This is a genomic window from Neobacillus cucumis (assembly GCF_023715505.1).
Window position 1 is genome coordinate 115,343 of record NZ_JAMBOH010000006.1, and the last position, 163,390, is coordinate 278,732.

Here is a 163,390-nt window from a genome sequence, read left to right on the forward strand (position 1 = left end):
CCACAAAGCAATTGCAAGCTTTAGGTATTAAAGAGGGAACTAATGTCTTATTAAACTTTCAAAGCGGGGTTACAGTGGAAGGCCTTGTTAAAAATATATTATTCTATGACGAGAAACCGATTTTGATTAGTTTTAGTAATTGTCAAGTGACGTACAAGAATATTGTTCTTTTCGAACCTTCATGGGGAATATTTGATATGGCTGTCGGTGCAAGGGTTACGTCGGTTTTTGCGGGAGCAGCTGACCCGAACCATTATTATGATTCCCCTTCAACAAACGATGAAAGCATGGAAGAGGTTGAACAGCAATGTTTGACTGAACTAGAAAACATGTATGCAGAAATCCGAGACTTACGAGAGGGACAGTGGAAGCAAACTAATTTAATGCACGTAGATCGGGTTTTAGCCATTCTCGATCAAAAATATCCAAATGAATGGCTATTACGGATTGAAATATTAGAGCTATATAAAATAAATCAGGATATTCATCAAAATGTAAGCGCTATTCTGAATAAGCTAAAAAAAACGAACTGGGATCCATCAATTAAACAAATGATTGATAGAGGCATAACATTGATCGAACAGATATAAAAAAACAGGAGCTTGGCATTTGCCAAACTCCTGTTTTTTAGTCTTTACTTGAAAGGATTCCAAGAATCCGAAGAATGCTGATAAATAAGTTAACAAAATCGAGGTACAAGTTTAATGCCATCAGCGGAACATCTTCTGGTCTTACTCCGTAGTGCTTCATACGGCTGATATCGAAAAGAACGTATCCGCTAAATACTAAAACACCGATAAAGGAGTATGCAAGCATTCCTGTTGAGCTTAATGGTAAGAAAATATTATAAATCGAAATGGCCACTAATGCTAAGATAGCTGCCAGTAAAAATCCGCCTAAGAAAGAAAAATTATGTTTGGACTTTGCGGCGTAAATGGCAATTCCAGTAAAGACAACCGTTGTGCTGGCAAATGCCATGCCGACTACATTTGCTCCAGATGTTGACAGATAATAAGCTACGATTGGATATAAAGTAATCCCTGAAATAAAAGTAAAAATATACAAAAATGCATAGGAAACAGCTTTTCTCCTTCTAAAGAAAAAGGCGCTAATCAGCATAACAAATTCTAAAATCATTAACGGCATAAACAGCCCTGGCGGTACGACAAAGGCCCCAGCCATCGTTCCTAAGAAAGCGATCGCTAATGAAAGAGCAAACGTCCTTAGAACGGATGGCATAAATTCAGTCGATGTTTGTGTATACAAAGCTCTTCACCTCAAATAGAATTAGATAGAAAGTCCTTATTTCTGACTTCCCTTATTAAGATATACGTAGAAGTGGTCAAGATGTTTCATTTTTTCTTAAAAATTCTTGGTTTTCTTTTAAAAGGTCACGAATCTCCGCTAACAGCTCTTCTTGTCGCTCTACTTTGACGACGACCTCTGCAGGTGCTTCCTTCTTTTTAAAACGGGTTATTAATTTCACAAATAAGAAAACGGAAAATGAAATGATAAAGAAATCAACAACCGATTGAATAAATTTCCCGTATGCTAAGCTATGATAGGAAAGTTCAGCAAAAGAGTTTACTTTTCCTAATAATAATCCAACCAATGGCATGATAATATCTGCGACAAGAGAAGAGACAATTTTTCCAAATGCTCCTCCAATGATGACCCCAACTGCTAAATCAATGACATTACCTTTCATGGCAAACTGTTTAAATTCATTCCACACTAAGTAGCCCCCTTTTTGCTTTTTCCTAATTGTTCATTTTATCTTGACCCATCAAGAAAGGCAACAAATTGCTTTGGGTATGTCTATCAGTTTATGAAATTAAATTCATCTTTATTGCTTTTACGGCGGCATCCGTGCGGTTTTTGGCAGCTAATTTTTGAATAATGGATGATACATAGTCTCGGACTGTGTAACTGCTAAGGTGTAACTCTGCTGCTGCTTCACTAATGGAAGCCCCATCAGCAATTAATTGAAGAACTTCCTTTTCCCGTAGTGTTAAAATCGTCTGCGGACCACCGAATTGCTGGAGGGCCTCATCCCAAATGGAATACAATAGTTCTCCAGAATATTGACCGAATCTTATTAATGTCGTTAGCGTCTCGGGTAATACCGAGAAATGAGCATCCGCCCCTTGGTCTAACAAGGCAACCCCTAGCAGTTTGCTATTGGTTGGAACGAAAATAGGAAGGATAACTAGTGACTTCAGCTGATATTCCTGCACATATCTTTTTGGCAAAATATCTAGGGCATTTGAAAAATAGAGTGGTTGTGAATGGGTCAGAGAATAAAAGTATTTATCTATCAAGGGCAGTGTGAAAATTTCCTCTTTTATTTGCTGAACCGCAGAAGCGCTTACATTATAACCTGAAACTCCTATACCTTTATCCACAAAGTGGTTATATAAAAATAGGGCACAACGCTTAAATGGCATAAGATCCACTAGACCTCTTGATATTGTGTTAACAGCATCGTCAACACTCTTGGTGCGAATCAGGCGTTGTAGAAATAAAAGGGAAGCATCCTTCCATTCCATTTTACTTTCGAGTTGAAGCAGCTTTAATTTCCGTATATACATCCCTTTAAAAAACATTATCTGTTCATCTGTCAACAGATCTTCAGGACATATAAGGAGATAATCATTTATACATGGTATTTGAACGATGTCTTGTTCGTCGGTACTTCTACCCACTAATTTCTGAATCGCTAACGATAGATGATCGATTTCCCCTGCTTTTAGACTCGAGCAGATATCAAGTAAATGGCGGTCAACAGAATACAAATCGGAACAGACCACTGTTTCTACTTGATAATCTGGCTGATTCTTTTTCACAACAGCTATCCATTTCACCGGAACGATATTGGTTGTGATAATGGATTTTAACCATTTTTGACTCTGACTTTCAACATTCTGCGTTAAAAAGGTTTGGTCAAGGATTCTTGAAAAAATGGACTGCACGGCTTGATGGTCAAAAAATGTCGTTGAAGGTTTGAGCGCTAAGAGCTGATGAAAGAGATGTTCAATGGTAGTAAGTAGAAAAATACATTCATCTTCTTCTTCTTTCTTAGAAAATCGGGCCTGCCACTCCGAAAAAAGTGAAAAGATAAAAGCATCAACATTAAGTTTTTTATCTTCGGAAGCTTTCAATAAGGCAAGCTCAATAATCGTTTCAAACTTAGATACTAAGTGATCGTTTTGATAATTTAATTTATTAAGTTGATATTTCCATTTTTTTAAAAAAGGCTCTCGATGCTCAAATAAAAGAGAAAGCCCTTTCATTAATAACTGTTCTATTTTATGTTTCATCCATACTCCATCCTCATACTTTACTTTTTAAATATTTCGTAAAATATCTTTCTAATATGTCCGTAGTGAAATAACGACCCCGACATTTGACGGGGGGGTAAAAATATCACGATATTTTCCGTGATTGCTGGAATAAAAGAAGGATTGTATTCTAGGGGAAAGAGCAATTGTATAAATATTTTGAAAAATAGGAGGGGTATGATGGAAGGTTCTATTCAACTTGTTAAGGGTACTACGAGTAAAAAGGTGTTTTGGTCGGCGCTAGCGACAGGTGTATTGACGTTAGCCTTACTACTGATTTCCTTTGGGATATCGGGGGTTGCCTTTGCAGTTCCTATTGCAGGTGTGGGGGATTTTTATGTAGAGTTTGATAAGTTAGTAGGGAATAATTATACTTTCTATCCAAAAATGGGTGAAACAAGCTCATCAGATTCTACACCGCAAGGAACCAATTTAATTGAAACACTGACAATAGATAATCTTCAATTATACAAGGATTTTAAAGTAGGCGGGGAATGGATTCGTGTCAAAATAACCGCCTCCAGGCCTGTTCAAATTACCGGCTTGCAGCAAGATGCTGGGTTGATTGAGGCGGACGCCAAATTTCAGAATTTAGTCCTCCAAGAAAAGCATAGTGATGACTGGCAGAAACAATTTAAGCAGACGTCATCAACTATTACGCTTGAGCATGCAAAATTAAAAACTCACTATCTCTTTCAAAAGTCGATTAATATGAGCGGTATGCGCTTAACAGTTGAAAAAATCAAAAAGAATTAGGTAGGGGGCTAAGGATAATGCTGTTTAAAGTGTGGGGCAAAAGCCGGCCGCTGTGGGGATCATTCATCACGATTCTAAGTGGACTAACGATATTATGGGTACCGTTAAATCTGTATCTAAGCACCTTTTTACCAGGTTCGATTGCAACCATCGGTTTATTATTCGGAGGTGCTATTACCTTAATTGGCATAGTCGCAATCTTTTTTCCAAATGCTTCTAAGATACTTGGAATCTTTACGATTTTCCTTTCAATTCTCTCGGTAATAGGTGCTCTGGGAGGATTCTTATTTGGAACACTATTTGGAATAATTGGAGGATCCTTATTAATGGCATGGCGCCTTGAACCTGTAGAAGTGAAGACTGAACCACCAAGTGGACTTGAGAATACACACTCAATTTAAAGGGGATAAACTATGTGGTGGAAACGAAAACGCATTCTCTTATCCTTTTGTATTCAGTTGCTGATACTAATATTATGCTCTCTCGACAATCCTGTTTTCGCAGCAGAAAAAACCAACGATGAGGGGTTTATTATCGAAGCAGACCGAGTGGTAGGCTCCGGTATGTTTGCGACCATTGTCAAACAAGAGACCTCCGAGAACAATGGAAAGCCAATGCTCCGAATCCAGTATCAATCAGCAACCATTTATGGGATGAAATTAACCAAACAAATTGACACACCCAACGGGGCAGTAACCATCAGCTTAAAAGCAAATGGCCCGGTTACTGTGAAAAATATGACCGTTGACACAACGGCCATTTCCTTTAAAGGTGCCTGTATTAACGCGGAAGAGACGATACCTGAGCTTGGCATGGAAAATGTGGTGATGGCTGCACATTATATGAAATCAAACGATAGTTTGATAGAACGATTGAGTCTGAGCACGCTATCTGGAAAAACAAATCCACAAAAGCCCGGTACTATTAAAGTATTACAAGATTTAAGCTTACTTCCGGTGAGGGAAATGGATAAACAAATTGAAAAAATAACGACAGGTCATCTGCCATTATTGTGTGAGGATCTTTCAAAGACAGGAGCGGTTACAGATTCTGCTGGTACTATTCTTGATCCGATGGAAGTGGTAACAAAACCATTGGAGCCAGTAACGGAAGCGCTAAAGCCAGTAATGGATCCGCTGGAGCCAGTAATATCTCCTTTAGAGCCAGTGACGAAGCCACTGGAGCCCGTGCTAAAACCGTTGGAACCGGTGACGAAGCCACTGGAGCCTGTGTTGAAGTCATTGGAACCGGTCGCGAAGCCGCTGGAGCCTGTGTTAAAGCCGTTGGAACCGGTGACGAAGCCGCTGGAGCCCGTGCTGAAACCGTTGAAACCGGTGACGAAGCCGCTGGAGCCCGTGCTGAACCCGTTGGAACCGGTGACGAAGCGGCTGGAACCAGTGTCGAAGTCGTTAGAACCGGTGACGAAGCCGCTGGAGCCTGTGTTGAAACCATTGGAACCAGTGAAGAAGCCGCTGGAGCCCGTTCCAAAGCCGTTGGAACCAGTGTTGAAACCGGTGACTGAGCCCGTAAAGCAAGTATTGAAATCGCTTGAACTAATTAATAAACCGCTCGAACCCGTAACTAAAGGGGATTCGGCGATGCTAACGGTGTGTGAACGCTTAAAAGAAAGCAAAGGAGTTGTGGATAAGCAGCTCGCACTGGATTTAATCCACGAAGGAATAGAAAAGAAATTGCCTATAAGCAAAGTATGTCAGAAGGATACCACGCTAACGGATCAGCTTCAAAAAATGGAAACAGGTTTATTAAAATCACTTGGACTTTTTGATTTATTGGGTAGAATCAAACTCGAGGATCCAATCCAACAACTAACTAAAATCCGTGACAGAGTGGTAAAGGAAAAGGATGGAGCGATAATTATTAAACCATAAAAAAGGAGCGGAATTTTCTTAACGGGTTCCGTTACCTATCGCAAAACATTAAAAATGAGTGCCAAATTGTATTTGAATTTGGCACTCATTTTTATTGATGAGCTAAATTGAAGGGGTACCCAGCCTGTTGTACCCCTTCAATTTAACTTGCGCTTTACTATACAGGTGGTCAAACAAAAAAATGATAAATGTACTTAATTTAACAGGAAGGTTAGCTTATAAGTATTATGAATTGAGGGAAATCTCTTACTAAGCTCTTAATTTTACTTTTATAAAGAGGGTTAAAATGAAAAAGAAACATAGAATTAGAAATAGGCATATCGTTTTGATACTAAGCGTTATATTATTAACCATCTTCAGTAAATCTTGGCGTGAGATTCCTAAGTATTATAAAAATATGGTATATGTAAGTTCATTTAATGCAATTTATTATTTACTATGTAGAAGACATCTTGTTTGGGAGTTTATTCCAAATGGGATAAACTGGTGGCTTATTAGGGTAGTCCATACAATAATAATAACTCCATTATTAGTACTCGTATTCTTAAACAAAATGCCAAATACACTGTTTAAGCAATTTATTTACTTCTTACGGTGGATTATCATAAGTACCGCTGTTGAATATTTGATTCACAAGAAGCACTTAATTCTGTATGCTCACGGTTGGAATGTTTTATGGTCAGGAATATTATACGTTAAGATGTTTGTGTACAGTCATTTATTTACTAGACGCCCTATACTTACGTTATTCCTATCACTATGTTCATCTGTTTTTTTTATTTTCAAATTCAATGTTCCATTGAAAATTAAGCACTTTTCAAGGTACTTTGAGCCATTACTTGATATATATTACCATACATATTTGGTTGATTTATTTACAAGGAAAAAAATATTATAAATTGGGTTAATTCTCTAAACGGTGGAGGCACCTTGCCCAGGATGCAGTATGTTCACTTCGGTTTATAACCCCCGAACAGCATAATATGGAGAGGATTCAGGGGTTAAGAACCGCTCTTATCCCCTGAAATTCTCTGGGTGGTGGAGTTACGGGGGTTAAGAACTGCTCTTATCCCCTGAAAACCTCAGGGTGGTGGAGTTACGGGGGTTAAGAACTGCTCTTATCCCCTGAAAACCTCAGGGTGGTGGAGTTACGGGGGTTAAGAACCGCTCTTATCCCCTGAAAACCTCAGGGTGGTGGAGTTACGGGGGTTAAGAACACCGCTTATCCCCTGAAAACCTCAGGGTGGTGCAGCTTCGGGGGGTAAGAACATGTTTTTGTAATTAAAAATAGGAAGGGCTCAGTTATATTGAACTGAGCCCTTCTTAATATCCGTTTCGTTAACTTGTTGAACTAACAGCTTTTGTTATTAAAATGCCCAGTTTCCAGCTCTGAAGATAGGTTCTGTCTTTCCATCTTCAGTAATCCCATCAATGTCCATTTCAGCTGAACCAATCATGAAATCCACATGGGTAATACTTTCATTAAGTCCGTTTTGTGCTAACTCCTCAGAGGACATTTGCTTTCCACCTTCAATACAGAAAGCGTAGGCACTGCCGATCGCTAAATGGTTCGAAGCATTTTCATCAAAAAGCGTATTAAAGAAAAGGACATTGGATTTTGAAATAGGAGAGTCATAAGGAACAAGCGCTACCTCTCCTAGATAATGCGAACCTTCATCTGTATCAACAAGACGCTTTAAGATTTCTTCGCCTTCTTCGGCCTTCACACCCACAATTTTTCCATTTTCAAATGTGATCGAGAAGCGGTCAATGATATTGCCGCCGTAGCTTAAAGGTTTCGTGCTGGCAACTGTACCATTAACACCAGTTTTCAATGGTACAGTAAAAACTTCTTCAGTCGGCATGTTGGCCATGAACTCAAAACCTTTTTGATTAACACTTCCTGCACCTACCCAAAGATGCTTCTCCGGAAGTTCAATCGTTAAATCAGTTCCCGGAGCAGTATAATGAAGTTTTTTGTATCTTTTTCCGTTTAAATAGTGGACCTTTTCATGAAGTGTTTCATCATGCTTTTTCCAAGCTTCCACCGGATTTTCTGTATCAACTCGAACAGATTTAAAAATAGCCTCCCAAAGCTTATTCACTTGATTTTCACTAGGCTCATCCGGGAATACTTTTACAGCCCAATCGCTAGACGCTGCAGCAATCACTGTCCAGCTGACTTTGTCAGATTGTGCAGCTTTCCGATAATTAGCAAGCGCCTTTCCGGCTGCTTTTTGGAAGTTAGCAATTCGTTCAGGATTTACACCTTTTAACAAGTCAGGGCTTGAAGAAATAATCGACATAAAGGCAGCACCGTTTTCTGCTAGATCCTCCATTTCCTTTGCACGCCAAACCGGATACTCTAAAAAGGCCTCATCTGGTGCCAAATCATATTTTGTTCTTGTTACGATATCATCGTTCCAATTCACAATGACATTTAAAGCCCCTGTTTCGTATGCCTTTTTGACAACAAGACGGACAAATTCAACTGCTTCTAAAGTGGCGTTGACCACGAGGGTTTGGCCTTTTTGAATATTAACCCCAACCTTGACAGCAAGCTCTGCATACTTCTCAAGACTTTTTTTAAAATCACTCATGATATGTATCTCCTTTTATCGGAATCTGCTTTTATTGTAACGTGTTTAAATGGAAAAATAAACCGTAAAACATAGTAGTCGAGCGGTTAAGCGGTGATTCTCTTTCTTTGTTTTTCAAACACATAAAACATCAACCAATATAATCCCGCACTTGCAAGTGCCAGTAGACAAAGAATATAGAAAGTCCAGTCATAACCTGCCCAAACAGTCATTGGAATGGCAAGGGGGGCAATTGTCCGGCTGATAGTAAATCGCAAGCTCGCCGCCGCGAAATACTGACCTCTCATATGCTCTGGTGCCAGTTTGGAAACGAAACCTTGCTGCAGTCCGGCTCCCATTAATTCTGCAAACGTAAAAATGGCCATCGCCAAAATTAAACCCCAAATCCAATGTGTCTGGCTAAAAATAACGATCGATACCGCATAAACAACGGAAGAGAGGGCGAAGACATTTCTTTCGTAATATCTCCCCATCCATCTAGTTACATAGACAGTCAGCAGGGCTACGAGAAAGCCATTTTCAGCCAGCACAATTCCAAAAACCTGCTCCCCTTTTATACGAAACGACCAATCCCCAATGATAAACAAACTCTGATCTTTTACAAAATCCTTTATATAGACAGGAATTAATAAGTCCAATTGCATAAAGGTCTGACCTGCTAAGATTCCAGCGATAATAAACAGGAGGAAGGTTTTATCCTTCACAATTAAAGTGTAATCTCTCATTTGATTTCCTAAAAAGTAATACCACTTTCCTTCACTAGAAAGTGAAGCCCTTCTTTGCAGTGGTACCGTCTCGCGGGTCCATTTTGTCAGAATCAAGCCGACTAAAATACAAACCATCGCGGCAAAAAGTAACAGCTGAAAGCGATATTGGACATAAAAAATGGAACCTAAAATGGGTCCGGCTACTACAGCTATATTAATCGATGTATAAAAGATAGCAAACACATCGCTGCGATCTTTCTCCTTAACCACGTCTGCAACCATGGCCTGGCTCGCTGGCCAGTAGAAGGAACCAAACACACCTGCTATTGTAAAAGCTACAAAGCCTAACCACGGCGACGTTAGCCATGGTGAGCTGGCTAAGGCGAAGCATAAGTATGAAAGCCCCTGCCCGATGGATGCAAGGACCATCATCCGTTTTCGCCCAAAGCGATCGGCGAAATAACCTCCCATCAGGTTAGCCAATACTGAAAAAATCTGGGAAAACACTAATAATAAACCTGCTTTACTCTTGCCAAACTCTTCAGCAAAGTAAATCGACAAGAACGGAAAAAACATCCAATAGGTGATATTCAACAAGGCTTCCGAACCTAATCGAACCTTTAAATTTGCATCCCAGTCCCTTATCCTCATAAAAAACCTCGTTTCTCTTTTGCATGCCACTCCATCATACTATCCCATTGGAAGTGGTTTCAAGAAAAAATGGGCAGGTAGGCCTGTCTTTTATAAGAATTGTCTACCTTTATTTTCACCTTTTAAAAGTTTTAGAAATTAAGTATGTAACTGATTGCTTGTCAATTGTTCATTGAGTATTTTGAAGCATCAAACATGGACAAGCTTTTCTGCAATTCAAGGGATTGTATGCTATATTAAAGTTCAATGGCTTTCCGAAAGGGTGTTTAGAAAAAGTGAAAAAAAGTGTTGTAATAGCTGAAAAACCTTCAGTCGCTCGAGATATTGCGCGTGTATTGAATTGTCATAAAAAAGGTAATGGTTTTTTAGAAGGAGATAAATATATTGTAACATGGGCGTTAGGACATTTAGTTACGCTTGCAGACCCTGAAGTGTATGACGATAAATATAAAACGTGGAAATTAGAAGATTTACCTATGTTGCCGAATGAATTAAAGCTGGTCGTTATTAAGCAAACGAGTAAGCAGTTTCATTCAGTGAAGAGCCAACTACAGCGTTCTGATGTAGAAGAGATTGTAATAGCAACAGATAGTGCTCGTGAGGGGGAACTAGTTGCACGGTGGATTCTTGCTAAGGCAAAGGTAAATAAACCCACAAAACGGTTATGGATTTCATCCGTTACAGACAAGGCAATTAAAGAAGGATTTCAAAAGCTGAGAAATGGGAAGGAGTATGAAAATCTATATCTTTCTGCAGTAGCGCGCTCTGAAGCTGACTGGTATATCGGTCTTAATGCTACCCGGGCACTAACGACAAAGTTTAATGCGCAATTAAATTGCGGGCGTGTGCAAACTCCGGTTGTAGCAATTGTTGCAGCACGTGAAGATGAGATTAAAAATTTCAAATCTCAAGACTTTTATGGAATCGAAGCACAAACGGTTGATGGCTTAAAACTAACCTGGCAAAATGCTAAAGGCGATAGTCGCAGCTTTGATAAGGAAAAGATCGATGAGATTGTGAGAAAACTTGGCAGGAAAAATGCTATTGTAACTGAGATTGAGAAAAAGCCGAAGAAGTCATTCTCTCCGGGTCTTTATGATTTAACAGAATTACAGCGTGATGCCAATAAAATCTTTGGCTACTCTGCTAAAGAAACGCTAAATATTATGCAGAAGCTTTACGAACAACATAAAGTATTAACGTATCCTCGTACGGATTCACGCTTTATCTCATCAGATATTGTTCCAACGCTTTCAGAACGTCTTAAAGCATGTTCAATAGGAGATTATCGTCCGTTAGTAAATAAAGTATTAAAGAAACCAATAAAGGCTTCTAAATTATTTGTAGATGATAGCAAAGTAAGTGATCACCATGCGATTATTCCAACTGAAGGGTATGTGAATTTCTCAGCATTTACCGATAAAGAACGCAAAATATATGATTTAGTTATTAAACGCTTCCTAGCAGTATTATTTCCTGCATTTGAGTACGAACAATTAACGTTACGTGCAAAAATTGGTGATGAAAATTTCATTGCACGTGGAAAAACCATTCTGAACTCCGGATGGAAAGAAGTATATGAAAACCGCTATGAAGATGATGATAATCCAGACGACTTAAAGGAGCAGATTTTACCCCGAATAGAAAAAGGTGATACATTAAATGTTACATTAATCGCCCAAACGTCAGGTCAAACTAAACCGGCTCCACGCTTTACAGAAGCGAGCATTTTATCAGCAATGGAAAATCCAGCGAAGTATATGGAGAATCAGAATAAACAACTTGCAGACACATTGAAATCTACCGGTGGTCTCGGTACAGTTGCAACACGTGCTGATATTATTGACAAACTATTTAATTCGTTCTTAATTGAAAAACGCGGAAAAGATATTCATATTACTTCTAAAGGTCGTCAACTGCTAGATTTAGTTCCAGAAGAACTAAAATCTCCTGCAACTACGGCAGAATGGGAACAAAAGCTTGAGTTAATTGCAAAAGGTAAACTTAAAAAAGAAACATTTATCAATGAGATGAAGCAGCATACAAAAGAAATCGTTAGAGAAATTAAATCAAGTAATAAAAAGTATAAGCACGACAATATTTCAACAAAATCATGTCCTGACTGCGGGAAACCAATGCTTGAGGTAAACGGCAAAAAAGGGAAAATGCTTGTATGTCAGGATCGTGAATGTGGGCATCGCAAAAACGTCTCACGCATTACAAATGCGCGCTGCCCACAATGCCGTAAAAAGCTTGAATTACGTGGTGAGGGAGAAGGACAAATCTTTGCATGTCAATGTGGATATCGTGAAAAGCTATCTGCTTTCGAAGCACGACGCAAAAAGGAATCTCGTGGAAAAGTATCCAAAGGCGACGTCCAAAAGTATTTAAAACAGCAGCAAAAACAAGAAGAGCCAATCAATTCAGCTCTGGCTGATGCTTTAAGAAAGTTAAACCTAGAGTAGGCATATACTCGCATCGGTGGCAGTGATACATTCCTTAATATCTGTTCTCTTAGCTCAAGCTTCGATTGCCCGGATGAGAAATTGTTTTTTCTCCGGTTAAATTGGATTGACAGCCAATCTTTTCCTAACATACAATAAAATTACCGGAATAGTTATAGATTGGAATGAAGAGACATGCGGCATTCCCTGAAATATAAACGTCAAATAAGAAAGAGGCTGGATCCCTAATCTAAAAGGTTGAGGAATCCAGCCTCTTTCTTTATTCTTCTAAATTGGTAGAGGAGAGAGACAAATGATTACGTTAACAGGTAATGATTTATCCTTAGAGCAAATAAAAGAGGTGTTATACGCTAAGAAAAAGGTCGTCGCCTCAACGAGAAGTATGGAGGCTGTCCAAAAAAGCAGGGAGGCAGTTGAAAAAATTGTTTCAGAATCTCGAGTCGTCTATGGAATCACAACAGGGTTTGGAAAATTTAGCGACGTCTTAATTGATAAAGCCTATGTTCAGGACCTTCAGCTAAATTTAATCCGCTCCCATGCGTGCGGGTTAGGAGAACCCTTTCCAGAAGTAGTCTCTAAAGCGATGGTTCTACTTCGAGCCAATGCATTGTTAAAAGGGTATTCGGGGATCAGACCTGTTATTATTGAAAAATTATTAGCGTTAGTAAATTTAGACATTATTCCTGTCATTCCTCAGCAAGGGTCGCTCGGAGCAAGCGGGGACCTCGCTCCACTTTCTCACCTTGCCCTGGTATTAATTGGCGAAGGGGAGGTATTTTACAAAGGAAAACGGATGGATTCACTTGCAGCCCTTCAGCAGGAAGGGATTAGACCTGTGACATTAGAAGCTAAAGAAGGTCTCGCCCTCATAAATGGTACACAAGCTACGACGGCAATGGGGGTGGTAGGATACCTAGAAGCAGAAAAGCTTAGCTTTGAAAGTGAATTAATAGCCGCTATGACGATAGAAGCTTTAAATGGGATCATGGATGCCTTCACAGAGGAGGTCCAGATTGCAAGAGGTTACAAACAACAAATTGAAACAGCTGCGAGAATCCGTCATTACTTAAGTGATAGTCTGTTAACAACAAGACAGGGGGAGTTAAGGGTTCAGGATGCTTATTCGTTACGATGTATCCCGCAGGTTCATGGTGCCACATGGCAGGCTCTAGATTATGTAAAAGAAAAATTAGAAATCGAGATGAACGCGGCAACGGATAACCCGCTAATCTTTAATGAAGGGGAAAAAGTAATCTCAGGTGGTAACTTCCATGGACAGCCGATTGCTTTTGCAATGGACTTTATGAAACTTGCGGTTGCAGAACTGGCAAATATTTCAGAAAGAAGGATTGAACGATTAGTCAATCCGCAACTAAACGATTTGCCCCCGTTCTTGAGTCCTGAGCCTGGTTTGCAATCTGGTGCCATGATTATGCAATATGCAGCGGCGTCACTTGTCTCAGAAAACAAAACACTGGCACATCCTGCAAGTGTCGACTCGATTCCATCTTCTGCTAACCAAGAGGACCATGTCAGCATGGGGACGATTGCCGCTAGGCATGCGTATCAAATTATCCAAAATGTCAGAAGAGTCCTTGCGATTGAATTGATTTGTGCTATGCAGGCAGTTGAAATTCGTGGAATTAATAAACTGGCAATATATACAAAAGCGTTATATGAAGAAGGGCGTAAACAAGTACCTTCCATTGCAAGAGATCGGGTATTTTCAAAGGATATCGAAAAGGCGGCTGAATGGTTAAAGCTGCTTGAATTTCATCACTTTATAAAAGAAAATGCAAAAAAGGCGTGAAAAACTCACGCCTTTTACTTCATATGATTTGGGAGCCAGCGGCCAGTATCTACCCGCCGTTCATCCTCATCCTCGATTCTATTTTTAAAAGCTTCCTGGGTTACAATTAATTCCTCATCCCCAATAGCTTCCTTTACATGCTTTTCTGTAAGGCTGTCCTTTGGGAAATTACCTGGATGATTCTTCTTTTTGTGATCAAAATGTTCTCCACGTGCCAATGTTAACACTCCTTTCGTCTTCGCAAGTAGTTTCCCCAAACATTCCTGAAAATAAATTGGAATGATTTTTCCAATTTATCTATGGTACATGAGTTGTTATAATTAGAATAGTGTTTTTGTGAAAGGAGGCAGTGAACATGGATTTTTTTCAGATTCTTTCAGAAGATAGAATAAAAAAAGCCTATCAAGAAGGTGAATTTGATGCATTACCTGGATTTGGAAAACCCATGCAGCTTGAGGATTTATCTGGTATTCCTGAGGAACTGCGCATGGCCTATAAAATAATGAAAAATGCCGGTTATACAGAAGAAGAAGAACACTTACGACAGGAAATGATAGGTATAGAAGACCTGCTCAAAAAATGCGATGAAAATGAAAGAGAAAACCTTCAAAGAAAATTAAATGAAAAACTGTTAAGATTTAATCAGTTAATGGCAAAACGAGGAGTTAAAACAAATTCATCCTTTTTTAAAAACTATGAGTTAAAGGTGCAGCGTAAAATAAATAAGTAAAAGCTGGTTTGATGAAGCGGGGGCTATTCATCACCAGCTTTTTTTCTTGTTGAAAAGGTTTGCACATTCTGTCCAATAAAAAGCCAGCAATAACAATAAAGGCGATAGGGATGGAAAAATTTAAAACATGAATCAACGTCAATACATGACACATCCTTCATTTAATATTTTAAATATTTATTTTATTTAATATTGTTTATATTATATGCCTATTGTCACAAAATAGACAAATTTAACATTCAGGGATAATTAGGATACTTTTTGTTAATAAAATGGGGATTTTTGTAGAAATACCGGGGAATTTGTTTGAAAAAGTTGTAAGGAAATTAGTAAAAACTGACAAATTACTACACACTCTAAGAATTCTAATCGATATAATGAACATATCGCTAATTAAATAAGCAAAAGGACCTAGATATAAAACATTGGAAAAATGACGATGTATTACTTAAGTAGGGAAATCAGAAAAGGGCAAACCTGTTGAAAAGCAGGGACGCAAAGCCGAGGATCTAAGGCGATTATGAATTTGCTATGATGGCCGGGTTACCTGGAATACAGTGTATTTTGGGGAGTGAGTAAAATGTTAATTACTGAAAAAGACGTGGATGTTGTGGATCAGGAATGGATGGACCTTATTTTAGAGGCAAGAAAACTTGGACTCTCCATTGAGGATGTGCGGAATTTTCTTACTCATGATGATTTGGAGTCATCAGGTACATATTAAAAAAAGCATTCTACAAAATAATCGCTTTTGTAGAATGCTTTTTTTATTCATGATTATTTTGATTAATCCGCCATTTATTAAATTCGAGAAAATCCCGGAATTGCTCTTTCGAAACACCAGAATTCATGGCTTCTTTAACAAGGTTCATCCAATCATTATCTAAGTCGTCCTTATCGATTTGTTCGTGAATTAGATGTTCAACAGGAAGATTTAAAACGCCAGCTATTTTTTCAAGAAATTGAATAGATGGATTCTTTTGCAGATTTCTTTCTAGTGAACTTAAATAAGATTTAGCAACTCCCGCTTGTTCAGCAAGTTCGGATAGTGACATCTTCTTTTCTAAGCGAAATTTTTTTACGCGGTCACCAATCATTGAGTCTCACACACCTACATTTTAATTTTTTCCGATTAATAATGTAATTACGTTTTAATCGGTTAGACTTCTTTATATATATTCTATCAAAAAGGATGTGAAAGTACCATATTAAGAACGGACTATTATTACAATATCATGAACTATGTGAATATCTTCCTAGACCTGTGACTTAAGGAAGGTATGTTTTGAAAAAATCACTAGATAGCGTTAATATTAATGTATGAAGGTATATTTTCTAATCCACACTTCAACGAACAATACATAATGAATGTACATAAATATAATCAAAAAGGCAGGGAAACAGATGATTGTCTTAAAATCACAACGTGAGATTGAAGCAATGAAAAAGGCTGGAGAAATACTTGCAGCTTGTCATAAGGAAATTGCTAAATTAATAAAACCAGGTGTCACCACGTGGGAAATAGAAGAATTTGTGGATGAATTTTTAAAGAAAAATGGAGCAACACCTGAACAAAAAGGGTATAAAGGTTATGAGTATGCAACTTGTGCAAGTATTAATGACGAGGTATGCCATGGTTTCCCTAGGAAAGAGCCATTAAAAGATGGTGATATTGTCACGATTGATATGGTTGTTAATTATAATGGTGCATTGGCAGATTCAGCTTGGTCTTACGGTGTTGGCCAGATTTCGGAGGAAGCAACCCATTTATTAATGGTAACAAAGGAAGCTTTATACAAAGGGATTGAGCAGGCTGTTGTCGGCAATCGAATTGGAGATATTGGCCATGCGATTCAAACGTATGTAGAAGGTGAAGGTTTTTCTGTTGTTCGTGATTTTATTGGTCACGGTATCGGCGCAGTTATGCACGAGAAACCAGATGTTCCGCATTATGGACTCCCAGGTAAGGGGGCACGAATTAAAGAGGGGATGGTATTTACCATTGAGCCAATGGTAAACATCGGCCGCTACCAGACCAAAATGGATTTGAACGGCTGGACTGCTAGAACCATTGATGGAAAATATTCTGCTCAATATGAGCACACCCTTGCCATTACAAAGGATGGTCCAATCATTTTAACTGAACAGAAATAAACAAAAGACCCGTTATTTTAAAAAACAAAATAACGGGTCTTTTAATTATCAGATAAAAATTTTTTAACTCTAAGTATTGTCTAGTTCCTGCGCCTAGCCCCTCGATGGTCACAAGCTTATCCAGTTGCAGCTCCTTGGGACGCAAGTGCAAGTCTAGCCATCCCCTGAAGAAGGAAAAAAGCGCCTTCTGTGCAGGGTACGTCTTAGCCTAGAGTCCCAGAACAGTCGCCTCCACATTTAGGACATTCCGTCCAAAAGGTTAAAAAGCAACCTTTCGGCCGGCTAGTCGACGAGTCGCCCTATATCGGGGCTGACCAAGGCGCTTGCGCTTTTCTTATTTTTTCCTTAGACTACCAAGTTCTTCGACTAATGCCTGCATTTCATTTGGACTAAATGATTTCTTTTTCAAAACCATATCATAAATTTCCTTTAATTCTTCATACATTTCCTCATCGAAATGAGAGGGTTTGATGGCCCCAAGGTTCAGTACCTTTAATTTTTCTTTTATTTGTTCAATCATGAATTCGACATTTTCGACAGACTTTTCTGATAAATTCATCATGGTCACCCTTTTCTTAATTTTTAATCCCATCTTTTCATGATAAAAAGTTTCTGTCAATACTCATTTCTATTGTAGTTTGTCCAAAGAAAAATCTTGAATGACAACGACACTGATTGGATTGGAAGGTTTGATATCGTAAAATAAATGGTAAGATATACAATGGTATCATTTTCAATTATAAGAGTGATAATTATGATGCTTGAAGGAGAGGTTAAGATGACAAAAAAAAATCAGTTCTGGAAAGGTATGCTGCTAGGGGCAATTGCAGGCGGAGCACTAAGCTTATTAGATAAAGATACACGTGAGGCTATGAAGGAAAATGTAAAAAGAACTTCTGGTATGGTGGGCTATATTGTTCGACATCCTGATGAACTATCAGAAAAAGTAAAGGGGACAGCTGCAAAACTTAAATCCACCTTTGAAACTGTTAGTGAAGATATTTCCTTTATTACAGAAAAAGTTGAGGAGTTAAGAGAACTGACACCACAGGTGACGGAAATACTTAAGGAAACCAAGGAAACCTTTATTGAACAAGATGAAGATGAAAATTTAAATATTGTATTAGGAAAGGAAAAATAAATCACAAATAAGAAGGAGGATCTGTATGGAAAGGAAAGTAAATGTACGCTCATCATTGCTAAGATTACTTTGGCATCGGATAGAAGAAGATGATCTTCCCGGCTTGAGTGCGCAATTGGCCTATTTTTTTCTTCTTTCCTTATTTCCACTCTTAATTGTATTATTTACGCTCCTACCTTATTTCCCGATTCCACATGAGGATATGCTCGGCATGATTCGCGATTTTGCCCCTGCTGAAGCTATGAAGCTTATTGAAAAAAATGTTAAGGAAATTATGAGCCAACGTAATGGCGGCTTACTATCATTCGGAATCATTGGGACGATTTGGTCGGCATCTAACGGAATTAACGCTATCGTAAGGGCATTTAATAAGGCATATAACGTGAAGGAGAGCCGCTCCTTCATTGTTGCAAGAGGAATGGCGGTTCTATTAACATTTGGTATGATTTTCGTCTTTTTGCTCGCCATTATCGTCCCTGTTTTTGGAAAGGAAATAGGTCTTTTTTTATTCTCGCACTTAGGCTATACTGAACAATTTATTAAGGTATGGAATACGTTAAGCTGGCTGGGAAGTGCCATCATTTTATTTCTTATTTTTACAGGGCTTTATTGGATTGCACCCAATGTAAAGCTTAAATGCAGAAGTGCTTTTCCAGGGGCTATTTTTGCCACGATAGGCTGGATTCTATCATCAATGGGTTTATCCTTCTACGTTGGCAATATTAGTAATTATTCCCTTACATATGGAGGAATTGGGGCAATCATTGTGTTAATGATCTGGTTATACCTATCCGCCTTTATTATTATTCTTGGAGGCGAAGTAAATGCCTTCTACAGTGACAAAAAACGGACAAACTGCTAACACTTACCTTAATCAAAATAACTTATCCGTCCAAACTATGATTAGGGCTTAGTCCCTGAACATTAAGGGAGGCTTAAAAAAATGACAAAACATACAAAAAAAGATGGCAGCACAAAGCAAAAGGGTAAAGGCAGTAAGGGGAATAAAACTTCAGGTTCTGCGAACGGTTCTAATGGCTATCACTAGGCCGTAATATAAAAAAGGCCAGGTGGATGAAGGTTCCACCAGGCCTTTCTTTCTTTGTTATGCCTTTAACAGCCGGAGGCTATTTAAAATAACAAGGATGGTACTACCTTCATGGCCAATAACTCCGAATGGCAAATCTAGCAGTTGAAAGAAATTGGAGCATATTAGCAGCATAATGACAGCAATGGAGAAAACTACATTTTGTTTAATGATTTTGTTCATTCTCTGTGAGAGCCGGACCGCTTCGGCAATTTTAGGAAGATCGTTTTTCATTAAGACAATATCAGCAGTTTCCAGGGCCACATCTGTGCCTCCACCCATCGCGATTCCTACATTAGCAATGGCTAATGCTGGGGCATCATTAATACCATCGCCAACCATTGCCACTGTTTTATATTTCTCCTTGAGTTGTTTTAACTGCTCCACCTTTTCTTCTGGGAGACATTCTGCGTAAAATTCATCCACATGGCTCTCGGCCGCAATGGCTCGGGCTGTTTTTTCACTATCACCTGTCAGCATAATTGTCCTTATGTTTTGCTTCTTTAAATCCTCAATTGCATGCTTTGTTTCTTCACGAACCACATCTTTCATCGCAATCATTGCACTAAGCATGCCATCTATCTCAATAAAGACTAAAGTATTACCTAAACCAGCTAATTCTAAGGCCTTTCCTTCAGCAAATTCATCAACCTGATCATTTCCAACAAATGCAGCTTTACCGATTTTCCATTGTTCCCCGTTTATTGCTGCTTTAACTCCCCAGCCAGGAATATCCTCTAAGCTTTCAGGCTGTAATAAATCCTTCTGCAGTGTTTGTTTTGCATGTTTAACAATGGCTTGTGCTAGTGGATGGTTGGATAGGTTCTCGATCGAAGCCGCTTTTAAAATAAGTTCTTCTTTATCGATGCCATCTTTCACTAATATTTCTGTAACTTCGGGTTTTCCTTTTGTCAGGGTACCTGTTTTATCAAAGGCAATTGCTTCTAAATGACCTAAGTTTTCTAAATGGACGCCGCCTTTTACTAAAATGCCGTGTTTCGCCCCATTTGAAATGGCTGAAAGGGTAGCAGGCATAATTGAGGCAACTAATGCACAAGGTGATGCAACTACAAGTAAAATCATGGCCCGATAGAAAGATTCATGCCAGCTCCAGCCAAGTAGGAAGTAAGGTAAAAAGAACATGCTTATAACGACAAGCAGGACCACTTTAACATAAGTTCCTTCAAAACGCTCAATAAATAGCTGTGAAGGAGATTTTTCACTTTGAGCCGATTGAACGAGCTGAATTATTTTTTGAAAAAGTGTATCTGTACTTTCCTTTGTTATTTGAACTGTGATCGAACCCGTCAAATTGACGGTGCCGGCAAAAACTTCTGCTTGCTCACTTTTTGAAACAGGCATTGATTCCCCGGTAATTGCCGCTTCGTCGATATTGGTTAGCCCTTTGATAATAACCCCATCAGATGGTACTCTCTCCCCCGGTTTAATCAGGATTTGGTCCCCTACCACTAGTTCAGAAACTGCCACCCGCTTTTCATAACCATTAGTAATTCTTAAAGCCTCCTGTGGCTGCAGCTCCATTAAAGAGGAGATCTCCTTGTGGCTTTTATTCATGGTGTAAGTTTCCAACGCACCGCTGACGGCAAAGATAAAGATTAATACAGCCCCTTCTGTCCAATAACCAATGACGGCCGATCCGACTGCAGCAAAAATCATCAGCATTTCGACGTTTAATTCTTTATTTTCATAGGTGGCCTCGATTCCTTCTTTTGCTTTGGCAAAGCCCCCAATCACAAAGGCTAATAAATAAGAAATAATGGACTCGACCTCAATACCACTTTTATCAAACAGCCAGCCTGCTGCGATTAAGACCCCGCTTAACGCCGCCGCTATCAATTCGAAATGTGGTTTTATTTTTTCGAACAAACTGTCTTCCTGAACCCCATTTGATAGAACTTTTGCTTCAGAACTCATTGATTCTCCCCCCTCATTATTTTTGATTCGGCCAGCTTCAGCGCCTAGGGGCTCGGGGTCATAAGCCAATCCGTCAAGAAGGTTAAAGAACAACCTTCTCGCCGGCTCGTCTTATGCCTGTCGCCCCTGGTCAAGGCGCTTACGCTTTTGAGTCTGACTGAGAAAAATAATCATATTCAATACCCTTAAAAAACACGAAAGCTGTCATCAAGTGATGACAGCGCGAATCTCAACTGATATTCTTTTTATTTATTCTACCATATATCGTATGTTTTAAGATATGTATTTGCCTACAAAAATTTTTAGGATTTGTTTTTACTATTCCAGCCTTTTCTGTATCCTTTTTGCAAAGGTAAATAAAATGAAGGAGACAGCCAGGAGTATGGTACTTATAATATAAAAGAAACTTACATTTTGAAAAAACTTAATAAATAATCCGCCGATTATTGGTCCACTAATAAGGCTGCCAATGCTATAGGAAATACCGCATAATAAATTACCGGTCGGTAACAGATACCTTGGCACCAAATCAGTCATAAAGCTAATCCCCAGTGAGAAGGTTGATCCGACAAGCATACCTGAAAAAAGAAACGCGATGAAAAGTCCAATAAATGAGTGTTCCACAAAACTGGCCATTGTAAAACTTAAAAACCCGAGCATCAGAACGGTCATTAAGACATTTCTTCTCCCGTATTGATCACTTAACATTCCTAAAGGGAGCTGTGTAATAATGCTTCCAACGGCAAATACAGATAGGACAACAGAGACACTCGATACATTAATGTTGGTCCGAAGAGCGTAAACCGGAAAACTTCCATTTAGGCAAGACTCTAAGAACCCATATGTAAAGGGAAGTAAGAATGCAACCCATCCAAATTTAAAAGCCTGTTTAAATTGTTTAATCGTCGCTAAAAAAGAATTGATGTTGGCATTTTGTTCGGGAAATTCATTATTCAAAGTAAACACAAAACCCCATCCAATTAAACATAAAATAGAAGAAACGATAAAAGGTAAGGATTGATTAATAGTAACCAGCGGGGTCATTAGCGGGCCTGCAGCAAAACCTATTCCAAAAAATAACCCATATAAGGAAATATTGCGGCCACGCTTCTCAGCTGGAGATGATGAAGTTATCCACGTTTGTGTTGCAAAGTGGAGGGAGTGATCACCAATCCCGATCAGCAGCCGTAACAAAAACCAAAACCAATATGTCTTCCAAAGTGGAAATAAGGCAAGTGATATAACAACTAGGCCTCCGCCCCAAATAATTACAGGTTTGTACCCATACTTTCTTAACGGCATTTCCATAAACGGGGATACCAAAAGTATTCCAATATATAAGGCGGTTGCATTAAAACCATTTAAGGAAGATGATACCCCGCTTTTTTCAAAAATAACAGCAATGAGAGGGAGGAGCATGCCTTGAGAGAATCCAGAAATTGCCACAATACTGACAAGGATCCAGAAACGTACATTTATTTTTTTCATAAACCATCCTCACATTAATTTAAAGTAAGTTTAATAGTACCTCCATGATGGTATCTAGAAAGTGAGCCATTTGCAAGGGAATTGCGACCTAGACATTTTATTCATTTTTAGGTAAATTAAGGTACAAGTGAAAATTATAAAAGAAAAAGGACGAGCAAACTGGAGGGAACACGTTGACGAATAAAGTTTTTATGCTAATGACATTCATTGGGGTACCGGTGTCTGTAATTGGTACAATGATGCATTGGTCGAACATAATCTTATTTATCCTGTATTGTTTAACAATCATTTCCTTATCAAGCTTTATGGGCAGGGCAACGGAGAGCCTTGCCATTGTGGCCGGTCCTCGGATTGGCGGACTATTAAATGCAACCTTCGGAAATGCAGTTGAGCTGATTATTTCCATCTTTGCCTTAAAGGCTGGACTGGTGGAAGTGGTTCTGGCCTCGTTAACCGGGTCGGTTTTAGGGAACTTACTCCTTGTTGCGGGACTTTCATTCTTCGTTGGCGGATTAAAATTTAAGCGCCAGGAATTCAATGTATATGATGCCAGACATAACTCCGGATTGCTAATGTTCGCGGTCATGATTGCATTTGTAATTCCGGAAGTGTTTTCTATCAACATGAAGGAGTCCAGTACGTTAACATTAAGCATAGGGACATCTGTGATTTTAATTCTCCTTTATTTATCTGCCCTATTCTTTAAGCTGGTTACCCATCGCGGAGTATATCAATCAGCAGCCCCTAAAGATGCCCACGAGGAAGAGATTCCAGAATGGGGCAAAGGGAAAGCAATCGCCGTTCTCCTTATCGCGACAATTGCTGTCGCTTATATATCTGAGCATCTTGTTCATACCTTTGAATATGTTGGGGAGAGATTTGGCTGGTCAGATTTATTTATTGGGGTAATCATTGTCGCTATAGTCGGTAACGCCGCAGAACACGCTTCAGCCGTGTTAATGGCCTATAAAAATAAAATGGATATCTCTGTTGAAATCGCGATTGGCTCTACGCTGCAAGTTGCGATGTTTGTTTTGCCGGTGTTAGTACTAATTTCACTCTTGTTTGAAACTTCGATGCCGCTTATTTTTAGCTGGCAGGAATTAATCGCCATGGTTTCATCTGTCTTATTGATGGTAGTTATTTCAAACGATGGAGAATCCAACTGGTTTGAAGGATTAACGTTACTAGCTGCCTATGTCATTATGGGGATTGGATTTTTTTTGCTATAAAAATAGAAAAGACTCTATGCCAAATGGTATAGAGTCTCCTTTTTCATCAACTTTTTCAATGTACGGTAAATCTTCATTCATATGCTATAATGATACAGCACTATTTTTTTAGGGTTCTAAATCAATCGTTTTCATTTCGTGGGGCCATCAATCACCAACCTTCATGTTTAGTGGAAATCATTAGAAAAACACGAGTGTTGAATTTCATATAAGACGGGTATCCCAACCTCCTTAGTCAAAGTAAATTGTAAGCCGATTGATTACTGCCCTCCTTTTTAAAAGGTTAAGTTTATTATAAATCCTAGTTAAAGTTTTGTAAATAATCAGATTATTACAATTGTGTTACTTCTGAACCAGAACATAAGGAGCTGAGAAATGAAATTTACTATAAGGTTGCTATTTTTTATGATTGGGTTAACAATCATGACCTTTGGGGTATGTATGACAATCAAGGTTGCTGATATTGGAGTGGGGTCATGGGATGCTTTAAATGTCGCCCTGACAGAAAGAGTGGGGCTATCAGTAGGAAAGTGGGTTATGATAGATGGCGCCATTTTAGTCCTTGTTAATGCCTTTTTAGTCAAAAGAAGGCCGGACATTCTATCGCTTCTGACGATTATTGTCATTGGTTTGTTAGTGGATTTTTGGCTTGATACTGTTTTTAATTTATTTGATGTAGAGCAGTTACTTGCTAAACTGGCAATGTTATTGGTGGGGATCTTAATTATCGGATTTGGGGCCTCCATTTATTTGCAGGCTAAGTTTCCGCAAAGCCCGATTGATAATTTTATGTTAGCGATTAAAGAACGGTTCCGTGTGAATTTAATGCTGGCAAAAACAATAGGCGAGATTACCGCTTTAATCCCGGCCTTTTTCCTAAATGGACCTATTTCATACGGAACGATTATCATCACGTTTACAGTAGGACCGGCAATCCAATTGTTTTTTCCCTTTTTTGAAAAATTTATGCAGCGTTTGCAAACGAAATATTCATAGGTTAGGTAAAAAAGTCTTAGAGGGAAATGGATAATATGAGGGAACTCCGAAAAAACTATTAGCAGACTGATTAATGTTCTTAGTGAAAGGAGTTCCAACCCGTGAAGAAAAATGTTTCTTTACTTATGACATTTCTATTAATGTTATCCTTTATCCCGTCAGCTTTTGCTCAAAAAGCCCCGGTAAAACAAAACACAGTAAAATATCAAGTTCCACCGTCTGTACGTAATATTTCAAAAGAAAATACGTATCCAAATTCAACCCAGGATTTACCGTTATTGCAGCCAAGTGATTTGACCAAAAAGCTCATTAATTCATCAAGAGTTAAAATTCAAAATCCGGATCTCATTCGGATGCTTAATGAGTCAAGCATTAACAGCACTCCGTTTGCTCTCGGATATCGAGCCGTTATTTATCTTGGCCAGTGGCCATTAAACTACGAATCATCTGAAACCTCCCCTAACTGGGAGTATCAAAAAATTAACACCAATTACTTCGATAATCGCGGCGGCAAGACGCCGTACCAAATCAAATACGTGCAGGAATCCCAAAAGGTAATTCGAGGCGGTCTGACGTCCAAAATCCCAAATGCCGAAGAAGTGAAAAAGATGATGCTGTTAAAGGCTATGGAAAAGACTAATCTTCCTCTTGCTTTTGAAACGATAATTGGAACAGGTACAAAGAACGACCATATTTACAACATTCCTCCAAATCGCTTAGGGTACTTATATGCCTATGCCCCAGGGGTGAATGAAAAAGGAAAGGTAACCTACGGGGAAGTCTATTTGATGCTAAAAGGAAGTAAGAAGTTTATTGTCATCAAGAACGTTACTTCTCAGGGCATTGGTGCGTGGATCCCTGTTCAGGATTATGTATCCTTTGGCTTTGCCGCTTCGGAACGGCCAAGATAACAAAATTTTTAAAGGACTCCTCAAAACTGAGGGGTTCTTTTTTCAATAATAATGGGCAAAATAGAATTAACCCATTGCCAAAGTTCCTATATTTCGATAGGATGGAACGGTAATGAAAGGAGTGAGTCATTTGGGCAGCCAAATTCAAAATAAAAATACGCAAGTGGATTTTTTAAAACACCGTTTAAACATGTTTATTGATGTTCTTGATGCGATCGATCCTGAAGATGCTGATTTAGAGGATATTGACCGTTTAATCGCGATGCTGGATGATATGGAATCTAAGTGCCGTGAATTTAATAATCGTGAAGTAAGTGAGTCTGTTTAAATAACAGGCTCTTTTTTGGGACTTGTACATGTTGCCAATAGCAAGCTTTTCCTTTAATTTGAGTGATTATAGGAGTATAATGTAAGCGTGCAAATAGTTGTAAAATTGAAAATAGATGAAAATTGGGGAACAAAGGGAAAGGAGTACTCGAATTGAATATTGAAAAACTTCAAGAAAGCATGTACGAGCTAATTGTTGAAACATCAACTAAACTTCCGAAAGACGTTCGCCGTGCTGTGTTAGCTGCAAAGCAAAAAGAAAATGCAGGAACAAGTGCTGCCATGAGTCTTGCCACGATCACCAATAATATTAAAATGGCTGACGATCAGGTATCGCCCATCTGTCAAGATACGGGCCTGCCGACCTTTAAAATTAAGACACCTGTGGGCGTTAACCAATTAGAAATTAAAGAGGCCATTAGAAATGCCATTGTTCTTGCGACAAAAGAAGGTAAATTGCGTCCGAACTCGGTTGATTCTTTAACAGGTGAAAATAGCGGCGATAACCTTGGCGCTGGCGTACCGGTCATCAAATTTGAACAATGGGAAAAAGACTATATTGACGTGCGTCTGATTTTAAAAGGCGGCGGTTGTGAAAACAAAAACATTCAATACAGCCTTCCATGTGAATTAGAAGGGCTTGGCCGAGCTGGACGTGACCTTGATGGTATCCGCAAATGCATCATGCATTCCGTTTACCAAGCACAGGGACAAGGCTGCAGCGCCGGTTTTATTGGTGTAGGAATTGGCGGTGACCGTTCATCAGGGTATGATTTAGCAAAAGAGCAATTATTCCGTTCAGTGGAGGATGTCAATCCAAACGAGGATCTTCGCAAGCTAGAAGAATATGTAATGGAAAATGCGAATAAATTAGGAATTGGGACGATGGGATTCGGCGGGGAAGCGACCCTTTTAGGTTGTAAAGTAGGCGTCATGAATCGTATTCCAGCGAGCTTCTACGTCTCCGTTGCATATAACTGCTGGGCATTCCGCCGTTTAGGTGTAAGTGTGGACGCTGAGACGGGTGAAATTAAAGAATGGGCATACCAAGAAGGTGAGTTCATTGATTTTGCAGAAACGGAAGCTGAAAAGGAAACAGCGGCTGCTTCATCATCCTCTGATGTGATTAAGTTAGAGGCACCGATTACAGAAGAAAAGATTCGTTCGTTAAAGGTTGGCGACGTTGTCCAAATTAATGGATTAATGTACACCGGACGTGATGCGATTCATAAGTATTTAAGTGACCATGATGCACCGGTTGATTTGAATGGTCAGGTGATTTATCATTGCGGTCCAGTCATGTTGAAGGACGAAAATGGCGAGTGGCATGTGAAAGCAGCCGGTCCGACAACGAGTATTCGTGAGGAGCCTTATCAAGGCGATATCATGAAGAAGTTCGGTATCCGGGCTGTGATTGGTAAGGGCGGAATGGGTCCGAAAACATTGGCAGCCTTGAAAGAACATGGCGGAGTTTATTTGAACGCGATCGGCGGGGCTGCTCAGTATTATGCTGATTGTATAAAAGGCGTAGAGGGCGTTGATTTAATGCAATTTGGTATTCCTGAAGCGATGTGGCACTTGCGTGTTGAAGGCTTTACTGCCGTTGTAACGATGGATTCGCATGGTAACAGTCTGCATGCTGATGTTGATAAGTCTTCATTGGAGAAATTAGCTCAGTTTAAGGAGCCAGTTTTTAAATAAGAGGTTGGGGGATAGGCGTGTGTGGTGCGCCTGTCTCTTTTTTATTGGAGACAAGTTGGTAAAAAAATACAATTTTTGTTGTATTAGTATTGGATTTTGTAGAATTACCCTGGTCTTTTGTAGAATGAAGGGCATTATATTTAATGGTAATTAATTTCCAAATTATGTAGAATTGAAGCCTTGATTTGTAGAATAAATTAAATTAATGTAGAATTCCTTCTCTATTTTGTAGAAATCAGCTTCAACTTTGTAGAATTCCTATAACAAGTTACCCTATTTTATTCAATTCATAAACAGTTCACGTAATTATTAAAGGATATTGCCTTAAATAAATCGAAAATACTCCTCATTATGAAAGGAGGAATGAATTTTGTTTGTTAAAAACTTAAAAGTACCTATTATTTTACAAAAAGCGGAAGTTCTTGAGAAAAGAATCCCTCAAAATCATCCTAGTATTTCCGATTTAAAGTCTTTTATCAAAAATTTACGGTCAGGATATAATGGTGAACGGAAAATAAATTATTATTTAAACCAACTACCGCCGGAAAGGTTCTATATTTACCACGATCTTCGCCTTCCATATGGAGAGAATGCCTACTTCCAAATCGATGCCCTGCTTCTCTGCTCGAGAGGTATATTTATGTTAGATGGTAAAAATCACTCAGGTAAGCTAACTATCGAACCTAATCAAATGACCCAAGAGTACGATGAAAAAAGAGTTATTTTTGAAAATCCCATTTCCCAGGCCAACAGACACAAACTGTTGTTATCTTATTTTTTGGAAAAATATAAGATACCATCTGTCCCAATAGAATCCCTTGTGGTGATTTGTAGTACCTCAACTGAATTAGTTATAAGTCCTGGGTATGCGGAAGGTACAAAGAAAGTCTGCCGGTTAAGTGACTTACTAAAAAACTTAGATGGTCTTTATCATCATTACAATCGGGAACTGCTAGATAACAAAACATTGGAAAAAATAAAAAGGCTGCTTCTAAAGAAACATACACCATTAAATACAGACCTTTAGAGAAATTCAAAATTTTAAAATCAGAAGTAATAACAGGAGTCCAATGTCCAAAATGCGCATTTTTTTCAATGTATTATCAGAGAAAGATTTGGCAGTGTCCTGCCTGTCAATTTATTTATCGAGACGCCTTTCTAAATGCAGTAAAAGATTACTTTTTGTTAGGAAATCGTCGTTTACAAACTTAGAATTGCGGTTATTCCTTCACTTGCCATCTTCACGGGTCACCACCTATACCATGTCGTTATTAGATTTTCCTTATACAGGTACAACCAAGAGCCGCGTCTACCACCCCCCTAAAGATTTCCTATAAATTACTAATTATCCTTTTCCCTTCTATAACAAACACTAAGATAAATAAAAAATAGGGGGGAACACGGATGAAACGCTTAATCACTTTCCTTGCCATCATGTGCTTACTGCTCCCAACAAGTACATATGCAGCAGTATCCAACCAGCCAATAAACTGGGGGTTTAAAAAAGCCCAAAATGAGGTTCCGCCGGAAGCAGGAGCCCGGTATGACCAGATCCTAGCCAAATACGGTGCCTTTTATAAAGGCGACCCCAAATCCAAAGTCTTATATTTGACCTTTGACAGTGGTTATGAAAATGGATACATGCCCAAAATCCTTGAAGTGTTGAAAAAGGAAAAAGTGCCTGCAGCCTTTTTTGTAACAGGCCACTTTTTAAATTCTCAGCCCGAGCTGTCAAAACAAATGGTAGAAGAAGGACATATCATCGGCAATCATTCCTGGAGCCATCCAGATTTTACAGCTGTCAGTGATGCCAAAATAAGGGAAGAGCTTCAAAAAGTAAAGGTCAAAGCAAAAGAAGTAACCGGGCAAAAAGAAATGAAGTACCTTCGTCCGCCGCGTGGTGTCTTCAGTGAAAGAACGCTGCAAATTGCCAAGGAAGAGGGCTACACCCACGTGTTTTGGTCGCTTGCCTTTGTAGACTGGAACGTAAATCAGCAAAAAGGCTGGCAATATTCCTACAACAATATCATGAATCAAATCCATCCGGGATGTGTAATCCTGCTTCATTCTATCTCAAAAGATAACGCTGATGCACTTGAGCAAGCGATTAAGGATTTGAAAAAGAGAGGCTATAAATTCAAGAGTCTCGATGATTTTCCAAAACTTAAGTAAATCAACAGAGCCGGATTCAACAGAATCCGGCCTTTCGTATTGAATCATGCATGATCTTCCCAGGAAAGGGTGTTTACGGGTTTAAGCTATAGTGTTCCATCTCCCTTTATAAAAATGTTTCAAAAGTTAAACCTTACTAGTTCAAATTTGCGACATCTAAAATCTGGTTCAGCATTTTTAGTAGATTGATATGTTGGCACGATTTTTGCATATTACATTAGTGAAGATTGATTTTAATTAAAAATTTTGCTGTACCTTGATGGAATATGCACAAAGACTTAGGAGGTTTTTATGGTTGGTCCACTAGAAGGGATAAAAGTTTTAGAACTTTCAAGGACGCTCGCAGGCCCGTTTTGTAGTATGCAATTGGCTGATATGGGAGCGGAAGTAATTAAGGTTGAACAGCCGGGGATTGGCGATGAAACACGAAGCTATATTCCGCCAGAAATAAATGGAGAATCTACTTATTTTATGAGCCTAAATAAAAATAAAAAAGGCATTACGTTGAATCTCAAAACGGAAGAGGGTCAAAGGATCGTAAAACAGCTGGTAAAGGATTCCGATGTATTAATTGAAAACTTTCGAAACGGAACAATGGAGAAGTTTGGCTTAGGGTATGATGTGCTCAAAGAAATCAACCCCCGTCTCGTCTATTGCGCTGTCAGCGGATTTGGCCGGACAGGTCCGATGAAAGATGAACCAGCTTATGATTTATTGATGCAAGGTTTCGGAGGATTGATGAGTGTTACGGGTGAGGAAGGAAGGGCCCCTGTTAAGGTAGGGTATTCAATCGTTGATTTGGCAACAGGACTTTATGCATCGCTTGGGGTTGTCCTTGCCTTGCTGGCCAGGGAAAGGTCGGGAAAAGGCCAATATGTGGAATCTTCTTTGTTGGAAACCAGCGTCTCATTGACCAACTACCTTGGGCAAGGTGTTTTAGCAACAGGAAAAGTTCCCCGACGTTTAGGTTCATCACATCCAAACCTTGTGCCGTACCAGGTGTTTGAGACGAAAGATGGTTATGTCATCATTGCGGTACCCAATGATTGGCTTTGGAGAAAAATGTGTGTTGCCCTTGAACTTGACCATTTAAAGGATCATCCGAAATTTGCCGTAAACGTGAACCGTGTAGCAAACAGGGAAGAACTTGTTGCGATTCTTACGGAATATACGAAGAGTAAAGAATCATCGGAAATTATCGAAAGGTTAAAAAAGGCAGGTATACCAAGTGGTCCGATCAATGACATTGCCCAACTACTAGAGCATCCCCAGGTTCAATATCGGGAAATGATTCAAGAGGTAGAGCATCCGACCATTGGTACGCTGAAAATGCTTGGAATCCCGCTTAAATTATCAGATACGCCGGGGTCCGTACGGAAAGCACCACCTTTATTAGGTGAAAATACAGATGATGTGTTAACTGCCCTCGGTTACAGTCCTGGAGACATTGCAGATTTTAAAGAAAAGGGGATTATTTAGAATGATCAATCATATTGCTGTCATTGGCGGCGGTACAATGGGGCGTGGAATTGCCTATACCGCTGCATTAGTTGGATTTAAAGTAACGTTACAGGACATATCTGAGCAGGCTCTTGAAAAAGCAAGAGAATACATTGAAAACTTGTTAAATAGAAGTGCAGCAAAAGGATACATCCAGGCCGAACAGGAAGCAGAGGCAAAGAAAAATCTATTTTACACAACGCAGCTGCAAGAAGCTGTAAGTAAAACGGACTTGGTCATCGAAGCAGCCTTAGAAATAATGGAGTTAAAAATAAGTATCTTTAAGCAATTAGATGAATTGGCGCCCGCTCATGCAATCCTTGCAACTAATACATCCACAATGAGCCCGACGGAGATTGCGGCTGCAACGGGAAGGCCTGAACAATGTATCGCGATGCACTTCTTTAACCCCGTTCATCGCATGAAATTAATCGAGATTATTCGAGGCTTGGATACATCTGATGCTACGGTAGAGGTGGTCAAACAAGTGGCGGAAAAGCTTGGTAAAGTATCGGTCGAAGTCAATGAATTTCCTGGTTTTGTAACAAGTCGGATGAATTGTCTAATTGGAAATGAAGCCATGAACATGCTAATGGAAGGAGTGGCTTCAGCCGAAGACATTGATAAGGCTCTTAAATATGGTTTAAATCATCCGATGGGTCCACTTGAATTGGCGGACCTTGTAGGCTTGGATAGCCGTTTGCGAAATATGGAATATTTGTATCAGCAATTAGGTGAAAAGTACCGTCCATCTCCCTTACTAGTGAAATATGTGAAGGCAGGACGTTTGGGAAAAAAATCAGGCCGAGGATTTTACCAATATTAATAAGAAGGAACGTGGAAAAAGTGGATTTTCAATTATCAGAAGATATTAAATTTTTAAAGCGAAGCATTCGGTAATTTATTGACAGCGAAGTCGATCCCCTTGCAATGGAAATTGAGGAGAAGGACGAGATTCCTGATAAGATCATGGACATGTCGAAGGAAATGGGATTGTTTGGGCTAAGTATCCCGGAAGAATACGGTGGCACAGGTATTGGAATGGTCGGTAAGTGTGCCATCTATGAGGAATTAGGCAGGACTCATAATGGATATACCACGGTGATCGGTGCCCATACAGGGATCGGTTCTGTTGGAATCGTCGAGATGGGGAATGAAGAGCAAAAGCGAAAATACTTGCCGCCAATGGCTCGTGGGGAAATGATTGGATCTTTTGCATTGACTGAACCTAGTGCAGGTTCACATGCAACGAACCTGAAAACAACGGCAGTGAGAAAAGGCGATAAATATGTCTTAAATGGAAGCAAACATTACATTACCAATGCACCGATTGCGGATGTCTTTACGGTTATGGCCGTAACTGATCCATCGAAAGGGGCAAAAGGGATTACCTCCTTTATTGTTGAGAAAGACTTTCCTGGGTTCACAGTAGGGAAAAATGAAAAGAAAATGGGTCTTCGTGGATCCCATTCCGCAGAAATTTTCTTTGAAGATTGTGAAGTTCCTGTAGAAAGTGTGCTTGGACTTGAAGGGCAAGGCTATGTTAACGCTTTGAAAATTCTTGCCAACGGCCGGTCGGGGCTTGCAGCAAGAAACCTGGGCAGTTGCGAAAAGCTGTTAGAGATGTCTCTCCAGCACGCAAATAATAGAATTCAGTTTGGCAACCCCATTTTTGAACAACAAATTATCCAACATTATTTAGCAGAAATGGCGCTGGATATTGAAACATTGAGGAGCATGACCTACCGTGTGGCTTGGATGACAGACCAAGGGATGAAGGTCATTAAGGAAGCGGCAATGGTAAAGCTCCTTGGATCCGAGGTCTATAATCGTGTGGCAGATAAGGCGGTACAGATTCACGGAGGGATTGGATATATTGCTGAATTCCCTGTCGAGCGCTTTTACCGGGATGCCAGAATCACCAAGATTTATGAAGGAACATCTGAAATCCAAAAAAATATTATTGCCGCGCAGTTAAAGCGGGAATACCTGTAGATCCATAAATAAGTGTAGAAGAATAGGAGGATACCAGAAAATGAATATTTTAGTTTTAGTGAAACATACCTTTGATACTGAAGAGAAGATCGTTATTCAAAACGGAGAGATTAGCGAGGAGGGGGTAGAGTTTATCCTTAATCCGTATGATGAATATGCAGTGGAAGAGGCTGTCAAAATCAAGGAAGAGTCTGGGGCAGAAGTAACGGTATTGACGGTCGGACCGACTCGATCTGAGAGTGTTTTAAGAACAGCGCTCGCAATGGGTGCAGACAAAGGGATCATCGTTGAACTAGAGGAAGAGGCAGACGAGTATGCCATCGCCAAGATCATCAAAGCAGCCCTTAAAGGGCAGGAGTACGATTTAGTCTTGGCTGGAAATATGGCGGTAGATTCCGGATCCGGCCAAGTTGCCATTCGGGTGGCCGAAGAATTAGGGATCGCTCAAGTCTCTACGATTACGAAACTCTCTCTTGATGGCACGAAGGCAATCGTCGAACGCGATATTGAGGGAGACGTGGAAATCACTGAAGTGAATCTTCCGTTTTTGGCAACCGCTCAACAAGGATTAAACGAGCCGCGTTATCCATCTCTTCCGGGGATTATGAAAGCGAAAAAGAAGCCTCTTGAACGTTTCACAGTAGAAGATCTGGAGTTATCAGAAGACGACTTGGATCCTCGAACTTCCATACAAGATCAATATTTGCCGCCAAAGAAACAAGCAGGGAAAGTTTTAGAAGGCGAAATCGGCCAACAGGTTCAGGACCTTGTGAATCTGCTTCGCACGGAAGCAAAAGTAGTCTAATTACGAACTTAGGAGGATGATCCAAATGGGTAAAAAAGTACTTGTTTTTGTAGAAAGCAAAGATGGAAAGCTGCGGAATGTCTCTTTTGAAGCCTTGACAACAGCCAATAGGTTGGCTGATGGAGGGGAAGTCAATGCGGCGTTATTTGGTCCCGGAGCAACTGAATTAGTGCAGGAAGTAAGTATGTACGGGCCAAATAAAGTTTATGTCCTGGAAGATGAAGCCCTGAAAACCTATACAACTGATGCCTATACGCAGGCATTGTGTCAGCTAATTGAGGAAGTGCAAGCGGAAGTCATTCTGATGGGGCATACAGCGATTGGAAAAGACGTGGCCCCGAGAGTGGCTGGGAAATTAGGGGCTGGACTGGTTTCGGACTGCACAGGGGCAGAGTTAGAGGATGGCGCCATTGTCTTTACCCGGCCGATTTATGCAGGGAAAGCATTCCAAAAGAAGGTCTTTACCCAAGGGAAAGTGTTTGCGACCTTAAGACCGAATAATTTTGAGCTAAAAGAAAATCCTGTGCAGGCTGAGATTGTTCCATTCCATCCGGTCATAAAGGATTTAAGAACCATTGTGAAAGAAATCGTTCGGAAAGCCACAACTGGAGTGGATCTGAGTGAAGCAAAAGTGATAGTTTCCGGCGGCCGCGGTGTGAAAAGTAAAGATGGATTCAATCCTCTTCAGGAGCTGGCAGAAGTATTGGGCGGTGCAGTCGGAGCTTCACGCGGGGCCTGTGATGCAGATTTTTGTGACTATTCACTGCAAATTGGACAAACAGGAAAAGTGGTAACACCTGATTTGTATATCGCTTGCGGGATTTCCGGTGCCATTCAGCATTTGGCCGGTATGTCGAATTCTAAAGTGATTGTGGCCATCAACAAGGATCCGGAAGCACCGATTTTCCAAGTAGCCGACTACGGAATTGTAGGCGATTTGTTTGAGGTTGTTCCTCTTTTAACAGAAGAATTTAACAAACTATTGGTCACCGTTTAAATTTCTAGAAACGGGTTTAATATGGTGCCATTTTAGTCCCCCTTTTTTAAAACAGAGGGGACTATTTTTACACACTGGAATATTTAAGCGTTTTAGCACAATCCACAATGTAACGAAAATAACTAAATCCGACAATAGGGGAGGACAAAATGTTATTACTGCTGAATTTACTTGCTTTCCTAGCGGTGACAGGATATGCCGTTTATTTATTTGCCCAACTTGTATACAGCCGGTATTTGTTCATAAAGCTTGGTAAGAAAGTTGATTATAAACAGGACCTCAAAGAACGAATCAATGCTGTGTTAGTGAATGGGTTCGGCCAGCGAAAATTGTTTAAAGACAAGAAAAGCGGTCTCATGCACTTAATCTTGTTTTATGGCTTTTTTATCATCCAGGTTGGACTCATCGAAATCATTATAAAGGGATTTTTCAGAGGGTATGAATTCCCTTTCGGCAGTGCGCACAAATATTTTAGTCTCTTGCAGGAATGGACGGTTTTCCTCATGCTGTGCGCAATGATCTATGCCTTTTATCGCCGCTATATCGAGAAGCTGAAGCGGCTGCAATTAAAGCGGGATAAGAAAGCTGCATTTGTCATTATTGCTTTAATTACACTGACCCTGTCCATCCTGTTTACACTGGGATTTGAACAGGTCATGCTGGGACATCATCCCGATTTCTCCCACACTCCATTCTCAGGAGTCATAGCACAAGCCTTCTTTGGTATTGGAAAGACAGCGGGAACCGTGCTGTTTTACGTATTTTGGTGGCTGCATCTCTTGACCGTGGTATCCTTCATGGTATTCGTACCGCAGTCAAAGCAGGCACATGAGGTATTTGCCATGTTCAACCTCTTTTTCAAAAGGAGCGGTCCTGTTGGAAAATTGAGAAAGATTGATTTCGAGGATGAAGCAATTGAGGAATTTGGCGTCGGGAAAATTGAGGATTTTACCCGGCAGCAGTTGATTGATCTCTATGCGTGCGCGGAATGCGGACGATGCACGAATATGTGTCCGGCTTCTGTAACGGGAAAGACCTTATCTCCGATGCAATTAATTGTGAAAATGAGGGATCATTTGACAGAAAAAGGAGCAGCTGTAACCTCCCGCAGTCCATGGATGCCCAGTCTGGTTGTTGGCTCTTCTGCCTTATCACTGGGACCCGCTGCACAGGAAGCTGCAGCATCGGTGGAAATGCCTAATTTAATTGGCGATGTGATTACCGAGGAAGAATTATGGGCGTGCACGACCTGCCGGAATTGCGAAGATCAATGTCCAGTGGCGAACGAACATGTCGACAAAATCATTGATTTAAGGCGTTATTTGGTGATGACGGAAGGCAGTATGCCTCACGAAGCAACCCGTTATTTTCAAAATATTGAGCGGCAAAGCAATCCATGGGGGATGAACCGGAAGGAGCGCATCAAGTGGCGTGAGGAATGCAAGGATATCCAAGTTCCGACGGTAAAGGAAGTAGAAGAATTTGACTTTCTGTTCTGGGTGGGGTCAATGGGGTCCTATGATAAACGAAGCCAAAAGATTGTACAATCCTTTGCTGAAATTATGAATACGGCCGGTATCCGCTTTGCCATTCTTGGTAACGAAGAGCGTAATTCCGGTGATACGGCACGCAGAATGGGGAACGAATTTTTATTTCAACAATTATGTGAAGAGAATATTGCCAATTTTCAGGCTCATGGGGTGAAGAAAATTGTGACCATCGATCCCCATGCTTTCAACACTTTTAAACATGAATATCCTGAGTTTGGTTTGGAAGCAGAGGTCTATCATCATACGGAACTGATTTGGAAGTGGATCCAAGAAGGCCGGATTAAGCCGAAGAACGAAGTCAAGGAATCGATTGCCTATCATGATTCCTGTTATATTGGCCGCTATAACAATATCTATGATACCCCGCGCCAAATTCTTAAATCGATTCCTGGAGTAAAAGTCTTAGAGATGGAACGGAATAAAGAAAATGCCATGTGCTGCGGGGCTGGCGGCGGCAGGATGTGGATCGAGGAAACGCAGGGAAAACGGATCAACGTGGAACGTGTCGAACAGGCGCTCAAGCTTAGTCCAACGATGATCGGAAGTAATTGTCCGTACTGTTTGACCATGTTATCCGATGGGACGAAGGCGAAGGAAGCAGAAGAACAGGTCCAAACCATGGATATTGCCGAGATTGTGGCGCGTTCATTATCAGCCAAGGAGTGATGGAGATGGAATATCAAAATATTTTAGTGGAACAAGAAGGAAGCATCGGGATCATTAAGATGAATCGGCCGGATGTCAGAAATGCGTTAGATAGCCAAACCTTAACCGAAATAAGCCATGCACTGGAAACCCTCGAGAATGATGATGGAGTGGGAGTAATCGTCTTTACCGGAGCGGGGGAAAAATCATTTGCAGCGGGCGCAGACATTCGTCAGTTAAGGGAAAAGCAGCCCCTCGATGCGCTCTTTCCGGGAATGTCTGGCACATATCGCAGGATTGAAAATTGTACGAAAGCAACGATTGCAGCTGTTAATGGCTTTGCATTGGGCGGCGGGTGTGAGCTGGCAATGGCCTGCGATATTCGAATCGCAGCACAACACGCCAAATTCGGTCTGCCGGAGCTCAATTTGTCGATCATTCCGGGTGCAGGCGGAACCCAGCGTTTAGCCCGAATCATTGGAAAGGGCAGAGCGATCGATATGATTTTGACTGGAGAAATCATAACAGCAAAGCGGGCAGAAGAAATCGGCTTAGTCTCCGAGGTGGTACCTATGGAAGATTTGTGGCATGCCGCAAAAGCGAAAGCGGAAAAGATTTTAGCAAAAGGCCCGTTTGCGGTTCGAATGGCCAAACTTGTGATTAACCGTGGATTTGATACGGATATGGATACGGCACTGTTAATCGAAAAACTGTCCCAAGCCGTTTTGTTTGGATCCCATGATAAGAATGAAGGGACACAGGCCTTTCTTGAAAAAAGGCAGGCAGCCTTTACCGGTCAATAGGTGGAAACACTAATTGTTTCATTTTTGAGATACGCAGGTTTCACTTTTAAAACCATTCAGAATATTGAGAAACGTAAAGATCTGAATTCATTTCAATAAATAATAAAAGATTGATAGATTCTGCAATATTCGACGGATTAAACACCCATATTTTTTAAATGTTGGCACGATAATTGCAAATATACTAAGTAAATAGATTTGAAAGGAGAAAGGTATGAGTAACAACTTGAGATATTTGTTTGACCCGGACAGTATAGCGATCATCGGCTGTTCTCCGGACGCCAAAAAGATAGGCGGCAGACCTTTAGATTACTTAATTAAATATGGTTATCAAGGAAACATCTATCCAATCAATCCAAACTATCCAGAAATTCGTGGGTTACAATGCTACGAAAATATTATAAGTGTTCAGGGGGAGATTGACTTAGCGATTATCGCCTTACCCCAAAAATTAGTGTTGAACACTTTTAAGTCCTGCATAGAAAAAAAAGTACGGTCTGTGGTCATTTTTAGCGCTGGGTTCTCTGAATTAGGGAAGGAAGGCAAAAAAGAACAAGAAGAGCTTTCTAGGCTGGCTAAGGAAAACAATATTCGTGTCTTAGGTCCAAACTGCTTAGGTTTATTCAATGTAAGTAAAGGGATGTATGCGACCTTTTCAACCATCTTAGAAGAAGAGGAACCGATTCAGGGCGGTAATATCGGTTTTGTCAGTCAAAGTGGAGCGTTCGGGTCCCATGTCTTTACATTAGCCAGGCAGCATCATATTGGGTTTAGCCATTTTGTTGCGACTGGAAATGAGAGTGATATTGATGTAGCAGACTGTATTCAATATTTGGCTGAGGACGAACAAACCGATGTGATTGCCTGCTACATTGAAGGGGCGAAAGATGGGAAGAAATTGACCCAAGCTTTAAAACTGGCTAAACAAAAGAATAAGCCGGTTGTCGTTTTAAAAGTAGGCAAATCGGATGCCGGGATGAAAGCAGCGATGTCCCATACCGGGTCCATGGTTGGCTCTGATGCGGTATATGATACCATTTTTAGTCAATATGGGGCTTACCGGTCAAATACCATTGATGAGTTTATTGATCTTGCCCAGGCCTTTTCGAAATTGCCGGTAGTCGACGGTAACCGAGTGGCGATTTTCACGATTTCAGGCGGAGTGGGCATCATGCTTGCGGATCAAGCTATGGAAAATGGCCTGGTGTTACCAGAAACACCAGTGGATGTCCAAAAGAGATTAAAAGAAATGCTTCCAATCGCAAGTGTTAAAAATCCACTGGATACAACGGCACAAATCTCCTATATGCCGACATTGCTGGAAGACTTTATGGAGGCGGTCCTAAAAAGTGGTCACTATGATTCTGCCATTGTATTTTTGGGTTTTGCCGGCTTAAAGACGGACTCATTAAACGCGAGAATTAAATCACTTCTCAAAGTAAAGGCGAAGTTCCCGCAGATTCCTCTCGTTACCGTGACGTTAAATAATCCAAGCTCCAAGAAATTACTTTCTGATTTTGGATTAGTCGTCAACGAAGACCCGACGAGGGCGGTAAAAATGTTGTCCGCATTAGTTCAATTAGGTAAGACCATGAAAAGGGAAGCAGTAGAGAGTCCAAGAGAAAACAGGGAAGTAAGCCTGAAAAGCTTTATTTTGAACGATTCAAAGGAATTAACTGAATATACAAGTAAGAAAGTGATTGCCCAATATGATCTGCCGGTTACGCAGGAAAAACTGGCAAATAATGCAGAGGAAGCGGTCGAATTCGCAGTGCGGATCGGTTATCCGGTTGTTTTAAAAGGGATGTCCCCTCAGATTTTACATAAAACCGAAAAAGGCTTAGTTCTCTTACATCTAAAAGATTCCAAAGAAGTAGAAGAAGGTTTTAACCGATTGAAACAAATCATTGATGAAACCGAAAATGCAACATTTGAAGGTGTCTTAATTCAAGAAATGGTAACAGAAAAATCAGTTGAGATGTACGTAGGATCTAAAAAGGATCCGGTTTTTGGACAAATGATCCTTGTGGGCTTAGGCGGGATTTATATAGAAGTATTCAAAGATGTTGCAATGAGAAAAGCACCTGTATCTGTGGAAATGGCTGCAGAAATGATAGAGGAATTAAAATCGAGTGCCATGCTCAAGGAGTTTAGAGGAAATTCTGCGTATGATGTAACCGCTTTAAGTGAGTTTATATCAAAATTCAGTTATTTTATCGATGCATTCGAAGATGAGATTGAAGAAATTGACCTTAATCCTACACTGGTTTTTAAGAACGACAAAGGGGTTAAGGTAGTAGATGCATTGATGAAGTTGGTCTAAAAACGAACGAACATTCTAAGGTAGACGGAGGGGTTAAAGTGGGGAGATTGGCAGAAGAGATTGCAGTGGTAACAGGGTCTGCTGGAGGAATCGGTTTTGGAATCGCACAGGCTTTTCTTCAAGAGGGAGCGAAGGTTTGCTTGAACGATGTCAATGAAACACTGCTAAAACAATCGTTTGAAACGTTGGCTGCTGAATTCGGCAGTGAAAATGTTACCTATTATACAGGCAGTGTTGGGAGCAGCGAGGATGCTTTCGGCATGGTGGAACATACCGTAAAAACGTTCGGCACTTTGACGATTGCGGTAAATAATGCAGGCGGAGCGCTCGGAACACCGCTAGATTTTGAACAATTGACAGCGGAAGACTGGGACAAGGTGATGGGTGTCAACTTAAGGGGAACCTTCCTTGTGTCCCAGGCGGCTGTTGCCGTCATGAAAGAGAACAAACGCGGAAGTATTGTCAACATGTCGTCCGTGACGGCGAAAAAAGGAATGAAGACCGCCAATGCCGCATATGCCACTTCGAAGGGCGGGATTGCCACCTTCACACGCAAGCTTGCCTACGATGTGGGTCAATACGGCATCCGTGTGAACGCGATTGCACCCGGAAGTATCGTTAGCGGTGAAAAGATGAGGGAGCTTCATGAAGATAATGCAGAAGCGGTCAAACGATTCCGCGAAGAACTGCTCGTGAATTTCGTAGGAGAGCCGATTGACATTGCAAACGCGGCAGTGTTCTTAGCCTCGAATGAGTCCCGATACATAACGGGCGAAGTAATGGAAATTAATGGCGGAGTTTACATGGGGTAATGATTAGTTGAAACACGAAACAAAGCGTGTTGTATAAAAGGAAAAAACATCAATCAATTGGAGGAAGCAATCATGTTGAATTTTAATCCATCAGAAGAAACAGTCGAAATTATTAATGGACTAAAACGATTTATTGATAAAGTAGTCATCCCATTGGAGGAAGAAAATTCAGAGTTACTCTATAATGAGCGAAATTATTATCTGGAAAATGGAAAGCGCCACCCAAAGGTAGAGGAATTAAGAAAAAAAGTAAGAATGGAATCGGCAAAAGCTGGATTTTACAACATGTTTGGAGCCCAGGAACTTGGGGGAGAAGAACTTGGCCCGGTTACATCCTTATTAGTTCAAGAGGCCATCGGTAAGAACTATCCAAATCGAAAATTGATCGAAACAGTCGTCATCCCTTCTCCCTTTACAAATGGTTTAACACCAGTATTAAACGGTTTGAAACAAGAACTGAAAGATCAATACCTGGATGGAATTCGAACCGGTGAGAAAACCCTTTGTTTTGGTTTAACAGAACCGGATGCAGGATCAGACGTATGGGGAATTAAAACAAAAGCAGTGAAAGACGGAAACGAATGGGTCATAAATGGTACAAAACAATGGATTACAAATTCTCCATATGCAGATTATTGTATGTTATTTGCCGTGACAAATCCAGATATGCAAGCGAGCAGAAAAGGCGGAATCACCTGTTTCTTTGTTGATACCAAAAGCGCGGGGTTTGACGTAGACTCCGTCGTTCCTGTCATGGGAGAAATCGGTGGGGACGCCGGGATTATCAGCATTGAAAATTTACGCGTGCCTGAAGAGAATATCATTGGGGAATTAGATAACGGATTTTCACGGGCTATGAATGGGATCAACAATGGACGGCTTGGAATGAGTGGGAAATGTATTGGCTATGCTCAATGGGCTCTAAAGCAAGCGGTGGACTATGCCAATATCCGCCAGACGTTCGGAAAGAAAATTGGTGAGCACCAAACGATTCAAAATATGCTGGCGGATTGTGCAATGGATATTTATGCTGCTCGAAATATGGCGCTGCATTGTGCCTGGAAAATTGAAAACTCCAAAAAACAACCGACTAAAGAGATTTCAATGGTTAAAGCTTACTGTACCGAAATGATGGGACGAGTGTATGACAAAGCCATCCAGATTCATGGAGGAATGGGTCTTTCAAATGAACTGAAATTAGAAGCAGGTTACCGCCTGGCAAGAACACTCCGAATCCCAGACGGAACCTCTGAAATTCACCGACGCACCATTGCCAGACGTTTATTAAAAGGAGATTTAAATTTCAACTAAAAAATTTCTTGAATTGTGAGGAGGATAAAAATGGAACAACCATGTGTTTTGGTCGAAAAAAAGGGGCGTATTGCTTATGTTATTTTGAATCGTCCCGATAAATTAAATGCCTTGAATCAGCAGCTGTTCACAGAACTTGATGGTGCTTTAGAGGATATCGAAAAGGATGATAGCATCAGCGTCGTGATTTTGAAGGGAAGTGGACGTGCATTTAGTGTAGGGTATGATGTCGGCAAGTACGCTCATCCTACAGTGATGCAAGACCGGGATAAATTGGAGGAATTTACAAAAAGATGGCTGCGAGTATGGGAATATCCAAAGCCAATCATTGCGCAAGTCCATGGATTTGCTCTCGCTGGCGGGACACAGCTGCTAGCCTCATGTGACTTCGTCATTACCGCAGAAGATGCACAATTTGGGTTTCCATCCTTGCCTCTTGGCGGCGGATTTGTCGGGATTTACTGGGGATGGCATGTAGGACACCAGCGCGCGAAATTATTGGATTTAACTGCGGGAAGCAGGATTACAGGGAAAGAGGCCACAGAGTATGGCATTGCTGCCCGCTGCTTTAAAGCAGAAGAATTAGAGGGAAAAACGCTCGAGATCGCCCGTGGAATTGCCAAAACCCCGCTGGATATCTTGAAATTGAAGAAAAAGGCGCATAACAGAATGATGGAATTACAAGGTTTTCGGACGGGGGTACTATTCGGACCGGAGCAAGATGCCATCATTCATACCGCAGACGGGATTCAACTAGTCCGAGATAAGATTGGCGAATTAGGTCTAAAAGGTGCGATTCAGTGGTTCAATGACCAAGAGGTGTAAATTGGCAGGGAGGGCCGCTCATGGAGATGTTTGAAGGGAAGGTTGCCATTGTTACAGGCGGGGCAAGAGGGATTGGTCTAGCCACTGTAAGGCAATTACTTTTGCAAGGAGCAAGAGTCGCAATTTTTGATTTATTAGAAGGTGTAAAAGAAAAATTTGAGGATTATGAAGATCGTATTTTAGAGATTCCAGTAGATATTAAAAATTATGGTGATGTAAAAAAGGCTGTAGAACTTGTAGAAGAAAAGTTTAATAGAATTGATATCTTAATTAATAATGCTGGGATTCTACAAGATAACTTTATTGAAGAGATGACGGAGGAACAATGGGACCAAGTCATCGATATCAATCTCAAAGGCAGTTTTAACTGCTGTAAAGCCGTTACTCCCTATATGAAGAGACAACAATATGGAAAAATGGTATTGGTTTCTTCCCTTGCGGCATTAGGTACCAAAGGTAGGGTAAACTATGCTGCATCAAAAGCTGGAATTCAAGGAATGACCAGAGCCTTAGCGGTGGAACTTGGCCATTCTGGGATTCTGGTGAATGCTGTCGCTCCAGGATTCATCGAAACCGACATGAGCAGGGTATCTGAAAAGTCTGCGGGGAAAAGAGGGATTACTGACTTCGACCTATTTAAGAAAGCGGTGATCACAAAAAATCCTGTGAAGCGTGTGGGCAAGCCAGAAGATGTTGCGAATGTAATCGAATTTTTAGCTTCCGATAAGGCGGCCTATGTAACAGGTCAGATCATTTATGTATCGGGATCGCCTGGTATGTAAATAGAAAATAGGGGAGGGGTGTAAAAATGAATAAGTCAGGCTATTGGAATTCCACCTTAGATTATTTGTTGGAGGAGGATCCCGAGTTTTTTGAAGTATACAAAAGGTTCGTTTCCTCTCCATATAAAAATAACGTACTTGACGCAAAATCGAGAGAATTAATCAATGTTGCCTTAAGCGCCTCACCCACTTGTCTTTGTAAAGAAACACTAAAAATTCATATGGAAAATGCCGTTACCCATGGAGCCACAGAAAAGGAAATTTTAGAAGTTTTAAAACTTGTAAGTGTTCTAGGAATGCATACTTGTTCAGTGGGGGTTCCAATTCTAAGTGAAGAAAGTGAACAATATAGGAACCGGCCGATCGAACCTGACTTGAATGACAACCAGAAAAAATTAAAGGGAAACTTTATCGAAAAGATGGGCTATTGGAATACATTTCGAGATATTCTCTTAGCTAATGATGAGGACTTTTTTGAAAGTTATTCTGACTATCTGACCAATCCTTGGGAAACGGAAGTATTAAGTTCAAAATTAAAAGAGTTTATTTATATTGCAATTGATAGTTCAACCACCCATTTATTTGATGTAGGAATAAGAGTTCATATCCGTAATGCCTTAAAGTTTGGTGCAACCTTTGAAGAGATCATGGACGTTTTGAAACTAACCAGTGCACAAGGTGTAAATACTTTTTATGTGAGTATCCCCATCTTAAAAGAAATTCTATCTTCAAAGGGTGAATGAAAAAAAGAATCCGATGATGGATTGCTTAAAACCATGTCTCAGTGATGAATTTCGAAATTGAAACATAGATGTTTCAAAAATGCAACGTTTTATATTAGTGAAATTTCAGTTAAAATAGTTAGAAACAGTCGAAATAGTGCGAATTTAGGAAGGAATCGATCGAACGATTACCTTCATAATTTTTGGAACGATTCTTGCATCAAATTTTTATGAAAATAAACTTTTAATATAAAGGGGATTTTTTAAATGGCGATTTTAGGAAAAGATATGACATTTGGACTGTTTTTTTTAAATTCTGTGGCTCCTTGGAAAACGGACGCAGAAGAATTGCGAGATGGCTTAGAGCAAATTAAGGTAGCAGATAAATTGGGATTTCATTCGGCTTGGATCGCAGAGCATAATGCCCGTGCATATGGCGTTGTCAGCTCAACTGCCGTCTACTTAGCAGCGGCTGCGGCTCAAACTTCTACTATTATGTTAGGTTCAGCCGTATCTCGTTTACCTATACATCATCCATTACAAGTAGCAGAAGATATGGCATTAGTAGATGTCATTAGTAATGGGAGATTGTATTTGGGAGTTGGGAAAGGATACGATCCTTTAGAATTTGAGGCCTATAATTTTAATTTTGAAGACCGCCATGAAAGATATTTAGAGTCGTTAGATATTCTAACAACCGCATTAAAGAATCATAAAGTTACCTATTCCGGAAAGTTTTTTGATATAAAAGATATTCCCGTTTACCCTAGACCTGTTCAACCATCAGGACCACCGATCTTTGTAATGGTATCAGGCAATGATGCTTCCATGATCAATGCAGCAAAGCAGGGGCATTCCTTTGTACTGGGCGGAATCACAAATGAAGATACAAAACATAAAATTGATTTATATAAAACGGTAGCTCTGGAATCAGGCTTATCACAAGAATATGTGACCGATGCTGTAGCAAGATCAGGCAAATTACTATTCTGTTACGTAGCAGAAACCACTGAGCAAGCCCAGGAAGAGTATAGACAAGGTCTGGAATGGTATATGAGCGAACGTGATAATCGCCCTACATTCGGAGTCATTGACCGGGAACGAAATATCGATTACGACCGCTTTTTAAACATGGACAATACATTAGTGGGGTCACCGGAAAAAGTCATCGAAGATATTAAACGTTACAAGGAAGTAACCGGTCTGAATAATATCATTTTATGGATGAATATCGGTGGACAACCACAGAAACAAGTATTAAAGTCAATGGAACTGTTTTCTGAAAAAGTAATGCCGCATTTTGTTGAAAATGAGCAGTTAGCAGTGAAATAAAAGCGGTTACAATCTCCGGATATTTATGAAAAGAGCCACTTTTTAATATCTTTCTTAAAGTAACTTTTTCTTGAATTCATGCTTTTTAGGAAAAATTTAGGGAGATATTAGAAAGTGGACAATTTACGTTGATTCAATTTTTTAGAGAGGCTGTGTTAAAGAACATTGTTGATTATTTAACCTGTTGATTGAAGCGCCTGGAGCGGAAATCAACAGCCTAATTTAACACAGCCAAGAGAAAAAGTGATTATTCCTTTTATCGAAATCGCTAGAATGCTAATTTTGGAGGAAATTATGAAGCAAATTAATTCAGTTACTGGTCCGATTGAAATCGATCGATTAGGAAAAACGTTGGTACATGAACATTTAAGAACGAGAGCTGAGAGCGTAGCCGTTCAGTTTCCCCATTTATACGATAGTGATGAGGAATATCGATTAGCCATGGATCAAGTTACGGCTGTTCGAGACAGGGGGATCAAAACTATTTTTGACCCAAGTGTAATGGGACTTGATCGTGATGTCAGATTTATGAAAAGGGTTTCGGAGGATTCCGGCGTCCAAATTATTGCAGCTACTGGAATTTATACCTTCCATTATTTACCGTCCAGATTTATGGCAAATGATATCGATTTTATGGCTGATCAATTTGTGAGGGACATCGAAGTGGGAGTTCAAAATAGTGAAATAAAAGCAGGGTTTTTAAAATGTGCAACCGGTAATCAAGGAATTACTCCGGATGTTGAAAAGGTCATAAGAGCCGTAGCCCGTGCGCACCTTCGTACAGGTGTACCGATCATGACCCACTCGGTTCCTGAAAAGGAGAATGGATTATTACAGATTCAGATTTTCGAAGAAGAAGGTGTGGATCTAAGTAAAGTATTAATCGGACATTGCGGTGATACGGATCATTTGGATTATTTGGAAAGAGTCCTCGAAAAAGGCGTCTATATCGGAATGGACCGTTATGGATTAACCTCTGTTATATCTACTGAACAAAGAAATGCTACCCTGCTAGCTTTGATTGAAAGAGGCTATGTGAATCGAATGTTTTTATCCCAAGACTATTGTTGTACATCTGACCTGCTGAAACCCGAAAGTTATAAAAAATCTAAGTACCCTGATTGGTCGATGACATTCCTGTTAGATAAAGTCATTCCAACCCTATTAGCTCAAGGAGTGACCGAAGAAGATATTAATATCTTGATGATCGAGAACGTAAAAAGTTGGCTAAGTTAAAGTATTGATCCATTGCCCTTTATATCGTTAGATCATCCCGTATAGAATCATCCAAAGGAGGGTAACCATGAAGCTTTTTGTAAGTGGATTTTCACCTTTAGATCAATATGTCGAAGAAGCGATAAAAATTAGAAAAGCAAATTTTCAGGAACTAGTCGTTCAAAGATTAGAGTCTCGTGATATCCTGAAAAACCCAACCTATATTCAGAATGATGACGTGTTAATTTGTGGTTCTACCATTTATGAAGTTTTTAAAAAGATAAATGTTAGAGGCCAGTTAGTTCCGATGAGAGTTCAAACATCGGACTTTTTCAAAGCCCTTAACCAGGCGGCCATGGTAGGAAACGAATTAAATATCATCAATTATAAAGAAGTATTTTTGAAAAATGATACAGAAGAGCTAGAAAGAATTTTTAATATAAAGATTCATCAATATTACTATACAGATACAGAAGCAACGGATAGATTAATCGATAAACTGATCGAAAAAAACCAAAGTATTGTGATAGGTTCCGGTTTAATTGTCTCGAAGGCGATAAAAAAAGGGTTGAAAGGGTTTATTTGGTATGGCGAAGAGAGTATAAAGGTGGCCGTTGACATTGCCTTTAATCTGTTATTGGCTCGTTTTGAAGAGCAAAGCATCTATAAAAGGCAGGAATATATACTTGATCATTTCAATGAAGGGGTCCTTAGCTTAAATGTTACAGGAAGGATCATCCAGGTAAATCCTAAGGCCGTTGAGTTGTTAGGACTTCAAAAATATCGGGATTTAAGAGGAGTCAGTATAAAGGAAATTGATGAACTTGACGGTATATATGAACACCTTATAAATTCTGATTATTCCGGCGGTAAATTACTAGAGTACGAGAATAAAAATCTATATCTGCAATCATTTCCTATTTATGTAAAGGATGTTAATGATGGCTCCTTAATCATTATTTCCGATGCCGTAGAAATTCAGAAACATGAGAAAAAAATACGAAGAAAACTATATGATGATTCAAACAGAGCGATTTATGAATTTGAAGATATTATTGGCAAGAGTGAGGTCATCAAAAAGGTAAAAGATAAAGCGAAAAAGATTGCTAAATCGGATGCAAATGTGCTGATTATCGGCGAATCAGGAACGGGGAAAGAATTATTTGCACAAAGTATTCATAATGCAAGTTTACGATCGAACGAATCATTTATTGCGGTAAACTGTGCAGCCATTCCAGAGAATCTGCTTGAATCAGAATTCTTCGGATATAGTGAAGGAGCTTTTACAGGGGCAATAAAGGGAGGAAAGCCGGGACTATTCGAACTTGCTCATAAAGGAACGTTATTTTTAGATGAATTGGGAGAAATTCCATTAAGTATGCAATCCAAGTTACTCCGGATTCTCCAAGAAAAGATGGTAAGAAGGGTAGGTAGTGCAAAGTCCATTCCTGTTGATGTGAGAATCATCGCTGCCACCAATGTAAATCTTCCAGAACAAGTAGAACAGGGAAAGTTTCGCTTAGATCTATTTTATCGTATAGGAGTTCTGAAGCTAAATTTACCATCCTTAAATCAGCGTATAGAGGACCTGGAGGATTTGGTCTTATCTTATACAGCCCGCAGGCATCCGAATTTTATAAATGTTATAGAGAGATGGATCCAAGAAATTAGCCAACTGCTGGCAAAATGCCAATGGAAAGGTAATATCAGGGAATTGGAAAATAACCTAGAGAGGTTCTTCGCCTATCTGGAGTCTCCAGTAAATATAACGAAACGGGATGTTTTAAATAACTTAATCGAGAGCTTAGAGGACAATCATTTTTCATTTAAGAATGAGGTTACGGAAAATGAGACCTATCAAACACTTATAAAAGAAGCTGAGATTAATACCATCAAAGGGGTCTTGCAAAAGACAAATGGCAATAAAAAAGATGCAGCAAAATTATTGGGGATGAGCAGAAGTACTTTATGGAGAAAATTAAATGAAATCAATTAAACGAAATTTTCTCCAGGTAAAAAGTGTTTCATAAAACCTAAAGTGTTTCAATTATAAGACAATTGCGACGATATTTATGAAAGCGGTTTACTCTTAAAGCCACTTAAATCAACCTTTCGCACTAGAAAGCTACTCTGGCATAAATCTTGCATATTCCTTTTATAAGGATCTCCCGTTCGTTATGGGATGGATTCAGTTTGTTAAATTTTCCTAGGAGAGGGGGATGAAAGGAGAATTTTCCAGAGTAGTAGAATTTGAAAATGGTTATGATTTTCAATTCAAAAACTCTACTCGATTTAGTATAAGAAGGGAGTGAAATGGGCTGTAAACCATTTGACGTTAATAGTGGATAAGCCGATACTTTAGGGCAATCCAGCATAATATAGAGTCACTAAGTCAACAGCAAGGGTATTCCGCAGAAATTCTAAAAAAGGAATAGGTCAGGTAAAAGAACTGGTTCCTATTTAAGATTATTAATCATTCGAAGGGATTGAAACTATGCGTTGGATCACTCTAGGTTTTTTATTTGTACTGTTTACAATCAATTATGCGGATAAATCCATTGCAGGCTTTGCGTCTGTCCACATTTCAAAAGAATTTGGTCTTTCACCTATACAATGGGGATTGGTAGGGAGCAGTTTCTTTTGGTCTTTTATTATTTCAAGTATCTTCGGCAGCTCCCTATCCGAACGCTTCGGAACCAAAAAAATGCTTACGTTTATGGCATTAATCTGGTCGATTCTACAGTTAGGCGCTTTCTTCATACATAATTTAGAAGCGCTTATCATCTATCGGATTTTATTGGGTGTTTTTGAAGGTCCGTTCTTTGCAATCGTTCTCACTCATTTATACAAATGGTTTGCCCCTGAATCGCGGGGAGCGGCTACTGCCATCATTAACTTTGGAAGCCCGGTTGGATCGCTTGTCAGTGCGCCTATATTAGTGTACTTTATTAATCATTTCGGCTGGAGAATGGCCTTTGCTTCACTAGGGATATTGAGTTTAGTGTGGCTTGTCCTGTGGGTATTCATCGGGAAAGAACATCCGGAGAACAGCGTGGTAGAAGAAAAAATCAAAAAGGGAACCGTACCTGTCAAGCCAAAAGTGAGATTTTCAGAAGTTTCTTCGGCTTTGGCCTCCCGTAACTTCATTCTTACCATCCTTCTTGCCTTTACAGCTTATTGGCTTCTAACTTGGATTCAGGTGTGGATGCCATCTTATCTAATAAAAGTTGTAAAAGTGTCATCAACAGAGATGGGGAACCTTTTAGCTATTACAGGTTTGGGTGCAGGATTGTTTACGATTGGTATTGCGACGATCTCGCGCTATATACACAAGAAAACCTCAAGTTATAAAATGTCCCATGTGGTCGTTATTGGGGTATCGATTTTGATCGGTGCGTGCCTTTTTTACTCCATCACACAGGTGCACTCCGTCGCTTGGGTAATTTTCTGCTTCTGTGCAGGAAAAGGACTTTACTCCATCGTAATGTCACTTGGACCGCACATGATTAGCCGATTAGTGCCAGAACGCAGTACGTTCATGATTGGGACGTATACAGCATGCACAACGCTTGCTGGGGTAATCGGGCCGATTGTTACCGGAAGTCTGGTACAGAAAGCCGGTAACAATGTCGTGCAAGGATATAATTCCTCGATTCTACTGTTTGCCGTACTTGGGGGCGTCTTTGCGATATTGTATATACTCATTGCGAATCCTGATAAATTTTTCCGAAAAAAAGAATTATCTGTTGAGAAAGAACCCGAAAATTTAATTGTATAGGATCAAAACTTGAGAAGCAGGTTCCATCACTGCTTCTCTTTTGTTGTTCCTGAAATTCATTCTATCAAAAGAAAAAAGTGGTGTTTCAAAAATAGAACCTGACCAGTTTAAATTTGAGACACCTGCATGAATCATCCGCTATTTCAATAGAGTTAAAAAGTTGGTACGAAACTTGCAAGATATATAAATAGAACTTGATACTTACTAAATTAAAAAATGGGGGTAGAAAGGGAGATGTTTCTGTCCAAATCATTAAAGTTAAGGAGAGAAATTAAGTTATATCGAATTCAATTGTATAAAAAATCTAAAAATCAAAAATTGACCGATCCCGTTTTAGTAGATATTAGTAAAAAATTAGAACAAAAAATTGCAGAATTACAAAAAATCATTCATATCATGATGGCCTAGCCTTTCAGAAAAGATGCATTTTTCAATTCAAATTTATGGAGGAGGAATTAGAAAATGAAGTTACTAGGGATATCAGGAACCATTACAGGATCAAAAACAAAAATAGTTGTTGAAAAAGTTTTAGAGGAAGTGAAGAAAAATCATCCTGAGGTTGAAGTAGAATTACTTGATTTAAAGCAGTTTGATATCCAATTCTGTGATGGACGTAATCCATCCACATATACGGGAGATACAAGAAAAGTAATTGATCTTGTTTCCTCGGCTGATTTTTATATTATCGGGACTCCAATCTTTCAAGGGTCAATTACAGGTGCGCTTAAAAATTTATTTGATCTTATTCCTCCAAAGGATTTCCGTAATAAAGTCATGGGGTTTGTAGCGAATGGAGGAACTTATCAACATTATCTAGTCATTGAAAATCAGTTAAAACCAATCGCAAGTTATTTCCGTGCTTATGTAGCACCTGGATTTGTTTATGCTCACAATGACCATTTCAACTCTCAGAATGAACTAGTTGACCAAGAAGTGTTAGAACGTATTTTAGCATTAAGTGAAGAAGTCGTATTGATGCAAAAAGCACTTAAAATGACAAATAAAGTGCACCAGTTTAATTAAAGTTTTATACATGATTTCAAAACGAAAATGGGTTACGGCTTTGGATTGAACATAGACGATGAAAGAGGGGTATTGATGTTAGCAGATGACAAAGGAACCATTCATTTAACAGATCTCTCTTTTGCACATGTATGTGCAGATAAGTATGGAATCAATAGAGGAGTCTATAACACCATTGATGAATGGTTTTACAGGCAAGGATTACTAAATATTTTAGAAAGACGAAAGAATGTCCTCTCTTTTCTTGAATTTATAAAGGGGAAATCTGAATTTAAAAATAGTCGGTGCAAATTTGGACATGGGGGATTGACGGTAAAATTACAAGAATTCTATTCTAATAGATTTGTATCAATTTTAACAAAAAATGCCTCTAATTTTTAAAAAGGGAAAATGCGCTGAACTTTTGGTGGTTATTATAAATGGCCCTTACTAGGCAAAAAATTCTAGGGGGAATAAAGGTTGAGAAACGTTGTAATAATTGACGCAGTACGAACCGCAATAGGTCGAATTGGCGGGAGCCTTAAGGATGTAGAAGCAGACTTCACAGCCGCGAAAGAGATTAATGAGATTTTGCTCCGAACAGGAATTGAAAAAAACAACGTAGATGAGGTAATCATGGGACAGACGAAACAGAGTTCCGATTCACCCAATCTTGCCCGCTTAAGCTTATTGCGTGCAGGACTTCCGGTGAAGGTACCTGGTTATACCGTTCATAGACAATGTGGATCAGGACTTCAAGCCATTAATAGTGCTGCATTGCAGATTATGAGTGGATTATCTGATGTCGTTATAGCTGGTGGTGCCGAGTCTATGAGTACAGCACCCTATTACCTCCGACAAGCACGCTATGGACTAGGGGCAGGAAATGGAGAAATCATCGACCCTAATACAGAAAGTCAGCCTCGTTCACAGCCAATAGAAATCTACGGAAATCTTACAATGGGATATACAGCTGAAAATTTGGCAGAACGGTACAAGATTTCAAGAGAGGAACAAGATCAATTTGCCCTCCGTAGTCAGGAGCTTGCCCAGCAGGCAATTAAGGAGGGGCGTTTCCAAAAGGAAATTGTGCCTTATCCTATAAAACTGCGAAAAGAAGAGAAGATTTTTGAAGTTGATGAACATCCACGGTCAACCACTTTGGATAAGCTGGCAAGCCTGAATCCGGTGTTTAAAGAAAACGGTACCGTAACGGCAGGAAACAGCAGCGGGCGTAACGATGGGGCATCCGCGATTTTAATGATGTCTGAGGAGGCTGCACAAAAACAAGGGCATAAACCAAAAGCAAAAATTATTGCTCAAGCTGTTTCAGGAGTTTCACCCGAAATTATGGGGATTGGCCCGGTACAGGCTACGAAGAAAGCGCTCTCTATGGCTGGGCTAGCTTTAGAGGATATCGGTTTAATAGAATTAAATGAAGCCTTTGCTGCCCAAGCTCTAGCAGTGATAAAGGAACTGAATTTGGATTTGGAAAAAGTAAATGTAAATGGTGGAGCCATTGCACTTGGTCATCCGCTAGGGGCTACAGGTGCGATTTTAATGACGAAATTACTGTCCGAAATGGAACGAAGAGGAGAGAGGTATGGATTGGTCACTCTTTGTATCGGCGGGGGTCAAGGAATTACAACGATCGTGGAAAATATGCAAGTATAGGATCAATTTTAATAAAAACAGGCAGGAATCAGCCTGCATTGCTTCAGTCTATGCACGTTAATAAAACAAAATAAGTAAGAAACTTACTGGAGGTAAGATATGTATATAAATGGGGAATGGGTAAAATCTGATAAAGTGATAGAAGTAGTAAATCCAGCTAATGGCGAATATGTTGATCAAGTTTATAAGGTAGGAAAAGAGGAAACTCAAAAGGCGATAGATGCAGCTAAAAAGGCGTTCCCCGTATGGTCAGCTCTTGCAGGGGAACAACGGGCTGAATATCTGCACAAGGTTGTGGAAAAACTAGTTGAAAAGAAGGAATATTTAGCCCAAACCATCACAAAAGAAATGGGGAAAGCCGTTCAAAATGCACGGTATGAGGTAGACAGTACGATTTCTTATTTTAAATGGTATGCGGAAGAAGCACGTAGAGTGTATGGTGATATCATTCCAGCCTCTGTTCCTAATAAAAGAATATCCGTTATTAAGCAGCCAGTTGGTATTATTGCAGCTATTACTCCATGGAATTTTCCTTTATCAATGGGTGCAAGGAAACTTGGGCCTGCATTAGCAGTTGGATGTACAGCCATTTTAAGGCCTTCCCGTGAGGCACCTTTATCTTCATTAGAACTTTTTAAAATTTTTGATGAAGTTGGATTTCCAAAAGGGGTTGTAAACTTACTAATCGGTGATTCTAGTGAGATTGTTGGAGAACTAATGAGCAACAAAGAAGTGAGAAAAATATCATTTACAGGATCAACCGAGGTTGGGAAAATCCTTATCAAACAGTCCGCGGATACAGTGAAGCGTATCTCAATGGAGTTAGGAGGGCATGCTCCTTTTATTGTGTTTGAAGATGCCGATTTAGAGTTAGCAGTCGATGGAGCTATAAAGAGTAAATTCGCATCAACAGGACAGCAATGTGTCTGTGCGAATAGAATTTATGTTCATGACTCTATTTATCAGGAATTTTCGGAGCTTTTTGCTAAAAGGGTATCATCAATGGTCATTGGAAATGGTTTGGACGAAAAGACCGAAATTGGCCCTCTAATAAATAAAGATGCAATGGATAAAGTAATGGATCAAATCGGAGATGCCCAAATGAAGGGGGCAAAAATTCTTTGTGGCGGTAGTCCCTCAACGGGTGAAGAATATAAAAAGGGTACCTTCTTTCCTCCTACAGTATTACTTGATGTAAATGATGATATGAAAATTACGTTTGAGGAAACATTTGGACCCGTAGCACCTTTATTACGGTTTTCATCTGAAGAGGAAGTTATCAAGAAAGCAAACAGTGTTGAATATGGCCTTGCTTCTTATTTTTATACAAATGATTTATCAAGAATGTATCGTGTTGCTGAAAAATTAGAGTACGGGATGGTTGGTGTTAATGATCCGGCACCATTCGCCGCACAAGCTCCATTTGGTGGAATTAAAGAAAGTGGATTAGGGACAGAAGGAAGTAAGTATGGCTTAGACGAATATTTGGAATTAAAAACGATTTCTTTATCGATTAAGATTTAGGTAATTACAATTGAATTTTATTTTTAAATTCTTTCTTCAAAAGGAGAAAGTCTAAAGAGGCAGCACTTAAGGGCGTCACCTCTTTAGATTGAATCCAAGTGAATCATTTTTATAGTAATTTTATCCCTGTTTTTTTATCAATTATTTAATCCATTCCAAGCCGGATTCAACTGAATTCGGTTTTTTGCAATGAAACATGATATAATACATCTCAAGCTTTTGAAAAATTTTGGAGTGAGCAAAAATGAAAACCGAACAAGGTATTAAAATACAATTGAAACAAACCTTTCCGTTAACTATCAAAAGGCTCGGGATTAATGGGGAAGGCGTGGGTTATTTTAAAAAGCAGGTCGTCTTTGTTCCTGGGGCTCTGCCTGGTGAAGAGGTAGTAGTTGAGGCAACTAAAATCAATCCCAAATTTGCTGAGGCGAAAATTAAAAAAATTCGGGTTAAATCACCGCACCGAGTCCAGCCTCCATGTCCGTTTTACGAGCAATGCGGCGGCTGTCAGCTTCAGCACTTACAATATGGCCAGCAATTGAAAGAAAAACGGGATATCATTATTCAATCCCTAGAACGGCATACAAAATTGAAGGTGGAAAATCTTGATATCCGACAAACGATCGGGATGGAGAATCCTTGGGGCTATCGAAATAAAAGCAGTTTTCAGGTAGCACAAAAAAATGGCAAGGTCTTGGCGGGATTATATGGGATGAATTCCCACCAGCTCATTGATATTGAACATTGTGCCGTCCAGCACTCCCGGACGAATGAAGCTGTTACAACCGTAAAGTCAATCTTACAAGACCTACAAATCCCAATTTATAATGAAAAGACGCTAAAGGGAATCGTCAGGACGATTGTGGCGCGTGTAGGAGTGGAGACCGGTGAGTTGCAAGTAGTTTTGATAACCACTCAAAAAGAACTTCCTAAAAAGGAGTCTATTATTGAAGAGATTCAAAAGAGACTGCCGAAAGTGAAATCAATTGTTCAAAATATAAATGGTGAAAAGACCTCATTAATTTTTGGAGAGGAAACTCTCGCACTGGCCGGCGAAGAATTCATTCAGGAAACGTTAGGTGATTTACAATTTGAGTTATCAGCGAGAACGTTTTTTCAGCTGAATCCGATTCAAACCGTCAAGTTATATGATGAGGTGAAAAAAGCCGCAGACCTGACAGGCAACGAGAAGGTCCTTGATGCTTACTGTGGGGTAGGTACGATTGGATTATGGCTTGCTGACCAGGCTGCAGAGGTCCGCGGAATGGATGTTATCCCAGAATCCATTGATGATGCCAAGAAAAATGCCAAACGTCACGGGTTTACCAATACAAAATATGTCCCGGGTAAAGCGGAAGAGGTATTGCCAAAATGGGTTAAAAAAGGATGGAAACCGGATGTAATTATTGTTGATCCACCTAGGACAGGATTAGATAACCAGCTCCTTCAAACCATTTTGCAGGTGAAACCAGAGAAACTGATTTATGTTTCATGTAATCCCTCTACTTTAGCAAAGGATATTCAAACTTTAAGTTCAAAATATGATGTGAAATATATTCAACCTGTGGATATGTTCCCGCACACGGCGCACGTGGAGTGTGTATCGCAACTTATTATTAAGATGTAACCTAACCCAAAAATGAACTCTTATGAACCAAAACATACCATTTCCCTTAGAATAAACATTTCGATTTCTAGTTCTGATTTAATGTCATCCCGGGTTTGAACCAATACGAATCCGGGCTTTTTTCGGCCAAATTCAATATTAGCCAACCGGAATACCACCTCTTATTTGGACACACCTGCATCTTATGTGTTGCTAAATTACACTCTGCACATGTCGAAACTGTTGTAAAATTAATATTGAAATAGATATAAGCTCATTCTAACTTTAGTTAGGATGAGCTTTTTTAAGATATTTTTATTAAAATTTTGAATGGTTTATAAAAAGGGGCACCCAAGTGAATTTTTATTCACTTGGGTACCCCTTAATCTTTATTTAAAACACTTTCGTAGTCCAATCCTCACAATTCCAAATATCGGTCGCAATTTCACGATAGAAATCAGGTTCATGGGATACCATTAAGATACTTCCGCGATATGCCTTTAAAGCACGCTTCAATTCTTCTTTTGCATCCACATCCAAGTGATTGGTAGGTTCGTCTAGAATTAATATATTCGTTTCTGTGTTGATAATTTTACACAATCGAACTTTGGCTTTTTCGCCACCAGAAAGGACTTCGACTTTACTTTCAATATGTTTCGTCGTTAATCCACATTTTGCAAGAGCAGCACGGACTTCAGCCTGATTCATACTTGGGAACTCGCTCCAAATTTCTTCAATACAAGTATTGTAGTTGGACTGTTTCACTTCCTGCTCGAAGTAACCAATGTGTTGATACTCACCACGCTCCACTTTACCCGAAATTGGATCAATCAGCCCAAGAATACTTTTTAAAAGAGTAGACTTACCAATACCATTTGCACCTACGAATGCAATTTTTTGTCCGCGTTCCATTTTCAAATTCAGAGGGCGAGAAAGTGGTTCATTGTAACCAATAACAAGATCTTCAGCCGTGAAAATATAACGACTAGCTGCACGAGCTTCTTTGAAGTTAAACTCTGGTTTCGGCTTCTCTTTCCCTAATTCAATTACTTCCATTTTGTCCAGCTTCTTCTGACGAGACATCGCCATATTACGAGTTGCAACACTTGCCTTGTTACGAGCAACGAAATCTTTCAAATCAGCTATTTCTTGTTGTTGACGCTTGTAAGCGGACTCTAGCTGTTGCTTCTTCATTTCATATATTTTTAAGAAGTTATCATAGTCACCAACATAGCGATTCAACTCTTGGTTTTCCATATGATAGATTAAGTTTACAACATTGTTCAAGAATGGAATATCATGTGAAATCAAGATAAATGCATTCTCATATTCCTGTAAATAGCGCTTCAACCATTCGATATGCTGTTCATCCAAATAGTTCGTTGGCTCGTCAAGTAATAGGATTTCAGGCTTTTCTAGCAAAAGCTTAGCTAACAAGACCTTCGTACGCTGCCCGCCGCTAAGATCATCTACATCTCGATCGAGCCCAACATCGTCTAATCCTAAACCACGAGCAACTTCCTCAACTTTTGCATTAATTCGATAGAAATCATTACTATCTAAAGTTTCTTGTAGCTCGCCAACCTCTGCAAGTAATGCATCGATATCAGCACCTTCATCACCCATTTTTGCGTAGAGTTCATTGATCTCTGATTCAGCATCAAAAAGATATTGAAAAGCAGAACTTAAAGCTTCACGCATTGTAGTACCTTTTTGAAGTACAGCATGCTGATCTAAATAACCAACACGAACTTTTCGTGACCACTCAACTTTCCCCTCATCGGGCTGCAACTTCCCAGTCACAATATTCATGAAAGTAGACTTACCCTCACCATTTGCCCCAACTAGTCCAACGTGCTCTCCTTTTAAAAGTCGAAAAGACACATTATTAAAAATCGCACGATCACCGAAACCGTGGCTTAAATTTTGTACGTTTAACACGCTCATTTTTTTAACTCCTTATCTAATGTCACATGTGAATATCATAATAGAATTTGGCTTCTTTTTCTATCTTGGAGTGATTTTCGTGGAAATTGCAGTCCGCCCCATCTTAATAAAATAAGATTATTGATTGGACGTATAACAATTGGTTAAGAGTCTATTATACAACCAAACCTGAGGTAAGATAAGAGTTATTCCCATTTGGGAATAAATATAGAAAAAATGAAAGAATTGGTTAAGTTCTAAACTAAATTTTTATAAAACAAGTGTAAACTCATCAACACCCCATGTGTTGTCACATACACTCTACACATGTGGATTGTGTGGCGCAAGTCTTTTAAAGAAGGCAACAAACCACTTGGCCGTTGTCTTTTTCAGTTTCCTGACAATAGATTTTTTTCTTGTTGATAATCAGAATGTATTTTCTGCAGAGTACTTTTATTAATTTCCTATAACATCATTTTTTTCCCCGCTAGCTGATGTTCATTTTCATGATCAAATCTTCGAAATCTAATAAGTGAGTAAACCAGTACAAGCATCACTCCAGCGCCAAATAAGGAAGGTAAGGAGAATGAATCGACTGGACAAACAGGTACAACACTAGATATATTATCGAACGGCCAAGTGTGATTAAAAATTCACGTTTCAAAAGAATTACGATTTGATCTTCTTTTTTCATTCCGTTTAAATATCTGAAAAAAGTATTGTCCATTGTGTAACCGTACACGTAAACCGAAATCACAAGTCCGACCATTGCCACAAAATAAAGTGGTTTTAACTGTGCGAAACCGTTGAGCAGAATGAACACGATACTGATTAAGGTATAAATCACAAACTGAGTTTCCATTTTCAATTTTTTCAATCTCGCTATATACACAATGCCAATGGTTAAAACCACAATATTTAACACATTCAAATACGATACATAAAGCGCATTTTTGGATAAAACCACCATTAAAATGACTTGAAGGCACGCCATGCATTCTAGTACGCCTGCAGTAATGATTCCAAATGGTACCATTTGTTTAGACACTTTAACAGTCCTATAATCGTGGACGAAGTTTGATTTAAATTCAGCTTCAATTGAGGGAATTTTGGTGACTGCAGCAAAATAAAAAATTGAAATCAAGAGCATAAAACAAAATGAAACCGCGAAATTAAAATAATAAATGAAAAAAGAGTTAATGAGTGGAAGTATAATCATTAAGATATTTTTCACCAATTCGCGAATTAAAGATATCGAGTTCTGTTCGAGTTGATAGAACACTTAACGCGTAATTAGAAGACGAATAAAAGAAACCAAAAACACAACCAAAACAAGCTGCTGAAATGACAAGAAGAACTATATGGTTTAAGTAAGAACTTAAAAGCAGGACAATAAAAAGGATGATGGCTGACAAAGCGCTTAAAAAATAGCTTGTTTTTAATTTATTTTTAAATAGATAATACGTTCCGATTGTATATGCAAAGCAAGACAAAAAATAACTTAAGCCATTAAAGGCAATCAGTGGTCCGCGTGTGGTGCTGTTTTTCCAAAAATAGTAACTGATAAAAATGGTGCTGTACCCGGTTATGCTCAAAAAAACCGATTGAAGAAGGAACAGCTTTTTCAGATCTGAATTCATTAAGAACATCTTTTTTCTCGTTGAATTAAAGCATTTGTATACTTAGTTTAAAGGGGAAACAAAGTCTTGTAAAGGAGAAATAATTAACACTCATGATGGATATTAAGTCCCGGCTCTCATATATGGTGAAAGCCTTTTTTATTTATTTCTTAACACTTCCATCATAAAACAACGCTGTACCACAGAGAGGTGAAAGTGTACATGATTTTTAAAGAGAATAAAAGATTCCTAATGATGGGGCTGCTTTGGCAGTGACAAAGTATTGGTGGGAAACTCTTGTTTCAACCAACTTTGAAGGGGGTATTAAAAAAGAAAACCTTTTAGAGGGGGTGGCACACTATGAAATTGGATGTGAAATGTAATGTTAAAAACTGCAAGTATTGGGCTGATGGCGACCAATGTGTGGCTGACTCCATTTATGTTATAGGTTCACACGGCAGCAGAAAGGCTGATACTGTGGAAGAAACAGCTTGCAAAACTTTCGAGCATCGTGAATGAAAACATGGGGACTGCACTTCTACTTCAGAAGTAGAAGTGCAGTCCTTTTCAAGTAACGGTATAACTTGAACGAGAGAGGAGAAAATCAAGCATGGAAAAACGATACATAATTATACTATCGTGCTTGTTTCTGATGGGGATGCTGACTGGCTGTATCCAAAAGGACCAGCTCGCAGATGGAACAAAGCTGATAGATAAGCAGAAATTTATTTTTGCAGCTTCAGGAGAATTTAAGCCTTTTAGCTATGTTAACAATGATGATTTATCGATGACAGGTTTCGATATTGAGGTAGGAAACGCAGTCGGAAAAGAACTAGGCCTTGAACCAGTACAGAAGAGGATGAAATTCAAAGGCCTCATCGAGGGCATTAAAACGGGACGGGCAGACGCCGCCGTTGCCAGCCACACCATTAACCCCCAACGCGCCAAACAAGTTGATTTTTCCACACCCTACTATTACTCAGGTCCACAGATCTTCACAAGACCTGACAGCGAGATTAAAACAGTAGATGACTTAAAAGGAAAAGAAGTTGCCGTCGCAAAGGGCTCCACCTATGCGGATATAGCCAAAAGGTATACCAGCAATATTAAAATGTATGACAGTGATATTACGGCGTTAAAAGCGCTAAGTATTGGCCGGCATGACGCCGTTATTACCGATTTTGTCACTGGTAAAAGTGCAAAAAAGGAAGGATTCAAGATTCAGGGGCAGCAGTTAATCGAGCGAAGTGAGCAGGCTATTGTTATTCCGAAGGATAATCCAATTCTGCTCAAGCGGATTAATGGCGCACTTCAAAGACTTCGTAACGATGGAACACTATCCCGAATCAGTCAAAAGTATTTTGGTGAGGATATTACGAAAAAACCAGAATAATAGATTGATCATTAGAAAGAAAGGATGTTGTTATTTTGCCTAGTTTTTCTCACTTTTTACATACATTTATCAGTAGTAAAAACCTTTTCATAGATGCAGCGCTGTTGACGTTAAAGCTTACGGTTGTCTCCATTTTAATTGGGATTTTATTCGGATTATTTTTTGCTCTATTAAAAATTTCAAGGATTAAAGTATTGGGCTATATTTCAAATGCGTATGTATTCCTTGTAAGGGGAACCCCGCTCATTGTCCAGATTTTCATTCTGTATTTTGGCTTTAGTGGAATTTTTCTCATTCCTGACTTTTGGGCAGCAGCTCTTGCACTCGCCTTCCATAACGGTGCCTATATTGCAGAAATTTTCAGGGGGACGATTCAGTCCATTGATAAAGGGCAAATGGAAGCGGCACGCTCTCTCGGCATGACCAGAATACTAGCAATGCGCCGTATCATTCTTCCACAGGCTTTCAGGAGGGCGCTGCCTCCCCTTGGAAACCAATTTATTATTGGACTTAAGGATTCATCTCTGGCTGCCTTTATTTCCATGAATGAACTGTTCAATGTTTCGACGACACTGGGTTCAAATAATTTTGATGAAATGACCTATTTGTTAATAGTAGCCGTTTATTATCTAGTACTTGTTGCAGTATTAACTATCATGGTGAGCCTGTTCGAAAAGAGATTGGCAGTTAGTGACCGATAGGAGGACAATAACGTGAATGAACGAGAAATGATAAAAATAGAAAACTTACATAAATCTTATGGCAGCTTACATGTATTAAAAGATATAAACATGTCCGTGTATGAAAGTGAAGTTGTCTGCTTGGTCGGAGCATCTGGCTCTGGTAAAAGTACTCTGCTGCGTTGCCTTAACTTTTTAGAAAAGAGGGAAGGTGGGAGAATTTCAATCCGCGGGGAAGAGATTAGCCCGGAAACCCACAATATTAACAATGTTCGCCAAACGGTGGGTATGGTTTTCCAGCATTTTAATCTATTTCCGCATAAAACCGTCCTTGAAAATGTCATTGAAGCACCCATCATGGTTAAGAAAATCCCAAAAGACCAAGCCATTGCTGAAGCAAAGGAGTTGCTTCAAAAGGTGGGTCTTGAGGATAAGGCGAATGTTTATCCTAGCAAATTATCAGGCGGTCAAAAGCAGCGTGTGGCAATTGCCAGGTCGCTGGCCATGAAGCCGGATATCATGCTTTTTGATGAACCGACATCTGCCCTTGATCCGCAGCTTGTTGGTGAGGTATTGGCAACCATGAAGGAGTTAGCCGATGAAGGAATGACCATGGTAGTGGTTACTCATGAAATGGGCTTCGCTCGTGAGGTTGCTGATTGGATTGTCCTCATGGACGATGGTAGAATTATCGAAAGAAATCGGCCAAATGAATTCTTTGATCATCCAAAAGAGCAACGTACAAAAGAATTCCTTCAAGCAACCATGTTTAAATAAAGGCTGCGTTAAAGGTCATTGTTGATTTTTGAAACGATGTTGATTGGAGTGGAAGGCGCTCGACTCCTGCGGGAGTACGGGGCCGAGGAGGCTCCCCGGCACGCCCGCGGAAAGCGGGCGCCTGAAGCGAAAATCAACATCCAAGATTAACACTGCCAAAATAAAAAAGCTAAAAGCTCCGATAGCAAAGACTGAGCTTAATCAAAATGAATAAATGTAAACACCCTAAATATTTGGAAAAAAACGAAGGGGGCTGTCCACGAAGTATTGAAAAATAACCATTGTGAACATACCTCTACACTTATTACAGCAAGATATAAGAATCCGTACCTAAACAGCCGAGACAAACTAAAAAATAAAATAGTATTATTTTTGTTGCATAATAAAATAACATGTGTTAATCTACTTGTGTAATCGGTTACATACTAGAGGTGAAATGAAATGGCTACAATACGGGATGTTGCCAAAAAAGCTGGAGTATCTGTAGCAACAGTTTCCAGAGCCTTAAATGATAAAGGATATGTTCATGAAGATACCAGAAAACTTATAAATAAAGCGATTCAAGAGTTAAACTATAAGCCAAATGAAGTAGCAAGGTCGTTATATAAGAAAAAATCAAGGTTAATTGGTTTATTGCTTCCGGATATTCGAAATCCATTTTTTCCTGAGTTAGCACGGGGCATTGAAGACAAGATGCAGGAGCATGGTCTTCGGCTGATCATTGGAAATGCGGATGAGAATCCAGCAAAAGAAATTGATTATATTGAAACATTTAAACAAAATAATGTAATCGGTCTCATCACAGCCACCAATCAAACTGAAACAAGCTACTATGAAAACCTAACCTTCCCCGTTGTATTTCTAGACCGGACATCCAATCAACATCCCTCTGTTTATGCAGATGGGTTAGCTGGTGGAAAAATGGCGGCAAAAGAAATCGTTAAAAAGGGAAGTAAGCGGATAACTCTGCTTAAAGGACCAATGGAATTGAAGACAGCTCAGGATCGATTTAAAGGGGCAATTGATGAGCTTTGTAATTCCAATGTAAATTTTAATGTAATGACCACTGCGTCGTTTACTTTTGCTGATGCTGAAAAAACAGCTAAGGAACTATTTGAAAAATTTCCTGAAACAGATGGAGTGATTGCGGGCAATGACCTTGGTGCTGCAGCCATTCTGCATGAGGCATTAAGAAGAGGCATCTCAATTCCTGATGAACTGCAAATAATCGGTTACGATGATATCCCGCTTAGCAGTTTGCTTTTCCCGCCTTTGTCGACGATTAGGCAGCCGGCATATGATATGGGAAAAGAAGCAGCAACACTATTAATTAAACTTATGGATAATGAGTTGATAGAGCATAAAAATATCCAATTGCCTGTTACATTTATTGATAGGCAAACAACTAGAAAGGTTGAGGACAATGGCTAAAATAACAGTTATCGGAAGTTCATCGATGGATTTAGTTGTTACCGCCCCAAAAAGACCAAGTAAAGGTGAAACCATTTTGGGAGAATCGTTTAAAACTGTTCCTGGCGGTAAAGGAGCAAACCAGGCTGTTGCCGCTGCTAGATTGGGTGCAGAGGTATATATGGTTGGGTGTATCGGGGACGATGCATTCGGAAAAGCTATACTTGAAAATTTCAATAAAAATCACGTTGTATCGACATATGTGGAACCGGTTACAGGTGTGGAGAGTGGCACGGCACATATTACCTTGGCAGAAGGTGATAATAGCATCATTGTGGTAAAAGGTGCGAATAATTATGTGACACCTGGATTTGTGGAAAAGGCTCTAGATGTTATTCGTGAATCAGATATGGTCCTTATTCAGCAGGAAATCCCTGAAGAAACGGTGGAATATGTCAGCGAAAAATGCCACCAATTCGGGGTACCACTATTATTAAACCCTGCGCCGGCACGTCCAATCCGTAAGGAAGTAATTGAAAAGGCAGCCTATCTCACACCAAATGAGCTGGAAGCATCAATCCTCTTTAACAATACTAATCTGCACAAGGAGTTAATGAAATACCCAAACAAAGTATTTATCACTGAAGGGAAAAACGGTGTCCGTTTCCATAATGGAGAAAAAGAGGTAGTTGTTCCTACTTATCGGGTTGAGGCCGTTGATACTACAGGTGCGGGGGATACTTTTAACGCAGCCTTTGCTGTTGCCCTTGCTGAGGGAAAAAGCTTTGAAGAAAGTATTCGATTTGCCAATCGTGCCGCCTCACTATCGGTTACAAAGTTTGGTGCACAAGGCGGTATGCCAACACGAGAAGAAGTAGAGGAGAGTATGTAAAATGAAACGCCATGGAATATTAAACAGTCATATTACAAAAGTGTTAGCGGACCTTGGCCATACAGATTATATTGTCATCGCGGATGCGGGATTACCAATTCCGGAAGGAGTTCTTAGAATCGATCTAGCTCTCCAACCGGGAAAACCTTCCTTTAAGGAGGTTTTGGACGCTGTTGCAGAAGATATGGTAATTGAGAAGTGTATAATTGCATCTGAAATAGAAGCGGGAAATCCCCAAATAGAAGAATATTTAATAAATAAATTTGTCGATATCGATGTGGAACGGGTTACACATAAGGATTTTAAGGAGTTAACAGAAAAAGCTAAAACTGTTATTCGGACAGGTGAAACTACACCATATGCAAACTGTATTTTACAATCAGGTGTGTTTTTTTAATAGATTGAGGTGAAAAAAATGCGAGTTTCGATGCAGAACATCTATAAAGCCTTTGGATCCAATCAGGTGTTAACAGGAGTTAATTTTGAACTGCTGGATGGAGAAGTTCACGCATTAATGGGGGAAAATGGTGCTGGGAAATCAACGATGATGAATGTACTGACAGGGCTTCATTCTCGGGATAAGGGCACAATCACGATTGATGGAAAGGAGACCTATTTTAAAAATCCGAAAGAAGCCGAGCAAAAAGGAATCACATTTATCCATCAGGAATTAAACATATGGCCGGATATGACGGTGTTAGAAAATTTATTTATTGGGAAAGAGCTGAAGAGCCCACTTGGTCTGCTTAAAATGAAGGAAATGAAGGCTCTTGCAAGGAAACAGTTTGACCGGTTGATGGTTAAAATTCCTCTAGATAAAGAGGCTGGCAGCTGCTCTGTTGGGGAACAGCAGATGATTGAGATTGCCAAGGCATTGATGACGGATGCCAAGGTTATTATCATGGATGAGCCTACAGCAGCTTTGACTGAAAGAGAAATCAATAAGCTTTTTGATATCATTTCTTCATTGAAAAAGGAAGGGGTATCCATTGTTTACATATCACACCGAATGGAAGAAATTTTTACAATCTGTGACCGAATTACGGTTATGCGTGATGGGAAGACGGTGGATACGAAGGCCATTCGCGATACGAACTTTGATGAGGTCGTAAAGAAAATGGTAGGACGGGAAATAACGGAAAGATTCCCTAAACGGGATTTTAAGCCGGGTGAGATGGTTCTGGAAGTAAAAGGATTAACAAAACGCGGTGTATTCAAGGATATAAATTTTTCGGTTCGTTCAGGGGAAATTGTTGGTGTCTCTGGACTAATGGGAGCTGGAAGAACGGAAATTATGCGTGCCATCTTCGGACTCGATTCATTTGACAGTGGTGAGGTTTGGCTAAGTGGGAAGAAAATAGTAATAAAAACGCCTGACCAGGCTGTAAAGGCCGGAATTGGATTTATCACCGAAGATCGAAAAGATGAAGGATTGATTTTGGACTTTTCAATCAAGAACAATATTGTATTGCCATCTTTAGCTAGTTTTGCGCCTAAAGGGATTATTAACCAAAAAAGCGAAAATGATTTTGTGAATTTGCTGATAAAGCGCCTGACAGTAAAAACGGAATCTGCGGATATTGCTGTTGGTAATCTTTCAGGGGGAAATCAACAAAAAGTGGTAATAGCCAAATGGATTGGAATTAGTCCGAAAGTGCTTATCTTAGATGAACCGACAAGAGGGGTAGACGTTGGAGCGAAAAGAGAAATCTATCAACTAATGAATGAACTTACCGATCGAGGGGTGGCTATCATTATGGTTTCATCAGAGTTACCGGAAGTTTTGGGAATGAGCGACCGGATCCTGGTTATTCATGAAGGGAAAATTAGTGGTGAATTGGAAAAAAGTAAAGCAACCCAGGAAAAAATTATGACATTGGCAACGGGAGGTCAATGAGATGAATGCAATCAATGAAACTACTAAAGCAGTCAAGGGTAATTTTTTGAATACGATGACGCAAAAGCTTGGACCGCTGCTAGGACTTATCATCTTATTTGTAATTATTTCAGTATTAAATCCTAGTTTCCTAGAACCTTTAAATATATTAAACTTATTGCGCCAGGTAGCCATCAATGCTCTTATTGCTTTCGGGATGACATTTGTTATTTTAACAGGGGGAATTGATTTATCTGTGGGGGCAATTCTTGCATTAGCAAGTGCTTTAACAGCAGGTATCATTGTCTCTGGTCTTGATCCAATTCTAGCGATTATTATCGGTTGTATACTCGGTGGAATCATGGGAACGGTCAATGGGCTCCTCATTACAAAAGGAAAAATGGCTCCATTCATTGCCACATTGGCAACGATGACTGTTTTTAGAGGACTGACACTTGTTTATACAAAAGGGAATCCAATCACAGGGCTTGGTGATAATTATTTGTTCCAATTATTTGGCCGAGGTTATTTTCTAGGAATACCTGTTCCGGCTATAACCATGATTATCATGTTTGTACTATTGTATATTATTCTCCATAAAACACCATTCGGCCGAAAAACCTATGCGATTGGCGGAAATGAAAAAGCGGCTATCATTTCCGGTATTAAGGTGCCAAGTGTTAAGGTATTGATTTACGGTCTGTCTGGTTTGCTGTCCGCCTTAGCGGGTGCCATTTTAACATCACGACTGAATTCCGCACAGCCAACTGCAGGTACATCTTATGAACTAGATGCCATTGCAGCAGTAGTATTAGGCGGGACAAGTTTATCCGGCGGAAAGGGTAGAATTTTTGGAACGCTGATTGGTGCCTTAATTATTGGCACATTAAACAACGGATTGAATCTTCTCGGTGTATCTTCATTCTATCAAATGGTAGTAAAAGGAATTGTTATTGCCATTGCTGTATTACTTGACCGGAAGAAATCAGCATAAGGAGCGAATTTTTTATGAAAAAATTAGCTGTAGTATTCATTTCACTGTCACTATTATTATTTTTGGGCGCCTGCTCGATGCAGCCTCCTGAATGGGCAAAGCCGGCGAAAAAAGAAGATTTAAAAGATATTAAGATTGGTTTATCCGTTTCAACCTTAAATAACCCATTCTTTGTTTCATTAAAGGATGGTGTTCAAAAAGAGGCAAAAACAATGGGAGTCCAAGTGAAAATAGTCGATGCGCAAAATGACTCCGCAAAACAAATAAATGATGTGGAGGATTTAATTCAGCAGGGTGTTGACCTCCTCTTAATTAACCCTACCGATTCTGCAGCTATCTCCACAGCCGTTCAATCAGCTAACAACATTGGAATCCCTGTGGTTACGCTGGACCGCTCGGCGGAAAAAGGGAAAGTTGCGACATTAGTGGCTTCAGATAATATAAAGGGCGGGGAAATGGCAGCAGAATATATCGTAAAGAAGCTTGGAGAAAATGTTCAGGTGGCTGAACTTGAAGGTGTTCCAGGTGCCTCTGCAACACGTGAAAGGGGAAAAGGTTTTCATAATATCGCGGATAAGAAATTAAAGGTAACGGATAAACAATCTGCTGATTTCGATCGTACCAAGGGATTAACCGTTATGGAAAACCTTCTTCAAGCAAACCCTGATATTAAGGCTGTTTTTGCCCATAATGATGAGATGGCACTTGGGGCTATTGAGGCAATCAATAGTTCTGGGAAAAATATCATGGTCATTGGTTTTGATGGTAATGACGATGCACTCAATGCAATTAAAGCTGGAAAAATGGAAGCTACCGTTGCGCAGCAGCCAGATCTAATCGGAAAACTTGCTGTTGAAGCTGGTATAGACGTTCTCCAAGGGAAAAAGGTTTCAAAAAACATTCCTGCTCCACTTAAGCTTGTGGTAAAAGAATAGTAAGGTTCCTTAAAAAGCTTAAAAAGGGATTTATCAGTATTGCTTTGGAGGAACATCGTTAAATTTAAAAACTTACCAGCATCCCATGTGTTGCCACATACGCCACACATGTGGAGTGGTCTCGCATCTCATTTAAAAAGAAAGGCAACTAACCCTTCGGGGGCGTTGCCTTTTTGTGTTTCTTGTATCGGATTAACAACCATTGTACTATTGAACTTCCAGTGGAGAATGAATAAACCCGCCAGCATCTCGTGTCCAATCTGTTTGATAAAAGGTGCTTAAGCATGGTATAAGTGTAAAAGAAGCAGGGTTACTTTGCTTTTTAATTTTGGGATAAGGGGTTGGCCTGGTACCCCATAATGAAAGGATTTGAAATTGAAAATGATAGATAATTTTTGGCGTGATTTACCACGGCCTTTTTTTATACTGGCACCAATGGAAGATGTGACGGATGTTGTTTTCCGCCATGTAGTAAGCGCGGCAGCTAGACCTGATGTGTTTTTCACAGAGTTTACAAACACGGAGAGTTATTGTCACCCACAGGGGATTCAGAGTGTGCGTGGGCGTTTGACTTTTACAGAGGATGAACAGCCCATTGTAGCCCATATATGGGGGGATAAGCCTGAATACTTTCGGCAAATGAGTATTGGTATGGCGGAACTAGGCTTTCGGGGTATCGATATTAATATGGGCTGCCCTGTACCTAATGTGGCACAGCATGGGAAGGGAAGCGGCCTTATCCGTCGTCCAGAAGTTGCAGCAGAGTTAATACAAGCAGCAAAAGCAGGAGGATTGCCCGTAAGTGTAAAAACAAGGCTTGGTTACACTGAGATAGACGAATGGCAGGAATGGCTGACACACATATTGAAACAAGACATTGTCAATCTTTCCATTCATCTGCGTACAAGGAAGGAAATGAGCAAAGTAGATGCTCATTGGGAGCTGATCCCGGAGATTAAGAAACTTCGTGACAAGACGGCACCAGATACACTTTTGACGATCAATGGGGATATTCCTGACCGTCAAACTGGCTTGAAGCTCGTAGATCAATATGGTGTGGATGGGGTTATGATTGGGCGTGGTATTTTCAGTAATCCATTTGCCTTTGAAAAAGAACCGAAAGATCATAGCAGTGAGGAATTACTTGATCTCTTAAGAATGCATCTGGATCTCCATGATAAATACTCAAAATTAGAGCTGCGTCCGTTCAAGGCTCTTCATCGCTTTTTTAAGATATATGTCAAAGGATTTCGAGGGGCGAGTGAATTAAGAAATCAATTAATGAGCACTGAGTCAACAGATGAAGTACGTGTGGTGCTAGATAACTTTTCAAAGAATCTTGATGGAATGGGGAACAGTAAAACTGAACCAACTCAAGGTAAAAGCGAAGTAGGACGTTAAACTGGTGTGCCCCCCAAAAAGGTTATAGTTTAAACGTCCATATTTGTTTTTCTGAAACCAGACCCCTGATAGACAAAGGATTTGTTTATCAGGGGTCTGGTTTATTTCTATATTTTATTTTCTTCTTTTTTGCCTGTTGTTTATTTGATTTTAAAGCGAACTTTACTTTATTCTTCAAGTGTAAAGTTTTCTATCTTAGTAAAATTTAAAACACAAAACGTAATACCATTATAGATACGATTCCTGCTAAAACAGTACCTAATAAACTGCGTGTGACAATCGCAATAAGAAAAGCAGGCAACGCGGCGATTAGTTCAAGGTTTTTTTGCAAAGGTTCTAATTTTCCGTTTGGCATTAGCAACTCTTGCCCCACTAAGGCTGCCATAACGGCAATGGGAACGTAGTTCAACCATCGCATGGCCCATTCTGGCAGTTCAACACGACTTAGAACCGCAATTGGAAGCACTCTTGGAATGAATGTTACAAGGGCTGAGCCTAAAATAATTAAAAAGATTGACCATCTTACTTCCATTTTTCCACCGCCATTCCAACGCTAGAGGCAATGATTGTTGCCACAATAACACCTACGCTTCCAGATGCCACTAAACTTACCCCTACAACAATGGCAACAGCACTTAGTGCAACAAAAACATCTTTCATCCATCTTCTTCGGCTGACCACTTGCAGGACAAGTAGGCCAATAAACATACCAGGCAATGCAAAATCAAGACCGAATTTTTCCGGATTTGAAATCCATTCTCCGAAAATTGCTCCTGCAATATTGGCAATGAACCAATTTAAATAAGCAGTTATATTTAACCCATACATCCATTTTTCGCTAAGCCATTTCTTACTTGCTGCTTCATTCATTGCTACACCAAATGTTTCGTCTGTGAGTAAAGAACCGATTAATATATTCTTGAAGGGTGAAAGGTGACGGAAATATGGCGATATAGCCGCGCTCATTAACAGATGACGGAGGTTAATAAAGAAAATAGTAAAGATAATCGCTAGAGTCGGACTATTAGCCCCAATCATCGCGGCGGCAATAAATTGACCAGAACCAGCGTATAAAAGTAAGGATATTAGTCCAATTTCAACAATCGAAAGTCCTGCTGTTTTTTCCACAACACCTGCCGCAAAGCCAATACTTAAGTAACCAAGTACAGTGGGCAGACAATCCCGTACCCCGGCAAAGAAGCTGTTTTCTTCCTGCAAAAAAGTGTTATCACTTATGTTCAAAATCTATCACCCACTTATAAAGAAAATTTGTATGTGAATTAACTTTATCATCCTCATTGTATGGCTTCAATGATATAATTGTATGCAATACAATTTTTTCGAGGAGGGTGTTGTATGCCAGTTAATTCATTTGAAAATTATCCTATGTCGTGGAAGCCGGATAAAAAACAGCTTGTCCCTCCACTGTATCGATCGATTGCCAGTTTGCTGGAATATGATATTCTCAATGGCTATCTCGCGCCCAATACGAAACTTCCTCCTCAACGAGAATTAGCAGATTATCTTGATATTAACCTCAGCACGGTCACAAGGGCATTTAAAATATGCGAAGTGAAAGGATTAATCTATGCCGTTACCGGAAGGGGAACCTTTGTTACTTCCAATATAAAAAGTGCTATTTTCATGGCAGACAGTGATGAGAATAAGAATTATATAGAGATGGGGATCATCAAGCCCTTTGACAGTACAAACTCATTCGTCACACAAGCGATTAAAAGCATTGCCACCAAAGATTATCTGGAAAATTTATTAGATTACAGACACCCGTTGGGAATGCCTTATCATCGAATGGCAGCCAAAAAGTGGATGCAGCGCTTTAACATGGAAGTACCCATAGAAAATATTGCAATCACTTCGGGAGGGCAAAATTCGTTTTCGCTGATTCTGATGGCCTTGTTTCATCCGGGAGATAAAATAGCGGTAGATATATATACTTATCCTAATTTTATTGAACTGGCCAAAATATTGAATATCCAATTAATCCCTATTGACGGGGATGAGTTAGGCATGAAGCCGGAGAGATTAGATGCCGTCTGCCGAACAAATCCATTACAGGGAATTTATTTGAGTCCTTCCTGCAATAATCCTACTGCTGTAACAATGAATATGAATCGCAGAAAGGAAATAGCAGAGGTCATCAATAAACACGGGCTTATTTTAATAGAGGATGACGAATACTCTTTCCTGGCTCCGCATGGCTATGTTCCTATTTCACATTTTGCACCGGAAAGATTTGTTTATATCCTGAGTATTGCCAAATCACTCAGCGCTGGTATTCGAGTTGCATTTATCGCTTACGCCACTCAGTTTGTTGAAAAAATTACGTATGGAATTTTCAATCTCAATGTAAAAACATCTGCCTTAAATGCAGAAATTGTAACAGAATTAATTAATACAGGGACTGCTGAACAAATCATTATGAAAAAGCGGGAAATTTCACAAGAACGGAATCAGATTTACCAGAAATATTTTCAAATCAATCATCCGAGCGAAAACCCTATTAGTTTTTTTCGCTGGTTACCATTGCATAAAGAATGGCAGCTTAACCAGTTTGAGAATATTGCTTTAACCCGGGGAATCCATGTCTTTCATTCTCATCGTTTCTTGGTCAAAAAAGAGGAATCTCCCCAATTTATTCGTATTTCCCTAACATCTCCTAAGGACTCCGATGAATTGGAGGAAGGGCTATCCATCCTAGAAAGATTTTTGCTAGAGTCGTAAATATCTGGTCACCAACATCTCATGTGTTGCCACATACACTCTGGACATGTGGAGTGTGTGGAGCAACTCATTTTAAAAGAAGGCAAATAACCCTTTGGGTGTTGACTTTTAAAGATACTTTAATGATTTGCTAATATGTTCACATAATTGTAGAAAAGCCCTTGAAAAGACTAAATTTATATGAATTATAATGTGATATTATTCTATCTATAGGAGGTGGCAAAATGGAAACATGACCATAATTACTTTTTAAATTTTAGCGTTTTTGTCCACCAGCATTTTCCCCATCAAAACAATGATTTTATCAAAACCTTGAAGCATAGATACAACTTTTACATTATGAAAACTTATACGAACAACCTTCATATTGAATCTTCACATTTTTCCACTTTTACACCCATTCAATCCATGTTATTTCAAAAAAATTGTTTAATAAAAAAAGACCTGAAAGGATAGGTATTATCATTTTAAGTTTCCTAAGACAAATTTTTCTGGTAAGTAAATTTTATATCTGAAGGAGAATGATTAATGGGTCACGATATATCAGGATACAATAAAGCAGGAGAAGAAATTGCTTATGCTCGTTTTAGCATGGGGAATTATAATGCTACCATACTGTATAATTTACTTGATGCAAATAATTACTATGCAGGAGTTAGTGGATCAGGCGGCAGTTCTACTTTCTCGCTACAACAAATTGAAAAGGCTTTGAATGCCTTTAAACAATTTTATAAAAATAGTGATTCCCTGTCAGAAAGTGCTTCCTTGCCTTGGGATCAAAAACAAATCTTGAATTTTATACAAAATTGTTTAGCAACAGCAAAAATGGAAGGGGGTGTAAGAGTATATTTTGGCTAATGTATTAAGACTAGCAATTACCTTCATATGTAACTACTAGCATTCCATCTCCAGATAATCTTATGAATTTCTTTTATCCCCCAAAAAACACCTGTTAAAAAAAACAGCCTTCATTGATGAAATCAAATGAACTATTAATTAACTAGCTTCCTATGTATTACGGCATATACCCGGACATGTGGTGTGACGTTCACTCTAATTTGGAAGGCTTAATAACAGATGCAACAGTGAGTAAAGGTACCATACAAAAGGGCACTGCAAAAGACCAATAATAAATGAAAAAGGGTGAACACCTACTACTGGTAGTGTTTCACCCTTTTTCTTTCCTTCTATAATATTTGTATTTTGTAGTAGTCTCATTCAATGGGGCCTTTTTTGTGCGACAGGCAGTCGACACTCTAGCTGACTATAAACGGTCTTTCTATTAACTGTCTATTTTATGGGTTACAGCTCATCCCTTTTGGCTGATATAATTTAGCGGACCAATAATTACCGGCAATCTTAATAAAGTCTCTAGCAGGATTACTTAAGTAAGTACCTTTCTTATATGATGCACATACTTCCCAAACAGGTTTTTGTTTGATTAAGAAGTAAGCGACGTTAGAGTTTTGTTTGGCATAAGCAATTGGAATGATGGAACAGCATATTCCTTCAGCAACCATATTATATAAGTTATGGCAGCTCCTTGTTTCTAACAATATATATGGATTAAAATCTTCGGAGGTAGTGAAATTATCATAAATTTCTCGCAGAGTTGATCCTTTTTGCATAAGGGCAAAAGTATCGTTCTTAAAACGGTCTAAGCTTATTTCAGGAAGTGAATCGCCGAGTTTTCCTCCGATATGGGCAAGGGGATGCTCTTTGGGAACTGCTAAAATAATTTCTTCCAAACCGATTTGAATATATTCATCATTTGTTTTTTGGTAATCTTGCAAAGTTACAAACCCAATATCGAGATTCCCAATTGATATTTCATGTTGTTGTTGTTTCACAGGTAGTTCAATGGGTTCAACTTTTATATTTGGATACTTTTTGTAAAAAGCAGGATAGATAGATGCAAACATTTCAGGACCGCGTTCAGGAGTTAAGCCAATACTAAGCTTTCCTTTTTTTATATCCAATAAATCATTAATTTGATTGTAGGTATTCTTTTTAATACGTACCATTTTTTTAGCATTCTCAATATAAATTTCTCCTGCTTGTGTCGGATGCCAATTGGTTCTTGAACGAACAAAAAGTTGAGTTCCCAGCTCTTTTTCTAATTTTAAGAGCTGCTGATTTAATGCTGATTGAGTGATAAAAAGTTTTTCGGCAGCTTTTGTAATATTGTTTTCCTCAGCGATTTTAATCATATATTCCAACTGTTTTAGATCCATTTAAATTCTCCCTATTACTCTTAGTTTTTCTAATAGAATTCTAAAAATAATCACTTTTACTTTATATATGATCTAAGCTTACAATGGTTTTAAGAATAGAACAAGAGTTTAGGAGGTAACGCAATGGAAAACCATTATATTAAAATCAATGAAAATGATAACGTTGCCATTACAGTAAATGCGATTTCAGCAGGTACCATTGTCATGGATGATATTCTAGCCAACCAGGATATTCCCCAAGGGCATAAAATTGCATTATGCAATATCGGCGAAGGCGAACCAATAATCCGATATGGCGTCACTTTAGGATATGCATTACATTTTATTAATAAGGGCGATTGGATCAATGAACATATGTTGAAACTTCCAATTCCTCCATCATTGGATGAAATGGAGTTTGCAACAAAGTTGATTACAGATCTGCCAGAACCACCAGTTAGGACGTTTATGGGTTATCCAAACAAAAACGGAGGATATGCTGGAACAAGAAATATATTGGGAATTGTCACAACTGTTCAATGTGTAACAGGTGTTTTAAATAATGCAGTAAAGAGAATTAAACAAGAACTCCTCCCAAAATATCGAAATGTAGATGATGTTGTAGTGATAAATCATGCATATGGATGCGGTGTCGCCATCAATGCCCCTGAAGCAAAAATCCCGATTCGAATGTTGCAAAACATGGTCAAACATCCGAATTTCGGTGGCGAGACTATGATTATCTCTTTGGGATGTGAAAAACTAACATTAGAAATGTTATTGGATGCGGAATATAACACACCAGATAATGTGGTAACGTTTCAAAACGAAAAGGGCCATGATGCGATCATGGCGGAAATTATGAAAATGGCTGAAAACAAATTAAAAAAATTGAATGAAAGAGCCCGCGTTGAACTGCCTCTCTCTCAGTTATGCATTGGATTACAATGCGGTGGAAGTGATGCTTTTTCAGGTGTAACAGCTAATCCATCTGCGGGTTATGCTGCCGATATGTTAGTCAATGCGGGTGCAACCGTCATGTTTTCTGAAGTAACCGAGGTCCGTGATGGTGTCCATATCATTGCAGAGCGTTGTGTGAATGAAGAAGTTGGGAAAAAGCTAGCTGATGAGATGAAATGGTATGATCAATACCTAAATAATGGTCAAGTGGACCGTTCAGCGAATCCAACTCCTGGAAATAAAAAGGGGGGGCTATCGAATATTGTTGAAAAGGCGATGGGTTCGATTGCTAAATCTGGTACATCTCCAATTGTAGAAGTACTTTCACCAGGAGAAAGACCAACGAAAAAGGGGATGATTTTTGCAGCAACTCCGGCCAGTGACTTTGTATGTGGTTCATGCCAGTTATCGAGTGGAATGACGCTCCAAGTTTTTATGACAGGACGAGGAACTCCTTATGGATTAGAAGCTGCACCCGTAATTAAAGTATGTTCAAGAAATGATATGAAAGATATGTGGCAAGATTTAATCGATGTAAATGCAGGGCCAATTGCAACAGGTGAAGCAACCATTCAAGAAATTGGAACTCTATTATTCAACGAAATTATCGATGTTGCCAGCGGAAGAAAACAAACTTATGCAGAAAAATACGAAATTTATAATGATTTTACCCTGTTTAATCCAGCACCAATAACCTGATTAAAGGATGAATCCATTTTGTATGGCGGAACAACATATGCATTCCCCTTTTGAAAAGAGGTATTGAAAATGGAGAAATTATTCACAGGTATAAATATCCCAAGAATGATTAAAATCAGACAGCGTTTCCCAAGAGAAACGATTGCAGATGTAACTAGTGTTATAAAAGAAGAACTCAGTAAGGAAGAAATTATAGGGAGAATCAAGAATGGTGACCGGGTTGCTATCGCTGTGGGCAGTAGAGGAATTGCTAATATGCCTTGTATAGTAAGAGAAATTGTAATGCGGTCAAAGAAAGAGGAGCTCACCCGTTTATCGTGCCGACGATGGGGAGCCATGGCGGTGCAACAGGAGAAGGACAGGTAGAAATACTTGCCGAGCTCGGCATAACCGAAGAATCTACAGGTGCTCCCATTGTTTCTAGTATGGAGGTGGTTCAGGTAGGTGTTTCCAAAAATGGACTCCCAGTCAATATCGATAAAAATGCTCATACGAAAGCGGATGCTATTATTATTACTGGCCGCATAAAGCCTCATACATCCTTTAGGGCTTCCTATGAAAGCGGCTTGGCCAAAATGATCGCGGTTGGGCTTGGTAAACAAGTGGGTGCTGAAATCATTCATTCCGCCGGTGTAGAAAACATTCCGTTCAGAGTGTAAGAGATCGCAAGAGAGGCGTTGGAAAAATCAAACATCATATTTGCGGTTGGAATGATAGAAAACGCCTATGATGAAACTTATAAAATTGTGGCCATACCAAAGGAAAGGATTATGGATGAGGAACCAGGATTACTGCAAGAAGCACACGAACTTATGCCAAGCATCATGTTTGAAAAATGTGATGTTCTTATCGTGGATGAAATGGGGAAAAACATCTCAGGCAGCGGCATGGATCCTAATATCATTAGAAGGAATTACTCGGGTTCCTTAAAATATAATCCGCTGGCACAAAGACTAGCCGTACTGGATCTTACAAGAGAATCCCATGGTAATGCAAACGGTATGGCTAATGCTGATATTTGCTCTAGAAGACTCTTTGATAAGATATCATTTGAGTCCACTTACCCTAACCCCTTGACAAACAGACTGGCGCAAAGTGTTAAAATTCCTATGGTTATGGAAAATGACAGCCTGGCTATAAGAGCTGCCATGAAAACATGTTTTGACGTTGACTTAACCATATGAGGATTTTTCGAATTAAAAATACGCTGGAGCTTGAACATATGTTCATCTCTGAATGCCTGATGGATGAAGCAAAGATTAATCCAAATATTGAAATAGTAAGTGAACCAGAATATATGAGTTTTAACGAAAATGGCAATCTCTTTTAAATTTTCTAAGTGTCTTTATAATAAATATAGACAACTTAAAATGAAAAGAGTGTTTAAAGTAATGAGAATCTTAACAAATGACTGGGCTCCTTTATTAGAAGGAGAATTCGCTAAACCGTATTATTTGCGTTTGCGACAGATTTTAAAAGAGGAATATCAAAATAAAGTGATTTATCCTGATATGCATGATGTATACAATGCACTCCGTTTTACTTCCTTTGAGGATACAAAAGTGGTCATAATCGGACAGGACCCATATCATGGACCAGGACAGGCTCATGGACTTAGTTTCTCGGTCAAGCCGGGGGTAGGCATTCCGCCCTCCTTGAAAAATATTTATAAAGAGTTACATGCTGATATAGGCTGCGAGATACCAAATCATGGATCTCTAACCGAATGGACGGAGCAGCAGGGGGTGCTGCTGCTTAATACGGTGCTGACTGTACAGGCGGGGAACCCTAACTCGCATAAAGGGCTTGGCTGGGAGAAGTTTACTGATAGAATCATAGAAATCTTGAATGATAGGGAGACACCCGTCGTCTTTATCTTATGGGGGAGATTTGCTCAGCAAAAGCAAGAGCTAATCACTTCACAAAGGCACTTTATTATAAAATCGCCTCATCCGAGTCCGTTTTCTGCCAACAGTGGCTTCTTTGGCAGCAGGCCATTTTCCCGGACCAATGAGTTTCTGCGGAAAATCGGGCAAAAGGAGATTGACTGGACAATCTCAAACATCAAATAAGATGGAGCGGCTCAAAGATTAATTTTCGTATAGCAAGTTAACTAAGAATATTTTATTTAACAAAAAGCACCCTGAATGATGCACATTCAGGGTATTTCGCAATTCAAATTTTATTTAGATTGGTCATGTGGAACAGTGACGTTAACGCTCTTAGTTGTCACATTACCTGCTTTATCTGCAGCTGTAAAAATAATGATGTATACACGTCCATTACCGTTTCCTAATCTATCTGCACGAAGTTCAAAGGAAGCAGTTGAACCAGTAATAGGAGTATTCAGCTTGGCATTCTGAATATCATCAGCTACTATCTGCTCATTACTAGTAATGGAAGTTAACACAACTGAGTCGATTCCTGATGCGGCATCAGACTTACTAATAGTAGCTGTAACTGGCACCATCTTGTGATTTGCAGGCCAGATTGTCGTTTTATCTAGAGTAATATTTAAGGTTGGTTCTGTCTTATCCAGTTTAACTGTTCTTGTCTTTGACTGCTCGACATTTCCAGCGTTGTCTACACTCCAATAACTTATAGTGTGGACGCCCTCATCAGTAATAGTGAAGGAATTTCCGGTTTGTTGGGTCCCGTTATCGATTTTGTAATACGTATCTTTAATACCGGAACCATTATCACTAGCAGTAAGATTAACCGTAATATCTTTATTAACCCAATCTGTTGGTGCGTTATCATTTGTCACAGGTGCAGTTGTGTCAGTAAGTGTTAGGACGCCAAAAACAGATGTATCTTGATATCCATTACCAGTTGTGTCGTTCCATGTAGCAGCGCTTTGACGGGCACCGTCTTTACCGTCATTGATCTGAACGTCAAAACCGATCTTCGAGTTATATTGTGGAGTAATTGTTTTGAACGGGATCTTCAATTCAACGGTGTAACTATTACCCGACACACTTGTCGCAGATTTGAAACCATTGGCATTGCTACCAGGGTTGAAGGAAGTCTCATTGTCAAAGTTTACTCGATATTGCCCATCTCCGTTTTCATAAGAAGATGTCTTTGCATTGTTCTCGTCCACGAAAACTTCGACCGAGTCCTGCTCCCATGGATTTGGACTTGATTTGTCAAGCTGGGAGTCGCTCACCTGTGTTAATACATACAGGTTTTCCTTATCCCAAAGGACTTTGGATACTCCGTTTGCTCCTTGCCAAGCCTGCAGATAGTGGTTAACAGGAAGTTCAGGTGCGTCTTTCCAAATATCATCTGCCGTTCCATCAATGGCAGGTGTACCGTATACAGCCGTGGATTGTTTAGCGACTTTCACTTCAGGCGCATGTTCTGCGATAAATTTATCCGGATTGATGACGCCATAGTAAGCTGGTTTCGCTTGCAAGTTTTTATCAAAAATAAGCGGAGATTGGGCAGCTCTCCAGCTCGTCGCATCATTAAGTCCCCAGAAGGTCACGCGTCCGATGTGACTAGCGTGATCTTTGTAGAGCTTAAACAATTGCGCGTATAGATAAGCCTGATCATATGCTTGCTTCTCGGTAAGTTGGTTGTTGCTGCCAGCTGCAATGTCAAGTTCGGTCACGCTGACTTGCACTCCCAAGGAAATAAATTTCTCCATGGATGCTTTCACATTAGCAGGGTTTGTATTTAAATTATAGTGTGACTGCATACCAACGCCGTCGATGAGCCGTTTTCCAGGGTGTGACTGTGCATATCTATCGTTGAGTTCTTTTACCATCTGATAAATTGCTTCAGCTTTGTTCTGATTATCTTCATTGTAATCGTTGTAATATAGCTTAATATTCCAGCCATTTTCGTCGACGACTTTTCTTGCTGCCAGGAAGGCCTGCTCCACGTAGTCAGGTCCAATCGCTTTATACCAACCGGATTGACGCAGTGATGCTTTCCAATCAGTCGGATTCGACAAGCCGTCATTTATCGCTTCATTGACCACGTCCCAAGAAATTACCTTGTCACCGTAATGTTCCATGACAGTTTTAATATGGTTTTGTAAATTTGCGAGTGCCTCGTCTCGACTTAACGGCTGGCCATTATCAGCAGTAAACAACCATGTTGGTGTCTGCTGGTGCCACACAAGGACGTGACCGTGCAATTTTAGGCCTGCTGCTGATATTTTGTTGACGAGCGCATCCTCATCGGTAAAGTCAAATTGTTGATTAGCATTATACGCTTGATCTGGTTTCATAGCGTTTTCTGCTGTGACAATATTGAAATGCTTTTTGAGGAGATCAAGTCTAACACCATCCAGATCTGCCAATGATACTGCGTTTCCGATTAAGAAATCATTTTTATAGACGTCTTTTATCTTAGTTAAATCTTGGATTGTAATCGGACCTGAACCAGTAGGTTCAAAGGTGATGTCGTCAATATAGAAAGATGCGGTAGCGTTATTTGAACTTTCTACATAAATCGTCAAATATTCGCCGCCAGCATTGGTATAACGGTAAGTTCCTTCTAGCTTAACCCAGCCGTCTGTCTTGTTAATAGTTTTACCTTGAAGGTTATTGTAACTGGCAGCTCCGCCATTTCCTACTTGTGTGGAAAGCTGAAGCTGTGAGCTTTCAGGTGAAATCAACTTGACCCAAGCCGAAATTTTATATTCTTGTCCAAGGTTAACGTATTTCTCCACATGTAAGGATGGGCCATTCCAAGCTTGTGTTCTGCCATCAACTTTTAGAGCATAAGAACCGCCAGAAGTATGGTTATCCTCATTGGATACAGTAAGCGTTTCAGTACCAGCTCTACCCTCGAAGTCACCTTTTGTTTGATCTTCAAACGTAATTGGGTTGAAGGTTTGCGCAGATGGTCTTTGATCCACGGAATCACTGTTGCCGCCGGAAGTTCCCTTTTCCGTGATCAGGATATCTCCGATGTAGAACGGAACTGTTTTTCCTGTTTCGTTAGATTGAATCCGAAGTGCTCTATCTTTGGTCGTGTCAACAGTGTATTCACCGGTTAAAGTAAAAGCTTGTCCCGCCTGATAATTTGCTGCTACATACAAGCCATTATAGCTGTCCACATTCTGAAGGAGAGCTTGTGCACCTGCTGGCACACTTACACTATCGTCCACATAACCTTTGACGGTAATTGTATATGTTTTACCATTTACCATGCCGACTTTGCTGAATGGGATATCAACGCTATCCCAGTTATTTCCTCGACCGCTTACATAGATCGCTTTTCCATCATCATTGCCAGTAAAAACTTTTCCGGAAACCGCTTCTATTTGCGGGTTGCCCGCTTTTGTTACAACACCCAGGCCACTGTCAAAGGTTTCATGATAAGTTGTTTGCATTGAGGCCTGGTCTCCAGTTACGGGAGTCGTTGTCGGAGCCGGTCCGCCAACCCAATTTGCAATTGTAGCAAGGTCTGCGTCTAATACGTAATATCTGCCCATGGCATACTCGTCACCATTAGGGTATCCTACTTTAAATGCGTACATGATGCCGTTCTTTTGAGCAACATCTTTTACAGTATCATTAAAAGAACCATAAGGATAGGCCAAAAGGACAGGGTCTTTACCAGTCAAAGCTTTTAAGTAACTATTTGCTGTTACAATTTCATCTGTAGCTTGCTGAGTGGTCATTCTGCTCGTGCCTGCTGCACCATTTCCCCAAATATTTTGATCGTGAGTTTTGGAATGATTCTCTATACTGACACTAGGTTCATTCAACAAACTTTGCAACTGTGCAACTGACATACTATAACCGCCACCGATCCAGCTGCTGACAACAAATAATACAGACTTCATGTTGTGTTGCTTCAATACGGGTAGAGCGGTGGTAACAAAGTCAGGAGTCGCATCGTCAAAAGTTAATAGTACCGGCTTTGCAGGAGCCGTTGCTCTTCCTTTCATGATGTCTACATACTCTTCTGCAGACAATGTGGTGTAACCATTGTCATCAAGATACTGCATAGCCTGTTTAAAATGGTCAGTACTAGTATCCGTCCATTGACTGGTAGGAGTTTGGACAATTCGATGATACAAAAGAACTGGAATATCCGAGTTCGCTGCTGCCTTTGGAACATGTGTAATCCAGCCTAACGGAATAACCAACAAGGCTACAAGAAGTAATGAAATCAACCTTTTCAACTTTCTTTTCATTTATTGCATTCCCCCATAAAAGATTTTTTTACAAAAGGTGAAACGCTTACAATAAAATTGAAAATAACCTCCTCCCAATCTATTCTTCTTTTATTCTAGCTTGGCAACTAAAAACTTTAACCCGTAAAAACTAAAGGAAATACTTAACAAACTAAATATTCTTAAAATTACTAATAGAAATTAGTGGATAAAAACCTTGATGAATTACTAAAAATAAATACTGCCATATCGCTCATACCAATATAAGAAACACCTACAAGTAAACTATTGAAATGGAATGATATATCCTGTTTCTTTTTTTTTGCTTTATTGTTACAAAAGCTTCAAAAAAAAGAGACATGTGTCGAATTCTTTTCATATTTTTCTACATAAAATTACATTTATATTACATTATCGACTGATTCGTTGTTTTTCCTTCTTTAAATATATAAACTAGAAACATATTAAGAATTTATTAAGTAATGATAGGTTACAAGAGGAGATCTTATAATGCTAAAAAAATTAATAAAATATACCGTATCCGCTTCCATTATCGCCACTATGATTTCAGCTACACCCGCTTTTGCAAATCCAGTCACACAAGTACAAATCAATCAAACACAAAATCAAATTGATGACTTTGAAACAAAGGTTCAACAATTAGACAATCGAATATCGATTGCAATGGAGAAAAGTCAAAAACTTAGTGATCAAATTAAAACACAACAAGGGAAAATTGAAGAAACAAAGGTTGAAATCACAGCAGCCCAAAAGTCCCTAGATGCTCATAAGGAAGTCTACGCTGAAAGGCTAAAAACCATTCAATTAGAAGGAAAACAATCCGTGGCTGCTTACGCAGAGCTTTTGTTGTCTTCTGATAACATTTCTGAGTTTTTAACTCGTTTTACTGCCATTTCAAGTATTATGCAAAGTGATACAGACTTGCTTAATGGTCTAAATGAAAAAGAACAAGCATTAAAAAATGCTGAGGAAAAATTACATAATGAATTTGCTCAATTGCAAGAGAGCCAAACTGAATTAGCTTCTGAACAACAAAAGATTGAACAAGATAAAACAGAAATTGAAAAAGAATTAGCTGATGCTAAAGATACATTACATACCCAACAAGCACAATATGCTGAACAACTAGCAGAAGAAGCGCGCCAGCGTGCAATTGCACAACAACAGGCTGAACAGGCTCGCCAGCGTGCACAACAACAGGCACAACAAGCACAACAACAAACTCAGCAAACTACTCAAACTCAACAGGCTCAAAAGCCGGCGCAGCCAGTTAAACAGCCAGTTAAACAGCCAGTTAAAGAGCAAACACCAGTAAGTAGCACACCTTCTAAGCCTACACCACCGACAGTTGCAGCCCCTCCGGCTAATTCTGGATCGGCAAGTGCAATTATTGCCTATGCAAAGCAATTTTTAGGTGTTCCATACGTTTGGGGCGGGTCTACGCCAAGTGGATTTGATTGTTCGGGATTCACTTCATACGTGTTTAGAAATGCAGCTGGAATCAATCTTCCAAGGGTGTCACGCGATCAGCAGAATGTTGGAACCAGAATTTCTCCGAGTCAAGTTCAGCCAGGAGATTTGGTATTCAGAGGTAACCCTGCTTATCATGTCGGCATCTATATTGGAGGCGGACAATATATCCACGCACCACAAACAGGTGACGTTGTGAAAATTGCTGCTTATAATCCGTCTAAGTTTTCAAGTGCGGCTCGAGTTTTACGTTAGGGTCTAACCATTTTCGATATATATATAGCTATAATCCTAGAAAACATCCTATTTACGAGAATAGGATGTTTTTTTTTTGAGCAGTAAAAGTTTGTTACTGGATTTGGTAACTAGAAAATTAGAAAAGTATAACTTTGTTCTTGTTAAAGAAATTATAAAATTTTCGCTTGTGGATAACTATTAAAAAACGGACTATCGTCGTCCAGCTCCAGCGCCTAGCCTCTCGATGGTCTACAGCCACTCAGGGAAGGAAGGCAAAGAGCGCCTCCTTCCCTGAGCGTCTTATGCTTTTCGGGGCTGTTCAAGGCGCTTGCGCTTTTGTTCTTAAGGGATATCAAAATTCTCCAATTGTATATTTACTCGTGAACATATAGAATACACTCCATTATAAATACCGTGTCAGAAAAAGTGACAATAATGTTCAAAATGTGTCAATTATACTTTATTATCAATTTATTAAGTTAACAATATTGTTTAAATTAAAAATATATAGACAAAAGTGTTAAAGTAATATTAAAATTGTGTAAGAGCTTACATAAATTTTTTAAGGAGGATTGAATGATTTGGAATTAATAATGAGAAACATGTTTCAATCACTTGGGAAAAACACTTCAGCCAATAAATTCGCAAAGAAATATGGATTGCGTTTTGGGGCAAGCCGTTTTGTAGCAGGTGAATCTATTAAGTCTGCAATTGAGGTTGTTAAAAGACTAAATAGCGAGGGCAAAGTTGTCACCTTAGACCATTTAGGTGAATTTGTATATACCGAAGAAGAGGCACTTGAATCGGCTGCCATGTGTATTCAAACTTTGGATGCTATTAATAAGGCTGGCGTTAATTCAAATCTTTCCCTTAAAATGACATCTCTTGGACTTGACATTAGCAAAGATCTTTGCATGAAGAATATGCGTAAAATTCTTGATCGTGCTAAACTCTATAATAATTTTGTGCGAATTGATATGGAGGATTATGCGCACTGTCAACTATCAATCGATATTTACAAAGAGCTTCGCAAGGAATATGACAATGTCGGCCTGGTTATTCAAGCTTATCTCTACAGGACCGAGCAGGATATTGCCGATTTAAATCAACTAAAAGCTAACTTGCGCCTTGTAAAAGGGGCATATAAAGAATCAACATCTGTTGCCTTTCCTGAGAAAAAAGATGTGGATGAGAACTACAAAAAAATCATTAAGCAGCATCTTTTGAACGGCAGCTATACCGCGATAGCTACCCATGATGAAACAATGATTGAATATACAAAGTTAGTCGTGAGTGAGCATCAACTACCGAAAAATCAATTTGAATTCCAAATGCTTTATGGTATTTGTGAAGATATCCAAGCAAGATTGGTAAAAGAAGGGTTTAAAGTCCGTGTATATGTACCATATGGCGTCGATTGGTTTGGCTATTTCATGAGACGTTTAGCAGAAAGACCTGCAAATGTATGGTTTGTACTTAAAAATCTATTAAAATAAAAAATTGATATAAAGAGGAGTCGAATTAATATGACAACAACAGTTCAAATAACAACATTTAAAAATGAACCTTTTACTAATTTTTCAATTGAGGAAAATAAGCAATCCATGTATGCAGCCCTTGCAAAAGTGAAAAAAGAACTTGGCAAAAAGTATCCGATAGTAATAGGAAACGAAAATGTGTTTACCGAAGAGCAAACCGTTTCTATTAATCCAGGAAATCTCGATGAAATTATTGGAACCGTAAGTAAAGGTAATCAGGAGTTAGCTGAAAAAGCTATGCAGGAAGCTTTGAAAACATTTGATACATGGAAAAAGGTTGACCCTCCAGCACGAGCAGAGTATTTATTCAAAGCAGCTGACCTAATGAGGCAGCGCAAGCATGAGTTTTCTTCCTATCTTGTATATGAGTCAGGTAAAAACTGGGCTGAAGCGGATGCAGATACAGCAGAAGCAATAGATTTTATGGAATTTTATGCAAGGGAAATGATTCGGCTGAGTGAGACAAGCATTCATCAGCCGCTTACTAAAATCGAAGGGGAAGACAATCAAATTTCTTACATCCCGCTGGGTGTTGGTATTGTCATATCTCCATTCAACTTTCCATTGGCCATCATGGCAGGGACGACAGTGGCAGCGATTGTATCTGGTAATACAGTTATTTTAAAGCCTGCAGATTCAACTCCTGTGATTGCAGCTAAATTTGTGGAATTAATGGTAGAGGTTGGACTTCCTTCAGGTGTACTTAACTTTTTGCCTGGGGATGGAATCGAAGTCGGTGAGTATCTGGTTGAACATCCAAAAACACGATTCATCTCGTTTACAGGCTCGCGTGCTGTAGGATGCCGGATTTATGAGCGGGCATCAAAGGTACAGCCAGGCCAGTTATGGTTAAAGCGAGTTATTGCTGAAATGGGTGGGAAAGATGGTGTTGTCGTTGATGAAACAGCTGACTTGGATGCAGCGGCGGGTGCAATCGTGGCTTCAGCTTATGGTTTTCAGGGACAAAAATGCTCGGCTGGATCTAGAGCAATTATCGTAGAATCAGTCTTTGACCAAGTAGTGGAAAAAGTAGTAGAATTGACGAAGAACCTATCCATTGGTTTGCCTGAAGAAAACTGTTCAATTGGTCCAGTAATCGATCAGAAATCGGTCGACAAAATTATGGACTATATTGAAATTGGTAAAACGGAAGGCAGACTGCTTACTGGCGGTTCAAGAGCGGAAGGGAACGGCTTCTATATTGAACCAACAATTTTTGCTGATGTTAATCCGAAAGCCCGCATCATGCAGGAGGAAATCTTTGGGCCGGTTCTTGCCATTGCAAAAGCTGCTGACTGGAAGGAAGCAATTGAGATTTATAATGATACTGAATATGGCTTGACAGGTGCCTACCATTCTAAGAATGAGGAACGCATCAACTATGCACTTGAGAATATGCATTGTGGAAACCTGTATATTAATAAAAAGTGTACCGGTGCGTTAGTTGGGGCACATCCGTTTGGCGGTTTTAATATGTCTGGCACAGATTCTAAAGCAGGCGGATACGATTACTTACTGTTATTTACTCAAGCTAAATTAAAATCTAAAAAACTCTAATAACAAAAAGGGAGCTCTATGGGAGGGGGCTCTTCCGAAAATTTAAACCAAGGGGATTTTCTATGGATGCAAACGTGTTATTATAGGGAAATACGGAGAACGGGGGATGACGATTGAATACACAGATACTTATCTCGATCGGTATTTACATGGTGGGAATGCTGTTAATTGGTTATTTTGCTTACAAACGAACTTCTAATCTGTCCGATTATATGATTGGCGGAAGAGGACTTGGAGCTGCGGTCACCGCTTTAAGTGCAGGGGCATCCGATATGAGCGGATGGCTGCTAATGGGCCTTCCTGGTGCGATGTTTACCCAAGGTTTGAGTGCATCTTGGATTGCCATCGGTCTGACGATAGGTGCATATTTAAACTGGCTGTATGTCGCTCCAAGACTGCGGATTTATACGGAAACTGCCAATAATTCAATGACGATTCCGGCCTATTTGGAAAATCGTTTTGGGGATCACTCGTCAATGCTACGGTTAACTTCCGGCCTTGTTATTATTGTATTCTTTACTTTCTATGTCTCTTCTGGAATGGTATCAGGCGGGGTTCTGTTTGAGTCAACGTTCAATCTTAACTATCAGGCAGGTCTTTGGATAATCGCTGCTGTTGTCATTGGCTATACTTTATTTGGCGGATTTTTAGCGGTTAGTTGGACCGACTTTGTCCAAGGAATAATCATGGTGATCGCTCTAGTACTTGTTCCCGCTGTAACTATTATGCAAGTAGGCGGGTTTGACTCCTCAATTGGTGAGATCAAAGGGATTGATCCTAAATTATTTGATATTTTTAAAGGGACTTCTTTACTCGGGATTATTTCGTTAATGGCATGGGGGTTAGGTTACTTTGGACAGCCTCATATTATCGTTCGTTTTATGGCAATTTCATCCGTTAAAGAGATTAAGAAAGCTCGGAGAATAGGAATGGGCTGGATGATTTTCTCTGTCGGTGGTGCGATGTTTACTGGTTTTATAGGCTTAGCCTATTATTCAAAGCAAGGACTCAATCTTTCAGATCCAGAAACCATTTTTATTAAATTAAGTGAAATTCTTTTCCATCCACTCATTACTGGTTTTTTGTTGGCGGCATTGTTAGCTGCTGTCATGAGTACGATTTCTTCTCAACTTTTGGTTACCGCAAGCTCCTTGACAGAAGATGTCTATAAGACTTTTTTCCGCAGGTCAGCAACAGACAAAGAGCTGTTGCTTGTAAGCAGACTTTCTGTCCTTGTTGTTTCCTTTATAGCTGTTTTTCTCGCTTTCAATAAAAATGGCACTATTCTCTCCCTTGTTGCTTATGCATGGGCAGGCTTTGGAGCAGCTTTTGGGCCTGTTATTCTGTTGAGCCTATACTGGAAACGGATGAATCGATGGGGGGCTCTTGCTGGTATGATTGGCGGGGCAGTTACTGTAATTGTTTGGGCGAATGTTCCTGTATTGGCAAAAAGTGTTTACGAGATTATTCCAGGGTTCATTATCGGGTTAGTGGCAATATGGTTTGTCAGCCTGGTTACACCGGAACCGAGTGACCAGTTAAAGAAAGAATTTGATCAATACAAACAATCAGCATAATCGTTCTGTCCCAAGAGATATTCCTGATTATGATTGATTAGTCAAAATTCTAGATTAAGTTGATACGTAAGTATTCAGTAATTCCATTTAAAAAGCTGATACCCGTTCCATACGGGTTCAGCTTTTTTATACTTAATCTGTGCTTTTGTATTGACAATCAGGCGCATTAAAATATCTAACAAAGATTAACTCACTTTTAAGAATTTAGACAATATCAGTGATTATAATAATGATTTTGCTTTTATGGCGTTGAAGCAATCTTTGATGCGATTAAGTGGATAAAGCGTTTTATTTTGTGTTAAAGTGAAGGAAAAGCGAGAAAGGATTTTAGTATGTTCAAAAGTGCACAATGTCAATTGGATTACTCCTTTACAATTGTAAATGATCGTACACCATTAACTGAAATTAAAAACAAACTGAACGAGTATAATTTTGTCATTGTCGCAGGTGGAACATACTTTATCATTAATAACTATGAATATAACCTGATGGCTTTAGGGAACGATTCTATGCCTATTATTGACTGGCTTCGGCATCTCAAATGGCTCCCTTCAACAGTAGTTTTAGCTGATAAAGGTCTCCCGTCGGAAGTGGACTGGAGAAGGCCGGTCCTTTTTAAAAATGAAGGGGAATACATGGGAATCCTAACATCAGGAAAGGAAATTAAAAAACTTAATGAAGAGAATAACAAGATTTCAGCTTATTTTGAAACCTTGGCTGAGACCATAAGTGATTCTGTTACGGCTGTGGATGAATCAGGAAATGTTGTTTACTGGAATACAACGGCAGAAGAGACATACAAGATTAAAAAGGAATTTATCCTGGGTAAGAAGATTGGTGAGCACTTTAATGATGACTCGGTTATTCTTCATCGAATTCTGAATGAAGGACGGTTTGTAAGAGGAGAGTACCATCGTCCAAATAAAGATACGCATGTTCTAATAAATGCCTTACCGATTATAATTGAAAACAAAATTATCGGAGGTGTCGCTACAGAACATAATATTACCAATATTATACGGCTTAATGAAGAATTGGACTCAAACTCATCTTTACTCGTCCCTAAAACAAATCCATTTTCTACGATGGTAACGGGAAGCCCGAAATTTCAAGAGTCGTTGAAAATTGCGCAAAAAGTAGCGCATGCCGACATACCGGTCCATATAACAGGGGAAACTGGTTCAGGCAAGGAAATGTTAGCACAAGCGATTCACTATGGTGGAGCAAAAGCAGATGGAGCTTTTATCACTTTAAATTGCTCGGTTATTCCTGCGGCATTATTAGAAATTGAACTTTTTGGCTTTCAAAAGAATACTGAAACCTCCGAACCGCAAACTTTGCAAATTGGAAGGATTGAGCAGGCTTCTAATGGTACGTTATTTATTGAAGATGTTGATAAAATGCCGCTATCCATCCAAGGCAAGTTGCTGGAATACTTAGTCGACCATAGTTTCTACAGGGTTGGAGGGGTAGAGAAGATTGCATCTACTACCCGGATTATAACGTCCACCTCCGAACCCATTGATTTGCTGCTAAGGGAAGGGAGTTTAAATGAGAAGCTCTACTTCCATCTATCAGTGATATCAATCGATATCCCTCCGCTTCGGACCAGAAAAGAGGATATTGTCACATTGGTTGATAAATTTATCAATGAATTTAGTGCTAAGTATAAAAAAGTAGTTCCAGAGGTTCATCCCGAAACGATGCTCCACATAGTGAACTATGATTGGCCCGGGAATGTGCGTGAAATGAGGAATACCATCGAACGAATCGTCCTACTGAATGACAGGCCATCTATTACAAGTGAACAATTGCCTGAGAACATAAAGAGCAAAATTATAATCAATAATAACGAGGGAAAAGGTGTGGAAAGTACCCTGGCAGAGATTCCCTCAAAGAATGCGGAAGCGTTGCAAATAGAAGAGGCATTAAGAAAAACATATGGAAATAAAAGTGCCGCGGCTAGTTTACTCGGTATTTCACGGGGGACTCTTTATAACAAAATAAAAGAATATGGTTTAGGTTGAGCTATTCTATTAAACACCAACATGTGTCTTTTTAGACCTCACGCTTGATAAAAGAGGGGGAAAAAATTCATGGGGCTACCCATAAATTTGATACCGATAAGAGCAGTAGTTTTAGCTGCAGGTGTTTCCTCAAGAATGGGAAAATTTAAGCCTTTGCTTCCGATTGATGGAAAACCTATGCTTGAGATTGTTTTAACAAAAGTTTTATCGTTTCCATTTCAAGAAGTCATCGCAGTTGTTGGGTATAAAGGACAGGAACTAAAAGAGGCTATAAATCTTGAAGACGATCGGTTCAATTGGATCACTAATGAACAATTCTTAGAAGGGTTAAGTAGTTCGATAAAAGCAGCAATCCGTTTCGGTAATAATGAAACAAAAGGTGTTTTAATTTTCTTGGGTGACCAGCCCCTTCTAAGGCCATCGACAATCGACCAAATCCTCGAAGTTATTATACGAAAAGGACTCGCTCAATCCAAATGTATTGTTCAACCAACCTTCAATGGAACACCAGGACATCCTGTTTTTATTTCTGCCTCAATGATCCCTTATCTAAAAACAATCACAGGTGACCAGGGGGCGAAACCGATTTTTAAATTTGCTGATCATCATATTTATGTGCCGATAGATGATGAATGGACGATTTTGGATGTGGATACGAAACAGGATTATCAAAATTTAGTTAACCATTCTATATGAGGCTGCTCTCTTCAGGGAGCTGCTTTTTTTATAACTGTTCAATGCATACTTCACATTACCTTGAAGGAGAAAAGGTATAATAACTATGCGAAGGCAAAAATTAAAAAGGGCTATAACCATTTTACGAAGAATAACAATAAAATGAGCATTATATGTAGAAAAGGAGCCGCCATGACAAAAACAGGATGGAATTTTGATAACAGTTACTCCCATCTTCCTGAATCATTTTTCACAAGACAAAACCCAGGCCCTGTAAATTCACCAAAGCTAGTGATTTTAAATGAACCATTGGCAGAGGAGTTAGGCCTTGAAATCTCGGCACTTCAAAGTAAAGACGGTACAGCGGTGTTTGCAGGAAACCAGATACCTGAAGGTGCTTTACCACTTGCACAAGCCTATGCCGGCCATCAATTTGGTCATTTTACCATGTTAGGAGACGGGCGGGCCGTATTGATTGGGGAGCAAATAACACCCCAAGGGGAACGAGTAGATATCCAGCTCAAAGGTTCAGGCAGAACCCCATACTCGCGGGGAGGAGATGGCCGTGCCGCACTTGGACCTATGCTGCGTGAATACATCATTAGTGAAGCTATGCATGCATTAGGAATCCCAACCACCCGCAGCCTGGCCGTGGTTACAACTGGCGAGACCATTATCCGCGAAACCCTGCTGCCTGGAGCCATTCTTACAAGAGTGGCTGCTAGTCATATTCGTGTTGGAACCTTCCAATACGCTGCAGGAAGAGGGGAAATAGATGATCTGCGGGCATTGGCTGACTATACCATAAAGCGCCATTATCCAAACATTAAAGATAATGAATACAAGTATGTATCACTGCTTCAAGAAGTCATCAAACGTCAAGCTGCACTAATTGCCAAATGGCAGTTGGTTGGTTTTATCCACGGAGTGATGAACACTGATAACATGACAATTAGTGGTGAAACCATTGATTATGGACCTTGCGCCTTTATGGATCAGTATGATCCGTCAACTGTTTTCAGTTCCATTGACAGAGAAGGGCGCTACGCCTATGCTAATCAGCCGTATATTGGCGGATGGAATCTGGCTAGATTTGCGGAAACCTTATTACCGCTTCTTCATGAAAATCAAGAGCAAGCTGTCCAATTAGCGCAGGAGGCAATCTCTGGATTCACAAAGTTATATCAAACGAATTGGATTGCTGGAATGAGGGGTAAACTGGGGATTTTTAATGCAGAAGAACAGGATGAATCATTATTTGAAGAGCTGCTTAATCTGATGCATAAGAATCAGGCCGACTATACCAACACTTTTAAAGCCTTAACCTTTGCTCAATATGATCATGGCAAGTTATTTGCGACACCTGAATTTTCACAATGGAAGGAGCGGTGGCAGGCGAGACTAGGAAGGCAGAAGGAAACGAAAGAGGAATCAAATCAGTTAATGCAAAACAGTAACCCTTCGGTAATCCCTCGGAACCACCGTGTTGAGGAAGCACTTAAAGCCGCAGTTACTCAAGAAGATTACAGTGTTATGAACAAACTCTTACAGGTTCTCTCAAACCCATACGCACACAGTCCAGAGCAGGCGGAATATTGTAAACTGCCTGAGCCGTCAACTCGTCCCTACCAAACCTTTTGCGGTACATGAGAAACTGGAAAAATTTTAGTGGGAGCAGATTCAAGAAAATACTGATAATTTATTGCTAAAAATGGAAAAATATAATATAGTTAAGATGGATATAGAGTAAATGCTCTATTCTACTCGGAGAATAAAGGTAAAATAGTTAAAACATAAAATGGTAACGATTTCTAGAAATTAATGCTAGAACTTAAAGCCACAGTAGGATGTAGGGAATCCCCTGCTCTTATTGTGGCTTTTTTATTTGAAAAATTAAGAAAGGAGGGTCCTGCATTATGGTAATGCATGGAATCGACCGAAAGGGTGTTCTTTTAAAAGTATATAGAGATACGAATATGGATAAGGACTTTTCGATCCTATCTAAAAATCGTGATGCATTTATATTAGTTGACCTGGAAGGGAAAATTCAATATTCTAGCCATGCTTGTGAACCCTTATTAGGTTACTCGAGGGATACTTTGCATCAGATAACATTAAATAAATTGTTTGTTTCAGAATTTTTAAATCAAGAGCAAACCTTCTTTAAAGGGAGAGATCAAGAAAAACTTGATAACTTTGATGCCCAGGTTCAAGTCATTGAAGGAAGTATCTTAGATGTAAACGTTACTTCGATTCCTATTTATTTTGAACAGGATTACCTTGGCACGTATCTAGTCATTAAGGATATAACATCTATAAAACAGAACAGGTTAACAATGGAACGTGAAAAAGAGTATAATGCCTTAATTAATAATTTATCTCGCTTATCGGAAAAACAAGCTACCGCGGGTCAGCTGGCTGCCGGGATTGCCCATGAAATCCGTAACCCCATTACCGCTATCAAGGGCTTTTTACAATTACTAATGGGAGAAAACGTTGGTAATAGAATCTATTTTGAAATCATTAATTCCGAAATTGACCGGATTGAAGAAATTCTAAAAGAATTAATGGTCCTCGCAAAGCCAAACAAGCAAAAGTATGAGCGGATAAATCTTCACAGTTTATTAGAGCAGGTTATTACCTTAATGGCTTCACAGGCCCTCTTAAATGATATTCAAATTGAAACACAGTTTGATTTCACCAATACGTGGATCATTGGTGATAATAATCAATTAAAACAAGTTTTTATTAATTATATAAAAAATGCAATCGAAGCAATGCCCGAGGGAGGGATGCTGCGAATAAATGCAAGCCCTCTTGTTGGCGGTCAGGTTCGAGTTAGTATAACCGACCAAGGCAGCGGAATTCCTGAAGACATTCTTAATCAAATAGGCCAGCCTTTTTTTACAACAAAAGAAAATGGAACTGGGCTAGGGTTGCTGGTTAGCCGGCAAATAATAAAAGAACATAAAGGGGATTTATTTATAGAAAGTAGTAATAATGGAACAACTATTCATGTGGAATTTCCTTTATCTTCAGAACAATAATTTCTCTTTTATTGTAATTTTCCACATAATTTGGTTGTGAACCTATTGATTTAATGTTATTATGAATTTTGTCTAATGTCTTGCTGTCATTAGTTTGAAAAAGTTGATTTAAAGTCTATTTAAATATCAATATATTCTAATTGTGATGGTAAATGGTAGAAACTAATTTCTTAAAAGTCGTCTTAACCGTGGCCTAACTTCCTTTTTGCGGAGTTAGGCCTTTTTATATTGTATCAAGGGGGATTTGAATGGTTGCAACGAAAGAAGATTTGCTGTCTCTGAGCAGTTCTTTTAGTAAAATCATAAAGAGGGGGTTTGGTAAAGGTCCTGAAACCTGTTACACGGTCTTAAGAGCAAACAGGTTATACGTTTATATCCGTAACTTTATGACACCTGCCGAGGAAATTTTAGCGGAAAAGCAAGAATATAATTTGTTGATGAACTTTCGCTCATCAGTCCTAACAGCCTTGTCCCAAGATTTAGTGCAAGAGGCATCGCTTGTTTTAGGGATTTCTTTCGATTCCTTTTATCAAGATTGGAACTATAATTCGAACTCAGGTATATTGCTATTAGTGAATAATAGTTTCAATCCTGATGTGAAGATAGATGAGAGTTTTGAGAGAAAGTTATTTCAATTAGTTCGAATGGTGGGTTCCGAGCTTCATAAAATCCCAAACGAGTTAAAGGTTGTTAAATACACTCAGAATATCTGTGCGATTGAATCAAAAGGGGTCATGCTGCCTCTAGATTACTTGATGGTAGAACAGGGGAATTCTGACTTGTTATTTACCTATGCTAGAGAAATTAAAAAGGGGTATTATCAGCATAGGGAATTATTTGAAGAACTGTTTAATCGTTCGATTGAGGATTTATTTATGATGTGGGACTTTAAAAACAATAAATGTTATTTGATCTTTAGTTTCAACAAAGTATATACCTGAATAAAACGATAAAAATTTTACTGCCTGGGTATGATAATGTCAGGCAGTATTTTTTTGCGCTTTTCGAAAGTGAGGTCAAAATTCTGATGTCATCGCCATTGCAACAAAAGTTAATGGATATTAGCAGCTTAACTAGTAAATTGTTAAGAAAAAATTTTGGACGTGGACCGGAAACCTGCCACGCTTATGCAAAAGGGCGTTTTTTAGTTTTTTACATACGGGGGTTCCTGTCGCCATTGGAATCTACTTTATTGGAGAACGGCAATTCCGATACTATTGAAATTTCAAGAAATATAGTGATGAAAACTGTCCAAAATCAGTTGAAAGGTATTCTTGAGCTGGAATTTTCTCAAGACATCGAATCCTTTTACCATGATTGGAACTATCCGCAAAATACAGGAATGATAACTGTCCAGTTTGAAGGGGACATTATAGAGGAAGTTGGCCGTAAGCTTAGTGATCCTATGGACCTCAAACCTTTAATTGATGAGGTGGAAAGGATCAGTATATTGGTACAAAAAAGACCTGAAAAAACCGAAGCATATTTTATTTCGCCAAAAATTTATTTGATAAAACGAGATGGAATTTTAGTTCAGATTGAAAAGGCATTAATTGAAAAGGGATATGAGCAAACGCTTATCGTCACCAAAGATGAACTGGAAAAGTCTTATTTGCATCGAGATGGGCGCTTTGAAGAGATTTTTAGCAAGCCTGTTGCAGATATTTTTGTGGATTGGGACTTGAGTAAGGATAGAAGCATCACGTGCTTTGTTCTGAAGGATTAATAAGTAAAAGCATGATGATTGAAACAGCACCTTGGCAGATTTTAAAATAGGATGCTTAAATTATTGTCCATGACAGGCATCCGTAAATCTGCCATAATCATCCTAGGTACGAACGGAAACGGGGTGATTTTATGTTTATTGTTACAGAAGCAGCGAATCAAGAGCTGCAAAATAGGTTAAAGCAATTTGGTCATAAACAGTTTATTCGAATGCAAATGCGGAAAAGTTGTTTTATGAAAGTGAAGGTAACAGTAGAAGACGCCATTCAAGCAAGTGATACAGAAGTCATAAAAGATGGGCTGCACTTCATTATTGATGCAGGAGAATGCCATTATTTCAATCATAAAACATTAGATTATATTCCGGATCAAACTGGTTTTAAACAATTTGAGATTATTTAGTTCGATCGTTTTTAAAAAAGCCGTATTTTCCAATAGGAAAATTCGGCTTTTTATATCGAAAATATTACAAATGAAAACGTTGACAGAATTATGACCGAAGAGTACTATAAAAGTGTAATTAATATTTACGAACGTTATTCGATAATGTCGAACGATGAGGAGGAACAAGTGACGGAACGACTAATTCAATCCATCGAAAGAGCTGCAGATGTCCTCGAACTTTTTTTGACTTCACATCCTGAACAAAGTATTAAGGAAATTAGCAACAGTTTGAACCTATCCAAGAGTACTGTCCATGGCATTATTAAAACCTTGGAACATCGAGGTTACCTGGAGCAAAATTCAGACAATCTGAAATATCGACTGGGAATTAAACTCTTTGAACTAGGTAATTACGTAGGAAAAAATCTTGATATAGGAAGAATTGCCAGACCTATCATAAAAGATCTGGTTGAAGAACTAAATGAAACCGTTCACCTAGTAACGCTGCAGCGTGATGAACTAATTTACATTGAAAAGGTAGAAGGTCCAAGTGCCTTAACGATTTATTCACATATTGGCAAAAGAGCCCCATTTCATTGTACAGGTGTTGGCAAAGCCATCCTTTCCCAATTAAGTGAAGAAGAGGTTGATCGTATTTTATCATCCGTCAGCATGGAAGCATTCACGGAATTTACGATGACAAATATCGAGGAGATCAAAAGTATTTTGCCATCAATCAGGGAGCAAGGTTATGCCTTTGATGATGAAGAGATTGAACTGGGATTAAAATGTATAGCTGCACCGATCTTTAATCATCAAGGGAATGTTATCGCTTCGATAAGCTGTGCTGCTCCTAAAATGAGGTTAGATGAAGAACGTCTGCCTAAAGTAATAGAGGGTATTAAACAAGCAGCAGCTGAGATTTCAAGACAGTTAGGTTATAAGGGGAAAAATGCATCTTAATAGAGAAGGCACCGAATAAATTAATAAATTTAGGTATTGGAGGAGAATTATTTTGTCAAAAGTAAAAGTTGCCGTTCTTGGATCAGGGAACATTGGTACAGATTTGATGATCAAACTAGGCCGTTCTGAACTATTAGAGTTAACTGCCGTTATTGGGATCGACCCACAATCAGATGGACTCCGTCGTGCGAGAGAATTAGGTTATGCCGGGGTTGATACAGGGATTGATGGATTTCTTGCAGATCCAACTTTAGAAGCTGACATCGTTTTTGATGCCACATCTGCAAAAGCGCATTTATATAATGCAAAAGTATTAAAAGAAGCCGGCATAAAAGTAATTGATATGACCCCAGCTGCAGTAGGACCATATGTATGTGCGGCCGTTAATATTGAAGACCATTTAGATAAAGATAATATCAATCTGATTACCTGCGGCGGTCAAGCAACCATCCCAATGGTACATGCCGTAAACCGTGTTGCACCAGTTGAGTATGCAGAAATCGTTGCTACCATTGCAAGTAAGAGTGCTGGACCTGGAACACGCGCCAATATTGATGAATTTACGGAAACCACTTCCAGAGCAATTGAAGTAGTCGGAGGAGCGAAAAAAGGGAAAGCCATTATGATTTTAAACCCAGCTGAACCGCCAATTATGATGCGTGATACAGTTTATGCACTTGTGGAAGATGGAAAAATGGATGAAGCATCCATAAGACAATCGATCGCTGAAATGGAGAAAGTAGTCCAATCCTATGTGCCAGGCTACCGTCTACGTACTGAAGCCATTTTCGATGGCAATAAAGTGACCATCTTCCTTGAAGTAGAAGGTGCTGGTGATTACTTGCCGGTGTATGCAGGGAACCTTGATATCATGACTTCTGCTGGTGTAAGAATTGCTGAAGCATTTGCAAAAAAACTATTAACGAAAGAAACAGTTTAAGCTATTTGAAAGGGGTAAAGAAAAATGACAAATGAGAGAGATATTCTGATTACCGAGGTAGCCTTACGAGACGGAAGTCATGCGATTAATCATCAATATACAGTGGAACAAGTACTTAAAATTACCAAAGCATTGAATGATGCGGGCGTACCATTTATTGAAGTATCCCATGGAGACGGGCTAGCAGGATCTTCTTTGCAGTACGGTCTTTCCCGTACAAATGAAATGGAATTAATTGAAGCCGCGGTATCCGTTGCTGATAAGTCTAAAATTGCTGTTCTTCTATTACCAGGAATCGGTACTTTGCATGAGTTGAAAGAAGCCGCTAATTTAGGCGCTAAAATGGCCCGTATTGCCACTCATGTGACAGAGGCAGACGTAGCTCCCCAGCATATTGCTTACGCAAAGGAATTAGGGATGGAAACAGTTGGATTCCTCATGATGAATCATATGGCTCCCGTTAACAAATTAGTTGAACAAGCTAAATTAATGGAAAGCTATGGTGCTGATACGGTTTATGTTGTGGATTCTGCAGGGTATTTACTGCCTAACCAAGTACGTGAAAGAATTCATGCGTTGAAAGAATCAGTTGGCATCAATGTTGGTTTCCATGGTCATAACAACTTATCACTCGCAATGGCCAATACTCTTGCAGCGATTGAAGAAGGGGCAACGCGAATTGACGGAAGTGTACGCTGCTTGGGAGCGGGTGCAGGTAACACACAAACAGAAGTATTGGTTGCCGTTTGTGAACGGATGGGAATTAAAACAGGGGTAGATTTATATAAAATAATGGACTTAGCAGAGGACATTGTTGCTCCTATCTTACAAGTACCACAGGAAATTACAAAAGACAGTTTAACATTAGGATATGCGGGCGTATACTCAAGCTTTGCCCTTCACGCTAAACGTGCCGCTGAAAAGTTTGGCGTTGATTCACGTGATATTTTAGTAGAATTAGGAAAACGTAAAGTGGTTGGCGGCCAAGAGGATATGATTGTCGAAGTGGCGGCCGAGATTGCTAAAAATAATAGTAAAGTAGCATTAAGCTAACTATATAATGATTCGTAACTTCTAAGAATTGGTGGAAAGGGGAACCTTCACCCCTTCCGCCAGCATACTGAGCAAGGATATATATTTTTTCGAATGACTGCAGCACTTAATGAAAGCGGTTTTAATGTTTTGTGATCATTATCCTCAGTTGCTTAAATATATCTCGCTGCAACTTCTTAGATCAAACTCGTGAATTAGAGGAGAGATTTTATGGAACTGGTTATTATCCTATTAGCACTCGGAATGTTAATGTTTATTGCTTACCGGGGATTTTCAGTTATTATGTTTGCGCCTATATGTGCATTATTTGCCGTATTCCTTACAAATCCTGATTTCGTTTTACCGTTTTTCTCAAATGTATTTATGGGGAAAATGGTTGAATATATTAAATTATATTTTCCGATTTTCTTATTAGGAGCTGTTTTTGGTAAGGTTGTTGAAATGTCGGGATTAGCACGTTCTATTGCAACAACGCTTATACAATTAGTAGGGCGTAAACGTGCTATGCTGGTCATAGTATTATTATGTGCGATTCTTACCTATAGTGGTATCAGTTTGGTAGTGGTTGCTTTTGCTGTCTATCCTTTTGCAGCAAACCTGTTTAGACAATCTAACATTCCTAAACGTTTAATTCCGGGTACCATTGCGCTAGGTTCATTCACCTTTACAATGGATTCACTTCCAGGGTCTCCACAGGTACAAAACGTAATCCCGACCACATTCTTCAAAACAGATCTTTATGCAGCACCAACCCTTGGAATTATAGGTGCGATTTTTATTTTCACACTTGGTATGCTTTATTTAAATTCACGCAGGAAAAGGGCTGAAAAAGCCGGTGAAGGATACGATTGCTTCGGAACGATTAAAGAAAAACAAATTGAGGTTAACCTTGATTTACAAGAAAGTTTGGCACGTAAAATATTGGCCTTTGTACCGGTTGTACTTGTCGGTGTATTAAATAAAGTGTTAACTACCCTAATTCCTAAGTGGTATCCGAATGGATTTGATTTTTCAAAGATTGGTTTAAATTTTCCTAATATTGAAACTTCACAGGTTGTGGGCATATGGTCGGTTGAAATTGCACTTATTGTTGGTATTCTTACTACTATTTTATATAATCGAAAACCAATTGTTCTTAACTTTAAAGATGGTATGAATGTAGGGATTGCCGGAGCCTTGTTAGCAATAATGAACTCAGCTACTGAATACGGTTTTGGTGCTGTTATTTCATCATTGCCTGGTTTTACGCTTGCTAGAGATGGCATTTCTAAATTATTTGTTAATCCATTATTAAATGGTGCGGTGACCACAAACGTTCTTTCGGCTATTTCTGGTTCTGCTTCAGCGGGGATAGCCATTTCATTAGGAATTATGGCTGACAAGTATATTGAATTGGCCAACCAATTTGGAGTTCCGCTTGAAGTTATGCACCGGGTTATTTCAATGGCCTCAGGCGGTATGGATACACTGCCGCATAATGGTGCGGTCATCACGTTACTTGCGATTACAGGTTTAACACACAAACAGTCCTACCGTGATATTTTTGCAGTCACCATTATTAAAACAATCGCTGCTTTCTTTATTATTGGCGTTTATTTAGTAACAGGACTAGTTTAATAGAAGAAATAGGAGTAGACTAGGCGAGTAAACATTGTCTTTAATATGACAAGTTTACTTGCTTTTTCTTTGCCAAAAAGTGACATTCCTATTTTTATTAGATACTATCAAATTTAACCCTATTATTCGAAAAATATGTTAAAATAATCAAAATAGTATTAAAATTATGTAACTATATCTTTTATAGAAAGTTTATAGAGACTAAAGATGGGAGCTTATAACATGAAGGAGTTAAAAATTGACGTTACTTTAAGTACAGAAAAGAAACAAAAACCATCATTTGATAACTTGGAGTTTGGAAAAAGCTTCACTGATCACATGTTTGTTTGGAATTACACAGAAGGAAAAGGCTGGCATGACGCACGAATTATTCCGTATCAGCCCATTACGTTAGACCCTGCTGCTACTGTATTTCATTATGGGCAAACGGTTTTTGAAGGACTTAAAGCCTATTTAACAAAAGATGAACAGATTTTATTGTTTAGACCTGATGAAAATATGAAAAGGTTTAACCGGTCAAATGACCGATTATGTATGCCTAAGCTGGATGAAGAAGGTGCATTAAGCGCTTTGAAGCAATTGATTCAAATTGACCGTGAATGGATTCCTTCTGGAGAAGGAACATCCCTCTATATTCGTCCTTTTATGATTGCGACTGAAGCATTTCTGGGAGTACATCCTGCTAACAGCTATCAATTTATGATTATTCTTTCTCCTGTAGGAGCTTATTATAAAGAGGGAATTAATCCTGTTAAAATTGCTGTGGAAAGTGAATATGTTCGTGCCGTTGCCGGCGGAACAGGTAATGCAAAGACAGCAGGAAACTATGCAGCAAGCTTAAAGGCATCTGAAATTGCCAGCGAAAATGGTTATTCACAGGTGTTATGGCTTGATGGCAGGGAAAATCAATATATTGAAGAGGTTGGCAGTATGAACGTCTTCTTTAAAATCAATGGAGAGGTTATTACCCCAGAGTTAAATGGAAGTATTCTAGAAGGAATTACACGTAAATCGATTATCGAACTATTAAATTATATGAATATTCCAGTCGTTGAACGAAGAATTTCAATTCATGAAATTGAGCAGGCCTATCGCGATGGTTTGCTGGAAGAAGCATTCGGGACAGGAACCGCTGCAGTTATCTCACCAATTGGTGAATTCTTATGGAAAAATGAGAAAATGGTGGTTAATAACGGAGAGATTGGCCCATTATCCCAGAAGTTATATGATACATTAACAGGAATCCAAAATGGCACTAAAGAAGATCCTTTTGGATGGTCAGTACAGATTTAAGGTGAAGTGAGATGTTCATAAAAAAAGTTTCTATTATCGGTCTTGGGGCATTAGGGATTCTATTTGGGAACCAATTTTCCAAGAGATTCCCCCGTGCTGATTTAAGAATAATAGCTGATGAAGACCGCATTCAACGCTATAAAGAGGACGGGGTTTTTTGTAATAATGAGCTCTGTGATTTCAACTATGTGAGGCCTCATGAAGCGTGCGAGCCTGCAGATCTACTGATTATTGCGGTGAAATTTAATGGCTTAGCTGATGCGATTCAGGCGGTCAAACACCATGTTGGAGAGAGAACGATTATTTTATCGCTCCTGAATGGTATCACTAGTGAAGAAATTATTGGTGAGGCCTATGGTATGGATAAAGTATTATATTGTGTAGCCCAAGGCATGGATGCTGTTAAAGTGGAGAACCAACTGACATACCACCATATGGGGATGATCTGCTTTGGGGGAAATGAAACAGAAAAGGTGAATAGCCTGGCAGAGTTTTTTGAACAAATGGAGATTCCCTATGAGGTTGACCCTGATATGTTAAGAAGGCTGTGGGGAAAATTTATGCTTAATGTAGGGGTAAATCAAACTGTTGCCGTTTTTGAAAGTAATTATGGAGAGGTTCAGCATGAGGGACCTGCCAGAACGATGATGATTTCGGCTATGAGAGAGGTAATGGCACTCTCTGAAAAAGTTGGGGTACCTTTAACAGAAGAAGATTTAGATTATTGGTTAAGGGTATTAGGCAAATTAAGTCCAGATGGAAAACCCTCAATGGCCCAGGATGTTGAGGCAAGACGATTTAGTGAAGTAGAGTTATTCTCCGGTACCGTAGTAAAATTGGGGAAAAGGTATGATGTGCCAACACCGGTTAATAAAGAGTTGTATCATAGGATAAAGTCGGTTGAGAATCAGTACACAAAGGCATAAGGAAATGACTTAAGGCAACTCCCCGTTTTGGGGAGTTGTCTTTTTGTATAGATTAATAATACTAAGTAGATACAACTACGTCATTTAATAAATAAAAAATTCACTATATTACAAACACACATAAATATAAAAAAGGTCTATTTCTACATAGAGAGAGACTTTTTTCATTTTAGTAGAAAAATGATTGTGTTTTAAAATATGATAATGTTATAATGTCTTAGTATGATAATATGGTAACGTACTAAAGTGTTTATTGAAATTATCTTGTAAAAGGTGGAATACATGATGAAACGTATAGCAACAATAATGCTGACAATTGCAGCTGTTTTTTCTCTTCTTACAGCCTGCTCAGGTAAAACATCTGGTGCTAAAGATGACACGCTAATAATTGGAATTGACGATAAATTCGCTCCGATGGGATTCAGAGATGAAAACAATAAAATTGTCGGCTTTGATATTGACCTCGCAAAAGCTGCTGCTAAAAAGATGGGGAAAAAGGTAGAGTTCCAGCCAATCGATTGGAAGACAAAAGAGTCTGAACTTAGCAGCGGTCGTATTGACCTAATTTGGAATGGCTATACTATTACTGATGATCGAAAGAAAAAAGTGCTTTTCACAAAGCCCTACTTAAAAAATGCACAAGTGGTTGTAACTCGAACTGATTCTAAAGTTACTAAACTATCGGATTTAGAAGGTAAAGTTGTCGGTCTTCAATCGCTTTCATCTGCGTCAGATGCCTTAGATGCAAATCCAATTAAATCAAAAATTAAAACTGTAACAGAATTCAAAGACAATGTGTTAGCATTAAACGATTTAAAAAGCGGGCGTTTGGATGCAGTGGTCATTGATGAAGTCGTTATTAATTATTATATGACTAAAGAAAAAGGTACTTTTAAAATATTGGATGAATCACTTGCCCCTGAGGAGTACGGAGTAGGTGTAAAAAAAGGTAACGAAGAATTGCTTAAAAATCTACAAAAAGCCCTTGATGATATGAATGCAGATGGTACGGCATCTAGTATTTCAACTAAGTGGTTTGGCGAAAATAAAGTATTGAAGTAAAATTTATAAGAAAGCAAAACAGGATTTCCTCCGGAAAGCCTGTTTTGTTTGTTAATTGCAATGCTGCTTACGCTTTTCTAATTGGAGGAAAATTAAGAATGTCGATTAATTACATTATTTCAATCTTGAAGCCAATGCTTGAAGGGGCCCAGATGACGATACTTTTATTCATTATTGCCATTTTAGTCTCCATTCCATTGGGCTTTCTTTTAACATTGGCTGTAAGAAGTCAAATCAAACCATTGTCATGGCTTGCTCAAGCTTATATTTATGCGATGCGGGGAACACCACTGTTATTGCAATTATTATTTATTTGTTTTGGTCTGCCGATGATTCCTGTCATTGGTGAATATTTAGTCTTAGATCGTTTTGTGGCAGCCTGTTTAGGGTTTATATTAAATTATGCTGCATACTTTGCTGAGATTTTTCGTGGAGGTCTGCTGGCAATTGATAAGGGACAATACGAGGCGTCTCAAGTGCTTGGGTTGAATAAATGGCAAATGACAACCAGAATTATCATGCCGCAAATGTTTCGAATCGCCCTGCCGGCTGTCGCAAATGAATCGGTAACGCTAGTAAAAGATACTGCCCTCCTCTACGCAGTTGCAGTACCGGAATTATTGCACTTTGCTGAAACTGCAGTAAATCGTGATTTTACAATCGTACCATTCGTTGTTGCCGGGATAATTTATCTCTTGATGACACTGGTACTAACGCTTGTATTTAAATGGGTTGAAAATAGATTTAGATTTGAATAGAAGGTATGGGTGAATATGGCGATCATTGAAGTTTCAAACCTCAAAAAGTCTTATGGGAAATTGGATGTATTAAAAAAGATTACCTTTGATGTAAATATAAATGATGTTGTAGCGGTTATTGGTCCCTCGGGTTCCGGAAAGAGCACGATGCTGCGCAGTCTTGTCCATCTTGAGCAAATAGATGCCGGCAGTATCTGTGTTACAGATCAATTTTTGGTGAAGGATGGAGTTTATCCAAAGCTTCCTGTGATTAAGCAGATTACCGCTAAGATGGGGATGGTCTTTCAGCACTTTAATCTTTTCCCGCATCTAACAGTTCAGGAAAATCTGATGATTGCGCCTAAATTGGTGAAAAAAGAAACGTCTGTTGAACTTCAACAGCGAAGCTCAGAGCTATTGGACAAAATAGGTCTCCTCAATCGTGCCAAGGCTTATCCAGCGAATTTATCCGGCGGACAAAAACAGCGGGTTGCCATTGCACGGGCTCTTATGATGAGTCCTGAAATTCTGCTTTTTGATGAGCCTACATCAGCTCTTGATCCGGAGCTAACAGGTGAGGTGCTTCAAGTAATGAAGGATTTAGCTCAAGAACACATGACAATGATTGTGGTTACTCATGAGATGGGGTTTGCTAAAGAAGTAGCCAATAAAGTGATTTTTATGGACAATGGAGAGATAATCGAATCCGGCGATCCGTCTGAGATATTTACTAATCCACAGTTCGAACGGACTAAGATTTTTTTAAACCGCAGTTTATAATATTTATATATCACAGAAAAAAGCTTATCTTAGTTAACCCTAAGATGAGTTTTTTTATTTAAGCTATGTTAAAGGTTATGGTTGATTTTTAGCATGATGAGCAAAAGAAATAACATAATAATAGTTAGGTTAGAGAAGGATAAAGGTAAAAAGGGGGTCTTCTCAATGAATTTAAATCCGTTTAACAGTAAGGATCATGAAGAAAAGGAAAGCCTTGCTTCCGTTTTAGAAAACTCAAAAGAAATTGAAGAAGATTTGATGCGGACTTATTTAATTACAGCAGAACGGGTACATGATAATGATGAATTAAAAGAACGCCTTGAAAACTTTGCCCAAGGAAACGCCAAACGGACGAAACAGTTAGTAGATGAATTAAATGATCTAACAGATCAATAAAAAAGGTGAAAGGTCTTTTTAAATTAAAGAGACCTTTCACCTTAAAAGTTTTTGACTTTGAGAATTGTCTAGCTCCAGCGCCTAGCCCTCGATGGTCTACAACCTCTCAGGGAATGAAGGCAAAGAACCCCTTCTTTCCCTGAGCCTCTTATGCTTGTCGGGGCTGACCAAGGCGCTTGCGCTTTTCTTATTATCGAATACCCTTCATTAATACCTGAATTTTTGGTGCAAGCATTAATAGAATAAAACCAAGGACGATGGAAGCACCGCCAATTACACCAAAATAGGTCATTTCTGTTGCAGGTGTATAGAATTTAACTACTTGTGCATTTAATGCCTGAGCAGCTGCACTTGATAAGAACCATAAACTCATGGTTTGCGCTGAGAAAGCTGCCGGAGCTAATTTTGTAGTTGCTGATAGACCTACAGGTGATAAACATAACTCCCCTAGTACAACAATTAAATAACTAAGAACTAGCCATAATGGATTTACTAAAGAATCTGTTCCTCCGAAATAGGCTGGAACAAGAATAACCATAAATGATAAACCTGCAAATAATAAGCCTAATGAGAATTTTTGCGGAATGGAAGGCTCACGCTTGCCTAATTTTACCCATATTGCAGCAAATACAGGAGCTAAAACAATAATAAATAATGGGTTTAATGATTGGAACCAAGCGGGAGAAATCTGTATACCAGCAAAATCTAATTGTGTCCGCTTATCCGCATAATTGGCAAGGATGGTCGAACCCTGCTCTTGAATCGCCCAGAACATAACGGACGCAATAAACAATGGAATATACGCGACAACACGTGATTTCTCAACTGATGTAGTTTTAGGGCTTGTGTACATGCGAATAAAGTAAATAGCCGGAATGAGAATTCCAAGAATACTTACAATGTTAATAAACCCTTCAAATGTTAATAACCCATTTGGAATTGTAATAAAACCAATAATAGCAATAACAATTATCGCAACTGCAAAATAAGTATATACTTTTTTCTTCTCAGAAGATGTAAGCGGATTTGATACGGTGGTTCCTGCAAGACCAAGATTTTTCTTTTTTGTTATTAAGAAGACAACTAATCCTAAGAACATACCCACTGCAGCAATACCGAAACCTAAGTGGAAGCTGGTATTCATGATCGTTTTGGAGCCAACGATTAATGGTGATAAGAAGGCACCTGCGTTAATCCCCATATAAAAAATACTAAATCCAGCATCACGGCGATTATCATTTTCAGCATACATTTCCCCAACAACGGTTGAAACGTTTGGTTTTAATAACCCTGTCCCCAAGACAATCAATACCATGGAAACAAAGAAAAAGGCGATACTTCCAGGGATTGCGAGGGCAATATGACCAAGCATTATGAGGATGCCCCCAATGAACACTGCTCTTGACGTACCGAAGATTCGGTCAGCGAACCAGCCGCCAATAATCCCTGACATATACACGAGGGAACCGTATATCGACATAATCGATAAGGCCAAGGTTTGGTCCATACCTAAACCGCCCTTGGTTACACTATAATACATATAGTAAACGAGAATAGCTCTCATTCCGTAATAAGAGAATCTTTCCCAGAATTCGGTGAAGAAAAGGGTGAATAGACCTTTAGGATGTCCGAAGAATCCTTTCTGAGGTACACTATCCACAATTTTCTGCCTATTTAGATTTGACATTATACAACCTCCTCTTTATTATTCTATAATACTTTTCACATATTTGAATTGTCAAAAACTTTTTTTGGCAATAAAGTGAAGCTCAACTAAAAACCTTGATAATTCAATATATTTATAAATACCAAGGAAAAAAGAAAGTTTTTTTGAAATAATTAATTATTTCTGACTAGAAAAATTTTTCACTCTACTACATTAAAAGAAGCTCTTAAATTAGTTAGGATTATTAAAACTAAATGGAATTACAGAACTTCCAATTGCAAATCAAAAGGTATTGATTAAATTTGGGCATTCCGTTGATTGACTTTGACGCAGCGTAAAGGTGTATTGTTTAAACAAGAGGAGGTGAACGAAATGGAGTATACAGTACAAAAGTTGGCGAGTTTAGCGGGGATAAGTACTAGGACACTAAGATATTATGATGAAATCGGGATCCTTAAGCCGGCAAGAATCAATTCGTCAGGTTATCGAATCTATAGCAAGAAGGAAGTCGATCGGCTGCAGCAAATTCTATTTTACAGGGAATTAGATGTCAGCTTAGAGAGAATCAAAGAAATTGTCACTGATCCGTCCTTTGATGGTGCGGCCGCACTTAGAGAACATCGTGAAAAACTCCTTGAGAAAAAGAAACAATTAGACTTATTAATTGCTAATGTCGATAAAACCATTGCGTTAACAGAAGGGAGAATGAAGATGGCCGATAAAGAAAAGTTTGATGGCTTTAAGAAAAAGATGATTGAGGAAAACGAGAAAAAGTATGGGAAAGAAATTCGCCAAAAATATGGGAACGATAGAGTAGACCAATCAAATGAAAAGGTAATGAATATGACAGAGGAGCAGCATGATGAGGTCACTGAATTAGCTAAGAATATCACTATGACCTTAGCTGAGGCGTTTAAAACAGGCGATCCAGGTGGGGAACTAGCCCAAAAGGCTGCCGAACTGCACAAACAATGGTTATGCTATTATTGGACTGAATATAGCAAAGAGGCCCATGCCGGTCTTGCTCAAATGTATGTAGATGATGAGAGATTCACTGCCTACTATGATAAAGAGCAGCCAGGGACAGCTGAATTTTTAAGAGATGCCATTTATATTTACACGGGTAAAAAATTATAATATTAATATAAAAATAAGCCAAAAATCAGAAAATAAGAGGCCTTATACTAGTCTGCAATAACGCTTTAATGCAGTGTGGTGTAAGGCTTTTTTTTATAATTTTTTATTTTATTGACAAATTTTGATAAAAATAGGCAGGTGATATATGTCATAATAGTTTTAAAATTTGTTATATTATAATATTTCAAACGTAATTTAAAAACCATAGATTAAGAGGTAGGTGTAATTGTGGGTCATATTTTACAGATAAAGAACTTAAAAATATCGTTTCAGTCTGGGAAAACACTCTTACCTGCTGTTGATGGCATCAGTTTTAATCTGAGAGAGGGGGAAATTCTTGGAATCGTAGGGGAATCAGGGAGTGGCAAAAGTGTAACTTCGTTAGCCACAATGGGGTTAATTCCATCACCGCCCGGTAAAATTGAGGACGGTCAAATTATTTTTGAAGGAAGAGATTTAATAAACCTCTCCGAAAAAGAGTGGCGTAAAGTTCGTGGGAATCAAATTTCAATGATCTTCCAAGAACCTATGACTTCACTAAATCCTTTGTTCACCATTGGAAATCAGGTGATGGAAGCCATCAAACTACATACTAATCTCTCAAAGAGAGAAGCACTAGTTCGAGGCATTGAATTATTAAGACTAGTAGGAATCCCAAGGGCTGAGGGAATTTTGAGAGAGTATCCCCACCAATTATCGGGTGGGATGAGACAACGGATCATGATCGCTATGGCAATGGCGTGCAATCCTAAGGTGCTGATTGCGGATGAACCTACAACTGCACTTGACGTAACCATACAAGCTCAGATTCTTGCATTAATGAAGGATTTAAATAAAAAAACCAATACATCCATTATCCTCATTACACATGATTTAGGTGTGGTAGCGGAAATTTGTGAGCGGGTAATCGTGATGTACTCTGGACAAATTGTAGAACAAGGTGATGTCAGAACCATACTTAAAAATCCTCAGCATCCTTATACTAGAGGGCTATTAAAATCCGTCCCTGAATTAAGAGGGAAAAAGGAGCGTCTCTATAGCATACCTGGAACCGTCCCTGCGCCGGGAACTATTCAAAATGGCTGCCGGTTTGCGCCACGGTGCGCGGAGGCATTTGGTAAGTGCCATGAAGAAGAACCTCAATTATTGAACTTGGAAAAAGAGGAACATGAAGTTCGCTGTTTCCTACATATATTGAAGGAGGGGAGTGACAAGCATGTCAGAGTTACTTCTTGAGGTAAATGGGTTGAAAAAGTACTTTCCAATTACTGGGGGACTTTTTGGAAGGAAGCAAGGTGAAGTGAAAGCCGTTGACGATGTTTCTTTTTATGTTAAGAAGGGAGAGACTTTGGGCATTGTTGGGGAAAGCGGCTGTGGGAAATCGACTACTGGCCGTCTGTTAATGCGTTTACTTGAAGCAAGTGAAGGAAAGATTGTGTTTGAAGATAAAGAGATTACTAGTATGTCAAAAAATGAATTAAGAAAAACCCGCCGTGATATCCAGATGGTATTTCAAGATCCCTATGCATCCTTAAACCCGAGACATTCGATTGAACAAATTCTTGAAGAGCCGCTCATTGTTCATGGGATTGGCACTAAAGAAGAGCGAAAAAAACAAGTGCGAGAAATGCTCGAGGTGGTCGGCTTAAGCAGCTACCATGCCAAACGATATCCGCACCAATTCTCGGGCGGTCAGCGTCAACGGATTGGGATTGCTAAAGCATTGATGACGAAACCGAAGCTGATAATAGCAGATGAACCTGTGTCAGCATTGGACGTTTCAATCCAAGCCCAGGTTCTTAACTTAATGAAGGATATCCAAAATGAATTTCAGCTTACCTACATATTTATCGCACATGATTTAGGTGTGGTACGACATATTAGTGATCGTGTAGGCGTGATGTATTTAGGAAGATTAATAGAGTTAGCCGATAGCGAGCAGCTATATCAAAATCCCTCCCATCCTTACACAAAGGCACTACTCTCGGCGGTGCCGATTCCAGACCCTGATCTAAAGAAGGAAACTATTTTAATTGACGGTGAGATTCCAAGCCCTGCAAACCCTCCATCAGGATGTGCCTTCCATACCCGGTGTTCACAGGTGATGGATATTTGTAAAACAACTAGACCTAAAGAACATGATTGGAACGGTCATTTTGTTGCATGTCATTTATATAACGAGTGATTTGCTGCATTTATGATAAAAAATAAAATGTACAGGGGGTAACAAACTCTTATGAAGAAAAAACCTTTTATACTGTTGTTGATTTCTCTACTAGCTATCAGCATGTTTTTGGCTGGCTGCAACAGTAAAACAAATGAAGCAACAGGAGGCAAGAAAGATCCTGTTTCTGGAAGTGCCGCGAAAAAAGACACACTAGTCTATGGCCGTGGAGGAGATTCTACATCACTAGACCCCATCACCTCAACGGAAGGTGAAACGTTTAAAGTAACGGAAAACATTTTTGAAACCTTAATCCAATATGGCGACCAGGATACCACCATCAATCCTGGACTTGCTGAATCATGGAAAGTTACTCCTGATGGGTTAACTTATACCTTTAAACTTCGGCAAGGAGTTAAATTTCATGATGGGACCGATTTTAATGCAGAGGCAGTAGTTTTTAACTTTGACCGCTGGATGAATGGAAATGCAGACAGCTTTCCTTACTATACGATGTTTGGAGGCTATAAAGGGGAAAAAGGACATGTAATTAAAGAAGTTAAAGCGGTTGATGACCATACTGTACAATTTGTATTAACAAGACCTCAAGCACCATTTTTAAAGAACCTAGCTATGTCTCCGTTTGGAATTGCCAGCCCTGAGGCAGTTAAAAAATACGGTGATAAATTTAGACAGCATCCTGTTGGTACAGGACCATTCAAATTCGTGGAGTGGAAAGAAAACGATACAATTACGCTTGAGAAAAACCCAGACTACTGGCAAAAAGGCTACCCTAAGTTAAACAAAGTGATTTTCCGTGTCATTCCTGAAAATACAGCACGGCTTAATGCTCTTGCCAATGGAGAAATTGATGTAATGGATGGCCTAAACAACTCAGACGAGGCCACTGTTAAAGCAAATGCTAATCTTCAAGTGATTGAAAGACCGTCAATGAACGTGGGTTATATTGGTTTAACGACCACTCGTAAACCATTCGATAACAAGCTCGTTCGTCAAGCCATCAATTATGCCATTGATAAAAAATCAATCATCGATGCATTTTATGGAGGAAAGGCACTTGAAGCTGTTAATCCAATGCCACCTTCGATTGAGGGCTATAATAAGTCTGTTGAGCCATACCCATATGATTTGGAAAAAGCAAAACAATTGTTAAAAGAAGCAGGTTACGAAAAAGGATTTGAAACTGACCTTTGGGCTATGCCTGTAGCTCGTCCATACATGCCGGAAGCTCAAAAGGTGGCAGAAGTGATTCAAGAAAGCTTAAGTAAAATAGGCGTCAAAGCGAAAATCCAGTCTGTTGACTGGGCAACTTATTTAGATAAAGCAGCCAAAGGTGAGTTTGATATGTTCATGCTTGGCTGGACGGGCGACAATGGAGATCCTGATAACTTCTTATACACCTTGCTTGATAAAGACAGCATCGGAAGCAATAACTATTCTTATTATAGCAATGACCAATTGCACAATATCTTAATTAAAGCGCAGACAGAAACGGATCAAGCTAAGCGCAATGCCCTTTACGAGCAGGCACAGGTAATCATCCATGATGATGCTCCATGGGTTCCGCTTGTACACTCAACACCATTGTTAGCAGCCGGGAAAGACGTAGTTCATTACCTGCCGCATCCAACAGGTTCAGAAGCACTTACCAAGGTTGAGTTTAAATAATAAGAAAAGAGCGAGCGCCCGTTTAGCGAAGTACACTAGTCACTGGGCCCTGGAGCTGGACCATTTTCAAAGTAATGTAATCATTTCTTATCTTGGAACAGAGGGGAGGGACTTTCCCTCCCTTTGGTAACTTAAGGTTCATTCTCAAAAGAGGTGAAAAACTTGTTTACGTACACAGTCCGTCGTGTGTTTTCTCTAATACCTGTTTTAATTGGAATGACACTAGTCGTTTTTGCTATTATCCATGCCATTCCCGGTAATCCAGCACAAGTCATTCTTGGTCAAAGGGCAACTGCAGAATCGATTGCTACTCTAACAAAGGAATTAGGATTAGACCGCCCATGGTACATACAATACGTAGATTATATTAATGCATTGATTCATGGAGATCTGGGGGTCTCGCTGAGGACAAGAGGTCCTATTAATGAAGAAATTTGGTCTTACCTTGCAGCCACAGCGGAATTAACGATTGTTGCAATGTTTATAGCCGTTATTATTGGAGTAAATGCAGGAATTGTTAGTGCCTGGTTCTCGAGATCATGGTTTGATTATGTGGCAATGGTACTTGCCCTGATTGGGGTATCACTGCCAATATTTTGGCTTGGTTTAATGGAACAATGGGTATTCTCTATACATTTAGGCTGGCTTCCAACCACAGGTAGAGAGAATGTTAGAGATCCCGTATCAGCCATTACCAATCTATATTTAATAGATACGTTATTACAAGGAAGATTTGACCAATTTATCGTTGTTCTCAAACATTTGGTACTGCCTAGCTTGGCACTGGCCACCATTCCCATGGCAATAATTGCAAGAATGACACGTGCCACGATGCTAGAAGTGATGAAATCAGATTATATCCGTACTGCAAGAGCAAAGGGGCTAAGTATGTTTTGGGTGGTTTATAAGCATTCTTTAAAAAATGCGATTATTCCAGTACTGACCATTATCGGATTGCAAACAGGCCTGCTATTGGGGGGAGCCATCCTAACAGAAACAATCTTCGGCTGGCCGGGAATTGGCCGATATTTATATGATGCAATCGGCTATCGTGATTATCCAGTGATTCAGTCAGGCATTTTATTAATTGCTGCCATTTTTGTCCTTATTAATTTAATTGTGGATTTATTGTACGTCTTTGTTGATCCAAGAATTAAATATACGAAATAAAGGAGGGAGATTGTTAAGTGGCGGAACTTGTAAAAAAAACAGCTAATATCGAGACTGTATTTGTTGAAGAAAAGCTGACACCTCCTTGGAAGGAAGCCTGGATATCATTTTATAAAAACCGTTTAGCCCTGGCGGGACTGGGGATTGTAGTTTTTTTTATCATGATTGCCATTTTAGCACCAATCATTGCACCCTATAGTTTTAAGGAGCAAGTGCTAACAGATCGAATGCTCCCTCCCTCAAGTGATCATTGGTTCGGCACAGATGATTTTGGCCGTGACATTTTCTCCCGAATTGTTTACGGGGCAAGAATATCCTTATGGGTGGGATTTTTTTCAGTCCTAGGATCTGTCGTATTTGGGACCATTTTAGGAATTGTCGCGGGATATTATGGCCGCTGGATTGATTCGCTTATCTCGCGTATTTTTGATATCATGCTCGCCTTCCCTAGTATTCTATTAGCTATAGCGGTTGTCGCAATCCTTGGACCATCTTTACAAAACGCATTAATTGCCATTGCTGTTATTAATATTCCGAACTTTGGCCGGCTTGTCCGATCTAAGGTGTTAAGTGTTAAGCAAGAAGAATACATTATGGCAGCCCGAGCAGTGGGGATGAAGGACACACGAATTCTCTTTCGTCATATTCTCCCTAACAGTATTTCACCAGTCATTGTCCAAGCAACTTTAGCGATTGCCACATCTATAATCGAAGCGGCAGCCCTGGGTTTTCTCGGAATGGGGGCACAGGCGCCGACACCAGAGTGGGGAAAGATGCTGGCAGATTCAAAAAATTATATTACCCAGGCTCCATGGACATTGTTTTTTCCGGGAATCGCTATTATGCTGACAGTGCTGGGATTTAATCTAATGGGTGATGGACTAAGGGATGTCCTTGACCCGAAGATGAAGAACTAAGGTTTTGAATTGAGACTCCAGCTGGGGTCTTTTTTTTTAATTCTTTTAAGGTTTAATATGCTCAAATACTCACATAAACATTGTTTTTCAATAGAGGGAACTATTATAATTATGACAAGATAATGCCTTATTTCAGATAAGATGTTTATACAATCCATATCCTTGAGGGGGAATAATAAATTGGTTTATCGGGGAGTTTCTTTAAAAGAAATGAGTATAGTTTTTATAGGGTTTATGGGGGTAGGAAAAACTACTATCGGTAAAGCTGTAGCGAAAAAACTGTATCGAGATTTTATCGATATTGATGCCGAGATAGAAAAAGAATACGGCATGCCAACGTCCCAAATCTTTAATAAGATTGGAGAAAAAGCATTTCGTGAAAAAGAAAAAAGTGTAATTACAGATTTATGCAAAAGGAAAATGAAGGTTATTTCTCTTGGTGGCGGGGCATTTTTACAAGAAGAGATCAAACAGATTTGTTTAGATAATTGCCTGGTCATTTTTCTAGATTTATCCTGGGAAAATTGGAAGGAGCGAATAAGCCTTATTATCGACAGCCGGCCTGTTTTAAAAGGAAAGTCCTTAAAAGAAATTGAAGAACTGTTCTATAAGCGTCAGGAGATCTACGCTGATCACCATTCTGTAGTATCAACTGATAATCAAGATGTAGAAGAAATAGCTGATTATATTGTAGAATCATTAAAATTAGCTTGGGAATTACATGGTGAAAAGTAAGCGTAATACCTCATGAACTTTTGTATAAAAAATAGTAAAGGACTGGGGAAAATGAAGAAAACAATTACAGTCAGAGGTATTACAATTGGGGAAGGTGCTCCTAAAATTTGTGTTCCGATGGTAGGGACTAGTTTAGCTCAACTAATAGAGGAGGCAAACTATTTAAACACACTTGATTTGGATGTAGTAGAGTGGCGTGTCGATTTCTTTGAGGATGTCGAACAAATTGAAAAGGTAATAGAGGCTTTAAATGAGATTCGAGGAATCCTCACAGAGACCCCTCTTGTTTTTACTTTTCGTAGTGCTAAAGAGGGTGGAGAAAAAGAGGTTAGCACCGCATACTATTTTGAACTAAATAAAGCGATCGCTGAAACTGGCCTAGCCGATATCGTCGATGTTGAGTTATTTAATGAAGAAAATGATGTTAAGGCGTTAATAGAAGCAGCTCATGCACAAAATGTTTTTGTGATTATTTCTAATCATGATTTTCAGACGACTCCTGCAAAAGAGGAGATTATCTCACGTTTATGTAAAGCACAAGAACTAGGGGGAGATCTCCCGAAGATCGCTGTAATGCCAACTAGTACGGCTGATGTACTTACATTGTTGGATGCAACCACTACTATGAATGAACAGTTCGCAGATAGACCGATTATTACTATGTCAATGGCAGGAAAGGGAGTTATCAGCCGCTTAGCTGGAGAATTATTCGGCTCGGCCGTTACTTTTGGAGCTGCTAAGAAGGCTTCCGCACCCGGGCAGGTAGCGGTTAAGGAACTGCGAAGCGTATTGAATTTGCTCCATACAAGCCTATAAATTACTATTTGGTAGTTAATCTAATGAAGTTCCTGCACATCTCAGGAGCTTTTTTTTTGCATATAAAATGTATAATCTTACAAAGAATATTGTAAGCGTTTCCAAAAATAAATAGGATAATTTTCAGTAAAAATAAAAAATTAGGCTAATTAACTATTGAATAATTATATAATGGTATGTATAATAATTCATTATAAAAGCGACTTGGGAGTGGAAGAAATGAAAGCTGCAATTATCGGTGGAACAGGTTATGGATCAATTGAGTTAGTCAGGTTAATTAATAAGCACCCATACTTGGAGATTGGTTCAGTTGTATCCAACTCCCAAGCTGGAGTTAGTTTTAGTGATGTGTATCCACATCTTTCCCACGTTGTTGATCAAACACTTGAAACATTTAATGCTGATAGATTAAGTGAAGAAAATGACATTGTTTTTCTCGCTACCCCTTCAGGTGTGAGCAGCAAACTTGTACCACAGCTGCTTGAAAAAAGAATCAAGTGTATTGACCTATCCGGAGATTTCCGGTTGAGGTCTGCTGAAGAGTACGAGAATTGGTATAAACACGCATCACCGGAAGAGATGTACTTAAAACAGGCAGTCTACGGTTTGAGTGAAATCTATAAAGAGAAAATCAGGCAGTCAACTTTAATTGCTAATCCCGGCTGCTATCCAACAGCAACAAATCTTGGTCTTTTACCCATACTTAAATCAAAATTAGCAGATGAAAAATCGATTATTATTGATGCTAAATCAGGAGTATCTGGTGCGGGAAGAAGCTTGTCATTAACTTCCCATTACTCAGAGATTAATGAAAATATTAAAGCTTATAAACTAGGAAAACATCAGCATATCCCTGAAATAGAACAAGTTTTGTCAGATGAGAGTGGTAATCCTATTACCGTTACCTTTACTACACATCTTGTTCCAATGACAAGGGGAATCATGTGCACGATGTATGTGAATCTAAAAGAAAAAATTTCAACCAAAAAAGTTATTGATTTATATAAACAATTTTATCAAGAATCTCATTTTATAAGAGTACGCCAGGAAGGAAATATACCCGCAACAAAAGAAGTTATGGGATCAAACTTTTGTGATATTGGCTTGCATGTGGATGAGCGAACTAATCGGTTAACTGTCATCTCAGTTATCGACAATTTAGTTAAAGGGGCTGCAGGTCAAGCGATTCAAAACGCCAATCTAATGAATGGCTGGGATGATCAAACTGGGCTCACTGATTTACCAATATATCCATAAGTTAAAACTAATAAATTACTAGTTAAATAGCCCGGTTAAATGCCAAGGGAATCTTAAGGGGGAAAAGGAAATTGACACAAGCCACATCAACCAACAAAATCGTTATACTTGGAAATGAGAGTGTAACCTTACCAAAAGGGTATAAGGCCGGTGGTATGCATTGCGGAATTAAGAAGAAGCGCCTTGATTTAGGATATATCGTATCGGATGTCCCAGCCGCAGTTGCGGGAGTTTATACAACTAATATTTTTCAGGCTGCACCACTTATCGTAACCCAAGAAAGTATAGCAAAAGAAAATAAAATCCAAGCAATACTTGTAAACTCCGGAAATGCTAATGCCTGTACAGGCGAGCAGGGTTTACTTGATGCAGCAGAGATGCAAAAAAAATTCGCAGACGAGTTAGGCGTACAACAGCATCTTGTGGCAGTTACTTCAACGGGAGTAATCGGTGAATTGCTACCAATGGATTGTATTAATACTGGAATAAAACAAATCCTCCAATCGGAATATGAACAAGAGGAAAATTTTAAACAAGCTATTTTAACAACTGATACTTGTATCAAACAAATTGGTGTTCAATTAACAATAGATGGAAAGACCATTTCAATCGGCGGTGCTGCAAAAGGCTCCGGGATGATTCATCCGAATATGGCCACCATGCTCGGCTTTGTAACAACCGATGCAAACATAGCTCAAGAGGACTTATTAGCAGCTCTTAAGGATGTAACAAATCAAACTTTTAATATGATTACGGTCGATGGCGATACAAGTACCAATGATATGGTGCTGGTTATGGCAAACGGTTTAGCGGGCAATGAACAGCTAACAAAAGAACATCCAGACTGGGACTGTTTTGTGGATGGCTTAGGTATTGTCTGTAAGGAACTTGCCAAAAAGATTGCTAGAGACGGTGAAGGTGCAACAAAGCTTGTTGAAATCCAAGTAAGTGGGGCTTTCAGCACAAATGCAGCTAAAACGGTCGGCAAATCAATTATTTCTTCTAATCTCGTTAAAACAGCAATCTATGGAACAGACCCTAACTGGGGAAGAATTGTCACAGCTGCTGGATACAGCGGTGTACCAATTGAACCAAATTTATTAGAAGTTTCAATCGGTCAATATAAAGTGTTTGAAAAGGGCTTACCGTGTCCAATCGTTGAAGAAGAGGTAAAAAGCTACTTAGAACAAGAGAACGTTGTTATATATGTTAACTTAAATCAGGGTGACTACAGTGCAACGGCCTGGGGATGCGATCTTACTTATGATTATGTAAAAATTAATGCATCCTACCGCACTTAAGGGAGGACAAAAATGAAATATTTAGTCATTAAGTGTGGCGGAAGTGTGTTAGAAAATCTGCCAAGATCCTTTTATGAGGATATCGTAAAAATGCATACATCTAGTGAGTGGACGCCCATTATTGTTCATGGCGGGGGCCCATTAATTACGTCTTTACTAAAAAGCTTAAACGTTGAAACCAAATTTGTGAATGGATTAAGAGTAACTGACCATCAAGTGTTAGACGTAGTCGAAATGGTTTTAAGCGGATCGGTCAATAAACAAGTGGTTAGAAACCTTGTAGAAGTAGGTGGAAACGCGATAGGAATTAGCGGCGTTGACGGTGGATTACTAAAGGCTGTGCCAACAGCTGATGCAAAAACCTTAGGTTTTGTTGGAGAAGTGGTAGAAGTCAATCACAGCATCATCGAAGGCATTATAAACCAAGGATTTATCCCGGTTATATCTCCTGTAGGAATTGATGCAGGTGGGCAGCGTTACAATATAAATGGTGATATTGCTGCCTCAGCCATTGCCAAGGCATTAGAAGCAAACCTATGCTTCATCAGTGATATTCCGGGAATCTTAGTTGACAAGAATGGGGTAAAAACAAAGCTTGATAAGGTCTCAAAGACCATAATTGAACAAATGATCCTAGAACAAACCATTTATGGAGGGATGATTCCAAAGGTCAAAGCCGCGATTGACGGTCTTGTTCACAACATCCCTGAAGTAGGAATCATTAATGGGTTTGAGAAAAATAGTCTGTTAGACTACTCAAACGGCAAATGCGTCGGTACAAAAATTGTCTTAGAAGAGGAGATAGCCTAATGGTTAACAATACATCCGTCTCCCTAACCACACCAGTAATGGCCACATACAGTCGCTTTCCTGTCACATTAGTAAAGGGAAAAGGTAGTTACGTGTGGGACGACGAGGAGAATCAATTCTTAGATTTCACTTCAGGCATAGCCACATGTAACTTAGGGCATGTTCCCGATCCAGTTAAGGAAAAGCTAGAGGAACAATTGCAAAACCTGTGGCATTGTTCAAATTTATATAACATTCCTAATCAAGAGCAGCTTGCTGCATTACTAACAGCTAATAGCTGTGGCGATCAGGTTTTTTTCTGTAATAGTGGTGCAGAAGCAAACGAAGCTGCTATTAAACTGGCAAGACGATACGCTAATAAAATAAAAGGAAGCAATTCTTCAGAAGTGGTTACCTTTCAACAATCCTTCCACGGAAGAACCTTAGCTACGTTAACTGCAACAGGACAGGAAAAAATCCAACAGGGCTTTGCACCGCTAATGCCCGGATTCAGCTACCTGCCATTTAATGACGAGGAAGCGTTAGATCAGCTTATCACCCTTAAACCTGCAGCAGTTTTACTGGAATTGGTTCAAGGTGAAGGCGGAGTTATTCCGGCAAATCAGGAATGGGTGACAAAACTAGCACATATCTGTAAGGAAAATGAGATCCTCCTGATGGTGGATGAAATCCAAACAGGAATCGGCAGAACGGGAACATTATTTGCCTATGAGCAATATTCGATCGAACCAGATGTGATAAGTATCGCAAAAGGGTTGGGTTCTGGTTTTCCAATTGGAGCGATTATTGCTAAAGAAGAGGCAGCAAAAGGGTTTGAACCCGGCAGCCACGGCAGTACTTTTGGCGGAAACCCCTTAGCAACAGCAGCGGGGCTTGCCACAGTGACCCATATTATGGAGAGTAATCTGTTGGAAGATGTTAAGGATACGGTAAATTATCTCGACCAGCAGCTTCTACAATTAAAAGAGAAGCATTCTTTTATAAAGGAAATTCGCGGTAAAGGTTTCCTAAAAGGATTAGTGGTAGAGATTAATGCTTTGGAAATCGTGCAAAAGGCGATTGCCAACCATCTCTTAATCTTAACTGCCGGACCAAATGTGGTTCGAATCTTACCGCCATTAACGGTAACAAAAGCGGAGATTGATGAATTTACTGTAGCGTTGGAAGAAACATTCCAAAGTATAGAGAAAGGCGTGTGAATATTTTGGAAAAGGGTTATCTTACTTTGGAAACAGGAGAAGTTTTTGAAGGTATACTAATAGGTGCAGAGAAGGACTCTCTCGGAGAGGTCGTTTTTAATACAAGTATGACCGGATATCAGGAGATCATCTCAGACCCATCTTATGCCGGACAGATTATCACTTTCTGTTATCCAATCATTGGAAACTATGGGATTAATGCATTAGATGATGAAAGTATTTCTCCCGCCTTAGCAGGAGTAGTAATAGGTGATTTATGTGAAACACCAAGTCATTATCAATCCATCAATAATTTTTCAGAAAAGCTGAAAATTGCCGGGGTGGCCGGGATTGCCGATGTAGATACAAGACGACTTGTCAAAACTATTCGCAGCCGTGGAACGGTAAAAGCCTATCTAGGTAAAGAAAAGGGAATCAAATTGCCTAGCGATCAAAAAGCAACAATGTGGGTGGAAAAAGTATCTACCAATAAGATTCAATATTTCAAGAATAATGGGCCTCACGTCGTGTTAATGGATTTCGGATATAAAAAGTCTATCCTTCATGCGCTTTTAGAGGAAAACTGTTCGGTAACGATTGTCCCTTACACAACTACATTTGAGAAAATAAAATCCTTAAATCCAGATGGTATTTTATTAAGTAATGGGCCTGGGGACCCCATGCAGTTAAAAGCGTGGTTCCCGGAAATTAAAAAAATCACCCAGGCCTTCCCAACACTTGGAATATGCCTTGGCCATCAGCTGATTGCATTGTCATATGGGGCAAAAACTACAAAACTTGCATATGGACACAGGGGCGGAAACCATCCTGTTAAGGAATTGACAACGGGTAAGGTGAAAATTACCGCACAAAATCATAGCTATGTTGTTCTGGATGAGAGCATTGATCAAAAGGTATTTAATGTTACCTACCGAAATATCAATGACCAATCGATTGAAGGATTGCAACATAAATTGTATCCAATTCAAACCGTTCAATTTCATCCGGAAGCACATCCCGGACCAAGCGACACGGATTATATTTTTAAAGATTTTGTGAGTCAGATCGCATCATTGGGAGAGAACATTTATGCCGTTAAATAAAAATCTAAAAAAAGTACTCGTCATTGGTTCAGGCCCGATTGTAATAGGGCAGGCAGCAGAATTTGACTATGCCGGCACACAGGCGTGTATCGCCCTAAGGGAAGAGGGACTTGAGGTTGTTCTCGTCAATAACAACCCAGCTACAATTATGACTGACGAAGCAGTTGCAGATAAAGTTTATATCGAGCCGCTGAATGTAGAAACAATTGAAAAAATTATCCAAAAAGAAAAACCAGATGGGGTAATCGGTACACTTGGCGGTCAAACTGGATTAAATTTAACCGTTGAGCTATTTGAACAAAAAGTTTTAGAGAAATACAGTGTTGAACTTTTAGGGACATCGGTAGCATCCATTAAAAATGGAGAAGACCGTGAGAGGTTTCGTAACTTAATGTTAAAAATTGGTGAACCAATCCCAGAATCTGAAATCATTCACACCTATGAAGAAGGAGTTCAGTTTGTTCAAAAAATCGGTTTTCCTGTCATCATCCGCCCTGCCTATACGCTTGGAGGAGAGGGTGGAGGATTCGCCTATAACGAAGAGGAACTTGAACTTGTGCTAAAAAAAGGTTTAGCCGCAAGCCCTATTCACCAAGTGTTAGTTGAAAAAAGCATTAAAGGCTGGAAAGAAATTGAATATGAGGTCATGAGAGACGCAAATGATACGTGCATCATCGTTTGTAATATGGAAAATATGGATCCTGTTGGAGTTCATACTGGAGATTCCATTGTTGTCGCCCCATCACAAACATTAACAGATGTTCAATATCAAATGCTGCGTGACGTTTCGATTAAAGTAATAAGAGAGTTAAAGATTATCGGTGGATGTAATATTCAATTTGCACTTCACCCGGAATCCAATCAATACTATATTATCGAGGTTAATCCAAGGGTAAGCCGTTCATCGGCGCTTGCTTCAAAGGCCACAGGATACCCGATCGCAAGGATGGCGGCAAAGTGTGCGGTTGGTTATCATCTTGATGAGATTGTGAACCCGATAACAGGTAATACGTTTGCTTCTTTTGAGCCAGCGATTGATTATATTGTGGTGAAACTGCCTCGCTTTCCATTTGACAAGTTCCCTGAAGCAGACCGGACATTGGGGACACAAATGAAAGCAACAGGGGAAGTTATGGCAATCGACCGAACATTTGAAGGAGCTTTAAACAAAGCGATTCGTTCTATGGAAATGAATGTTTATGGTCTATGTCAAACAGCTTATGAGTCATTAGAAGAATCCTCTTTAATTGAATTGCTTCATATAGCAAATGATAAGCGCTTATTTGTCATCGCGGAAGCGTTTAGAAGAGAGTTCACTCTTCAAAAAGTACAACAGCTGACAGAGATTGACCCGTGGTTTTTACACAAAATTAGCTCAATCGTTGCGTTAGAAAAGGAACTTGCATCCTTTGAATGGAGTACCGTTCCAGTCGACCTGCTTAAAAGAGCCAAAAGAAATAATGTGGCCGATAAGTTATTAGCGCAAATTTATGAGATCCCGGAAAAACAAGTAAGACACAAGTGGAAAGAACTACAGTGGAAGCCGGGGTACAAAATGGTTGATACTTGTTCTGCTGAATTTGATGCCATTACACCTTACTATTATTCTACATGGCATGGCAGTGATGAGGTCGAAATTACAGATAGGAAAAAAATTCTTGTCATTGGTTCTGGTCCAATTCGTATTGGTCAAGGAATCGAATTTGACTATTGTTCTGTTCACGCGGCTAAAGCTCTCAAGAAAAAAGGGTTTGAAGCTGTTGTAATTAATAACAACCCTGAAACTGTAAGTACGGACTATTCGGTTGCCGACAGTTTGTATTTTGAACCGCTCGCTGCTGAAGATGTCTTACATGTAATTGAAAAAGAAAAAGTGGATGGCGTGTTAATCCAGTTTGGCGGCCAAACAGCGATTAATCTTGCGCATGATTTAGAAGAAGAAGGAATTAAGATTTTAGGAACAACGGTTAAAAATGTTGACCGCTTAGAGGATCGTAAGAGATTTTATCAACTCTTGGATGAATTAGAGATTCCTCACATTGAAGGAAAAACAGTTTCGCAGCCGGATGAATTGATAGAAGCAGCTAACTCCTTGGGCTACCCAGTGCTTGTTCGTCCATCCTATGTAATTGGCGGCCAGTCCATGTTTACGATTTTTTCTGAACAAGAGCTAGTACAGTATATTAACCAGCTCGAAGAAAATTCACATGCTGAAATGTGGCCTCTATTAGTTGATAAGTTCTTACCAGGACTGGAATGTGAAATTGATGTCATCTGTGATGGGGAAAATATCGTCGTACCTGGTATCTTTGAACATATTGAAAAAGCAGGGGTTCATTCCGGTGATAGTATTACAGTTTTCCCTCCAATCTCTTTATCTAGCAATATTAAAGGAACATTAATTGATTATGCAGGCAGAATCGCAAAATCTGCTCCTGTTATTGGTATCATGAATATCCAATTTGTTATCTATGATGAAACTGTTTATGTTCTGGAGGTAAATCCGCGTTCATCACGTACAGTGCCGATTATTAGTAAAGTCACCGGCGTTCCGATGATTGAGTGGGCAACACGTGTTCAATTAGGTGAATCGTTAACGGAGTTAAGTCAAGATTTAGGATTACTTGCTGAACCTGATTACTTTTCAGTAAAAGCTCCTGTGTTTTCTTCTAGTAAGCTTAAAGGAGTCGATCATGTACTCGGACCGGAAATGAAGTCCACTGGAGAAGTACTCGGAATCGGCACTACCTATCAGGCAGCACTTCAAAAATCTGTCCCTTTAATCAATGGAAGCAAGGGAGAAGGTTATCTGCTATGTTCAATTTCTGACAGAGAAAAAACCGATAGTCTTGCTATTTTAAAGGAACTAGTAAAAGAAGATTACAAGCTTGCGGCTACAGAAGGAACGGCTGAATTTCTAAAGTCCAATGGTCTTTCTGTAGAAATAGTGGTTCAAGACGAAAAAGATTTAAATAATATCTTCCGAAATAAGCCAATTCTGGCCGTTTTTAATATACCAAATCAAGGTCGAAATAAAAATAAATTTGGTTTCCATTTACGTGAGTATGCAGTCCGCTATAAAGTACCGGTGTTCACACATCTAGATACAATTGAAACCACATTAGGCGTACAAAAGAAGTTTGGGGCTGAATATGAAGTAAGGACCGTTAGTGAGTATTACAAATATGAGAAAGAAGGTGCCGTTCATGTTAGAAGCAATTAATACGGACGGAAAAAGCATCAGCAATAAACAAACATTTAAAGGTAAAGATTTTTTACAGCTAGCTGATTACAGTACCGATCAAGTCCTTTATTTGCTAGATGAAGCGGTAGAATTAAAAAGAATGCAAAAACAAGGTAAACCCCATCCATTCTTAAGCGGGAAGGTATTGGGTATGATTTTTGAAAAATCCTCGACTCGTACAAGGGTTTCCTTTGAAGTAGGGATGCTGCAGTTAGGAGGACATGCAATTTTTTTAAGTTCAAGGGATATTCAGCTCGGCCGCGGTGAGAGCATTTCTGATACTGCGAAAGTATTGTCCCGTTATATTGATGGAATTATGATTCGAACATTTTCGCATGAGTCTGTTGAAGAGTTGGCCTCTCATGCCACAGTACCTGTCATTAATGGATTAACAGATCTGCAGCACCCAACCCAGGTGCTTGCAGATTTGTTAACTATCCTTGAGCATAAAGGGAAGTTGGCAGGATTAAAGCTTTGCTATATTGGTGATGGAAATAATAATATGGCTCATTCTCTAATGGAAGGTGCCGTTAAAGTCGGGATGAATATCAGTATTGCAAGTCCTGCGGGCTACTTGCCTAATGAGGAAATTACTGAAAGAGCCATTCAAGCAGGCAAAGAAACGGGGAGTACGGTTACGATCACAAATAATCCTAATGAAGCAATAAAGGATGCCGATGTGGTTGTCACGGATGTTTGGACCAGTATGGGGCAGGAAGAAGAAACCGCCATCCGTTTAAAAGCATTCCAGGGTTTTCAAGTCAATGAAGAATTATGCAGCCATGCAAATAAAGATTTTATCTTTTTACATTGTTTACCGGCACACCGTGGTGAAGAAGTTACGAGTGAGATTATCGATGGACCACATTCAGTTGTATTCGATGAGGCTGAAAACCGTTTACATGCTCAAAAAGCAATTTTAAAACTTTTACTATCATAATGGGTTCCTTTTTTATGAGATGTGTTGTATAATCATTCTATCGAATGAATAAAAATCCATAAAGTATTCAAGGAGAGTTAGAATAAAAATGACTAAGGAAAAGATTGTATTAGCATACTCAGGCGGTTTAGATACATCTGTATCAGTGAAATGGATCCAAGAAAAGTACGGTTATGATGTAATTGCCTTGGGCTTAGATGTCGGTGAAGGTAAAGACTTAGAAGCTATTAAAAATAAAGCATTAAAAGTTGGCGCTTCGAAAGCGTATATGATAGATGCAAAAGAATTGTTAGCAAAAGAATATATTTTACCAGCTTTAAAGGCTAATTGTTTATATGAAGGTAAATATCCGTTATCGTCAGCTCTATCAAGACCGCTTATTTCTAAATTATTGGTAGAAGTAGCGGAAAAAGAAGGAGCAACAGCTGTTGCCCACGGTTGTACAGGTAAAGGGAATGACCAAGTTCGCTTTGAGGTATCCATCCAAGCATTAAATCCTAGTTTAAAAGTGGTTGCACCTGTTCGTGAGTGGGGAATGACCCGTGATGAGGAAATTAAATATGCGGAAGAAAACGGGATACCTATTCCAGTAAATTTAGACAATCCGTTTTCCATTGATGCTAATATCTGGGGGCGTGCCTGTGAGGCCGGAGTTCTCGAAGATCCATGGGCAGAGGCTCCAGAAGCAGCATTTGACTGGACTAATCCAATTGAATTAACACCAGATGCACCTGAATATATTGAAATCGAATTTGAACAAGGGGTTCCAGTTGCATTAAATGGCGAAAAACTTCCACTTGTTCAGCTTATTGAAACACTTAATACGCTTGGTGGTAAGCATGGAGTAGGCCGTATCGACCATATTGAAAATAGATTAGTAGGGATTAAATCTAGAGAAGTGTATGAAAACCCTGCTGCGTTAATTTTAATTAATGCTCACAAGGAATTAGAGTTTTTAACACTAACTCGTGAGGTTACCCAATTTAAGACACAGGTTGAACAGCAAATGGCGAAGATTATTTATGAAGGTCTTTGGTACTCACCAATAAAACCTGCTCTTGATGCTTTTATCGATGAGACACAAAAGGTCGTTTCTGGAACGATTCGTGTTAAATTGTTTAAAGGAACTCATACAGTGGTTGGACGCAAATCACCGCACAGCCTTTACAACGAAGAGTTAGCAACCTATGCTAAAGGCGATGCTTTTGATCATAATGCTGCTGTCGGCTTTATTAAGCTATGGGGGCTGCCAACCAAGGTTTATTCTGAAGTAAATAACAAAGAAACGATTTTAAAATAATCCGGATTGCCCTCGAATCCATTTTCGGGGGCACTCTTCTTTATTCTTAGATAGTATAGAAATTGACTTTAAGAATTTTCTAGCTCCAGCGCCTAGCCCTCGAGGTCACAAGTTGATCCGTCAAAAGGTTAAAAAGCAGCCTTTCGGCCTGCTTGTCGGGATTGACCAAGGCGCTTACGCTTTTCTTATTTAAGGAGGAACAGTAATGTCGAAGTTATGGGGCGGCCGTTTTACGAAAGAAACCAATAAGCTCGTTGAAGAATTTACAGCATCAATTTCCTTTGATCAAAAGTTAGCGAAAGAAGATATTGCCGGAAGTATGGCGCATGTTCAAATGTTGGGAGAATGCGGGATTATTCCGATGGAGGATGCTGGTAAAATAAAGGACGGCCTTCTTGCAATAAAGAAAATGGTGGATGCTAACGAAGTTGAGTTTTTAGTTGAAGATGAAGATATTCATATGAATATTGAAAAGCTCTTAATTGAAAAAATCGGCCCTGTAGGCGGCAAGCTTCATACAGGACGCAGCCGTAATGACCAGGTAGCTACTGATATGCATCTTTACTTAAGAACTAAAACCACTGAACTAATTAAGTTAATTGAAGATGTCCAACAGGCATTAATTGGGCAGGCAAAGGAGAACATTCACACATTAATTCCAGGGTACACACACTTGCAGCGGGCCCAGCCTGTTTCCTTTGCACATCACCTGATGGCCTATTTTTGGATGTTTGAACGGGATAAAGAGAGACTTATTGATTCACTTAAACGAGTGAATTGGCTGCCGCTTGGTTCGGGAGCATTAGCAGGAACAACATTTCCAATCAACCGTGAACAAGTGGCAGAAATATTAGGCTTTGAAACCATTTATCCAAATAGTATGGATGCAGTGAGTGACCGCGATTTTATTTTGGAATTCTTATCAATCGGATCGATTATTATGACACATATTTCTCGATTTTCAGAGGAATTGGTCATCTGGTCCAGTCAAGAATTCCAGTTTGTTGAACTTGATGATTCATTCTGTACAGGTTCAAGTATCATGCCTCAAAAGAAAAACCCGGATGTACCAGAATTACTTCGTGGAAAAACAGGAAGGACTTATGGGAACTTAATTGGATTGTTAACCGTACTTAAAGGCTTGCCGCTTGCTTATAATAAAGATTTACAAGAAGATAAAGAAGGCATGTTTGATACGGTAGAGACTCTTGAAGGGTCATTAAAGCTTTTGGCTCCAATGATTGAGACGATGACTGTTAACAAAGATGTGATGCGAAAGGCGATTAATAATGATTTTTCCAATGCAACCGATATTGCTGACTATTTAGTTAGAAAGGGCTTGCCATTCCGTGAGGCACACGAAGTGATTGGAAAAATAGTCTTATATGCAATTCAAGCAAATAAGTTTTTATTAGATTTAAGTTTTGAAGAATATCAAAGCTTTAGTCCTTTATTTGAAGAAGATATATACAAGGTGTTGGCTCCTGAGCATGTAGTCGCGGTTAGAAACAGCTTTGGCGGCACCGCCCCAGAACAAGTGGAAAATCAAATACGACTTGCACAGGGGAAACTTCAAAGATAACAATGGTAATTTTAAAGCTCGCCAAACGGCGAGTTTTTATTTATCAGAAAAGATTTTAACTTTGAGAATTGTCTAGCTCGAGCGCCTAGCCCCTCGATGGTCTACAGCTTATCCAGTTGCGGCTCCTTGGGACGCAAGTCTAGCCATCCCCTGAAGAAGGCAAAAAGCGCCTTCTTACAGGGTACGTTTTAGCCTAGAGTCCCAGGACAGTCGCCTCCTCATTTAGGACAATCCGTCCAAAAGGTTAAAAAGAAACCTTTCGGCCGGCTCGTTTGGCTACAGAAAGCTATCGCTTTCAGTACGCATATAGGGCGAATAGTCTTTGACCCTGCTTTCGCCGGCCAGTCGACAAGTCGCCCTATATCGGGGCTGCCCAAGGCGCTTGCGCTTTTCTTATAAAATAATCGAATTAAAAGAATATATTGACATTTAATAATAATTAAACTAGAATACTTTTTATAACTTAACTTGGTAATTTAAATGAAAATAAAATATAACTCTTATCCAGAGAGGCGGAGGGACTAGGCCCGATGAAGCCCGGCAACCATCAAGGTATTCCTTGAAAAGGTGCTAATTCCTGCAGGTTATTTAGCCTGAAAGATAAGAGGAGGAATTGGCCCTCTTCTTATTAAGAGGGCTTTTCTTCATTTATTAGAAAAACTGACATAGATCATGCAAATATAATAAGGAAGGGTGGATCAACATGTCTGTAATTAAAGTGGCAATCCTCGGGTTTGGGACTGTTGGTGAAGGGTTTTATCAAACGATTCAATCACATGCGGAAGAACTGACGGCGGTTTTAGGCAAGAAGGTAGAGGTGGCAGCCATTCTAATCAAGAACAAGCAAAAGGAGCGGGACATTGACAAAGATGTATTAGTTACAACAGAATTTGCGGATATACTAAATTTGCCACAACTTGATGTTGTTGTCGAAGCCATAGTTGGTAAAGACCCAACCTACATATTTTTAAAGAAAGCCATTGAGCGTGGCTGTCATATTATTACAGCAAATAAGGAAATGTTCGCCCACTATGGACAAGAGCTGCTTGAACTTGCAAAAGTGCATCATGTCTCTGTTGGATATGAAGCCACTGTGGCTGGAGGAATTCCGGTTATTCAAACATTAAGACAATTATTAAATGTAAATCGTGTTCAGCAAGTTCAAGGTATTTTAAATGGAACATCGAACTTCATTTTAACGGAAATGCGAGAGAAGAAGCTCTCTTTTGACCAAGCTTTACTAGCAGCACAAGAAAACGGCTTTGCAGAGGCTGACCCGACAAATGATATTGAAGGCTATGATGCCTTTTATAAAGCCATGATTTTAAGTAGACTTGCCTTTGGCGAAGAACCAAATTGGCATGCAGTTGAAAGGTTAGGGATTACTTCCATCACAAAAGAATTGATTGACACAACCGAAAGGCTTGGACTAAGGTTTAAACATATTGCCAGTATAAGCAAATCAAGTCATCAACTAAAGGCATCTGTTAAACCAGTCCTTGTTGGAAATGAGCATCCTTTATATCATGTCGAAGGAGTTCAGAATGCAGTAAACATTTCTTCGGATATTGTTGGTCAAATAACACTACAAGGACCAGGTGCAGGGATGTTTCCAACAGCAAGTGCGGTTATTGAAGATTTAGTCTACGTCTGTCAGAACCGGCCTGAAAGCCAAGGATTCTTATCAACAACTGAAGCCAATATTGCCATTCAGGGCCAGGCGCAAAAAGAAGAAACTTGGTTATTAGCTGGATTGTTTAATAATGTGATTGATCCTTCAATTAAATTGATTGAACATGTTGAAGATGGAACATGGATTGCAAAAGGGAAAAAGGAAGAAATTGAGGAGCTCTCGACACAAAATAATGAACTTATCTTTTTTCCGATAATAGGAGAATATGAAAAAGAGCAAATATCGGCAAGAGTAGCTTTATAGAATAATTAAACATTATCACCTTTATACAAAAAGAGCCTACGGCTCTTTTTTTTTTTACTTTTTACATTCACTTCCAATAAAAAGTGCACAGAAACCATTAATTTAGGTATTAGTTTAGTCAGATACGATTGTCCCTCATATCCTATAAAGACTAAATGGACTAGTATAATCTAAAAGGAAGTGAAGAGGTCCGTATGACATCAAAGTCTATAACCAATAGAAGTAATCCATTGTTCTCTGATTCCTTGGAACAGGAAAGATTCAGTGACGGCACTGGTGAAAAAAGCTGGGGCGGCGAATTTAAGTGGTCAAAAAGTATAAGAAAACGAAAAAACGATACTGAGCAAATATCAGAAAAAGGTGTAAGTAAAATCTCACAGGATGATACGAATCACGAGATTGAAGTCAGTATTATCATTCCATCACAAAATAAGTATCCACTAAATTTATTTACCCTTTACTCCCTCGAGTATCAAACCTTTAACACTAAAAAGATGGAAGTAATCTTTATTAACGATGCATCCACTGATCAAACAGAAGAAGCATTAAAAGGATACCATCCTCCATTTCAGTTTCATTATATTCACAACACACAAAGACTCGGCAGAGCAAGGGTTAGAAATTTAGGCATTCAAGCTGCAAGGGGGAGTATTATTATTTTCCTTGATGCAGAAATGATTACTGAACCTGACTTTGTCGCGAATCACTTTAACTATCACCAAAATTACCAAAATCTTATTGTAACAGGGGCAATGTATGCAAAAGCGTTATATTCTTGTATTTTCCCTGAATTCTCCGACCAAATGATGAAAAAGCTCGAAAACTTAGCAAAAAAGAATCAAAAAATATATGAGAGAATCCAAGATTGTAAATTTCCTATTGAAAAGTCATATCCACTGATCGAAAAAGACGATATCGTTCAGGGAACCTTCAAAGAAATATCGTATAGTGCATACCCATGGTATCAAGGAATCATCAGTAATTTCAACAAAGAATTAGAAGGGTTCATGTTTCCATGGATGGCATTTCTAACAGGGAATATGTCCATACGGAAGGAGCTTATAACTCAGGCTGGGATGTTTGATGAAGAGTTTTACCATTATGGTTATGAGGATTGGGAATTAGGATACAGATTACATCAAATGGGTGCAAAATATATAGTAAGCAATAAATTGACCACATACCATCAAGAGCATCCTGTTGGGGAAGGAAAGTGGAAAGAAGCCGTAGGAAACTTTGGTTTATTCTGTTTAAAACACCATGAAGTAGATGTGTTAATTTTAGCGTTAGAGCTTGCTAGAATGACAGATATACTAACCATGAATAATGTTTTAAAGGAATATAAACTGCTTCTGAAAACAAATCCAGAACAATTTCAACGCTTCTCAGAAAAATTCATTGCTATTCTTGAGACCATTATTCTTATGCTTGAAGTCGACATTCGTCATTTTAATATCTTAGGTGCTGCGGGCTTTAGTTCAAAGGCTAGAGAAAGTCTTATAAATGATATGAAACAAATTGAAACCCTTAAAAGCTATCCGAATTTAACCAAGTTTTTGGCGATGGTAATAAACTCATAAACCAAATGAGAGGAGTGGAAAAAGTGGTTTCCATTATTACTTGTACAATAAGAGATGAATGCATGAATAATATTTTTAATAACTATCAGCAACAGACATGGAAAGAAAAGGAATTAATTATTGTTTTGAATAAAGATTCAATGGACATTGATCGATGGATTGAAAAGGCAAAGAACTATCCGAATGTCCAAGTGTTTCAATTGTATGAAAATGCCACTTTAGGCGACTGTTTAAATTTTGGGGTTTTGAACTCCAGCTATGATATTATAGCTAAATTTGACGATGATGATTATTACGGACCTGATTATATTACAAATGCAATGTTGATCTTTGAGGATCCGAATATCTCGATTGTTGGTAAAAACTCGATTTATATATATTTTAAAAATAAAAAAGCACTTATTCATGTTCAGGGAGCGGAAAATGCTATGTCTGATACAGTAGCAGGTGCAACCCTGATGTTTAGAAAAAATGTATTTTATTATATCCGTTTTGAAAAAGTAAATCGTGCTGAGGATTACTTTTTTATTGAGCAATGTAAAAAAGTAGATTTTAACATCTTTTCAACCGATCGTTTTGATTTTGCAGTTATACGGCAGGACTCAGAAAAACATACTTGGAAGATTGATGATGACGACCTAATGGGGTGGGGGGACCTAGTTGGGTATATGGATGATTTTCAATCGGTAGTATCCAATAAGCAATCAGCTTTAATTTAAGAAGCAGGGCAGCCCTGCTTCTCTATTTTTTAATTAAAGAAGTTATTTACTTTCGATTTTTCACACGTTGATTAGCAGCATTAGCACGTGCCTGTGCCTCAAGATCAGCGTGATCCGCTAACTCTTCAGAATACTCGACATCTTTTCCATCTGTTTTTAAGTTTTTAGGAACTTGTGGAAGTGACCCCTTATTGTGCTTTTGTCCTTGTGCGCGACCCATGAAAAAAACCCCTTTCAAATTAAACTAAAGAGAGCAGCAAATGCTCTCAAAGATAGTTTTTACAGTCTGAAAGGAGTCCATTAATGGAAAAATTTTATTTTTAATTTTTGAATGTTTTCCTAGATGCGAGTCTTTTTGTCTGTAAAACCAGCCGCACGGTCAGCCATCTTAAAATCTCGCTGATAGCGGACCTCTTGCATGCTTGTTAAAGAAAATTTTCCTCCGTCTCTACTGTCCTTCTTTTTCTTTCCACCCATTATCCTCATTCCTTTCAACCTTTTTGTAAAACTGAATGCCTAAGTGCAAATCATAAAACCAAATATGTACTTATTTCCATTTTTACCTTTTAGAAAAAAAAGATACGGTTTTTTTCAATATATTTTAAAAAAATACTTCTTCCGTATGGTAAAGTAATTTTGAGGTGAAGGATATGGCCATTATTACAAAAATCACCGCACAGCAGAAGAACCCAGACCGGTTTAACGTATTTATGGATTATGGCAAAGGTAAAGGTGAGGAATTTGCTTTTAGTGTCGACAGTGATGTATTAATTAAATTTAAACTTAAAAAGGGAATGGAACTCGATGACTTTTCCTTTTTAGAAATACAGTTCCAAGATGACATCCGCAAGGCTTATAGTCTGGCTATAAATTATTTGGCTAGAAGAATGAGGGCGGAAAAGGAAATCGTGGATTACCTTGTTCAAAAAGAAGTGGACGAGCCTATTATTAAAGAGGTTATTCATAAGTTAACCACTCAACATTATATTAATGATCAAGATTATGCTGTAGCTTACGTCAGGACGCAAGCAAATACAACAGATAAAGGTCCTAATGTAATTAAAAAGGACTTAAAGGAAAAAGGAGTGGCAGATGGAATTCTTATCCAGGCGCTTGAGGAATTTACGCTCGAGCAGCAGATGGAAAAGGCAATTAAAATTTCTGAAAAATTTTATCAAAAAAATGCTAAGGTCTCTCTTAAGGTCCAACAACAAAAGCTTGAACAGCTCCTGTTAAGAAAAGGGTACTCTTATGAAGTGATAAACTTTGCTCTTAATGAGATAGAGGTCCCGAAACAGGATGAAGATGAAGAAATGGAAGCTGTCAGATTTCAAGGGGAGAAGGTCCATAGGAAGTATTCTCATCTTGAGGGGTTTGAGTATCAGCAAAAAATAAAACAAGCACTATACCGTAAAGGCTTTACAATGGATTTAATTGAGCGTTTTATAGCTGAGAAAGACGAAAAATAAAGAGTTAAGGGAAGTGGATTATCATGCAACAAGATAAACGCTACAGTGATATGACTGAGTTTGAACTACGACAAGAAATTGCAGAGCTTAAGGAAAAGGCAAGAAAGGCTGAGCAAATGGGAATGGTGAATGAGTTTGCTGTCCTAGAAAGAAAAGTCCAAATGGCACGAGCTTATATGATGGACCCTGATTCGTTTAAACCAGGTGAAATTTATCAAATTGAAGGAGATCCTGGACAATATTTTAAAATTGATTATATGAACGGGGTTTTTGCTTGGGGCTACCGCTTAAAAAGCGGCGGTAAGGAAGAGGCATTGCCCATCTCGGTTTTAACACCGTTAAAATAAAAAACATGTGGCAAGAAAATTATAGACAAACCAGAGGCATATCTCTGGTTTGTCTACTGTTCTTTGAAGATTTGTCAAGTTACAGCGCCATTTAAAGGTGCTTAACTTTTCCTTATTTCCAGACAGCCTGCGGTGATTCGTCATCGCGCTCACCGGAAGCCCGCATGCGTTCTTGCGGGTGAGTATTGATGCTGCCGTCTGCTCTTGTGGAAGCATATTCTGCTTTAGCGCGCGGTTCTCCCTCAAGTTTGTTATCATTTTGATTTGGAAAATTAGTGGCCTTATTTCTCATGCTATACCTCCAGTTAGGGAATGAGAAAAACGTGAAAAGCATCATATTTAAAGTGCTAACCACGTACTGTTAGTATTTGCTTATTGATTGCAGGTTATTTTATAAGAAATTGGTAAAAGAGGTGTGTTTATGAATGAATACCATGAAAGATTAATTAAGTTGTTAATGGTTAAAAACGGACAGCTAAGCTACGAACAAGCGCGTACATGGGTGGAGTTATTATGGGATGATTTTGAAACCTCCTATGCAAGAGCTGGCAGGGAATACAAAGGCAGTGAAATGGCAGAACGGATTGTTACTCAGTGGATTGAAAATTATGGAGACAAACTTCACGAGTTTGTCGCAACAAATCCAAAATATAAAAAATACTTGATTCAATAAGAAAAGCGCAAGCGCCTTGGTCAGCCCCGATATAGGGCGACTTGGCGACTGACCGGCGAAAGCAGGGTCAAAGACTGGTAGCCCTTCTTATCTCATTAGAAAGAAGGGCTACCTGAGTTAGCCCTTCTCAACTGGGTATAATACTTAACTTCTTCCGTAATTTCTTCTCACTAAATACCCATCCCGTATAAGAACTGATTGGCTTAAGATCACAATCTAATTGAACAACAGCTACAAAAGGATAGTGGCCATTACTACGATAACGTAAATCAATAAACCGGACTTCATAAAAGTCAGTATATTCATCAACTTCCCATCGATAGACGGGGGAGAATGACAAGAATGCTGACAGATTTTTATCCTTTTTAGCAGCTTCGATTACAGGCGTATTTGGAACAGGGACTCGGATAAACCGGTCTAAGATTTCTACCTGCTTATTAACAGATCTCCCTACAAAAAATTGCTCCTTATTCATGGCGGCAATTCTCCATTGATGAAACCGCATTGTTGGTGCTATTATCACTTCTGTGGCGTCTGGAATTAGTTTTTTTACTTCATGCAAGACACTATTTTTCGCCACGTATCTCCAAACGTAGTATAGGATGATTACAGCATACATAATTAAAAAGGTTACTCCTGGCTTTGCCCCGAGCATCCAAATAAATATGCCGACAATATGAATAGCGAAAATAATTGGATCAAACGTATTTATGACGCCGAGCGCTACCCATTTAGAAGAGAAGGGTCTAAGGGCTTGTGTCCCATAGGCATTAAAAATATCGACAAAAACATGGATAAACACTGCAGCAAATGTCCAAGCCCATAAATGCAAAAGGTTTGCACCTGAGAAAAACGGATAGATAACCGCTATAATAAGGAGCGGCCATAAAATGACCGCTGGAATGGAATGGGTCACTCCACGATGATTTCGGATATATATCGCATTATTTCTAAGTTTTAACACAGTGTCAATATCTGGTATTTGTGAACCTGCGATCGTTCCAATTAAGACACTTACAGCGGTAGCATGACTGCCGGCCACTATCGGATCCAGCGTAGCAAGACCACCTAAAGCAATACCCATTACCACATGAGTTCCAGTATCCAAAAGGATTTTCCCCCTTTAATAAATTCTTGTCAAAAAAGCGATTTTAGCTTATCGTAAATGAATGGATGTTGATAATTGTCCAGCTGCAGCGCCTAGGTACTCGGGGGGGCATAAGCCCCTAATCAAGGCGCTTTTGCTTTTCTTATTTATTTTCCCTTTTTTCGTGGTGTTTAACAATCTGGAGGATCAAAAGTTATGATTATTGAACATGAAAATTCTGAAAAAATCAATATAAATGCATTTCAAAACGATTTAATTTCCTGGTTTAAAAGGGAACAGCGTGACCTGCCATGGCGGAAGGACCAGGATCCTTACAAGGTCTGGGTTTCAGAAATCATGCTTCAGCAGACCAGAGTAGATACGGTTATCCCGTATTTTAATCGATTTATTGAATGGTTCCCGACAATTGATGACTTGGCTGAAGCTAATGAAGATAAAGTACTTAAAGCTTGGGAAGGTCTTGGCTACTATTCTCGCGTGCGAAATCTTCAATCCGCAGTGAAGGAAGTAAGGGAGAAGTATAACGGAGAAGTGCCAAATACACCGAAGGAAATCTCTGAACTAAAGGGAGTAGGACCTTACACAGCTGGGGCGATTTTAAGTATTGCCTATGGGATTCCTGAACCCGCTGTAGATGGAAATGTGATGAGAGTACTCTCTCGAATACTTTCAATTTGGGATGATATAGCTAAATCATCCTCAAGGAAAATTTTTGAACAAGCAGTCCGTGATTTAATCTCGCATGATGATCCATCAGCATTTAATCAAGCCTTAATGGAGCTGGGTGCCTTAATTTGCACACCTACATCACCTTCTTGCTTATTATGCCCTGTACGGGAGCACTGTCAGGCCTTTTTTGAAGGGGTACAAGAAGAGCTTCCTGTTAAAACCAAAAAAACGAAAACACGGAATGTTCAACTTGCTGCTGCTGTACTAACAAATTCCGAAGGTAAATTTCTTATTCATAAGCGTCCAGCTAGCGGCTTGCTTGCAAATTTATGGGAATTACCAAATGTTGAGCTACATCACAATTTACAAAATGAGCGGGAAGAGGTAGTATCTTTATTTACCCAAGAGTTGCAGTTAAATTCCCATCTTGAAAGGATTATTGGTCAAATAGAACACGCATTTTCCCATTTGATATGGAATATTAAGGTCTATACAGGGACACTTCCTGATGATTTTCTAGAAAAAGAGGATTGGAAGCTTGTCTCATTTGATGAGATGGATGAATATGCTTTCCCTGTTTCCTATCAAAAAATCTTCCAAATGTATAAGAATTCCCAAGAGGAATAGACGCTGCCAATAAACGTTTATTCCTCTTTCTGGAAATATCCAGCTCCAGCCCCTGTTCAAGGCGCTTCCGCTCTTCTCATTATATTAGTCATACACAGTTTTGGTTCCATGAGTATAATCGGCTTCTTGACGTTTCATCCCGCCGCGCTGTTCAATTTCCTCAATAATTTCTCGATGAATCGTCTGACCTTCACTATTTAAATACGGAGCAATTTGTTGAAACGAATGGTGAAAAAAGGCTAATTCACTATTCTTCCAATCCGTTTTTGCCATCATTGAAAGCTCTGTCATATCCCGTCCTACATACATATCCCTAAACTCCCCCTCATTTGTATTTGATTTTAGTGTTTTATATTAATTGTCTTCTATTCATGGAAAAGATAAAATGAATAGAAAAGTGAAACGTTTTGCGACTTATCTTAAAATAAAATACATAGAAGGGAAATAAAAATATGACACAAAAAGTAGCACTGATTACAGGAAGCAGTAGAGGAATTGGCAAGGCAACCGCCCTGCGCTTAGCAGAAGCAGGGTATGATATTGTTATTAACTATGCACGAAGTAAAAGAGCGGCCCTAGAGGTTGCGGAACAAATTGAAACAAAGGGTCGGAAAGTTTTAGTTATAAAGGCTAATGTAGGCGACGTGGCAAAAATAAAAGATATGTTTGCCCAAATTGACGAAGAATTTGGCCGGTTGGATATTTTCGTTAATAATGCGGCTTCTGGTGTACAACGTCCAGTGATGGAATTAGAAGAATCGCACTGGGATTGGACGTTAAATATCAATAGTAAAGCTCTTTTATTTTGTGCCCAAGAAGCAGCAAAACTTATGGAAAGAAACGGCGGCGGAAAAATAGTCAGCATCAGTTCCCTTGGTTCAATTCGCTATTTAGAAAATTATACCGTAGTAGGTGTTTCAAAGGCAGCTCTTGAAGCGTTAACAAGGTATTTAGCAGTTGAGTTAGCACAAAAGAATATTATTGTTAATGCTGTTTCCGGCGGTGCTGTGGATACCGAGGCATTGAAGCATTTTCCAAATAGGGAAGAACTTTTGCAAGAAGCCAGGGAAAAAACCCCGGCTGGACGAATGGTGGAAATTGATGACATCGTTAATAGTGTTATGTTTCTTTTATCAGATCAATCCAGCATGATTAGAGGACAAACGATTATTGTTGATGGCGGAATTTCTTTACTGGTTTAAAATATATTTAAATTATTTTTAAATAATTTTTTTGGATATTCTCCACGCAACCGGGACATATTAATTTCGTGGAGGTGATATCAATGGCAAACTTCAATCAACAGCCAAACAAAACTTCTGCTGGAACTAACATCCAGGAAGTTAGACAACAAAATGCTCAATCTGCACAAGGCGGTTCTTCTTTTGGAACTGAATTTGCAAGCGAAACTAATGCTGCAGAAGTAAGAAAGCAAAATGCTCAATCTGCAGGTGCTGGTTCTGCAGGAGCAGGCGCTACTGGAGCATCTGCTGGCCAATTTGGAACTGAATTCGCTAGCGAAACTAATGCTCAAGAAGTAAGACAACAAAACCAACAATCTCAAGCTCGTAAGAACCAAGGCAGCGGTCAATTCGGCCAAAGCTAATACAAATACTTAAAAGAAGGCACTCTTTATTCGTAAGAGTGCCTTCTTCCTTTCTTTATAGAACTTAGATTAATGTCTAGCTCTTGTGCCCTAGCACTAGAGTGCTTCCCTCATTTCCCTTCAGTCAACATCGAATCACTTCGCTCTTCGTGTCCTTTATCTTGACCGGATCAGTCCAGCCCTTACGTCGCTGAAAAGGGCGCTTCTGCTTTTCTTAAAAGATAAGAAAGTATAAATGTTTTTGACTTCGAAAATTGTCCAGCTCCAGCGCCTAGCCCCTCGAGGTCACAAGCCAATCCGTCCAAAAGGTTAAAGAGCAACCTTTCGGCCGGCTCGTCTTGTGCTTGTCGGGGCTAACCAAGGCGCTTGCGCTTTTCTAACTGTCCAGCTCCATCGCCTAGGGGCTCGGGGTCATCAGCTTATCCGGTTGCGCCTCCTTGGGACTCGAGCCATAAGCCACCCCCTAAAGAAGGTAAAAAACACCTTCTTGCAGTGTGCGTCTTAGTCTAGAGTCTTAGGGCAGTCGCCTCCGCTATTCTATTTCGACAAAACTTCCTGTATGTCTACAGAAAAAGTCAAAGGGAAAATGCTGTTGTTCGAGAATACATATAGTAGCTAAAAAATAAGGCGGTGAGGGAAATGGATCATTTTAACCGATTAGTTTCCGAGCAAATGGTGACAATGGAAAAATTACTATATCTGCAAGCTGAGCTTGAACGATGCCAGCAAATTGAGGAAGAGCTCCAGACATTACAAAATGCAACCAATCTAGAGAGCATTCAAACCGATATTCAGGCCATGAAGCAAGAACTAAAAGAGATACAATTAATTTTTGAAAAGCAAACAGAAGAGGTTATTAATTCTTATCGCGAAATGAATTTAACCCCTTCACTGTAATTTTTGAACGAAAAACAAGGAAAAAATACACAATTTTTTACAAAGAGCCAGTGAATTCTGGCTCTTTTGTTTTAAATTCTTGTCTTAACCGTTATAATAATAAAAAATAGGAATTTTACTTTGTTACCTTTTGTCGTTATTTATCTTGTTATGAAATAGGTTTCAAAGCGTTCAAATGAAGGTAGGGGAGAAAATGGTCGTACCCATCGAAGGTGAACCAATGCAAATACATAGCTATAAACACAATGGGCACATCCATCGCGTCTGGGAAGAAACAACTGTTTTAAAAGGCTCTCAGAATTTAGTGATTGGCGGTAATGACCGGACACTTGTAACTGAGTCAGATGGGAGAACATGGATTACAAGAGAACCGGCAATCTGTTATTTCCACTCACAATACTGGTTCAACGTAATTGGAATGATCCGGGAAGACGGTATTTACTATTACTGTAATATTAGTTCGCCGTTTATATTCGATGGTGAAGCACTAAAGTATATTGATTACGATCTCGATATTAAAGTGTATCCTGATATGACCTTTAACTTACTAGACGAAGATGAATATGAACGACATCGTCGTGAAATGAACTATCCCGATGTCATCGATAAAATTTTAAAGAGAAATGTTGATAAATTAATTCAATGGATTCGTCAACGTAACGGTCCTTTTGCACCTGATTTTATCGATATTTGGTATGAACGTTATTTAACTTACAGACGTTAAAAATACTTGGTTGTTAAAAGAACCTGTTGTTCGGAAAGCAACAGGTTCTTATCTGTTCTATTTTTAATTTTAGATGAAGGGGAGGGGATTGCTTGAGCAGTATTCGCAGATACCTGCAATTTGTGAGGCCATATCGGTTACAAATTATATGGACGATTATCATTGGTATTATTAAATTTTCCATCCCGCTGATTATACCTATGCTGATAAAGTATGTGGTTGATGATATTGTTGGAAATCATGGCCTGTCCCATGGTGAAAAGGTTCATAAACTTATGCTTATTATGGGTATTATGGTTGTGGTGTTTGTTTTCCTAAGACCGCCGATTGAATATTACCGACAGTACTACGCTCAATGGACTTCAAGTAAAATTCTATATGATATACGTGACCAGATGTATACCCATATTCAAAAGCTCAGCTTTCGGTATTTTTCAAATAACCGTGCTGGAGAAATCATTTCCCGTATGATTAATGATGTTGAGCAGACGAAGACATTCGTTATTTCCGGATTAATGAATCTATGGCTTGATATTGCCACTATCGTTATAGCTATTATTTTTATGTTTTATATGAATGTTAAATTAACCGTGGTATCAATCTTGTTATTTCCGCTTTATGCTATTTCGGTACGGTACTTTTTTGGTAACCTTCGAAAATTAACAAGGAATCGTTCACAAGCACTAGCGGAGGTACAGAGTTATTTGCACGAAAGAGTGCAGGGAATGTCAGTGATTAAAAGCTTTGCAATAGAGAAATATGAACAAACACAGTTTGATAAACAAAATAAAAATTTTTTAGAAAAGGCCTTGCAGCATACCAGCTGGAACGCTAAATCATTTGCTGTTGTTAACACGATTACGGATATCGCCCCATTAATTGTGATAGGATACTCAGCCTACCTAGTGATTGAGCATCAATTGTCACTTGGAACGATGGTCGCTTTTTTTGCCTATATCGATAAACTTTATAATCCCTTAAGAAGACTTGTGAATTCATCGACGACCATTACACAATCATTTGCATCAATGGACCGGGTATTTGAATTTTTAGACGAAAAATATGACATTGTTGACAAGCCAAGTGCTCGAGACTGCAGTAAGGTAAAGGGCGATATATCATTTGATCATGTTTCCTTTTCTTATGATCAAGCAGAAGAGATGGTACTAAAAGACATCCATTTAGATGTTAAAAAGGGAGAAACAATTGCACTCGTCGGGATGAGTGGAGGAGGAAAGTCAACTCTCGTTAGTCTCATCCCCCGCTTCTATGATGTAACAAAAGGGAAAATTACTTTAGATGGCGTGGATATACGTGAATTTAAGGTTCAAACTCTAAGAGACAAAATTGGCGTTGTTTTTCAAGACAATATCTTATTTAGTGAATCTGTTAAAGATAACATTTTATTAGGGAAGCCGGATGCGGCTGAAGAAGAAGTGTATCTAGCAGCCAAAGCGGCAAACGCCCATGAGTTTATCTTAAACCTTTCAGATGGATACAACACCAAGGTCGGAGAACGAGGAGTAAAACTTTCTGGTGGTCAGAAGCAGCGTGTTGCAATTGCCAGGGTATTTCTAAAAAATCCTCCTATTTTAATTCTAGACGAAGCCACTTCAGCCTTAGACTTAGAAAGTGAGCATCTTATTCAGGAATCGCTGGAAGTGCTGGCAAAAGATAGGACCACCTTTATTGTTGCCCATCGCTTATCGACCATTACCCATGCCAATCGGATTGTCCTGATTGAACATGGTCAAATTGTTGAGATGGGGACTCATGAGGAACTAATGGCTAAACAAGGGAATTATTATAAATTATTTCAGGTCCAGCAGCTTGAAAGTAAGAATGAGCAGGTATCTATTTAAGGATACAAATAGAAGAACCCCAGTAAAATGATACTTGGGGTTCTTTTCATTTATTCATTTACTTCTTCGACGGATACTTCGTTATGATGGTAGGAATGAAAGCTGATAATTAAGGTATCAAGATGTTCAACCTGTTCTCCATAATCGATAATTGTGGCAATAATTTGCATGGAATGATATAAATGCGGATTATCATGATCGTTGTTTTCTCTTACGTGCTTTAAATAGAAATCGAACAACTCTTTTTTATTAATGTAGTTTAATTCTTTATCACCTGAGGACGGAGTTGGGACTTTTCCAATAAAGCGGAGTAAAACCTGTTCATGATGATAGATTAAGCTATCTAATTGATCTTGGATGGACTGTTTAAAGCTATCGGAAAGCTGTAAAAGTTCGTTTTCAAAGCGGTGCAGCCTTTTTAAAGTATCCAAGGCTTTTTTAGCGGTTAAATTTAATTGTCGGTAAATAACCAGTTTTCGTGATTTTTCTAGCTTATTTTTTTTAAAATAACTGCGTTCTTCTTTATACATCGTATACAACTGCTCCATTGAATGAATGCTCTCTTTAAAAGTCCTGATATCTGCTTTAAGCAATTGGTGATCATAGTCATGTCTGGTGCTTAAACGAATCCATTTAATGATTTCTTCCGTTGTATTGACAATTTTAAAGTAAAGTTTATTTTCATACTTAGGCGGCATAAAGATGAGATTGACTAAAAAAGCGGAGAATACACCAATCATAATGGTTGAGAAACGAATACCAGCAAACTGAATAAAATTACCGCTTTGCATCTCCATGATGGAAATTAACGTTACGAGTGATAATCCGATTGTATTTTCTAGTTTAAGCTTAAGATTTAGAAGAATGACAATAATGGCGGCCAATCCGATGACAATAATGTGATTCCCTAAAAGAAGAACAAAAATTACCGCAAACAATGCGCCAATAATATTTCCTTGAATCTGTTCAATAATAGTCAAATAAGAACGGTATATGGTCGGTTGAATTGCAAAAATTGCTGCAATTCCGGCAAAGACAGGGGATGGGGAATGCACCAGCTGGCCAATAAAGAGGGATAATGCAATGGCTATTCCGGTTTTTAAAATGCGGGCACCTAACTTCATTTAATTAAATTCCTTTCAAAAATACGTTTGTCTGTATGAATGAATAACAAATATGTACTATACAATGTTTACCCCATTTTATCAAGAGATATTATATCAATTTATATATTCGATTTATATTAAAAAATGTTAAAAAAAGTCCGCTGGAAGCAGCGGACTTTTCATAACCCTTTTTTTGGGGATTAATGCCTAGGCAAAGTGATCACTCTGTTGATACAGATGGATCTGCCTGCTCTTTAACAGGGACAATTTGCATAAAGTGATTTTCTGGATTTTCTAAAAGGCTACTAAGCCGTTCTGCCTCTTCAGTTTGACCATTTTGCGCGAGTAAAGCAGTATATTTACCTAATAATTCATTAATATCTATTTTGCCTTTTTCATCTAAATTGACAACAGATACTTTGGCACCTTTTGCAACACGGCGCTGAATGGCATCTTTGGTTAGACCCAATTCAGGCTGATGACGGACATAAACAACACCACCGGTCATACCTGCGCAAATCCATGGACCTGGGTCACCCAGAACAAGGCCGCGGCCATTTGTCATATATTCAAAAGCAAAACCTTTGATATTTGCGTTTGCTCCAATATTTCCAGCTTCTTTTTCTGGGAGAGGCTTCTTTACGGCACCGCCAATAATTAAATCAGCGCCGGAGAGACGGATTCCCGCACGGGCGTCAGCATTTCCTTGAGCAACGAGAAGACCTTTTTGTGCACCGTAACCAAAACCTTTACCAACAGAACCATTGAGATAACGGCCATTTTTACCTTTAGACTTAAGAACATGAATATTGCCGCCGAAGGAAGTTTTTCCGACTCCGTCTTGTCCGCCGCCATTGACAGTAATTTCAATTCCTTCACTATTATAGGCACCTAAGCCGTTACCAGGGATAGAGCCTTCCTTATATTTGAGCTGAACAGGAGCCAGCTGCTTATAGGAACCATCAAGTCTGCCGCGAACGCGGTGGCAGGATACCCTGCTTCCTAGTACCCTTTGTTCGGATGTTACACTTAAGAACTCGCGTGAAGAATGAAGCTGATCTACACTTGCATCAAGATATTCTGCACCGGCAGCCACCTGCATTTGAACTTCATCCATTGATTTTGAAGCATCAGCTTTTGCAAATTGGCTAATTTCAAGCGTTTTTAACAGATAAGAAAGGCTAAGTTGGTTTTCACCCTTAATCTGCTCAAGCAGTTCAGAATGACCAACTGCATCTTGTAAATTTTTAATACCTAATGAAGCAGCAAGAGCCTTTAATTCGGTTCCAAATGCAGTAAATAGATTCATAATTCCTTGAACTGCTAAATCTAGTTGTCTAGGAACAAAACGACGAAGGCCATGTTCTTTCGCCTGTACTTCTGATTCAATTTGGGTTGCGATTCCAACATGGCAAGTATCCAAATGACAGCCACGGCATGTTGTACAACCAATTGAAAGCATTGCTAATGTACCAAACCCAACACGGTTAGCACCTAAAAGCATAATTTTAATAACGTCCATGGCGCTCTTCATGCCGCCATCTGCCCAAATTTCTACCTTATGGCGAAGCCCGCTTTCTAATAGGGCATTGTGAGCTGCTTTAACCCCAATTTCTACTGGCAAGCCAACATATTGAAGGGCATGGATTCTAGCCGCACCTGTACCGCCATCAAAGCCGCTTAGCGTGATGATATCTGCACCAGCTTTGGCAATACCAACTGCGATTGTACCGATATTTGGTACAACTGGTACTTTAACCGCAATTTTAGCTTGGTCATTGGCTGTTTTTAATTCTAAAATCATTTGTGCCAAATCTTCTATTGAATAGATATCATGGTTATTAGATGGTGAAATTAAATCGGAACCAAGTGTTGCGTTACGAGCAGCAGCAACCTTTGCCGTAACCTTTGAACCAGGTAAGTGTCCGCCTTCACCAGGCTTTGCACCCTGACCAATCTTAATTTCTAATAGGTTTGATGAATTTAACAGTTCAGCATTTACACCGAAACGGCCCGATGCAATTTGCTGACCCCTTGTTCTTGGATATTTTCCAAGCATATCCTTAATTTCTCCGCCCTCACCATTTAAACTTACCATGTTCAAACGATCAGCACCTTCGGCATAGGCTCTAAACGCAATTTCGTTTTGAGAACCAAATGACATAGAAGAAATTAAGAATGGTAAATCATGTTCGCCGACACGAAGATCCACTTCTTCTGGTGATACTTGTTTGTTACCCTTTTTAAGTGAGACCAAATGACGAATTGTAGTCGGATTTTGCTCTTCCTGCTCAGTAATTTTATCGCGATATACGTTATAGTCACCGGTAGAAGCAACCTCACCAATAGCTTTCCAAATACGTGGGAAGAGGTGGAATGTTTTGCCGACTCTTTCTTTATCATTCTGGTAATCTGCTGCTCTTTTGATAGAATCCTGCTTCATTGCTTCAAAATCCATCTTGATTTCATTCGAACCAAAGAAGTTTACGATGTTTAATACTTTGGCAACTTCATCATGCAGCCCAATGCTAGAGTACAGTCTGCCATATCCACGCAGCTCGTGAATTCCAATCGTAGAAATTACCTTTTCTAACCCTTTTGTTAAAGCACTATATAGGTTTGTTAACGGCTTAGTTGTTTCATCTTGAACGGTTAAGAACATGTAATATGGACTAATCAAATCTGCTCCTAAACCGAATACTGTAATTACATCATGAAGCGAACGGATTGATGCTGAACGTAGTAGTAATGAACAGTCTCTTCTTAACTCCGCTTTTACTAATGCTTGATCAATCGCAGAAGTCGCTAAATGTGAATCAATCCAGTAGGAATCTTCTTGGTGTGCTTTCGCATCATCAAGAATCAGTAGAGTGTTACCAGCTTGAACGGCTTGAACCGCTTCATTTGCCAGTCTTTCTAGGGCCTCATCCAAATTTTCGCTGCTTGCAAAGGTTGTTGAAATGAAGGCAGCTAATTTAAGCTCTTGGAAATGTTGGACTACCTGATCAAAACTAGGCTGTCCTACCTCTTCTGCACACAAGAATCCAGCTTTTCCTTCCAGTAAAAGAGGAGTGGTAAGCTCAATGACTCCATTTGCTTTTTCAGCCGCAAATAAGCCTGGACGTTTACCAACAATGACACGCGTAGAGAAGTGTTCTGTTTCACGGTCGCGGTCAATAGCAGGGTTTGTTACAACGGCAACACTTTCTTTAATATAGTCAGCAATATTCACGCGCTCTGGATTAAGGGCTGCAAGTGGGGCATCATGTCCAAGTGAACGAATCGGCTCGACACCTTTTTCGGCCATTTGTTCAATTAATTGGATATGGTCACGTTCCCAGCCAAATGCCTTATATTGTCCGTTGTGTATTTTATCTGGATAACTCATTGTAACAATTTTATTAAATGTTGGGGGTTGAAGCCTAACTCTTGATTCACTAATTGCTAAGCGGTCATTAAAACGGCTGTATACTTCGTTCTGGTAACGGCTATGCTCGAAAACCTCTAATGTGTCACCGTTCCATTTAAAACCGACCTTCTCACCAGGTGCTAATGGCTTTGGATCATTCACATATTCACTTGAAGGAATAATCCCTGGTTCAGAAGAGAAAAGATAAGAGCTTTCAGTCTCAAGCATCCATAGTGGACGTAATCCTAAAGCATCTACGCTAAAAACTGCTTCATCACCATAGCGGGAGATAATACCGGCAGGTCCTTGAGCAAAATGTCCCCATGCTTCACGAAGATACGTATATAAATCCTGAAGATGTTCAGGGTATGCTTTGATTTCATTTATGATTGGCGGGAACAATAAATCCATTGTTTCAAATAAAGTGTAACCTTCACGGCAGATTAATGTTTCCATTGTGCGGCTTAAATCCTGTGAGTCACTACCGTCTTTTACTAGCGGAACCCCAATCATTCTTGCTTCGTCACGAAGCTTGGCAATGGTATTAATTTCACCGTTGTGACCTAGGACACTAAATGGTTGAACCCGGAAAAAACTTGATAACGTATTGGTGGAATAACGATTATGGCCTAAAGTCATGGTTGAAGCGACCAGTGGATTCGCTAAGTCATGATAGTAACGAGGCAAAATATCTCCAGCACCCATAACTTTATAAACTACATGATTTTGGCTAAGTGATGCTACATGTACATTCTCGTTGGTCTCAAAGTCAATAAGCGCGTCAAACAAATTCTTTGTCAGTTCCTTGCCTTTCTTAGTTGAAACACAGGCAAATTGCCAGAACACAGGATTTTCTTGGATGGCAATTGGACCTAGTGCGGCAGAGTCTGTCACTTCATCTGTCTCAAAAACTAATGTAAGTTCGTATTTTTCTAGCTTTTTTTGTAGTTCTTGTTTGGTTGATTGCCAGTTTACTTTTTGGCTGATAAATACATGACCGACAGCAAAGTCCTCTTGGTCTGCAAGATTTGCATCAATGCCGGCAGCAGTTAGTTTGTCTTTCCAAAGCTTTGTTGGTATGTCCATATGGATTCCAACACCATCTCCTTCGCCGTTAATAAAACCAGCGCGATGGTTCATGGTAACAAGTGCCTCTATACAGTCAAAAATATTTTTTCTAGTTGGAATTTTACTTTTTTCTAGACAAGCGACAATTCCGCAGGCATCATGTTCCTGCTTATGGAAATCTTTAAATAGGGAAGGGGTCCAGTTTTGTGACATTATTCTTGGCTTTATCGGTTCACCGTTAAAGCCGTTTCACCTCCTATGATACTATTGGTTTATAAATCTACTTTTTAAAAATGAAATTTTAAACTTTTTATTAAGGTATAAGATAAAGATTCAAAAAAAGAAATAATAAGCTAATATTATCACAAGAATTTTCAGAAATCAAATAAATATACATTATTTTGGATAAAAAAGTGCACTAAAAAACATGCAAATTCAGGAAGAAATGGGTTAGTGTAAACGTTTTCATTCGCGTTTTAAAAATAAAAGGGGAGTGTTTTCCACTCCCACTTGTGCATAAAAAATGAATAATTATTCGTCTTTAAGTGAAGAAAATGCATTTCTTACCGCGTGTAATGTCGCTTCGATATCTTCTTCTGTATGAGCAATGGTTAAGAACCAAGCTTCATATTTTGACGGGGCAAGATTAATTCCTTGATGAAGCATCAGTTTAAAGAACTTTCCAAACATTTGACCATCAGTATTTTCTGCCTGCTCATAGTTTTCTATTTTTTCATTCGTAAAATAAACAGTTAAAGCGCCCTTTAAACGGTTAATGGTTATTTCAATACCATTCTCCTTGGCAGCTTCCAAAATTCCTTCTTCGAGCATAGCCCCTAATCGATCTAAATACTCATACACTCCATCTTGCTTTAAGACTTCAAGGCAGGCAATTCCTGAGAGCATTGATGCCGGGTTTCCAGCCATCGTGCCCGCTTGGTAGGCAGTGCCGAGCGGTGCGACCTTCTCCATAATTTCTTTACGACCGCCGTATGCTCCAATTGGAAGACCGCCGCCGATAATTTTTCCTAATGCGGTTAGATCAGGCTGCACTCCTAATAAATCCTGTGCTCCTCCATACATAAAACGAAAGGCTGTTATGACTTCATCATAGATAACCAGTGCCCCTGCTTGATGGGTGAGGTCATTGACTTGTTGCAGGAAGCCAGGCTTCGGTTCAACAATCCCAAAGTTTCCGACGATTGGTTCAACTAATACAGCAGCAACCTGATCGCCCCATTTTTCTAATGCTTGTTTAAATGGTTCAATATCATTGAAAGGAACCGTGATTACTTCTTGGGCAATGCTCTTTGGCACACCAGCTGAATCCGGTGTCCCGAGTGTAGATGGACCTGAACCAGCTGCAACGAGCACAAGGTCTGAATGCCCATGATAACAGCCGGCAAATTTAATAATTTTATCACGTCCGGTGTGGGCGCGGGCAACACGAATGGTAGACATAACAGCCTCTGTCCCCGAGTTAACAAATCTAACTTTATCTAAGGATGGTATGGCTTCCTTTAACATTTTGGCAAATTTCACCTCATGAGGGGTTGGAGTTCCATAGAGGACTCCCGTCTCTGCGGCACGTTTAATGGCTTCTGTAATATGTGGGTGGGCATGGCCTGTAATAATTGGGCCATAAGCCGCGAGAAAATCGATATATTGGTTGCCGTCGACGTCCCAAAAATAAGCGCCTTGACCTCTTTCCATGACCACCGGGGAACCTCCGCCAACTGCTTTGTAAGACCTTGAAGGGCTGTTAACTCCGCCGACAATGTGTTCTAACGCTTCATTATGTAATCTTTCTGAATTTGAAAATTGCACAATTTTTCCTCCTTCATTTACGTATCTCTCTATTTTATCACTTTTTATGTTGAGTTCTATCTGTTTTATATTTTAGAAAATTTGTTGAAATACAGGATTGTTGTCTTATCAATATTATTTGGATAAACTAATTCTCTAGGGCAATGTATCAGGAGGATTCAAAATGGAAAATGTAATTCAAGTTAATAATTTACGAAAAGAGTTTAAAGCCTATTCTAGCCGTTCCGGTTTAAAGGGCGCATTTCGGGATTTATTTACCCGTAATTATAAAGTTTTACCAGCTGTGAATGATATTAATTTTTCAGTCAAAAAAGGGGAGATGGTGGGCTACATTGGTGAAAATGGGGCAGGTAAATCGACCACTATTAAAATGCTGACAGGGATATTAACCCCGACATCCGGTGAAATCATGGTTAACGGGATGAATCCACATAAGGAACGGGAACGATTTGTGCAGACAATTGGCGTTGTTTTTGGTCAGCGTTCGCAATTATGGTGGGATATTGCTGTGCAGGAGTCATTCCGCTTGTTGAAAAAAGTTTATAAGGTATCTGACGAGCAGTACGACCAGCATATGAGCCATGTCATTAGGACATTGGATATTGAACCACTTTTGGACAAGCCAGTAAGAAAGTTATCACTCGGTCAAAGAATGCGTTGTGAACTTGCTGCCGCTTTAATTCACAACCCCCCGCTGCTTTTCTTAGATGAACCAACCATCGGTTTAGATGTCCTGGTAAAGTTGAAAATTCGTGAGTTCTTGAAAGAAATTAATGAAAAATATAACACTACGATTCTACTGACCACTCATGACCTCTCTGATATTGAGGCGTTGTGTGAGCGTGTTGTGATGCTAGATGAAGGAAACATCATTTATGACGGAGGATTAAGGGAGCTAAAAGAAAAATGGGGCGACCAGAAAGAATTGCAATTCCAATTTCTTGAGGCAGTGGATATTCGTGCAGTACAAAAAATAACCAGTGGACTTCCGGTGGTGTGGGAGATAGACGAGAAGGACCAGATTTTTACTGCGACAGTAGAGGATCGTGATGAATTAATTTCACAGGTTATTGCCCAAGTGGTTGCAGCATTCAAAATTAAAGATGTAAAAATAAATGAAACTTCGACAGAAGAAATCATTCGAAATATCTATGAAAAGGGTGCTGTGGAAGTTGGATAAATATTTAGAAATGATTAGAATTCGTTTTTTAATGATGCTGGCATACCGGACTAATTATTATACAGGCATTCTCATTTATAGTATTAATATTGGTGCTTATTATTTTCTTTGGACAGCTATTTATGGTGGTAAAGAACAGATACAAGGGCTTTCGGTTATTCAAATGACTACGTATGTAGCGGTTTCCTGGATGGCAAGAGCCTTTTATTTTAATAATCTTGACCGCGAGATGGCTCAAGAAATTATGGAAGGAAAAGTCGCAATTGAACTAATCAGACCCTACAATTATTTAGGAATGAAAACAATGCAGGGTTTGGGGGAGGGGATTTTTAGACTATTCTTCTTTTCAGCTCCTGGACTTATTATCGTGTATTTTATTTTCCCGATTCAATTCACTTGGGATTTAAGTGTATGGGGGTTATTTGCCATTTCTATTATGTTGAGTTTTTTTATTAATACTGAGCTGAATTTATTAACGGGTATTACCACTTTCTTCTTATATAATAATGCTGGATTAATTCGTGCAAAACGAGTTGTGATTGACTTGTTTTCAGGACTTCTGCTGCCGATTAGTTTTTTTCCTGGATGGGCGCAATTTATAATGGGTTTTCTGCCTTTTCAAGGAATTAGTTATACGCCTAGTATGATTTTTACCAAAGGATTTTCACATGATCAGGCGATAGCCGCTATCGGCCAGCAATTTATTTGGGTAATCATCTTAATGCTGCCAATTTATTTACTTTGGTATCTAGCGAAAAAACAGTTGATTATTCAGGGGGGGTAATCTGTGTTCTATTTATCGATGTTTTTTCAATATTTATCACAGTATTTAAAAACGAGATTCCAATACCGTGCTGATGTGTTAGTTGAGTTTTTCTCAGACTTGCTCTCGCAAGCCATTAACCTTATTTTTATTTTAGTTGTATTTGGGCACACTCATTTACTGCATGGCTGGAACAGGGACGAAATTATTTTTATCTATGGATTTTTCTTAGTCCCATATGCGGTTTTTTCAGCCTTTTTTAATATTTGGGATTTTAACGAGCGTTACATTGTAAAGGGAGAATTGGACCGAATTTTAACACGGCCCATCCACAGTTTATTTCAAATCATTTTAGAAAGACTTGAACTTGAATCACTGTTAGGGGCTATTACAGGACTTGCAGTTATGTTCTATGCCGGCACCAGGCTTCATTTAGACATAGATTGGTATGACCCGATATTGTTTATAGTTTTTGTGGTAGGTGGAGCACTAGTATATGGCGGTATCTTTATTTTGCTTGCTTGTATTAGCTTTTGGGCCGATGCACGGACGTCGCTTATGCCGATGATGTATAATATCAGCAATTACGGCAGATACCCGGTGAATATTTATAATCAATTGATTCGTTTTGTTTTAACATGGATCTTACCGTTTGCTTTTGTGGGTATTTATCCTGCAGCCTTCTTCCTTGAAAAACAAGAATGGTACTGGTATTCATTTTTAACGCCGTTTATTGGAGTTATTTTCTTTATTTTATCAGTGATTGTATGGAATCAAGGTGTTAAAAAATATCGAGGTGCAGGGAATTAAATTAAAAAGCACAATCATATATTTTTAAAAAAAAAGCCGGGCTAACGTCCGGTTTTTGCTATTTAATCGTCCAAGCCTGCATAGGAATAGAGTAGCGCGTATTCTAATAGGGGGGGTTCTGTGTTCTATTTCTTACTCCCAGTGGTCATATTTTGTATTTTTATGAGTCTGCGAACATTATTTATTCCTAACACGCTTAGAGGGAAATTTGCTTCGGTTGAGAATTTTTTATATTTAGGAGCTGTCTATTTAACAATCATCCTAGGTTTTGGCATGATCTACATTCTGTTTAATTTAATCGGTATGCCTCTGCTGCGTGATGTAAATCATCCCCATCATAATATTTTTGAATCAAGCTTTTATTTTAGTGCGATGACGCTTTTTTCAGTAGGCAACGGTGATGTCCTTCCGCAAGGATTAGGGAGAATGGTTGCCGTTATTGAGGCATTAATTGGCTATACATTGCCGGCAGCGTTTGTTGCTAGAGTAGTGCTAAACAATGAAAAGTAACCTCATATATTGTGATATAGTTGTGTAATTAGGTGAGTTTGGTTACGCTTAGGTTAAATAAAAGTACCAAACAGTACTTAAACAATGATTACTAAGCGAAGGAAGAGGTTAAAAATGACAATTGAAATTGGCGCACAGGCACCTGATTTTGAATTAAGGGCAACAAATGGAGAAAATGTCAGCTTAGCAGATTTTAGAGGGAAGAATATTGTGTTATATTTCTATCCGAAAGACATGACTCCTGGGTGCACCACACAGGCATGTGATTTCCGTGATTACCATCAAAGCTTTACTGAGTTAGATTGCGTGATTTTAGGAGTCAGCCCAGATCCTCAAGAGAAGCATGAAAAATTTATCGAAAAGTACAATCTGCCTTTCTTGCTGTTAGTTGATGAAGAACATAAAGTGTCAAAAACGTATGAGGTTTGGAAGCTGAAGAAAAACTTTGGAAAAGAATATATGGGAATTGAACGGTCGACGTTTGTGATTGATAAGGAAGGTAAGCTAGTAAAAGAGTGGCGTAAGGTAAAAGTACAAGGGCATGTTGAAGAAGCGTTGAAGTATGTAAAAGAGAATTTAGTCTAAAAGTTAGTTACCCCCCGTCAAAGGTATGATTTGTTTCTGTTGGTTTCACAAATATTAAATGTCTGATTAATAGGCAAATATTTGGAAATGCTAAGCAAGTATTCGAATCTACATTGGGGGGTTTTTATTTTGTATTTTTATAAAGAAGATTTAATTAACATCATCGTACCGGATAAACCAGATCCATCCGCAGCAAAGGTTCTTCAAGAAACTTTGGGCGGAAGATTTGGGGAGATGCGGACTATGATGCAATTCTTTTTCCAAAGTTCAAACTTCCGTGGGAATCAAAAGCAATATCGTGATTTAATTAGAGGTGTTTTTTTAGAGGAAATCAGCCATGTCGAGCTTGTCCAAACAACGATTAATCAGCTCTTAAATGGATCGGGAGAAGAAGCGGTGGGGGCAGGTGGAAGTACAGGAGCTCCGCTTGAGGAAGCTATTAAGCATGCGAACCCACATCACTTTATTATGGGGGCACAAAGCTCGCTGCCAGTAGATGCAGCAGGTATTCCCTGGAATGGAAGTTATGTTTACAGTCATGGAAACCTTGTTAGTGATTTATTGGACAATCTGGTGTTAGAGTCTACAGGGGTCCTGCAAAAGTCACGTATTTATGAAATGAGTTCTAACAAGACATTTAGAGAAACATTAGCTTTCTTGATTGTCAGAGATAACGCCCATCAAAATGCGTTTGCCAAGGCCTTAGAAACACTAGGGGTCGATTGGGCAAAAATCTTCCCAGTGCCAAATTATGATATTAATAAATATCCTGAATGCCGTAAATATGTTGAAATGGGCTTCCACAATGCTCAATTCAATTTTAGATTGGATGATACCCTCATTGGCCAAATATTCCAAGGAGAGTCTCCTAGTAGGAATGATGGTACACTTCAGGTTGTTCCGCCGCCAACTGGATATCCAGTTCCGGTGCTGCCAGAAATGCCGAACGAACATAGCCCGGGTTTATATGATTTAAATAATTAAATTAGAAAAGGATGTGTCACGGATTATGTGCACATCCTTTATTTATTAAATTTCTATAATAATCGGGAGAATCATGGGCTTACGCTTGGTTTGAGTAAATAAATATTGCCCAACTGACTTTTTAATGTTTTGTTTCATAACATTCCATTGGCGAATATTTTCCGCTTGCAAATCATTGACAGTCTTTTTAACGAGGCGGTTAACTTCTTTGAGCAGTTCATCCGAGTCTCGTGCATAAACAAATCCTCGAGTAATCGTATCTGGCCCTGAAATAATTTTCCGATCGCCCTTGCTAATGGTAATGACAATAACGAGCATTCCATCTTCAGACAGCTGCTTTCTATCACGCAGTACAATGTCACCGACATCGCCTACACCAATACCATCTACATATGTATCCCCAGCGGGAACGGAACGGGTCTGACGGGCAACGCCATTTTTGATATCGACGACGTCTCCATTTTTAATAATAAATGTATTTCCTTTTTCTACCCCAACGGATTCACCTAACATCCGGTGATGGTGCAGCATGCGGTATTCACCATGGATCGGGATGAAAATGGTAGGTTTCATTAATGTCAGCATAAGCTTTAGGTCTTCCTGATAGCCATGTCCGGAAACATGCATGCCTGTTGTACTGCCGGAACCGTAAATTACCTTAGCTCCTAGTTGAAATAAATTGTCGATGATCTTAGAAACATCCTTTTCGTTTCCGGGGATTGGAGATGCTGCTAAGATCACTGTATCTCCAGGGTAAATCGCAACATCACGGAAGTTTCCGCTAGCTAATCGGGATAAGGCGGCCATTGGTTCCCCTTGACTGCCTGTACAGAGGATTGCAACCCTTTCAGCAGGCAGTTTGTCCACCTCGCTGGCATCGATTAACATACCTTCGGGAACATTTAAATAACCGCGTTCGATGGCGACATTAACAACGTTCACCATACTGCGGCCAAGCAAGGCTAGTTTCCGATTAGTCCTTAACGCGGACTCAACCACTTGTTGAACCCGATTGACATTGGATGCAAATGTCGAGATAAAAATTTTGCCTCTAGCTTTTATAAAGGCTTCGTCCATATGGGAACCTACCATTTGCTCAGAAGGTGTGAGTCCTTTTCGTTCCGCGTTAGTACTTTCAGATATTAAAACTAAGACGCCTTGCTGGCCAATTTCTGCCATTTTATGTATATCGGCATATTGGTTATTGGCCGGTGTTAAATCAAATTTGAAATCACCTGTGTGAACCACATTCCCTTCAGGTGTGTGAAAGACAATTCCGAGGCAGTCGGGTATGCTATGGCTTACTTTAAAAAAGGATATATTGACCTTTCCGAATTCCAATTTTGAATTGGAGTCGATCGTAATGAGTTTGGAATCTCCTCTTAATCTATGTTCATCGATTTTCAATTCAATTAATCCTAGCGTAAATCGGGTTGCATAAATCGGTACTTTTAATTTTCTTAAGAAATAGGGAATACCGCCAATATGATCCTCATGACCATGGGTGACAATTAAGGCCCTAATTTTGTCCTGATTCTCCTCTAGATAAGTAATGTCAGGAATAATTAAATCAATTCCCAATAAGCTTTCATCTGGGAATTTCCCGCCACAGTCGATGATAAAAATATCGTCCTCATACTGAACAACATACATGTTTTTTCCGATTTCATTAATACCGCCAAGTGCGAATATCGATAAGGCGTTTTCTGTGTTTTTCATCTTTTTCCTCCCAACTAACTATATATTTCTTATTATTCCTTCTTGTAACACTTTGATGCAAAAGAAGAGGTAATAATCTTAACGTTTTCACGCTTTTTGGGACATGTGTTATGAATTCTTTCATAAAATGTACAAGTAGGGATACAAGAGAGTGGGGTGGTGTCATTTGAGCATAAATATTCTAATCAGTTATATTATACTAGGGTTTACATTGGCGGCTCCAATCGGTCCGGTTAATTCAGCACGCTTGGATAAGGGGATAAAAAATGGATTTTGGCATGCATGGATTGTTGGAGTTGGATCGATGATGGCAGATGGGGTTTTCATGCTATTGGTATACTTAGGAATGGTTCATTTTCTTGGGATTCCTATCGTCCAAATATTCCTTTGGCTGTTTGGGGGATTTATTCTTATTTATTCAGGGCTTGAAAGTATAAAAAATGCCAATACGATAACACTGTCGTATAGTAGGAATAAGGAGCCGCTCTATAAGTGTTTCTTGACTGGATTTATGTTGTCGATCACAAGTCCTTTATCAATCCTTTTTTGGCTCGGGATTTATGGATCGGTTCTTGCCAAAACAGCCCAAACAAATGGAACGGAATCACTCTTAATTTATAGCAGTATGATCTTTCTAGGCTTGACCTTTTGGGATTTATTTGTGGCGGCCCTTACAACTGGGTTCCGAAAACTTCTAAATGCTAAAAGCTTAATTGCTATATCCATTATTTCAGGTGCATCCCTTGTTGTTTTTGGCCTATATTTTGGATACCAAGGAATTAATGCTCTTTGGAGTTAGAAATCTACATACTTTAAAGCCTATTTTCACAAGAAAAGGCATTTGTCCAATGCAAGAAAGCATAATTTGAATATCATTTTATTAGGGCATACCTCCTCAGATAAAATCATTTGGGTCCATAGTGACCCTTTTTTTATGAAAATGAATATCATGATTACAACTTTTCTAAATATAAGCATAGGTGTTAAGATGAAGAAAACAGCCCGACCAAAAATACATAAGATATTAGTTAATAAATATTGCTAATGGAGGTAAGTAAATGAAAATCTATACCAAAACAGGTGATAAAGGTACGACTTCCCTAATTTATGGCCAAAGGGTAGCTAAAAATGATATAAGGGTCGAGGCATATGGAACCTGCGATGAAACAAACTCTATGATTGGTCTCGCCTTAAGTTACTTAAAAAATGAAAATTTTCAAGGGAAAGAAATAATTGAAAATGTATATCATAAAATACAAACAACCCTTTTTCATGTCGGAGCGGAATTGGCTACACCTACAGGGAAGGAAGTTAAGTGGAAGCTTGCGTCTTCAGATATCGAACTATTAGAACAACAGATTGATGACTGGGATACTACCTTGCCGGGACTAAGTAATTTCATCCTGCCTGGAGGACATCCGGCGGGAGCTGCTTTCCATATGGCCCGCACAATTGTACGGAGAGCTGAACGTTGTGCCGTTTCATTAGGGGAAGAAGTCAATCCATTAGTCTTGGCCTATTTGAATCGGCTTTCCGACCTTTTGTTTGTAACAGCTAGATATGTCAATTATCAATTAGGGCAGAATGAACAAACCTTACATGGTAATAGTTAGTAACAAATAGTGTTTATTAGATTACAATATTGACAAAAGTACAAAAGACCTAGTAAAATTAATTATAACAATTACAATCTAATAATATTTTTTAGAAAGAAGGTGCATGGCGATGAATCAGTTAAAAGAAGCGTTGGATACCCTGAAGGATACGGGTGTACGAATTACTCCACAACGTCATGCGATACTTGAATATTTAATAAACTCGATGTCACATCCTACAGCAGATGAAATTTATAAAGCCCTTGAAGGAAAATTTCCTAATATGAGTGTGGCGACAGTTTACAATAATTTACGGGTATTTCGTGAAGTTGGACTTGTTAAGGAATTAACCTATGGGGATGCATCCGCACGCTTTGATTTTGTAACCTCACATCATTACCATGTAATTTGTCAAAACTGTGGTAAAATTGTTGATTTCCATTATCCAGGTCTAGATGAGGTAGAGCATTTAGCGTCACATGTAACAGGCTTTAAAGTTGATAATCATCGTATGGAGATTTATGGATCTTGTCCTGAGTGTGCCAGTAAAGAAGTGCATTAATAATTAATTGTTTTATTTAAAAAAAGAGGGTGACTAAAACCATTTGGTTAATAACCAATAGATTTTAGTCATCCTCTTTTTATTTGTTTTCTCTTTTGTGATTATAGGATTCATCAAATTGTTTTCCTTCAAGACCAGGATCTAATGTTAATGGTTCACGGCAGTGCATACACATATCCACCCGACCAAGCATCTTAGTTGGTTTGCCGCAGCTAGGGCACTTCACTTGAATGGTTTTTGTTGAAAGCATTCCAATCCAAAAATAAACGACAGTACTCGCAATAATAAAAAGTAGCCCTAAAAGCATAAAGATGGTCATAATAACTGGTGAAGTCCTAAAATAAATACCTATATACATTACAATAAAACCAATAAAGATTAAGGATAATGCAAAAGTACGTATTTTATTTATCTTATTCGAATATTTTGCCATGTTTCACCCTCCTAGACAAACTATACCATAATTATTTTGTAAGAAAAAATACAAAGAATGTCGAAATTTGTCTTTTAGGAAAGAAGGAAATTAGATTCCACTGTCGAACATATAATGCTACCTGAATAAAATGGAGGAATGAGGAATGGAAGACATCCTTCGGCCTATTTATCAAGAAAGGGCGAGTCAATCCAATACACTAGGAGTTTTAGTGGTCGAAAAAAAACATAAATCAAGTCATATAACTGATTCATTTGATGTTGTTTTGTTGATAATTGTGAAAGAGGCTGACCAGCCATTATTTATTAAGCATTATACCTACGGTGACAAAAAGGCAGCCATGCATGTTGTGTCAGAATCTCAGCTGCAGGAATGGCTTCTATTAGGCACAAACCGAAAGATATTTGAATGGATTCATGAAGCCAAAATTTTGTTTGATCGTAATGAGTACGTTATGAATTTAAAAACGGAGCTAAGGGATTTTCCTTTTAATGGACGAAAAATCAAAATGGGCTTAGAATTTGCTAAATTAATACGGCGCTATGTAGACGGTAAAGCGTTATTTGAGAGCGGTCAATTTTTAGATGCCTATAATTATGTGGTGCATTCCTTACATCATTTAGCTCGATTGGCTGTAATTGAAAATGGTCTCCATCCGGAACTTACTGTTTGGCATCAGGTAAAACAAATAGAGCCAGAAATTTATAAATTATATGTTGAGCTAGTGAATAGTGAAGAAACTTTGGAAAAAAGACTGGAGCTTTTGTTCTTGGCCAGCGAGTTTCTGATTCATTCCAGAACAAGTATTGGAACTTCTCATTTATTGGATATATTACGCGGGAAAGAATACTGGCTGTTTAATGAAATTATAAACGAAAAAGAATTAATCCCTTATTCTGTAGATTTAGCAGTGCTCATTGAATATTTAATTGAAAAACATTTAATAGAAGTAGTCAATTTAGAAACCAAAGGTCATGGTGTCTTTCATAGATGTTATCGCATCTCATAATTATTTTTTTAAAAAAATTAAAAAGGTATTGACCTTTATAAAAATACTTGGTATATTAATAACCGTCGCTGCGAAACATTCTTGAAAATTTTTTCGTAAGTGACGGTTAAACGAATAAAAAAAGTGTTGACATTACAAGTGACGATGTGTTAAATTAATAAAGTCGCTTGTGAACGACATGAAATTGTTCTTTGAAAACTAAACAAACAAAAACGTCAACAAACAATCATATTAGTTTCTATTTGAAACTAAGCCAACGTAACTTTTTGGAGCTAATCAACTTTCATGGAGAGTTTGATCCTGGCTCAGGACGAACGCTGGCGGCGTGCCTAATACATGCAAGTCGAGCGAATCAATAGGAGCGCAGCTCTTTTGATTAGCGGCGGACGGGTGAGTAACACGTGGGCAACCTGCCTGTAAGACTGGGATAACACCGGGAAACCGGTGCTAATACCGGATAACTCTTTTCCTCTCATGAGGAAGAGTTGAAAGTCGGTTTCGACTGACACTTACAGATGGGCCCGCGGCGCATTAGCTAGTTGGTGAGGTAACGGCTCACCAAGGCGACGATGCGTAGCCGACCTGAGAGGGTGATCGGCCACACTGGGACTGAGACACGGCCCAGACTC

Annotated in this window: 149 protein-coding genes, 1 rRNA gene and 2 riboswitches (1 of these 152 only partly in view); of the genes, 121 read left to right on the forward strand and 29 right to left on the reverse strand. The window is 39.2% G+C overall.

Annotated elements, in window-relative coordinates; translation table 11 throughout:
- Positions 1-590 carry the final stretch of an aromatic amino acid hydroxylase gene (locus M3226_RS11285; protein ID WP_251565340.1) on the forward strand. 1,150 nt of this gene lie to the left of the window's left edge, so the window shows 590 of its 1,740 coding nt (coding positions 1,151-1,740); its start codon lies off the left edge, out of view; the stop codon is at positions 588-590.
- Between the two features lie 37 nt (positions 591-627).
- On the opposite strand, the gene M3226_RS11290 is transcribed toward M3226_RS11285, so the two are convergent.
- The 3 genes from M3226_RS11290 to M3226_RS11300 all read right to left on the reverse strand — a co-directional run bounded on the left by M3226_RS11290 (position 628) and on the right by M3226_RS11300 (position 3,320).
- Entirely contained in the window at positions 628-1,266 is a 639-nt protein-coding gene (locus tag M3226_RS11290) for a Bax inhibitor-1/YccA family protein (protein WP_251565342.1), read from the reverse strand.
- 76 nt (positions 1,267-1,342) lie between these two features.
- On the reverse strand, positions 1,343-1,735 hold the full coding sequence (gene mscL / locus M3226_RS11295; RefSeq protein WP_251565343.1) for a large-conductance mechanosensitive channel protein MscL: 393 nt from the start codon (positions 1,733-1,735) through the stop codon (positions 1,343-1,345).
- 91 nt (positions 1,736-1,826) lie between these two features.
- Complete coding sequence (locus M3226_RS11300; protein WP_251565345.1) at positions 1,827-3,320, reverse strand: LuxR C-terminal-related transcriptional regulator; 1,494 nt, start codon at positions 3,318-3,320, stop codon at positions 1,827-1,829.
- A 198-nt stretch (positions 3,321-3,518) separates the two neighbouring features.
- Between M3226_RS11300 and M3226_RS11305 the strand changes: the two genes are divergently transcribed.
- The 4 genes from M3226_RS11305 to M3226_RS32715 all read left to right on the forward strand — a co-directional run bounded on the left by M3226_RS11305 (position 3,519) and on the right by M3226_RS32715 (position 6,884).
- Positions 3,519-4,097, forward strand: coding sequence for a DUF6230 family protein (locus M3226_RS11305; RefSeq protein ID WP_251565347.1), 579 nt, complete (start codon positions 3,519-3,521; stop codon positions 4,095-4,097).
- Positions 4,098-4,114: 17 nt separating this feature from the next.
- Positions 4,115-4,498 (forward strand): DUF6114 domain-containing protein, encoded by a 384-nt coding sequence (locus M3226_RS11310; RefSeq protein WP_251565349.1) that lies wholly within the window; start codon positions 4,115-4,117, stop codon positions 4,496-4,498.
- Between the two features lie 12 nt (positions 4,499-4,510).
- On the forward strand, positions 4,511-5,986 hold the full coding sequence (locus M3226_RS11315) for a DUF6230 family protein (protein ID WP_251565351.1): 1,476 nt from the start codon (positions 4,511-4,513) through the stop codon (positions 5,984-5,986).
- A 286-nt stretch (positions 5,987-6,272) separates the two neighbouring features.
- The gene (locus M3226_RS32715) at positions 6,273-6,884 is read left to right on the forward strand and encodes a CBO0543 family protein (protein ID WP_374110583.1); all 612 of its coding nucleotides are present in this window, start codon (positions 6,273-6,275) and stop codon (positions 6,882-6,884) included.
- Between the two features lie 469 nt (positions 6,885-7,353).
- On the opposite strand, the gene M3226_RS11320 is transcribed toward M3226_RS32715, so the two are convergent.
- A complete protein-coding gene (locus tag M3226_RS11320) occupies positions 7,354-8,586 on the reverse strand; it encodes an aminopeptidase (protein ID WP_251565353.1) in 1,233 nt (410 codons plus the stop codon).
- An 86-nt stretch (positions 8,587-8,672) separates the two neighbouring features.
- Positions 8,673-9,944 (reverse strand): MDR family MFS transporter, encoded by a 1,272-nt coding sequence (locus M3226_RS11325; protein ID WP_251565355.1) that lies wholly within the window; start codon positions 9,942-9,944, stop codon positions 8,673-8,675.
- Between the two features lie 275 nt (positions 9,945-10,219).
- On the opposite strand from M3226_RS11325, the gene M3226_RS11330 reads away from it, so the two are divergent.
- Entirely contained in the window at positions 10,220-12,409 is a 2,190-nt protein-coding gene (locus M3226_RS11330; RefSeq protein ID WP_251565357.1) for a DNA topoisomerase III, read from the forward strand.
- Between the two features lie 292 nt (positions 12,410-12,701).
- Entirely contained in the window at positions 12,702-14,219 is a 1,518-nt protein-coding gene (gene hutH / locus M3226_RS11335; protein ID WP_251565358.1) for a histidine ammonia-lyase, read from the forward strand.
- Between the two features lie 14 nt (positions 14,220-14,233).
- On the opposite strand, the gene M3226_RS11340 is transcribed toward hutH, so the two are convergent.
- Positions 14,234-14,437: a hypothetical protein gene (locus M3226_RS11340; RefSeq protein ID WP_251565360.1), complete on the reverse strand. Its 204-nt coding sequence runs from the start codon at positions 14,435-14,437 to the stop codon at positions 14,234-14,236.
- A 137-nt stretch (positions 14,438-14,574) separates the two neighbouring features.
- Here M3226_RS11340 and M3226_RS11345 point away from each other — a divergent pair, with 137 nt between their 5' ends.
- Together M3226_RS11345 and M3226_RS11350 are read left to right on the forward strand one after the other, a co-directional pair.
- On the forward strand, positions 14,575-14,949 hold the full coding sequence (locus M3226_RS11345) for a DnaJ family domain-containing protein (protein ID WP_251565362.1): 375 nt from the start codon (positions 14,575-14,577) through the stop codon (positions 14,947-14,949).
- Positions 14,950-15,409: 460 nt separating this feature from the next.
- A riboswitch (cyclic di-GMP riboswitch) is annotated at positions 15,410-15,500 on the forward strand.
- 29 nt (positions 15,501-15,529) lie between these two features.
- Positions 15,530-15,673, forward strand: a complete 144-nt coding sequence (locus M3226_RS11350; protein ID WP_251565364.1) for an anti-repressor SinI family protein — start codon at positions 15,530-15,532, stop codon at positions 15,671-15,673.
- Positions 15,674-15,716: 43 nt separating this feature from the next.
- Here M3226_RS11350 and M3226_RS11355 read toward each other — a convergent pair whose 3' ends face one another.
- The gene (locus tag M3226_RS11355; RefSeq protein WP_098532827.1) at positions 15,717-16,046 is read right to left on the reverse strand and encodes a helix-turn-helix domain-containing protein; all 330 of its coding nucleotides are present in this window, start codon (positions 16,044-16,046) and stop codon (positions 15,717-15,719) included.
- Positions 16,047-16,353: 307 nt separating this feature from the next.
- Between M3226_RS11355 and map the strand changes: the two genes are divergently transcribed.
- Positions 16,354-17,103 (forward strand): type I methionyl aminopeptidase, encoded by a 750-nt coding sequence (gene map, locus M3226_RS11360; RefSeq protein ID WP_251565366.1) that lies wholly within the window; start codon positions 16,354-16,356, stop codon positions 17,101-17,103.
- A 334-nt stretch (positions 17,104-17,437) separates the two neighbouring features.
- On the opposite strand, the gene M3226_RS11365 is transcribed toward map, so the two are convergent.
- The gene (locus M3226_RS11365) at positions 17,438-17,662 is read right to left on the reverse strand and encodes a DUF1128 domain-containing protein (protein ID WP_251565609.1); all 225 of its coding nucleotides are present in this window, start codon (positions 17,660-17,662) and stop codon (positions 17,438-17,440) included.
- Positions 17,663-17,881: 219 nt separating this feature from the next.
- Between M3226_RS11365 and M3226_RS11370 the strand changes: the two genes are divergently transcribed.
- Complete coding sequence (locus tag M3226_RS11370) at positions 17,882-18,244, forward strand: YtxH domain-containing protein (RefSeq protein WP_251565368.1); 363 nt, start codon at positions 17,882-17,884, stop codon at positions 18,242-18,244.
- Positions 18,245-18,269: 25 nt separating this feature from the next.
- Positions 18,270-19,106 carry a YihY/virulence factor BrkB family protein gene (locus M3226_RS11375; protein WP_251565370.1) on the forward strand — a complete coding sequence of 279 codons (837 nt, stop codon included), beginning with the start codon at positions 18,270-18,272 and terminating at the stop codon, positions 19,104-19,106.
- 243 nt (positions 19,107-19,349) lie between these two features.
- Here the strand turns inward: M3226_RS11375 and M3226_RS11380 are convergent, their stop codons facing one another.
- Both M3226_RS11380 and M3226_RS11385 read right to left on the reverse strand, forming a co-directional pair.
- Entirely contained in the window at positions 19,350-21,266 is a 1,917-nt protein-coding gene (locus M3226_RS11380; protein WP_251565372.1) for a heavy metal translocating P-type ATPase, read from the reverse strand.
- 318 nt (positions 21,267-21,584) lie between these two features.
- A complete protein-coding gene (locus tag M3226_RS11385; RefSeq protein WP_251565374.1) occupies positions 21,585-22,754 on the reverse strand; it encodes an MFS transporter in 1,170 nt (389 codons plus the stop codon).
- A gap of 173 nt (positions 22,755-22,927) precedes the next feature.
- Between M3226_RS11385 and cax the strand changes: the two genes are divergently transcribed.
- The 30 genes from cax to rlmD all read left to right on the forward strand — a co-directional run bounded on the left by cax (position 22,928) and on the right by rlmD (position 57,315).
- The gene (cax, locus tag M3226_RS11390) at positions 22,928-23,986 is read left to right on the forward strand and encodes a calcium/proton exchanger (RefSeq protein ID WP_251565376.1); all 1,059 of its coding nucleotides are present in this window, start codon (positions 22,928-22,930) and stop codon (positions 23,984-23,986) included.
- Positions 23,987-24,361: 375 nt separating this feature from the next.
- Entirely contained in the window at positions 24,362-24,982 is a 621-nt protein-coding gene (locus M3226_RS11395; RefSeq protein ID WP_251565378.1) for a YczE/YyaS/YitT family protein, read from the forward strand.
- A 101-nt stretch (positions 24,983-25,083) separates the two neighbouring features.
- Entirely contained in the window at positions 25,084-25,893 is an 810-nt protein-coding gene (locus M3226_RS11400) for a YfkD famly protein (protein ID WP_251565380.1), read from the forward strand.
- 130 nt (positions 25,894-26,023) lie between these two features.
- Positions 26,024-26,221: an SE1561 family protein gene (locus M3226_RS11405; RefSeq protein WP_251565611.1), complete on the forward strand. Its 198-nt coding sequence runs from the start codon at positions 26,024-26,026 to the stop codon at positions 26,219-26,221.
- Between the two features lie 152 nt (positions 26,222-26,373).
- Entirely contained in the window at positions 26,374-27,921 is a 1,548-nt protein-coding gene (locus M3226_RS11410) for a fumarate hydratase (RefSeq protein WP_285857811.1), read from the forward strand.
- Between the two features lie 370 nt (positions 27,922-28,291).
- The gene (locus M3226_RS11415; RefSeq protein WP_251565381.1) at positions 28,292-28,948 is read left to right on the forward strand and encodes a nuclease-related domain-containing protein; all 657 of its coding nucleotides are present in this window, start codon (positions 28,292-28,294) and stop codon (positions 28,946-28,948) included.
- A 407-nt stretch (positions 28,949-29,355) separates the two neighbouring features.
- Positions 29,356-30,093 (forward strand): delta-lactam-biosynthetic de-N-acetylase, encoded by a 738-nt coding sequence (pdaA, locus tag M3226_RS11420; protein WP_374110585.1) that lies wholly within the window; start codon positions 29,356-29,358, stop codon positions 30,091-30,093.
- A 291-nt stretch (positions 30,094-30,384) separates the two neighbouring features.
- Complete coding sequence (locus M3226_RS11425; protein ID WP_251565385.1) at positions 30,385-31,572, forward strand: CaiB/BaiF CoA transferase family protein; 1,188 nt, start codon at positions 30,385-30,387, stop codon at positions 31,570-31,572.
- A 4-nt stretch (positions 31,573-31,576) separates the two neighbouring features.
- The gene (locus tag M3226_RS11430; RefSeq protein WP_251565613.1) at positions 31,577-32,419 is read left to right on the forward strand and encodes a 3-hydroxyacyl-CoA dehydrogenase family protein; all 843 of its coding nucleotides are present in this window, start codon (positions 31,577-31,579) and stop codon (positions 32,417-32,419) included.
- 77 nt (positions 32,420-32,496) lie between these two features.
- Positions 32,497-33,588, forward strand: coding sequence for an acyl-CoA dehydrogenase family protein (locus M3226_RS11435; protein WP_251565615.1), 1,092 nt, complete (start codon positions 32,497-32,499; stop codon positions 33,586-33,588).
- A 40-nt stretch (positions 33,589-33,628) separates the two neighbouring features.
- Positions 33,629-34,393: an electron transfer flavoprotein subunit beta/FixA family protein gene (locus M3226_RS11440; RefSeq protein ID WP_251565387.1), complete on the forward strand. Its 765-nt coding sequence runs from the start codon at positions 33,629-33,631 to the stop codon at positions 34,391-34,393.
- Between the two features lie 25 nt (positions 34,394-34,418).
- Positions 34,419-35,390 carry an electron transfer flavoprotein subunit alpha/FixB family protein gene (locus M3226_RS11445; protein WP_251565389.1) on the forward strand — a complete coding sequence of 324 codons (972 nt, stop codon included), beginning with the start codon at positions 34,419-34,421 and terminating at the stop codon, positions 35,388-35,390.
- Between the two features lie 149 nt (positions 35,391-35,539).
- On the forward strand, positions 35,540-37,606 hold the full coding sequence (locus M3226_RS11450) for a (Fe-S)-binding protein (RefSeq protein ID WP_251565405.1): 2,067 nt from the start codon (positions 35,540-35,542) through the stop codon (positions 37,604-37,606).
- Positions 37,607-37,611: 5 nt separating this feature from the next.
- Entirely contained in the window at positions 37,612-38,388 is a 777-nt protein-coding gene (locus M3226_RS11455) for an enoyl-CoA hydratase/isomerase family protein (protein WP_251565406.1), read from the forward strand.
- 214 nt (positions 38,389-38,602) lie between these two features.
- Positions 38,603-40,711, forward strand: coding sequence for an acetate--CoA ligase family protein (locus M3226_RS11460; RefSeq protein WP_251565408.1), 2,109 nt, complete (start codon positions 38,603-38,605; stop codon positions 40,709-40,711).
- A 38-nt stretch (positions 40,712-40,749) separates the two neighbouring features.
- Positions 40,750-41,523 carry an SDR family NAD(P)-dependent oxidoreductase gene (locus tag M3226_RS11465; protein WP_251565410.1) on the forward strand — a complete coding sequence of 258 codons (774 nt, stop codon included), beginning with the start codon at positions 40,750-40,752 and terminating at the stop codon, positions 41,521-41,523.
- A 72-nt stretch (positions 41,524-41,595) separates the two neighbouring features.
- Entirely contained in the window at positions 41,596-42,834 is a 1,239-nt protein-coding gene (locus M3226_RS11470; protein ID WP_251565412.1) for an acyl-CoA dehydrogenase family protein, read from the forward strand.
- 30 nt (positions 42,835-42,864) lie between these two features.
- Positions 42,865-43,659: an enoyl-CoA hydratase-related protein gene (locus tag M3226_RS11475; protein ID WP_251565414.1), complete on the forward strand. Its 795-nt coding sequence runs from the start codon at positions 42,865-42,867 to the stop codon at positions 43,657-43,659.
- 20 nt (positions 43,660-43,679) lie between these two features.
- Positions 43,680-44,441, forward strand: a complete 762-nt coding sequence (locus M3226_RS11480) for an SDR family NAD(P)-dependent oxidoreductase (RefSeq protein ID WP_251565415.1) — start codon at positions 43,680-43,682, stop codon at positions 44,439-44,441.
- A 26-nt stretch (positions 44,442-44,467) separates the two neighbouring features.
- Positions 44,468-45,184 carry a carboxymuconolactone decarboxylase family protein gene (locus M3226_RS11485; protein WP_251565416.1) on the forward strand — a complete coding sequence of 239 codons (717 nt, stop codon included), beginning with the start codon at positions 44,468-44,470 and terminating at the stop codon, positions 45,182-45,184.
- A gap of 246 nt (positions 45,185-45,430) precedes the next feature.
- Positions 45,431-46,495 (forward strand): LLM class flavin-dependent oxidoreductase, encoded by a 1,065-nt coding sequence (locus M3226_RS11490; RefSeq protein ID WP_251565419.1) that lies wholly within the window; start codon positions 45,431-45,433, stop codon positions 46,493-46,495.
- Positions 46,496-46,789: 294 nt separating this feature from the next.
- Positions 46,790-47,731, forward strand: coding sequence for a phosphotriesterase family protein (locus M3226_RS11495; protein ID WP_251565421.1), 942 nt, complete (start codon positions 46,790-46,792; stop codon positions 47,729-47,731).
- A 67-nt stretch (positions 47,732-47,798) separates the two neighbouring features.
- Positions 47,799-49,706, forward strand: a complete 1,908-nt coding sequence (locus M3226_RS11500) for a sigma 54-interacting transcriptional regulator (protein ID WP_251565423.1) — start codon at positions 47,799-47,801, stop codon at positions 49,704-49,706.
- A 498-nt stretch (positions 49,707-50,204) separates the two neighbouring features.
- A complete protein-coding gene (locus M3226_RS11505; RefSeq protein ID WP_251565425.1) occupies positions 50,205-51,488 on the forward strand; it encodes an MFS transporter in 1,284 nt (427 codons plus the stop codon).
- A gap of 234 nt (positions 51,489-51,722) precedes the next feature.
- Positions 51,723-51,896 (forward strand): Spo0E family sporulation regulatory protein-aspartic acid phosphatase, encoded by a 174-nt coding sequence (locus M3226_RS11510; protein ID WP_251565427.1) that lies wholly within the window; start codon positions 51,723-51,725, stop codon positions 51,894-51,896.
- Between the two features lie 54 nt (positions 51,897-51,950).
- On the forward strand, positions 51,951-52,511 hold the full coding sequence (locus M3226_RS11515) for an NADPH-dependent FMN reductase (protein ID WP_251565429.1): 561 nt from the start codon (positions 51,951-51,953) through the stop codon (positions 52,509-52,511).
- A gap of 75 nt (positions 52,512-52,586) precedes the next feature.
- A complete protein-coding gene (locus M3226_RS11520; RefSeq protein ID WP_251565431.1) occupies positions 52,587-52,892 on the forward strand; it encodes a hypothetical protein in 306 nt (101 codons plus the stop codon).
- A 78-nt stretch (positions 52,893-52,970) separates the two neighbouring features.
- Positions 52,971-54,164, forward strand: a complete 1,194-nt coding sequence (locus tag M3226_RS11525; protein WP_251565433.1) for a thiolase family protein — start codon at positions 52,971-52,973, stop codon at positions 54,162-54,164.
- A 99-nt stretch (positions 54,165-54,263) separates the two neighbouring features.
- The gene (locus M3226_RS11530) at positions 54,264-55,688 is read left to right on the forward strand and encodes an NAD-dependent succinate-semialdehyde dehydrogenase (RefSeq protein WP_251565435.1); all 1,425 of its coding nucleotides are present in this window, start codon (positions 54,264-54,266) and stop codon (positions 55,686-55,688) included.
- 244 nt (positions 55,689-55,932) lie between these two features.
- Positions 55,933-57,315 carry a 23S rRNA (uracil(1939)-C(5))-methyltransferase RlmD gene (gene rlmD, locus M3226_RS11535; protein WP_251565437.1) on the forward strand — a complete coding sequence of 461 codons (1,383 nt, stop codon included), beginning with the start codon at positions 55,933-55,935 and terminating at the stop codon, positions 57,313-57,315.
- Positions 57,316-57,335: 20 nt separating this feature from the next.
- Here the strand turns inward: rlmD and M3226_RS32215 are convergent, their stop codons facing one another.
- The 4 genes from M3226_RS32215 to M3226_RS11550 all read right to left on the reverse strand — a co-directional run bounded on the left by M3226_RS32215 (position 57,336) and on the right by M3226_RS11550 (position 60,860).
- Positions 57,336-57,461 (reverse strand): hypothetical protein, encoded by a 126-nt coding sequence (locus tag M3226_RS32215; protein WP_285857813.1) that lies wholly within the window; start codon positions 57,459-57,461, stop codon positions 57,336-57,338.
- 226 nt (positions 57,462-57,687) lie between these two features.
- The gene (locus M3226_RS11540) at positions 57,688-59,241 is read right to left on the reverse strand and encodes an ABC-F family ATP-binding cassette domain-containing protein (protein ID WP_251565439.1); all 1,554 of its coding nucleotides are present in this window, start codon (positions 59,239-59,241) and stop codon (positions 57,688-57,690) included.
- Positions 59,242-59,773: 532 nt separating this feature from the next.
- Positions 59,774-60,268: a hypothetical protein gene (locus M3226_RS11545; protein WP_251565441.1), complete on the reverse strand. Its 495-nt coding sequence runs from the start codon at positions 60,266-60,268 to the stop codon at positions 59,774-59,776.
- 148 nt (positions 60,269-60,416) lie between these two features.
- A complete protein-coding gene (locus M3226_RS11550; protein WP_251565443.1) occupies positions 60,417-60,860 on the reverse strand; it encodes a hypothetical protein in 444 nt (147 codons plus the stop codon).
- A 339-nt stretch (positions 60,861-61,199) separates the two neighbouring features.
- On the opposite strand from M3226_RS11550, the gene M3226_RS11555 reads away from it, so the two are divergent.
- The 11 genes from M3226_RS11555 (at position 61,200) to M3226_RS11605 (ending at position 71,197) form a co-directional block, all read left to right on the forward strand.
- Entirely contained in the window at positions 61,200-61,358 is a 159-nt protein-coding gene (locus M3226_RS11555) for a DUF1540 domain-containing protein (protein ID WP_251565445.1), read from the forward strand.
- Between the two features lie 91 nt (positions 61,359-61,449).
- A complete protein-coding gene (locus M3226_RS11560; protein WP_251565446.1) occupies positions 61,450-62,232 on the forward strand; it encodes a transporter substrate-binding domain-containing protein in 783 nt (260 codons plus the stop codon).
- A 35-nt stretch (positions 62,233-62,267) separates the two neighbouring features.
- Positions 62,268-62,933, forward strand: coding sequence for an amino acid ABC transporter permease (locus tag M3226_RS11565; protein WP_251565448.1), 666 nt, complete (start codon positions 62,268-62,270; stop codon positions 62,931-62,933).
- Positions 62,934-62,945: 12 nt separating this feature from the next.
- Positions 62,946-63,689 (forward strand): amino acid ABC transporter ATP-binding protein, encoded by a 744-nt coding sequence (locus M3226_RS11570; protein WP_308211940.1) that lies wholly within the window; start codon positions 62,946-62,948, stop codon positions 63,687-63,689.
- A gap of 441 nt (positions 63,690-64,130) precedes the next feature.
- Positions 64,131-65,120, forward strand: a complete 990-nt coding sequence (locus M3226_RS11575) for a LacI family DNA-binding transcriptional regulator (protein WP_251565450.1) — start codon at positions 64,131-64,133, stop codon at positions 65,118-65,120.
- On the forward strand, positions 65,113-65,991 hold the full coding sequence (gene rbsK / locus M3226_RS11580) for a ribokinase (RefSeq protein WP_251565452.1): 879 nt from the start codon (positions 65,113-65,115) through the stop codon (positions 65,989-65,991). Before M3226_RS11575 ends, rbsK begins: the two co-directional genes overlap by 8 nt.
- A 1-nt stretch (position 65,992) precedes the next feature.
- Positions 65,993-66,388 carry a D-ribose pyranase gene (rbsD, locus tag M3226_RS11585; protein WP_251565454.1) on the forward strand — a complete coding sequence of 132 codons (396 nt, stop codon included), beginning with the start codon at positions 65,993-65,995 and terminating at the stop codon, positions 66,386-66,388.
- Positions 66,389-66,406: 18 nt separating this feature from the next.
- On the forward strand, positions 66,407-67,888 hold the full coding sequence (locus M3226_RS11590; RefSeq protein ID WP_251565456.1) for a sugar ABC transporter ATP-binding protein: 1,482 nt from the start codon (positions 66,407-66,409) through the stop codon (positions 67,886-67,888).
- Between the two features lies 1 nt (position 67,889).
- Positions 67,890-68,861, forward strand: a complete 972-nt coding sequence (rbsC, locus tag M3226_RS11595) for a ribose ABC transporter permease RbsC (RefSeq protein WP_251565458.1) — start codon at positions 67,890-67,892, stop codon at positions 68,859-68,861.
- 14 nt (positions 68,862-68,875) lie between these two features.
- Positions 68,876-69,796 carry a ribose ABC transporter substrate-binding protein RbsB gene (gene rbsB, locus M3226_RS11600; protein ID WP_251565459.1) on the forward strand — a complete coding sequence of 307 codons (921 nt, stop codon included), beginning with the start codon at positions 68,876-68,878 and terminating at the stop codon, positions 69,794-69,796.
- A gap of 381 nt (positions 69,797-70,177) precedes the next feature.
- Complete coding sequence (locus M3226_RS11605; RefSeq protein WP_251565461.1) at positions 70,178-71,197, forward strand: tRNA dihydrouridine synthase; 1,020 nt, start codon at positions 70,178-70,180, stop codon at positions 71,195-71,197.
- Between the two features lie 205 nt (positions 71,198-71,402).
- Here the strand turns inward: M3226_RS11605 and M3226_RS11610 are convergent, their stop codons facing one another.
- Positions 71,403-71,729: an AzlD domain-containing protein gene (locus M3226_RS11610; protein WP_251565463.1), complete on the reverse strand. Its 327-nt coding sequence runs from the start codon at positions 71,727-71,729 to the stop codon at positions 71,403-71,405.
- On the reverse strand, positions 71,720-72,439 hold the full coding sequence (locus tag M3226_RS11615; RefSeq protein ID WP_251565465.1) for an AzlC family ABC transporter permease: 720 nt from the start codon (positions 72,437-72,439) through the stop codon (positions 71,720-71,722). Before M3226_RS11615 ends, M3226_RS11610 begins: the two co-directional genes overlap by 10 nt.
- Positions 72,440-72,553: 114 nt before the next feature.
- On the opposite strand from M3226_RS11615, the gene M3226_RS11620 reads away from it, so the two are divergent.
- Positions 72,554-73,939 (forward strand): aminotransferase-like domain-containing protein, encoded by a 1,386-nt coding sequence (locus M3226_RS11620; RefSeq protein WP_251565467.1) that lies wholly within the window; start codon positions 72,554-72,556, stop codon positions 73,937-73,939.
- A 528-nt stretch (positions 73,940-74,467) separates the two neighbouring features.
- Entirely contained in the window at positions 74,468-74,797 is a 330-nt protein-coding gene (locus M3226_RS11625) for a hypothetical protein (protein WP_251565469.1), read from the forward strand.
- Between the two features lie 437 nt (positions 74,798-75,234).
- On the opposite strand, the gene M3226_RS11630 is transcribed toward M3226_RS11625, so the two are convergent.
- Positions 75,235-76,158, reverse strand: coding sequence for a LysR family transcriptional regulator (locus M3226_RS11630; RefSeq protein ID WP_285857814.1), 924 nt, complete (start codon positions 76,156-76,158; stop codon positions 75,235-75,237).
- A gap of 138 nt (positions 76,159-76,296) precedes the next feature.
- Here M3226_RS11630 and garD point away from each other — a divergent pair, with 138 nt between their 5' ends.
- The 5 genes from garD (at position 76,297) to M3226_RS11655 (ending at position 79,883) form a co-directional block, all read left to right on the forward strand.
- A complete protein-coding gene (garD, locus tag M3226_RS11635) occupies positions 76,297-77,811 on the forward strand; it encodes a galactarate dehydratase (protein WP_251565471.1) in 1,515 nt (504 codons plus the stop codon).
- A 69-nt stretch (positions 77,812-77,880) separates the two neighbouring features.
- Complete coding sequence (locus M3226_RS11640) at positions 77,881-78,177, forward strand: hypothetical protein (RefSeq protein WP_251565472.1); 297 nt, start codon at positions 77,881-77,883, stop codon at positions 78,175-78,177.
- Positions 78,138-78,470 carry a lactate racemase domain-containing protein gene (locus tag M3226_RS11645; protein WP_251565622.1) on the forward strand — a complete coding sequence of 111 codons (333 nt, stop codon included), beginning with the start codon at positions 78,138-78,140 and terminating at the stop codon, positions 78,468-78,470. Before M3226_RS11640 ends, M3226_RS11645 begins: the two co-directional genes overlap by 40 nt.
- Before the next feature lie 18 nt (positions 78,471-78,488).
- Entirely contained in the window at positions 78,489-78,995 is a 507-nt protein-coding gene (locus tag M3226_RS11650; protein WP_251565474.1) for a hypothetical protein, read from the forward strand.
- A gap of 207 nt (positions 78,996-79,202) precedes the next feature.
- Positions 79,203-79,883 (forward strand): uracil-DNA glycosylase, encoded by a 681-nt coding sequence (locus M3226_RS11655; protein WP_251565475.1) that lies wholly within the window; start codon positions 79,203-79,205, stop codon positions 79,881-79,883.
- 110 nt (positions 79,884-79,993) lie between these two features.
- On the opposite strand, the gene M3226_RS11660 is transcribed toward M3226_RS11655, so the two are convergent.
- Positions 79,994-83,971: an endo-1,4-beta-xylanase gene (locus M3226_RS11660; protein WP_251565477.1), complete on the reverse strand. Its 3,978-nt coding sequence runs from the start codon at positions 83,969-83,971 to the stop codon at positions 79,994-79,996.
- 489 nt (positions 83,972-84,460) lie between these two features.
- On the opposite strand from M3226_RS11660, the gene M3226_RS11665 reads away from it, so the two are divergent.
- From M3226_RS11665 to M3226_RS11765, 21 genes are all read left to right on the forward strand, one after another.
- Complete coding sequence (locus tag M3226_RS11665; RefSeq protein WP_251565479.1) at positions 84,461-85,696, forward strand: C40 family peptidase; 1,236 nt, start codon at positions 84,461-84,463, stop codon at positions 85,694-85,696.
- Positions 85,697-86,259: 563 nt separating this feature from the next.
- A complete protein-coding gene (locus M3226_RS11670; RefSeq protein WP_285857815.1) occupies positions 86,260-87,174 on the forward strand; it encodes a proline dehydrogenase in 915 nt (304 codons plus the stop codon).
- A gap of 30 nt (positions 87,175-87,204) precedes the next feature.
- On the forward strand, positions 87,205-88,773 hold the full coding sequence (gene pruA / locus M3226_RS11675; protein WP_251565481.1) for an L-glutamate gamma-semialdehyde dehydrogenase: 1,569 nt from the start codon (positions 87,205-87,207) through the stop codon (positions 88,771-88,773).
- Between the two features lie 113 nt (positions 88,774-88,886).
- Positions 88,887-90,350 (forward strand): sodium/proline symporter PutP, encoded by a 1,464-nt coding sequence (gene putP / locus M3226_RS11680; RefSeq protein ID WP_251565483.1) that lies wholly within the window; start codon positions 88,887-88,889, stop codon positions 90,348-90,350.
- Between the two features lie 332 nt (positions 90,351-90,682).
- Positions 90,683-92,377 (forward strand): sigma-54 interaction domain-containing protein, encoded by a 1,695-nt coding sequence (locus tag M3226_RS11685; RefSeq protein WP_251565485.1) that lies wholly within the window; start codon positions 90,683-90,685, stop codon positions 92,375-92,377.
- Between the two features lie 69 nt (positions 92,378-92,446).
- Positions 92,447-93,073, forward strand: coding sequence for a nucleotidyltransferase family protein (locus M3226_RS11690; protein WP_251565486.1), 627 nt, complete (start codon positions 92,447-92,449; stop codon positions 93,071-93,073).
- Between the two features lie 171 nt (positions 93,074-93,244).
- On the forward strand, positions 93,245-94,702 hold the full coding sequence (locus tag M3226_RS11695; RefSeq protein WP_251565488.1) for a protein adenylyltransferase SelO: 1,458 nt from the start codon (positions 93,245-93,247) through the stop codon (positions 94,700-94,702).
- Positions 94,703-94,968: 266 nt separating this feature from the next.
- Entirely contained in the window at positions 94,969-96,099 is a 1,131-nt protein-coding gene (locus tag M3226_RS11700) for an ATP-binding protein (protein ID WP_251565490.1), read from the forward strand.
- 248 nt (positions 96,100-96,347) lie between these two features.
- The gene (locus M3226_RS11705; protein ID WP_251565492.1) at positions 96,348-97,040 is read left to right on the forward strand and encodes a Na-translocating system protein MpsC family protein; all 693 of its coding nucleotides are present in this window, start codon (positions 96,348-96,350) and stop codon (positions 97,038-97,040) included.
- Positions 97,041-97,138: 98 nt separating this feature from the next.
- The gene (locus M3226_RS11710; RefSeq protein ID WP_251565495.1) at positions 97,139-97,825 is read left to right on the forward strand and encodes a Na-translocating system protein MpsC family protein; all 687 of its coding nucleotides are present in this window, start codon (positions 97,139-97,141) and stop codon (positions 97,823-97,825) included.
- A 131-nt stretch (positions 97,826-97,956) separates the two neighbouring features.
- A complete protein-coding gene (locus tag M3226_RS11715) occupies positions 97,957-98,226 on the forward strand; it encodes an iron-sulfur cluster biosynthesis (protein WP_251565497.1) in 270 nt (89 codons plus the stop codon).
- A gap of 168 nt (positions 98,227-98,394) precedes the next feature.
- A complete protein-coding gene (locus M3226_RS11720) occupies positions 98,395-99,171 on the forward strand; it encodes an IclR family transcriptional regulator (protein ID WP_251565499.1) in 777 nt (258 codons plus the stop codon).
- Positions 99,172-99,223: 52 nt separating this feature from the next.
- Positions 99,224-100,111, forward strand: coding sequence for an acetaldehyde dehydrogenase (acetylating) (locus tag M3226_RS11725; protein WP_251565501.1), 888 nt, complete (start codon positions 99,224-99,226; stop codon positions 100,109-100,111).
- A gap of 24 nt (positions 100,112-100,135) precedes the next feature.
- Positions 100,136-101,164 carry a 4-hydroxy-2-oxovalerate aldolase gene (dmpG, locus tag M3226_RS11730; protein WP_251565502.1) on the forward strand — a complete coding sequence of 343 codons (1,029 nt, stop codon included), beginning with the start codon at positions 100,136-100,138 and terminating at the stop codon, positions 101,162-101,164.
- Positions 101,165-101,374: 210 nt separating this feature from the next.
- Complete coding sequence (locus tag M3226_RS11735) at positions 101,375-102,781, forward strand: GntP family permease (RefSeq protein WP_251565504.1); 1,407 nt, start codon at positions 101,375-101,377, stop codon at positions 102,779-102,781.
- Between the two features lie 222 nt (positions 102,782-103,003).
- Positions 103,004-104,074: a branched-chain amino acid aminotransferase gene (locus M3226_RS11740; RefSeq protein ID WP_251565506.1), complete on the forward strand. Its 1,071-nt coding sequence runs from the start codon at positions 103,004-103,006 to the stop codon at positions 104,072-104,074.
- Positions 104,075-104,085: 11 nt separating this feature from the next.
- The gene (locus tag M3226_RS11745) at positions 104,086-105,000 is read left to right on the forward strand and encodes a ketopantoate reductase family protein (protein ID WP_251565508.1); all 915 of its coding nucleotides are present in this window, start codon (positions 104,086-104,088) and stop codon (positions 104,998-105,000) included.
- A 285-nt stretch (positions 105,001-105,285) separates the two neighbouring features.
- Positions 105,286-106,062, forward strand: a complete 777-nt coding sequence (locus M3226_RS11750; RefSeq protein ID WP_251565626.1) for an amino acid ABC transporter substrate-binding protein — start codon at positions 105,286-105,288, stop codon at positions 106,060-106,062.
- Positions 106,063-106,160: 98 nt separating this feature from the next.
- Entirely contained in the window at positions 106,161-106,820 is a 660-nt protein-coding gene (locus tag M3226_RS11755) for an amino acid ABC transporter permease (RefSeq protein ID WP_251565509.1), read from the forward strand.
- A 15-nt stretch (positions 106,821-106,835) separates the two neighbouring features.
- Positions 106,836-107,579: an amino acid ABC transporter ATP-binding protein gene (locus M3226_RS11760; protein ID WP_285857816.1), complete on the forward strand. Its 744-nt coding sequence runs from the start codon at positions 106,836-106,838 to the stop codon at positions 107,577-107,579.
- A gap of 165 nt (positions 107,580-107,744) precedes the next feature.
- The gene (locus M3226_RS11765; protein WP_251565511.1) at positions 107,745-107,975 is read left to right on the forward strand and encodes a hypothetical protein; all 231 of its coding nucleotides are present in this window, start codon (positions 107,745-107,747) and stop codon (positions 107,973-107,975) included.
- 190 nt (positions 107,976-108,165) lie between these two features.
- Here the strand turns inward: M3226_RS11765 and M3226_RS11770 are convergent, their stop codons facing one another.
- Complete coding sequence (locus M3226_RS11770; protein ID WP_251565513.1) at positions 108,166-109,662, reverse strand: peptide MFS transporter; 1,497 nt, start codon at positions 109,660-109,662, stop codon at positions 108,166-108,168.
- A gap of 351 nt (positions 109,663-110,013) precedes the next feature.
- Between M3226_RS11770 and M3226_RS11775 the strand changes: the two genes are divergently transcribed.
- The 20 genes from M3226_RS11775 (at position 110,014) to M3226_RS11870 (ending at position 135,219) form a co-directional block, all read left to right on the forward strand.
- Positions 110,014-110,778 (forward strand): MerR family transcriptional regulator, encoded by a 765-nt coding sequence (locus M3226_RS11775; protein ID WP_251565516.1) that lies wholly within the window; start codon positions 110,014-110,016, stop codon positions 110,776-110,778.
- 225 nt (positions 110,779-111,003) lie between these two features.
- Complete coding sequence (locus M3226_RS11780) at positions 111,004-112,014, forward strand: ABC transporter ATP-binding protein (protein WP_308211941.1); 1,011 nt, start codon at positions 111,004-111,006, stop codon at positions 112,012-112,014.
- The gene (locus tag M3226_RS11785) at positions 111,995-112,963 is read left to right on the forward strand and encodes an ABC transporter ATP-binding protein (protein WP_251565520.1); all 969 of its coding nucleotides are present in this window, start codon (positions 111,995-111,997) and stop codon (positions 112,961-112,963) included. Before M3226_RS11780 ends, M3226_RS11785 begins: the two co-directional genes overlap by 20 nt.
- Before the next feature lie 51 nt (positions 112,964-113,014).
- Positions 113,015-114,631, forward strand: coding sequence for an ABC transporter substrate-binding protein (locus tag M3226_RS11790; protein ID WP_251565522.1), 1,617 nt, complete (start codon positions 113,015-113,017; stop codon positions 114,629-114,631).
- A gap of 162 nt (positions 114,632-114,793) precedes the next feature.
- Positions 114,794-115,801, forward strand: a complete 1,008-nt coding sequence (locus tag M3226_RS11795; protein ID WP_251565524.1) for an ABC transporter permease — start codon at positions 114,794-114,796, stop codon at positions 115,799-115,801.
- A gap of 47 nt (positions 115,802-115,848) precedes the next feature.
- Positions 115,849-116,718, forward strand: a complete 870-nt coding sequence (gene nikC / locus M3226_RS11800) for a nickel transporter permease (protein WP_251565631.1) — start codon at positions 115,849-115,851, stop codon at positions 116,716-116,718.
- Between the two features lie 210 nt (positions 116,719-116,928).
- On the forward strand, positions 116,929-117,453 hold the full coding sequence (locus M3226_RS11805; RefSeq protein WP_374110586.1) for a shikimate kinase: 525 nt from the start codon (positions 116,929-116,931) through the stop codon (positions 117,451-117,453).
- Between the two features lie 51 nt (positions 117,454-117,504).
- Positions 117,505-118,269, forward strand: a complete 765-nt coding sequence (gene aroD, locus M3226_RS11810) for a type I 3-dehydroquinate dehydratase (protein ID WP_251565529.1) — start codon at positions 117,505-117,507, stop codon at positions 118,267-118,269.
- Positions 118,270-118,488: 219 nt separating this feature from the next.
- Positions 118,489-119,526 carry an N-acetyl-gamma-glutamyl-phosphate reductase gene (gene argC, locus M3226_RS11815; protein WP_251565531.1) on the forward strand — a complete coding sequence of 346 codons (1,038 nt, stop codon included), beginning with the start codon at positions 118,489-118,491 and terminating at the stop codon, positions 119,524-119,526.
- 71 nt (positions 119,527-119,597) lie between these two features.
- Positions 119,598-120,827, forward strand: coding sequence for a bifunctional glutamate N-acetyltransferase/amino-acid acetyltransferase ArgJ (gene argJ / locus M3226_RS11820; protein WP_251565532.1), 1,230 nt, complete (start codon positions 119,598-119,600; stop codon positions 120,825-120,827).
- Positions 120,828-120,839: 12 nt separating this feature from the next.
- Positions 120,840-121,637 (forward strand): acetylglutamate kinase, encoded by a 798-nt coding sequence (argB, locus tag M3226_RS11825; RefSeq protein WP_251565534.1) that lies wholly within the window; start codon positions 120,840-120,842, stop codon positions 121,635-121,637.
- On the forward strand, positions 121,637-122,836 hold the full coding sequence (locus M3226_RS11830) for an acetylornithine transaminase (RefSeq protein ID WP_251565536.1): 1,200 nt from the start codon (positions 121,637-121,639) through the stop codon (positions 122,834-122,836). Before argB ends, M3226_RS11830 begins: the two co-directional genes overlap by 1 nt.
- Before the next feature lie 5 nt (positions 122,837-122,841).
- On the forward strand, positions 122,842-123,918 hold the full coding sequence (locus M3226_RS11835; protein ID WP_251565633.1) for a carbamoyl phosphate synthase small subunit: 1,077 nt from the start codon (positions 122,842-122,844) through the stop codon (positions 123,916-123,918).
- Positions 123,905-127,141 carry a carbamoyl-phosphate synthase (glutamine-hydrolyzing) large subunit gene (gene carB / locus M3226_RS11840; RefSeq protein WP_251565538.1) on the forward strand — a complete coding sequence of 1,079 codons (3,237 nt, stop codon included), beginning with the start codon at positions 123,905-123,907 and terminating at the stop codon, positions 127,139-127,141. Before M3226_RS11835 ends, carB begins: the two co-directional genes overlap by 14 nt.
- The gene (argF, locus tag M3226_RS11845) at positions 127,125-128,102 is read left to right on the forward strand and encodes an ornithine carbamoyltransferase (protein WP_251565540.1); all 978 of its coding nucleotides are present in this window, start codon (positions 127,125-127,127) and stop codon (positions 128,100-128,102) included. Before carB ends, argF begins: the two co-directional genes overlap by 17 nt.
- A gap of 88 nt (positions 128,103-128,190) precedes the next feature.
- Positions 128,191-129,402, forward strand: coding sequence for an argininosuccinate synthase (locus M3226_RS11850; RefSeq protein ID WP_251565542.1), 1,212 nt, complete (start codon positions 128,191-128,193; stop codon positions 129,400-129,402).
- 205 nt (positions 129,403-129,607) lie between these two features.
- On the forward strand, positions 129,608-130,984 hold the full coding sequence (gene argH / locus M3226_RS11855; protein WP_251565544.1) for an argininosuccinate lyase: 1,377 nt from the start codon (positions 129,608-129,610) through the stop codon (positions 130,982-130,984).
- A gap of 497 nt (positions 130,985-131,481) precedes the next feature.
- Positions 131,482-131,591: riboswitch (SAM riboswitch) on the forward strand.
- A gap of 96 nt (positions 131,592-131,687) precedes the next feature.
- The gene (locus M3226_RS11860; RefSeq protein ID WP_251565546.1) at positions 131,688-132,920 is read left to right on the forward strand and encodes a homoserine dehydrogenase; all 1,233 of its coding nucleotides are present in this window, start codon (positions 131,688-131,690) and stop codon (positions 132,918-132,920) included.
- Between the two features lie 194 nt (positions 132,921-133,114).
- A complete protein-coding gene (locus M3226_RS11865; protein ID WP_251565548.1) occupies positions 133,115-134,500 on the forward strand; it encodes a glycosyltransferase family 2 protein in 1,386 nt (461 codons plus the stop codon).
- Positions 134,501-134,562: 62 nt separating this feature from the next.
- Positions 134,563-135,219: a glycosyltransferase gene (locus M3226_RS11870; RefSeq protein WP_251565550.1), complete on the forward strand. Its 657-nt coding sequence runs from the start codon at positions 134,563-134,565 to the stop codon at positions 135,217-135,219.
- A 46-nt stretch (positions 135,220-135,265) separates the two neighbouring features.
- Here the strand turns inward: M3226_RS11870 and M3226_RS11875 are convergent, their stop codons facing one another.
- Positions 135,266-135,439 (reverse strand): YfhD family protein, encoded by a 174-nt coding sequence (locus M3226_RS11875; protein ID WP_251565552.1) that lies wholly within the window; start codon positions 135,437-135,439, stop codon positions 135,266-135,268.
- Positions 135,440-135,558: 119 nt separating this feature from the next.
- Positions 135,559-135,696, reverse strand: coding sequence for a YfhE family protein (locus M3226_RS11880; RefSeq protein WP_144567384.1), 138 nt, complete (start codon positions 135,694-135,696; stop codon positions 135,559-135,561).
- 173 nt (positions 135,697-135,869) lie between these two features.
- On the opposite strand from M3226_RS11880, the gene recX reads away from it, so the two are divergent.
- The gene (gene recX, locus M3226_RS11885) at positions 135,870-136,688 is read left to right on the forward strand and encodes a recombination regulator RecX (protein ID WP_251565555.1); all 819 of its coding nucleotides are present in this window, start codon (positions 135,870-135,872) and stop codon (positions 136,686-136,688) included.
- A 23-nt stretch (positions 136,689-136,711) separates the two neighbouring features.
- Positions 136,712-137,035, forward strand: coding sequence for a YfhH family protein (locus M3226_RS11890; protein ID WP_251565557.1), 324 nt, complete (start codon positions 136,712-136,714; stop codon positions 137,033-137,035).
- A 112-nt stretch (positions 137,036-137,147) separates the two neighbouring features.
- On the opposite strand, the gene M3226_RS11895 is transcribed toward M3226_RS11890, so the two are convergent.
- Positions 137,148-137,327 carry a small, acid-soluble spore protein K gene (locus M3226_RS11895; RefSeq protein ID WP_098527988.1) on the reverse strand — a complete coding sequence of 60 codons (180 nt, stop codon included), beginning with the start codon at positions 137,325-137,327 and terminating at the stop codon, positions 137,148-137,150.
- Between the two features lie 129 nt (positions 137,328-137,456).
- Between M3226_RS11895 and M3226_RS11900 the strand changes: the two genes are divergently transcribed.
- Complete coding sequence (locus M3226_RS11900) at positions 137,457-137,708, forward strand: YfhJ family protein (protein WP_251565559.1); 252 nt, start codon at positions 137,457-137,459, stop codon at positions 137,706-137,708.
- Positions 137,709-137,835: 127 nt separating this feature from the next.
- Here M3226_RS11900 and M3226_RS11905 read toward each other — a convergent pair whose 3' ends face one another.
- Entirely contained in the window at positions 137,836-138,816 is a 981-nt protein-coding gene (locus M3226_RS11905; protein ID WP_251565561.1) for a metal-dependent hydrolase, read from the reverse strand.
- A 195-nt stretch (positions 138,817-139,011) separates the two neighbouring features.
- On the opposite strand from M3226_RS11905, the gene mutY reads away from it, so the two are divergent.
- Positions 139,012-140,112, forward strand: a complete 1,101-nt coding sequence (gene mutY, locus M3226_RS11910; protein WP_251565563.1) for an A/G-specific adenine glycosylase — start codon at positions 139,012-139,014, stop codon at positions 140,110-140,112.
- An 84-nt stretch (positions 140,113-140,196) separates the two neighbouring features.
- Here the strand turns inward: mutY and M3226_RS11915 are convergent, their stop codons facing one another.
- A complete protein-coding gene (locus M3226_RS11915) occupies positions 140,197-140,421 on the reverse strand; it encodes a hypothetical protein (RefSeq protein WP_098527992.1) in 225 nt (74 codons plus the stop codon).
- A gap of 143 nt (positions 140,422-140,564) precedes the next feature.
- Here M3226_RS11915 and fabL point away from each other — a divergent pair, with 143 nt between their 5' ends.
- From fabL to M3226_RS11940, 5 genes are all read left to right on the forward strand, one after another.
- Positions 140,565-141,314, forward strand: a complete 750-nt coding sequence (fabL, locus tag M3226_RS11920) for an enoyl-[acyl-carrier-protein] reductase FabL (RefSeq protein ID WP_251565565.1) — start codon at positions 140,565-140,567, stop codon at positions 141,312-141,314.
- A gap of 83 nt (positions 141,315-141,397) precedes the next feature.
- The gene (locus M3226_RS11925; RefSeq protein WP_251565567.1) at positions 141,398-141,718 is read left to right on the forward strand and encodes a gamma-type small acid-soluble spore protein; all 321 of its coding nucleotides are present in this window, start codon (positions 141,398-141,400) and stop codon (positions 141,716-141,718) included.
- A gap of 639 nt (positions 141,719-142,357) precedes the next feature.
- Positions 142,358-142,615, forward strand: a complete 258-nt coding sequence (locus M3226_RS11930) for a YgaB family protein (RefSeq protein WP_251565569.1) — start codon at positions 142,358-142,360, stop codon at positions 142,613-142,615.
- A 193-nt stretch (positions 142,616-142,808) separates the two neighbouring features.
- Complete coding sequence (gene ntdP / locus M3226_RS11935) at positions 142,809-143,339, forward strand: nucleoside tri-diphosphate phosphatase (protein ID WP_101647593.1); 531 nt, start codon at positions 142,809-142,811, stop codon at positions 143,337-143,339.
- A gap of 92 nt (positions 143,340-143,431) precedes the next feature.
- Positions 143,432-145,201, forward strand: a complete 1,770-nt coding sequence (locus M3226_RS11940; RefSeq protein ID WP_251565571.1) for an ABC transporter ATP-binding protein — start codon at positions 143,432-143,434, stop codon at positions 145,199-145,201.
- A 50-nt stretch (positions 145,202-145,251) separates the two neighbouring features.
- Here the strand turns inward: M3226_RS11940 and M3226_RS11945 are convergent, their stop codons facing one another.
- The 3 genes from M3226_RS11945 to M3226_RS11955 all read right to left on the reverse strand — a co-directional run bounded on the left by M3226_RS11945 (position 145,252) and on the right by M3226_RS11955 (position 152,611).
- Entirely contained in the window at positions 145,252-146,325 is a 1,074-nt protein-coding gene (locus tag M3226_RS11945; RefSeq protein ID WP_251565573.1) for an aromatic acid exporter family protein, read from the reverse strand.
- A gap of 202 nt (positions 146,326-146,527) precedes the next feature.
- Positions 146,528-150,997 carry a glutamate synthase-related protein gene (locus M3226_RS11950; protein ID WP_251565575.1) on the reverse strand — a complete coding sequence of 1,490 codons (4,470 nt, stop codon included), beginning with the start codon at positions 150,995-150,997 and terminating at the stop codon, positions 146,528-146,530.
- Between the two features lie 318 nt (positions 150,998-151,315).
- Positions 151,316-152,611 (reverse strand): glutamate-1-semialdehyde 2,1-aminomutase, encoded by a 1,296-nt coding sequence (locus tag M3226_RS11955; protein WP_251565577.1) that lies wholly within the window; start codon positions 152,609-152,611, stop codon positions 151,316-151,318.
- A gap of 163 nt (positions 152,612-152,774) precedes the next feature.
- On the opposite strand from M3226_RS11955, the gene M3226_RS11960 reads away from it, so the two are divergent.
- The 6 genes from M3226_RS11960 to M3226_RS11985 all read left to right on the forward strand — a co-directional run bounded on the left by M3226_RS11960 (position 152,775) and on the right by M3226_RS11985 (position 157,443).
- Positions 152,775-153,791, forward strand: a complete 1,017-nt coding sequence (locus tag M3226_RS11960) for an ABC transporter ATP-binding protein (RefSeq protein ID WP_251565578.1) — start codon at positions 152,775-152,777, stop codon at positions 153,789-153,791.
- Positions 153,784-154,575, forward strand: coding sequence for an ABC transporter permease (locus M3226_RS11965; RefSeq protein ID WP_251565580.1), 792 nt, complete (start codon positions 153,784-153,786; stop codon positions 154,573-154,575). Before M3226_RS11960 ends, M3226_RS11965 begins: the two co-directional genes overlap by 8 nt.
- A 3-nt stretch (positions 154,576-154,578) precedes the next feature.
- A complete protein-coding gene (locus M3226_RS11970) occupies positions 154,579-155,364 on the forward strand; it encodes an ABC transporter permease (RefSeq protein WP_251565582.1) in 786 nt (261 codons plus the stop codon).
- 120 nt (positions 155,365-155,484) lie between these two features.
- A complete protein-coding gene (locus tag M3226_RS11975) occupies positions 155,485-155,874 on the forward strand; it encodes an ion channel (protein ID WP_251565584.1) in 390 nt (129 codons plus the stop codon).
- Between the two features lie 114 nt (positions 155,875-155,988).
- On the forward strand, positions 155,989-156,459 hold the full coding sequence (gene bcp, locus M3226_RS11980; RefSeq protein ID WP_251565586.1) for a thioredoxin-dependent thiol peroxidase: 471 nt from the start codon (positions 155,989-155,991) through the stop codon (positions 156,457-156,459).
- A 129-nt stretch (positions 156,460-156,588) separates the two neighbouring features.
- A complete protein-coding gene (locus M3226_RS11985; RefSeq protein ID WP_251565588.1) occupies positions 156,589-157,443 on the forward strand; it encodes a manganese catalase family protein in 855 nt (284 codons plus the stop codon).
- Between the two features lie 45 nt (positions 157,444-157,488).
- On the opposite strand, the gene M3226_RS11990 is transcribed toward M3226_RS11985, so the two are convergent.
- Positions 157,489-159,162: a ribonuclease J gene (locus M3226_RS11990; protein WP_251565589.1), complete on the reverse strand. Its 1,674-nt coding sequence runs from the start codon at positions 159,160-159,162 to the stop codon at positions 157,489-157,491.
- A 166-nt stretch (positions 159,163-159,328) separates the two neighbouring features.
- Here M3226_RS11990 and M3226_RS11995 point away from each other — a divergent pair, with 166 nt between their 5' ends.
- The 3 genes from M3226_RS11995 (at position 159,329) to perR (ending at position 161,319) form a co-directional block, all read left to right on the forward strand.
- Positions 159,329-159,961, forward strand: a complete 633-nt coding sequence (locus M3226_RS11995; protein ID WP_251565591.1) for a LysE family transporter — start codon at positions 159,329-159,331, stop codon at positions 159,959-159,961.
- 259 nt (positions 159,962-160,220) lie between these two features.
- Positions 160,221-160,775, forward strand: a complete 555-nt coding sequence (locus tag M3226_RS12000; protein ID WP_251565593.1) for a cob(I)yrinic acid a,c-diamide adenosyltransferase — start codon at positions 160,221-160,223, stop codon at positions 160,773-160,775.
- A 106-nt stretch (positions 160,776-160,881) separates the two neighbouring features.
- Complete coding sequence (gene perR / locus M3226_RS12005) at positions 160,882-161,319, forward strand: peroxide-responsive transcriptional repressor PerR (protein WP_098528007.1); 438 nt, start codon at positions 160,882-160,884, stop codon at positions 161,317-161,319.
- Positions 161,320-161,398: 79 nt separating this feature from the next.
- Here perR and M3226_RS12010 read toward each other — a convergent pair whose 3' ends face one another.
- The gene (locus M3226_RS12010) at positions 161,399-161,752 is read right to left on the reverse strand and encodes a YgzB family protein (RefSeq protein WP_098528008.1); all 354 of its coding nucleotides are present in this window, start codon (positions 161,750-161,752) and stop codon (positions 161,399-161,401) included.
- 145 nt (positions 161,753-161,897) lie between these two features.
- On the opposite strand from M3226_RS12010, the gene M3226_RS12015 reads away from it, so the two are divergent.
- Both M3226_RS12015 and M3226_RS12020 read left to right on the forward strand, forming a co-directional pair.
- Positions 161,898-162,761, forward strand: coding sequence for a nucleotidyltransferase-like protein (locus M3226_RS12015; RefSeq protein WP_251565595.1), 864 nt, complete (start codon positions 161,898-161,900; stop codon positions 162,759-162,761).
- 282 nt (positions 162,762-163,043) lie between these two features.
- A 16S ribosomal RNA gene (locus M3226_RS12020) occupies positions 163,044-163,390 on the forward strand; the annotation flags it as partial.

Excerpts from the sequence above, each read along its gene's own strand:
- M3226_RS11300 (WP_251565345.1), bottom strand. The coding sequence starts at position 3,320 with ATGAAACATAAAATAGAACAGTTATTAATGAAAGGGCTTTCTCTTTTA.
- M3226_RS11305 (WP_251565347.1), top strand. The coding sequence starts at position 3,519 with ATGATGGAAGGTTCTATTCAACTTGTTAAGGGTACTACGAGTAAAAAG.
- M3226_RS11310 (WP_251565349.1), top strand. The coding sequence starts at position 4,115 with ATGCTGTTTAAAGTGTGGGGCAAAAGCCGGCCGCTGTGGGGATCATTC.
- M3226_RS11315 (WP_251565351.1), top strand. The coding sequence starts at position 4,511 with ATGTGGTGGAAACGAAAACGCATTCTCTTATCCTTTTGTATTCAGTTG.
- M3226_RS32715 (WP_374110583.1), top strand. The coding sequence starts at position 6,273 with ATGAAAAAGAAACATAGAATTAGAAATAGGCATATCGTTTTGATACTA.
- M3226_RS11320 (WP_251565353.1), bottom strand. The coding sequence starts at position 8,586 with ATGAGTGATTTTAAAAAAAGTCTTGAGAAGTATGCAGAGCTTGCTGTC.
- M3226_RS11325 (WP_251565355.1), bottom strand. The coding sequence starts at position 9,944 with ATGAGGATAAGGGACTGGGATGCAAATTTAAAGGTTCGATTAGGTTCG.
- hutH (WP_251565358.1), top strand. The coding sequence starts at position 12,702 with ATGATTACGTTAACAGGTAATGATTTATCCTTAGAGCAAATAAAAGAG.
- M3226_RS11345 (WP_251565362.1), top strand. The coding sequence starts at position 14,575 with ATGGATTTTTTTCAGATTCTTTCAGAAGATAGAATAAAAAAAGCCTAT.
- M3226_RS11350 (WP_251565364.1), top strand. The coding sequence starts at position 15,530 with ATGTTAATTACTGAAAAAGACGTGGATGTTGTGGATCAGGAATGGATG.
- M3226_RS11355 (WP_098532827.1), bottom strand. The coding sequence starts at position 16,046 with ATGATTGGTGACCGCGTAAAAAAATTTCGCTTAGAAAAGAAGATGTCA.
- map (WP_251565366.1), top strand. The coding sequence starts at position 16,354 with ATGATTGTCTTAAAATCACAACGTGAGATTGAAGCAATGAAAAAGGCT.
- M3226_RS11365 (WP_251565609.1), bottom strand. The coding sequence starts at position 17,662 with ATGAATTTATCAGAAAAGTCTGTCGAAAATGTCGAATTCATGATTGAA.
- M3226_RS11370 (WP_251565368.1), top strand. The coding sequence starts at position 17,882 with ATGACAAAAAAAAATCAGTTCTGGAAAGGTATGCTGCTAGGGGCAATT.
- M3226_RS11375 (WP_251565370.1), top strand. The coding sequence starts at position 18,270 with ATGGAAAGGAAAGTAAATGTACGCTCATCATTGCTAAGATTACTTTGG.
- M3226_RS11380 (WP_251565372.1), bottom strand. The coding sequence starts at position 21,266 with ATGAGTTCTGAAGCAAAAGTTCTATCAAATGGGGTTCAGGAAGACAGT.
- M3226_RS11385 (WP_251565374.1), bottom strand. The coding sequence starts at position 22,754 with ATGAAAAAAATAAATGTACGTTTCTGGATCCTTGTCAGTATTGTGGCA.
- M3226_RS11395 (WP_251565378.1), top strand. The coding sequence starts at position 24,362 with ATGAAATTTACTATAAGGTTGCTATTTTTTATGATTGGGTTAACAATC.
- pdaA (WP_374110585.1), top strand. The coding sequence starts at position 29,356 with ATGTGCTTACTGCTCCCAACAAGTACATATGCAGCAGTATCCAACCAG.
- M3226_RS11425 (WP_251565385.1), top strand. The coding sequence starts at position 30,385 with ATGGTTGGTCCACTAGAAGGGATAAAAGTTTTAGAACTTTCAAGGACG.
- M3226_RS11440 (WP_251565387.1), top strand. The coding sequence starts at position 33,629 with ATGAATATTTTAGTTTTAGTGAAACATACCTTTGATACTGAAGAGAAG.
- M3226_RS11445 (WP_251565389.1), top strand. The coding sequence starts at position 34,419 with ATGGGTAAAAAAGTACTTGTTTTTGTAGAAAGCAAAGATGGAAAGCTG.
- M3226_RS11450 (WP_251565405.1), top strand. The coding sequence starts at position 35,540 with ATGTTATTACTGCTGAATTTACTTGCTTTCCTAGCGGTGACAGGATAT.
- M3226_RS11455 (WP_251565406.1), top strand. The coding sequence starts at position 37,612 with ATGGAATATCAAAATATTTTAGTGGAACAAGAAGGAAGCATCGGGATC.
- M3226_RS11460 (WP_251565408.1), top strand. The coding sequence starts at position 38,603 with ATGAGTAACAACTTGAGATATTTGTTTGACCCGGACAGTATAGCGATC.
- M3226_RS11470 (WP_251565412.1), top strand. The coding sequence starts at position 41,596 with ATGTTGAATTTTAATCCATCAGAAGAAACAGTCGAAATTATTAATGGA.
- M3226_RS11475 (WP_251565414.1), top strand. The coding sequence starts at position 42,865 with ATGGAACAACCATGTGTTTTGGTCGAAAAAAAGGGGCGTATTGCTTAT.
- M3226_RS11480 (WP_251565415.1), top strand. The coding sequence starts at position 43,680 with ATGGAGATGTTTGAAGGGAAGGTTGCCATTGTTACAGGCGGGGCAAGA.
- M3226_RS11485 (WP_251565416.1), top strand. The coding sequence starts at position 44,468 with ATGAATAAGTCAGGCTATTGGAATTCCACCTTAGATTATTTGTTGGAG.
- M3226_RS11490 (WP_251565419.1), top strand. The coding sequence starts at position 45,431 with ATGGCGATTTTAGGAAAAGATATGACATTTGGACTGTTTTTTTTAAAT.
- M3226_RS11495 (WP_251565421.1), top strand. The coding sequence starts at position 46,790 with ATGAAGCAAATTAATTCAGTTACTGGTCCGATTGAAATCGATCGATTA.
- M3226_RS11500 (WP_251565423.1), top strand. The coding sequence starts at position 47,799 with ATGAAGCTTTTTGTAAGTGGATTTTCACCTTTAGATCAATATGTCGAA.
- M3226_RS11505 (WP_251565425.1), top strand. The coding sequence starts at position 50,205 with ATGCGTTGGATCACTCTAGGTTTTTTATTTGTACTGTTTACAATCAAT.
- M3226_RS11510 (WP_251565427.1), top strand. The coding sequence starts at position 51,723 with ATGTTTCTGTCCAAATCATTAAAGTTAAGGAGAGAAATTAAGTTATAT.
- M3226_RS11515 (WP_251565429.1), top strand. The coding sequence starts at position 51,951 with ATGAAGTTACTAGGGATATCAGGAACCATTACAGGATCAAAAACAAAA.
- M3226_RS11520 (WP_251565431.1), top strand. The coding sequence starts at position 52,587 with ATGTTAGCAGATGACAAAGGAACCATTCATTTAACAGATCTCTCTTTT.
- M3226_RS11530 (WP_251565435.1), top strand. The coding sequence starts at position 54,264 with ATGTATATAAATGGGGAATGGGTAAAATCTGATAAAGTGATAGAAGTA.
- rlmD (WP_251565437.1), top strand. The coding sequence starts at position 55,933 with ATGAAAACCGAACAAGGTATTAAAATACAATTGAAACAAACCTTTCCG.
- M3226_RS11540 (WP_251565439.1), bottom strand. The coding sequence starts at position 59,241 with ATGAGCGTGTTAAACGTACAAAATTTAAGCCACGGTTTCGGTGATCGT.
- M3226_RS11550 (WP_251565443.1), bottom strand. The coding sequence starts at position 60,860 with ATGAATTCAGATCTGAAAAAGCTGTTCCTTCTTCAATCGGTTTTTTTG.
- M3226_RS11555 (WP_251565445.1), top strand. The coding sequence starts at position 61,200 with ATGAAATTGGATGTGAAATGTAATGTTAAAAACTGCAAGTATTGGGCT.
- M3226_RS11560 (WP_251565446.1), top strand. The coding sequence starts at position 61,450 with ATGGAAAAACGATACATAATTATACTATCGTGCTTGTTTCTGATGGGG.
- M3226_RS11575 (WP_251565450.1), top strand. The coding sequence starts at position 64,131 with ATGGCTACAATACGGGATGTTGCCAAAAAAGCTGGAGTATCTGTAGCA.
- rbsK (WP_251565452.1), top strand. The coding sequence starts at position 65,113 with ATGGCTAAAATAACAGTTATCGGAAGTTCATCGATGGATTTAGTTGTT.
- rbsD (WP_251565454.1), top strand. The coding sequence starts at position 65,993 with ATGAAACGCCATGGAATATTAAACAGTCATATTACAAAAGTGTTAGCG.
- M3226_RS11590 (WP_251565456.1), top strand. The coding sequence starts at position 66,407 with ATGCGAGTTTCGATGCAGAACATCTATAAAGCCTTTGGATCCAATCAG.
- rbsC (WP_251565458.1), top strand. The coding sequence starts at position 67,890 with ATGAATGCAATCAATGAAACTACTAAAGCAGTCAAGGGTAATTTTTTG.
- rbsB (WP_251565459.1), top strand. The coding sequence starts at position 68,876 with ATGAAAAAATTAGCTGTAGTATTCATTTCACTGTCACTATTATTATTT.
- M3226_RS11605 (WP_251565461.1), top strand. The coding sequence starts at position 70,178 with ATGATAGATAATTTTTGGCGTGATTTACCACGGCCTTTTTTTATACTG.
- M3226_RS11610 (WP_251565463.1), bottom strand. The coding sequence starts at position 71,729 with ATGGAAGTAAGATGGTCAATCTTTTTAATTATTTTAGGCTCAGCCCTT.
- M3226_RS11620 (WP_251565467.1), top strand. The coding sequence starts at position 72,554 with ATGCCAGTTAATTCATTTGAAAATTATCCTATGTCGTGGAAGCCGGAT.
- M3226_RS11625 (WP_251565469.1), top strand. The coding sequence starts at position 74,468 with ATGGGTCACGATATATCAGGATACAATAAAGCAGGAGAAGAAATTGCT.
- garD (WP_251565471.1), top strand. The coding sequence starts at position 76,297 with ATGGAAAACCATTATATTAAAATCAATGAAAATGATAACGTTGCCATT.
- M3226_RS11640 (WP_251565472.1), top strand. The coding sequence starts at position 77,881 with ATGGAGAAATTATTCACAGGTATAAATATCCCAAGAATGATTAAAATC.
- M3226_RS11645 (WP_251565622.1), top strand. The coding sequence starts at position 78,138 with ATGGGGAGCCATGGCGGTGCAACAGGAGAAGGACAGGTAGAAATACTT.
- M3226_RS11655 (WP_251565475.1), top strand. The coding sequence starts at position 79,203 with ATGAGAATCTTAACAAATGACTGGGCTCCTTTATTAGAAGGAGAATTC.
- M3226_RS11660 (WP_251565477.1), bottom strand. The coding sequence starts at position 83,971 with ATGAAAAGAAAGTTGAAAAGGTTGATTTCATTACTTCTTGTAGCCTTG.
- M3226_RS11665 (WP_251565479.1), top strand. The coding sequence starts at position 84,461 with ATGCTAAAAAAATTAATAAAATATACCGTATCCGCTTCCATTATCGCC.
- pruA (WP_251565481.1), top strand. The coding sequence starts at position 87,205 with ATGACAACAACAGTTCAAATAACAACATTTAAAAATGAACCTTTTACT.
- M3226_RS11685 (WP_251565485.1), top strand. The coding sequence starts at position 90,683 with ATGTTCAAAAGTGCACAATGTCAATTGGATTACTCCTTTACAATTGTA.
- M3226_RS11690 (WP_251565486.1), top strand. The coding sequence starts at position 92,447 with ATGGGGCTACCCATAAATTTGATACCGATAAGAGCAGTAGTTTTAGCT.
- M3226_RS11695 (WP_251565488.1), top strand. The coding sequence starts at position 93,245 with ATGACAAAAACAGGATGGAATTTTGATAACAGTTACTCCCATCTTCCT.
- M3226_RS11700 (WP_251565490.1), top strand. The coding sequence starts at position 94,969 with ATGGTAATGCATGGAATCGACCGAAAGGGTGTTCTTTTAAAAGTATAT.
- M3226_RS11705 (WP_251565492.1), top strand. The coding sequence starts at position 96,348 with ATGGTTGCAACGAAAGAAGATTTGCTGTCTCTGAGCAGTTCTTTTAGT.
- M3226_RS11715 (WP_251565497.1), top strand. The coding sequence starts at position 97,957 with ATGTTTATTGTTACAGAAGCAGCGAATCAAGAGCTGCAAAATAGGTTA.
- dmpG (WP_251565502.1), top strand. The coding sequence starts at position 100,136 with ATGACAAATGAGAGAGATATTCTGATTACCGAGGTAGCCTTACGAGAC.
- M3226_RS11735 (WP_251565504.1), top strand. The coding sequence starts at position 101,375 with ATGGAACTGGTTATTATCCTATTAGCACTCGGAATGTTAATGTTTATT.
- M3226_RS11740 (WP_251565506.1), top strand. The coding sequence starts at position 103,004 with ATGAAGGAGTTAAAAATTGACGTTACTTTAAGTACAGAAAAGAAACAA.
- M3226_RS11745 (WP_251565508.1), top strand. The coding sequence starts at position 104,086 with ATGTTCATAAAAAAAGTTTCTATTATCGGTCTTGGGGCATTAGGGATT.
- M3226_RS11750 (WP_251565626.1), top strand. The coding sequence starts at position 105,286 with ATGAAACGTATAGCAACAATAATGCTGACAATTGCAGCTGTTTTTTCT.
- M3226_RS11755 (WP_251565509.1), top strand. The coding sequence starts at position 106,161 with ATGTCGATTAATTACATTATTTCAATCTTGAAGCCAATGCTTGAAGGG.
- M3226_RS11760 (WP_285857816.1), top strand. The coding sequence starts at position 106,836 with ATGGCGATCATTGAAGTTTCAAACCTCAAAAAGTCTTATGGGAAATTG.
- M3226_RS11765 (WP_251565511.1), top strand. The coding sequence starts at position 107,745 with ATGAATTTAAATCCGTTTAACAGTAAGGATCATGAAGAAAAGGAAAGC.
- M3226_RS11770 (WP_251565513.1), bottom strand. The coding sequence starts at position 109,662 with ATGTCAAATCTAAATAGGCAGAAAATTGTGGATAGTGTACCTCAGAAA.
- M3226_RS11775 (WP_251565516.1), top strand. The coding sequence starts at position 110,014 with ATGGAGTATACAGTACAAAAGTTGGCGAGTTTAGCGGGGATAAGTACT.
- M3226_RS11785 (WP_251565520.1), top strand. The coding sequence starts at position 111,995 with ATGTCAGAGTTACTTCTTGAGGTAAATGGGTTGAAAAAGTACTTTCCA.
- M3226_RS11790 (WP_251565522.1), top strand. The coding sequence starts at position 113,015 with ATGAAGAAAAAACCTTTTATACTGTTGTTGATTTCTCTACTAGCTATC.
- M3226_RS11805 (WP_374110586.1), top strand. The coding sequence starts at position 116,929 with ATGAGTATAGTTTTTATAGGGTTTATGGGGGTAGGAAAAACTACTATC.
- aroD (WP_251565529.1), top strand. The coding sequence starts at position 117,505 with ATGAAGAAAACAATTACAGTCAGAGGTATTACAATTGGGGAAGGTGCT.
- argC (WP_251565531.1), top strand. The coding sequence starts at position 118,489 with ATGAAAGCTGCAATTATCGGTGGAACAGGTTATGGATCAATTGAGTTA.
- argB (WP_251565534.1), top strand. The coding sequence starts at position 120,840 with ATGAAATATTTAGTCATTAAGTGTGGCGGAAGTGTGTTAGAAAATCTG.
- M3226_RS11830 (WP_251565536.1), top strand. The coding sequence starts at position 121,637 with ATGGTTAACAATACATCCGTCTCCCTAACCACACCAGTAATGGCCACA.
- carB (WP_251565538.1), top strand. The coding sequence starts at position 123,905 with ATGCCGTTAAATAAAAATCTAAAAAAAGTACTCGTCATTGGTTCAGGC.
- argF (WP_251565540.1), top strand. The coding sequence starts at position 127,125 with ATGTTAGAAGCAATTAATACGGACGGAAAAAGCATCAGCAATAAACAA.
- M3226_RS11850 (WP_251565542.1), top strand. The coding sequence starts at position 128,191 with ATGACTAAGGAAAAGATTGTATTAGCATACTCAGGCGGTTTAGATACA.
- argH (WP_251565544.1), top strand. The coding sequence starts at position 129,608 with ATGTCGAAGTTATGGGGCGGCCGTTTTACGAAAGAAACCAATAAGCTC.
- M3226_RS11860 (WP_251565546.1), top strand. The coding sequence starts at position 131,688 with ATGTCTGTAATTAAAGTGGCAATCCTCGGGTTTGGGACTGTTGGTGAA.
- M3226_RS11865 (WP_251565548.1), top strand. The coding sequence starts at position 133,115 with ATGACATCAAAGTCTATAACCAATAGAAGTAATCCATTGTTCTCTGAT.
- M3226_RS11870 (WP_251565550.1), top strand. The coding sequence starts at position 134,563 with ATGAATAATATTTTTAATAACTATCAGCAACAGACATGGAAAGAAAAG.
- M3226_RS11875 (WP_251565552.1), bottom strand. The coding sequence starts at position 135,439 with ATGGGTCGCGCACAAGGACAAAAGCACAATAAGGGGTCACTTCCACAA.
- M3226_RS11880 (WP_144567384.1), bottom strand. The coding sequence starts at position 135,696 with ATGGGTGGAAAGAAAAAGAAGGACAGTAGAGACGGAGGAAAATTTTCT.
- recX (WP_251565555.1), top strand. The coding sequence starts at position 135,870 with ATGGCCATTATTACAAAAATCACCGCACAGCAGAAGAACCCAGACCGG.
- M3226_RS11890 (WP_251565557.1), top strand. The coding sequence starts at position 136,712 with ATGCAACAAGATAAACGCTACAGTGATATGACTGAGTTTGAACTACGA.
- M3226_RS11895 (WP_098527988.1), bottom strand. The coding sequence starts at position 137,327 with ATGAGAAATAAGGCCACTAATTTTCCAAATCAAAATGATAACAAACTT.
- M3226_RS11900 (WP_251565559.1), top strand. The coding sequence starts at position 137,457 with ATGAATGAATACCATGAAAGATTAATTAAGTTGTTAATGGTTAAAAAC.
- mutY (WP_251565563.1), top strand. The coding sequence starts at position 139,012 with ATGATTATTGAACATGAAAATTCTGAAAAAATCAATATAAATGCATTT.
- M3226_RS11915 (WP_098527992.1), bottom strand. The coding sequence starts at position 140,421 with ATGTATGTAGGACGGGATATGACAGAGCTTTCAATGATGGCAAAAACG.
- fabL (WP_251565565.1), top strand. The coding sequence starts at position 140,565 with ATGACACAAAAAGTAGCACTGATTACAGGAAGCAGTAGAGGAATTGGC.
- M3226_RS11925 (WP_251565567.1), top strand. The coding sequence starts at position 141,398 with ATGGCAAACTTCAATCAACAGCCAAACAAAACTTCTGCTGGAACTAAC.
- M3226_RS11930 (WP_251565569.1), top strand. The coding sequence starts at position 142,358 with ATGGATCATTTTAACCGATTAGTTTCCGAGCAAATGGTGACAATGGAA.
- ntdP (WP_101647593.1), top strand. The coding sequence starts at position 142,809 with ATGGTCGTACCCATCGAAGGTGAACCAATGCAAATACATAGCTATAAA.
- M3226_RS11945 (WP_251565573.1), bottom strand. The coding sequence starts at position 146,325 with ATGAAGTTAGGTGCCCGCATTTTAAAAACCGGAATAGCCATTGCATTA.
- M3226_RS11950 (WP_251565575.1), bottom strand. The coding sequence starts at position 150,997 with ATGTCACAAAACTGGACCCCTTCCCTATTTAAAGATTTCCATAAGCAG.
- M3226_RS11960 (WP_251565578.1), top strand. The coding sequence starts at position 152,775 with ATGGAAAATGTAATTCAAGTTAATAATTTACGAAAAGAGTTTAAAGCC.
- bcp (WP_251565586.1), top strand. The coding sequence starts at position 155,989 with ATGACAATTGAAATTGGCGCACAGGCACCTGATTTTGAATTAAGGGCA.
- M3226_RS11990 (WP_251565589.1), bottom strand. The coding sequence starts at position 159,162 with ATGAAAAACACAGAAAACGCCTTATCGATATTCGCACTTGGCGGTATT.
- M3226_RS12000 (WP_251565593.1), top strand. The coding sequence starts at position 160,221 with ATGAAAATCTATACCAAAACAGGTGATAAAGGTACGACTTCCCTAATT.
- perR (WP_098528007.1), top strand. The coding sequence starts at position 160,882 with ATGGCGATGAATCAGTTAAAAGAAGCGTTGGATACCCTGAAGGATACG.
- M3226_RS12010 (WP_098528008.1), bottom strand. The coding sequence starts at position 161,752 with ATGGCAAAATATTCGAATAAGATAAATAAAATACGTACTTTTGCATTA.
- M3226_RS12015 (WP_251565595.1), top strand. The coding sequence starts at position 161,898 with ATGGAAGACATCCTTCGGCCTATTTATCAAGAAAGGGCGAGTCAATCC.